We start from the raw sequence: 230,686 nt of genomic DNA on the forward strand, positions 1-230,686 counted from the left end.
CGCCCAGAAATTCACAGGATTGCGAAAAAATACGGTGCGAATGTAAAAATTGTAGAAGTTCCACCCGGACCGCCGGTTTTATCCACCATTGTTGCGGAAGTTTACGGACCGGATTATAATGAGCAGGTGAGAATTGCAGATGAAGTTCAAAAAATCCTCATCAATACGGATGATGTTGTGGATGTGGACTGGATGGTAGAATCGCCACAAACGGAATTCAAAATTGTGGCTGATAAAGAAAAAACAATGTTGAACGGCATTGTTCCACAACAAATTGTAGGAAACCTCACTTATCTGATTGGCGAACATTCCATCGGGAATTTATATGATCCAAAATCCAATGACGCCGTTGATATTGTGATGAAATTAAAAGATGGCGATAAAACCAGTATTTCAGATATTACCGATCTGAAAGTAAAAGGTCAAAGCGGAATGGTTCCTGTTAGTGATTTGGTGAAAGTTCAACGGGAAACTTTAGAAAAATCAATTTACCGAAAAGACCAGAAACGCGTGGTTTATATCCTTGCAGATATGGCTGGAGGATTAGAAAGTCCGGCTTATGCGATTCTCGGAATGGATAAAAAACTGAAAAACATTCAACTTCCGGCAGGATATTCTTTGAATGAACTGTACATGAATGCTCCGAAAGATGAATCCGATTACACCGTGAAATGGGACGGAGAATGGCAAATCACTTTGGAGGTTTTCCGGGATTTGGGAGCGGCGTTTTTAGTGGTCATCCTCATTATTTATATGTTGATTGTGGGTTGGTTTCAAAACTTCAAAACTCCGGTTCTGATGATGATTCCAATTCCACTTTCATTAATCGGAATCGTGCTTGGACACTGGTTATTAGGCGCTTTCTTTACGGCAACTTCGTTTATCGGAATGATTGCTTTGGCCGGAATAATGGTGAGAAACTCAATTCTTCTCATTGATTTTATTGAAATCCGCCTGAAGGAAGGAACACCCATTAAACAAGCAATCATTGAAGCCGGAGCGGTAAGAACAACACCAATTTTATTAACTACTGGAGCAGTTGTAATCGGTGCGGTAGTCATTCTCTTCGATCCAATTTTCCAGGGATTGGCAATTTCGCTGGTATTTGGAGCTATTATTTCCACTTTACTCACGCTGATTGTCATTCCGCTGATTTATTACATGTCTGAAAAAGACAAATGGCTTAAGAATGAGCCTGTAGTTATAAAAGCAGAACCCGATTCCATTGAAGAAAATCTTAAGGATTAATTAACTCATTTCTCTGCTGGAAACTATTTCAGCAGAGAAATTTAAAACATCAAACTATGAAATTATTACTCATCACGGCCATCACGGAATTTGAAAATGACATGAAAAATATACTGGTGAAATCCGGGGCAAAATCTTTCACTTATCACACTGTTCAAGGTTTTAAGAATGAAAAAACCAGCAATGCATTAGAAAATTGGTTCGCATCTTCCTATTCAGAAACAGAATCTTTGTTATTCACGGTTTTTGTATCGGCGGAAAATTCCGTTCAAATTCTGGAAAAAATCAGAGAATTCAATGGAAAACAAGAAACACTTTCCAAGATCCACATTGCGCTTGTCGCTTTAGAACAGCAATTTTAAAAATTAAATAAAAAATTATGAGAAATAGAATAATCCACGCATTTGCCGGAACCATGATTTTGGTGAGCATTCTTTTATCAATTTATGTGAGCCAAAACTGGTTGTGGTTAACAGGATTTGTGGGCATTAATTTACTGCAGTCTTCAGTAACGAACTGGTGTCTGCTGGATAAAATATTAACAAAAATGGGATATTCCAATGAGGATAGGAATGATTTGTGATATTTCACTTTCGCAGGAAAGTTACATTTCAACCTTCTCTAAGTCACGTTCCATAACTGAAACAAAAAAGGCAGCAATAAATTATCGCTGCCTTTCTAAATATAATTTGAAAAATGACATTTCAAATAAGTTTATTTGACTAATACTTTTTAGGATTTTACGCCTTTATCAGTCTATACGTTTACGATATACACTCCTGTTTTTAATTCAAGACTGATATCATTTTTTGTATCTGCAGATTTTACAGTCCGCCATTGGTATTGTAAATATTTACTTTGCTATCGCCTGCAACTTTAGAAACATATACCTTATTGCCTTCAGAAAAAACAACGGTAGGGATCTTGTTTACAGAAGTTTCAGCAGTTACCAAAGTATTTGATCCCATTGTAGTGATTATATTTGCTTCATTAACCTGGATCTGATAAATTTTTACAGCGCTATCAGCATAGAGGTGGTATATTCCTGTCCCCTTCAAATAATAAAATATTATTATTTTTCCACTATTTCGAATCTTGGTCGGATTTCTTTTTTATTGAAAATTTAAATCTCTGGCAGAAATGATGTTAATGATCTCATAGTCTTGCCTTTCCGTATTTAAAAAAATCATTGTCGTAAACACCAATGAAAATAAAAAAAACGAATTTAGTAATAATTAATTTCATCCTTTATTCCGCTTCATTAAAATCTGTCATATATGTAATTCTTACGGCAAATATGTAACACTTTTCAGGTAATTATAACTCATATTTACGTTTGATCTATATTCAAAAACTGGTTAAATCTTTCAATTTTAAAGTAATATGAAAACCGGAAGTTTTTACGCGGGATTTGACCTATTAAAATAAACAGCTGTTCATTATTCTAAACTTATCAAGATGAGCAATCAAATGTATCCTTTAAAATTCGATCCTATTTATCAATATCGGTTATGGGGCGGCAGGAGATTAGAAAATTTACTTTCAAAACCACTTCCTGAAGACGAGCCCGTGGGCGAAGCATGGCTGTTAAGCGACCGGAAAGATTATGCAAACGAGGTGTCCGAAGGAGCACTGAAAGGAACAACTTTGACAAAGTTAATGCAGGATTTCCGGTACGAAATTATGGGTAAATTGGGCGGCCATTTCGATCATTTTCCGCTTTTGTTAAAATTTCTGGACTGCAAAGAAGTACTGTCGGTACAGGTGCATCCTTCGGATCATCAAAAAGACTATATCCCCGACGGCGATTCAGGAAAAACGGAAGCCTGGGTCGTTTTGGAAACCAGTGAAGACAGCCGAATCTATGCGGGTTTAAAAAAAGGAATAACGAAAGAGAAATTGCTGGAATCCATCAAAAACAATTCCGTATCCGATTGTCTCCACAGTTTTGTGCCCAAAAAAGACGACGCCGTATTTATTCATTCCGGAGCGGTTCACACCCTTGGCGGGACGGTCGTTTTTGAAGTTCAGGAAAACAGTGATGTCACTTTCCGCCTCTACGACTGGGATCGAACCGATCAGAAAACGGGAAAACCCCGCGAGCTCCAGGTGTACGAAGCCGTGGCCTGTATTGATTTTAATCAAGTGGATATTGGACCGGTGATCCCTTTAAAAACCCCTGATCTTAAAGATACCGAAAAACTTTTCGATAATGAACACTTTAAAGTCTGGCGAATTAAAACCGAATCAAATTGTATGGTGGGCTTCAAAGATGAACCGGCAATTTTAGTTTGCATAGACGGCAAGGGCTCGATGAATTACAGCGGTAAAGATTACCCCATCGATAAAGGTGAAGTGATGCTTCTGCCGGCACTTATCGGACTGCTCGATCTTCATCCGGCGCAAGAAATCACGCTGCTGCAAATCGCTATATCCGATAAAAACTGAATTAAAAAAAGATGAAAAAACTCATTGTTTTTGATTTAGACGGTACTTTGACAAAGAGCAAATCAGCTATTGACAGGGAAATGGCTGACCTCTTAAATAATTTACTCGAAGTTGCCCAGATCGCTATTATATCCGGTGGTGACTGGCCTCAGTTCGAAACACAGGTATTGCAGTACTTACCAACGAAAGCGATGCTTAAAAAATTAATGATTCTTCCGACTTGTGGAACAAAGTTTTACCGCTACAGGAAAGGTTGGAAAAAATTGTATGAAGAAAATTTCACTGCGGAAGAAAGAGAAAAAATTCTGAACAATCTGCATACCGCAATAGAAGCAGCCCATCTGGACATCAAAAAAACCTGGGGCGCGCAAATTGAAGACCGGGGAAGTCAGATTACCTTTTCTGCATTAGGACAACAGGCACCACTGGATCAGAAAAAAGTGTGGGATCCGGATTTTGAAAAACGTAAAAAAATTGTCGAACCACTGAAAGAAACGTTAAGCGAATTTTCGATCGGTATGGGCGGAACAACCTCCATCGATATTGTAAAGCCGGGGATTGATAAGGCGTATGGAATAAGAAAACTTAATGAAATTTTAGAAATAAAAATTCCTGAAATGCTCTTTATCGGCGATGCATTATTTGAAGGCGGCAACGATTATCCTGCCCGAAATACCGGCGCAGACTGTATTCAGGTAAGAGATCCAGATGAAACCAAAAGAATTATTGAAACAATCATTGCCTGCTTAACCTCCAAAAATTAAAAAACAATGATACCTTTCAAATTACATCGACTTTGCACCATCATGAAACCGGAGGAAGGAAATGAATTGGAAGTCGAAGGCGTACTGAACCCTGCAGTAACCCGCGGTCCGGACGGAAATCTTTATCTTTTCCCGCGTTTGGTCGCCAGGAATAATTACTCACGCATCGGTATTGCAAAAGTACAGTTTAATGAAGCTGGTGATCCCGTCGGCGTAGAACGTTTGGGAGTTGTGCTGGAACCTGAAGCAGACTATGAGAAACGTCCGAATGGCGGTGGCGGTTGCGAGGATCCGCGGATAACCTACGTAAAGCCTGTGGAACATTATATTATGACTTATACGGCTTATGGCCCACACGGGCCGCGCATCGCCATGGCAAGATCGAAAGATCTTTTCACCTGGGAAAGAATGGGTTTGATTGGCTACACTCTTTATCATCCACTTGATTTTAATAATGTAGATGATAAAGATGCCAGTTTTTTTCCCATTGCTCTGCCCAGTCCGCACCACCACACTTCTATTGCCATGTTGCACCGGCCTCTTTTTCCTGAAAGTATTCCGGAAGAAACAGTTAAAAGGGGCGAATACCGAAATATCGATAAAAATAAGGAAAGTATATGGATTTCTTATTTCAACCTGAAAGCAGGAAAAGACACTTCTTTACGAAATGCAAAATTCACGTCCCATCATTGTTTAGCCAATCCTGTTTACTCCTGGGAAAATTTAAAAATTGGCGGCGGTGCCCCTCCAATCCTGACAAAACATGGTTGGTTAATCATTTATCATGGCGTACAAAAACATGAAAACTGCACTAAAGATTATCCTAAATATTCTTATTCTGCAGGCGTGATGATTTTATCTGAAAAAGAGCCCCAAAAAATATTATACCGCTCCACGAAACCTGTTTTATTTCCAGATTTACCGGAAGAAAAAATCGGAACCGTTGGTAATGTCGTATTTCCTACCGGCACAGACCGCCGTGACGACATCGGCCAACCCAACAGAATTGATGTGTATTACGGAATGGCCGATGACAGAATAGGTGTAGCAAAAATGACAGTCCCGGAAAGCCTGCCGGAAAATTAAAAGCCATATAAAACACAATTCCAGCGCAATCGCACAACTATTAAAAGCAATCAAAAATGGAGAATTTTAAATCAATTTCATTACCTGATATTTCAGATGCCATTTTACCCATGGCCTATCCTTCCCGCAAAAATAAATTACCCGATTCTGGGATGGTTTTGGCGGCAGATGTAGGGGGAACCAAAACGAATGTGGCACTTTTTGAAATTCAAAAAGGAAAATTAGTTTCAATTAAAAATGAGCGCTATCCTACTACTGATCACGATTCTTTTGTAAAGGCAATTCTTCATTTTCACGAAGATAAATCCTCCCCGATTGATTGTGCCTGTTTGGGTGTCGCCGGTACCGTGGATGGAGACAAAGTTCGCGGCGTAAATTTTGCGTGGGAAATCGATGCTAAAATATTAGAATCTGATTTAAACATTAAACGGGTATTTCTGATTAATGATCTGGAAGCCAACGCTTACGGATTAACCGCACTTGAAGAAAACGACTTTGAAGTTTTGACACAAGGTGAGAAATCAGAAGGCAATGCAGCAGTAATTTCGCCGGGCACAGGTCTTGGCGAGGCCGGAATGTATTGGGACGGTTCACATTATCATCCGTATGCGACCGAGGGTGGACATTGTAATTTTGCACCCAGCACTCCCCTTGATGTAGAATTATGGAAATTTCTAAAAACAAAATTTGATCACATTAGCTGTGAAAGGGTTATTTCAGGCCAGGGGATTCATAATATCTATCAATTTTTACGAAACTACAGAAATGAAAAAGAACCCGAGTGGCTCACGAAACAATTTCAAAATGAAGATCCGCCTATTGTAATTTCTAGCGCCGCTCTGGAAAAAAAAGATCCGATATGTACTGAAACTCTGCATCTCTTCATAAGATACCTCAGTGTGGAATCGGCACAGCTTGCCTTAAAAACGAAGGCAACCGGTGGCCTGTATATCGGTGGCGGGATTGCTCCTAAAATTCTGGGTCTCATTAATAAAGAAGAATTTTATAAAAACTTTATAAGCTTCGGGCGTATGGAACATCTGCTAAAAACAGTTCCCGTGAAAATAGTGCTGAACGATCAGACGGCTTTGATCGGGGCTGCGTATTATGCGGCGATGGGAATTATTGAAACCGTTTAGAAACACCGTAAATTAAATATATACTGCTGTTAAAAATAATTAATAACATTGATTATTTTGGTCATTATTCATTCTTTAATTAAAGCAACTGCTGAAAAAACCAGCCTTCTCTTTTTAAAATTGACATTTATTTTAAGAGGAAAAAATCTCCCAATCGAAATAATTGGGAGATAAAAAAATGGTATTCATCTAGCGGATGCTATGGAACATCACTTTTCCTTTAGATTAATTTTAAAAATTTATATAAAAACATTTTAGTCCTCTAATTTAAATAAGATAATTCCGGAAAATTCTTCTTAAAGTGATCATTAACTTTTTTGTTGAAATCTATAGTTCTTTTCTCCAAAACTTCATGTTCGTCCTTCAATTTTTCCCCTTCGGTAACCAAATCCTGATGATCTTTTTGCGCATCTTCTTTTACTGTCCCTTCTGTATTTTTAAGGTTAGCAAAAGTAACATCTAATCTTTTGGAGGTTGTGTTTATTTCTGCAGCGTCTGGATCTTCCCAAATCAACAGGTCAATACTGCTTAAGTAACTGTGATTCACGATAATCTCGGCATTGGCGATAAGATTTCTTATTTGACTGATCTGAAAAGCCTTCCCGTTTTCGAGATCATTTGAAACCTTAATTAAGTGAGAGTTAAGAGAATCTAGTTTTTGTTTTTCTATTTTATTAAGGTTTTTCGCTTCTTTATTGAAAGCAGCAATTCCTTCTTTAATTCTTTTTGAAGCTTTTGGAAATTGCTCTTTTCCAATAAATTTTAAAGCTTCAGCAAATTTAATATCAGATTCATAGGGTGTAGTTTGGACTTTATTATTCATTACTTGATCACCCATCTTCCTCTTTTTGCAATTGGTTAAGGTTAGAAAAATCGCGGCAAGTACAATATACTTCGCTGTTATCATTTTTATCAATTTAGAATCAATTTTACTTTAGAATTTTACCGTTGGCATCGGTATGAACCCGTTTGGTTTTTCCGTCTTTATAAAGAAGGAATCTGTAATGCTCAATAGTTTTTCCATTAGCATAATTAATCATATGATAGTTATCTTTACCGATAGTCCAGCCGGGATATGCTGATGCGATAGATTGGGACACGGCTGATGGCGGAGGAATATTTTTTATATTTTCTACAGTGCTCATCAATTTACCGTCTCCATCCAAATTGGCGACAAGTTTTTTATTCTTTGAAGAAATTGTTATCTGATAACTATCTATATCGGAAAGGTCTACATCGTTATTCACATATACATTTCCCGCTACATAATCAATAGGGACCGCGTTATAACCTTCCACAACGTAATTCGGAAAATTTGTTTCAATTGATTTAAGGACAACTTCCGGAACGTCTCCTCTTTTCAGGACAGCACTGTAAAGAACTTCTCTATCTTGTGCGTAGGATTGAAAACCCAATCCTATCATCGCTAAAATTAAAATTGACTTTTTCATTTTTTTAGAATTTAATTATGATGATTTATTAAAACTTATTTTATCAGAAAGACCGAACGCTACTTTATAAGCGCAACACCTAATTTTTTTAAACCAGCTAAAATGAAGTCTAATATTTTCGGTGTAAACCATTAAAAGAGATTTTTTAATGACAGCAAACCTGCTATATGAGAAAAATGTTATAAAAAAAACTTACCGGTATTTTTTCAAAATAGTAAGAATATCCGCGATCTGGAATCATTTTATCTTCTTCTACCTGAACCCTGCGGCATTCTGCTTTCGAAAGAACGTGCCGGACTTCTCATTTCAGGCATACGCTCTATATTTTGTCGTTGGGTAGCTCTATCTACAGGAGGCATTCTCTGTTCTTCTGTATTATAAATTTGACGTCTTCTTTCTGATAATGGTGATGTTCGGACCTCCATATTTTGGTTTCGAGGGGCTTTCTCTAAAGAACGTGTTTTTCTGGCCTCCCTATTTTGATCTTGCCGATTATTCTCAATTAATTGTGAATTTCTATTATTATTGTTTTGTTGCCTGAAGTTTTCTTCTCCTGTTCTCATTGGAGCATTGTCAATATTCATCCTTCTAAAAACCGGGGGTTGCGGATGAACTACGGCTGGACGATAGAGATGTAAATTATTACCTTCTCTTTTTGCCGGTATTATTTTCGCCGCTGATTTAATTGATACAGGAGTGATTCGCCGGCTGGTGTATTCTTCAACATTTTTTAATTCCGGTCCGTGAGAATAATATTGATTATGGATAAATGTTCTGTTAAAATTATTAAGCGTGTGGATTCTATTTACGAAAGTATTATCTCTGCTTCGATCTTCAGCGAATCTGGATACATCTCTGTCATAAATATGATTTCTTCGAACAATATTCCAGTAAAAAGCATTAGGTCTCCAGTTATAATAAGCCAAACCTACATTTACAAGAGGCCCCAAAGGTGCCCAGGCATAATAATCATCGACTTCTCCCCAAGTTACCCAAGCCGGAGACCACTCATAACCGGGAATCCATAACCATCCATATAGAGGATCGTACAACCAGCGGCCATAATGAAAAGGTGCCCAACCCCAATCATAATTGGAAACCCAAGCCCAACCATCGGTGGTGTATTCCCAGCTTCCATTAGTTAAATAAGGTCGGAAATCTCCATCGACATTGGGGCTCCAGACATGCTCATAGCCTGGATACTCAATCCAGTGTCCATAGGGAGAAAGTTCATCATAAAAAGTTTGGTAGGTAATCGTTGCAGAAATTCGTGACTGCGCAGAAACGCAGGTCATGCCAAAATTGGCATAAATCGCTATAAATAATGCGAATGTGAAAACAGTTTTAAATAATTTTTTCAATGTACTCGCACTTGTGTTCTTTGTTTTCATTGTTTTAAATTATTTATATTTCAACCGCTATCAGAATATCATTCATCAACTATTATTATTCTAAATTGTATGATCAAGCATGTGTGATTACAACTTATAGAATTACCTCTTTATTTAGACCGTAATCGCTATTGACATTCAAAGGTGAATAATTCTATACTTAAATCCATTACATAATTGTTAAAATAATTTACGCCATTCACACCCTGATTCGCAGAGTTAAATTTGGTGTTTTGCCCGGTTCAGCAAGTGCCTTTTGGTCCAATTGTTTACGGAGTTCCCCATCCCAAGGGTTAAAACTGAAAATACTCCAGATAACTTCCTGAACAAATATTTCCTGTTCATAAGGCACCCAGATTTCTCTTTGATTTAAAAGAATTGGTTGGTTTATTTTCCGTAAAAAAGTTAAATGGGAGTGATTTTAAAAAGGTCTTTCAACTGTACTTTTTTCATCTGAGTTTGGTCCACAGTTAATGCTTTCCAAGCTGAAGTTTCGGTAGGATTTATTTTTGGAAACGCTTTCGAATTTTTTGAAAATTTAATACGAACTACTACAGAAAATATTTTCAGCTATAGTCGGGACGCGGCTTTTTTATCTAAAAACCACTGCACTTTCTTTTGTTCTTTTATAATTAAACGAGCTGGATATTGCTTTTCTGAACCGGATAGATCTTTCAGAACATGAAATACCGCCTGGGATTTCTCTTCTCCGAAAACCAAAAACGCAATTTTTCTGGCCTGATTTATCAGGGGTGCAGTCATTGTAATCCTGTACATCTCCACTTCTTTTACAAAAACGGATTTAATGGCAGCTTCAGTTTCGTCCAAGACCGATGTATTTGGGAAAAGGGAAGCGGTATGCGAATTATCGCCAAGACCCAGCAGAACAAAGTCGAATTCAACTGTTTTGTTTTGAAAATGTGCTGCAATGGCTTCTTCATATTTGTGGGCAGCTTCTTCCGGAGAACCGGTCGTGTTGACATTGAATATATGAGATTTTTTGATCTTCAGAGGATCAAATAAAACTTCTTTCACCATGAGCGAATTTCTCTGCGGATCATTTTCGGGAACAAACCGTTCATCACCAAAGAAAAAATAGGTTTTATTCCAGGCAATTTTATTGTGGTAGCTTTTTGATGCCAAAAGCTCATATAATTTCCGCGGTGAACTTCCACCGGAAAGCACTAAATTAAACTGTCCGCGCTTTTTAATCGCCAGTTCCGAAGCATGACAAATGGACGTAGCCAAAGCGTTCATCACTTCATCAACAGTATTGTAAATATTTAAGTCCATTTTAAACCTTATTATTTATTATCAGGCAGGTTGAACCAATGATAACCATCTTTTGCAATCAGGGCTTCGGCATTTTCCGGCCCCCAGGAATCTGCCGAATAGTTGGGGAAATTCTGTTCCTTATTTTTTTCCCAGTAATTGAGGATCGGCATAATCAATTCCCAGGCAGCTTCTACCTGGTCAGCCCGCATAAACAGCGTTTGATCACCGGTAATAGCATCCAGCAAAAGGGTTTCGTAGGCTTCCGGCGAATCTGTTTTTTTTCCTGCCGAATAATCAAAAACAACATCTACCGTATTTAAATTCATTTCGAGCCCCGGAACTTTACTTTGCAGTTGAAAACGGATTGCCATATCGGGTTGAATACTGATCACCAATCGGTTTTGCTTTGGAGCACCGGATTCTTCCGACAGAAAAATATTGTGCGGAATTTCCCGAAACTGCAGGGTAATTGTAGAAGCTGATTTGAAAAGCCGCTTGCCTGTTCTCAAATAAAAGGGAACGCCTTGCCAGCGCCAGTTATCCACATAAAGTTTTAGAGCAGCATAGGTTTCTGTATTCGAATCGGGATCTACATTTTTCTCTTCGCGATAGCCTAAAACTTCTTTCCCTTCTATCCATCCGGAACTGTACTGGCCTCGTGCAGACATGGTTTCCACTTTTCCGGTTTCAATTTTACGCATTGCTTTTAAAACATCCACTTTTCTATCCCGAACCTCATCGGCATTAAAGTTTATCGGTGGTTCCATTGAAATAATACAGAGCAACTGCAACAAATGATTTTGAATCATATCCCGCAAAATGCCCGCATGTTCAAAATAATTACCTCGACCTTCGATCCCAATCTGTTCCGTAACCGAAATCTGAACGTGCTCCACATGATTTCGGTTCCAAAGTGGCTCCATAATAGAATTCGCAAAACGGAAAGCCATGATATTCTGCACCACTTCTTTACCCAAATAATGGTCGATTCTGTAAATCTGCGTTTCTGCAAAAATACCAAGCAGTTTTTTGTTGAGTTCCCTGGCAGATTCCAGGTCGATTCCAAACGGTTTTTCTATAATAATCCGTGTTGTCTTCGGATCATTTTCGAGTTTAGCTTTTGAAATATTTTCGGCTATCGTGCAGAAAAAGCGTGGTGCCACGGCGCAGTAATAAATAATAGAAGGCGTTTTCTGCCATTCCTTTTTATATTGATCAATCAGTTTTGCAAAGGGTTTAAACGCTGCAGAATCTGTAACATCAGCATCCTGAAAAGTAATATTTGCGGAAAATCTTTTCCAGTCTTCTTCATTGGTTTTGCCATTTCGGGAAAACTCGTCGACGGCAGATTGTAAGTCATCAATATATTTTTGAACATTCGTTTTGGTTGACGAAGTGCCAATAATTGCAAAATTTTCAGGCAACCATTTATTGAGAAAAAGGTTGTAAAGCGCGGGCATTATTTTCCGCTTGGTCAAATCTCCTGTTCCGCCGAAAATGATAAAAATCGTGGGATCTGATTTTTTTTTTGAAGTCTTTAGCATTGCTTTAATTTTTTTAATCTTTGGATTTTTTGAACAGACCTATTAATGGTTAGAAACTTCCCAATCGGTATGAAAAACACCTTCTTTCCCTTTGAGTTCATAAGTGTGCGAACCAAAAAAATCCCGTTGTGCCTGAATGAGATTTGCGGGCATTTCTTCATTCCTTATATTATCAAAATAACTCAGCGCAGAGGCAAAAGAAGGTATGGCAATCCCCTGGAGTACCGCATCTGAAACAACAGAACGGACAGAGGGAATACTTTTCAAGAGACTTTTCTGAATGGATTCGTCCAGAAAAAGATGTTTCAATTTCGAGTCTTTTTTATAGGCTGCATAAATATCTTCCAGAAATTCTGAGCGAATAATACAGCCGCCACGCCATATTTTTGCTATTAAATCTAAATTCAGATGATAGTTGAATTCTTCATTGGCCCGATCAAGCAGATGCATTCCTTGCGCATAAGCTGAAACCATCGAGAAATAAAAAGCTTCCTCGAGTTTGGCTATATATTCTGTTGTATTAAAATCCGATTTTTCAGGATCAGGATATAGTTTTGACGCTTTAAACCGGAGGTCTTTGTATTTTGAAAGATCACGCATGGAAACGGCAATATCAATCATCGGAATCGGAACAGTCAAATCCATTGCCGCCTGAGAGGTCCATTTGCCGGTTCCTTTTGCTTTCGCTTCGTCTTTAATATCATTAAAGAAAAGATGGTGTGCCCCTTTCTTTTTGTAGGCAAAGATATCTCGGGTAATTTCGATTAAATACGATTTTAAACGGCCTTCATTCCATTTTTCAAAAACCGAATGAATTTCTTTGTCTTCCATTTGAAGTCCTTTTTTCATGACTTCATAGGTTTCAGAAATCAACTGCATCAATGCATATTCGATTCCATTATGCACCATTTTTACGAAATGCCCGGCGGAGCGTTCACCCATAAAAGCCACCGTAGGGTCACCATTGACGTGAGCCGCAATTTTTTCTAAAATAGGTTTCAGGGTTTCATACGCTTTTTTATCGCCACCCGGCATCATGCTCGGTCCTTTTCTGGCACCTTCTTCACCTCCGGAAACTCCCATTCCCACGAAATGAAAACCTTTTTTCTCCAAATCTACAAACCGTCGCTCGGTATCGGTGAAATGAGAATTTCCACCATCGATAATGATGTCTCCTTTATCAAGCACCTGAAGCAGTTCTTCAATAACAGAATCCACGATTTTCCCGGCCGGGACCAGAAGCATTACCACTTTCGGACTTTTCAGGTTTTGTGCAAATTCCTTTAAATCTGAAAAAGCATGAATGTTTTCCCGGCTCAGATGATTAACTGTATCGACTTTTTCAGCATCGTTGTCGTAGCCCGAACAATTGTAACCGTGATCTGCAATATTTTGCAAAAGGTTGGAGCCCATGGTGCCCAGACCGATCATTCCGAAAGAGCTTTGATTTTTATTTTGATGTTTCATCATATTATTTTCGTGTAAAATGTTCGAGAATATTTTTAGTGGTTTCAAAATTCTGATGAACAAAACTGTTCATCCCCAGCTTCCTGGCCGCATTAACCAACATGGGGCGGTCGTCAAAATAAACGCATTCATCAGGTTTTACCTGCGTAATTTCTAAAGCGGTCCTAAAAATCCGCGGATCGGGTTTCCGATAGCCGACATAACAGGAAGAGAAGAATCCATCAAATAATTCATGCAAATTAAACGTACGGATTCGATACTCATTAAGCTCTCTATTTTCATTACTGATGGCAAACACGGGCAAATCGGTGCTTTTTTTCCAGCTTCTAAGCCAGGATAACATCTGTGGCAATTCGAGTGATTGGGCATACATAAATTTTTTGAACTCCTTTTTTGTAAAATCGCGGGGATTTTCAAATATTACAGTGTCCAGATATTCATCCAACGAAATACTGCCAATTTCAAAAACATTGTAGATGAAATTGTGCAGGATATTCATTTCGGTATAATCAAAACCAAAAACGTTTGCCGCTTTCTCACGGGATTCATAATCCCAACCGTTGGTTAAAATTACCCCGCCGATGTCCATAAAAATAACTTTTATTTTAGATGCTTCAAAATCGGTCATTATTTTAGCTTTCTTTATGTTTTTTACTTTCGATGCTTTTCATCAATTTATCATAGGCCTGATTAAATTTTTCTATTCCTTCGTTTTCGAGTTTATGGGTAATTTTATCAATATCGATTCCCGTTTTTGCGAGATCCTCCATTGCTTTATTCGACTCATCTAGCTCTTTGGTCAAAGTTTCGGCCACTTTTCCGTGATCACGAAATGCATCGATGGTTTCCATAGGCAACGTATTCACCGTTTCTTTTCCGATAAGACTTTCCACGTACAGCACATCGCTGAATGACGGATCTTTTGTCCCCGTACTTGCCCAAAGAACGCGCTGTCTCTTAGCTCCCTGTTCTTCTAATTTTTTAAAACGCTCACTGGAAATCATTTCTAAATAAATCTGATATGCTTTTTTCGCCGAAGCGATTGCAATTTTACCTTTTAGATGCTGTGCTCCTTTTTCTTCGAGCATAGGATCGACCATTACATCGATTCGACTTAGAAAGAAACTCGCCACAGAAGATATTTCCTTGATTGAATTCCCTTCTTTGAGGCGGTCTTCGAGTCCGCCCATAAACGCTTCGGTTATTTCGCGGTAGCGCGGAAGTCCGAAAAGCAGCGTGATATTAATATTGATTCCTTCCCGTAAACATTGCCGGATTGCTACTAATCCTTCTTTGGTTCCGGGAATTTTTATCATGACATTTTTTCGGTTCACCCGCTTCCACAGTTCCCTTGCCTGCTCGATGGTTGCGTCTGTATCACGCGCCAGATAGGGCGAAACTTCTAAACTTACAAAGCCATCTGTACCATTGGTTTTATCATAAACCGGTTGAAAAATATTAGCCGCCCGCTGAATATCGGCAATAGCCAAATCGAAAAAAATCGCAGGATTATTGTCTTCCTTTTTCGAGAGAATTAAAATATCTTCGTCATAATCTGCACTGCCGCTGATGGCTTTTTCAAAAATGGAAGGATTTGAAGTCAGGCCACCAAGATCATCATTATCAATGAGATCCTGCAATTTGCCGGAGTCCATGATTTCGCGGTCGAGCAAATCGAGCCAGATACTCTGACCTTGTTTTTGTATTTGATTTAATGGGTTCATTTTGTGTGTTTTTTAAATTGTATATCCTTGAAATGTATAGCGGAAAATGTTTACATTTTCATATCTTGTTTTCGATGTCTCTGATTTTTTTCAACCGCCGGAGGTGTCTTTCAGCACCGATAAATCTGGCATTTAAGAAAGCCAGAACCAACTCCTCTGCACTTGCATAACCTGTAATTCGACCGCCAAGACAGATCAAATTCATGTCATCATCTTCTACCCCCTGATGCGCAGAAAAACATTCTGTAATCAGCGCGGCTCTCACGCCCGAAACCTTATTGGCAGCAATACAGGCGCCTACTCCACTTCCACAAATAGCAATCCCACGGCAAACTGCTCCTGACCCAACTGCTCTTGCCAAAGGAATAACGTAGTCTGGAAAATCATCGGTGTCATCCAGTTCTTTTGCTCCAAAATCGATGGGTTCAAATTGGTTTTTTATTAAAAAAGCTTTTAAACTTTCTTTGAGTTCAAAACCTCCGTGATCGGCGCAAATTCCTATTTTTAATGATTCGTTGGACATCGTTTTTCATTTAATTTGGTGTGTCAATAAAAAGTGCATAATAGGATTAGAAAAATCTCAGAGCCTTTTTTAATTTATTTAAAACCACAACATTCACAAAAGCAATACCTTTTTTTAAGTTTTTCGATAGATCAGGAAAAGGAACTTCTGCAAAAAGTTTTTTTTGCACTGCTGATATTTCTCTTTTTTAATTATTTTTTGCGGCTTAATGGTTTAACTATTACCGGCCTCTCTGTCTTTTTTCAAAAGCAAATTCCGTGCTCTTTTCAATACGTTTTCGACGGTAAAACCGTATTCCGTCATCACTTCATCTCCCGGTGCCGATTCACCAAACTTTTCGATGCCGATAACGTCGCCGTCATCGGTTGTATATTTCATCCATCCAACAGGAGAACCGGCCTCTACCGCTAATCTTTTTCGGATATTTTTTGGAAAAACCTTTTCTTTATAGGCTGCACTTTGCCTGTCAAATAAATTCCAACAAGGCATGCTGACTACTCTCACCTGAATATTTTCTTTTTTTAATTCTTCCTGAGCGGCCAAAATCAGTTGGACTTCTGATCCACTGGCCATTAGAATTAAATCCGGTTCGCCTTCTGAATCAGAGAGAATATAAGCTCCTTTTTCAAGATTTTTAGCTTTGCCATATTTTTTCTGATCGATGACCGGAATTCCCTGACGGGTTAAAACAAGACAAACCGGACCGTCTGTATGTTCGATGGCGACGCGCCAGGCCTGAGCAGTTTCATTGGCATCTGCAGGACGAATTACCGCCATATTGGGAATTGTCCGCAATCCTATTAATTGTTCAACCGGTTGATGCGTTGTACCGTCTTCGCCCAAACCGATACTGTCGTGGGTAAAAACCATAATGGGCCGGATTTTCATAATTGCCGCCAATCGAAGTGGCGGTCGCATATAATCGGAAAATATCAAAAATGTAGCGCCATACGGAATCAGATAATTACTGAGTGCCATACCATTTAACACTGCTCCCATCGCATGTTCGCGGATTCCAAAATGGAAATTACGGCCATCCCGGTGCTTTACTGAAAACGACTGATATGCATCAAGATTGGTATCGGTAGAAGGCGCAAGATCTGCGGAACCTCCAATCATCTGTGGAAAAAATTCTGCGATTGCGTTCAAAGTCTTGCCGGAAGCTTTTCTCGTGGCCAGTTCCTCACCTGCCTGGAATACCGGAAGTTTTTTCTCCCATTCTTCAGGTAATTTTCCTGAAGTAATGTTTTCATATTCTTTGGCAAGTTTTGGATGTCTTTTTTTGTAACTTTTGTACAAGAGGTTCCAATCTTCTTCTTTTTTCGCTGATTTCTTGCCGGCTTTCCGGTAAAAATCTAAAACCTCGTCGGGAACAACAAAACTTTGATCGGGATCAAATCCGAAATTTTCTTTTACCAAACGGACTTCATCTTTTCCTAAAGGAGAACCGTGAGCCGCTGCAGTATTGTGTTTGTTGGGACTTCCATATCCAATAATACTTCTTACTTTTATTAATGAAGGACGGCCGGTTTCTGCTTTTGCATTTTTAACCGCTTTCGAAATTGCCTCTAGATCATTGATATCAGGTATATGTTGGATATGCCATCCGTAGGCTTCAAACCGTTTGGAAACATCTTCATCAAAAGCCAAATCGGTATCCCCTTCTATGGTAATGTGGTTGCTGTCATAGAAATAAATTAAATTCCCAAGGCCGAGATGACCGGCAAGAGAGGCTGCTTCCGCGGAGACCCCTTCCATTAAATCACCATCACTGCAAATCGCATAAATTTTATAATCGAAAATATTAAAATCCGGCTGATTATAGCGGTCTGCCATATACTGTTGCGCAATTGCCATTCCGACGCCATTGGCAAATCCCTGTCCCAAAGGACCGGTTGTGACTTCGATTCCGGGAGTGAGTCCATATTCGGGATGACCAGCAGTAATGCTGTGTAATTGTCTGAAGTTTTTGATATCCTGAATCGTAATTTGATATCCGGTCAGGTACAAATAACTGTACTGCAACATGCAGGCATGGCCACAGGAAAGCACAAACCGGTCGCGGTTTGCCCACTCCGGATTTTTGGGATTATAACGCATGGCTTCCGACCACAAAACATGCCCTAGCGGCGCGAGCGACATGGGTGTTCCGGGATGTCCGGAATCTGCTTTCTGAACGGCGTCAGCTGACAAAACTCTTACGGTATCAATACTTTTCTGAATTAAATTTTTCGTTTTCATTTTTATACTTTTTCTTCTTCCCTTTTTTCTCGGTTTTGTTTTGACTCTTTGGCTTTTGCAGAAATCAAGATGACTCCCAGAGGTCTGGCATAACTGAAATAATTGATGACCCAATCGATAAACGTGATAATCTTATTGCGGTATCCTGCCAGAGACAGGATATGAACAAACATCCATATAAACCATGCAAATACGCCCTGAAATTTGTAATGTGGCAAATCGACCACGGCTTTATTTCTTCCGATGGTCGCCATCACTCCTTTGTTATGATATTGAAATGGTTCCATCGGTTTATTTTCTATTTTCCTTACAATGTTTTTCGCCAAAAACGCTCCCTGCCTTTGTGCTACAGGCGCTAACATGGGTAATCCCTTCGGATACTCGGGTGTAATACATGCGGCAACATCGCCAATAGCAAAAATATTTTCTGTTTCTAAGACCTGATTGAATTCGTTGACGGCGATACGGTTTCCATCAACGATTGTACTTTCCGGAAATCCTTTTATAGGCGAACCCCGAACGCCTGCTGACCAGATTACAGAATCGGTTATGAAATGAGTACCATCATTAAGCTCGATTGTACTGCCGTCATAACTTTTCACCCTTGTATTAAGAAATACATTTACCCCGAGTGCTTTTAGATATTCCAGACTCTTCACAGAAGCTTCTTCGGACATATTTCCGAGTAATTCAGAACCTGATTCGTAAATATTGATACTCATTTTTGAAAGATCCAACCCAGGAAATTCTCTGGGAATGATGTATTTTTTCATTTCTGCCAAAGCTCCTGCCAGTTCGAGACCAGCTGGTCCGCCACCTACAATAGCGATATTCATGTATTTTTCTACAGAATCTTTTTGATCGCTGGCCATCGCCCTTTCTAAATTCCGGAAAATATGATTACGTAACTTCAAAGAGTCTGGGACCGATTTCAAAGGCAATAATTCGTCTTTAACCGATTCAAAATTGAAAAAATTATTTTCACTTCCTGAAGCGATTACGAGAAAATCATAATCAATTGTTCCAATGGAAGTCAATACTTTATTTTTAGCAATATCGACTTCGGTTACTTCAGCCATTCGAAAACTGAAATTTTTGTAATCGATAAAAATACGTCTTACCGGATAAGCAATACTGCTGGGCTCGAGCCCTCCTGTAGCCACCTGATACATTAAAGGCTGAAAATTATGGTAGTTGTTGCGATCAACCAAAAGTACTTCAACAGGTTTTCTGTGCAATGCTTTCACGAATTCTATACCACCAAAGCCTGCACCAACAATTACTATTTTCGCTTTTTTTGACATTGGAAATTTTAAATATTATTTTTAAATTAAATATCAATTCGTTTTCGTATTTTCAAAAAACAGAAGTATTGGTAAAGAGGTGCGCCGACTTATTTACGGTCTTTTATTTAGAACATTATCGGTTTTTTAAAATAAAATTGAGCATAATAAAGGTAGTATTTTATTTACAGATCGATTTACAAAACCCAATACCTGATTTACAACATTCACACGTGAATGCTATTTTAGGTGTTTTTCTACAAAAAATAATGAATATTAATTAGTAATTAATTACAACCTAAGAGCAGTTGTGCTATTTATTTTTAAAGCAGTTTACTTGTTTTTATAGCTTTCTGAATTTATTTTTCTTGCTACTGGCATCGTTAAAGTGAGGAGTTTTTAAGGTGCAGATTCAGGAAAGTAACAGCGCACAAAAAAATAACGGTTGCCCTGTTTACAGAAAAAACACCTAAAAAGGATGACTACAAAAGCCTGAAATGAACCTGTAAAATACGCTAAAAGAGGGGTACGGACTAACACCAACTTTAATCATTAAAACAACTGTTAATGCTTTTAATAATATTGATCTCATTTGCAGACAATGCAATTAATGCAATAATCAATACCGATAATCCACCCACCCAAATTCCGGTGAACGGCAGTTTAAAAGCATGTATTACCCCTCCCAATCCGCATCCATTTAAAGCCCATAAGGCTATTAAACGTTCTACAGTTCTGGTAGCGTTTATTCCATTTGATTTTAAAATCCTTCCTGCTGGCTCTTTTTCCTGAGGTTAATTGAATGGACCCAGACCCCTCTTAAAACCCACAAAAAACTAACAACAAAACAGTTATCTTTTAAAAACAGATAAAAACTTTTAAAAGCAATTTCTGTTGAAAAGAAAATCTGTCTGAAGTTACAATTAACCCGTTCTTAATTTAGATGAGCCCGAAGCATCCAGGCGGTTTTTTCGTGATACTCCATCAAGCCGGTAACGTAGTCGCTGATTCCTTCTGCTTTCAGTTTATCTGCCATCGGTTTTATATTTTCTCTTAAAAAGATGATGATACTTTCGTGATCCCGCAATAATTCAGCAAAAAGCGACTGGCTGTCATTCTGGTCGAGAGGCTGCTCCGAAAGATGGGTGAGCTGAAGATATTTATGAAGTTGTGCCGGCACATAATGTCCCATACCGCGGATTTTTTCGGCCACCGTATCCACGATTCCCTGCTGGTCATTATATAGTTTTTCAAGATACACATGCACGGTATGAAAATCAGGACCTTCGATATTCCAGTGCGCATTCAGTGTTTTGGAATAAAGTAGAAATTCATCTGCCAGTATTTTTGATAACTGATCGGTAATTATCTGCTTGTTTTCTTCGGAAATTCCGATGTTTGCATTTTTCATTTTATTGGTTTTTAAATTAATATTATCTGTGGTGTTTTTATTTTAATTAAAGTAGATACAGGCTTATCATCGGATTAAGAATGATTAAATTCAGACTCATCAAAAACGGGACAGTCTTTTATTGTTTCAGTTATAATATTAACCATAACCTTGGCATTTCCCCACTGAATCTCATTAATGGCGCTGGTTTTAATCAAAAGTTTTGTTCCGCCAAACCACTTGTGAGTATCTACAACGAGGTAAATAATTTGCCATGTTGTATCATCGAGAATAAAATCGCTCACGTGTCCAAAATCGCCATCAGCCGTATGAATCTGATAACCTTTTACTTCCTCGGTACTTCTTAAATGAAGATCACCTTTTTCATCCTGAGCATCGATGACAGGATCATTATCCATTACCGCTTCCAAACCGCCGGCATAAAATCCACTGCCATACCATTCCCAGTCGTAATGCCCATATAGCGGCATCGTTTGCTGCCGGGAAACAAGCTGATCCGTACCGACATCCGGGCTGGTTCTTATTTGTTCCGTCGTAAGATTTGTCCGAAACACTTCTGCCTTTGCATCGCACTGTTTAATGGCTTGCGGAACAATAAGCACCTTCCGGTTAAGCAGCCAGTTTCCTGTTTCTATGATAAGATACCGGATCAGCCAAGAAGTTTCCTCAAAGTAAAACTCTTCTACTCTTCCAATATCGCCATCTGCAGCTTCCATCCGGAAGCCAATTAAACTTTTAATATTGTGCTGCATCGCTATTTTTTTTAAAATTTCTGATTGTGAAACTGCTTGGTTCTCCGGTTATTTCTCCAGGCAAAAGGTTTTTTAAAAAAAATATAAAGTAGTGAACGATGTTTCTTTTAAATGTCCTTTTGCAACTTCGCCAACTCTGTAAAAAAAGTTGGTGCGCGGTTTTTTTTCATTTTAATAAATTTTTGTCGCTATTATTCAGGTTCATTTATTTCATAACATTAAAGTTCTAAAAATCAAACAGATCAACCATTACACAATTTCGTAAAGAAATTATACCATTCCCACCTTTACAATACATTCTTATCTGTTCCGCAAGAATAGGCCTGAAGATGTGCGTTCACCTGCTTTTCTTATCGGGCTTTTTTTAAAGTAAAGAGTTAATCATTTACTCATTTATCGGCTTTCCATTGAGCAACTATATTCACCACGGCGCGCTGCAGCAGCAATTTTCGCACGGTGACTCAATAATTTCTGTGCTTCTCCGACATTTGACTGTTCTCCTTTCCAGGCATCCAATACGGGCTGCTGAATGGCTCTTGCAAAAGAAAAAGCAACGATCCATGGGAGCATGTCTTTAAAATTTGTATTGATGGCATTCAGATGTTCAGCGGCCAGCTGAGGCGATTGTCCGCCGGATAAAAACGCAATGGCAGGAACCGAAGCAGGAACCGAAGAACGCAGGCAATTGACCGTTGCTTCCGCAACTTCATCAATACCGTTCTGAATCGGACAACCTTTGCCGGCAATAACCATATTTGGCTTTAAGATGATTCCTTCTAAATCAATTTTAAACTGATACAACTGATGAAAAAGGGTTTTTAATACGTTCTCTGTTACTTCATAACATCGCTGAATAGTGTGATCTCCATCCATCAAAACTTCAGGTTCGACAATCGGTACTATCTCTGCCTCCTGACATAAAGCTGCATATCTCGCCAAAGCATGAACATTGGCTTTAATACAGGCATCGGTCGGAATATTGTCACCGATTGTAATTACGGCGCGCCATTTCGCAAAACGGGCACCCATAGTTTTGTATTCCTTTAAACGTTCGCGCAAACCGTCTAAACCTTCTGTAACCAATTCATTTGGAAAGCCTGCCAGGGATTTAGCGCCCATATCGACTTTTATTCCCGGAACAATTCCGGCATCCATAAGCACTTTCGCCATTGGTTCGCCAGAATCGGTTGTTTGACGGATGGTTTCATCAAATAAAATAGCACCACCAATGCTTTCATTCAAACCGGTTGTAGTCACAATGAGTTCGCGGTATTTACGGTACATCTCACTGGTTTTCGGAATTCTGGCTGCTTCAAAACGTTTTTCACAGGTTGGTGTACTTTCATCCATCGCAAGAATACCTTTACCATTGGCAAAAATCTGGTCAACCGTTTCTTTTAATATTGATGTATTCATATTTTATATATTTAAGGGTTTGTAGTCGTCCAATTTTACCACTCCTTAGAAAAATATTCCCTGACAAAATCGTGCTCCTGATTCTCCGACATTTTATCGGTTGGTATTACCTCAAATTTTATTTTAGAAAAAAGATGATTCTTACCTAAAATATTCACTAGTTCATTTTTAGCTTCGGTAGGACCAAACAATAATACACTGTCATAATTTCTGATGATTTCACCCAATTCTTTGTAATATTGAGAATTATCGTGCTGCTCTGTGTTATGCAGCGTCTTTTCGCTTATATCGGGAGATTCTACTTTTTCAGCTTCAGTAAAATGTGAAGTCAGCACCTTTGTTACCATAGGTTCGGCATATTCCATCAAGTGGGCATGCGAATGATCCATCCAGATGCCTAATCTATTTTTTGTTTCCATTGTTGTTGAATTTTTTATGATTTTTAAAAATTATTTTGCCTTTTGCCGTTTCTCCGTCGGTTAGCCTTTCGAGTTCCCTCATTAAATAGGTATAGGAGATTCCATGAAAACCGTATCTGCGGATCCCCATTTCATAATAGCGTCGGGGAAGAGTTAATAATTTTGCGATCCTGGGCGCCAACTTTTTTTTGGCGGCTCAGCAACAACAGTGAAACTGAGCTGCGTATTTGCAGTTCCAATATTTTCTATCGCACCAAAAAGCACCTGCTCAAGTGGTTTCTGAATTCTGTATAAAGAAAATTTGATGCAGGACGAACCTCCATTAACAGATAATATCATGGTATATCATTTATACTGATTATTCCTTTATCCGCTCTCTAATGCGTAAAATCATCAAAATCGTTATCTTCCTTCATGGGTTTAGGATAATCATTGTCTAATTCTTTCTCAAATTCTTTTTCATCTTTTTGATTACGGATGATAAGAAATACAATTAATGCAATTGCAAAAATTCCAAATATTATTAAAATTAACCAGTTCATTGATTTTGATTTTAAGTTATTTTATTGCTGACAAATAAACTTTATGCTGAATATTTCTGATTTAAAAATCAATTGTCACCGTAAAAAACGGATGGCTCTCCCTCACAAACGGGGAGTATTCAAAACACGGTTTTTTCACCAAAACGATATTTGAAGCCTGCGCGATAACGCGTATAAAACCTTTCAAATCCTAACATCATAAAGGTAGGATTTCAACTTACTACGGGAATTATACAATCTGATCTATAACTTACATTATTCTCACTTGGAAAGTTTATCATTCACGGTAAAAAGTGGCAGCATTACACTAAATGGCGTTTGCTTTCGTCGGATCTTCGGTTTTTGTTAAGTAAGTTCGCGAAGACTTTACAATAGTACTCATTACGGACATTATGATTATTTTAATGATTTACGGTGAGTCTTCATTTAATGCTTCAAATCCCCTGAAATGGCGCCAGTAACGTTTGGGCGGTCTTCAAAATGGTCTTTGGTGTCGTTGTCATCAAGTTTTTTGTTTGACAGAATACGCTCTTGAATTTCATCGGGAATTATTGGACTGCTTAAGAAGTGCATCTTCCGCCTCCTTCGTTTTTTCGATCGAAACAGTATCCAAAAGACCTTCTTTTAAAGGAAGAAGAATGAACATCTGCCGGAAGCAGTTAGTTGCGGAAACGGTTCCTGCTTGAGACATTGGCGGATCCGTTTACCGTGTTCGATGGTTTTGCGCTTATTTTCATCAAGTCGGGTTCCAAAGCGGGCAAAAGTTTCCAACTCTTCAAACTGCGCATACTCCAGTTTCAAATTTGAAATGGCGGCATACGTTTCCAACTGGGATTTATCACCAACAAGCGACACCCATTTGCCCACGTCCACCGCCCGCATAACCCATAACTCAAAAAGTTTTAGAGAGAGATAAATCTGTCCATCAGTAATGGAAATTAAATTCGTAGGAATATAAGCGGAAATATTCTGGTTTCGATTTCGATAATGGGGAATGCAGTAATGGAGCCTCCTTTTAGTCGGTCACTTAAATGAGTTGCCCATTCCAACAGTCGGGAATGAATGTAAAAAACATCTCCGGGGAATGCTTCACGAGCCGGAGGTCTCCTTAACAACAAAGTCAGCTCACGGTATGCTCGTGCATGATGGATAGGATCATCATAAACGATAAATTTGCCATCAGCAACCAGAGAATCAAACAAGTTACGGACAAAGAAGTTCGTTTTGGCTAAAAAGATTACCACAAAGAAGGTCAGAAAAAGGAAATGACTTTATCGATTACTGAATTTGTGCGCAGATTCAGTAATCATATTTTGCCTCGACGATTTGTGCGGATCAGGCATTACGGAATCCTGAGCAGTTCCTGGAAACGTGGGAAACTCCAAGATTTACAAAAAAGTTTAAAAGTGAAAAGAACTGTTTTTGCACCCGAAACATTGCTCAGAAAATGCCGCTGTTGCAAGGAAGGAAACCTGGTGACCATCACCATTTTCGGGCAGCGGGGACCACCGCAAGACTTTCTTTTCGTCACCCAACCTTTGTCTGCGAAATAATCTCTGTGGGTAAGGGAAATTGTGTTCTGCAGCGAAGTAAAACCGCAGAAAACCACTCCTAACGGCTACAAAACGCCACAAAAAAAAGCAGTCCTTCTGAAAAACTGCTTTGTGTATCTAAATTCTAAAAACGAAATCCCCATAAGAGGACCATTATGCTGCTTAAAAGCTACCAGAGTTGGAGTTTACCCTGAGGCTCTCGAAGGGTTCAACAGGCTTTCATTTCTTGTCTTGCAGACAAAACGAAAGCTTAGTTATTGGCAGAAGTTATAATTCAATTAAGATTATTCTTTAATTCGTTGTTTTAGTTTTTTAAAAGATTCCATAGTTAGATATAATTCCACTCCTACAAGACATAAAAAAAACAATAACAAAAACATTGCAAAAAGTAAATTTCCCTCAAAAGTGGAATCAACTATTTTTTTGACCATTACAAATAAGAATGCTGCCAGTAAAACAGAAAACAGTAGGTATCCGAATATACTAAGCCGTAATTTAGGACTTTGCAAATTGTTTTTTTTAAATACAATAATTAAAGTTGGTAAAATTGCTGTAAAAGGCGTTTTAGTTCTTCCTAATTCTATCTTGTCTTTAGATTCTCTTCCAAAAAATAATTTTTCGTCCGTTATCCACGAAGTAGTATTTGCTAAGTCAAGAATTAAGGAACTTTTCTTGGAGTTTTGTCGAATTGCTTCATTAATTTTTTCGCTACTGTGATTTAGTTTCATTTCAATCATACATTTGGTAATATAATTTCTGCCAACGTCCGGGGATTTCTGTTGGCGGGGATTTTTATAACAGGTTTATGTAAATATAGCGAAAAGAACAATTAGCGAAAATCTTTATGATGTAAACGTCAACCCCGCTAATAGAAATACCTTTGTTGAACTAAACCTCCGGTAGCTTTTCCGATTCGCCGTTTCATTAACTTTGTTTTTATTAACCTTCTAAAAACCCATAAAATGGCTACAAAAAAAATCTCCGGAGGATTTAAGAACGAACAAAATTTTGAATCGCGCTTCAAGCGAAGTTAATGGTTTTTCGGAACTGATACAACGTTTCGAAAGAAATATTTCAATACAGGGAAAAAGTCCCAGAACTTTTGATAATTATTCCCGCCATGTTGCTGCAATAGTAAGAAATATCGAAGGAGTAAAAGATTCCAATTTAATGGATAAACTGTTCTCCAAAAACTGGGTCGTTTATGCCAAAAGACCTTTCACCATCACCATTTTCGGGCAGCGGGGACCGCCGCAGGACTTTCTTTTCGTCACCCAACCTTTGTCTGCGAAATAATCTCTGCGGGTAAGGGAAATTATATTCTGCAGCGAAGAAAAACCGCAGAAAACCACTTCCAAAGGCTACCAAACGCCAAAAAAAAAGCAGTCCTTCTGAAAAACTGCTTTGTGTATCTAAATTCTAAAAACGAAATCCCCATAAGAGGACCATTATGCTGCTGAAAAGCTACCAGAGTTGGAGTTTACCCTGAGGCTCTCGAAGGGTTCAACAGGCTTTCATTTCTTGTCTTGCAGACAAAACGAAAGCTTAGTTATTATCTGCAGTTTTAACTTATCCATAAAGGTCTTTGGTCAACAATTTTCCATGAATTTCCTTCATTCTTGAGTAAATATCCAGTTCCACGACTAAAACCATGATCGTAAAATCCTACTTCAATATAAACAAAATCATCGCTAAAATATAATGGAGTTGAAAATGATAAATGAGTTTCTCTATTATCAATCAATTTTGAACTAATAACCTTTAAATTTTTGTTGATTTTGCTATCGAGCTTAATTGTTTTTAGATAATATTCTGCTTGTTTTAATAACTCAAGCGAATCCTTTTTAGTATAATTTTTCTTGAATTCTAAAAGATGAATAATATTTGTGGTTTTTCCAGGCGGAGGCGGAGGAATTCGTTGTTCAATTTCATCTTTTGTAGGAACATATACTTTTAACTGTTTTAAAGAATCAGTAATATATACTAAAGAAGTGCTAAATCGTCTTTCGTTATCTACGATTGGTGAAATTATTTGATTAAGCTTTACATTTTCCTCAATGTTAGAATTTTTACAATATGAAAGTAAAATTGTAAAAAAGTAAATGATTTTATACGGTTTGCTTTTCATAAAATTGCAGATAACTCGTTTATATGTATGACACAATCATACAAAGCCACTCCGAATTGGGTGTATACGTATGATTATAGTCATACATTATTACCTCGCTAAAATAGCAAAAAATATTGTACAAATCATCAAACGGACTTTTTATCTGCTGCAGACTCTTGGTGCTCACATGCATGTAAATCTCCGTGGTCTTGCTGCTGTTGTGGCCAAGCAGTTCCTGAATATACCGCAAATCGGTCCCACCCTCCAATAAATGCGTGGCGTAACTGTGGCGCAGCCAGTGCAAAGTGACCGGCTTGGTGATTTGTGCTTTCTTCAAAGCCAACTTCAAAACACTTTGTAAACTTTGCTGATTATAAGGTTCCCCTACCGTCTGTCCTTCAAAAAGCCAGGTTTTCGGCCGGAATTCTTTATAATATTCCCGGAGCAAATCTAAAATCTTACCGGAAAGCGGCGTAATACGGTCCTTCTTACCTTTAGATTGTCTGATCAGGACAACGTTTCTTTTAGAATCAATATCCTGTGGTTTTAAGTGAAGCAGCTCACTGCGCCTTAAACCGCAACTGTAAATTAAACACAGCATTATCTTGTGCTTAATGTTATGATGGGCCTCCAGAATATCCTTCACTTCCTCTTTACTCAACACATTGGGCAATATCTTAGGTTTTTTAGGGCGGTCGATCTTGTCCACTTCTATTTTTGCGCCCCGCACCGTTCGGAAATACAATTTTATTGCATTAGTCACCTGGTTTTGGTAAGATGCTGACAGATTTTTTTTCAGAATATAATCATTATTAAAGTCGAGTACATCTTCATTAGTGATTTCACTAATCTCTTTATTACGGTAATACACGAAAAATATTTTTAAAGCTTTAGAATAGGTGTCAATCGTATTCAGGCTGTATCTTTTGGCGGAAAGCCACCGGATAAATTGGCGGAGGTGCTCCTGTCCTTCCGCAGAAGGTTCGGTATCTTGCTTTTGTACAAGATTAAACCTTGCTCTGTTTTCAAAAGTATCCGGAATATGCCAATACTATCTCTGAGGATTCCAGCGGGCATCATCAATGAGTTTTATCCTCCGTATCAGTTCCTGATCCTTCTCAAATTCTACCGCAATACGGTCTGCATCACGGTATTTAATCAAGGTTGCTTTCCATCTCATAGCCTACTGATTTTCAGACATAAAGATAATAAAAACTTCCTGTACAAAACTTTGTTTTCACAAGAACCAAACTTTGTCCACGCTTGCAGCAGTGAAGGGGGAAACTCAGAAAAAGGTAAAAGAACGATACGGAAACTCCAGTTACAAAATATGCCGTTATACCGTTCTTTCAAGATTTTATTTATATTTGTACAGTGATATCACGAGGTATTCATCTGTATCATTTCGGGACGGATCACATTCCACGCACCAAGTGAGCAAGTCCATAGCAACTCCATAACCACACCAGTAATTTTATAGTCAAGCCATTAACCTGCAGTATATTATTTTAAGATTTAGCTACTCTGTAAGGTTAAGGATCCCAAGCCTTATCATTAACTAACCACCAGGATGATGGCAGGAATTTCAAAAAACGGTATTCTGAGCGGAGCTTTAGGAAACCTGGGTTTTCGTGAACAGCAAATCCCAAAATTACGCACGCACCAAACCTTCATCGTGATGGGAACCCTCATTTTTAAAACGGCTGCTCCTCAGCGTACCGCCGCCTTCAAATAAGAAGGGGTTTTGGTGCATTAGAAATTCTTTAATAAAGAACCGGTCTCCAATTAAAATACCAGATATGATATCGGGTTTCGGAAGCTTTTTATTTTGAAATTAAAAGTGATTTTTTTTCTAAAATAGTGAGAACTGACTGAATAGGTGCATTTAACAGGCATATCATTTTCCAGCAAATTTTAATTTAATCCCTATCGGCGGCACATATCCATATTTTAAAAAAAATTTACGATTTGTACAGAATTTTGTATCTTTAAACTGACCAATTGCGAAGAGAAAAATATCAAAAATAATTCTTTTTGAAGTAAGAAATGTATTTTTCGCATTAGATAAGTGAATATTTTAAGGAAACATTAAAAAATAATCTCGCATCTAATTATTTTTAAAGCGGTCAAAAAAAAAACAAAACTACTTAACCACGTTCTAAAATAAACCTCATTGCGTTCGTTTTGGAACACCAAATTTCCGAAACACCATGTTTATCTATATTAAATATATGGTTAGCTTGCGCTGTAAAATAATTGTAAAGCAAGAACTACAGAAATTAGGACTGCACTGCGTCAATGTCGAACTTGGGACCGTTGAGATCCGGGAGTCGATCACCGATTCGCAAAAAGAACAGCTGCGCCAGCAATTACAGATTTACGGCCTGCAGCTTCTAGACAACAAGAGGAATATTATCATTGAAAAAATAAAAGCCATCATTATTGAAATGATTCATTATTCCGACGAAATACCCAAAATAAATTATTCAGACTATATCAGCGAAAAATTGGGATATGACTATACATACTTAGCCAATACATTTTCGGAAGTCAAGGGAATGACCATTCAACAGTACATCATTTTAAACAAAATTGAAAAGGTAAAAGAACTCCTGATGTATGGTGAATTAAACCTTACGGAAATATCTTATAAGCTGCATTACAGCAGTGTCGCACATCTGTCTAATCAGTTTAAAAAAATCACCGGTCTTACTCCAACCTATTTTAAAGGCCTCAAAAAGAAACGGTTGAGGAATCTTGAAGATTTGTAACATAAAAGAAAATTTTCCGGAACAGAACCACCGTGCCTCCTCCTTATTATATGACTGTGAATAGTTTAAAATGAATGTGGGAATACTATAATTCTTCTTCGTTACTCTGTAATACATTATTCCTTAAAATCGACCACCTTTATACTAAGATTTATTAAAATCCATATTAGGTTTAGCTTTTAAAATTTTGGAGATGGAAAATACAGAAATTGAAAAATCGAAATCCTTTGTTATTTTAAAGAGCATTGAATACGTTCCCAATTCTGTGGTTACAAAAACCATTATAAAAAAAACAACGGGTAGTATCACCGTAGTCTCCTTTGATACCGGAGAAACCCTAACTGAAAAACTATCCCGGTTCGATATGTTTATACACATGATTGAAGGGCTTGCGGAGATTGAAATCGATACCGTTTCACATACGCTGACTACCGGCGAAGCGATGATCATACCTGCCAATACCAGAAATACTATAAAAGCTAAAAAACGAGTTAAAATGATTACTACGGTTATAAAAAGTGGCTATGAATTATAATTTATAGGAAAAGATTTACTCACTTCAAAATGCTGTTTCTGCCGCAAAAGAAAAGACCATGGAGTTCTATAAGAACATAGCTGTAATTGTCGCCCATCCTGATGATGAAGTTCTTTGGTGTGGCGGCATGATCTTACTTCATCCCGAATGCAACTGGTTCGTAGCCTGCTTATGCAGGAAAAATGATCCTGACAGGGCTCCCAAATTTCAAAGAACTTTAAAAGAACTTGGCGCCCAGGGCATTATGGGTAATCTGGATGACGGTCCGGAACAAAAACCCCTCGACATCAAAGAAGTACAGGATGCAATCTTAGACCTGCTTCCAAAATCCAACTTCGATCTCATGATCACGCACAGCCCTTACGGCGAATACACCCGCCATCTCCGTCATGAAGAAATTGGCAGCGCAGTTATCGCATTGTGGAACGGTCAAAAAATCGAAACGAAGGAACTTTGGACTTTCGCTTATGAAGATGGAAATAAAAAATACAGTCCGAAAGCAATAAGAGGAGCAAGCATTCAGCAGATGCTTCCCAAAAATATATGGGAAGAAAAATACCGCCTGATTACGGAAGTTTACGGTTTTGAAAAAACAGGATTCGAAGCCAAAACCACCCCGAAAAGCGAAGCCTTCTGGAAGTTCGAAAATCCAGAAGATGCGCGAAACTGGTTGGAGCGGAATTCAATGCTGCACAACGCAACACCGCCATAAAAACAATTATTACCAAAGTGAATAATCTGAACTGCTCTTTTAAAACCAAAAACTTATGAAAGTTTTAGTCTTATATGATTACCCGCCTTCGCCAGGGGGCTTAGCCACTCAGGGAGACATGCTTTTCCGTGGACTGCTTGAACTCGGTGTCGATGCGAAAGCAGCCCATTTCGAATCAGCTCAGGAAAAAGAATGGTATTACCGCTGGTTCGAGCCCGACATTGTGGTGGGAGTCGGTTATTGGGGCCATACACCGGAACTTATCCTTCATCCGCAGCGTTACGGAATTCTGGCCGTACCCTGGTTGGTCGCAGATGGATACATTGCCAATTATCAGGAAGTTTTAAACGAACTGCCGCTTATTTTGGTGACCTCAAACTGGGTGAAAGAAATGTATGTAAGAGACGGCATCAAAGCTGAAAACATCGAGGTGCTTCCGGTAGGATGTGACACTTCATCTTTTGTTCCTTTTGATAAAAATGATCCTAAAATTTTGACCGTTCGCGAATCATTGGGGATTTCGCCGGATCAGATTATGATTCTCACCGTAGGTGGTGACGCCGCTTCAAAAGGCGCTCAGGAAGTAATGCAGGCATTGGCACTCATCGACACCAAAGCACCCGACTGGAAATATGTTTGTAAAGTATGGCCACAACCCCGTACAGAAGTTCAAAATATGCTCGATCTGAAAATGGCAGAATCCCTCGGCCTCGAAAGAAACATCACCTACGCAACCAACAAGATTTCGCGAAACTTTATGCCTTATTTAATTGGAGCCTGCGATATTTATGCGGCTCCATCAAGGCTTGAAGGCTTTGGCATGCCTCAGGTAGAAGCTGGTGCGTGCGGCAAACCGGTAATAGGAATCAATGCCATGGGCTTGTTGGACACCCTGATCCATAATGAGACTGCTTTTTTGGCTCACGTCGCCAAAAAAATCGTCGTAAATGAAGTTATTTTAGGGGAAGAGTCGGGCTATGAAGCCAATCGTAAAGTTCAGTTTGACGTGCCGAGAACAGTTGATTATCGTGCCAATATTCAGGATATCGCCACCTATCTGCTAAAGCTGATGGAAGATGAGGAACTCCGGATAAAAATGGGGAAAGCCGGAAGAGCGCGTGCCGTAGAACATTTTGATTACAAAGTGGTTACCAAAAAATTTCTACAGATTTTAGAAGATAGATTAGGAATTAAATAATTTCTAAAACGAATCAACAGTTTAAATAAAACAACGATGAGAGTTCTGATAAAACAAGACGGTAATGACATCGCCCATTGGACTTCCGATTATTTAATTAAAAAAATAAATGATTTCCGTCCGACGACAGAAAAGCCGTTTGTACTTGGGTTACCAACAGGTTCTTCCCCAATTGCAACTTATAATGAACTGGTAAGAAGGAATAAGTCAGGCGATATCTCCTTTCGTCATGTGATCACTTTCAACATGGATGAATACATTGGTATTCCGGAAAACCATCCCGAGAGTTATCATTTTTTCATGTATGAAAACCTCTTCAGGCATATCGATATTCCTATAGAAAACATCAATATTTTAAACAGCAATACAGATGATCTGGAAAAAGAGTGTATTGAATATGAGAAGAAGATCATGAAATACGGCGGCATTGAACTGTTTCTCGGCGGAATAGGAATGGACGGACATATCGCATTTAACGAACCCGGATCTTCGCTCACTTCCAGAACAAGAATAAAAACACTGTGCTATGATACCATTCAGGCAAATTCGAGATTTTTTGAAAATGATGCATCTCAGGTTCCCACCGAAGTTCTTACTGTTGGTGTCGGGACGATTATGGATGCCAGAGAAGTTCTGATCGTGGTCAGCGGTTATCATAAGGCCAGAGCATTGAGAGAAGTATTGGAAGGTTCTGTAAACCATATGTGGCCTGCTTCCATACTTCAAATGCATCCAAAATGTGTATTAATTTGTGACGAACCGGCCACAATGGAATTACAGGTTAAAACAGTAAAATACTTCAAAGATATCGAACGTATTTCTGCGAATGGAACACATCTGTAAACAAAAAAAATAAAACCATCATGTTACCTGAAGAAAACCAACAGATTGAAGATGCCAAGAAAGCAGCCATAGAAGTACTTTTGCACAATGCTCATGGAACCGTTGCCGATTTACCAAGAACCGCAGGATGGGGATATCCCGAACCTTATACCCGGGATCTTTTGATAGCAGTATTGGGAATCGCAACCAGTGAAAATAAAGAACTGATAGAGAGTTCAAGAAATGTCTTATCGACCTTAGCCAAAAATCAATCGGAAAATGGACAAATCCCGTCACTCGTCAGTGATAAAGCCAATCTTGGTTCCAGTGACACTACTCCATTATTTTTAATGGCAGTCGGGATTTTCAGAAAAATACTCGGTGACCCAAACTTTCTTGAAGACGCGGTAAACAAAGCAATCATTTGGATGGAATACCAGTGTCCAACCAGCTATCACTTAATAGCGCAACAGCCAACCAGTGATTGGCGCGATGAGCAATGGGTGCCCGGCCATGGGCTTTTCGTCAATACGCTGACCTACTCCGGGCTTCAACTTTTGGGAAAACACCAGCAAGCCGAAAACCTCGGAAATGCAATGCGGCAGTTGACCTATTCTTCAGACAAATCCCACAGTTGTCCGCACGAAGGATTTTCTATTAAAGACAAACCCTATTACGCTTTGTGGTCTTATAAAATTTACAGCAGCACCCGGTTTGATTTACTGGGAAACAGTCTCGCCATTCTGTCCGGATTAGCGTCGGCAGAAAAAGCCGGAGAGATGGTAAAATGGATAGAAAACGAATGTCAACAAATGCATAAAACCAAGGATTTGGCAGTTGATCTGACGCCCAATTTTTTCCCTTTTATTCTCCCGGAAGATTCGGATTGGCTACCGAGATATTCAGAATTCAATAATCCCGGAGATTATCATAATGGCGGAATCTGGCCATTTATCAGCGGATTTTATATTGCAGCGCTGGTCGCCGCAAAAGAATTCGAGGTGGCAGAAAAGAAACTTCTCGCATTGACCAACCTCATCAAAAAAGGCAGAAACGAGAACTTAGAATTTAGCTTTAATGAATGGTATAAAGCCCAAACAGGAAATCCAATGGGTCAGGATTGGCAATCCTGGAGTGCTTCCAATTATTTATACGCAGCAGCTTGTGTTCAAAAAAGATATACCCCGTTTTTTGATGGTATCCGGTCGGACTAATTAGTGTTGAAAACTTCCGGCATTCTTTGACCGATAGCCTTTAATGAAAACTGACAGTACATCCTTTATTTTGAACCAAAGGAATCTATGAATTATGTAATTCTAAACTGCTAATATTCAATTGTTTTCAAGCAAAATTCCATACCTTAGCTTGCAATTTAACAGATTATCGTACTGATTAGCAGCTGTTTATTTTTTTTAAAAACTGAGAAAATGAAAATCGCCTTTATAGCTACATATCCACCACGGGAATGCGGAATAGGAACTTTTACGCAGAGTTTAGTTCATGCCATAAAAGACCATAATGAGGTCATTATTATTGCCATGCATGACGGTCAGGAAAATTACCCATTTCCGCCTGAGGTGAAATTCACAATACGTCAGGAACATCAGACCGATTATTTGAAAGCTGCTGATTTTATTAATCAAAGTGATACAGATGTCTGCATCGTGCAGCATGAATTTGGGATTTATGGGGGACAAAGTGGCGTCTATATTTTGCCGCTTTTACACCGTTTGCAAATTCCTTTGATTTCAACGCTGCATACCATTCTTCAAAAACCGTCTTACACCGAGAAAGCCATTTTAAAAAAAATCTGCACCATGTCCGATAAATTAGTGGTCATGAGTCATAAAGCCATTCAATTTCTTGAAGATATTTATCATGTTCCGTCTGCAAAAATTTTACGAATTGAGCATGGCGTCCCCGATATTCATTTTGATAAAGAGAAGTCGAGAGCGGAACTGAAATTTACCGATAAAAAACTGCTTTTAACCTTTGGTTTCGTGGGCCGCAATAAAGGAATTGAAACCGTAATTAAAGCGTTGCCTGAAATCATTAAAAAGCATCCTGATATCGTCTATGTCGTTTTAGGAAAAACGCATCCCCACTTACTCAGATCCGAAGGTGAACAATACCGAAACTACCTTCATCTCCTCATAAAAACGCTCAAAATAAGCGACCACGTCCTGTTAATCAATGAATTTGCTGAAGAAAAAGCGCTTTTTAAATATCTCGCTGCGTGTGATATTTATATCACCCCATATATTAATGAAGCTCAAATTACGAGCGGCACCTTAACTTACGCCATGGGTTCTGGCTGCGTTGTGGTTTCTACTCCCTATTGGCATGCAGTAGAACTGCTAACCGGAAACAAAGGATGTCTTTTCGATTTTAAAGATGAGCACGCTTTAACAAAGGTCCTGAATGAATTGTTTGACAAACCCCAGTTAATGAAAACCATTCAGCAAAAAGCTGAAAAATATGGTCAGGGAATCATCTGGCCAAAAATCGGTGAGAAGTACATTGAACTGGCTGAGCAATTGACTTATGACCCCGTAAAACCAGAACAGAAAAATGACACCGATATCGATCCCTTATTGTTACCCCCATTTTCATTAACTCATATAAAAAGGCTGACTGATGATACCGGAATTATTCAGCATGCAAAATTTGGAATCCCTAACCTGAAAGAAGGCTATTGCTTAGACGACAATGCCCGTGCGATGTTGATGGCTTGTATGGCCTATAAACTAAAAAAGAATCAAATTGCATTAGACTTAATGCCAATTTATCTTAGCTATATCCATTATATGCAGAATAAGGATGGGACTTTCAGAAATTTCCTCAGCTTCAACCGCAATTTTCTGGACGAGGTGGGTTCGGAGGATTCCTTTGGAAGAACGATCTGGAGTCTCGGTTATCTCATGCAAAACGCTCCGAATGATGCTTTTTACCAGACAGCAAGGTTGGTCTTTTTTGATGCAGCTCCTAATTTTGAAAAAATGAAATCAATCAGAGGTATTGCCAACACAATGATTGGCATCAGCTATTACCTTAAAGCAAATCCGGGAGATCTCGAGATAAAGATGTGTCTGGTAAGAATGACGGACGTTCTTGTGGCACATTTTGAACAAAACAGATCAAAAGACTGGGATTGGTTTGAATCGCTTTTGGCGTATGATAATGGGATTCTGCCTTTAGCATTATTACATGCCTCACAAGTCTTAGAAAATAAAAAAGCAAAAGACATTGCCTTTGAATCCATGAATTTCCTGACTACTCACACACTGAAGGATGGTTATTTATCTGTAATTGGCAACAGACAATGGTTCATAAAAGATAAAGAACGTTCTGTTTACGCGCAGCAGCCAATAGATGCGATGGCCATGGTACTGGCATACCATCAAGCATTTGTTTTAACAGAAGACAGGAAGTATCTCGAAAATATTTTCACTTCTTATCTCTGGTTTTTAGGTGAAAATGATCTTCGGCTGAGTCTGTATGATTTTGAGACCAAAGGATGTTGTGATGGTTTCGAGGATTATGGCATTAACCGCAATCAGGGCGCCGAAAGTTCACTGGCCTATCTCATTTCGCATCTTACGGTCTTACAAGCGTATGAAGAATCCGCTCATTTTCGGGAAGTGAGTACTTCAAATAATTCAGTCAACCACACAACACGGCATAGTGAGACGGAGATTTCAAAAATAGATTAGATAATCCTTCATACTCACTTCTGCAAAAAATTCAAAATACATCTTAAATTATAATGAAAATTTTTAACACAATGATGCAATTTATAAATACTCGTTTTTTTCTATTTTTGAGTACGGTTTGACTTCATGAAGTTTTCGATTTCACTTAACAAAGCGTAACAGAATAATTTCATTACTAATGGGTACATCAAATTCAATTTTTTAAATGTTCCAATTCGGAAAGTTAATCTGAATAATTTAACTCAAACGTAATAGTAAAAAACAGTATTCCGGTTCGAGATCAAAATATGGGAGCACGATCAAAATCAATTGGTGTATATTTTACTGCACTCTCCTTCGCAGTAACCTATACTGTATACCGACCATATGCTGACTGTATGCTGACCGGAAAGTTAGGATTAAAGTTTTTAAAAAAAACCGTCACTATCTTCGATATAATTCTGAGTCAAGTTTTGTAAAAGATCTTTCCTCTTGTCAATTCGATTTTATACGGTCTAAATCTTTAAACCTTCAAATAATGCTGCCAACTCCACAACGGCATAAGTGGTAGAATAATCGGAAACTGCATAAGGCAAAATCAGATGGTTATTATGGATAATGGATCCGCATGAATACACGACATTGGGAACATATCCTTCCCGCTCGTTTGCCAACGGAATGAGCAACGGTTCTTCTAACCTTCCAATTTCTTTGGTCGGATCATCCAAATCCAGTAACGACGCGCCAATACAATATCTTCGCATCGGACCTACTCCGTGGGTAATGATCAACCATCCTTTTTCGGTCCAGATCGGTGAGCCGCAATTTCCTATTTTCGAAAATTCCCATGCATACTTGGGTTTCTGAAGAAGAATCGGATTATCCCAAAGCGTATTCCGATCAGAGAACATGATATAGTTATTAATTCCGTCTATCCGGGACAGCATTGCATATTGACCTTTTATTTTCTTGGGGAAAAATGCCAAATTTTTTCCCATCGCACCTTTTCCGCGCAAAGGCATAATTCTGAAGGTGCAGAAATCTTCGGTGGAAAGAAACTTTGGTAAAATAGTATGACTATTATAGGCAGTGTAAGTAGCGTAAAATTTCACGCTTCCATCATCATCTGTAAACTGAACAAAACGGGCATCTTCGATCCCATTGCTTTCCGATTCTGAAACAGGATAAATTACACGTTCGCTAATATCTGAGTCATGCTGAAATTCAATATCATAATAAGACTCCAGTAACCATGCAATTTCTTCCAGAGCAATCTTTCTATCAGTACTTATACTTGCATCTTTCAATGTACTGTCTACAGAATTTTTTAAAGTAGCATAATCAAAATGATTGGGTAGATTTTCAACAATGTCAATATAATACTTATCAGGAATTTTCATCTCCTGCATTTTTTTAACAAACCTTCCCTTATGGTAAGAAGTTTTTTGCAGGACTTCAGCCATGTCCATCGATTTGCCGATACTCATCAAGTGTAAATCGTTGTTTCTATCTAGTATTGCCCGCCGGAATACGATAGATGAGATATGACCTTCACCAGTGGCTCTGAAGGAAATGATAACGCGCATTTCGCCTTTCTCCAGATAAGTCTGATCCACATCGGGAATAATAGAAGGGTTAAAAAATGCAGTCGATTCAAGGGAATATTCCATCGTAAGATATGAACCGATCAGAAGTTTACGCTCCTCTGATATTTCATTGATATTAACCTGCATTTCTTTAATGATGCCAATCACATTATTATAATGCTTCTTAAAAAGATAAGTAATGTGACGATGTCTATAGGCAAACTCCCTTAATGTTTGGTTTAAAGCGGTATGGACTTCGTAATCACTCATCGCAAAAACCAATGCTAAAGTATCTTTCGTCGCAGTATCACCATTCATAAAATAGCGCGCAACTACCCTACTGGAGTCAGGTAGGAAATGCAATTGTTTTCGTGTAACTGGAACTCTCATCGTATTGATTTTGAACATCTAAGGTACAAAGAAGAATAAAAAAACAATAAACTGCAACGATAAAATTATGTTAAAGTTTGAATCCTTAACTTCCAGAAACAACAAAAGTCTTCCTAATAAGAAGACTTTTGAACACCAAATCACAAAATATTAATATGAAAAAAAAATTACTTCCGAAAAAGTAATTTTGTGACCCGGCTGGGATTCGAACCCAGGACCCATACATTAAAAGTGTATTGCTCTACCAGCTGAGCTACCGAGTCGGTCTTTTTAATAAATAATGAATATTAGTAATAAGCAATTTAACATTACTCATCTATTGATTACTCATTGCTGATGTTGTGTGCCTGCGACTGGACTCGAACCAGCACATCCTTAGGAAACCACCCCCTCAAGATGGCGTGTCTACCAATTTCACCACGCAGGCAAAAAAAATCCGTAAAAACATACGGAGGTTTTTCGCTTGTGACCCGGCTGGGATTCGAACCCAGGACCCATACATTAAAAGTGTATTGCTCTACCAGCTGAGCTACCGAGTCGGTCACCTCTAAATCTGAACTGTTGTATTCTCGTTTTAGAGTGGTGCAAAGATACTTCTTTTTTTAAATTCTCAAAATTTTTTTGGAACTTTGTACAAAATAAAAATATGATAATTTCACTCATCGGGTATATGGGCAGCGGCAAATCTCACATTTCCAAAGTTTTGAGCCAAAAACTTCAATTAAAATTAATTGACTTAGACAAGGAAATATTTTTGAAAAACAGAATGACAATTCCCGAAATCTTCGAAAAAAGGGGTGAAATCTACTTTAGAAAACAAGAAAGACTTCTTTTAGAAGAAATTTTTGATACCGAAAAAGACTGCATCCTGAGTTTAGGTGGCGGCACTCCCGCTTATTATAACAATATCGAACTCATTACCCAAAAAAGCGAAAGTGTTTATTTACGAAGTTCAGTAAAAACATTGACGGAACGGCTGTTGAAACAAAAGCAAAAACGCCCGTTGATTGCAAAAATCCCTGATGAAAATCTCCCAGAATTTATTGCGAAACATCTTTTTGAAAGACAGGTTTTCTACGGCCAGGCAAAATACACCGTCGCCACAGATGCTAAAACTCCCGAAGAAATCGGCGATGAAATCATTGCTTTAATTAATCTTCCTTAGAGTCGTCATCCACCTCGCTGAAAAACAGGTCCCAGTCGCTGTTCTCCATGTCAGAATTGCTATCTCCTGCGGTAAAACCGTCGAGTTCCCTTCGGTCTTTTTTGGTTGGTCGGCCTTCTCCTTTGTTCCGGTAATGTTCCTGATTGAGATTTCGTAATTTCAGAATTTCATACTGTTCTTTTTCCGTGCGGTCTTCGATATGGAGCGGAACCAATTTTGGACCTATTCTGCTTTTAGGAATCTGTATAATTTTGATTTGGTAGTCGATCTGGTTTTTTCTAATTTTAATCAAATCTCCGTCTTTCACCTCTCTGGATGATTTTACAGTCTGACCTGCGAGCGAGACTCTGTTCTTTTTAATCTCATCTGTAGCAATACTTCTGGTTTTATAAAAACGAACGCACCATAAAAACTTATCTATTCTCATATTTTATTTATACTTTTGCTGAATTAAATAATTTTAGCAATTTAATGATAATATTAAATATGAAAAAAACATTTTTGTTCCTTGCTCTGGCTTCCATTGCAATTACTTCCTGCAGAAAAGATGGTGAGGAAATAGTGCCTGAAGTAAATATCGAAACTCAAAACACCAATGATGACGTTGCTGCAAAGAAGTTTCTGGAAACCCATTACCTGGATGCAAAAGGAAATCTTAAAGAATACGTTGACACAGACGTCATCAATGTGAAACTATCAAAATTAAATCCCGTAACTCTGCCTTCAGGTGTTATTTACATCATGAGACCCAATGCCCAGCCAAATCCTGGAAAGGAAATAGGAAGTTCAGATATTATTACATTAATGAGCAACTCGATGACTTATGTTGCGACCGATACAGATGGTAACGTAGCATTCACCTCTCCCTACTCTTTTAGAAATACAATTAACGGCTCGGGAATCCCAGAACTGGATCCTGCGTATTTTCATGTTAAAGATGACGTTTTGAAAAACGGTAAAACGGAGATTGAAAAACAAAGAAATTTCTATGAAATAGAAGGATTTATAGAGGCGCTTCAGAAGTTCAAAGCTTATGATCTTCCAAATGAGTCCAATTATAATCTGCAAGGTGTAATTATAGTGCCTTCCCGTGCAGCTTTTGCGCGTGATGCTCATTTTAATTATAATAACATTTCGTTTAAAGACAGAAGTTTTATATTTAACTTCCAGGTTTATAAAACAACGCCACGTTAGAAAAATACATTTATTAAAAAAGATAAAGTTCCTTATTCCAAGGAACTTTTTTTTATATCTAAACTTTCTATTCGAAAATCTGCCGGACGACTGCTAAGGAATTCGGTGTGTAGAAACCGGTGATGTGAATCCGGCAGTAGATCATCAGCGCATCCAGAAACGAGCTTCTTTCGTCACGCTTCAGCCTCATCTCATAAGCATCGGTGCTATTTAAAAATCTTTTCCAAAGCGAAGAAATAGCTTCATCAAAAAAAGGATGAGATATATGATCTTCAAAAATTCCACTTTCCGGATTTAGAAATTTCTGATCGCCATATAACGGTGCAACTCCTGAAATAGAAAGATATTTAAAAATAAAAACCAGATACGCGTCGTAATTTTGAGCACTGATTTCTTTTCTTACAGTTTCAATTTCTTTAAACAGCATTATATTTTTCCCTTCTTCGCGCAAAACCTGATGTAAGAAATCAGCAGTAAAAAACAAAATCGAATTCATGGCAACTTCCTGAAAATCGTAATGATCCGGAGCCAGTTCTATTTTTGAAATTCGGGATATTCTATTTTCTGCCACAGCTTTAAAAACAGTTATGTTTAATAAATTAAGCGGAAAAAGATAGGGTTTCATTTTATTTTTGGCTGAATAAATTCCTTTCGCAAAGAAACTCTGAAAACCGTTTTCGCCGGTAAAACAATGCAAGACTGCATCATTATCGCCATATTTTAAATAAGAAAGAAGAAAACAGTTTTGAGTTTGCATTAATTCACCACCGCAATTTTAGCAGTAGCGGTATCTGTTCCATCTTCATTGGTCATTAAGACAAAATAAATTCCAGATGCTACCCGCACACCACGATGATTAGTAAGATTCCACTCATAAGACCCACCGCGCGCGACGGCTTGATGAACCAAATTACCTGCTGCATCAGTGATTCTGATATTTGTTTTAGCGGCTAAACCCCGGATACGCACATTCCCTTTGTACTGAGCATAAACAACAGGATTTGGATACACCAAAACATCGCCGAAGTTTTCGGTAACTTCCAAAACATCGCCTTGGTAGACAACCACTCCATCCAGAGTTACAAAATATACTTTTCCGGTTTTGCTGTCCACTTTAATGTCGGTAACGCTATTGGTGGGAAGAGGAGAGTTTTCTTTTGTAAAACGATTAATCGTCTTTTCTCCTGTTGAATTTAAATAGAAGACTCCACCCTCGCTAATAGATATCCATTTCTGATTCCCACTATCTACTTCGATCTGTAAAATACTGCTATCTCGAAACAGCTCTTCACCAACACTATTTTCTTCAATTATTATGGGATTTACACTGGGATCATTTTGAATATTTGATACTGCAGAAGAAAGAATCCTCACTCCACTATCAGTCCCAATCCACAAGTCACCTGAACGATCCATCGCTACTGAGATTATACCCTCGGAGCTTGCTGGTAAACCTGCCGTTTTTCGTACAAAATAAATATCATCATCCAAGACACTTGAGGTCCCTTTATAATTCACTGCAGCCAAAGCAGCATCTCTAGGTAGGGGTATCCAAATATAACCATCAGAAATTAAAGGTTTCTGTACCCCTGTGCCCATCTTAAGGGTTTTATAAGAAAATGAATCCGAAGATTTGTCATAAGCCATCATTCCAGAATTTCCTGCAGTATTTTCAATATCCAAATAGGCAACAGTACCAAAAAGATTATTTTTTTTATCGTATGCAAGACCTAAAGGTCTACCATGATAAAAATCTTTTCCTGTTGTGTACACTTTCTTTACCTCAAAATCTTTTCGAGAGGGATCATATTTCATTCGATATACACCCTGACTGCCCGTTGGAATATAATTTGTAAAAAAAACCTCTGTCATATCTGAAGGATTAGCTACTACATCCATCACATTAAATCCTAATGAACTGTTAACAAAAAAGGTCGGATATATCCATTCTGAACCTGTGAAATAATAAAAACCAAGATTTTTAGCATTTGGAGATGCGTCATTATATCTGTTTGTTCTATTGCCCGTTGAAACATAAAGTTTATCGTCCAGTAAGGAAATTTTGTATGATGTATTATCGTAAGGTCCATCAGGTTTCAAAACATCACCGTTCTCATTTAAAATTCCCGAAACTTTAGTACCTGCATAAATTTTTGAAAAGTAGAAAAATCCTGTATTCAGCTGCTCTGCTGTTGAATATGATTTTATCAGATTGCCGGTAATTCCAAAAACTGAAACTGCATTTAAATCTGCAACAATAATATTTTGTGCAGTCACGACAACATCCTGAACATTCGAAAAACGCTGCGGTAATGTTGAGAACGTGCTTCCGTCACCATATTTCACCATGTTAGTATTTGCATAAGCTAAAATATCTCCTTTAGCAATTTGAGTAAAATCACCACCCGCTGCCGTCTCCCAGGTCGTATAAATTGGAAAGGTCACATTCATTTCATGCTTTTTCAAGCCGGTAGAGGTGGCAGCGTAAACGATGTTATCTTTAATTACCGCTTCTCTGGATGCCTGATAAGTACCACTATTTATAAAAAAGGCGGAGTCTCCAAATTCTTTTTTATCTAATCTGAAAACAGAAACCCCATAACCAACTGAGATTACGGCTAAATTCCCTGTAATAGAAATATGATTTATTTTTTTATCACCACTATATCCTGTTGCAATGGGAATATCTACCACATACGTAATCCCTTCGGGCGTAATCACATCCAATGATCCGTTTTTGTAACCTACCAGTCCAAATTTGGTTGCCGGGTTATAATCAAAGGCGGAAATCTTCACCTCATGAAGTCCGTTGGCTTTTGATAATTTGGTTATTTCACCAGTCGCCGGAGTGTAGAAAAAGATTCCATTTTCTGTGGCCGCAATGAGTTTTCCGCTGTCTTCCCGAATAGCCAAAACATTATTGTACGAAAATAAATCTGACCATTTAGCCGAGGAAATTTTTTGCGCAGAAAAATTCAATGAAAAGAAATAAAGTAAAAGGGGCAGTATTTTTTTCATGGGGTTATACTAAAATGCGGTCATCGATAACTTGGTTGTTCCATGAAACATTTTTCACCTTTTTATTTTTATCGAAATAAAAGGTGATTTTACCTAAAAGCAATCCTGCCCAACCTACCTGATTGACCAAAACATTCTTCCCCGATCTGTTCAAAAAAGATTGTGGTTCCGGCAAAAAAGTATGGGTATGGCCTCCTAAAATCAAATCGATCCCATCTGTATTTGCTGCTAAAATTTTATCTGAAACTTTCTTGGGATCGTCTTTATAATCATATCCGATATGGGATAAGCAAATTACCATATCACATTTTTTTTCCTTTCTTAAAAAGTCGGCATAATGCTGTGCGGTTTCGATGGGATCCAGAAATTCGGTTTCGCCATAATCTTTCTTGCCCACTAAACCAGCCAGTTGAATTCCGACTCCGAAAATCCCGACTTTAATTCCGTTTTTATTAAAGATCTTATACTTTTCAGTTTCACCATCGAGAATGGTATTTTTAAAATCATAATTGGAACAAATAAACGGAAACTTAGCGTTCGGCCTTACCTTTTTAAATCCCTGCAAACCGTTGTCGAAATCGTGATTTCCCATCGTAGAAGCATCGTAACCCATCATCGACATTAACTTAAATTCAAGTTCGCCCCCAAAAAAATTAAAATAGGGCGTTCCCTGAAAAGTATCACCGGAATCCAGCAAAAGAACATTGCTTTCCTGACTTCTTATTTTTTGGATCAAAGCTGCCCGCCGTGCAAAACCGCCTTGGTTTGGATTTTTGGTATAACTGGAATCAAAAGGTTCAATTCTGCTGTGTTGATCGTTGGTATGAAGAATGGTAAGTTGATTTTCTGAAGCCACATTTAAAGCTGGGAAATTCTCGGCCAACAAAAGATTTGGCGCCAAAGTCATCGCCAATGTGCCACCACCCAGGGTTTTTAGAAACTGTTTCCTATTCATCGGTTTTGTTTTTTTTGTTTTTAAAATTAAGGCGCAGATCTGTCGGAACTTTAATTTCCGGATTGGCTATGAATTTTTCCAAAAACAAATCCCGTAATTTTATACCTGTAGGAATCAGTTCGCCTTTTTTAAAATAATCCATGTTATCACCACCCAGCGCTAAATAATCAGAAGTTGCAATATAATAGGTTTGGCCCGGCTCTACTTCTTTTCCGTTCACCAATTCTTTAACATTCATTCCGTTTTCAGTTTCAATATACAAATGAGAAACGGGATTGTTTTTCAGTGTTTTCAGGTAATAATCGAAAAGTCCCTGCAAATCGCTTCCTTTCATTTTCACGATGATCACTTCATTTTCAAATGGCATGACTTCATAAATCTGTTTGGTCAGGATATCGCCAGCTCCAATCGTAGTTCGGATACCACCGATATTGATTACCGCAGCGTCCACTCCATTGGTGATTCCATTTTTTTTTGCCCACTCATCAGCTCCTTCAAAAGTATAATCTGCCAGAAGATTTCCTAAAGTACTGTTGTCTCCTTCTTTGGTTAAATCCACCGAAGTATGGGAAATTATTTTATTCATCTTTCCTTCCAGTTCCGCTTTATAAGGCGCTATGGTCTTTGTGAATAAGGCATCTTCCGGTAAATCTGTCGATAGTGCTATATTTTTCCCGGTCTGCACATTGGCTACATTCAGCGGCGTTCTGCACGAAATAACCGATAAAAGCGACACCCCAAAAATGAGATATTTTGTCTTCATGTTCATAAAATCTATTATTGCAAATATAAAGATATGAATATAAACTAATCCTTTTTTTTAATAAATTCTCGTATTAATTTTCGTAATTTTGAAACATTAATTTTATAAAAATGAACAATTTAAAAGGTCTTGGTGTAGCTTTGGTTACGCCTTTTAATGAAGATTTATCTGTAGATTTTGATTCTTTAACCCAATTGGTAGAATACAATATCACCAACGGAACAAACTATTTGGTTGTTTTAGGAACGACCGCCGAAGCAGCTACCCTTTCTGATGAAGAGAAAAAAGCAGTCATTCAACATATTATAAAGGTTAACAATAAACGTCTTCCTTTGGTTTTGGGAATTGGCGGAAATGATACGATGCAGGTGAAAAGACAAATCGAAGAGACCGATTTATCAGATTTCGACGCTATACTTTCGGTATCACCTTATTATAACAGACCGAGCCAGGAAGGACTTTATCAGCATTACAAAGTATTGGCAGGAACGGGCAAACAAATTATCATTTATAATGTACCGTCACGAACCGGACAAAATCTGGAAGCTGCCACCACTTTAAGATTGGCAAAAGATTTCCCGAATTTATTTTTAATTAAAGAAGCAGCACCAAACATTCTGCAATATTTTGATATTCTGCGTCAAAAACCGGAACATTTCAACCTGGTTTCCGGCGATGACGAATATACACTTCCTGTCACTTTAGCTGGTGGACATGGCGTGATTTCGGTGATCGGGCAAGGATATCCGAAAGAATTCTCCACCATGGTTCAACTCGCTTTTGATGGCAAAGTAAAAGAGGCGTATGAAATCCACAACAAATTAGTCGAAATTACAAGATTGATTTTCGCTGAAGGAAATCCGGCCGGAATTAAAACAATTTTAGCAGAAATGGGAATTATTAAAAACCATGTAAGATTGCCTTTAGTAATTGCTACTCCAGGATTACAGGATAAGATAAAAGCAGAAATGGCAAAAATATAACTGCGCGATTTCAGATATAATTAAAGGACTCTTTTCCGGAAGAATCCTTTTTTTTATGGATTAAAGATTGGTTTAATTTAAATATTTCAGCTTTTAAACAGCAACCACTTTCACCAAAGATTTAATATGAATTAACTGTTCCAAAAGTTCATCGCGGGAATCCGATAAAACATTGATGTGCCCCATTTTTCGCCCCGGTTTCGTTTCCGTTTTTCCGTAGAGATGTACGTAGGCATCAGCTAATTTTAATACATTTTCTAAACCTTCGTATTTTACTTTTCCGCTGCAATTTTCTTCACCAACCAAATTGAGCATTCCTGAAAACCCCAAACTGGAAGTATCTGCCAACGGAAGATTTTTCAAGACGCGGTAAAACTGTTCAAACTGTGAATTGGCATTGCCTTCCTGAGACTGATGACCGGAATTATGCAGTCGCGGCGCCGTTTCATTAACCCAAACTTTACCTGATTTATCCAAAAATAATTCGATGGCAAATAAACCATCAGAATCCGCCGCTTTCATAAATTTTGCAGCAATGACATCGATTTGACTTTGAACATCATCAGAAATCTGCGTCGGAGAAATATTAAAATCCAATAAATTTAATTTCGGGTCAGCAACCATTTCAGTTACGGGAAAACTTTTGATTTCGCCCCGTTCATTTTTAGCGATAATTAAAGAAAGTTCTTTGTCAATATCCACCAGATTCTCCAAAATGGAAGGTTGGTCCCACAAATTATTAAAATCACTTTCATCTTTAATGATCTGAACTCCTTTCCCGTCGTAACCGCCGGTATTTAATTTCTGAACGAAAGGATAATCAATAATAATTTCTTCCTCAGCCGATAAAATAATCTGAAAAGCCGGACTTGGAATTTCGTGCTCTTCGTAGAAAAGCTTCTGCAATATTTTCTGCTGAATCGTCTTAATGATAGCGGAATTAGGAATTACTTTTACACCTTGCTTTTCAAGTTCCTGCAACGCTTCCACATTCACATGTTCGATTTCGATAGACACGACGTCTTTGTCTTTTCCAAAATCAATTACTGCCTGCTTTTCATTGAAATCTCCTTTTGTAAAAAAAGAAATATTCGCACAGGAACAGTCTGCATTCGGATCGAGGGTGTAAAATTCATCATCGTATTTCAAAGCTTCCTGAATCAACATTCGCCCTAATTGTCCGCCTCCTAAAATTCCTATTTTCATTTTTTACTTTAATTTACTGATTTTTAAATAGCCGCTATGCTTAAAGTTTTCCTGATTTTCACAATCTGATTTTTCTAAAATGACCGAATATTCTTCTTTCATTTTCTGGGGTAAAATGTCATTAATTTTAAAGATTTCATCGATATCAACACCGTGCTTGTCATCGATATGACTTACCGCATCTTTGAAACCCCTATTTTTATAAAAATCGGTTTTCTTGACTCTTCTGATGATTTCTGATGTTTTCTTTCCGACCATCAAATGCTGTTCATGCAACTCCTCAAATTTCCCAATCTCATAACCGCCCAGATTAATAAAAAAAAGCTGTTCGTCTGAAACCTGAGTATTTTTCCTGACAATTTTCACTTCAAAACCATCAACAAACTTCACTTCCTGATAACAGTCGATATGAATTTTACCTTTTGCGTCGGGCCAGAATTTCTTCATGTGCGGAATCAGATCTTTCAGAGATTCTGCAATTCCAAAAAAAACGTCGTGTTGCTCAATGTTTCTGCCTTTTGGAGTGGCACCGAGAATGGTATAGAATAATTTCATGTTCAACAAAAAACAAAAATACGGTTTAAATAAATTCTATAAAATTTATTAAGGTATTTTTAATCCGAAATATTTTCTAAAAAATTTAAAATACCTAAATTTGTAGCATGTCGGAAATATTAATTCTGTTCTTCGGAGCTGTCGCTGCCGGATTACTGGGATCCTTAACCGGATTGGGCGGCGGCGTTGTCATCATTCCATTGCTTACCCTTGGCTTCGGTGTACCAATGCACTATGCGATTGGCGCTTCATTAATTTCAGTTATCGGGACTTCATCCGGTTCTGCGGTGGCTTTCGTAAAAGAAGGTTTTACCAATGTCCGGATTGGAATGTTCCTGGAAATCGCCACTACAACTGGTGCAATTATCGGAGCATTAATTTCGGGAATTTTGAATCCTAATACGATTGGGATTATTTTTGCCAGTATTTTAATTTTGACCGTAATTTTAAATTTGCGGAAAAAACCCGATCATCAGGAACCTTTAATTAAAGGCAGTTTGGAAGATAAACTACAATTGTACGGAACGTTTCCAGACAAAGGCGTAGTCAAAGAATATGCTGCAAGAAATACCGTTTCCGGATTTTCAATGATGGTATTTGCCGGAATTATGTCGGGACTTTTAGGTATCGGTTCGGGTGCGCTGAAAGTTTTAGCCATGGACAATATGATGAAACTTCCCTTTAAAGTTTCTACAACGACCAGTAATTTTATGATCGGAGTAACCGCTGTTGCGAGTTCCCTGATTTATTTTCAGCGGGGAGAAATCATTCCTGTCATTGTGGCACCGGTTTTAATCGGTGTTGTGGTAGGAAGTTTTATCGGATCAAAAACTTTAATTGTTTCCCAAACCAAAAAACTGAAAGTGGTATTTGCCATTGTGGTGAGTATTCTTTCGATTTATATGATGTACAACGGGATTAACCATAATTTTAAATAAATGAAACGCCACTTTACAGATTTCGACCTGAACCGTTCCGTAGGAAATCTTCTTCGGATAGGTGTCCTTTTATCTGTTATCACTTCGTTTATTGGATTTATAAAACTTTCCTTCGAAGGTTTTGAAATGCCAAGAGATTATGCTTTATTAGAAATTTCGGAAGAAAATATCTGGCAAAGTTTCTGGACTTCTCTGCTGAAACTAGAAGGAATGGCTATTATTCAGCTCGGAATCTTATTGCTGATTCTAACGCCTTTGGTCCGGATACTATTTGCGCTGATTGGCTATCTCAAAGAGAAAGATTACACCTATGTGCTTATTTCGCTAATTGTTCTGGGAATTATGGTGGTGAGTTTTTTAATGGGATTCGCGCATTAATTTTCATAAAATTCTATCGGTAACTTATCCGGATCCTGGGTAAAGAAAAACTTTTTCCCGGTAAATTCATCGGTACGGATTTCTTCACAATCAAGATTTTTCCTCATTAATTCTTTTCTTTTTTCTTCAATGTTTTCTACAGAAAAAGCCAGATGCCGTAAACCGCAACTTTCGGGACGCGAAGGTCTTTTCGGTGGATGAGGAAATGAAAATAATTCGATAACATACTGATCACCAATTCCTAAATCGAGTTTATAAGATTCTCTTTCTTTGCGGTAAACTTCCCGCAAAATCTTCAATCCTAAAACTTCTGTATAGAATTTCTTCGAGATTTCGTAGTTTGAACAAATGATCGCGATGTGATGAATCTGCATTATTTACATTAATTAAAAGAAAGATTTTTCAAAACAGCACCAGCCTTCAATTCGGTTTCCTGCCACTCTTTTTCAGGAGAACTGTCTGCGGTAATTCCACCGCCAACGTAAAGTAAAACTGCATTCTGAAAAAACTCAGCACATCTTAAATTGACAAAATATTGAATCGTTTCATCGGTTTCCACTTTAATATAACCTGCATAAAAACTTCTTGGATGATCTTCGAATTCTGCAATTGCCTTTTGGCAAAATTCTTTTGGAAAACCGCAAACCGCAGGAGTTGGATGCAATTCCGAAATTATTTTTTCTACATCCTGCCGGTTAATTTTCACCTTGAAATCAGTTCTTAAATGTTTGATATTTCCCGACGGATGATCGTAGGTTTCCGATTGCCCAACCTCACCAGAATAGTCTTTTAAAATGTTTTTAATGTAATCCGTAACCGGGTGCTGCTCTTCAATTTCTTTATGAGTCCAGTCTTCATGTACAGGAATGGTGCCGGCTAAACTCATGGTTTCAAATTCCGAAGTTTTTTTATTGAATTTTCCCAAAACTTCTGAAAAAGCTCCCATCCAGCATTTTCCGTCCTTTATAAAGAAATAAACGAAAGCGTTCGGATATGCTTCACAAAGGTGTAAAAAAGTCTGCGTTAAATTGACTTTATCCCTTTCGAGATTCAATAATTTTCTGCGTGAAATAACCAGTTTCGAAAGATTATTTTCTTTAACAAAGTCAATAACCTGTTGAATCTTGGTCAGATAATCGGTTTCTTTTTCTTCTTTAAAGTCAATTAATTCAGACGATAAAGAATCTGAATCTGTTGTATTATCTAAAAACTGATTTAAAGAAATTTCTTTACTATTTCCATTAAAATCAATTATTTCATCAGTATCAAAAGAAACAAAACGAACCGCTTTTTGTGCAGAAGCTTCATCAATGGTTAAAATTTGGTCAGAAAAAGGATATCTGAAGTAAATCATAAAAAATCTTTGTCAGGAATTACTTTAATAAAAGATTCTGCAATAAAAAATCAGCGTGGAATAATATTATTGGTCATCGTGGTATGGTTGATCAACTCTCCTTTTTCGTCTCGGATTTCAATTTCAGAAACATGCATGGTTCTGCCTTTTCTTATAAATCTTGCGGTTCCGGTCACAGTTCCGTGTTTTTTACTCCGCAAATGGTTAGAATTGATATTGGTTCCTACCGGCGCAAATTTTTCGGTATCCACATGAATCACCGACAGACAGGATCCCAAGGTTTCTGCCAGAACGCAACTTGCGCCACCGTGCAAAATCCCGTAAGGCTGATGCACTTTTGGCGTTACAGGCATGGTTGCAGTCAGTGTCTCATCAGTCACATCTGTGAAAACAATATCTAAAGTTTTCCCCAGAGTTTCGCCACCCCAATTATTGAGTTTTTCTAAAATCTGTTCTTTATTTTTCATAAAAGGGTAAGGTTAATAAATTTTCGGATTCCAGTTTTCGGGAACTTTGGGCGTTCGTTTTTTATAGTACTCCTGAAGCTCTGCCATGATATCTTCGTAAGTTCTGGTTTCCAAATCTTCGACAGAGATTTTCTTACCCAAATAAATGATTTTATCTTTGAAATCGCCAGATGCAATTACGAGAGGAACTTTTGCTGCCAATGCCATATGATAGAAACCTTTGCGCCATTTCGGCACCCAACTTCGGGTTCCTTCCGGCGTGATTACCAAAGAAAAATCTTCTTTTTTGAACAAGTCGGCTACAAATTTCACCAGATCATTTTTTTGGGAACGGTCAATTCCTACCCCTCCCATCGCTTTTACCAAGAACCCGTACCACGCTTTGGTGTGCTGGTCTTTTATAATGACTTTCAATGGTTTTCCCAGAGACCAGTACGCGAAGTTGCCCAGCATATATTCGTCGTTTGCGGTATGGGGCGCAACCACCAGAATACAACGATCGAGGTTATTTACATCGCCTTCCAGGACCACTTTCCAACCCAGGATTTTTAGCATTAATTTACCGAATAGTTTTTTCATAAAGTGGAAAATTTAGGAGTAAAAACGAGTTTTTTTTAGGGTTCTAAACAAAAAAGTATAACCAAACTCTATTGGTTATACTTACAAAGATATTGAATTAATATTCTTACAAAAATAAATTACTTACGAAATCTATTATCTTGATTGCGATTTCTAAAACAAACTGTACCATAATTATACGTTTTTGACTGTTAATTAATTGACCGATAAAATTAACTCTACGAAATTAGGAATTATATTTTACAAAATAAATTTTGTGAGTGTTAATTTTTAATAAAATTTACGAATTTGAAAATATGATTATCCGCAGCATCCAATTTTTCTCAATTTATTTCCGTCGGTTATTTGGTCTTAATGGATATTTCCTTTTTACCGTTTTTGATGGAGATATTGACATCTTCGATATCATGCGTATCCATCTTCATTTTTTTGATGATTAATTCCGCTTCTTGCTTTCCTACTTTTTTACCGTTGATAATAATAGAATCGGCGTTATCAGAAGGAACGACAATCGAATTACTGCCGGAACTTACCGATACCGAATCGCTGTCGTCATCACTGTCATGATTATCGTCACCCTGATCATCGAATACAGAGAAACCACGCTCATCATGCAGCGAAATCACCTTCATGTGTTTCGGAATGATTAACTCATAATCCACTCTATAATCCCGGAAACGATCATTGTAAGGATAAGAAAAGTAATTCGGCAACGTAATTTTATTGTCAATAATTTCCAATGGAACGGTTAAGCGCAATGGCAAATTGTAACCGTCTGCTCTTTTTTTGATTTCAAGATAAGGAGCTTTCACGTCTTTTCTGGTCACATCTATTCTCGGGTAATCCTGCTTGTAGATGGTTTTCCCATCAGAGTAAACATCGTCCCAGAATGATTTGAAATTTTGTGGAATGACCACTTTTTTCACATCGATAAGGATAGAATCAGACGTGGTATTGATGGCAATATTTTCGATATCATCATTGGTCCCACTGTATTGCGTTTTGAATTTAATGGCAGTAAACCCTGTTGCAGCAACCAATCCGATCCATATTAAAGCTAAGGCGCCAATAACGTATCCCGTATTATGAAATTTAGTTTTAGGCGAAAACAACTTTATTGCTAAGTAAGAAAAAATCAGTCCAGGAATAAAGGCCGTAAGAAATGACAATGCGATCACGATAAAACCAAGATTGCTGTCCTGTAAATAAAATCCTAAATTGCTGAAAAAGTTAATATTACTGGCTCCGGAAAAACCAAAACCCAGGATAGCGAATGATCCTATCAGAAGTGAAAGCCCCATCATTGCAAGAATCACGCCTAATACATATCTCACTAAATTCCAAAGTCCGTTTCCTGCTTTGTTGATATAGGGTTTATTTTCATTATAAATCTCGCCAACTCTTTGGCTCGATTCATTGGCAAACTGTACAATCTTGGTCGACTCTTCCTTTAGATTATCAAAATTTAAAGGCTTGCCTTTCATTTTTAAAAAATCGGTAGCCGTTTCTGCTTTAGGTAAAACGATCCACAGGATGACGTAAATTAAAATAATTAATGAAGTAGAGATTGCAGCGGTGAAAATTCCCAAAATGGCAATTCCTACCCAAATCGCACGCATTGCACCAACGTCCATCCCTACATAATGTGCCAATCCAGAGCAGACGCCCCCGATTTTCGCCCTTTCAGGATCACGGAATAATTGTTTTTGACCATTAAAACCGGCAGGAGATTTTTGGGTATTTTTTGAGTTTGTCGTTTTCTCAGAGAAATAGGCTTCTTCTTGTTCTTCGATTTTTTCTGGTGACCCAATTTGAGCAATTACTCTTTCAACATCAGTATCATTTATCACTTCGCGTTTTCCGAGTGCGTCTTTAAATATCTCGACCATTCTGATTTCGATATCGTGCATCACTTCATCAGCTTCGGTAATATCCAAAGAACTTCTGAGGGCGGCAAGATAGTCGCTGAGTTTGATGTATGCGTGTTCCTCTATGGTGAAAGAGAAACCGGCAAGTCCTATTGAGAGTGTCTTATTCATCGTTTTAGTTATTTGGTTGGAACGAGTTTTCAGGAGCGTTCGCAGGGTTATTGTTTTTAGTAATTAGGTTTACAGAGTCTGTCAGTTCATTCCAGGTATTGAGCAGTTCGGCGAGGAATAATTTTCCTTTGTCGGTCAACTGGTAATATTTTCGGGGTGGTCCGCCGGTAGATTCTTCCCAGCGGTAGGAAAGAAATTCTCCGTTTTTCAATCGGGTCAGCAATGGGTAAAGGGTTCCTTCAACCACATCCAGTTTTCCTTTTTTCAATTCATCAATGAGATCAGAAACATACATTTCTTTTTCATTAATTAAACTCAAAATACAGAATTCCAGGATGCCTTTTCGCATTTGCGCTTTGGTGTTTTCTGTGTTCATTATTTATGGGTTATTAATTAAGTCAATTATCGACTGCAAGATTTCATTAAATCAAAAAATATCATTAACCAATCTTACAATGCAAAGATATAATTTTATTTTAGTATTATGCAATACAAAGTAGTAAAAATGTATAAATATTTTTCATTTATTTCTGATTCCCCGATAAAAAGCCTGCAAAACTATGTTGAATACTGAAAAAAGAATAAAAAAAACCGCCTCAAATTGAGGCGGTAATTATTTCAATAATAAATAAATATTATTTTTTGATTGTTTTTAAACGTTTTAAATCACTTATCCCGACTTAATTAATGCAAATTTCTCACCTGAAGCTTTTCAATCTTATTTAACAAATGACTGATCACTTCAAGGCCTGCCAGATTTACTTCCAAATCATAATGCCAATTAATGTATTTTTCAAAAGTCGATAAATCATCATAGGGCAAATATTTGATTTCGTTTTCGGTTTCGATTGTCAGGAGGCCGGCTTCTTCCAGTGAATCAAAAAAAGTGATCTCCACATTGTAGATTCTTACCAGTTCTTCACGTGATATTCTTTCGCTCATGTTGCTAGTTTTTTAAGTTGAAGAAATAACTCTTTTTCTTTATCAGACAGGTTGGTCGGCATTTTCACCACATAAGTCACGTATAAATCACCAAACTCACCTTCTCTTTTGTAAACGGGGAAACCTTTTCCTTTTAATTTAACCTTCGTTCCGTTCTGCGTTTCCGGTTTTACTTTTAAATTAACAGTTCCATCTAATGTTTTCACTAAAGTTTCGCCACCGAGAACTGCAGTATACAGATCGATTTCCAGCTCTGCGCTCAAATCGTTGCCGTTTCTTTTAAAATGATGATCTTCTTCAATATTAAAAGTAATAAACAAATCCCCGTTTGGTCCGCCGTTATGACCGGGATTCCCATGTCCTTTCAATTTTATTTTCTGCCCGTTGGCAACGCCGGCAGGAATGGTAATTCTCACCTTTTTACCGTTGATATCAAAAGTTTGTTGATGGGTTTTTGCAGCGTCACGCAAATGCAAGTTCAAAGTCGCCTCCACATCCTGACCCTTAAATTTCCCGGAAGCACTGCCGCGCGAACTCCTGCCAAAACTACCGGAACTTCCGCCAAACATACTTTGGAAAAAATCAGAAAAATCGGCACCTTCGCCAAAGTCAGCATCTGCAAAATCGCCATACCTTCTCCCCTGTTGGGATTGCCGCTGTTGCTGCTGCGCTTTTTCATACTCTTCACTATGCTTCCAGTGTTCGCCGTATTGGTCATACTTTGTGCGGTTGGCGGCGTTGCTCAGAACCTCGTTCGCTTCATTCAGTTCTTTGAATTTCCGCTCCGCTTCTTTATCACCGGGATTAACGTCAGGATGGTATTTCCGCGCTAATTTTCGGTACGCTTTTTTTATTTCGTCGGCCGTCGCTTTTTTATCAATGCCTAAAACTTTGTAATAATCGATATATGCCATAAAATAATCATTTACTCAAATTTAAAAAAACTAAAACGAATGATGTTCTAAAGTTCTGTTAAATCTTTCCATTTATATTTTCTAAGCAGCGGATATTCGTTTTTAATGAAAATTCCGAATTTGACGTAAAAAATTGATCGCTCCATTTTTTTTAGGATGTAAACGATTTTCATTTGATCAAATATCAGGTCTTAAATCGCCAATATATGAGACTTTCACTGTCATTTTTAAATTATGGCTCTTCAACGATTCTTTTCAACGAAACGGAAATCCCTGCCAACATCCCAGATCATATTGAAATGAAGAGGAAATCCATGCGTTCTGTTTTAAATAATCTTACCAAACTTACTATCTATCCATCACTATCATTGATGAAAGATTAGTTTTGAAAGGTCTGGTAATTTTCATTTGAATTTTAAAATGTAATTTTTAAAATTTACTACTATCTTTGAAAAAATTACAAAATATGAAGGACATTCTGAAAAATTATTCCGGCATTATTTTACTGTTAGGTGGAATTTTGGCCGGAAGTCTTATTGGAATATTTTTCCCGAATGTGGTAACGTATCTGAAACCGCTCGGAGATATCTTTCTAAATTTACTGTTTGTAAGTGTTGTTCCTCTCGTATATTTTGCCGTTGCAAATTCGATTGCAAGCGTAGAACAAGGTGGAAAATTCGGGAAAATAATCATCTCCATGATTTTCACTTTCTTACTTTTTATTATTATTGCTGCCCTTTTCACCATTGCAGTGGTGTACTTATTTCCTACAGAAGCTTTGCCTTCAACGTCCCATCAGCTCATTGAAAATTCTGCGAATGATACCTGGGGCGACCGAATCGTAAGCTTTTTTACCGTGGGCGAATTTGCCGAATTATTTTCCAGAAAAAACATGCTGGCGTTATTAATCTTTGCATTTTTAACCGGAACAGCAGCCAGAAAAGCGGGACAAGCAGGAGCAGTTTTCCGAACCTTTTTAGCGTCCGGCTACGAAGTGATGAAGGAACTTTTACTGCTTGTAATGAAAGCGGCACCGGTTGGTTTAGGCGCTTATTTTGCTTTTCAGGTCGCGACCATCGGGCCTCAACTTTTTGGTTTTTATGCAAAACCGCTCGGTTTATATTATACTTCCGGGATTGTTTATTTCTTCGTATTTTTTACGGTATATGCATTTGTAGCCAAAGGTAAAATCGGTGTCCGACAATTCTGGACCAACAATATCTATCCGAGTTTAACGGCCATTTCGACCTGCAGCAGTTTTGCCACGATGCCCGCAAATTTACAGGCAGCCGCGAGAATAGGAATACCCGATGCTATCGCCAACATCGTGATTCCCATTGGAAGTACGCTTCACAAAAACGGTTCCTCGATGTCTTCTATCATTAAAATTTATGTGGCATTTCTCATTATCGGCAAAGATTTCTTCGATCCGATGAATTTACTTTTAGCATTAGGAATTACAATTTTTGTGAGCATTGTCGCAGGAGGAATTCCGAATGGTGGTTATATCGGCGAAATGCTGATGATTTCGGTGTATCAGCTACCGGTGGAAGCGATTCCGGCGGTGATGATTATCGGCACTTTGGTTGATCCTTTAGCAACCGTTCTAAACTCAACCGGAGATACGGTTGCTGCGATGTTTGTCACGAAAATATCAGGGGAGAAATTTGAGGAGCCGAAAGAATTTGCTCCTTAATTGTCATAAAAAAAAGAACTTCCGAAAATGGAAGTTCTTTTAGTTCATTAGTTATTTTTGAAGTTTATTTATACGCTTCAATCGTTTTATTAATCAAATCAATTTGCTGATGAATGGTTGGGCTTGAAGGATTGGCTTTCAAAACCGCCATCTTTTTGGCAAGACCGTCTTTCAGTATCTGTACAATCATCATTTTTGCCTGCGGATTTTGACCGATTTGACTTTTCACCTGCGTTAAAACTTTAGTTACGTTTTCCGTCGCTTTCAGATTATCAGAACTCATAATCCAGTTGAATCCCGCTTCTGCCGCATCGCCCAATTCCGGTTTTTGAAATTTAATGAAAGGATAAAATGCCGCCGTCGATGCAATTGCAGGCATTTGTTTTTCGATTTTATTTTTAACGATAATGGGCAAAAGTTCTGCAATGACTTCATCACTGGCTCCTTCCAAATCGATTTTATCAGCCAGAGAAGCAATTCGCGACGGATCAACCGCAGCAATCCCAGCAAGTGAATTCGCCTTTACCGAATTGGAAACCGCATTCATTCCTTTTTCAAAAAGTGGCAGATATTTTTTATCTTTTGTTTTTCCTAAAGCTGAAATTGCGGCTGCCTGAACCAAAGTTTTAGAATCATTCGAAGCCATTTTTTCCACTTCAGAAATCGCCGATTTTGCCTGGTCCGGTTTAGATAAATCTAATCCGGTTAACGCTTTCATTCTAATTCTAAAATTAGAATCTTTCAGGCCGGCAACCAATACCTTCAAAAAATTGGGATTTTTAGAAACGTTTTCCGCTGCATTTTCAACGGCCTTATATCGGCTCAGGAATTCTTTTGAATTCTGATATTGGGTAAAATACTGATCAGCGGTTTTATTGTCTGTAATCTCGGAAAGCAAAACTCCATCGGCATTAATATTGACCAATTCAGGATTTTTTGAAACCGTAAAAGTGAAATCATTTTTTTCTTTAGCATCTACCCAGACATTTTTTCTGGTAGGTTTTCCGTTTTCGAAAATATCAATCGCCAAAGGAAACTGAAAATTTTTACCAATCTGATCTTGGTTGACGGAAATTGTTACTTGTTTTTTCACCGGTTCAAAAGTGGTGGTATAAGAAATTTTCGGATTTCCACTGTCGAAATACCATTGGTTAAAGAACCAGTTTAAATCTTTCCCCGAAACTTTTTCTAAAGACAATCGGAGTTGATGCGCTTCGCCGGTGCCGTATTCGTTGGTTTTCAAATAATCGTTTAATCCTGCAAAGAAAGCATCGTCGCCTAAATAATTCCGCAACATATGAAGAATTGCGCCTCCTTTATTATAAGAAACTCCATCAAACATATCTTCGCGCGAATGATAATTGAAACGCACCAAATCTTTTGAAATATTCGAAGGATCCATCATATACCCTTTGATCTCTTTCATTAATCCGTAATCGGCGATATCTTTTCCGTATTTATGCTCGTTCCAGAGGTATTGCGAGTAGTTGGCGAAAGATTCGTTAACGGTCAGATTGCTCCAACTTTCGGCGGTGACCAGATCGCCAAACCAATGGTGAAATAATTCGTGAGCGATGGTGTCTTCCCATCGGTTTTCATCAATTAAATCTCCCGGTTTTTGCTGCGCAGATTCTTGGTGAAGTGTCGCTGTGGTATTTTCCATCGCTCCGGAAACGTAGTCTCGGCCTGTAATCTGGGCATATTTTGACCACGGATAATCGTAGTTTAATCTTTTGGAGAAAAACTCAATCATTTCCGGCGTGTTCCCGAAAATCTGTTTTGCGTAAGGTTCATATTCTTTTTCAACGTAGTAATCAACGTCGATATTTCTCCATTTATCTTTAACAATCGCGTATTCGCCGACTCCCATGAAAAACAGATACGGTGTATGTTTTTTATCCATAATCCAATGGTCGGTTCGCAGTCCGTTTGCTTCTTTGGTGGAAGATTTCATTAAACCGTTCGATAAAGTGACGTATTTATCGGGAACGGTCATGTAAATTTCCTGCGTTGTCTTTTGATTGGTTTTATCAATGGTGGGAAACCAGGCAGAACTCGATTCGGTTTCACCTTGCGTCCAGATCTGAGTCGGCTTATCTTTATCTGTTCCCTGCGCATTGATGAAATAGAGACCTTTGGCATCAGAAATGGCGGCGCTTCCTTTTTGAGTTACTTCATTCGGACGCGCTGTATATTTGATATAAACCGTATAATCCTGATTTTTATTATAGGTTTTATCGAGATTAATTTTGAGCATATCGTTTTTATACTCGTATTTTAAAGGACTTTTGCTGCCACTTTTATCTAAAGCAACTTCGTGAATCAACATTCCTTTCGCATTCAGGACCAAAGAATCGGTGGGATAAAAGTAAGGAGAAGCGGTGAGCCATTCTTCGCCAGCCATCTGTTCCTTTTGGTAATCGAAATTGACTTTTAATTTGGTGTGTTTCAGTTCCGTCATTTTGGTATGCGACGCTCTGTAGATCCCAGTTCGACCGGAAGTATCGGTTTGTGCGAATGCGGTTTGGGAACTAAAAATCACACCCAATAAAAGGGCAGAAATTAATATTTTTTTCATAATCTATTTTATTGAATTTTTGAAAAGAGAGGTTATCAAAATTGGTCTGTAATTTTCAGAAAAAGTTACAAAAAAAAGTGAAGATGTACTTCACTGGAGTTTTGATTGAATTATTTTTCTAAAAGATTTGTCAGCTTTCTTAGATCTTGTTTACAATGCCAGAAAAGTTTAATAACAACTATATTTTCCTTAATCTCATAAAATAATTTAACATGTTTTTCGCCAACGAAAGCGTATTGAATTTGAGGAAAATTCTCATCAAGTGATTTATACCGCAACCGGCGCTTTAATTCCCGGCTCAGGATTATAATTTTCTAAAGTAAAATCTTCAAAATCAAAATCGAAAATATCTTTAATTTCCGGATTCAGCTTCATCGTGGGTAACTCTTTCGGTGTGCGCGAAAGCTGTTTATGAACCTGTTCGAAATGATTGTTATAAATATGAACATCGCCAAAAGTGTGTACATAATCGCCGACTTCTAAACCGCAAACCTGTGCAACCATCATCAATAACAAAGCGTAACTTGCGATATTGAAAGGAACACCCAGAAAAACATCTGCGCTTCTTTGGTAGAGTTGCAAAGATAATTTTCCATCGGCAACATAGAATTGAAACAAAGCGTGACAAGGCGCTAAAGCCATATTCGGGATTTCAGCAACATTCCAGGCAGAAACGATTAAACGCCGGGAATCCGGATTTTTTTTGATCTGGTCTATAACTTCCGTAATCTGATCGACTACTTTTCCGTTTGCTCCAGTCCAGCTTCGCCATTGTGCGCCGTAAACAGGCCCGAGATCCCCATTTTCATCGGCCCACTCATTCCAGATGGAAACGCCGTTATCATTCAAATATTTAATGTTCGTGTCCCCTTTTAAAAACCAAAGTAATTCATAAATAATGGATTTTAAATGAACTTTTTTCGTAGTCATTAAAGGGAAACCTTTCGACAAATCGTAACGCAACTGGTAACCAAAAACGCTTCTTGTACCGGTGCCAGTTCGGTCGGTTTTATCGGTTCCGTTGTCTAAAATATGCTGAAGAAGATCGAGGTAGTTTTGCATTGATTTGAATGTGTTGAAGTGATAATGTGACGATGTGTTCATCTGAAAATTAAAATGGACAAATGATAACAGTTTTCAAATTTACCAAATTTTTATAATGTTCTGTTTTATCTTATTTAAATAAAATTCTTCGCCTTCAGACTTTTCTGTCATTGCGCGTGCCAAAGGACTTTCCGGTGATATTAAAAATATTTTTTGATGATGATTTTCAATATTTCCTAAAGAAACTGTGATGTAAAAGAATCCTTTGTCGGTTTCTACCAAACTTCCCAAACCGATTATCTGATGAGGATTGGTATTGATTGATTTTAAAGAATTTTTCGCCCTTACATTTTCATTCAACTGAATCTGCAGATTGTTGATTTCCTGCTGAACCATTTCCCGCGATGTTTCATACTTATCACCCATCGAACTTTTGGTTTCGTTGTTGGAAGCTCGGGTTTCGGCAATTAAATTTTCTAAATTTTTAATTTTTTCGGCGAGTTTTGTTTTGACGATATTTAAAATGTCTTGTTTATTCATTTCTTTGATTTGTGGAGTTACCCTTTCAGCGTTTTTTTCCTTATTTGAAATTCTTTTTCGGGTAGTGAAAACGCTGAAAGGGTTTTGTTATTTTAAAAAATTAAATCTTCATCATTCAAATTTTCATGGCAAAAAATGAAATTTTCTTTTCCGCCAAATAATTCAATTACTTCTTCCCGCATAATTTTGGTTGAATTCTCGGAAATAATTGCATTGAATGAACTCCATTTATAATCTTTCACCTTTTCACAAAAACCATGATTTATCGGATTTGAATGAATATAAACAACCAATCTTTTCAAATATGCTTCGTCTTCAATTCTTTTGCGCTCGAAAGGTTTTTCAAAAAGACTTCCTGTTCTTTCGTATTTTTTATTTACAGCCTGTGAATAAGCATTAAAAAAATGAGACAATTGCCTAGACGCTGAAATTATTTTGGGTTTAATAACCGTTGTATATTTTAGCTCATGTTCTTTTACAGAACTTTTTTCTTTAATTCTTAACAAAAAATGAAAATGATTTTTCATTAAACAATATGCATAAACATCGGCAATTGGTAAAACATAACGATGCATCAATTTTGTAAAATAGGCATAGTTTTGTTCTTCAATGAAAATATTTTCACTGTTATTTCCTCTGTTATAAATGTGATAGAAAAATCCTTCTTCTAAATTGTCAATTTTCATATTTTGAAATTAAGAAAAATTTTGTTTCCAACTCAAAAAACCCTTTCAGCGTTTTATCATTAGAAAACGAATATATCAAAACACGAAACGCTGAAAGGGTGTCTTAGGTTCGAAACACATTTATTTCTCGAAAAATATTTATTAAAAACGGGCCAAAGCCCTTTCCTATTGACACTTTAATAAGGATGTCGTCTATTTTTCCATTACGGCATAACCGCCTACAGGCAAGTAAAAACTTTTATCCTGAGCGAAATCCTTTACCGGACCGGAAAAAACATTTTTAAAAATTCCGCCAGCATTCTCATCATCGATGGTAAAAGAAACTGCTTCTTTCGAAAAATTTAAAACTGTCAAAACTTCATTTTTCCCATTTTTTCTAACGTAGGCTAAAACTTTATCATCGGCAGAAGTTTTTAACAAATGCGTTGATGCAGCTGCGTCGCCACCTCTTAATGCGGGATTATTGGTTTTTAAGTTAAATAACGTTTTGTAGAAATCCGCCATTTGATAATTTCCGTTCCAGTCAATGACATCTTTTTCAAAAAACTCTAACCGCTTCATATTCGGCAATTCCTGACCGGAGTACATTAATGGAATCCCGCCCCAGGTGGCAGAAAAGACCGCCAACGGTTTTGCGATCACGCCATATTTTTCATATTCGGTTCCGTTCCAGGTATTTTCGTCATGGTTGGTCGTAAACCAAGCTCTCATGGATTGGTCGCCAATTGCAGTATACTTTTGAAGTAAATCTTTTAACTCAGCAAGTGGAAGATTTTTTTTGTAATAATCTTCAGTTTTGTGCATCCAGGTCCAGGAATAACTGGCATCGAAAACTTTACCGTATTCCGGATTTTCGAGTTCATCAAATTCGCCGATGAAAAATAAGGGTTTTATCTTTTCAACTTCGGGTCTTGCCTGTTCCCAGAAATCGACTTCTACCCAACTGGCCAAATCGCAGCGGAATCCATCGATTTTGGTTTCACGAACCCAAAATTTCATGGCATCGATCATTGCTTTTCTCATGTCGGGATTTGAATAATCAAGTTCGATGATATCGTCCATTCCGGAAGCGATATGAAATTTCCCGTCTGCATCGTGAAGGTAATATTCGGGATGAGAAACCGTCCAGACATGATCCCAACCGGTGTGATTGGCCACCCAGTCAATGATCACTTTGAAACCCATTTTGTGCGCTTCATTCACCAAATGTTTGAAATCTTCTAAATTACCGAATTCGGGATTGATGGAAACGTAATCGTGCGCCGCGTATTGACTTCCCATCGTTCCCTTTTTCACTTTCTGGGAAATGGGGGTAATCGGCATGAACCACAAAGTTTTCACGCCCATTTCTTTCAGGCGCGGCATTTCTTTTTCGAAAGCGCGGAAGGTTCCTTCCTGAGTATATTGTCTGAGGTTAACTTCGTAGATATTCGTCGTATGTTTCCACTCGCTGGGTAAATCCATTTGTTTCTTATTTTTTTGGGTGGTGCAGGAAATCACTCCTATTCCCAGAATTGCTAAAAGAATCAGTCTTTTCATAGGTTAAGATTTAGGGCAAATATATCGTTTATTATTTAATTTCCCTACGTGTGGCAATGGCTAAATTGCCGGCTGGTGATATAAAAAATTGACAAAATGAGTTTCTGAATCTTTATTTTCTTCATTAAAAAAACCCCGAGGTTTTCGAGGTTTTTATTATTTACAAATCATTTAGTTTAAATCGTCTTCGAAGTCGTCGTCATCGAAGTTGTCGTCATCATCAAAATCATCATCGTCTTCGTCGTCATCAACGTCAAAACTGGTGGCTTTAAATTCATCCTCAAAACTTGGGAATTCGTCATCGGATAAAGTAATTACACCATTTCTTTTTGCTTTTGTTCCGTTTTTTGTAGGCGCTTTTAGCGGCATTTTGCCAAATCTGAAAACGGTAATGGGATAGTTTACGGCAGGTTTCTCGTCGATAATTTCAATGAGTTCACAAAAGAATTCCCACAAATCCATAAACCCATATTGGAAATGAATTTTGTCTCCTGATTTCTGAAAGGCCTCGGTGATGTAAATATCAGACATAATTTCTCCTTCACCGTCATCGCTCATATCTTCCAGTGGTACAGTCTTTACCACCACTCCATCTTCATCCAGGATATTAAAAACAGACAAATCATCACCCATCAATGAAAATGCACTTTTGATTCCCAAATGCAGGTTCCAAAGATTTTGCTTGTCTTTTATTTCAACATCTCTGAAAATATTCTCTTTGGTGTCTAAAATAATTCGGAGTTTGTAAACCATTATTACCTTAAATTTTTACGATTAATTATTAGTTTTATTCTTCGACTGCAAATATAAAACAATTGAAATTTGGCAAAAAAATTATTACAGACTTTTTATTAAAAAGTTTTGCTTAAATTTCTCGCCATCCTAAATCGTTTTGGGCAAAGAAAAACTGAATCGCGTACCTTCTAAGTAAACACTTTCTACGGAGATATTTTCCCCATGTGCTTCTAAAATATGCTTTACAATCGCCAGACCGAGACCCGAGCCGCCATCGTTTCTATTTCTGCTGGATTCAATCCTGTAAAACCTTTCGAAAATCCGATGCAGCATTTCTGGTTTGATGCCCATTCCATTGTCTTTAACTTCGACCAAAACTTTCTGATTTTCGATACTAGTTTTGATGGTTACCGTTGCACTTTCGCGGTTGGAATAATATATGGCATTTGAAATTAAATTGATTAAAACCTGCGAAATTTTTTGTTTATCTGCCATCACCAACATTTGATTTGAAGAGGTCTGCAGAATAATTTTGGTATTCTTTTTCTGGGCTTCCAGATCCAGTATATCAATCAGTTCACGGATGAGGTGATTGAGATCGAAGCGGCTTTCAGATAAAGTAATCTCGCCACTTTCAAACTGATTCATCATGTCTAAATCCTTTACTATGTTAAGTAATCTTTCCACAGATTTATCAATTCTCTCCAGGTATTTATCCCGGATTGCCAGGTTTTCTACGCCACCTTCCAACAAAGTATCCACGTAACCCTGAATGGTAAAAAGCGGCGTTTTCATCTCATGCGAGATATTACCGATGTATTCTTTGCGGTAGGTTTCCATTCCCTTCATGGTATCGATTTCGGCAGTGTTTTTAAGATTGAGATCAGAAACCCTTTGACCCAGTTCTTTGAAGTTCAAATCATTATCTTCATCGGTTATTTCTTCGGGTAAAATGGTTGATATTTTCCTGATCTGTCTTTTTCCGTAAAAATTAAAAAGAAAATCAACCACCAGATAATTGATAATACCCAAAATGAGAGCGCCCAAAATTAAGGTCTGATAAAACTGCTGCCTGTTTTCCGGAAACGAATGCTTGGCAGAATCGAAAATGTACACCAGCAAAAGCATAACGCCGGTAAGGAATAATGATGCGAGAAAAGTAAGGCGGTAAAATTTCATTATTTTGCAAATTAATTGGGTAGAAGATGCTGATTTACTAAACTTAAACCACTAATTTATACCCGATTCCTTTTAAAGTCTGTATCGTATTAATGCCCAGTTTTTCGCGCAATCTTCTGATGTGGACATCGATGGTTCTTTCGCCAACAACCACATCATTTCCCCAAACTTTTTCTAAAATCTCTTCCCGTTTAAAAACTTTTTCAGTGTTTGAGGCTAAAAGATAAAGCAAATCGAATTCTTTTTTAGGCAATAAAAAGTGCTGTCCGCTTTTGGTCACTTTCACATTGTCTTTGTCGATAACCAAGTCGCCAATTTTCAGGACTTTGGCGTCGTTGCTTACTTTTGAAGTCAGTTGCAAAAGCGCATTAATTTTAGAAATAAGAATTTTCGGCTTAATGATTTTTACGACGTAATCGTTTGCGCCAGCCTGAAAACCTGCCAATTGAGAAAACTCTTCGCTTCGGGCAGAGAGAAAAACGATGAGCGTATTCTGCAGTTCTTTAATCTGACGAAGTTCCTGGCAGGTTTCAATACCATCTTTTTCCGGCATCATCACATCGAGAAGAATCAGGTCGGGAATTATTTCTTTGGCTTTCAGAATACCATCGTTCCCATTGGTTGCGGTGGTAACCAGATACCCTTCTTTCTCGAGATTATAGGAGATTATTTCTAAAATATCAACCTCATCGTCAATCAAAAGAATCTTTTTCTTGTGCATTGTAAACTTTTTATTCTTTCAAATTTACTCAAATTAAATGTTCCAAATTTCATTAATTCAAATATTCATATTAAATTAATATTACCCCATTTTTGTTAAGGCAATGGTAAACTATAATTAAAACTGACGCAACACAAAATCAACGCATTATTTCTTCCTTTGCCTCGAAAGAAATCTAATTAAAAAGAAGAAATGAATATCAGAAAAGTGGGTCTTGCAGTTGTTTTATTAAATGTCTCTGCAACTTATCTCTACGCACAAGTTTCGGTGAAGGACACTTTACGCAAGGAAAAAAACATTGAGGAAGTTACGATCAAAGCTTCTGGGAATAAAAAATCTGAATCGGCTCTTTTGCTCGATCAGAAAAAAGCCATTATCCAAAAACAATCGATGGGATCTGAAGAGATTTCCCGAAAAGGAATTTCAAATCTTGAACAGGCATTGGTTAAAATGACGGGAATTACCAGTGTGGAGGGTCGCGGAATCTTTGTAAGAGGCTTAGAAGACCGCTACAATACTTTGCTCATTAATGGTTTGGGTTCGCCGTCAAATAATCCGTTTCAAAAAATAATCGCGTTGAAACAGTTCCCAACCGATGTGGTCGGGAAGCTTAATATTTACAAGACTTTCAATTCTAATTTATACGCAGATTTTGCAGGAGCTACTTTCGATATTGAAACTTTAACTTACGAAAAACCATTTTCTAAGATTGAATTTGGAATCGGAATCAATACTTTGAGTACATTTCGAAATAATTTTAAGATTAATCCCAACGCCAATTCCATAGAAGGGTATGTTGGTTTGAATTCGAAAGACCGCCAATTGCCGAATGAAGTAAAAGACTACCGCCCCTCGGGATATAATTTCACCAGCGGGCAGTCAAGGAATTCTTTTGGTGAAGGTTGGAACGTGGATAATGTAAAATCTTTGCCTAACACGAGTATGGGTTTTACCACGGCTCAGAAATTTAAAATAGGAGAAACTTCAAACTTAGGGTTTCTATTCTCCTTGAACCAAGGAAACCACTACGAATACAAAGATGGCGCAAAAAATCAGTTTCGATTAAATGGAAATTCAATCGATTATAACAACAACCTCAACAGAAAAGAATACACGTACGAAACGGAATCTTCTGTTTTGCTGGGCTTGGGTTTTAAAAATAAAGGAACTGCCATTAATTTAAATGGATTCTTCCTCCAAAATTCCGAAAATCTTATACAGGATTATTTAGGATTTAGAAATGGTGAAACCAATAATCAGCAGTTCATCCGGGTAAATCAACAGGATATTTCCAGGTTTACCGATCTGCAGCTAACCGCTTCCCAAACCTTTAGTGAAAGACATTCCCTAAAAGCCGGAGCAAGCTGGGTGAACAATTTTTATCAGCAACCAGACCGGAAGATCATGTACGGTCAACCGGGCGAAGGAAATATTGTTAACTTATCTGTTGGCGGAAACAATTTACTCAGACAATATTTGGATGTCAGCGGTAAAAATTACTTTTCAGCCTTTGCCGAATATGCTGTGAATCTGGGACAAAAAGGAGACAGAAAAGATTTCCCATGGCAACTGGCCGTTGGATATAACGGTTTTGCAGATATTAGAAATACGTCTTACCGTTTCATTTATTCTGTTCTGGACAATCCTTCGCAATCCCAGATTACTGTGGATAGGGACCAGCCACAAAGTGTTTTTGATCAGGCAATCCGAGATGGTGCTTATCATTACAGAGAAGGTTCTACATCGGAATATAAAAATAATTTGTACCAGTTTGTCAATGCAGGATATTTAAACCTCACTTATAAACCTTCTGCATTATGGGATCTTTTACTTGGGGGAAGAGTTGAAAACAACATGAATATCACCCGCTACAAGCCAATCAGTGTAGGAATAAATGACGACTTTGTAAATCTCACTAAAAACCAGTATTATTTTTTACCTTCTTTATCGGTTAAAAGAACTTTAAATACGAAATCGAATATTCGTTTTGCTGCGAGTAAAACCATTACGCGACCGATTCTTATTGAGTATATGCCAATCACATACATCAATCCGGACAACGAAAACATCTTCGGAAATAAAGATTTATCAAATAGTGAAAACTACAATTTTGATTTAAAATATGAAGTTTTCCCGACGAATAAAGAAATGTTTGCCGTAAATATTTTTGCGAAGAAAATCGACAAAGCTATTGAGCGTTCTTATATCGCCTCCGGAAACTCTAATGGGCAAACCATTACGTTCTTCAATGCCAAAACCGCAACCTTAGCAGGAGTTGAATTAGAAGGAATTTTATCTTTAAGCAGAATTAGTGAAGCATTTTCCCGCTGGACTGTAGGAGCAAATACGACCGTGATGTACTCTAATGTACAAAGAAGTGCAGACCAATCCGCGGAAACCGACGTGGAAGCCAACAGAAAGAGAGCTTTGCAGGGAGCGGCACCCTGGACCGTAAATGCGGATTTAAAATACGAGTACAAAAATGCGCAGAATTTCGCTAAGACATTCTCGCTCATTTACAATGTTTCGGGAAAGAAAATTTACGGTGTAGGTTTCTCTAAACTGGATAATATTTTTGAAATGCCGTTTCATCAATTAGATTTCGTCTATAACAATCAAATCTCAAAAAACTGGAACATAAAGTTTACGGTTCAAAATTTATTGGATTCTAAGTACCAACTGAAATTGGGCGATAAAAGCTTAGTTCAGGTTCAGGAAAATTCCCTTCTGATGGAAAATTACAAAAAGGGAACTTCATTTAACATGACCGTAGGGTACACTTTCTAAATCAAATTTAAATCTCATAAAAAATTAATAAAAGAAATGAAAAAAAACATCTTAACCTTAGTATCACTTGCCTTGGTCCTGTCGGTAACCTCTTGTACGGTTGACATTCGGGAGGATAATAATACGCCTACTACAAACGGTGGAAATCCGCAAACAACAGGAAATGTAATGGACGGCTCGGGAACTCTATCCGGAGAAATCTCTAAGGACCTTCTTGTTAAAAAAGGGAATTACACCCTGAAAGGCATTGTGAAAGTTAGTTCAGGGGCTACAATCACCATCGAACCTGGTGCAGTTTTCACCGCAACAACCAGTGAAGTAAGTGGTTTGGTTATTTTAAAAGGAGCGAAAATAAATGCGGCAGGTACGGCAGATCAACCAATTGTTTTCACCTCAGACAATAAAACTCCCGGTGATTGGGGAGGTGTAACTTTGTATGGCGACGCCCCGATTAAAGCCTTGAATGGAGCAACAACAGCACTTTCTGAAGATGGCAACAACCAATATTACGGCGGCGCAGATGCCAACTCCAATTCCGGAACCATGAAATTTGTACGCGTAGAATACGGAGGAAGAAAAATCGGTGACGGAACTTCAGAGACCAACTCGATGACATTCTATGCAGTTGGTGCCGGCACAACTTTAGAAAACCTGGTTGCCTATAAAGGAACCGATGATGGTTATGAATTTTTTGGAGGTACGGTGAGTGCGAAAAACTTAATTTCTTACGGAAATTATGATGATGCTTTTGACTGGCAAGATTCCTGGAGCGGCCAAAACAACTCCAACTGGTTCGGTTACCAAACCGGAATCGGTAATTTTGGAATGGAAATCGAAGCATCCTCTAACGCCGACAATACGCCGCCGAAAGTAAATACCATTACTTTAATCAGAGCCGCGGGAACACTTCCAGAAGTTTCGGGCTCGCCGGAAGTTTCAGCAATTCAATTTAAAAAACAGGGAACGGGAATTTTCTCCAATGTATATGTCGACGGGTACAAAAACACCGGTGGAAAAAGTGCATTCGCAGTTTTAATCCAAGATCTGGCTACAGAAACAAGTCAGCTTGCTACAGGAAAAATCAAAGTAGAACCATTATTCGCTACCGCAAATAATGATAATCTTTTGAAATTCGGCTATGCTTTCACTTCAACAAATCCTCTAAGCTTTACCAATGCTGCCACCGTAACCAAAGTTGTTCTGACTTCAGGTGCGTGGGCCACTGTAAATGGTGTAGATCTTTTGGCGCCACTCAAATAAGTTTTAATTCTTTATATCAAAAAAAAGGCTTTTCAAAATTTTTTGAAAAGCTCTTTTTTTATTCTGCAACCTCATCCTCATCGCCATATTGTTCAAGATAATACGAAAATGAAAAATCATCAAGTTCATCGTCGGCATCTTCCAAAGTGGTCAGCAAATCTTCGAAATCCTCAAGTTGTTCTACACTCATATTCACAAATTCAATATGCAGCGGAAGCTCCACAAATCCGGTTATGGAATCGTACAGCGCATCCAGATTGTCGCCGAACGTTTCAGGAAGTTTCAGTTTTTCTTTTAATTGATCGAAAAAATCTTCCATATCTCCGATTTCCAAGAAATCTATATATACAGTATTCATAATGTTTTAATTTTAAATTTTAAAAGTAATCCCATCCAGCCCACTTGGCTCTTTTTACTTTTTACCTGGCTCTTATTATTGCTTGTCAAAAGTTTTATAATGATCTTTGGTGAGCCAGACTTCGCCGTTTTCGGTAAAGATAATTCGGTCGGCATTTCGGTTGGCACAATTGTAATTAACGTCAGCTTCGTAATAATTATTTCCGGCAGGAAGTTTTTTTTCTCTGTTGCTGAAATGATCTCCACCAATGGCTTTTCCGGGAAGAACATCGCATAAATTTCCTTTTGAAGCGATCCAGCCTTGTTTTCGAGCTTCGGATTTGGTCAGATAATAATCGGGGAGCCGGTGATTGATTTTCACATAATTAATAACCGTTTTTTCTTCGGTGAGTTCATTGATGTTTCCCGAGACTTTTGCTGATGGTGCACTTTTATTTTCCTGAATAGAAACTTCAGAATTTGCCGTCTCCGTTTTCTTTTCGACTTTATAATAGTTAATCAGATACATGACCAGAAATGCAGTCAATAATCCGATGATAAAGAAGAGGAGAATTTTTATTTTGTCTTTGTTCATTAATTTTTATTTGAAATTATTTTAAATATCCCTTAAAAATGAAGGAAATTTCAACGCCATTCTTCAGGAATATCACACACCGGAATCGGCTGAATTTTATGTTGAGCAGCTTTATTCATCCGGCTGAAAATTTTGAAAACTTCCAGATCTCTTCCCGAATAATCACTTTCTGTTTTCGTTCCCCATTCTTTCTGAATTTTCTCAAGCTCCGGATAAGTCGCCCCGATTTGCTGCTCATCGGTTCTGGCTTCATCCCACAATCCATCTGCAGGAATGGCATTTTGAATTGATTCTACAAGTCCCAATGATTTTGCCAAAGCATAAACTTCTGTTTTATACAAATCGGCAATCGGTGAAACATCTACGCCGCCGTCACCGTATTTGGTAAAAAATCCAATCCCAAAATCTTCTATTTTGTTTCCGGTTCCACAAACCAGAAGATTGTTGATTTGTCCGTAATAATATAAAGTCAGCATTCGCAATCTTGCGCGGGTATTGGCAAAAGCCAGTTTTTCAGCCGGAAAATCTGCATCTTTAACATCGAAAGTTTTGTATAATTCTTCGAACACGGGAGTCAGGTTCACCGACATGATTTCTACGTTGGAGAAACGGTTTTTTAAATCTTCCATGTGTTCCAGGGCACGGTCAACCTCATCGGCATTTTGGCGTATCGGCATTTCGATTAACAAGGTTTTCAATCCTGTCATGGCACACAACGTAGAAACCACTGCAGAATCGACACCGCCGGAAACGCCGATGACGTATCCTTTTACGTTGGCTTTATCGGCGTAATTCCTCAACCATAACACTATTTTTGCTATTACTTTTTCTGTTTGCATATTTTTTTCGGTTAAAAGGGCTGTTAGAGCTTAAAGCTCTAACAGCCCTCATTTCTTATTTTAAAAAATTTTCTTTTTTCAACTCGTACCAATAACAAGTTGCATGATCTAATTCGTCAATAAAAGTCGCCTTTTCTTCAAAGCCCAATTTATCTTTTAATATTTTGTTTGAATCAATGTTTTGAATCACTGCACAAGTATAAATTACATTCAAATTCATATTTCTAAAACCATATTCTAAAACTCCTTTTGCCGATTCTGTAGCATATCCTTTTCCCCAGTATCCGGGTAAAAAGCGATAACCCAATTCGTAAACATTTTTGAAACCATTAACCGGATCAGTCAACAATTTCAAACCACACCAGCCGATTAAAAGATTAGATTTTTTTTCAATCACTGCCCATCTTGCAATTCCATTTTCGGTATATTGTTTTCTGATTTTCTGAATTGTCTCTTCAGATTCTTCCAATTTTGTTACTGGTTTTACACCAATATATTTCATAACCTCCGGATTGCTGTCAAGTAAAAAAATTCTTTCAATATCCTCTGAAATAATTTCTCTTAAAATAAGTCTTTCGGTATCAACAAATATTTTTGCCATTAATTTTCCTTATTTTTGCCTTTCTAATTTTGATGTAAAAATAATGAAGTTTTTTAGATATCTCTTATTTTCTGCGGTATTCCTAACAGGATTGGCTTCGTGTAAAAAAGACACCACAAATATTTGGAAAGTAGAGGTGAAAAATCCAGTTGAAAAAGTACAGTTGATCGATATTTCCAAAGAATTCTACGATCCCGATATTCCACTGGAAACTTTTACCCAAAAATATCCATGGTTTCAGGGAACTGTTCCTAATGAAGATTTTGCCGAAAGAAGAAAAGATCCCGAGGAAATTAAAGTGTACAAAGAAGCGGTTTCAAAAATCGATATTCAAAAACTGAATAATGACTTGGCTTCTTTATTTTCAAACATTAAAAATTATTTCCCCAATTTTAAAGAACCACAGGTTTTCCTGTACTCTTCAGCATTACAGGGCATCATGGAACCCATCTTTTATGAGCCTGAAAAAGAAATGTTATTTATCGACATTACCGCCTTTATGGGAGAGAATAATCCCAATTACACAGGTTTGGAACTGTATTTTCAGAAAAGCATGAATCCAAAAAACATTATTCCTAAAGTTTCTGAAATTCTGGCGGAACACTTTGTGAAACCCAATTTTGAACATCAAAAATTCATAGACCAAATCGTGTATTACGGAAAACTGATGACTTTGCAGGATGCCTTTTTACCCAACGAATCGGATGCTTTAAAAATGAATTATACGCCCGAGCAATATGAATGGGCCAAAGCCAACGAAGCCAATATCTGGAATTATTTCGTGGAGAACAATTTGGTTTTCAGTGACGACCAAAGATTAGGAGAACGGTTCATCAATCCTGCGCCATTTTCTAAATTCTACACCGAAATCGATAATGAATCTTCACCACAAATTGGAATTTTTACCGGTTGGCAGATCTGCAGAAAATTCTATCAGGAAAAACCAGAAACTAAGTTGGTGGATTTTCTAAAAATGAACGCTCAGGAAATTTTTAACCAAAGTAATTACAAACCGAAAAACTAAAGACAATAGAAAAGAGATTGCTTCGCTGACAGATAAGAGACACGAGATATGATTACTATTACTATTACTTTAAAAACTAAAATAGAAATATTTAAATAATTCAAACTCTCAATTTTAAAAAATAAAAATTTACATATGAAAAAAACTCAAATCACAATAGATATTGAATTAGACGAAAACCACGTTCCCGAACGAATGACGTGGAATGCTGAAGACGGTGGAGTCGAAAAACAGGAAACCAAAGCCACCATGATTTCTGTGTGGGACGACGAAACAAAGGAAGCCTTAAGAATCGATCTCTGGACGAAAGACATGCCTGTTGACCAGATGAAAATGTTTCTGCACCAAATCTTAATTTCTATGGGTAACACCTACGAAAGAGCGACTGGCGAAGAAGATGTTGCATTTTGGCTTGAACAAATGGCAGAAGAATTTGCACAACGTGCTGCGATAAAAATGTAAAAAAATAAATATAGCAATCTAAAAGTCTAAGAAAACTGTTAAATTGATATATTGCTAAATTATAAAAATTATGAATTTCAATACCAAAGTAATCCACGGTGGCCAACACCACGAGTCAGCGACAGGATCTGTGAATGTTCCTGTATTTTTAACGTCCACTTTTGCGCAGAAATCTCCGGGGGTACATTCCGGATACGAATATTCAAGAGCGGCAAACCCGACAAGACAAGCTTTGGAAGACAGTTTGGCTTCCATCGAAAACGGAGCAAGAGGATTGGCTTTTGGTTCCGGTTTGGCTGCGATTGACTGTGTTTTAAAATTATTAAATCCGGGCGATGAAGTTGTTGCCGTTGATGATTTATATGGTGGGACATACAGAATGTTCACGCGATTATTCAAAAAATACCAGTTGAAATTTACGTTTGTGAATTTTGACGATGTTTCAAAAATATCAGACGTAATTACGGATAAAACCAAATTGATCTGGCTCGAAACTCCGACGAATCCATTAATGAAACTGGTCGACATCAAAGCGGTGACGGATCTGGTAAAAGGAAAAGATATTTTGGTTGCGGTCGACAATACTTTTGCGACGCCTTATCTTCAGTTGCCATTGGATTTAGGTGCAGATATCGTCATGCATTCTGCTACGAAATATTTGGGCGGACATTCTGATGTGATTGCAGGAGCACTTATTGCGAAAACTCCCGAACTTGGAGAAAAATTACATTTCATTCAGTTTGCAAGTGGTGGAATTCTCGGACCGCATGATTCTTATTTGGTTTTAAGAGGAATAAAAACATTGGCTTTAAGAGTTCAGAGGCATTCTGAAAACGGAATGGTAGTCGCGAAATATTTAGAAAATCATCCAGCCGTAGATCAGGTTTTTTATCCAGGATTAGAATCTCATCCGCAATTTGATTTGGCCAAAAAACAGATGAAAGATTTTGGCGGAATGGTTTCTTTCACCTTTAAATCAGGAAAAAAAGAAGATTCAATTAAGTTTTTAGAAAAGGTAAAAGTATTTACTCTGGCTGAATCTCTAGGCGGTGTAGAATCTTTGGCCAATCATCCGGCTTTGATGACCCACGCTTCTATTCCCGAAGAAAAACGCGCAGAATTAGGAATCACCGATGATTTGGTGAGATTAAGCGTTGGAATTGAAGATAAAGAAGATTTGATCGCAGATTTAGAAAGAGCTTTCGGTTAAAATCCTTTTGATTTTTTTTAAAATTCATAACCATAAAAGTCACAAAAGTTTTATTTAAAGAAATATAAAACTTTTGTGCCTTTTGTGGTTTAAAATAAAATTTCCAATGAACGAATTTCAAAAATACATTCAAAGATATTTAGATTTAATTCCCTCTGAAAATTGGCTGGAAGAGCTGAAAAAATCGGGCGAAAAAACCGTATCCTTATATTCCTATTTAACCGAAGAACAGTCCAATTTCGCTTATGCAGAAGGAAAATGGACGTTGAAGGAATTGCTTTTACATTTATCGGATACCGAAAGAATTTTCCAATACCGAATTTTGGCTTTTGCAAGAGGTGAAAAATCTGGGTTGCCAGGTTTCGATGAAGAAAATTATACCGCGAATTCGTTTGCGAATGAAAGAAGTTTAGATTCTTTATTACAGGAATATCAATTCGTGAGGCAATCTTCTCAAATTTTATTGGAAACATTGAATCCATCTGTTTTAAAAAATACCGGAAAAGCCAATGGCCACAAAATTTCGGTCGAAACGATAGGGAAATTAATTGTTGGGCATAACATTCATCATTTGAATATTATTGAGGAAAGGTATTTAACAGAATTGTAAAAAATGCAGAAGACAAGAAAAGCGACAATTGATGATTGCTCAGATTTATCCGTTTTGTTTGATGAATACAGGATTTTTTATCATAAAGAAAGCGATGTAAAAAGTGCAGAAACTTTCCTCAAGGAAAGATTACAAAATAAGGATTCCGAAATTTATGTGGCTGAATTGGACGGAACACTGGTTGGATTTGTTCAGCTGTATCCCCTTTTTTCTTCCACAAGAATGAAAAAATATTGGCTTTTGAATGATTTATATGTGAATGAAAATTTTCGCGGGAAAGGTTTTTCAAAGCAATTAATTGAAGAAGCAAAAAATTTGTGTCGCGAAACTTCGGCTTGTGGAATGCTTTTGGAAACCGGAAAAAATAATGAAATCGGAAACCAACTCTACCCCAATTGTGGTTTTGAATTATATGATAACGTAAATTTTTACGAATGGTCGAACATGAAATAATGGGTGAATTGTAATAAATATTTGAAAATGAACTGTCCCTGTTGCTCCGGAAAATCGTACGACGAATGTTGCAAACCGTATCACCACGGCGAAAAACATGCACCAACTGCTGAAGCTTTGATGCGTTCACGGTTTTCAGCCTTCGCGATTCCGAATGGAGAATATCTGATGGACACGACTTTTCCTGCCAAACGTAAATTGCACAACAAAGAAGATTTACAGGAATGGGGAGAAATCAATGAATGGACAAAACTGGAGATTATCCGCAAACCGAATTCAAATCAGGTCGAATTTAAAGCGTTTTATACCGATGATAACGGAAAACCACAGATTCATCACGAACTGTCAGATTTTAAACAAAAAAACGATCGCTGGTATTATGTGAAAGGAAAATTCTTAAGCTAATAGAAAACTTAGTCCTGCGATCTTTCCTGTTTCTTCTTTTGCCTTAAAACATACAAATACAGACTTTCGACTTTGGTTCTTGCCCAATCTGTTTTCCGCAAAAACTTCAGAGAAGATTTAATACTCGGATTATCGGTAAAACATTTGATATTGATCTGTTCGCCGAGTTTTTCAAAACCGTCGTAATATTCCACCAATTCTTCTAAAATAGCATCGAGGCGTTTTCCGTGCAGAGGATCTTTTGATTTTTGTTCCATAAGGTGTAAAAATAGGTAAATTAGTTTTCAGGAAATAAAAAAAGATGAAATCTGACCAAATTTAGAACAAAATGAATTCTCCAGTTTAAAATATTGGCAAACAAATTAGAAATAAGTCTGATCTTTTTTCAAAAAAACGGACTAAAGCCCGTTCCCCTTTAAAACTGATTTCTGTAAAAATCATCTCACTATTGGCGCAACTTTCCCGCCAAATAACTCAATAGATTTCACCATGATGTCATTTTCCGGTGCGCCCACATCCATGTGTCCGATAAATCTTGTGATGCCGAAAAGCTCTTTCATATAGGCGATTTTATCCGCAACTTCATTTGTATTTCCGATAAACAATGCGCCCTCTTTTGCTCTTCCACCGTCGTACTGCATTTTGGTGTAAGGCGCCCAACCTCTTGTCGCGCCAATTCTGTCCATTTGCGATTTATAATTTTGGAAATATCCGTCGATCACTTTCTGATCTTCACTCACGAAAGTGTGCGAATGAATCGCGATTTGCATTTCAGACTCTTTGTGTCCGGCGGCAAGATATTCCTGTTTGTAAAAATCAATTAAATTTTTAAACTGAACGGGCATTCCTCCTATAATTGCGACGATTAAAGGCATTCCTGATTTCGCGGCGCTTAAAACCGATTGTGGCGTTCCACCGACCGCTCTCCAGATGGGAAGTTTTCCGTTATTTTTAGCTCTCGGATAAACAGTTTGGTTTTTCATCGGTGCACGGAGTTTTCCTGTCCAGGTAACGTTTTCTTCGGAATTTATCTTTAATAACAAATCTAATTTTTCATCGAAAAGCTGTTCGTAATCATTCAGAGAATAGCCATACAAAGGAAACGACTCGATGAAACTTCCGCGACCGACAAATATTTCAGCTCTTCCGTCTGAAATTAAATCTAAGGTGGCAAAATCTTCATAGACTTTTACAGGTTCTGAGGAACTCAAAACCGTTACTCCACTTGCTAATTTTATATTTTTCGTGATGCTCGCAGCGGCAGCTAAAACCATTTCGGGAGACGAAACCGCGTAATCAGCACGATGGTGCTCACCCATGGCAAAAACGTCGATTCCGACGTCATCCATTAATTTTATCTGTCCTAAAATTTCACGGATTTTAATTCCTGCATCTTTATATTTTCCGGTATTTTGGTCGACGGCTAAGTCACCAAACATTCCAATTCCTACTTCCATATTTTTATGATTTTTGATGGTACAAAATTACCACAATTGAAATTTAAAAGCATTGATGAATGATAAGAACAGATCATGAAAAATAATCTTCTACTTTTTTTAATTACTTTTGCAATTATTAAAATTTTTCTGAAAATCTACCAAAATAATTCATGGAAAAAATCATCGAAACTTTAAAAGCCGGCGGCACAATTCTTTACCCAACCGACACTATTTGGGGAATCGGGTGCGACGCTACAAACCCAGAAGCCATCAACAAAATTTTTGAAATTAAAAAGCGGGAGAAGAACAAATCAATGATTATTCTGGTGGAATCTGCAAAGCGTTTGGAGGATTTGGTAGATGTTTCCGAAATGGCCTGGGAAATTATGGATTTGTCGGAAAAACCGGTAACTTTAATTTACGACAATCCGAAAGGTTTGCCGAAAGAAATCCTGGCGGAAGACGGAAGTATCGGAATTCGTCTGGTGAATGATTTATTTTTAAAAAAGATCATTACAAAATTAAATAAACCCTTGGTTTCTACTTCTGCCAATTTTAGCGGACAAAAATCGCCGATGAAATTCTCCGATATTTCGCAGGAAATTATTGATTCTGTCGATTTTGTAGCCGAAGAAAATCATGATAAAGTTTCAGAATATTCAGGTTCGTCTGTTATCAGAATATGGAATGACGGCAGAATTAAAGTTTTGAGAGAATAATTTTCAGAAAAGATCTGTTTTTATTTTTTATAAAGTTTTTCATAGGTTGAAATCCAATCCTGTGGCGATATTTTCCGAGACAGTTCCGCAATCAGTTCAAAAGGAATATCATCTGTTTTTTTGAAACGGATGCACGACTTGCCCATATCTAATTTTCTTGCAGAATATTTCGGATATTCCTCCGTAAACCATTTCAGCAAATCTTTATTGGCGTAAATCCCCATGTGATACAACGCGATAAAATTTTTCTGAGAAGCCAGATTAATAAATGGAAGCGGCGTATTTGGAGTACAGTGATAACCGGCGGGATACGTTTCCAAAGAAATATTCCATCCGATCATGCCGTAACTCAGTTCTTCCTGAAAACCCTGAGGCAAATTCTGCGACACCGTTTTATACAGTTTCCTGAACGAAGATTTTCTTTCTTCGGGAACGTTATTTAAATAGTCTTCAATAGAATTTGCCTCGATTTTCATTACTTATTTTTTTAAATATTCATCAAAATAATCGGTTACTTTTTGCATCAAATGCACTCTGTCTTTTCCTACGACATTATGTTCATGTCCGGGATAAACGAAATAATCCATTTGTACCCCATGATCGACGGCTGCTTTTAGAAAATTTATGGAATGCTGCCAAACAACCACATTATCCTGCGCTCCGTGAATCATCAGTAAATGTCCTTTTAAATTCTGCACTTTATCCAAAAGATTGGCTTGCCTGTACCCTTCAGGATTACTTTGTGGGGTATCCATATATCTTTCGGTGTACATAATTTCGTACATATTCCAGTCGATGACTGGACCGCCGGCCACTCCTGCTTTGAAAACGTCTGGATGCTTCAGCATGAAACTCGTGGTCATAAATCCGCCATAACTCCAGCCATGAATTCCCAACCGATTGGCATCCACATAAGGCAGCGATTTCAGATAAGCGACTCCCTGCAACTGGTCTTTCATTTCAGTTTCTCCGGCATTTCTGAAAATAGCCTGTTCGAATTTCAATCCGCGGTTAGAAGAACCCCGCCCGTCCATAGTGAAAACGATATATCCTTTCTGCGCCATGAATTCATACCACAAATTCCCGGAGGCTGGGAAACTATCCGTTATCAACTGAGCATGCGGCCCATTGTATAAATAAACAATTACCGGATATTTTTTGTTTGCATCGAAATCGGTCGGTAAAATAATTTTACCATATAAAGGCGTTCCGTCATCAGCTTTTAAAGTTACATTTTTGATTTCGGGTCTTTGATAATTTTTTAAAGTATTTTCTGCGGACAGTATGTTTTTAATTTTTAAAGTATTGGTATTGATTAAATTAGCAATTCGCGGTGTATTTGCATTGCTGTAGGTATCATACAAATGATTCCCATCCTTGCTCAAAATACCGGAATGCATACCGGCTCCCTGATCTAATCTCTGGGTTTTAAAATTCGTCCAGTCGAGTTTATAAAGATGTCTTTCCAACGGAGAAACCTGGGTAGAAACGTAGAAGATTTCTTTCTTTTTTTCATGAAAACCGAGAATATCGGTGACGACCCAATCTCCCTTCGTCAACTGTGCAACCAGACCTTTCTCTACATTATAATGGAATAAATGATTAAATCCGGTACGCTGACTTTGCCAAATAAAATCGGTCGTTGAGTTCGGGAAAAACAACAACTGCTGTTGTGGCTCGACATATTTATCAGACTTTTCCTCAAATATATTTTTAATAAAACTTCCGGTAGAAGCGCTGTACTGATTCATTTTCAAATCATTCTGATCGCGGTTCAGGACTCCTACGAAAACCGATTTCGAATCTGGATTCCAGGTAAACACGGTCAGATACTGTTCTGGATCGCCTGCAGTATTTAAGAAAGTCGTTTTATTGGTTTTCAGGTCATAAATTCCTAAAGTAACGTGATGAGAAGGAGTTCCTGCCATTGGATATTTAATATTTTTATTCACCGCGGGAACTACACTCCAATCGATAACCGGATAATCGGCAACCATCGACTGATCCATTCTGTAAAATGCAATTTTCGAATTGTCGGGAGAAATAAAAATACCTTTGCTGATGCCAAACTCTCTTTGATGAACCGCCTGTCCGTTCAGGATATCTTTATTTTCATCATTGGTAATGACAGTGACTTTTCCGTTTTTATTGAGGTATAAATTATTTTTCACGGTATAAACGTAGCCTTGATTATCTCCCAACATTTGGGTATTCTCAGCTTCTTTATTGAGTTCCGTTCCTGCTTTAATTTTCCATTCTTTGCCGGAACGTTCGATCCAAAAACTTTGTGATCCCTGGTTAAAATATCCTTTATCCTTATTGATAAAAGTTATTCTGGGAAATGATTTTAATTTTTTGTCTGAAGACAAAGTATTATTCAGCTGATACAGGGAAACCAAAGTATCCTGTTTCTGAGTAGAAACATCTGTCACTAAATAAGCGTTTTTGGTTGATTGATAATAGGTTTTGCCGTCATCAGCCCAGGTAAACTGCGAAATATTTTTCACGGCAAGGTTGCTTCTCAAACCGTTTACTGATTCAGCAATCGTAAATTTTTGATTTTGTGCATAGAGAAAACTTCCTGTAACAAGGAATAGTAAAGAGAATTTTGAAAACTTCATTTCTTAATAATTAGATGCCTAAAAATAAGAAATAAATTCGAAACTGTTAAGAAATGTTAAATCAAAAATCAACGTTCATTCCCATCAGCTGGATTCCATAAAAATTGGATGATGAGATCTTGAGTTTATATTTTTTCTGCTGAATTGCAACAGTACCGTTGGTCTTTTTTACCATTGCATTTTTGGCGACGTTTTTGCCAATCAGATAACCCAGAAGAATCGCAATAGGATAATCCGATGCCCAATGCACTTTACTTTGAATCATCTCAAGACTCATTAATCCCATCAAAGCAAAACCCAGTGGTCTGATCCATTTTTTTTCAGGATAATTTTCAGATAAAACAATCCAGGCAGCGATTCCGGTAGTTAAATGACCGGAAGGCATTGCATCGTACTTTGAGGTGTTTTTCTGATACTCTGCAAAGGAGGGAATAGGATTCCAGTTACTGTGATTCATACCTGACTTTGCAGTCTCAAAAGGACTTTCTCTTCCGCTAAGCCGCTTTAATGGTTGAGAAAAAAGTCCAGACAGCAAAACACTTTGCACCAGTTGCATCGACGTACTCTGAGCACGGTAATCATCGGTAATCAAACCGTAAGTGGCCAAACCTGCTCCAATGAGAATAAAGGCGGTTCCGTTTCCCATAAAGTAAACAAAAGAACCGATGTCACCCGGGATTATTTTCAAAGGGCCCAAATTATAATAGGTATGATCTTCACTGAATCCTACACTTTCGCCCAATCTTCTACCCATATTCAAAATTGCGGGATCTACGGCCACCAATGCAATAGTAGAACCCAATGCAAGTAAAGAGTAACCATAGATGTTTGTAGAAACTACATTCTCACCGACTCCTACAAAATTTTTAGGAATCTTTCTGTAGATATCTGATATCCTTGGTTTCTGATAAATCAAAGTCGTACATTCCGAAAGCTGAAACTCCTGTGTCCTTATTTGAACCGCCGAATCATGTTTCTGCGAAAAAAAGAATACAGAAAACAACAGAGCCAATATGGGTACACTTTTTCTCATTTTTAATAAACCGTTCCTGCGAAAGGATCTGTGGTACTTTTTGTTTGATTCCACTTATATTGATGCGTCCAGTAAGCTACTTTCATTGAGAGAATTCCCAAACCAGCGCCGAAAAGAACATCTGAAACATAATGCTTATTGTTTGCGATTCTCATCACGCCCACTGCTGTTGCGGTACCGTAAGCGGCATAAGGAACCCATTTATATCTATCCCCATATTCGATGGAAAGCATGGTAGCTCCAGCAAAAACATTTGCGGTATGACCGGAAGGAAACGCGTAAGCAGTCCCATCTGGTCGCGTGTGTTTTAAAGTTGTTTTCAAAATATAAACCGCGCCCAGATTTAGCAGCTGCCCTTTTATTAAAATTGCAGTTCGGTTTTGCCAGTCGGTTCTGGGTTTCATGCCGGCGAGTTCAAAACCGTAAATCGCAACGAAAGGAGCAAATTGTAAATAATCATCTGCATGATTTTGGAAACCGAACAGATGTTCGTTTCGCTCTTCCACCAATTCATTTTTTAACGATTCCGAACCGCTTCCATCTGAAATGATTCCCGAAAGCATCAAACCTGCGGGGACGTACAACTTTTTATATCGAAAGTCAAACCGCTTATTCTGCGTTTTTAATGTATCCCTAACTTGAGCGAAATTAAAGCAGTGCAAATTCAAAATCATCAGGAATAGAAAGATTTTTTTCATGTTATAATTTTAAGTAAAATTATAAAAATTGATGCTACTCTACATTAAATATCATATAAATATAACGAAATCATTTGCTTAGTGATTTTAGTTGAAGAAAATTTACTATTTATTCATTTCTTAACTTACATCAATGCCAAAGACCGCAATCGGAATTATCTTTGCACTACAAAATATTAATAATAAATAAAAAAAACATTATGGCGACAAAATGGAATTTAGATCCAACTCACAGTGAAATTACTTTTAAAGTAAGACACATGATGATTTCTAACGTTAAAGGTGGCTTCACCAATTTCAATGTAGAAATGGAAGCGGAAGACGATACTTTCAAAAACGTACATGTAAAAGTGACAATTCATACAGATTCTATCAACACGAACAATACCGACCGCGATAACCATTTGAAAAGTGAAGATTTCTTCAATGTTGCCGCAAACCCCGTAATTACTTTTGAATCTGATTCTTTGACCAGTGATGTTACAGGAAATCTGACGATCAACGGTATTACAAAACCAGTAAAATTAGATGTAGATTTCGGTGGAATCAATGTAGATCCTTGGGGACAAACCAAAGCCGGTTTCTCTTTTGAAGGTAAAATCAGCAGAAAAGATTTTGGTTTAAACTGGAACGCAGCTTTGGAAACAGGTGGCGTAATGGTTTCTGACGAGGTGAAAATTGCAGGCGACCTACAATTTGTAAAAGCATAAAATAAAATTTCATAGTTGATTTTTCAAGGTTCACTCTGATTTTTAGTCGGGTGAACTTTGTTTTTTTTAAAGCATATTTAAAATGAATATCCAAGATTTATCGAGCATTTCCGACCGTTTTCAGGAAACCGAAAAAATGCCGGTTCTTTTTCTCGGTCACGGTTCGCCGATGAATGCGATAGAAGAAAACCAGTTTGTACAGGGGTTCCGAAAAATCTCGAAAGAAATTCCGAAACCTAATGCTATTCTCTGTATTTCTGCGCACTGGTTTACCAAGGGAACTTTTGTTACCGCCATGGAAATGCCGAAAACCATTCATGATTTTTATGGTTTTCCGAAAGAACTTTTTGAGGTTCAGTATCCGGCAAAAGGAAGTCCCGAACTGGCAAAAGAAACAGCAGCGTTACTGGCTCCTACTTTTGTAGGCGAAGACCACAACTGGGGACTGGATCACGGTGCGTGGAGTGTCATCAGACATCTTTATCCCAACGCAGACATTCCGGTCATTCAGCTGAGTATTGATTATACCAAACCACCGCAATTTCATTTTGATCTGGCAAGTCAACTTCAAAAGTTACGAAAAAAAGGAATTTTGATAATCGGCAGTGGAAATATCGTTCATAATTTGCGGCTGGTAGATTTCCGAAATATCGATACGGTAGGTTACGGCTACGACTGGGCTTTGGAAGCCCGCGAAAAAACAAACAACTGGATCCTGGACGGTAATTTTAAAAATCTTATTGATTATCAGAAACACGGAACATTTCTACAAACTGCTGTTCCCACGCCCGATCATTTTCTGCCCCTCATTTATTCTTTAGGTTTAAAGGAAAAATCGGAAGAACTCTCATTATTCAATGACGAATTAATTGGCGGAAGCCTGAGTATGACCAGCGTAAGGATTGGTTAAATTAAAAATAAAAAAAAGATTCAGAAATTTTCTGAATCTTTTTTTTATGCTGTTTATAGAATCCAGTTCCTTAAATTTTCAAACCTGAATCACTCCTAAATTAAATTTCTCCGTAATTGGTGCATGGTTAGCGGCTTCAATTCCCATAGAAATCCATTTTCTGGTATCTACAGGATTAATGATGGCATCGGTCCATAATCTAGCTGCGGCATAAGTGGGCTCCGTCTGTTTTTGGTATTTTTTGGAAATGGAATCCAGAATTTCCTGATGTTCTTTTTCTCCGATTTCTATGCCTTGCTTTTTTAAAGTTGAAGTCTGAATTTGCGCCAGAACTTTCGCAGCCTGGCTTCCGCCCATTACCGCTAGTTCCGCCCATGGCCAGGCAACAATTAATCTTGGATCATACGCTTTTCCACACATCGCGTAATTTCCGGCACCGTAGGAATTCCCTGTAATTACTGTAAATTTCGGCACTACGGAATTAGAAACAGCATTTACCATTTTTGCACCGTCTTTGATGATTCCACCTTGTTCAGATTTGGAACCTACCATAAATCCGGTCACGTCCTGTAAGAATAATAATGGGATTTTTCGCTGGTTACAATTGGCAATAAAACGCGTCGCTTTATCAGCAGAGTCCGAATAAATAACGCCGCCAAACTGCATTTCTCCTTTTCCGTTTTTTACTAATTTCCGTTGATTGGCGACAATTCCTACGCTCCAACCGTCGATTCTTGCGGTCGCACAAATAATTGATTTGCCATAGTCCGGTTTGTACTCTTCGTATTCGGAATTATCAACCAGACATTTAATAATATTAAAAGTATCGTATTGATCTGATCGTGAAACCGGCATGTGTCCGAAAATATTTTCGATATTTTCTTTTGGCGGGAAACTTTCGATTCTGTCGAAACCTGCTTTTTCGAAATCGCCGATGGACTTCATGATATTTTTAATTCTATCTAAAGCATCTTTATCGTCTTTCGCCTTATAATCGGTCACACCGGAAATTTCGCAATGGGTAGTAGCTCCTCCTAAAGTTTCATTATCAATGGTTTCACCAATCGCCGCTTTCACCAGATAACTTCCGGCTAAAAATATAGAACCCGTTTTATCTACAATCATCGCTTCATCGCTCATAATCGGAAGATAGGCGCCACCTGCCACACAGCTTCCCATTACCGCAGAAATCTGGATAATTCCCATAGAGCTCATTTTTGCATTGTTCCTGAATATTCTTCCAAAATGTTCTTTGTCGGGAAAAATCTCATCCTGCATTGGCAAGAAAACCCCTGCAGAATCTACCAGATAAATAATGGGCAATTTATTTTCCATGGAAATTTCCTGAGCGCGAAGATTTTTTTTTGCCGTTATCGGAAACCAGGCACCCGCTTTTACGGAGGCGTCATTGGCCACCACCAGGCATTGCCGGCCGGAAACATAACCCATAACTACCACTACTCCGGCACTCGGGCAACCGCCATGTTCCTCATACATTTCATAACCGGCAAAAGCACCGATTTCAATAGAATCTGCGTTTTTATCAAGAAGATAGTCGATTCGTTCGCGCGCCGTTAACTTGCCTTCATCTCTTTGTTTTTGCAACCGTTTTTCTCCACCACCTTTCTTTATTTCAGAAAGCAAAGTGGTAATAGCGCCGAGTTTTAATTTATTTTGATCTTCTCTTTTGTTAAATTCTAAATCCATACGTGAAAAAAATTTTCTTAAAGATAAGTTTTTTTAAGATAATTCCGGAAGAAACATGCATTACAACTAATGATTTGAAACACAGAAAATTATTTTGCATAATTTTGGAGGATCAAACAAAATAAAAGAACCAAAATCCCGTTACAATTGCTTGGAATTATTCCTGATTTATTTTTTTAGTAGTTTATTATTTGAAGAACCCTGAAAGTTGTGAAATTTTCAGGGTTTTTTTTCAGTAAATGAAGAGGTTATTGTTCTTATAATCTAAATTGGATTTGTAGATTTGCAAAAGTTAAAATTTAAAAATAGTGGTTAAAAATTCTGCCCTTTTTCGCCTTCACATGATTGTATTTCTTTGGGGATTTACTGCCATTTTAGGAAAACTCATTTCCGCCAATGCCCAGGTGCTTACTTTTTACCGCATGCTTTTCGCAGCGCTGTTTTTATTTATTTTCATCCGTTTTTTCAAAAAAGAAAGCATCAAAATTTCTAAAAAGCTTTTCATTCAGCTTTCGGTAATTGGAGGATTCATGGCCTTTCACTGGCTCTGTTTTTTCCACGCGATCAAGGTTTCGAATGTTTCCATTGCACTGAGCTGTTTATCGCTTTCCACCTTGTTTGCTTCTATTTTGGAACCTGTTATTTTTAAAAGGAAGATCGACATTTCAGAGGTGATCATGGGAGTGGTGATCGTGATCTGTATGGGCCTCATTTTCAAGACCGAATTTCAGTATAAAGAAGGAATTTTCTATGGAATTCTTACCGCTCTTTTCGGAACCATATTTTCTGTTTTTAATGGAAAGATCTTTGGCAAAACCAGTTCCGGTAACATTATTTTCTATGAAATATTTTCGGGATTCCTTATTCTAACCGCATTTTTTCTATTGACGGGGCAGATTTTTCACCTTAATGAAATAAGCACCCATGATTTGACGTTAGTTATCATATTAGCAAGTATTTTCACCGCTTTCCCGATGTTGGAATCTGTGAATTTAATGAAATACATTTCGCCGTTTACCTTAATTTTAACGGTAAATCTGGAGCCGGTTTACGGGATTATTCTGGCTTTTTTTATCTTTGGTGAATCTGAGGAAATGAGCCCCATATTTTACGGTGCTTCTTTAATTATGATTTTGGCAATTATTGTTAATGGAGTTTTAAAGTCAAGAAAAAATACAGCTGCAAAAAAAGCACAGAATTGATGAGAAAATTATTCTTTGCCGCTTTGGTTACTTCAGGAGTTTTTTCTGAAGCACAAATTGTGCGAAAATATTCAAACGAATTTCTCAATATCGGAGCTGGTGCGAGAGGTCTGGCAATGGGCGGTGCGGTAATTTCTAATCAAAATGATGTTTATTCGCCAATGTGGAATCCGGCAGGATTAATCGGCGTTGACCGTGATTGGCAGGGAGCAGCAATGCATGCTGAATATTTTGAATCGATCGCCAAATACGACTATATCGCTTATGCAAAACCGTTGGATAACAAAGGAGGAGTTTTTGCAATTTCCATCGTCCGACTCGGAGTTGACAACATCCTGAATACTACACAACTTATTGATCCTGAAGGAAATATCGACTACGATAAAATCACCAGTTTTTCACAGTCCGATTATGCGGCGTTACTTTCTTATGCCTTTCATCCTGGCGGAAATCAGAAAATAGATGTCGGTGTTAATGCAAAATTAGTCTACAGAAATGTCGGAAAATTTGCAAGTGGCTATGGTTTTGGTTTTGATTTGGGAGCGGTTTATCATTCCGACAACGGCTGGAATTATGGCGCTGTAATGAAAGATATTACAACTACGGTAAACTTCTGGACCATCAATCAGAAAGAACTTTCGGCCGTGGTGAACGGTGAGGAATTTAATCCCGCTCCAAAAGATAAAATGGAATTAACCATGCCTAAATTAAATGTAGGAATGAGCAGAAATTTCGAAATCAACCGGGATTTGGAACTCATGCCAGAAGCGGGAATCAATGTTGATTTCGCCAAAACGGCAGCGGTTATTTCGACCGATTTTGCAAGTATTACGCCTTATGCGGGCGCCGAACTTAAATTTCAGGATATGATTTTTGTGAGAGTTGGTTTAAACAGATTTCAAACTATAACCGATATCGAAAATCTAAAAAGAAAAGTTTCCTTTCAGCCCAGTGCTGGGATTGGAATTAAATACCACGGTTTAACTTTAGATTATGCAATTACCAATTCGGGAATCGGTGGCTCTAACTTCTATTCTAATTTCTTTTCTCTGAAATTGGATATGGGAGATTTCAGAAATTAATACTGATTTAAAAACTTCCGATTTAACGTCAAGCTTAATTTTTCGCAAATTTTCTTAAACCCCAAAAATCACATAAAGGAACGGGTTACTTTCCACAAAACAATTTCCGGAAGAAATTTTAATGAACTTAATTCCTTCACTTTTCTTAATGGTTAAAATTTTAATTTTAATTTGAGAAGTAACATTTTCAGATTGCACAGATTTCTTTCAAATAAAAAAAAACCACGAAAAACTTCGTGGTTTCGTGGCTTTTTGTGAGCGCTGTTAGAGCTCTAAGCTGTAACAGCGCTTAAGCTTTATGCTCCATAAGGAATCCAGATATTTTTAATTTCTGTCGCGTGTCTTAAAAACTCCTGACCTTCACCATGTTTTGGATTCAGCCAGTTTCTGTGTTTTCCAAAATTCACCCACGAACGTTTCATGGAATCGGTGGAAAGTAATTCGACATTTTTGCTTCCTTCCTGAGTTCCGAAATACCAAATTCCTTCCACATTATAATGTTTCGCGAGTTCATTGGCTAATTCCTCTTTTGGACCGGTTACAATATTCACCGTTCCGGCAGGAACATCAGAGGTTTCTAAAATCTGATAAAAATCGGTGGCTGAAAATGGCTGCTTTTCAGATGGAATGACCACTACCCTGTTTCCCATCGCAATTGCCGGAATTACCGTTGAAATAAATCCTAACAACGGATTTTCTTCCGGACAAACAATTGCCATTACACCGATTGCTTCGGGCATTGCTAAAGTAACCATTCTTTGAACGGTAGAATGCGCTGCGCCATCATATTTATCGGAATAAGCGGCGTAAGTATAAATTCTTTCAATTGATTTTTCCACCTCATCCTGAGCAGATTCTAAAGATTGATTCGTCATCTCCACAATTCTTTCTGCAAATTCTTCTGAACGAATTGCTAAATTTTCGGCGATATAATAAAGAACCTGCGCTCTGGCATGACCGGTCATTCCACCCCAAGATTTTTCGGCGTGCGCTGCTTCAACGGCATTTCTGATATCTTTTCTGTTCCCTTCAGAAACTTCTCCGATATATTCACCGAAAGCATTTTTGATTTCTGTGCTGTAACCACCATCTGGGCGGGCTTGTTTTCCCCCGATATACATTTTCGTCGTACGGTTGATTTCTGCCAAAGTATTTTTTGCTTTTTTACCCTCTTTCGGTTTTTCAGTTTTGGGCAAAATTGGTTTTGCGGTAAATTCGGCTTCAACTCTTGGTTTCATATATTCATACAAACCTTCTTTTCCGCCTTCTCTACCGAAACCGGATTCTCGGTACCCACCAAATCCAGCAGCGGCATCAAACTGATTGGTACAGTTGATCCAAACGCTTCCTGCTTTTATTTTCGGTGCAATATCTAAAGCCAAATTAATATTTTCTGTCCAAACACTTGATGCCAAACCATATCTCGTATTATTTGCCAAAGCCACTGCTTCTGAATGTGAACGGAAAGTCATCGCGACCAAAACCGGTCCGAAGATTTCTTCCTGAGCAATCACAGCGCTTGTTGGAACATCGGTAAATAAAGTCGGCGGATAAAACCAGCCGTTTTCTGGAATTCCATTTTTTGGCTGATAAATCGTACAGCCTTCATCGATGCCGATTTGAACCATGTCTTTAATGGTTTTCAGCTGAATTGGATCTACGATAGAACCCATATCAACCGCTTTGTCCATTGGATCGCCGATACGCAACGTTTCCATTCTTGCACGAAGTTTTTTGTAGAAAACCTCAGAAACTGATTCCTGAATTAACAGTCTGGAACCGGCACAACAAACCTGTCCCTGATTGAACCAGATCGCATCTACAATTCCTTCCACCGCAGAATCCAAATCTGCATCTTCAAAAACGATGAATGGTGATTTCCCACCCAACTCAAGAGATATTTTCTTACCTGTTCCGGCGATATTTGTTCTTAATATTTTACCTACTTTGGTTGAACCTGTGAAAGCCACTTTCTGAATGTCTTTATGATTGACCAAAGCATTTCCGGCAACAGTTCCTTTTCCCGTGACTATATTTACAACCCCTTTTGGAAGTCCAACTTTCTCACAGATTTCCGCAAAAAGCAAAGCGGTTAAAGAGGTATATTCTGCAGGTTTCAAAACGATGGTATTTCCCATGGCCAAAGCCGGGGCTACTTTCCAGGAAAGCATCATTAAAGGGAAATTCCAGGGAATAATCTGTCCCACCACGCCTATTTCCTGATAATCCCGGAATTCGGTATCCATCAATTTTGCCCAGCCTGCGTGATGGTAAAAATGTCTGGCTACAATTGGAATATCGATATCACGGGTTTCACGAATTGGTTTTCCGTTGTCTAATGTTTCAAGAACCGCAAACAATCTTGAGTGCTTCTGGATTTGTCTTGCGATGGCATACAGATATTTTGCACGTTCGAATCCACCGATTGCTACCCAGTCTGCAAGTGCACTGTTGGCTGCCATCACGGCTTTGTCGACATCGGTTTCGTCAGCTTCAGCAATCTTGGCTAAAAATTCTTTATTGGAAGGATTGTTGGAATCCATGTGTTTTTTGGAATGCGGTTTTACCCATTCTCCGCCAATAAATAAGTCGAAATTTCTGTTATGATTTTCTAAAAATTCCACAGCAGAAGCTGCGCTTTCTGGAGCTGGACCGTAAACCATGGTGTCGTATATTTCTTTGATTTCCATTATGTTGATTTGATAATGTGTTGATTTAGTGATGTGACGGTGCAGTAATTTCAACTACAAAGACACAATCGTTCAGTTTCTTTCGGTAGATTAAAAGAGCAATGTTGGATTTCTACTCTGTTGAAAGTCTAAGTATTTTGTTTTTATAATCGTTCTTTATATCAGGTTCCCACTTGCGCCCCGACCTGAGTGGAGCTCTTTTTGTGCAACGAAGTGGAGCAAGAAAGCGGGAACGGAGGGCGGAAAAAGGCGCCCTACTTGGACTTCGCTCTGTAACCATTTTGACTTCGCTCAGTATGACAATTACGCCATCGGGTGCCGGAAACCGGCACTGTAACTTCCCGTTACGTAATGTTCCAACTGCCGCTCGATGTCGCCCAAAAGGGAACTTGCGCCGAATCTGAACAAATGGGGCGTTAACCAGTCGTTGCCCAATTCTTCTTTGATCAAAATTAAATAATCGAGTGCCTGTTTTGCTTTTTGAATTCCGCCAGCAGGTTTGTAACCGACTTTCACGCCGGTTAATTCGTAATAATCGCGGATACATCGGATCATGACCAGACTCACGGCTAAAGTTGCGTTTACGGATTCTTTTCCGGTGGAGGTTTTGATAAAATCTGATCCTGCCATCATGGCGACCCAAGATGCTTTTGCGACTTTGGTGTAGGTAGGAATTTCGCCGGTTGCCAAAATGGTTTTCATGTGTGCGTCGCCACAAGCTTGTCGGCAAAGTTTGATTTCGTCGTAAAGTTCTTTCCACTTTGATTCCAGAACCAAATCTCTGGAAATAACGATATCGATTTCTGTTGCTCCGGCGGCGACCGATTTTTTGATTTCTGTAATTTTATCTTCAAGGGAAATTTTACCTGCAGGAAATCCGGTAGAAACGGCTGCGATTGGAATCGAAGTTCCTTTCAACGCTTCTTTTGCGTAAGGAATTAAGTTGTGATACACACAAACTGCTCCTGTCGTCAGGTTTGCATCCTGCATTCCTAATTTCACCAGCAAATCTTCGCGAACGGGATTTTTGGCTTTTTCGCAGAGCCGCATTACGTTTCCGCGGGTATCGTCTCCGGCAAGCGTAGTTAAATCAATCATGGAGATTGCCTTTAAAAGCCAGGCTGCCTGAAATTCTTTTTTCACACTTCTTCTTCCGCCCAGAGTTGCAACGCGTCTTTCGATGGCGCTCCTGTTAATATTGATGGTATCGAAATATTTGGTGTTGAAAGATAAGCCTTCATTTCGCACTTCACTGCTATTTTGCATAGAAACGGTCTGTTTTTTTTCTAATGTCTTTTGCATAAATGATGATGTTATATTAGAAAATAAAATTGCATTAATTATAGATTGTAAAATTAGCCAATTATCTGCAAATGGGTGTTATGGTTTTTGAAAAAAGAGCCAACAAAAAAGCACACTTCCTATGAAGTGTACTTTTTATAAATGACCTGTTATCAACAACTGTTTACTATACCTTAAGCTGTCTGCCAATACTTTGCTCTAAAGAGATAAAAGTTTCTGTTCTGGTAACCCCTTTTAATTTTTGAATTTTATTAAGAATTTCCATCAAGTGATCATTGTCTCTGCATAAAACTTTAAGAAATATCGTGTAATTCCCTGTGGTATAATGCGCTTCTACGACTTCATTAATTTCATTGAGTGCTTTGATTGCGTCATGATAATGGCTGGGTTGCTCTAAAAAGACTCCAATAAAAGACACCACCTTGAATCCAATTTTTCGGGGATTAAGAAAAGAGATAGAATTCTCTATCACTCCCGCCTGTTCTAGTTTTTTTATCCGTTGGTGGACTGCTGTAGTAGAGATCCCCACGTTTTTTGAAATATGAGCAAGAGATGTTTTCGCATTATCCATCAACATATAGATAATATCTTTATCGATCTTATCTAAATGATATTCGGCATTAATTGCATTTTTCATTTTAAAGAATTTTTCGGTTTAAATTTTATTCAATAGACTTTTACTGGTTTTTCACTAATACGGTCAAGACAGGAAAATGATCGCTATATCCTCCTAAGTATCTTGAACCAGCGAATGTTCTAAAAGGCCGGCCTGCTAATTTTTTATCCCAATTGCTTAATTTGTCATGATTGAAAACTTTTGCATCTTTAAACAGAAGCGGATAATTGGAATTAAAAAAATCAGCGGACAAAATCATTTGGTCAAAAAGTAAGCCATTTTTGTAATGAAATGTAGAAAATTTTTCATTTTTGAACAGTTCGGCTGACGGATTCACTAAAATTTTATTGAAGTCTTTGTCATAAATAAAATTATTTATCATTTCCTCATCGGGATTTTCGTTGAAATCACCGCAGATGATTACCGCTTCCTCAGTGCCTGAAATTAATTTTGAAATCTTTTCGTTCAGATCTTTAAGGATATATTCCCGCTTGGGTTTATTGATATCTTTTTCTCTTTTCGACGGGAGGTGAAGGACAAAGACATTCATCAGAACATTCAAATATTTCACTTTACAAAACAGAACATCTCTGGTCGTATCATAATATTCTGATTCTTTATTTTCGACTGCAAAGAGATAGGAAATAGGTTCGGAATAAATAATTTCGATTTTACTTTTGTCATATAAAAGCGCCACATCTACTCCTCTTTCATCCATTGATTCGTAATGCACGATTCCGTAACTGGAATTAAACGGGTCTAATTTCACCAATTCTTCTAACGGCTTTTTCCCCTGAACTTCGGATATGCCAATCAACATGGGCAAAGAATGTTCACTTTCCGATATTAACTGAAAAACCTGTGCAATTTTAGAAAGTTTGTTCCGGTATTTTCTTTCGTCCCAGTTCTGCAGTCCCGACGCTGTAGGGTCTAACTTATGAATGCGCGGAAGATCCGGACGAAACAAATTTTCGACATTGTAGAAAGCAATAAGTTCCTTTTCATCTTTACTGTCCATCCTAAAAATCAACTGCTTTTTTTATCATTATAAATAGCACAGAATATTGATTGTGTTTAATTTAATCTAAAATATCCGGTCTCCTTTCAATCGTTATTCTCAATGCTTCTTCATGCTGCCAGTCTTCGATTTTTTTTGAGTTTCCGCTCAGTAAAATATCGGGAACCTTCAATCCTTTGTATTCCGAAGGTCTTGTGTAGATCGGCGGGGAGAGTAAGTTGTCCTGAAAACTGTCGGTTAATGCAGACTGTTCATCATTTAAAACGCCGGGTAATAACCGAATAACCGCATCTGCTAAAACGCATGCTGCCAACTCGCCGCCGGTAAGAACATAGTCACCGATAGAAATCTCTTTTGTAATATGCAGATCGCGGACCCGCTGATCAATCCCTTTATAATGACCACACAGAAAAATGAGATTATTTTTGATGGAAAGCATATTGGCAATTTTTTGAGTTAAAGTCTCACCATCAGGGGTAAGATAGATAATTTCATCGTAATTTCTCTGGGTTTTTAATTCCGAAATACATTTATCGATAGGCTCAATCATCATCACCATTCCGGCCCCCCCGCCATAAGGTTCGTCATCGATCTGTCTGTGTTTTCCGGTGCTCCAGTCTCTTAACTGATGAAAATGCACTTCTGCCAAACCTTTCTGCATTGCTCTTTTCAGAATTGAAGCCTGAAAAGGACTTTCCATTAATTCCGGTAAAACACTTATAATATCTATTCTCATTGTTCCGTATTGTTCTTTTTATTAGGAATAATTATCAACCTTAATGATGAATCTCTGTTAATATAACTCCACATCCAGTTGAAGAAAACCGCCAGTTTATTCCGGACACTTAAAATAAGCATCAAGTGTAAAAACATCCAAAAATACCAGGCAAAAAAACCTTGGAATTTGAAATGTGGTAAGTCGACCACAGCCCGGTGTTTCCCTATCGTTGCTAAACTTCCCTGATCTTTATACTCATATTGTTGCCAATCTTTTTCAGAAGTTTTAAGGAAGTTTTTAGCCAAGTTCTTCCCCTGATTAATCGCAACATTGGCTACCTGCGGGTGACCTGCCGGATACAGCGGTGTTTCCATGTAAGCGATATCTCCAATAGCGAAGATATTGCCGTACCCTACAATTCTGTTGTAGCGGTCTGTTTTGAATCTGTTTCTGACTATAATTCCGGGATTCAAACCATCGATAATATTTCCGGTAACTCCGGCGGCCCAAATTACATTATTTGATGGAATTGTTTTTCCACTTTTCATGAAAACTTTGTCACCGTCATAATCTGTGACCATTTCCCCTTTCAGGAAAACGACTCCGAGCTCTTTCAGATATTGGGCAGATTTTTCCTGGGCTTCTTCACTCATCACCCCCAGTGGCATTTCTGTAGAACTTATTAAAATGATTTTCAGATCATCAAAATTCATGTGAGGATAATCGCGGGGAAGAATATCTTTCTTCATTTCTGCAAAAGCACCTGCCAACTCTACTCCTGTGGGCCCGCTTCCTACGATAACGATATTCCAGTTTCCGTCATCGCTGCGTTTTCTTTCGATAATTAATTTCTCAAACGTCAATAAAACGTGATTTCTAATCGCAATTGCTTCCTGGGTGTTTTTCATTCCGAAAGTCAAATGCTCCATTTTATCATTGCCAAAGAAATTGGTTTTGCAACCTGAAGCAATCACCAGTTTATCATAGGTGAATTCTCCCTCCTGGGTCACAATTTTATTTTGTTCAGGAATAATCCGCTGAACTTCGGTGAGCCGGAACTGAATATTGCGGGAGCGTTGAAAAATCTTCCTGAAAGGAAAAGAAATATTACTGGGTTCAATCCGCCCGCAAGCTACCTGGTAGAAAAGCGGCTGAAACATGTGATGATTCACCTTGTCGATGACCATCACTTTTTTTCTTTTATTATTAAGGGATTTCGCCAATTGAAGTCCGGCAAAACCACCACCAATAATTACTATTTTTTCGCGTGCTTCCATTGGTACAAAATTAAGTAATTTTTTATCAAAGCCTATAGATTGGCTTCATATATAAGATCTGCGAAAAAAAAAAATCCTTGAAGAAATTCCAAGGATGATATTTTATTGTTTTACGATTTGCGTGACTTGCTGAGTATTGTCACTTAAGACATATCTCATCAGGTATTTACCCGGTCTGAGCTTATCTAAACGAATCTCTTCAGAATTTTTATTAATCTGATATTCTGCCACCTGCATTCCTAATATAGAATAAAAAGTAACAGATTTTATTTTCAAAAAGGCATCTTTTGATTTTACGAAAATAAAATCCCGGGCAGGATTAGGGTACGCGACAATAACACCATCATCTGATTTCTGACTGGTTACCATCGAAACCCGATCAACAGACTGAGCGGAAATTTTTCCCGAAAAAACTGTTAAACTGCCGACCAATATTACTAAAAACAATAAATTTTTCACCTATAATAATTTTATTTTAACGATATCCTTACAAAACTAAGGAATTCTATTTGAAATACAATAGCTTTTATGCAAAACTATATTTAAATTTGCAGTCTATAAATCAAATACTATTCCAAAATATGATCATCTATTCCAGAAACCGAAGATTAAGAACAAACGCCGCTATCAGAGCGTTAGTTCAGGAAACTACCCTTACGACCAGTGATTTTGTAATGCCGATTTTTGTGATGGAAGGCATCAACAGACAAGAACCGATATCCTCCATGCCAGGAATTTTCAGGCGGACTTTAGATCTTACCGTGAAGGAATGTCAGGAACTATTTTCCCTCGGTGTTAAAGCGGTGAATCTGTACATGAAAGTTTCTGAAGATTTGAAAGACAACACCGGAAAAGAGTCATGGAATCCAAACGGTTTAATGCAAAATACCATTAAAGCAATTAAAGATGCCGTTCCCGGAATGGTCATCATGCCTGATGTTGCTTTGGATCCCTATTCAATGTACGGTCACGACGGAATTGTCACCAACGGTAAAATCGATAACGATGCCACCAACGAATCTCTGGTGAAAATGTCGGTTTCCTGTGCGGAAGCGGGAGCAGATATTATTGCACCGAGCGACATGATGGACGGCAGAGTTGCAGCAATCAGAACAGGTCTCGAAGAAAACGGTTTTACCGATGTGGGAATTTTAAGCTACGCTGCGAAATATGCAAGTTCATTTTACGGCCCATTCAGAAGTGCTTTAGATTCAGCACCCGTAGATAATCAGGATGTTCCGAAAGATAAAAAAACGTATCAGATGGATTTTCATAATTCCAGAGAAGCCATTGATGAAGTTTTAAAAGATGTTGCGGAAGGTGCAGATATTATCATGATCAAACCGGGAATGCCCTATCTGGATATCGTTGCCAAAGTTCGCGAAGCAATCGATTTACCAATTGCAGTATACAATGTGAGCGGAGAATACGCAATGTTAAAAGCGGCCGCACAAAATGGCTGGCTGGATAATGACAAAGCCATTATCGAAAGTTTAACCTGCATCAAACGCGCCGGAGCAGACATGATATTTACGTATGCTGCAAAAGAAGCCGCGATTTTATTGAATCAGTAAAAGAATTTAAATACAAACAGAAAGAACTTCAATACCGGAAGTTCTTTCTGTTTTAAAACCAAGGCTTTTTATTTTGAACATAAGTCCGATCGAACTGTTCATCACTCATGGTAAGATAAATAATCCCTTCGATAAAAGGAATGACTGTTGCTACTCCACAAGTGCAGATATTTAAAATAACCTGAATAATTCCCTCCTTTATATATCCCAGGTAAAATTTATTCGCTGCAAATGGACTAAGCAATAAGCCTAAAAGTCCGGCAGCCAATTTTTTCTCTGAACGATAATTGTTCGGATTTTGCGACGATTGAGGATGATTATAACCGTAAGTTTCCATATAATTAATTTCTTAGTTTAACTATAAGTCACTCAAAAACTCCCAAAGTTACAATCGAATTATATTTTCCCCAGATAAAATAAACCGATACATTTCTGATTTTCATCTAAGCCCAGAAAACCGTTCAGATGATTAATCATTCCCGGCGTACTCCAGTAACAACCAACTTCATGAGCAGTTGCAGTAAGATACATATTCTGAACAGCCATCGCCGTTGCAGCTATTTCTTCCCATTCCGGAACTAAACCACTGAAATTAACACAAATAGTAACGATCGCAGCAGACTTTGCCACTTTGTCAGAAATATCCAGATACTTCTTTTCCAGAAAAGCTTCAGGATTAGCTGTCTGCTTGTAGATTTCTGCCAATTTTTCTCCTAACTGATTTTTTTCCTCACCACGAAAAACTTTTAACCTCCACGGTTTTGTCCGCTTGTGACTTGGCGCAAAATTCGCAGAATTCACAATTTCAGCAAGAACCTCTTCCTCAATTTCCTCTGTGGAATAGGATTTAGGGAAAATGCTTCTTCTTTTTTCTATAATGTTTTTTAATATTTCTGCGTTGTCCATTGATTTGTTAAATTAATTTTAATTAAAAATTACCAGACCTGTTCGATAACCTGGCTGATATTATTGAGCGTAAAAGAATCTCCAACCTGTTTTCCGAACATCATTTTCGCCATCGGGCTTTCTTCAGAAATCGCATAAAACCGGTCTCCTTCAAAGAAAAACTCTCCAAGGGAAACAGAAATATAAAATCGCGCTTTGTTGGTAAAAACAATAGATCCCAGCTGAATTCTCTCCGAAGGATAATCTGAAATTTTAGATAAATTCCTTTGCAAATCCTTTAATGAAGCCATTTGCTTTTGCATCTGATAAATTTCTTCCTGCATTTCTTCCCGAATAGAATCATACTTAGAAGTTTTTTTTACCTCCCGGCTTGCCTCCAGAGTGAATTCCATAAAATTCTCAAGCTTGTGAATTTTTTGCGAAATAATTTCTTTTACATAAGTGCGAACTTCACTTTTCACGATGATATTCTTCTGCATATCACTTCTATTTTTTTTAAAGGTAAAAAATATTCTCAAATAGAATCGTCAAAAATCAATTACCAACTCAAAGCAAGATTACATTTTCATTCGCTGGCGGGTCGCCTCATAAAGAATAGCCCCACAGGCTACAGAGACATTCAAAGACTGGGTTTTACCTTCCATCGGAAGTTTTATTTTTTCATCGGAATGATGCAGAACCTCTTTAGAAATTCCGGTTTCTTCATTTCCCATAACGATGGCACACGGCTGGGTAAAATCCACATCGTAGTATAATTTCTGTGCTTTTTCTGTCGCAGAAAAAACCTGAACGCCGGATTGCTGAAGGAAATCAACGGTATGACTTAAGTTTTTTTCTTTACAGATTTTAATATTATACATCGCGCCGGCAGAAGTTTTAATCGCATCTGAATTCATTGGCGCTCCTCCTTTTTCCGGAATAATCACAGCGTCAACTCCGGCGCATTCTGCGGTTCTGCAGATTGCTCCAAAATTTCTAACATCCGTTAACCGATCCAAAATTAAAAGAAACGGCGTTTTTCCGGATTCAAAAATTTCGGGCAATATATTTTCAATCGAATGAAAAGGAACATCTGAAATAAAAGCAACAACACCTTGATGATTCTTTCTGGTAAAGCGATTCAGTTTTTCGATCGGAACATAATTCGGTCTGATTTTGTGTTTCGCCAAAAGATTTTTCAGTTCATAATAAATATCTCCCTGCAAAGCATTCTGCAAAAATACTTTATCAACGGTTTTTCCGGCTTCAATTGCTTCAATTACTGGGCGTAACCCAAATATAAAATCTTCTTTCATAAGTTCTTTAAAAGTTAAAATTCAAGGTTTTCTTTGCGTTCCTTCCCTTGAAATCGGAACCGTTTTATTTTAAAACTGCTCACCCAGAATCGCTCTCTTTTGAGCCATCGCATATCCCAGATGCAAGCTTTCGTGCATATTGTTGAAAATAATAGCGTCCTGAATATTCTTTAAATCCAACCCAAAACTGGTCGTATAAGAAGTATAATCGGGAAAAAAATCATCATCATAATCTTTCATTAAAACTTTGGAAGTTTCCGTCAGCAGATAAGCCAGATCATCAATTTCTGACTGCTGCACATCCAAATTAGGAAGGGTGCCTTTTTTGTAGGTTTCTATCCAGTATTTATCGATCCGAAAAGGATTCCCGCTCAGATAATAATGCAATAATTGCTGCGTCGCCACCGTGTGTGCGATGTTCCAATAAATATTATTGTTGAAACCATCAGGAATCAGCAACAAATCTTTATTAGAGGTATTTTGCAGGATTTCTAAAAGATTTCGGCGAACTTGACGGTGTGCCTGAAAATGATAATTCATTTTGCGATTATTTTAATGGCCAAAAATAGGTTAATTAACTGAAAATGACAAGAATTTCGCCGAGTTTCATGAATAGACATTCAGGGTTCTTCCTTGGAAAACAAAGAATTAAAAATCCATTTTAAACTGTATCTGTTTGCCATTTCTTCCTTACTATAAAACAGCCTCTCTTTTGCGAGTGAAATTTCACATTCTCATGTTTAACAAACTTTAACGCACCGTTGGCATTAATTGTGTTGACTGGTCTGCGTATTTATTGGAAATTTACACTTTAAATTCTACAAACACTATGTCAGAACTCAACCAAGCTGAAGATATCAGACAGCTAACCGAAAAAGTAAGAGAACAGAATTACTTTTTCACTCTTTTAAAACAGGAAATCAACAAAGCAATTATCGGACAGGAATATATGGTAGACCGTTTATTAATCGGTCTTCTGGGAAATGGTCACGTTCTGTTGGAAGGTGTTCCCGGTTTGGCAAAAACTTTAGCGATAAAGACGTTGGCAGATGCCGTGCACGGCGCTTTTTCCCGCATACAGTTTACTCCTGATCTATTACCTGCAGATGTAGTGGGAACAATGATTTACAGTATTAAAGACAATGATTTTTCTATAAAAAAAGGACCAATTTTCGCCAACTTTGTTTTGGCAGATGAGATCAACCGTGCTCCTTCAAAAGTTCAGTCGGCGCTCTTGGAAGCGATGCAGGAAAAGCAGGTAACCATCGGCGATGAAACAATGCCACTCCCAAAACCCTTTCTCGTTTTGGCCACCCAAAACCCGATTGATCAGGAAGGAACTTATCTTTTGCCGGAGGCGCAAAGCGACCGTTTTATGCTGAAATGCACCATTACTTATCCGAATTTTGAAGACGAGAGAACAATCATGAAAATGATTGCCAGTGGACATTCCCCGGAAATCCGCCCGGTCATTACCTTAGAAAATGTAACCGAAGCCAAGAAATTAATCAATCAGATTTATCTGGATGAGAAAATTGAAAAATATATTCTGGATATGGTTTTTGCGACCCGTTTCCCAGATCAATACGGACTTTCTGACTTAAAAAGCTATATCAGTTTCGGTGCCTCGCCGAGAGCTTCCATCAATTTGTCAATTGCAGCACGAGCGATGGCTTTCTTGAAAAACCGCGCTTTCGTAATTCCGGAAGATGTGAAAGAAATAGCAAAAGACGTTCTTCGTCACCGTATCGGATTGAGTTTTGAAGCCGAAGCCGAAGAAATTACCGCTGATGAAATTATAGAAAAAATCCTGGGTAAAATTCAAGCGCCTTAACTAGGGCAACAACAAATCAGTGTAACTGTTTACTTAATAATTTAGGGTAAGTGTTACATTGATCAATTATTATATTGATTCATTTTTATGGAAATCAAAGACATCATAAAAAAAGTAAAACAAATTGAAATCCGGACCAAAAAAAAGTCCGAAGCAACTTTGATGGGTCAATACCACAGTGCTTTCAAAGGTCAGGGAATGACTTTTTCAGAAGTCCGTCCTTACCAGTTTGGTGATGAAATCCGAAGAATCGACTGGAATAAAACCGCCCGTTTCCGCGAACCGTTTGTAAAAGTGATGGAAGAAGAGCGGGAATTAACCTTAATGCTTTTAGTCGATATTTCTGCCTCCATGAATTACGGCACACAAACTCAGTTGAAACGGGAATTCGTCGCTGAAATCGCCGCAAGTTTAGGATTTTCTGCCGCCGGAAATAATGACAAAGTGGGTTTGATTTTATTTGCCGATAAAGTGTACAAAGTAATTCCGCCGCAAAAAGGACGTAAACATATTTTGGCTATTATAAGCAATATCTTATCCGCAGAATATATTCCGGCAGAAGCCAAAATTGACAAAGCTCTTGAATATATGATGAGTGTTTTCAAAAAAAAATCGCTGATTTTCATGTTCTCTGATTTTGAAGATTCTTATGATTTGAAAATGCTGAGAGTTGCCTCGCGAAAACATCAATTATTAGGCTTAAGAGTTTATGATGAAAAAGACAACGAAATCCCCGATGTCGGATATGCCCTTTTTAAAGATGCAGAAACCGGAAAACAAATTTGGGCAAATACCTCTAATGCCAGATGGCGCTACGATTTTGCAGAACACCAAAAACAAAAAGTAAGAAACGTAACCGAAGATTTTGAAAGTTCTTCCGCAGGATTTATCAATATGAATACCGGCGAAGATTATTCTAAATTTCTGTATCAGTATTTCAGGAAAAAATAGAATGCATAAGGGCGAAATAATAATTTACAAAAGCCAAAACGGCGAAACTGCCATCGATGTGAAACTGGAAGACGAAACGGTGTGGCTAAATCGCAAGCAAATGTCTCTGCTGTTTGACAGAGATGTGAAAACAATTGGAAAACATATTAATAATGCTATTAAAGAGGAACTAAATGAATATTCAGTTGTCGCAAAATTTGCGACAACTGCTTCCGACGGAAAAATTTATCAGACAGAATTTTATAATCTCGATGTCATTATTTCCGTTGGTTATCGCGTGAAATCCCGAAGTGGAATACAATTCAGAATTTGGGCTAATTCTGTTCTTAAAAATTATTTAATTAAAGGCTATTCAATTAACGAAAAAGCAACGAAACAGCAATTGGATAATCTAAGTTCGATGGTGAAAATATTATCTGATTCACTGGAAAACAAAGTAATTTCTAATGATGAAGCCAAAGGTGTTTTAAGGATTATTAAAGATTATACTTATGGCCTGGACACACTGGATAAGTATGACAACCAAATTTTAGAAATTGAAAATATTTCACAGAAAAAAGAATTTAAAGCAAATTAAGAAAAAGCAGCGATGTTTTTATATTTGGTAACAAAAAATCATTCGTTCAGTGACGGAAACAAAAGAATTGCCGCTTTCTTATTTTTATGGTTTCTTTCAAACAACGAACTACTGTACAGAAAAAGCGGAGACAAATTACTGGAAAACAATACTTTAGTCGCATTAACTTTAATGATTGCGCAAAGCAAATCAGAAGAAAAAGACACCATGGTGAAAGTAGTGGTAAATCTCATTAATAAAAACAATTAAGAGTTGAAAAAAACATTTTTAATCTTATTCGCATTTCTCAGTGTTTTCGCATTTTCGCAAACATTGAGTTCCAAACTCGACAAAACCACTTTGGTTCTAGGTGAACCTGGGACTTTGCACATTCATATTTCTAATCTGCAGGCCAAAGATGTTTTGTCTGCTCCCAAAAATGAACTGCTCCCTTTTCATTTTGAAGAAATAAAAGACAGCATTAATAAGCAGGTTGACACCTATGACCGTGTCATTGAATTTGCCGTTTATGATGAAGGGAAATTCACCATTCCTGCGCTCGATTTTAGAATTAACGGTAAACTTCTAAAAACCATTCCTTACGATGTTGAAGTCATTAATACTGCTCAAAAAGGCGATCAGATCAATGATATCATGAAAAACAAAGAGGTCGATCTCGGCGTGCAGGATTACTGGCAAATGTACAAATGGTATATTTTAGGAGTATTTATTATATTGGCGTTAATTTTCATTATTCATCAACTCATTAAATATGGCAGACGGAAAAAATCTGATCCGGTCGTGATGACCAACCAAACACTGAGAGAATTAGATAAGTTGAAAAAGAAAAATTACATCGAAAACGGAAATTACCGGTTGTTCTATGTAGAACTAATAGATATAACTCGGAATTTCATCACCAAACAATATAAAATCCCTGCCGATGTTTTGCTGACCGACGATTTAATAGATGTCATCAAATTAAACAACACCATTTCTCAAGAAAATGAGAAAACAATAGAAGACATTTTCTTGAGAGGAGATCTCGTGAAATTCGCAAAAGTTTTCCCTGATCAACAAAATATGCAGGACGATTTCGATCAGATGAAAGCTTTCGTAAAAAGGTCTTCCAAGGATTTGGAAGCCGAACAACTAAGAACTGGAGTATAAAAATGATGACACTGGATTTTTTAAATTTCGAATTATACAGCCCGTGGTTCTTATTGCTGTTTGTGACTTTCATCCCACTGATTATCCGCGACTTACACAATAAAAAACGCTCCGGAATCACTGTTCCTTCTACTCAAAATATGCAGGAAAACAAATCGATTCACTTCGTTCTGTTCCTGCTGAAGATCTCAAAATACCTTATTCTTTCCTGCCTAATCATTGCGATGGCAAGACCGCGTACATTTACCATTTCGCAGGATCAGGATGACAGCAAAGGAATCGACATCATGCTTTCAGTGGATGTTTCCCTGAGTATGCTGGCGAAAGATTTAGAACCCGACCGTTTGATGGCGCTTCAAAGCATTGCCAAAAAATTCGTCAACAGCCGGCCTGGCGACAGAATCGGCTTGGTAACTTACGCCGGCGAAGCATTTACCAAAGTACCCGTGACTTCTGATCACGCCGTGGTGATCGATGAGCTGGATCATCTCAGCACTTCAGAACTGACACCGGGAACCGCAATCGGTGAAGGACTTTCTGTAGCAGTCGCCCATTTGAAAAACAGCAAAGCAAAATCGAAAATAATCATTCTGATGACGGACGGTGTCAGCAATGTGGAAAATGCAATGCCGCCGCAAGTCGCCGCCGAATTGGCACGCAGCAACGGGATAAAAGTCTATTCCATCGGAATCGGAACCAACGGTTATGCTTTGATGCCGACCCAACAGGATCTTTTTGGCGATTTGATTTTCACCGAAGCCGAAGTTCAAATCGACGAACCCGTTCTTCGGGAAATTGCGCAAACAACCGGTGGAAAGTACTTCCGTGCCTCTTCCAACCAAAGCTTAGAAGAAGTGTACAACGAAATAAACAAACTGGAAAAGTCAGAACTGAAAACCACCAAACTCTATAATTACCAAGAATACTTCCGAAACTTTCTGTGGATTGCCTTAGCCGTTTTGTTGGTTGACGCGCTGTTGCGCTGGGTTTTCTATAAATTTTTAAGTTAGAAAAGAAATGAGTATTTTTAGGAGCAAGAAGATTTTCGCTTATCCCGAGAGTGGTCCCGCTGTCCACTATATCCCAAGCAGCAGCAATGCCACCGCTTTTGGGGATGCCGTTCCCATCGGGGCTAGAACTTCAGGCAGTTTGTTTTTCAAAGGAAACTGCAAAAAGGAATACAAACAAAAGCCTTTAATAATAATATTTGGAGAAAAAATTATTTAAAAATCCTTCAATGAAAGAAAATTACTTGTTGCATTAAGAAAAAATAAATATAAAAATTTTGTCACTGCTGAGCATTTAATAAAAATCAGACCGTTTCAACATTCCAAAAACAAAATATGAACTGGACTTTAGGAAATAACCTCTATTTAATACTGTTGCTGCTTTTGCCGCTGCTGGGAATCATCATGATTGCCTATATCAAATGGAAAAACCAGCGGAAGAAAATCTTTGCCGAAGCAAGATTTCAGGAAGAATTATTTGAAAAAAATTCAGGTTTTACAAAAGTGCTACCGGTTCTTTATTTATTGGCGACATTATTTTTAGTATTAGCAATCGTAGATCTGCTGAGCGGTTCGGAAGAAGTAAAGAGCAAACAAAAAATGAACAACGTTATTTTCCTGCTCGATGTTTCTAATTCGATGAATGCTCAGGATGTTGCGCCCAACCGTTTAGACGAAGCGAAAAACATCATCATCAACACGATGGAAAAAATGAAAAACGACAAAGTGGGAATTGTTGTTTTCGCCGGTGACGCAAGTTCGATAATGCCTTTAACTACAGATTTCACGGCAGTAGAAACCTATCTGGGCGGCGTAGAAACCAATATCGTGAAAACACAGGGAACAGACTTTTTAAAAGCAATGCAAACGGTTGCAGACAAGTTCAGAAACATTCCGAAAGGTGCACGCCAGGCCGTTCTGCTAAGTGATGGCGAAGACAATGAAAGCAATGAAAAACCAGCGGCAAAATTAGCTTCCAAAGAAGGGATCTCTGTGATCACCGTAGGAATCGGTTCCGAAGAAGGCGCACCGATACCGGAGTATGTGTTCGGTCAGTTGATGGGTTACAAAACCGACAGAGCGGGACAAACTGTGATTTCTAAAAGAGAAACGCTGGCCTTAAAAAATATGGCAAACCAAACGAACGGAACCTATGTGGACGGAAATAACCTCGAAAATGCAACTACTCAAATCATTGATGGGTTGCGTAAAAGCGCAGCTTCTTCCGAAACAATGGTGAAATCCAATAATGCAATTCATTATTATCAGTATTTTCTGGCAGCTTCAATTCTTTTATTTCTGATTATTTTTCTGGCAAATCCTAAACGCGACTTCAATATTTGATTCAAAACCAGCACATTCAGCCGAATTTAACCGAAATTTAACAATTTGATCCATAGACTTTAACAAATAAAGGAATAATTTTGCAGTGATGAATCTGAATTTACTTTTTTCAACGTTTCTTGTACTGTTTGGCTGTTCTGTTTTTTCTGCTCAGGAAAATTACAAGACATTAGTCTTCAAAGGCAACAAGCAATTCGACAAAGAAAACTACGAATCTTCTTCTTCGAAATATATGGAAGCTGTACAACTCAACGATAAAGAGTTTATGGCTCACTACAATTTGGGCAATTCTCTCTATAAAAGAAAAATGTACGAGGAGGCCAAAGCGGAATTCGAAAAAGCAGAGAAACTTTCTGCCACTCTGCCGGACAAAAGTGCTGCGCTTTATAATCTGGGCAACACTTATATGCAGACTGAAGATTCCAAAAAAGCAGCCGAACTTTACAAACAGGCTTTAAAGCAAGATCCTTACAATGAAACCATTCGTAAGAATTACGGAATTGCCATGCTGAAAGAAAAGGAAAAAGAGCAGCAGAAAAAACAAAAAGACAATTCCGGTGGTGGCGGTGACGGCGACCAAAACAAAGATAAAAATAAAGGGCAAGACAAAGGAAATCAACCTCAGAAAGAAGCCGGAACCGGACAACAAAACAAAGGAGCGGGCGAAGGAAAAGATCCCAACGAAAACAAAAACAGTAATTCTGACAAAATGCCCAAAGACCTGCAGGATGCGCTACTGAACCGGGTTGGAAATAAAGAACGGGAAACCGCGAAGAAAATTCTTAACAAAAACTCTTATTCGATGCCGGAAAGCAATGAAAAGGATTGGTGATGAAAAAAAAACTTTCCTACATATTTCTACTATTTTCTGCCGTATTCACTTATGGCCAGGTCACTTTGGCGATATCTGAGGTAAAAGATCAAAAGTTAAATCAGCGGTTTACCCTAACTGTTCTTCTGGAAATCAGCGGTGAAAACATGGAGCAGCAAACGCCGCTTCAAATGCCGGATCTTTCGAAGTTTGATATTATCGGAACTGCATCTGAACGGAATACCATCATCCTGGATGCCAAAAAAGGAGATGCAATCAATCAGCTGGTTTATCAGTGCGTTCTTGCACCAAAACAAACCGGTAAAGTAAAAATTGGTTCTGCATTAGTTACCGTCAACGGCAAAATTTACAAAACCGAACCTTTCGACATTTTCGTAAAAGACAGCGAAAAGACAAGTTCTGTCGCCGATAATGCAGACAGGAGCAATATGTACCTGAATTTGGAAGTTCAGGACAAAGTAGTTTATAAAAACGAACCCACGATCGCCGTTTTACGTGCTTACAGCCGTGACTATGACAATTTCAGAAAACTGGGGAAAATTCATTTTCCTGACCAGCCCAATGCGAATATAAAAGCAGTAAGTTTTGCAAAATCCGAGATTGAATCTAATGCCGGAATGGCTTCTCAGGTTATCGGGGTTTTTATAATTTTCCCGTCTGAGTCAGGGACAGTAGAGATTAATCCAATTTCTGCTTCGTTTGCCAATGCGTCAAAAGACAAAAGAATTTCATCAAATAAAGTACAGCTGAATGTAAAGAAATTACCGGCAGGAATGCCCGGACATTTTAAAAATGCAGTCGGTCAGTTTACGGTTGATTTATTTCATCTCCGCAATGACGAGATTCCGGAGATCGATAAACCTTTACATATTATTTTGAAAGTGACCGGTTCAGGAAATCTGGGAAGTCTGCATTTACCCAAAATTCTGAATTCTGCTGACTATGCTTATTTTCCTCCTAAAATCACCTCGGAAACGGCAGCGAAAAAGAATGGACTTTCAGGGTCTGTAAGTGCTGAATATATTGTGGTTCCAAAAAAATCAGGTCCAGTAGCGATCACGTTTGAAGATTTCTCGTACTTTGATCCTGATACCAAAAAATACTTAGATGTAGGTTCTAAAGAATTGGTGATTGATGTAAAAACATCCGCTCAGATTGCTGAAGAAAAAACAACTTTAGAAAAAGTAAATGATTATACGAATACTGTTTTAGAAACTGTAAACACTCCGGTTTTGCAAACCCAAAACTTTAAAGTAAAAGATAAAAGCAAAATCGACTGGAAAATTGTTTTCGGAAATTTAGCATTGCTGATGACTTTCATTTCCTTATTTCTCATTGTTTTGCGAAAAAGAGAAAAGAGGAAATTGCGCCCGCAACTGATCTCCAGTCCGGTTACAACCATTGCTGAAACGGAAGAACTCATTAGAAAAAACCTCAGCAACCACTTCGAAGAAAGTATAGAATATTTAAAAATTTTAAAAGACAATAAAGATTTTATCAATTTCTTTTCGGCCTACAATGAATTAAACAGAGAAACGAAAGAATCTTATTTTGCAAACACCGATTCAGATTTCCGGGCTATTTTAGAACAAACTAAAGGTCAGCAAATTTCGGAACAATACAGAGTCCTTTCCGAGCGTATTCAAATTGAGAAATTCGCCCCTTTTCATTCTGATGAGCAAATGGACGAGCTCTACAACTCGATTTGCACCTTATATTCAGAAATTAGCAAATAATGATTTATTTTTCATATTTTTGCGAAATTAATAATTTTCACCAATGCTAGAATTTTTCTCTTTAAAAGAAACACTTACTGCCTCGATGATTCTCTTTGCGGTCATCGATATTATCGGGTCGGTTCCCATTATCGTCGGCTTAAAAAAGAAGTTTGGCAAAATAGAGGCTGAACGCGCTGCTATCGTGGCAGGAATTCTAATGATTGCGTTTCTTTTTATCGGGAATACTATTTTAAAACTCATCGGTGTTGATGTAAACTCATTTGCGATTGCAGGAGCAATTGTAATTTTTGTAATCGCATTAGAAATGATCCTTGGTATTGAAATTCAGAAGAATACAGAATCGAAATCAGCCTCGATCGTACCTATCGCTTTTCCGTTGATAGCGGGTGCCGGTACCTTGACGACTACTCTTTCTTTGCGGGCAGAATACCATGACATCAATATCATTATCGGTATTATAATCAATACAATTTTCGTATATTTGGTGCTGAAATCAGCGAACTGGCTGGAGCAAAAATTAGGTGACGGAACACTTCAGGTTCTACAGAAAGTGTTCGGAATTATTCTTCTTGCAATTTCAATCAAACTGTTTACGGCAAACTTCGCCCAACTTTTTTCAACGTATGTTAAATTTTAATATTTAAAAAAATGCAACTGTTCTATAAAATATTCTTGGCACTTTTCATCGTATTTATCGGTATCAATCTGTATGTTATCGAATGGGGTCTCGGATTTTGGCATGAAGAAAATGCTAAGTTCATCTTTTCGATGTCAGCCGGAATTTTAGGGGTAATAATTGTTTTTGTATTACATACGATGAGCAGACTTGCTGCTGCGAAGAAATAAATTTTCTCCTTCTTTTTAAAACCGCATCACATCTTTTACAACACCATTATTTTGGGTATGTTGTATCAATTCTCTGATGATGAATTCCTGAATTTTGTCTTCATCTATATTAGCCGGGAAAAGCAAATGAACATTTGCACCGGCATCTAAAGTAAAGAATAAAGGAAGACTGGTTTCTTTTCGGAACTGCCAGATTTTATTAATTACGGCCAACGTTCCGCTCTTCATTAAAATGAACGCAGGTTCGCTCATCATCATCATCGCATGCAAAGTTAAGGCTTCATGCTCCACCATTTTAATGAAAGCGGCCATATCTCCATTTTTCAAGATTGTTTTCAATGTGGCGAAATTCTCATGCGCCTCCTGAAATCTTCTTTCGGCATAAGGATTCGTGTTCATCAAACCGTGACCAACAGTAGAACTGACTGATTTCTCACCTTCGTGAATGAGTAAAACCCAGTCGTTGAAATTTCTGAAAACTTCATGAATTCCCTCATTCGGATAACGAACTGCAAATAAATCTGAACTTCCGGAAACTTCTTTTGTTTCTCCCCAAACGACCAATCCGTCGTACAAACTTCTGCACGCACTTCCGCTTCCTAATCTTGCCAGGAAACTTGCTTTTCTGAGTTTAAAATCCTGATCAACTTTTCCCGAAAACTGCTCATCCAGCTCCATCAAACATTTAGCAATTGCCCCAAAACCAGACGCCGAACTTGCAATTCCGGAGCTGTGCGGGAACGTATTTTCCGTTCTGATGATGTATTTCCCTTTCAAAATCCATGGCAAATATTCTTCAATATTTTTGAAATATTTTTCAATTTTTTCGGCAAATTTTGATTCTTCATTTCCGGCTAGAAAAGTTTGAACAGAAAACGTATCACCGGCAACAAATTCTATCTCCGTATTTGTTTTACATAAATTTAAAGTATAACTGATACTGGGATTTGCAGGAATCTGATTTTCATATTTCCCCCAATATTTAATCAGGGCAATATTTGAAGGGCACGATTCCGAAACCTTTTTATTTGAAACTGTATAATCATTTGAACCAAAAAAATTTTCCATATTGTCTATCGCAGCTTCGCTGCTTTTTTACCATTAAAATATTTACTGCCATCACGTCATGACTTTCACGAACTTCTTTCAAAAGATCGACGGGAAATTCGTCTTTAAGAATGATACATTTTATCTACAAGAACTGCATATTTCTCTAAGACGACGTTCCGTTTCACTTTCAGAGTCGGCGTTATTTCACCACTTCCTATTTCAAATTCAGAAGACATCAACACGAATTTTTTCACCTTTTCAAAACCCGAAAGTCCTTTCTGAATTTCTTCTATTTTTTCCCGATAAAACTCTTTAACGGTCTCGATATTTACGATTTCCTCCCAAGAGGTAAACGGGATATTCATTTTTGAAATCTGTTCCTGCAGCGCTTCAAAATTTGGAATAATCAAGGCTGTTACATAGGGTTTCCCTTCTGCCACAATCATCGCCTGATTGATATAATTGTTATTGGAGAACATATTTTCCATCGGTTGCGGAGTGATATACTTTCCGTTCGATGTTTTCATTAAATCTTTAATTCGGTCGGTGATAAAAAGATTTCCCTTCTCGTCAAATTTCCCGGCATCACCGGTTTTGAACCAACCATCCGCCGTAAAAACTTCAGCAGTTTCTTTTGGCTTTTTATAATAGCCTTTCATAATCCCACTTCCTTTGGCCAGAATCTCATCGTTATCGCCAATTTTAATTTCGGTATCGCCAAATGGAACTCCTGCCGAGCCATGTTCAAAATGATGGAAAGGGAAAGCTGTTAAAGTCGCTGTAGTTTCCGTCAAACCGTAACCCACTGTGATATGAATTCCCAAAGCTTCAAAAAAACGGGTCACTTCAGCCGAAACGGATGCACCACCACAAGGCATAAACCAAAGTTTTCCGCCCATTTTTTTCTTAATTTTATTAAAGACCATCATGCCCGCAATTTTATTCTTCATCTTTAATAAAAAAGGAACGTTTTTATCTAAGCGTCGCAGTTCTGCCACTTCAGTCCCGATTTCGATTGCCCAATTGAAAATTTTCTTTTTAGAATCAGAACTTTCATTTACCATTTCATGAACGCCGGCGTAAATTTTCTGATAAAATCTGGGAACAGCGCACATTATCGTAGGCTTAACCTCGGCTAAAGCGCTTGCTATAAGCTTGGTATTCTCCAGAAAATACACTTTCGCACCACCGCAGAGTGCGAGTAAAGTCCAGCTTCTTTCGAAAATATGTGTCAACGGTAAAAAAGCCAGTGAAGTTTCCTTCCCAAAGTTTTTAAATTTAAAAAAATCAAAATGTGCTTCTACAGATTTATGGAAATTTCCGTGGGTCAACATCACTCCTTTCGGAACACCGGTGGTTCCTGAAGTATAAATAATGGTAGCCAGACCGTCATCTTCTACCGGAACTATATCAAAAGTTTCTTCGGAGTTCTTAATAAAATCTTCGAGATATCGGCTCTTTTCTTTTTTGATCCAGATTGCTTTTTTCGAAACAAGTATTTGGGTCAAAATCTGGTTTCTGTTTAAAATAGAATATGCCGCATCATACTGTTCCTGATTCCCGACCAGGATCATTTTACATTCAGATTCATTGAGGATATATTCTGCCTGCTGCTCGTTATTGGTAGAATAAATGGGAACAGTTACGGCTCCTAATGACAGAATTGCCAAATCGGTAACAATCCATTCTGCTGAGTTATCGGAATAAATGGCAACTTTGTCGTGCTCAGAAATCCCAGCTTCACGAAGTGCATTTGCGGTTTTAAAAACCAGTCTTCTAAAATCCGACCAGGAGATTTCTGTCCACTTTTCTTTTTTCTTAAAGCCAATTGCCGGTTTCGTCGGAAACTTTGCGGTATTTATGTTTAGAAACTCTGCAACATTCATAATTCTTTTTTATCTGATATATAATTTTTTAAGTGAAAATCAAGACTTTCAAAAACCGGAATAAATTGATAGTCAAGTTTTTTTCTGATTTTTTCGTTAGAAACGATGTGGTGTGAAGTTACCGTCTCCAGATTTACTTTGCTCATCATTCTGAGTTTGGGAAACAGCCATCCGAATAATACATTCAAGACGTAACCTGTCTTCAAAATTCCATTTGAAATAACCTTCGCTTTTGATTTTCCTAACTTTTCACGAACAAAATTGGCAACCTCCAGTATTTTTTTTGTTTCTGAAATAACGATATACCGTTCTCCGAAAATATTGTTTTCCATTAATGAAATGGCGATTTTGCTAACATCCCTTACATCGACATACGTAGTACTTCCGCTCATTGCATAAGGATATTTCTCAAAAGTTTCAAACATTTCACCGCTGCTCGAATGCCAGTTTCCACTGCCGATAATTACGCCCGGATTGATGATGACGGTTTGAAGTCCTTCCGCTGATGCCCGCCAGACTTCCATTTCAGAAAAATGCTTGGATTTGGCATAAGGTGAATGATTAATTTTTGGATTATAATTGGAATCTTCCGTGGTTTCTCCATTTTCATTAACTCCATCCAAAACCGCAGTCGAACTTACAAAACAGAATTTCTGAACCGATGAATTTTCACACGCAAAAAGAAGTTGTCTGGTTCCCTCAATATTGGTTTGGTACATCTTAAGCCGGTGATCAGGATGAAAACTCACATGAGCAGCACAATGATAAACTTCCGTTACTTGATTCAGTGCATTTTTCAGAGATTCTAAATCTTGAAAATCGACATCAATCCATTCGATTTTATTAAACAATACGTCGGGTTCGCCGGTATAAAACCGGTAAGACTCGCGGACTTCCCGTATATTACTGGAAGTTCTTTTGGTTGCCCGAACCGATTTACCGCGTTTCAGCAAATCCAAAACGATTACTCTGCCGAGAATTCCCGTCGCGCCTGTGACTAATACCATAATGTAGAGGAGAGATTTATAGACATGAGATTTGAAACTTTGAGTTATTTTAGGTTTTGAATATTTTTAAATAAACCAGAATTAAACTCTGTTTTCCGAAAGGAAATCTTTCACCAGTTCGTTAAAGTCAGTCGGGTTTTCTGCCTGCACCCAATGTCCGGCATTTTTTACCGTAACAATTGATGCATTGGGAAATTGCTGTTTAATCTGGAATTCATCCTGAGGCAAAATATAGTTGGATTTTTCCCCCGAAACAAATAAAGTTTCTCCGGCAAACACGCCGAATTTTATGGCATTTGAAACAAATTCTGTGTATTTTTCGGATAGGGTTTTCAGGTTAAACCGCCAGTTCAGTTTTTTATCATCCGTCCAATAAAGGTTTTTTGCTAAAAACTGAATCACCGATTTCTCAGGAATATATTGGTGAAGAACTTCTTCCACTTCCTGCCGCGAAGTCACTTTATCAAAATCGATACTTTCCAGAGCCTTTATAATCCCCTGATGATGCGGCGGATAGGCTTTTGGCGAGATATCAACCACGATCAGTTTCTGTACTTTCACGGGATATTTTATGGCAAACTGCATCACGGCTTTTCCACCGAGCGAATGCCCTAACAAATTGACTTTCTCTAACTTGTGGAATTCCATATAATGCAGAATATCATGCGCCAAATCATCGTGCGTCATTTCTGGTGAATGAAAACTTTTGCCGTGATTTCTTAAATCGATTAAATGAACCGGGAAAAACTCGCTCATTTCTTTGCCGAAACTTCCCCAGTTATCGAGCATCCCGAATAATCCGTGAAATACCAAAAGCGGTATTCCGGGTTGATCTTCTCCGTATATTTTTGAGTGTAGAATTTCCATTTTTTTTTAATTAAAGTTTATCCAAACTGAGCGTTAAAAATCTGCTTTTCTCTTTCTATTTCGTTTCTCAATTCTTCTTCAGTAGGCAAAAACAGTTTGTATTTTGAGGCAAACAATTGTTCATTCCCTTTTAAAATAGAATATTTTGCAATATCACTGTCCGTTTCGGTACAAAGCACTATTCCGATGGTGGGATTGTCAGATTCTGATTTTTCTAAATCATCAAACATTCTCACATACATATCCATTTGGCCAATATCCTGATGGGAAATTTTCGCAGTTTTCAAATCCAACAATACAAAACATTTAAGTTTGTAATTGTAAAATACCAAATCGATAAAGAATTGATTGTGGTCTGTTCTGATTAATTTCTGCCTTTCTACGAAAGCAAAACCTTTCCCCAGTTCAAGTATAAATTTTTGAAGATTGTCAATTAAAGCTTTCTCCAATTCTTTTTCGGTGTAGGAAAGATTATTCGGAAGATTTAAAAACTCTAAGACCGTGGGATTTTTAATAAATTCAAATGGATCCAACTGAAAGTCTTTTGTTTTCTCGATCATCTCCTCTTCTACTTCCTTCTTATTTTGACTCATCAAAAGTCTTTCAAAATAAAGGGTAGAAATGTTTCTGTCTAAAGTTCTTACCGACCAATTATTCTCTGCAGATTCTTTGAGATAATAGTTTCTGGCTTTTTCATTATCCTGCCTCATAATCAACCTTATGTGAGACCAGCTCAATTTGGCGCACAGTGTGTACCGCATCTCTTCATCTGGAAAAGTAAGGTAAAACTGTCGGAAATTTCTCAAATTCCGCTCCGAAAAACCTTTTCCAAAAGCCTTTGTAAGTTCTGTTGCGAGTGATTTGACGACAAACTTTCCGTACTCTGCCCTTTCTTCCCCATTTTGTTCCTCTTCAACTATTCTTTTGCCGACGAGCCAGTATGCTTCTACCATCGCAGAATTAATGGCGGAATAAGACTTTTGCCTTGCCAGTTCTAAAATATGCTGAATGTCTGAAACAAAATTCATTTTTTAAATAAAATCGTAAAGCTTTTAATATTTAAAACAATACTACCATTTCGCCAATCTCTTCAGATAAGCCTGTACTGTATTTTCTAAACCCATATACAACGCTTCGGAAATCAGTGCATGACCAATTGAAACTTCCAGTAAATTTGGAATATTATCGGCAAAATATTTTAAATTCTCTAAACTTAAATCATGACCGGCATTGATTCCCAATCCATATTTTTCTGCTTCCAAAGCGGTTTCAATATACGGTTTTATCGCTTCTTCCTTATTTTTCGAATAATGGGTTGCATACGCTTCCGTATATAATTCAATTCTGTCGGCACCTGTTTCTTTAGCATATTTCACCATTCCGGGATTTGGATCTAAGAAAATAGATGTTCTGATTCCTGCATTTTTAAATTCCTCAATCACCAGTTTCAGAAATTCTAAATTGTGTTCGCAATCCCAGCCAGCGTTAGATGTAATAGCGTCATCGGTATCCGGAACCAGTGTTACCTGATCCGGTTTTACGTCCAAAACCATATCGATAAACGGACGGTGCGGATTCCCTTCAATATTGAATTCGGTATAAATTAAAGGTTTTAAATCATAAACATCTTTTCTGGTAATATGTCTTTGATCCGGTCTTGGATGAATGGTAATTCCCTGCGCACCGAATTCCTGCAACTTAATGGCAGCTTCGGTCACACTTGGTAATTCGCCTCCTCTTGCATTTCGAAGGGTTGCAATTTTATTAATATTTACACTAAGTTTCGTCATTTTTTTAAATTTTATTGAGCTGCATAATTTCTAAATCAAATTCTTTTGATGCTACCAAAAGATGGTCAAAAATATCTGCCATTATCCCCTCATAATTTACCCATGCGGAATCGTTTGTGAAACAATAAATTTCCAACGGCATTCCATGAGGCGTATTCTCCAGCTGCCTCACAATCAAGGTTCCTTTTTGATCGATATGCTTATTATTTCTAAGATAATTAAAGGTATATTCCCGAAAAACCCCAATATTAGTCAGTTGCCTGCCATTAATAACAAGTTCTGAATTTTCGATATGCGACCGTTCTTCGATTATTTCATCTTTCATTTCCTGAAGATAATCTCGGAGTAAATTAATTTTAGACAACCGGTCCACCTCTTCTAAATTTAAAAATTTGAAAGACTTAATATTAAAAATAATGGAGCGCTTAATTCTTCTGGTATTGCTCTCTGACATGACCTGAAGATTTTTAATTTCTGTGGTCAGAAAGTCATAAGTCGGAATGGTAGAGATCGTCTTATCGAAATTCTGAATTTTCGTTGTTAAAAGATTTAAATCGACAATGGTTCCTTCCAGATTGTATTTCGGGATGCCAATCCAGTCACCTACTTTTAAATTTTTAGAAGTTGCGACATGAATCCCAGTAACAAAACCAAGAATCGTATCGCGGAAAACCAAAACCAGAACGGCGGTAATTGCTCCCAAACTGCCAACGATTGCAGAACCGCTGATTCCGAAAATCACACAAATTGCAACAACGGAGGACACGAAGATTCCGAAAATTTTGACGGTTTGCGAAACTGCATTCAATGCAATAATTTTATAATAATCTTTTTTGATGACGAAGAAATTGCGGAAAGCACTCATCCCCCGGTACAGCATTCCAGCCACCACAAAAACGATGAATAAACCCATCATTCTTTCTAAGAAAGTAAAGCTTTTTGGGTGTCGGTAGAAAATAGAAAACAGGGCATAACTACCGAAAAGCAACGCAATGATATGGGAAAACGAATTTGTAATTCTCGCAGCATAAATGGACTTCAGAACAGGATATTTATCTTTATCAAAAAATAACTTAAAAATAGTATTAATTACCAGTTTGAAAAGAAAATCAACCAAGTAGATTATGCCTACAAAGAAAGCAAATTTCAATAAAATCTGAAGAAGCAGCACCCAACTATCCGGCGAATGATCTCTCACAAAAAAGTGAATCGAGTCGCTTACAGTCTGCAGTAAATCTTTAGTATCTATCAGATCTTTATTCATCCCAGCAAAAATAAGAATTCTGTTTGTCTTTCGCAGATTTATAAGTACATTTAACAAAATTTAGTAACGATGGACACTACTTTAATTGAAATTGTCAGTATTATATTATTAGTTCTTGGGATTTTAGGGACTTTTCTGCCCGTTTTGCCGGGATTATTATTGAGCTTAGCGGGTTTGTTGATTTATAAATTCGGAACAGATGCACCTTTATCCATGGTTTATGTCTGGATTTTCGTTTTCCTCACCATTCTGTCGACCGTTCTCAATTATGTAATTCCGGCCAGAACCAACCGGAAATACGGCGGCACGCGTTGGGGAAGTGTAGGTTCGGTGGTGGGAACATTTGTCGGACTATTTTTCATTCCTGTTCCGTTCGGATTTTTAATCGGGATGTTTCTGGGCGTTTTCATCGGCGAATTACTGCACGATGCCTCCGATAAAAAGAAAGCCTGGAATTCTACCAAAGGTGCTTTAATTGGATTTCTCTACGGAACAGGTTTCAATTTCATCGTGGGATTGGCAATGTTTTTGGTAGTTTTAATTGATCTGTTTTAAAAAACCAATCCTATGATTTACAAAATATTAGTAAGCTCACTGACTTTTTTCACTTTGGCAACCTGTCAGAGTCACACTCCAGCAAATGCAACAAAAACAGGCAAAGTAAAAAACACCACAGTTATAACGGATTCCAGTTCGCAACCTATTCCCAAAAAAGAAGCGTCGGCAATGTCGACAGTTGTGCCACCCGATGACCAACCAGTGAAAACGGCAGAAAAGGAGCAATCAATCTCAAATAAAAAAAATGTGGTTTATTTCAAAGAAGGCGAAAACAAATTCCTGAAGGAATATGAGATGAATGTCACCTTCAAAAGAATGCTTGAAGACAGCCGCTGCCCGAAAGACGTACAATGCGTCTGGGCCGGAAATGCAATGGCAGAAATAGAAGTGATGGGTATTTATACCAGACCTGTAATTTTACAGCTCAGCACGATGAATGATGCAAGCAGAAGCTATTACAATACCCAAAACTTCAATGGATATAAGATTTCGCTGGTCGAAGTAAGTCCGGACATCACTTCTGCCAAGGGATTTAAAGCATTAAAAGGAAGCTACAAAATTGCTCTTCAGTTTGAAAAAGAAACGCCGGGAGATTCCCCAACTCAGAAAGGAGGGATTACCACGAAATAGGATTTATCTTTTTCGATTTCAAATAATCATTAATCTGCGAAAAGGGTTTGCTTCCATAAAAACCCCGATAAACCGAAAACGGTGACGGATGCGCAGATTTTACGATAAAATGTTTGGAGGAATCAATCAGTTCCTCTTTTTTTTGTGCAAATGCGCCCCATAAAACGAAGACTACATTTTCCTTTTTATCTGAAATCTCTTTAATGATAAAATTAGTGAATTTTTCCCAGCCTAGATTTTTGTGAGAATTCGGTTCATGGGCTTTCACTGTCAAGGTGGCATTCAATAGCAAAACGCCCTGTTTCGCCCAGTCATCGAGGTCTGTTCTGGATCTTTCAATTCCCAGATCATCTTTCAGTTCTTTAAAAATATTTTTAAGCGAAGGCGGTGCTTTTACTTTTTCAGAAACAGAAAAACACAGACCGTTCGCCTGATCACCATTATGATAAGGATCCTGTCCGATGATCACTACTTTTACGTTTTCAAAAGGAGTTAAATCCAACGCTCTGTATATTTCCTCTTTTGGCGGAAAACATTTTTGTGTTGCATAAGCTTCTTCTACTTTTCGGCAAATATTTTCGAAATATCCGGTGTTTGTAATCGGAGAAAGAATTTCAGTCCAGGTCATTGTATGATTTGATGATTAATTGATGTGGTGATGTGGTAATGTGGTGATTTTTTAAATGGCGCTTAATTCAAAAATAATATTTTCCGGGTACTTTTCATCCTTTCGTTTTTTGCTTAAAACAAATTTTGTTTTCTCGAGTAATTTTATAGAGTCCAAATTATTTTTATTGGTAAAAGCTTCGATTTTCTTTAAGTTCAAATCATTGAAACCATAATCCAAAATACAGTTTACGGCTTCCGACATGATTCCTTTTCCCTGATAATTCGGCAGTAATTCATATCCTAGTTCAGCCGTAGATTTATCTTTAGAAAAATTCCACAGGCAAATTGTGCCTATTAATTTCGGGTCATTTTGGAGCGCAATTCCCAGAAAAACGATTTCTTCATTCTCCGCTTTTCTTTTTATATTTAAAATAAAATAGAGCGCTTCAAAAGAATCTTTCGGAGGATCGCGGTGAAGAAAATCATTAATTTCAATATTGCTTCTAATGTTTAGAATGTCGTGGGCATCATATTCTGTGACCGTTCGCAAAATTAATCTTTCAGTAGAAAACTTCATCTTTCAAAGATATAATTTAGAAATTAATTTTGCATTGCCGAAACCGTTGTTTCAAAACTTTTGTAACTATGGTGTCAAAATAAGTAAATTTGCGTGTGCATATACAAAAAGAAGATTTAAACGAACTCGAATTTCCGGAACTTTTGGCGGAGATTTCCCCTTTTGCTTTCTCGAAAAAAACGGCAGCTAAAATTGCAGCCATCCGACCATTTGATATTGATGAGGCCGAATTATCCTTAAAAAAAGTGGCCGAATATTTATCGAGTTTTGAAAGTGACAACGCGATTCCTTTCAGCGAATTTGAAGATATCGACGCAGAATTAAAACTGATGCTGATTGAAAATTTCAGATTAGACAATGCGGCTTTCCTGAAAATAAAAAGTTTGACGGAGCAAATTGCCCGGCTTCAAAAATTTTATCCCGCGTATGAAGATTTATTTCTTCATCTCAATAACGATGTTAAAGATCTAGAATACCGGAAGGAAATCGTCGATAAAATCGACAAGGTTTTCAACCGTTTTGGCGAAGTGAAAAGCGACTCGTCTCCAGTTCTGAAAACTTTGCGGGCTGATATTTCCCACGCCAAAAAAACAATTCAGGAAAACTTTAACCGGGCACTCACCGCGCTTTCTTCCACTGATTTTCTGGATGATATCCGCGAGAGCATTGTAGACGACCAAAGGGTTTTAGCCGTAAAATCCGGTTATAAAAAACGGGTTCCTGGAAGAGTTCTGGGACTTTCTAAAACCGGCTCGATTACTTATATCCAACCTGAATCGGTGGTGAAACATCAGTTTAAATTACGGGAAGATATTGAAGAAGAAAAGAAAGAAGTCGATAAAATATTGCGGAAATTAACCTTTGAAATTTCAGAATTTCAACCTCAACTTTATTCTTACCAAAAATATATTTTTGATTTGGATGTCACACGGGCCAAAGCAAAATTCGCTGAAAAAATCGGCGGTATTTTACCCAAAATCAACCGTCACCGAACGATGCGCCTGATCAACGCTTTTCATCCATTATTGCTGATTAGAAATCAAGTTGAAAAGAAAAAAATATTTCCACAGACTTTAACCTTAACCGAACAGAACCGCATTTTGTGTATTTCCGGACCGAATGCCGGTGGGAAATCGATTACTTTGAAAACCGTCGGCTTACTGCAACTGATGATTCAGAGTGGGATTCTTGTTCCGGTTCATCCGAGATCTGAAATGTTTTTCTTTGATAAATTAATGACCGATATCGGCGACAATCAATCGATAGAAAACCATCTTTCGACGTACTCTTCGCGGCTCAAAAAAATGTCGAAAATCATTCGGGAAGCCGATGCCAAAACGCTATTGCTCATCGACGAATTCGGAACGGGTTCTGATCCCGAGTTGGGAGGTGCTTTAGCAGAAGCTTTTCTGGAATTCTTCTACGACAAGAAAAGTTTTTCGATTATTACAACGCATTACACCAACATTAAGCTCGTCATCGAACAGTTGCCCAATGCGCAAAATGCAGCAATGCTTTTTGATGAACATTCTCTGGAACCACTGTACAAATTAGAAGTCGGACAAGCCGGAAGCTCATTCACCTTTGAAGTTGCCGAGAAAAACAAAATCCCGAAATTCATCATTGAATCTGCTAAAAAGAAAGTGGAACACGATATTATTAATCTGGATAAAACGATTGTAAAATTACAGCAGGAAAAATTTGAAGTCGAAAAGCTGAAAACCGACCTGACAGAAAAAAGAGATTCCACTCAAAACAAAAAAGAAAATCTGGAAAAACTGAATGAGCAACTGGAGCAGAAACTTTTTAATTTTCAGAAACTCTACGAAGACGAACACCGCAAGCTGCAGTTCGGAAATAAAATTGAAGCATTCATCGATTCTTATGTCAAAGGGAAATCGCGGAAACTGGTCGTGGCAGATTTTGTAAAAATTCTGGAGCAGGAAAAGTTCCGCAAACTCGGCGCTGATAAAGATGAAAATAAAAAGCTGCAGATCGTAAAACGCAAAATCACACAGCAGTTAAAGAAAGTGGATGTTCGGGAAAAAATCGTGGAGACCAATGAAAAACTGGAAGACAAACGCCAAAAAGAACGCGCCGTCTGGATGAAAGTTGGCCAGCGTGTCCGAATAAAAGGATCCGCAAGCGTAGGAACCATCGATAAAATAGAGAAAAACGGGAAAGTTTCCGTAAACTACGGAAGTTTCAAAACGCAGATTTCTGGTGATGAGTTGGAGCGGATTTAAAATTTAAATAAACTTAAATAAATAATGCGAGATTTTTCAATCCCGCATTTTTTATTTGTATCCAAAATATTACAAATCAGCTTTCCAACTTGCCTTCGTCAATTGCTTTTCTAAGCAAAATATCAAACGCTTCTCCCATTTCTTCGGAAGCCTTTCTCACTGCTTTGCCTACGATATTTTCAACCTGGTGCGGCTGTATTCCAGCTTCCGTCCAGCTGACACCATCACCATAAACATTTAAAATAAAAGGCATTATCCGGTCGACGGCACAGGCGAAAACGGCGTCCGGAGTTTCTTCGGCTTCAAACTCAATCCAAAGACTAAGAAAATCAGAACTTAAAGGTTCATTCAATATGCCGAACGTCTTCTTTGCAGCTGCCAATTCTCTTTCATATTTACCGGTCATTGCACTTTCGTCAAAAATAAAAGTATCACCGGCTTCGATTTCAACCACATCGTGAATAGAAAGCATTTTGATGACCCGCAGAAGATCGATTTGTTTTTTATCTTTTGCATAAGGCCATAAAATCTGCGCAAAAACCACGATTTGCCAACTGTGTTCGGCAGTATTTTCCCGGCGTGAATTATCCAGATTAAAGTTTCTGCGATTCACATTCTTCAACTCATCCAGGGCGAGAATAAAATTTATTTCTTTTTCTAAAACCATGTTGCTAATTTCGGAAAAAAAAGCTCGGAACTTATAAAAAGTTCATTTTTCGGATCAAGTATAAAACTTGGGGAGAAAGATATAAATATTTAATTTTGAAGAATGTTAACTTCTTAAATTCCTGCTGATCTAAACAAGCAATAAAGAGGAGCCAGACCTTCAATTATTCTACAAATACCGATATTCACCTCCTGAAACCATGATAAGAGTCAGCATACAGTCAGCATAAGCCAGGGGTTGGTATGGGGATGAGTGCACTTTGGTTATGTGGAGAAATGGGTATAGTTTGCGAAGCTCCAATATCTTTTTAGCTCCCGCACAGAAATCCGATTGCTGACTAAGGACTGTATCATTTTCACATTATTCAAAATTTTTGCCTAGTCCCCAAGTTTTGATACTGATCCTTGATACTGATCCCATTTTTCGTGCGTAAATCGTGCTAAACCAAAAAAAATCACCTACGAAAATCGTAAGTGATTGTAATTAAAGTGGTCTCTCCAGGAATCGAACCAGGGACACATGGATTTTCAATCCATTGCTCTACCAACTGAGCTAAGAGACCTTTCGTTAATTGAGTGGTGCAAAAGTAACAACTTTATCCTTACCATGCAAATCATTTGCAAACTAATTTTAACAATTTTAACAATATTACTGATTATCAGAGACATTATTTTCTTCCCGTCTGATCTGTTCACTCATTTCTTCTAAAACCGGCTTGATCGTACTCTCCGGTAATTCACTAATCCGAATATACATCAACCCATCAATCGCGTCATTAAAACTGGGATCTACATTGAAAGAAATCACTTTCGCATTTTGCTTGATATATTTTTTAATCAAAACAGGCATACGCATTTCCGGCTCCAAATCGTCGATAATCTTATCGAGCTTATTCAAATCAGATTCTACGTCATCGAAAAAAAGATGCTTGTCACGGTCCTTTAACTTCACCTTAAACTCATTTTTAGGGTGAATGTACTGCGCCACGGCAGAATCGTAGTAGTGAGACCTCATAAACTCAATCATCAGGGATTTGGAGAATTCCGAGAACTTATCGGAAATACTTACGCCGCCCATCAGGAATTTATGTTCGGGATTTCTTAAACAGACATGCACAATACCGCGCCACAAAAGGAAAAGTGGTAACGGCTTCTGCTGATATTCCTCGGAAATATAGGCTCTTCCCATCTCAATCACTTTCCTGAAAAAAGGGCGGAGTTCGGGATCAAATTCAAAAAGAGAACTGGTGTAAAAGCCATCGATACCGTGCTTCTTCATCACTTCACTTCCCAAGGCCATGCGGTAAGCTCCTGCTAATTTCTGCGCCTGGCTGTCCCACAGGAACAAATGGTGATAATGCTCGTCATATTCATCAAGATCAAACGGGAGATTGCTTCCCTCGCCGATTTTCCTGAAGGTAAGTTCGCGCTGCCTTCCGATTTCACGCATGATGGAAGGGATATCGTTATACGAGGCAAAAAAGACTTCATAATTTCCATTCCTGAAAAGCATTTTATCATTTTTGCTGAGCGTTTCTATTTCACCTACAATATCTGGTGTCGGTGTTTCATCAATAATATTCTGAACGACATTGGCTTCTTTTTTCAGAGAAAAATTAAGTTTCAGATTGGGAATATTTAAGCGGTCGGTAATCGATTTCCTTTTTTCGTAATAAGACTTCAAAAGAAGGATTTTCTTTTGTAAAAACTCTCCCATCTCTTCGATGGTATCATGATCTTCCAGCACTTTTACCGAGACCGGTTTTCCCAGTCTGATCCGGATGGGTTTTTCTCTTTTATACATCATTTCAGATGGCAATAAAAGCGTTTGTAAATCAGGATGCACCTTCGCCAACTGATAAAATAACCGGCTGTTTTTTGCATGAAAATACATCGGAACCACGGGAACTTTTGCCATCTTGATTAATTTCAGCGCAGGCTTTTCCCATTTTTTATCTAAAATCTCACCGAATTCATTGTTTCGGTTCGAAACTTCGCCGGCCGGGAAAATTCCGATGCAGCCGCCATTCTCTAAGTGTTTTAAAGATTCACGCATTCCTGCAGAACTGCTTCTGAGCTCTTTCCTGTTTTCGAAGGGATTTACCGAAATGACGAAAGGCTTCATCGGTTCAATCTTTTCTAATAAAAAATTCCCCATGATCTTGAAATCAGGCCGAATCTCGGTAAGAATTTTGGTCATTAAAATCCCATCAATAGCACCGAGCGGATGATTGGAAACCAAAATGAAAGAACCGGTTTTGGGAATTCTGGCCAAGTCTTCTTCGAAAACGATATATTTCAAATCACGTTCGCGCACGAAAGAATCAAAAAAATCTTTTCCGACTTTGTCTTTCAGCACATCGTATAATTTATTAACCTCATCGATTTTTGTCAACCGCATAATCGCTGATGCGGCAGGATTTTTCAGTAATCCTAATTTGCTTAAACCCGACGCTTTAATCAAATCACTTTTAGAAATTAAACTCATTGAAATTAATTAATTACAACCTGTATGGTTTTTTGGGAAATCTGCTCCAGCAATATTTTTTTATCTTGATAAAATTTATTCAACTGCTCTAAATTAGCGTTTCTTATGGTATAAAGCGAAACATTTTTAATAATTTCTGTATTGAACAGTTTTTGAAGTTCTTCATCCAGTTCTTCAACAGTCAGATAGAGATCTTCCAAACACAGATCCAGAGAAATCGCAGAATTCTGCATCAAAGAAATTTTGATTTTATATTTGGCCAAAAGAGAAAATATCTGGCTTAAATGCTCCTCAGCAATGAAAGAAAAATCTCGCGTTGCAATCCTCATCAAATGCTGGTTTTCCTTTAAAATAAAAGATTCTTTCTGGCTTCTTTCTTCACTCGCGCCAACTTTGGTTCCCGGATTTTTGGGCTCCAAAAAGGATTTTACATAAAAAGGAATATTCTTTTGTTTAAGCGGCTGCAGCGTTTTGGGATGAATTACCGATGCGCCGTAATAAGCCATTTCTATGGCATCTTCGTAGGAAATATGGTCGAGCAGGGAAACATCCGCAAACTTTCTGGGATCGCCCGTCATGACTCCGGGAACGTCTTTCCAGATCGTCATGGCTTCTGCATTCAGACAATAGGCGAAAATTGCGGCCGAATAATCGGATCCTTCTCTTCCTAAAGTGACCGTAAAATTATTATCATCAGAACCAATGAAACCTTGTGTCACATAACAGTTCTGCTGATTCAGCGAGTTCATTTTCTGTTCAGTTTCCTGCCAGTTGACATTTCCTTCGCGGTAATTATTGTCGGTCTTAATAAAGTCACGCGCATCACACCAGGTATTTTTAAACTGAATATCGTTCAGGTATTCGCTCAGAATTTTAGAAGATATCAATTCACCACAACTCACCACCTGATCGTAAACGAAATTGTAATTCGGCGATTTATTTCTTCTTAAAAAAGATTCGATATCACCAAAAAAGACAGAAATCTCAGCAAAAACGGGATGGTTCTCTGCAAACAGATCCTGTGAAATCTGCAAATGATTCTGTTTCACTTTTTCGATTTCAGCCTGGTAATCGGTTTTGGAAAAATAGTTCTCAACGACTTTTTCTAAAGCGTTGGTGGTCTTTCCCATGGCCGAAACCACGAGGAGACAACTCTGAAAACCCTGCGTTTCTAAAACCAGGGCTACATTTTTTACACTTTGTGCATCTTTTACCGATGCGCCTCCAAATTTAAAAACCTTCATTTAAACAGTTCAATATCAATAATTTATTTTCACCAGAGGCAATCTCTGTACATAATACCAGGGGTCAAAATTATTAATTATCGATGAATAAAAAAAACTTGGATTCATATTAAAAAGGAGATTAAAAAAATAATAGTTATGAGATAATTTTCCAGAAGCACGCTTTAGAGAAAAGAAACGCCGATTTCTGTCATTTAATAAAAACAAATGCTGCTAAATTGAAAGAATTTTACGAAATTTGTAACAACCCAAAAAGTAAAATAATGTCAGAACAGTCGTTCCAAACTCTTGGTGAATTCATCATCGACAAACAAGAAGATTTTTTGTATTCCACCGGGGAACTTTCCCGTCTGCTGAGCGCCATCCGTTTGGCCTCGAAAGTGGTTAACCGCCAGGTGAACAAAGCCGGAATCGCTAACATCATCGGCAAAGCCGGTAATGAAAACATTCAGGGCGAAGAACAGCAAAAGTTAGACGTACTGGCCAATGAAATTTTCATCGAAGCATTATCCCAAAGAGAAGTGGTGTGCGGAATTGCCTCGGAAGAGAGCGATGACTTTATCGAAATTCAGGCAAGCTGCAATGCGCACTTGAGCAAATATGTGGTTTTAATTGATCCTTTAGACGGATCGTCAAACATCGATGTAAATGTTTCTGTAGGAACTATTTTCTCGATTTACAGAAGAGTTTCCGAACCGGGGACTCCAGTTATTCTGGAGGATTTCTTACAAAAAGGAGTCAATCAGATCGCTGCAGGATATGTGGTTTACGGTTCATCCACGATGATTGTTTACACGACAGGAAATGGCGTCAATGGTTTTACACTGGACCCAAGTCTAGGTACTTATTACCTTTCCCATCCCAATATGATGTTCTCCCGTACCGGAAAAATCTATTCCATTAATGAAGGAAATTACATTAAATTTCCGCAGGGTGTGAAAGATTATATCAAATATTGCCAGCGAGAAGAAGAAGACCGCCCATACACTTCCCGATATATCGGAAGTTTGGTTTCTGATTTCCACCGAAATATGATCAAAGGCGGAATCTATATTTATCCTTCGACTTCGCAGTCACCCAACGGTAAACTGAGACTTTTATACGAATGCAATCCAATGGCTTTCCTGGCTGAACAGGCAGGTGGAAAATGCACCGACGGTTTCCAGAGGATTATGGAAATTCAACCGACCGAACTGCATCAAAGAGTTCCGTTTTTCTGCGGAAGTTATGATATGGTAGAAAAAGCAGAAGCGTTCATGAGAGAAGCCGCTGCGAAATAAACAAAACAAAAACAATCTAATCCGGTCAGAGCGTGCTCTGACTTTTTTTATGAAAAAAGCAACTTTTAAACAATATCTTTTAGAATTCAAACAACCAAGCGGAACATCCCGCGGTATTCTAACCACCAAGGAAACCTATATTCTCGAAATCACCGAGGGTGATAAAAAAGGAACCGGAGAATGTGCAATTTTCCGCGGACTCAGTTTTGAAGACGTTCCCGAGTATGAGGAAATGCTTCAGTGGCTTTGCGACAACATCAATGAGAACAAGAAACTTCTCAGAAAAGAACTGCTTCATTTTCCTTCCATCTGGTTTGGTTATGAACAGGCGATGCTGAATCTGAATAACGGTGCAGACCTCTATTTTCCCAGCGATTTTTCAGAAGGATATTCTTCCATCAAAATCAATGGCTTAATTTGGATGGGCGATGCGGCTTTTATGCAGCAACAAATTAAAGAGAAACTTGACCAGGGCTTTCATTGCCTCAAACTGAAAATCGGTGCGGACTGGAAGTCGGAAAAAGAAATCTTAAAGCAGCTGCGGGCACAATTCCCGAAAGAGGAACTCGAATTAAGGGTTGATGCCAACGGTGGTTTCAGTTTTGAAGAAGCCAAAGTGGTATTACAGGAACTTTCGGATTTGGGAATTCATTCTATCGAACAACCGATTAAAGCTGGAAACACCGATCAAATGGCCGCACTTTGCAAGACGACTCCAACACCGATTGCTTTGGATGAAGAGCTGATTGGCGTCTTAAATTTCGAGGATAAAAAAGAGCTTTTAGAAAAGATCAATCCGCAGTTTATTATTTTGAAACCGTCCTTGGTTGGCGGTTTTTCCGGAACCGACGAATGGATTTCTTTCGCCGAAAACAAAGGCATCGGCTGGTGGATTACGTCTGCCCTGGAAAGCAATATCGGCCTGAATGCGATTGCGCAATATACTTTTACGAAAAATCCAAAAATTCCGCAAGGTTTGGGAACCGGCGGATTGTTTACCAACAATGTAGAAACCAGGTTGGTTCTGCACGGAGATGAATTGATGATGAGATAAATTATTACGGCTCAGTTTTGAATTCCTTACTGAAGTTTTAAAAGCTGAGCCGAAATAGCTGTGATGAAAAATTAAATATTAAAACCGATATCCCACTGACAGACCAGATCTCACACCGGCCCACGGTCCATCAACATTAATACTTGCTCCGTTCGCATCTGTTGTAGCAGTATATTTTACGAAAGGAATATCAAGGCCTTCAATTTCTTTTTTCAATTCCTGCTGCTCAGAAGGCGTTAGGATTCTGGATGAATTTCCACGGAAGTTTCCATTGCCTTTCCCGTAATGGGCGCCAATAATCCACCAGTCTAAAACCCAATTATCTTTTTTACCTAAAAACCATTGGGCGCCGACCAATAATCCGCCACTGTTTCCGCTTGCTTTACCTGAAATTTTCAAAGCAACATCTCCCATTCCGTAATCTGAAGTTAGCACTACATTATCAGCATTAAAAGATGAATACCTGTAATAGGGCGCCAGATAAAAACCATGTCCATATCCTTTGCCCAAATATATTCTCGGTTCTATGGTGAAATTTGTCAAAGAAACTTCGATGTTGGAAAGTTCTGTATCTTTTATATAACTGCTGCTAAAAGGAACACCTCCCTTTCCCATGGACCCGAATCCAACGGCAACGGAGAATTTTTGGTTGATAATACGCTCGTAACTGAGATTCACATTTCGAAACGCGTAAGCCGTGAGGTTTGTTTTAACAATATTCATTTTCTCCGGTGAAGCGGTTTGCGAAAAAAAAGTGCCTGAAATAAGCAGCATGAAAAATAAAGTCCTCATAGGGTTGTTGTTATTCATTGGTATTAGATTTTCATTTAAGATAAGCCTAAGATATTAAAGAAACATGCGTAATTTACACATATAGGGTCAGCAGTTATTTACAAATTATTCTTTTGATTTGCTGTTTTTCAAATTTGAATTTTGTCCTTTTTAAAAGGGATTGTATAGGCATTCACCTAGATTTCAAATTTTAGCCAAAATATCTTTCATAATGATTTCTGCATGAACCCGCGAGTTTTCAATGAACCACAGATGCGTGTCTTTACCTCCACAAACTACGCCGGCCAAATATAAACCAGCCACATTGGTCTCCATGGTATCTTCATTATAAAAAGGTTTGAGATGATCCCCATGAAGTTCGATGCCGGAATTTTTCAGGAATTCAAAATTCGGAAGATAACCGGTCATAGCTAAGACAAAATCATTTTCTATTTCCAGGATAGTGTTGTTTTCATCTTTAAAGATAATGGTTTCCGGAGTTATTTCTAAAACCTCTGCATTGAAGTGAGCGGCAACAGTTCCTTCTTTAATTCGGTTTTCAATATCCGGCTTTACCCAATATTTCACGCTTTTAGAGATCTCAGCATGACGGATAATCATGGTGACTTCTGCCCCTTTTCGGTAGGTTTCCAAAGCCGCATCAACCGCAGAGTTACTGGAACCGATCACGGCAATTTTTTGATCGGCATAAGGATAAGGCTCGGAATAATAATGCTTGACCTTGGGCAGATCTTCTCCTTTGACATTCATCATATTCGGAATATCGTAGAAACCTGTGGCGATGATAACCTTCCTGGCGAGATATTTACTTTTGTCCGTTTCAATTAAGAAATTATCTTTCTCAGTCACTTTTAAAACCTCTTCGTATAAATTGATATTTATTTTCCGATGTCTCGAAATTCCCTGATAATATTCCAGCGCTTCTCTCCTACCCGGTTTTTGCGCGGTAGAAATAAAGGGAATATCTGCAATTTCCAATTTATCGGCGGTGGAGAAAAAAGTCATATATAAAGGATAATGGTAAAGTGAATTTACAATCGTTCCCTTTTCGATAATAAGATAAGAAAGTCCCGCTTTCTCGGCTTCTAAAGCACAGTTTAAGCCAATTGGACCGCCACCGATGATTATAAGATCATATAATTTCATAGTGCAAAGATATTGAACTGAAATTTCTTCAGAGGAAAACAGCGTCTGGAATTTCTGAAATTCAAAAATTGACCATTACAACTTGCCTGCCTGTTTCAGCCCGGATTTAATTTCTGTTTTTCACTAAAACCCAGCCTGTAAACACGCGACCATCGGCCAAAGTTAAAACATACCAGTAAGAATCCGTAGAAACCACGCGGCCCAAAGTTTTACCATCCCACTCTAAACGGGTTGCACTTTCCTGTTCAAAAATCTTTTCTTTGAATCTGTTGAATACTTTTAAATTCGTTTTCTGGCCCTCAAAAACATTGAGATCATCGATAATCCAGGTATCATTAATACCGTCGTCATTCGGACTGAAAGCATTTCGAATATTTAAAACCAATCCTTTTTTAGGAATTCCCAAACAATCTGATCCTTCAAATTTTACATAAAAAGTAGTTACGCCATAAGGCAAATTATAAAACACATTTCCGTCCTGATAGTTAATTCCGTCGAGGGAATAAAGGATTTTTTTGCTTCCGGTTGCAATCACCGTGTAGGAATTTCCGTTGGGCAATAATTTAGTGATAATGGGAACCTCATAAATTTTAACATTTACATCAGTAGTGAAGGTACAGTTGTTAGAGGCGGTTACCGCTAGTGAATAAACGCCCGCTGTTTTTACATTTTTTAATTCTTGGGTGGTGGAGATTAATTCTCCTGCCGGATTCCTCCACTCAAATTTCACAATACCAAGATTAGAAAAATCGGGTTTAATATCCACAAAACCATCCGGGCAGAAATAATAATCCGGCAAACTGAACATGGGGGTTTTCTTAAGATTTAATTTAATTCCCACCTTTTCCGGACAGAATCCCGGTGCGCTTACTTTGGCAAAGATTGTTTCAGGTCCCGTATTTTCATTAAATAAATAATTATTGGGACTGGCGATTATATTGGTTCCGTTATTTATATCTAAAAGAGTCGGGTAATACTCAAAATTCGCAGTGCCGGAATAAATAGTTTTTTCAAACTGCGTGAGATCCACATTTTCTACGTTGTCGTTTCCCGTGTCACAGTTATTAATTAGAAACGGTCCGCTATTGTTAAAGGTAATTTTATTTCCCAGAGATAAATCAATGGAAGCGGTATCAAAACATCCCGGGATATTTTCTACCCGCACCCAAATTCTCGTAAGAGAAGGGCCAAAGCTAAATTTATCCGGATTTGCAATCCTATTGGTATTGGTATCTGCATCTGCTTTGGTGCGGAAAAAACTGAAAGTATTTTCGGGATCTTCTGTATACACCATTCGATGCGTAAAAGCCGTTAAATCAACATCTGTTAATCCATCAAGATTTTCATCGCACAAGTCTGCAATTACAGCGCTCATCGCTTTCGGAGGAAGATAGGTCAAGAGCTCGATCGGTGCTACAGAATAACAGCCGATAGACTTAGATGTAAACCTCACCCATACAGTTGTTTTTGAATTGATGGTGACTACCGGTGAACTAATTTGGGCAGCAGGAACTCCTGCATTGGCCGCACTTTCTGTTTTATAATAAGAAACCGTGAGATCGCCAATGGTGAGTAAATTTTCATTTGGATTAAATAACTGCGGCAAAGCCTCTGTCAGATCAAAAGATTCGTTGAGATTAAAGTCATAATCACATTTTTTAAGAACTGCTTTTTTTAAAACAACAACCGGTAAAAAATTCAGTTGGATATTTATCGTGCTCACAGAAAAACAACCACTTCTAAAAGAGACCTTCACGTAAACAACCTTCGTTTTGGGAATAACAAATCCAGAAGGCGTTGAGATCAAACCTGTCAAAGAATTGTTCGCAGGATTATAACCCGTATAATATTGAAAGCTGACAGCATCAGAACCTGTATAAATTTCGGATTCATAACTGGTGAGATCGAAGGGTTCCAGTCCATCATTATTATTATCACATACATCGTTTTTAACAGCTGTGATCAATTCCTTAACAACGGGTGTTGAAACCAAAGAAAGCTCAATTTCAAAAACTGCTGAACAACTATATGATACTATTCGCACGAAGAGTTTCGCTGTATTCTGAACGTTATAACTGCTGATCACATTCGTATTGTTCTGGGCATCAGTGAGATTAGAAAAATAGGAAACAGAAGCATTCTGAGATCCTATGATCCGTTTGCTCAGGGTAGAAAGCGTCACATTTTCTGTGCCATCATTTTTAAAGTCACAAATATCAAACTTAGACTGTTTTATGACCACATGCACCAAATTAATTTCAATTGTTCTCACCGCATAACAATCTGTAGCGTCAGAGAATTTCACATAAAAAGTTTTGGTCACCAAATCGCCGTTATCCGTAATGATCTGGAAATTTGAAATTGGATTTACATCTTTTTCTGCGTCAGTGGCTGATAAAAAGAATGTTGTTGTGATACCAATGGGAGACTGTAACAACATTTTCGACGCATAATCATTTAAATCAACAGCCATATCCTTAGTTCCATCAAAACAGATATAAACAGTTTCGTCTTTGGCTTCAACTTTCGTGAAAGTAATATCTAAATTGATGGTAGCAATACTGAAACAGCCTCCAGGTGCCTGCACTCTTACATAAACCTGATAATTCCCATCTCTAATAGTAGTCAAAACAGCACCTGTACCGGAATACGCTTCCTGGTAGGTTGCATAGAAACTTAAGATCATGTTTGGATCGGAGGTGACTTGGGAACCCAATATCGCCATAAAATCAAAAGGTTCCGTCAAATCACCCAAATAATCACAGGTGGAGAGAACCAATGGTATCGGAGAATTTACCACCGGTGACGATAAAAAATTCAGTGTAACTGGACCAAAAGTTTGGCTGCATGTCGCGGTTTTATAATTAACGTAAAACTGAAAACCGTTAACAAGATTAGCCGTTTGAACTTCATTAATATTATTTTCGGCATCTGCCTGCGATAAAAAATAATGAATACTTCCGTTAACAGGCGAAGCAAATAATTTCGGGTTAAAAAGTGCAAGTTTAAAATTGTTTTCTACCCCATCATTATTAATATCACAGATACCGATGTTGGAAGTAAGCAAACTTTTAGAAATGAGATTAAGATTTAAAACGGCAGTCCGAAAACAACCCGGCTCAGACTTACTTTGAACGCGCACATAAAAAATCCTGTTTGCGCTCAGCACAAAATTTGCCGGTTGCGGATTCACCGCATTTTGAGCGTCTGCCAAGGAATTATAAAAACTAAAAATCAAATTACCCGGATTTTGTGGCGTAAGATCAGCAACATAATCCTCCAGATTAACATTAAATGAATTGTTTCCGCAGAAAACTTCAGTTGAATTTTTTGCCAAAGGATAATCCAGCGCATAAGTTACCGATGAAGTATCCTGCAAAACATACTCCAGATTACCACAAATCGGATAGGAAACTTTTGCAGTATAAATTTCATCTTTTTCCGGACAAACCTTTACAACATCTCCACTTCCAACCTTTGCATTGCCTGAATTGAACCAGAAAACCTGCGGAATGATCGCATTACCGTTTGGCATAAATTTCCAGGCTTCATTTTGCGCTGCCCAAATTCCCGAATTTCTGCCGGCAGGTGAATATCCTATGGTCGCTCCTGAGTTTATAATTCCCAAAAGCGAATTTTTAAATTTTGCGTCTGCACAAAGCAGCGGTTTATTTTCCACAAAAATCTCCACAATGTTAGAACCTTCTGAAAGCACAATTTGGGAAGTCACCGTTTGATTACATCCCAGCACTCTTCCTTTGTAAAAATTCACGACAAGTTTCCGGCAGGGAGCTGTTCCGATAATACTGTAATACACTTCCGAATCGTCGGCTTTCGAAAAAACCAAATCACTGAATACGCCAAAAATACTGTTCTCCGGAAGGGTAACACTTGGATTCGGCTCCTCCACATTCGGGTAATTTACTTTTCCCAACTGTGTCCTGTCAAAAGTAAGAACACCATTGCTGCCTACAATTACCTCGCTGTAATTTTTTCCGAAATAACAAAAATTAAAAGGAATATTTATTTTACTGAAAAACAAATCATCCGCATCTGCATTTAGCGGCGTTCCGGCATTAAAATCACCATAGGGAGTGAAATTTTCCGAAGAAACAAGGTACGAAGTCGTTTCAAAAAAAGTGGGATAGGTCACTTTTAATTGAAGACAGCTTCCGTCGAGTGGATAACTGCAGTTTATAAAAGGATCTTCGTTGCCGTTAAGATCAGTTATTTTTACTGCATTACAAAATTGCTGACCAAATAAAGGCAGGCAGAACGCTAAAAAATATAATGTTAAAAAAATTAATATTCTATGCATAACATTATTTACAATTATTTATTATTTACCCCTCATAATTTGTGTTTTTCTCGAAAATAATCCCCCTTAATTCCGAGGCCACAATTTACGATTATATTCCGAATTAATAATATTATGTTAAGTTAAATTTAATAAATCAAATTTTGTAATTTAGAAATAAATCTTGAAAAACCCTGACATAATGCTCATTACAAAGTTCGCCTACCATGCAAAAACAATATTTACGGCAATAGTGAAAACATTTCTGTTTTTGTAGCCAGGCAGCCATTTTCGGGGATTGAAAAGAAAATAAATCAGGTCTTTCAGACAAATACCTGACAATTACATTAATTAATATTATCTGACCTCCGACAGCTTATTTATCTTAAAAAAGAGGATTAAGATTAAAATAAATCTCATAATTTAAATATAATGTTTAAATATACCATTAGAAACAAATACTCTCTTTGAGACGATAAAACCGAGTTTAAAAACAAAAACAAAGTCGGTGTTTAAATAAAATGCCATTATTAGTTGAGAATCATCTTAACGCTCAAGGTCAAACGCATTATAATCGCACTGCTTTTTCAATAGAATAACATTTAATTCTTCAATATAAAAGTTCGTAAATAATTTTGAATAAATTAAACTTCAAAGAACTGCATTTCTTTAATAAACAAAGCGCCTTTGTTTAACTTTAAAGCTTTCAGTCCTTTGTGTTTAACTAAAAAGAAATCCATCATTACTCTGCTAATGATAAAATGAATTGAAGATGTAACCCTTTTTCGGAAGGAAGGATTTTAAATTGACCTTTCATCGCAGTCATTCTGCTTTCCATATTGGCAAATCCATTCCCTCCTGAGTGGTTGGAGCTCAGTCCGACTCCGTCATCTTTCACGTCAAGTACAAAATGGTTTTCTTTCTGTTCAAAGTTAAGGAAGACATTTTCGGCTGAGCTGTGTTTGTAAATATTGTTCAGAGCTTCTTTGACACACAGATACAAATTACGGCGAATAACAGTTCCCAGCACTATATTTTGGTGACCTTCATTATGGATATGCGGTTTTATTTTTGTTTTCTTAAAGAAATTCACTGCGTAAACGGTCACATAATTGATGAAACTTTCCAAGCTGTCATAACTTGAATTCAAACTCCACAACATTTCACGCATGGAATGATTCAGATGATCACAACCTGTTAATAAATCTTCAATATTCGCATCAATACTGCCATCGTGTTTTGAAAGTTTCAAAAATTCGATCTGAAGTTTCAAAGCGGAAATACCCGACCCAAAATCATCATGCATATCGCGGGAGATCCGTTGCTTTTCTGCCTGTGCTTCTTTTTGCACTTCAATTTCTTTTTGCAGGATCAGATTTTTAAATTCTGCTTCTTTGAGTTCATTTTTCTTTTTCGACATCGCCTTTTTACGGTTAGTAAGAATGATCAAGAAAATGATAAAAACTGCAAATGTCACCATCATAAAAACAGTGAGAAGATGAGAAGGTCTTATCTCAAAAGGCAAATGTGTAACCACAGGATACAGGTTTATTATATACGGACAACTGCGATGAAAAAGAAAAGAAAGATAATAAAAGTTGCCATTTTAAAAACGATATTAATTATTGCTTACCACCAAACTACTTCCTCCCAACTCTTATCGGTAAATCCAGCAGAGAAAAAATACTCCAAAAAAGCAGAGCATATACCCAAAAATTTCTTTTTAAATAATAAACCCCACCTAATTCTGCAATATAACTTAGATAAAAACGCCGGAAAGAAGAACATTAAAGATACAAAATATAATCCCTTAGACCATTGAATAATTTTGCTTTTAGTTGAAAAATAAATGCGGCAACTTCTTATTTTACGAAAAAGAACACCAAAATATTCTACTTTTTAATTTCCTCACTTTTCGCTAAATTTGCGCAATGAACAATCCCATGGAAGAAGATAAAAAACCCCTCAATTTTATTGAGCAAATAATAGAAGAAGATTTAGCGAATGGATTACCGAAAGAAAAATTACGTTTCCGTTTCCCGCCAGAACCCAATGGATACCTGCATGTAGGCCACACGAAAGCCATTTGCATCAACTTCGGGTTGGGCGAGAAATATGGTGCGCCTGTAAATCTTCGTTTTGATGACACCAATCCTGAAAAAGAAGAACAGGAATTTGTAGATGCCATCAAAGCTGATATTGACTGGTTGGGTTTCAAATACGATCAGGAATTGTATGCTTCCGATTATTTCGACCAATTGTACGACTGGGCCGTTCAGATGATTAAAAACGGTAAGGCTTATATCGATGAGCAACCCTCTGAAAAAATTACTGAACAAAGAAAAAACCCTTTCGAAGATGGCGTTGAATCTCCATTTAGAAACCGTCCGGTTGAAGAGAGTTTAGCTCTTTTCGAAAAAATGAAAAACGGCGAGTTCGAAGAAGGTGCGATGTCGCTTCGTGCAAAAATCGATATGGCTTCTCCCAATATGAATATGCGCGATCCTGTGATGTATAGGATTTTAAAAAGACCGCATCACCGAACCGGCGACAAATGGAAAATTTACCCGATGTACGATTGGGCGCACGGTGAATCCGATTATATCGAACAGATTTCTCACTCTTTATGCTCTTTAGAGTTTGAAAATCACCGGCCGTTATACGATTGGTATTTAGATCAGGTATACGTAAAAGATACCACCAGAAACAAGCAACGTGAATTTGCGCGCATGAATGTTTCTTATATGATCACTTCTAAAAGAAAGTTACAGCGCTTGGTTGCCGAGAACGCCGTTACAGGTTGGGATGATCCAAGAATGCCTACCATTTCGGGGATGCGCAGATTAGGTTTTACCCCGGCTTCCATTAAAAATTTTATTGAAAGAGTTGGTGTGGCGAAAAGAGAAAATCTGATCGACATTCAGTTGCTGGAATTTTTCGTACGTGAGGATTTGAATAAAATCGCAACCCGTGTAATGGCGGTAATCGATCCGGTAAAACTGGTCATTACCAATTACCCGGAAAACGAAGAAGAATGGCTGGAAACCGAGAATAATCCTGAGCAGGAAGATGCAGGAACAAGAACAGTTCCGTTCTCGAAAGAATTATATATCGAAAGAGAAGATTTCAAAGAAGAAGGAAACAAGAAATTCTTCCGTTTGAAATTAGGCGGGGAAGTCCGTTTGAAATCGGCCTATATCATTAAAGCAGAAAGTGTAGACAAAGATGAAAATGGTGAAATTACAACCATTTATGCAACTTACGACGAGAAAAGTAAATCCGGAAGTGGAACTGAAGAAAGTTTGCGAAAAGTAAAAGGAACACTCCATTGGGTTTCAGCAAAACATGCGCTGCCTGTTGAAGTACGAATTTACGACCGATTGTTTACTACGCCACAACCCGATGCAGAGAAGGAAACAGATTTCATGGAATTCATTAATCCTGAAAGTTTAAAGATCGTTCAGGGATTTGCAGAACCCAGTTTAGAAAACGCTGAAACCGGTCATCCTTATCAATTTCAAAGAATTGGCTATTTCACCAAAGACAGAGATTCTTCTGCGGAAAAAATCGTGTTTAACAGAACGGTAACTTTAAAAGACGGTTTCAAGCCAGAGTAATTTTTTAAAGAAAACATTTAAAACTTCGGAATTTCCGGAGTTTTTCATTTTATTTGACTTAAATTTCAGATACATTGCTGAAAATCAAAATCTTTTGTTCCGCATTTTTTAACTCAAATGCTCAGATCACTTTAATTCAGCTCCTATTTTAACTCCCTTTTATAATATTATAATTAACTTCGCACCGAATTTTATTAAAATGAAAAAAACGCTCACTTTCTTTTTCTTACTTATTTTCTTGATATCATTTTCTCAAGAGTCGATTAATTTTGAAAACACCAGTTTCAAAGAAGTTTTAGCAAAAGCAAAACGCGAAAAAAAACTGGTCTTTATGGATGCTTACGCTTCCTGGTGCGGACCCTGTAAATTAATGGAGAAAAACATCTTTACCCTTCCCGCCGTAAAAGCATATTACAATGCCAATTTCATTAATGCAAGATTCGACATGGAAGTGGGAGAAGGCCGGGATATCGCCTTAAAATATCAGATCCGCTCCTATCCCAGTTTTCTCTTTCTAAACGGTGATGGCGATGTGGTGATGAAAAACTACGGTTATATGGGAGAAGAAGATTTTATCGCAATTGCGAAAGAAGCGAATAATCCTTTATTAGTAAACAGTAATCCAAAAGAACTTTTTGAAAAAGGAGAAAGTGATCCCGCATTTTTATTAAACATGATGCGCCAGAATGCACAGACCGATTACGAATTGGCAAAGAAAGTTTCCGAGCGTTATTTTAAAGTAAAAAAAGACCAGGAACTTACAAGAGACGACATCGGATTGCTGCTGTATTTCGTAAAAACGCCGGGCGACCCGAATTACCAGGTTTTTAAGGACAGAAAACCAAATATCGTTAAAGAAATGTCTGAAGATATTTACAACCAGTTTGATGTGAATATTAAAATTTCTAAAATAATGGAAAATTCTCTGGATCAAAATTCAGGAATTATCAATGACGATTATTTTTACCAAAACGCAATTCCTTTAGTGGGAAAAGCAGAGGCAGAAACGGCGTTGAACAGAATGAAAATTATTTATTATCCCAATGTCGGCAATTTTAAGGAATATGAAAAAGCGGCCTTACTCTATTATAAAAATGCAGAGGATTTCGCTCCTGAAGAATTATTGAAAGCAGCCTGGATTTTCAGTGAGCATGTGGACAATAAAACCTCCTTAAAAAAAGCCGAAGAATGGGCAGAAAAATCAGTAATGAAATCTGAAAACGCAGAAAACACTTATATTCTTGCCAAAATCTACCAAAAAACAGGAAAGAATGAAAATGCAAAAATATATGCCGAAATATCTAAAAACCTGGCCCAACAACAAGGGAAAGATTCTTCTGCAGCCATACAGCTTTTAGAAAATTTAAAATAAATTACTGATTTTGAAAAAGACAATTCTGCTATTTGCCCTCTTAATTGGTCTTTTGGGTAATGCTCAAAACCAAAATACTGAAACTGCTAAAAATATCTTCGTCAAAGGAAATGCTCTTTTTCTTCCGCTGGGAATGTTAAATGCCGGTGCAGAATTCCAATTAAAAGAAAGGATAACACTGCAAGCCGATGTTTTTATATCGCCCTGGAAATCATTTATGGGGAAATATGCCCAGGTTTACATGATGGGTTTCGATGGCAGATATTATTTTGACGAAGCTTTTAAACATTGGTATGTAGGCGCTAATATTTCGGCAGCACGCTTTATCATTCAAAAATTCAATTATTGGGGCGACGGTATTTCTCAGTTCACTCCCGAGTCACCAATTTATAACAGCAAAGATCTTTACCAAGACGGTTTTGCTGTTATTCTAGGAGCAACAGTCGGATATCAGTTTCAATTGAGTGACCGGTGGAATATGGATCTGTATTTAGGAGCCGGCAGTTCGCAGGGTTTTTATAAAGGATATCACAAAGAATTGGGAATCCGTTATGATGACGATGGACGCCGCTGGGACAAAAGCGGCGAATGGATCCCGTACCGAGGTGGAATAATGATCGGCTATAAATTATAATCATGAATATAAAAAGTACAAAATTTGCGGTCATTGCCGTACTGACCTTCATCATCTTATTCCTGTTTAATTATATCGGAAATACGCAGCCAGACAAAACAGAACGTGCCCTGATGACTGCTGTTGCAGGAGTCATCGGCTTAACCATCGGAATGTGGTTTGTTTATAAAAACTCTAAAGACGATACCCACCACGACTTTGATTAAAAAAGTAAAATAGACTTCAGCTGAGGTCTGTTTTTTTTTATAACAAACCTCTCCTGTTTTTCCTTTCATAATTAATATCTTTGCACCATGATAAAAATCGGAAATATAGAACTGCCCGAATTCCCATTGTTGCTCGCACCAATGGAGGATGTCTCGGATCCACCCTTTCGAAAGTTATGTAAAATGCACGGTGCAGACTTGATGTATTCTGAATTTATTTCTTCCGAAGGATTAATTCGCGATGCGATGAAAAGCATGAAGAAACTCGATATTTTCGATTACGAAAGACCGGTTGGAATTCAGATTTTCGGCGGCGATGAAGAAGCGATGTCACTTTCAGCAAAAATTGTAGAAGCCGTAAATCCTGATTTAGTTGATATTAATTTTGGCTGTCCGGTAAAAAAAGTAGTTTGTAAAGGAGCCGGCGCCGGCGTTCTGAAAGATATTGATCTGATGATTAAACTTACCAAAGCTGTGGTAAATTCCACCCATCTTCCTGTAACGGTAAAAACGCGGTTAGGCTGGGATACAGAAAGCATCAACATTATGGAAGTTGCCGAAAGACTGCAGGAAGCCGGAGTAAAAGCTTTGACGATTCATGCAAGAACGCGTGCTCAAATGTACAAAGGAGAAGCCGACTGGAATTACATTCATGCGGTAAAAAATAATCCCAATATCGAAATCCCAATTTTCGGAAACGGTGATATCGATTCTGCGCAAAAAGCGTGGGAATATAAAAATAAATTCGACTGTGACGGCATCATGATCGGTCGTGGTGCAATTGGTTACCCCTGGATTTTCAATGAAGTAAAACATTTCTTCAAAACTGGAGAACTCCTTCCTGAACCTACCATTACCGAAAGACTGGAAGCCGTAAGACAACACGCTGAATGGTCCAAAGACTGGAAAGGCGAACGGCTTGGACTGATTGAAATGCGCCAACATTACAGTAATTATTTCCGCGGCATTCCCCATTTTAAAGATTTCCGACGTCAGTTTTTGGAGGTTTTCACTTTAGAAGAAATGGATGCTGTGATCGCAGAAGCAGATGCTTTTTACAGGAATTTTGACTTTGTGAATTAATATTAGTCTTAAAGAGCCAAGGTAAAAGTAAAAAGAGCCAAGTTTGTAATTCAGTGTTTGGGTTATTATTGAGTATTTGAACAAACAAGTGTTTTCTTACTTTTCACTCAAACACCCGATTACGGAATTACACCAAAACTTCTACATAGCCCTGATTGTACGGCATTTTTGAGCTTCTTTTACAGATTTCCAGATGGCATTTAGCGGTTGGGAGAATCCGTAAAAAGCGGGTACTGAAAGCATCCCGTCTTGAGGACGAGACGGCTTCTGAAAATTTGTCTTAATTTCCGTAACTTTTGCCTTATTTAAAGGACTAATCATTTAAAATTATTTCGATGCTCAAAGCAGAAAACGTTACTAAAACCTATAACGCAGGTAAAAAACTGGCGTTAGAGGATTTCTCCATAGATGTTCCGGAAGCCAGTATTTATGGACTTTTAGGTCCGAACGGTGCAGGAAAAACCACTTTCATCAGAATCATCAATCAGATTACACAAGCCGATTCCGGTAATGTTTATATCAATAAACAAAAACTGAATCCCGACCATATCCGCCAAATTGGGTATATGCCCGAGGAGCGCGGTCTGTACAAAAACATGACCGTGGGCGACCAACTTTTATATTTCGGCGAACTCAAAGGAATGACCAAAAATGACGCATTAAAAGAAGCGAAATATTGGTTTGAGCAATTGGAAATCGACCAGTGGTGGAAGAAAAAACTGAGTGAGCTTTCAAAAGGAATGGCACAGAAAATTCAGTTTGTAGTGACGGTTTTGCACCGGCCGAAATTATTGATTCTGGATGAACCTTTTTCGGGTTTCGATCCTGTGAATGCGAATTTAATTAAAGATCAAATCCTTAATTTAAAGAAGAACGGAACGACGATTATCCTCTCTACTCACCGCATGGAAAGTGTGGAGGAAATGTGTGATTATGTCGCACTGATCAACCAATCAAGAAAAGTTTTAGACGGAAAAGTATTTGATGTCAGAGAACAGTTCAAGAAAAATATTTTCAATGTTACTTTAGCTGAAGTGGATCAGGAAAGATTTACTCAATTTAACAGTCAGTTTGAAATCCAGAATTATTCCACAGAAAATCAACTGGTGTCATTCGATTTGAAAAATGATAAAGATCAAAATCTGTTATTGAATGAACTGATGAAAGTTGGAAAAATCCGTTCGTTTGATGAGAAAATTCCGAGCATGAACGAAGTCTTCATCAATGCGGTAAGTGGGACTGAAAAACCGGAATTCTCTTTATAATCCGGACTAAAACTTTAATTAAAAATATTTATGAAAAATATATTCCTGATTACCAAGAGAGAATATCTGACGCAGGTTAAGAAAAAATCTTTTGTTATTTTGACGCTTTTAGCACCGGTTCTGATGATTGGTTTTGCCGCTTTGATTGCTTTTATGTTTAAAGCGAATGAAAGTACGAGCACCTTCAACGTGGTTGACAAAAGCGGACTTTTTGTAGGAAATCTCAAAAGTACCGATAAAATTAAATATGTATTTGTGCCAGCAGTAAACGAAAAATCTCTCGTTGCTACGCTGAAAGATATGGATGGCATTGAAGGTTTACTGATTATTCCGGAACTGAAAAATCAAAACTACGACGGGTTACAAAAAGATTCTAAGTTATTAATTAATAAGAAAATAGGTTTCGACACCAAAACAAAAGTAGCATCGGACCTCGCTAAAATCATACGGAAAGAAAAGATAAAAACGCTGGGCATTTCTGAAAACCAGATGAAAAATCTGGATGCAAATTTTGAACTGAATACTCAGAATGTGGTGGATAATAAAAGTTCTGATAATGATTTATCGTTCGGCGTAAAATCCGGCTTGGCGATGGTTCTGATGTACGCCGTTTTTATGTTCATCATTATTTATGGAGTTCGGGTGATGCGCAGTGTTTTAGAAGAAAAAAACAACCGTGTGGTCGAAATCATCATTTCGTCGGTAAAACCATTTGAATTGATGATGGGAAAAATCCTGGGCGTAACTTTGGTTGCATTAACGCAGTTCAGCATCTGGATTACGATGTCTGTAATCGGAGCCTTATTTCTGAATACAGGATTTGCCGCGATGAACAATCAGATTCCCGGCGGAGAGCAGTCAGCGGAAATGATGCAGAAATTTGACTTTCAGCAAATCGCCGGAGAAGTTTCCCATATTCTTTTAGACATGAATGTCGCGTTGATTATCGGCGTATTTATCGTGTTCTTTCTGCTCGGATATATTTTCTACAGCTCGATGTACGCGGCAATTGGTTCTGCAGTTGATAACGAAACAGAAACCCAGCAGTTCACCATGTTTGCCATCATTCCACTGATGGTGGGAATGTACGGAAGTTTCACGATCATGAATAATCCTGAAGGCCCGCTTGGCTTTTGGTTGTCGATGATTCCGTTTACTTCACCTGTTGCGATGATTGCCAGGATTCCTTTTGGAGTGCCGGTTTGGCAAATTATACTTTCCGCTTCCTTGCTTTTAGTTTCCACTTTATTAATGATTTATATTGCTGCAAAAGTGTACCGTGTCGGCATTTTAATGTACGGAAATAAAGCGACCGCAAAGGAACTTTGGAAATGGATCAGAAGCTAGGTGTTGGATGTAGATGTTAGTAAAAATTACAGGAAAGTTCCTACCAATAAGAAACGTCGCAATTACTGCGGCGTTTTTCATTTCTGATCTTTAAATTTATTTATTAAATCTTTTCAAATCAACTTCTTTCATTAACTCGCGCCCATTTTCGATGTGCTCATACAATTCTTTGGAAAAATAGCAACCATTGAGAATACCTCTCGCTCCTAAACCGTTGAAAATATAATAATTTTGGTGTTCAGGAAGATTTCCGATAATCGGCCGGCGGTCTTTTACTGTCGGACGGAAACCGTAATTCACTTCTTCAACTTCAAAATCATGCGGATAGAAAGCAGAAAGTCCTTCTTTCAATTCTTCAGTTTTAAAATCATCAATTTCATTTTCCCGTTCGTTGGGATCATAAGTTCCACCGTAATAGTAAATATCATTATTTAAAGGAAACAGAAAATGCTTTTTCTTTAAAGTATATTGATGCTTCATTTTTTCTGACAGTTTCACTTTTAAATGATGACCTTTGTTTGCAATTACCTGAATATCGGCAAAAAAAGGATTTTCTCTGACGCCCATTCCTTCACAAAAGACAATATTTTTAAAAGTAAATCCGTCATAAGATGAGCCTTCAATTTTAGAATAATCAAATTTTTCTTTCACTACCATTTCATTGTCCTGCAAATAGGCCGAGATTCCTTTGAAAAAACCATTAACATCCAAACGGGCAGATTGATTTACCTCGCCGGTTCCAAATGGATTTATAATGGTTTCCAGCGTTTCGAAATCTGGATTTAGAAAGGGTTTCAGTTCATCGGTTTCCGCTTTCATTAACCATAACTCCTTTTCTCTTTCATCATGAAAAATACGGTGGATTTTTTCCTGAATTAAATAATTTTCACCGGTATACGTTTCAATTTCCGAAACTGTTTTGGTCAAAAATTCTATTTGCTCCGCAGCCAGCCAAAAAGTGGTAAATTTCTTTAGCACCAAAGGATTCACAATTCCTGCAGAAACCTGAGAAGCTCCTTTTTTATCCGCCGAAAACAAAACAAAAGATTTTTGATGAAGGATTAACTGATGGGCAAAAAAGAAAGCAGCGTAACCGTCGCCAACGATAATATAATCTACATTTTTCATTGATAATTTACTTAATAAAAGGGATTTTTCAACTCAAATATAAGTTCAAAAAAAAACCTGAGTAAAGGTACTCAGGTTTTTGTTTATCTTCAAAGGAATTGATTAATAATTCCACATATCGCTTTCCATCTGCAGGATTTGCGCTTTGATTCTTTCGCTCTCTTCTAACTGCTCGTCGGCATCATTCGGGATGTAATCCTTGATAATCCCATTTCCTAACCCGTTATCTGATTTATAGATAATGCTTGAAAATCTTCTGGCATTTAATAAATCATCAAAAGAAATATCGGAAGAAAGATTTTTATTATTAAAAGCCACGGCGTTCGCCAAAACATTTCTTGCATCTGGATAATACACCCAGAACAGGTCAATCAGTTCATCCTTAGAAGCAAGCGGCTGACCGTCTGGCCCAAACTGTCCCATCAATGAAGGATCCTGGCCCATTGCTGCAATCCCAAGTAATCTGTATTTCATCTGGCTATCTCTACGGTCGATATACCACATTCCTTTAATTTTTAAAACCTTTACATTTTCAGTTTTGGTTTCATACACATTGGTGAACTCCTTCATTTCCTCGGCAGTCAATTTACCGGCTTCATTAATCCGGTCAATTCCTGCGTTGCTCATCACCTCGTTTTTAATACGCGACTGAATTGCATCCGGTCTTAATCTTGTCTGGAACATTTCATCGTCATACACTTCTTTGATTCTGCCGTCGTTGATAGCATCAAACAAAAGTTGATAAAGTGATTTGTTTTCTGAGACCAATCCATCTTCGTTATGATAAAAAGGCTGATTGATCTTATCATTCATATCGATGACTTCCCACACCACCATACTCTTCAAAATGTCTTTATCTTCAATAAATCCATATTCTAAAGGAGTAATTTTGTTGGAAACCATAGAGTCACCCTGCTTGATTAAGTTCAAATCTCTATATTTTCTAAAGGATTCCGGAGATTTCGCATTTAAAATAGACATTGAATTAATCGGTGTATCATCTACCGACTCACCCTGATATTCCGCAGGCATTTGTGCAACCGGCTCCGCCTGTTCCACAGGTGTTGCAGGAACCGTCGTTTTAGGCGCAACTTTCTTTTTTGGTTTTTTCTTGGTTTGTGCTCCAACTGCGCTGAAACTCAGAGCAAGCACTATCAATATGAATTTTTTCATTCTAAATTATTTATACTAATGACAAGATATACTATCAAATCAATAACGTAATTATTGTACGTTTATTACTACCGGAGGAATCTGTTTTAAAGTTTGTCCACCAAGGCCAGTCGCTGTTGCATTAATATTATATACATACGCAATATCCCCGTTACGAAGATTTTTCGTGAGATTCGCTACAGAACTCAGTGAGTTTCCATTAATCAACATTCCCGCTTTTCCTGGTACTCTAAACATAAAACTGTTTACGGTAAAACTTACCGGGAAATCGAAGTCCGGCATCACTACAGAAACTTTTTGGTTCGGGATTGAACTTGCAGGCATCGAAACCACATAATTTCCCTGAATTTGTCCAACTGGCGCCGGCACACTTTTAATTCTGAACGGGAATGCCTGTGAAATAACACCACCTTTCGGATCACGTCCTGAAATCGTTAAGGTCACCGTGCTTCCACCTCCAGGTGTAACGGTCCATTTTCCTCCGCCTCCGCTTACAGATGCTCCCGGTGCAGATAAAGAAATCCCTGACATATCTGCTCCTAAGATTGATCCTGAAATTGGATTCGGCAATCCACGGTACAGCACATTCATTTTATCGGCAGTTACAAGTGCTCCTTTTTGTGCTTTCAATTCCTGTGCACCAGCGATTACTTTATAAGTATGGTTGTATTTTAAAGGAATGACTTTGCCGTTTACGTCGGTAAATGAAATTTCTCCGCTAAAGGTTTTTTCACCTAATGTACCTGTTTCTAAATTCTTAATTCCCTGACCATTTTCAACGGTCAAACCTGGCATCGATAATCCCGGAACATTGCTGGAATAGTTACCAATGGCGACTTTACCCTGTGCCGGTTCTCCCTGAATAACCGTTGCCGGTGCGGAGACAATCGCAGAGTAAGCATCAAACTTGATATCTGCATCCACTTTTTCCTGAAGCATTACCGATAAAGCATCACCCTGAATTCCTCTTGCAGAAGACTGGATTACTTCTAAATTCGATAAGGCAGCAATTAAAGGCTGGTTATAAAATTTATATTGATTGAAATTTTTATTGTTTTTAGGTTTTGCAAACTCCGAAATCATTTGTTGATTCGTTCTGTCAACCAAAGCTTTCATCAACGGGTTTGACCCGAAAGTCTGGTTTACATAATTTCTAAAAGCATCAATCTTTGTTTTTAAATCAAGTGCTATTTTGGATGGTTTTGTTTCATCGCCTCCAACAAAAAACATATTGGTAGAAGGTTCTGTATTATTTAGTGCAGCAAAACTTTCCTGAATTTCATTTTTAGTATCGTATTCTGCGTCCTTACTTAAATTTCTTTTTAACTCTTCGATTGATCCCACTAAATCGTCAGCTTTCGCTTCCAGTCCTTTATAGTTATCCAGAGGTGCAGTAAATGTTTCTGGAGATTTTTCAGCTTTTACTTCGAGAGTCTTTTTAAATATCGCATTATTACTCTCCGTCAACACCCTGGTCTCTTCCAAAGAACCGGTCGTATCTTTATAGGATCTGATGATTTCCTGATCGATCTGCATTGCAAGCATCGCAATGAAAACCAAATACATCAAGTTGATCATCTTCTGACGAGGTGTCTGTTTTCCTTGTGCCATTTTAATAAATTTTGTTAATAGTTTAAATTTTAAATATAAATGGTAAGAAAACTATGATTTCATTGCGCTAAGCATTCCGCCGTAAACTCTGTTAAGACTATTAAGGTTAGAAGTTAATCCTGATAATTCTTCGTTAAATTTCTCTGAATGTAAAGCAGATTTCTGCATGTCTTCTACATACTTTTTGCTATATTCAGTTTGCGTTTTTCCGTGCTCCAACTGGAGTGCGTATAATGCATTCATGCTTTCAAGATGACTTGCTGCCAACATCAGCTGATCGTTATATTTTGCGGTAGAACCACTAACATCCACTGTTTGATTGATTTGATCTACAGAACTTGAGAATTTTTCGATTCCTGTTCTTAACCGGTCAAATAAGTTTACATCCAATTTAGCATCAGCAAGCATTTTATCTAATTTATCCGACAAAGAAACCTCCAGTTCTTTCACTTCTGCCAATTGCATTGCACCGGAAGAATGTTTTGGATTTGGAGTGGCATGGCTATCTAAAAGTTCCGGATACACGTTTTCCCAAGCATAAGATTCTTCAGATTTTGGAGCATCAAATGCGAAGATCGTAAAAATAACCGCCTCAGTAATCAAACCGATCGCCAAAGTTACATTACCTGTAAGCGGACCAATACTCCAGTGGGTCATTTTGAAAAGTGCTCCTAAAATTACGATTGCAGCCCCAATTGAGTAGATGAAATTATAAGTTGCTTCTTTAGTTTTAAACATGTGCTATGATTTTATTAGTGGTTATTAAGTAATTACTGTTTTTTTTTAATTTGTTCTCTTCTTGTATTTAGCAGTTCCCTCAGGAATATCCTGAACTGTTCTAAAACCAATATAACTTCTTGCCGAATCTTTTCTCTCGTAATCTCTAGATCCGGTCATTAACAAATAACCGATATCTTTCCAAGATCCACCGCGTACTGTTTTCCGAGGCTCTCTGTATGCTTGATTGGACAAATAAGGATTCAAGGTAGACGCAAACTGGTAAGTTGAATTATTGTAAGGAGATTCCGTCCATTCTGCAACGTTCCCTGCCATATCATAAAGCCCAAATCCGTTTTTAGGGAATTTCTTTACGGGAGCAGTATAGGTGTACGTTCCTTTCTTTTCATCTTCGATATAATTACCTCTTTTCGGTTTAAAGTTTGCCAAATAACATCCTCTGTCATCTTGCAGATAAGGCCCACCCCAAGGATAGGTTGCGTTCTCTTTACCTCCTCTGGCCGCATATTCCCATTCAGCTTCAGTCGGAAGACGGAATGACATTGCTTTTTGCTTTTTCTTTTTCAAAGATTCGTTATAATCGGATTTTAACTTTGATTTAAAATTACAAAACGCTCTTGCCTGATCCCAGGTTACTCCGACTACAGGATAATTTTTGTAAGCACTGTGCCAAAAATAGCCATCATACAGAGGTTCGTTATATGCATAATTAAAATCCTTTAACCAAACCGTGGTATCGGGATAAACGGCGATACTTTCTTTTTTCAAATATTTAGCACCTCTTGATTTATCTTTAACTGCAGACTCAATATCTTCCCAATTGTAAGCGTACTTCAGTTTTCTGGTATCAATAATTCGCTCATTATTGATTCTTTCTGCCGGCGGAAGGTACACTGATTCTAAAATCTCTGCATACTGAGCATCCGGATAATCCGAAGTTCTCCATTTCAACGGAACGCTCCAATCTAATTTTTTAGACTCGTCATAACCATCTCTTCCCCCCTGGGACTCCATAAACTCCTGGTAAGCATTGGGAGTGGTACCTGCTTTTTTAGAAGCGTAGGCAAAACTACCAATCCCTGCTCCTGAACCGTCGCCAGCTGCTTCAGCTAATAAAGAGCGCACGACACTATCCCGAACATAATTAATAAAAACTCTATACTCGGCATTAGTGATTTCGGTTTCATCCATAAAGAACGAAGAAACAGTAACCGTTTTAAGCGTTGCCTTTTCGGGAGTATTGGTAAAATCCTGATCAGCTAAACCCATCACATAAGACCCGGCAGGAATTGCCACCATACCGTAAGGTCTTTCTGAAACAAAGGATTTTGATTTGTTTCTAGGTATCAACTCTCCTTTGGATCCTCCCTTGCCGGCTGAGCTTCCCCCGCTTTTTGAACACGAGATTACTACAGTAGCTGATAATAATATAAGGAATACTCTTTTCATTCTAATAATTGAAATTAAGCGGTAAATATATAATTTTTTGGAAAAACATTTATGATTTTTTTTCCAAAACGTAAAAATGTCTGTATTATTTTACAATCATTTACTTTTTATTCAACAGTAACTGATTTTGCAAGGTTTCTCGGTTGGTCAACATTGGCTCCTCGGTACACTGCAATATAATAAGCCAGTAATTGTAAAGGTACGGAGGCGATAATTGGGGAGAAACATTCTGAAGTTTCCGGGAATTCAATTACATAATCTGCCACAGAAGCAACTTGCGTGTCACCCTTGTTTACCACTGCAATAACTTTACCTTTTCGCGCTTTAATTTCCTGAACGTTACTTACAATTTTGTCATAATGCCCTTTTTTCGGAGCGATAATAACGATTGGCATATTTTCATCGATCAAAGCGATCGGACCATGCTTCATTTCGGCTGCAGGATATCCTTCTGCATGAATATAAGAGATTTCTTTTAACTTCAAAGCTCCTTCCAGCGCCGCAGGGAAATTATATCCTCTTCCTAAATAAAGGAAATTCTGGGCATCAACAAAGTTCTTTGCAATTTCCTTTGTAATTTCGTGGGTGGTTTCTAAAACTTCCTGAACTTTTTGCGGAATGGTATCCAGTTCGGTGATTAATCTCATGAACTCCTGATTGCTCAAATGTCCGTTGTGCTTCCCTAATTTTAAAGCAATCAAAGAAAGAACGGTCAACTGGGCAGTAAACGCTTTTGTTGAAGCAACACCGATTTCCGGTCCTGCGTGCGTATAAGAGCCTGCATCAGTAACTCTTGAAATGGAGGAATCGACGACGTTACAAATTCCGTACACGAAAGCGCCTCTCTCTTTAGCCATTTTAATAGCGGCCATCGTATCGGCAGTTTCACCTGACTGTGAAATTGCAATCACGATATCTTTTTCAGAAATAATTGGATTTCTATATCTAAATTCCGAAGCATATTCTACTTCTACAGGGATTCTTGCAAACTCCTCGATTAAATATTCTCCGATAAGACCGGCATGCCAAGAAGTACCACAAGCGATAATGGTGATTTTCTGTGCTTGGTTTAATCTTTCCAGGTTATCCCAGATTCCGGCCATTTTGATGATCCCTTCTTCTACCAATAGTCTGCCTCTTAAAGTATCGTGAATTGATTTTGGCTGTTCGAAAATTTCCTTTAACATGAAATGTTCGTAACCTCCTTTTTCAATCTGCTCCAAACTCAGTTTTAACTGTTGAACTTCCGGGGTAATTTTTACATTATCTTTAATATTTCTGATGTCAACACCGTTTTCTAAAGAAATAGTAGCCATGTGACCTTCTTCTAAATAAACGGCCTCTTTTGTAAATTCAACAAAAGGAGAAGCATCCGAAGCAATGAAATATTCATTATTTCCTAAACCGATGGCTAAAGGAGAACCTAATCTGGCAACCACCAATACTCCGGGAAAATCTTCGTGCATCACTGTAATTGCATACGCACCGAAAACTTCATTTAAAGCATAACGAACTGCCGTAGGGAAATCCATTTCCTCATTAATATCCATAATATATTGGATGAGATTCACCAATACTTCTGTGTCTGTTTCTGACTGAAAAGTAAATCCTTTCTCGGTCAACATAATTTTCAGGGTATCATAGTTTTCGATAATCCCATTATGAACCAAAGCGATTTTTTCATTATTTGAAAGATGTGGATGTGAATTTCTATCACTTGGAACCCCGTGTGTTGCCCATCGGGTATGCCCCATTCCTATATGTGCGGTACCTGCTAAATTTCCTGAAATAGCGACCAAATCATCTACTTTACCTTTCGTCTTTGAAACACTAAAAACTGAATTATCATTTTCGAGTACAATTCCCGCACTGTCATATCCTCTATACTCTAATCTGCGAAGCCCATTGATTACAACTTCATAAGCATCCTGAAAACCAGTATATCCTACAATTCCACACATATAATATCTTATTTTTTAGTTATTGTTTTTCTAATTATTGTTTTTGTCCGTAAGTCAGGATCAATCTTGCACTTTTATCATTGCCTGGATTTGTAAGATCGGTTCCTACCAATACCGCTCTGTTAGGGGTGTAACTTCTGGTATTAAAATTCTGAGCACCTAAAGAAGGATATAAAGATCCTACTAAATTACCTCCGGCATCTGTAGTATAAGCACCAACATTTAATATCAGATCGTAATTGCGTTCTTGTTTTTCAATAATATTTTTAAAGGTCTGCGTAATTCCAATATCATAGTATGCTGGATTTTTTTGCAAATCATAGGCTTTCACCAAATTATAAATTCCGGTGCCTGCTAAAGCACTCATGTCAAGCAAATAATTGTCAAGATATTCTTTCTCCCCTGGTTTAGGAGCTAAGTTTCTTTGTCTTACAACAAAATAATTAGGTTTTGCGTAATTATTAGACCAACTGGATACATCAGTATAGATACGGATTTTGGCTGAAATAATACCAATCTTATTATTGTTAAATAAAGTTCTGATATTGGCAACATCTGCAGCTGGAACCCGAAGACCAATTCCCGGGCCTCCCATTCCCTGTGCAAAAAGCTTTGCATCACCGGTTATTTGGTTTGTTGTCGCTAAAGCAGTTGCCGAAGGTGTTCCTGTACGGTTGAAAGCAATCTGATTAAAAAACGCATTAGAACCTCCCATATTCATCATGTACACCGACTGCTCTCTGGTGGTTACTCCATTAGTGACTTTATCATTTTTGTAATAAAGATTAAGCTCTGTGGTAGTAGGATCAAAATTAAGAAGATAGCCGTCGTTTTCATCAACAGAAACTTTAATCCCTTTAAAATATCTTATAAATGAAGCTGCATCGGCAAGCTCCGGAGAAGAGGCTTTATTAATAATCTTATTCGCAAAAAACGCACTGTCTAAAGGGATTCTCAGTGCAGCACTTCTTTCAAACAATACTGTATCATCACTCGTTTTGGTCACTTTAACCAAATGAACATTTCCGTCAAAAGTTTTTGCGCCAATCTGCGCACCTGTATTCACAACTTTGTTAGAATAAACGACATCCGTATTTGAACCTAAAAAGTCGGTAACTTCATAAACCTTAAAGTTCAAAAGCGTTTTCCCTCCAATTTTGGTATTACCATATTTAATCACTGGATAGGTACTGACAACTTTTTTCGACGGTACAGCACCTTCCGGATAAATATATTTATCATTGGTCACTGTAGTCACAGAATCTGCTGCATACTGCGGCTTAATGACCAATACCGCTGAATCCAGTTTTGCATTGGTTCCAAAATCGGGATTTGCTCCAGATAATCTAACCTGAGAAACGTATGCAGATTTCTGCATTCCAAATTGAGACTCCGAAAAAGCGCCCAAAGTTGCACTTTGCAACCGCGCCGCATCTGTTCTTATGGAATCGTGATTATTGGAATTATAAGCGATAATGGGGTAAGATACTTCCTTCCCTTTCGCTCCGTCTTGAAAAAATTGTGAACCCAACTGATCTGCATCCGGTTCACAATTCACTAAAATTAAACTCCCAATTACTAATGTTGCAGTAATTTTGAATAATTCTTGGATATTTCTTATCATTAAATATAAATTGATTTAGTATAATTTGTTGATTGAATCAGCGTCGATATATTCTGATTTGGCCGTTTTAGTATCGGTGAAAGCTTTGTTAAGATCCTCTTCAAGGAATTCATCACCTTTTATTACTAAATCAACCATATCGATACTTTCGATAACGAAACTCTGAAAACTTGGATTTTTAAACGCTTTTAGTCCGGTTATATTGTCGAACTTCATTTTTTCTTCTACAGATTCAGATAATGCCATGTTATCCTCATTATAAACAGAAAGCACTATTTTTGAATCATTAAAATAAGAATCATTTTTGTAAAAAGTCTTTAAATAAACCGGTATAAATGAGGCCATCCATCCATTCAGGTGAATCACATCGGGCACCCAGTTAAGCTTTTTGATGGTTTCGATCACTCCTCTGGCAAAGAAAATCGCACGTTCATCATTATCGGTGAAAGGCTGTCCTTTATCGTCGATGTAGAATTGTTTTCTCTTGAAATACTCTTCATTGTCGATGAAATAAACCTGCAATCTCTCTCCCGGTAAGGATGCTACCTTAATAATCAGGGGTTGATCCAAATCATTAATAATAATATTCATTCCGGATAGACGAATTACCTCATGCAATTGAAATTTTCTTTCGCTGATCTGGCCAAATTTTGGCATAAACACTCTCACATCATTTCCGTCTTGGTGCATTTTGAGTGCCATTTTACTCACCATTGTCGCCATATTGTTATCTTCCTGATAAGGAGACATCTCCGTGGTTACATATAAAATCTTTTGGTTCGGCATAAATTCTAACTTTCTTCTAAATTTTTGGGCAGAATATTCTACAAGGCAAATTTACGAAATTTTAATGTAATAATTTTTAATTAACATTAATTAAGATTATTACCCAAAAAAAATGACAGTATTCTAAAAAAATCATAAAAATTTACCTGCCCGTTTGCGGGAAATTGTTATTTTTACAAGGATAATCTAATTAATTATGGAAATTTTCAGAGACAAAAAAACACTTATAGATTACGTCGAAAGACAGAAAGAAATGGGCAAAAAAATCGGTTTTGCTCCAACAATGGGTGCATTACACGAAGGCCATCTTTCACTATACAAAATAGCCGCCGCAGAAAACGATCTGGTTATTTCCTCCATTTTCGTGAATCCTACTCAATTCAATAATCCTGATGATTTAACCAAATACCCGCGTGATACCGAACGGGATATTGCGCTGCTGAAAAACACCGGAATTGTTGATGCCTTATATCTGCCAGAAGTTGCCGATCTCTATCCAGACGGACTAAAAAGTAAATCCTATGATTTCGATGGTCTGGAAAATGAAATGGAAGGTAAGTTTCGTCCCGGACATTTTGATGGAGTAGGAACAGTAGTAGAAGAACTGTTAAGACAGGTAAAACCCAACAATGCTTATTTCGGGGAAAAAGATTATCAACAATTGGCTATTATCGAAAAGCTGGTCGACCAGCTACACCTTCCTGTGAAAATCCACGGTGCACCAATTTATCGGGAAGCAAATGGGCTCGCCATGAGTTCTCGAAATGAAAGACTAACCCCTGTTCAAAGAGATGCAGCCAAAGTGATTCACGATACTTTGTTAAAAGTAAATGACTGGTTCCGGGTCATTACCGTTCCTGAAATAAATAAACGCGTGAAAGATATTTTTGATGACCAGCGCGGAATGACTTTAGAATATTTTGAAATCGCCGATGAAAAAACTTTAAAACAAACCGATTTCTTTTATAAAGATAAAAAGTACCGCGCGTTTATCGTCGTAAATGTTGGTACAGTGCGGTTAATTGACAATTTGCATTTGGATTAAATTCTTTGAAACCTAAAAAAGAGTGTACTTATATTGATGCTCAACTCCGAATATTTGAAAAATAAATGACAACCTATAAATACTTTTCATAAATTCCCCTGGGTATCCATCTTAAGGGGATTTTTTGTATGTTTAACTTTTTATTAATTAACCTCTTATCAAAAACGAAAACATGAAAGCACTGCTCTATCTTGCACTCCTGCTTCCCGTCAATTTTCTGGCGCAGGAAAAAACAAATTCCGAAAAATTCTGGACACAATTAGCAGCACATTGCGGAAAAGCGTATGAAGGTGAAATAATTTCCGGAGGTGCTGAAGGCGACGGATTTACCGGCAAAAAACTCATAATGCACGTTCGGTCATGTGAAAAAAAAGAGATCAAAATTCCTTTTTTCGTAGGTGACGATAAATCCCGAACGTGGGTCCTGCATATGAATCCCGATAAAATTTTAAGTTTAAAACACGACCACCGAAATCCCGACGGAACCGAAGAAAAAGTAACGCAATATGGTGGCACAAGTTCAAATGTAGGTCTGGAGAACCTTCAAATGTTTCCTGCTGATGCACATACCACCCAGATGTTGCCGAAAGCAGCTACCAATATTTGGTGGTTCACCATTGATGGTGAAAGTTTCACTTATAACCTTCGCAGAGTCGGAAGCGACCGTTTGTTCACCGTACGATTTGATTTGACTAAAACGATTGAAACACCAGGCGCGCCTTGGGGAACAAAAAATTAAAATCAATCGCTAAATCATAAATCCAGTATAAAAAACATCCATTTTGAGTCTACAAAATGGATGTTTTTTATTGCCGAATAGCTGATTATTCAACCCTGAAAGAAACCTTACAAACGCATCCGTAAGTTGAAATTTCACCATCTTTCACATGGCATTTCATATCTTTTACATAAACGCTGTCGATGTTTTTTATGGTTCTCGAAACTTCTTTTACGGCATTTCTCACAGCGTCATCGAAACTAATTTCTGAAGTAGCAATTACTTCAAGTACTTTTACAATCATAACAGGTGTTTTTAGGTTACCCTAAATTTAATTTAAACATTTCAAACCAAAGAAGATTTAACAAACTTTAATACAATACATTAAGGAATAAATTTTAATCTAATCATTAGGTGCTCAGATAAAAATCCCATACAAAAACAGAAAAATTAATGATCAAATCTGAACCAGTCATTCTGAAATCTGCGATTATCAACTCCAAAATTTGAGCTTAAACGATAAAATAACAATACCTATTTTTTAAATAAAGCGAAATCATAAAAAAATACTGTTACTATTTAAATCTACTTATAAATCAATAGTTTAAAAAAAAAACGTAAAATGTAACTGGCATTTTTTGGAGATTCAAAATATTTATATAGATTTGCAGTCTTAAACGTTCTTTAAAACATCGCAACTTATTCAGAAAAGTGGAGGGAATTGACCCTATGAAACTTTGGCAACCTGTTTAGAAATAAATAAGGTGCAAAATTCAACTCGCCAGCGCGGGAAAGATAAGTCAGATATTAAAATTTAGAAAATAGAATTTCTATATATTAAGCTCTTTTGATTTGTCGAAAGAGCTTTTTTTATGCTCTTTCGACAAGTATTTTCAAAGGATAAGTTGCAAAATTTAAAACAAATTAATTAAAATATGAGCAATTTAAAATTTGAAACTTTACAGGTTCACGCCGGTCAAACCGTAGATCCAACCACCAACTCACGAGCTGTTCCGCTCTATCAAACCGCCTGCTATACTTTTAATGATGCAGATCATGCAGCTAATCTTTTTGGGTTAAAAGAATTCGGAAATATCTATACGCGACTGATGAATCCAACCACCGATGTTTTCGAAAAAAGAATGGCTGCTTTGCACGGCGGTATCGCAGCTTTGGCAACAAGTTCGGGACATGCCGCACAGTTTTTAGCATTGACCAACATCCTGCAAAACGGCGACAATTTCGTGAGTTCTCCCTATTTATACGGCGGAAGTTATAACCAGTTCAAAGTCTCCTTTAAAAAATTAGGGATAGAAACGCGCTTCGCAGATAATAATGACCCAGAAAATTTCGACCGGTTGATTGACGAAAATACGAAAGCCATTTATTTGGAAACCATTGGAAATCCAAGTTTAAATATCCCGGATTTTGAGGCAATTGCGGAAGTTGCCAAAAAACACGGTATCCCATTAATTGTCGATAATACTTTTGGTGCTGGCGGTTATCTTTTTCAGCCCCTGAAGCATGGTGCGAATATCGTGGTAGAATCTGCTACCAAATGGATTGGTGGGCACGGAACTTCTATAGGCGGAATCATTATTGATGGTGGAAATTTCGATTGGGGTAACGGAAAATTTCCGCAATTATCCGAACCTTCTGAAAGTTATCACGGCTTGGTATTTTCAGATGTTTTTGGGGTAGATTCTCAGTTTGGAAATATCGCATTCATCATTAAAGCCAGAGTTGAAGGTATGCGTGATTTCGGCCCTGTGATTTCTCCTTTCAATTCTTTTCTTTTGTTGCAGGGTTTAGAAACATTGTCGCTTCGCTTAGAAAGAACGGTGAGCAATGCGCAAACCATCGCTGACTATTTGGAAGATCATCCTAAAGTAGAAAAGGTACTATATCCGGGATTATCGAGTTTTCCGGATCATGAAAATGCCAAAAAATATTTAAAAAAAGGTTTTGGCGGCGTGCTTAGTTTTGATATTAAAGGAGGAAAAGAATCCGCTGTGAAATTCATTAATCATTTATCCCTGATCAGTCACGTTGCGAATGTTGGAGATTCGAAAACTTTGATTATCAATCCGTCATCAACGACTCACGAACAACTTTCTGAAGCCGAACAAGAAAAAGCAGGCATTCGCCCAGGTCAAATAAGATTGAGTGTGGGAATCGAACATATTGACGATATTATCGCTGATTTGGAATCAGGTTTTTCGATCATTTAATTATTAAAGTTAAAAGAAAAGAGTGAATAATTTCACTCTTTTTTTATTTAATAAATATTTAGTTTATAATCTAACAGAGGAAATTTAGCCATTTTATTTTTCTCAAGTTTCCTTGTAAAACTACTTCAATCATCGAAGTACAAATGCATCCGCAGAATCTTTCAACGCAAAAAATTAAAAAATTCAGAAGCAACTTCAGAGGAGTCAGAGATCGGGCGTTTTTTCTATTCAGACTACAAAATATTTTGGTAGTGTCTTAAAGAGTGTGTAAAAAAAATGTTGTCGTTGTTGTTGATTTGGTTTAGAAATGTGGGTAACTTTAAGCGAAGCGTAAAAAAGTTATCCATATTTCTAAATCAAACCGCTACTTCTATGTTTGCTTTTTTTTAAGTTCCTCTATTTCTCGAAACGTTGTTACTGGATAACTGTAAGATTTATATTCTTTTTCCATCGCAACAGAACCCATTAAAAAAAGTATTGATTCTGGACTAGACATCGCTCCACGCATTTTCAAAACCCTTTTGTAATCCCTGTTCAAGCGCTCGATCCAGTTCGTTGTATAAATCCTTCGCTGGATCGAGGGTGGATAATTTAAGTAGGTAAAATAAGCGATGTTTCGCTCGTTTGAGAACGATTTCAAACTTGAATAACTTTTTTGGTACTTCTCTACAAAACTACACAAATTTTTAAATGCTTCTACAGCAGTGATACTTTTTGTTTCAATAGCAAATGTTTCCAGTAGTTCTTTACCAATTTCCAGTCTTTTTGTACGTGGAAAAACTGCTAATATATTCCGTTTGATATGCACCACACAAAGCTGATGTGAAGCATTGGGAAAGGATTCTGCAATCGCATTCTCAATTGAAGTCAAACCATCTGAGGCAATTAATCCAACACTTTGTACACCTCTTTCTTTTAGGGATTCCAGTTCCATTTGCCACAATGTAGCACCTTCTGTTGGATGATTGACAATACTCAGAACTTCTCTTGATCCGTCTTCTTTGATCCCCAAAATCGTGTAATAACCTTCTTTACTAACTGATTTGTCTCTTCGTGTATGTACAAAAGTAGCATCAATATAAAGTACCAAATAATGTGATTCTAATTTTCGTTTTAGCCAAATATCAACTTCCTCACGACTATCTTTCATCAGATAACTAATCTGCTGTTTGCTGTATTCTTTGCCATAAATCTCTTCGTATACATCGCTAACCTGCTCCGTGGTTAAGCCACGACGATATAAACTGAAAATTAATTTGCGGCGTTCTTCATCTTCGTTGCGAAGTACATTTAATAAAACTGGATAAAATGTACCATTTCTTGTTCTTGGTACTTTTAAAATCATCTCTTTGCCAAATCCCCTGGCTTTTCTCTCCCGGTATCCATTGCCATAGTCTCCTTCATTCTCCTGCTGATGAAGATGTCTTTCACTTTTCATAAAAGCATTTAAGGTTAATTGCATCAATAAGTTGCTCCCATTTTCAGAATTTGCGACATTTAATAATAAATCCGAAATTTGTTCTGTGTAAAGTTCATAAGTCTGTACATTTATTTGTTGTAATTTAAAAATACAACTTTTTACTTTACACACTTTTTTAGTACAGTATCAACTTTTTGCTTAGTCCCCAAGTTTTGAAACTGATCCTTTTCTTTTTTATTTCAGTATTTTCTCTGATTTCAGGTCACAAAAAAAAGCCCATCAAAATAAATTGATGAGCTTTAAAAAAACTGGCGGCGACCTACTCTCCCGCGTTAGCAGTACCATCGGCGCTAGAGGGCTTAACTTCTGTGTTCGGAATGGGAACAGGTGAGCCCCTCTGCTAAAACCACCCTAAAGGTTGTTTTGTACAAAAGGTTGTACAGTATATGTATATTAGTAGGTTATAGATGCTAGGTGGTAGACCGTGGTCTATCATCTATCCGTCTATCATCTTTTAGTCTAACTAAAAAATCGATAAAAACGTTCACAAAGAGCAAACCTTGTTGCACTTCCAAGTACCTTAATTAGGCAATAAATCTACGGGTAATTAGTACTACTCGGCTATGACATTACTGCCTTTACACCTATAGCCTATCAACGTTGTCATCTCCAACGACCCTTAAAAGATGTCTCATCTTGAGGCAGGTTTCGCACTTATATGCTTTCAGTGCTTATCCTTTCCAAACGTAGCTACTCAGCGGTGCTCCTGGCGGAACAACTGATACACCAGAGGTTTGTTCAAATCGGTCCTCTCGTACTAGATTCAAGCCCTCTCAAACATCTAACGCCCGCAATAGATAGAGACCGAACTGTCTCACGACGTTCTGAACCCAGCTCGCGTGCCACTTTAATGGGCGAACAGCCCAACCCTTGGGACCTTCTCCAGCCCCAGGATGTGACGAGCCGACATCGAGGTGCCGAACCTCCCCGTCGATATGAGCTCTTGGGGGAGACTAGCCTGTTATCCCCGGAGTACCTTTTATCCTATGAGCGATGGCCCTTCCATACGGAACCACCGGATCACTATGTCCTGCTTTCGCACCTGATCGACTTGTAGGTCTCACAGTCAAGCACCCTTATGCCATTACACTCTACGCACGGTTACCAAGCGTGCTGAGGGTACCTTTGAAAGCCTCCGTTACTCTTTTGGAGGCGACCACCCCAGTCAAACTACCCACCACGCAATGTCCTTCCGTTAAGAAGTTAGGCTCCAAATAAACAAAGGGTGGTATTTCAACGTTGACTCCACCGACACTAGCGTGCCAGCTTCAAAGTCTCCCACCTATCCTACACATTGTTTATTCAAAGTCAATACGAAGTTATAGTAAAGGTTCACAGGGTCTTTTCGTCCCATTGCGGGTACTCGGCATCTTCACCGAGACTACAATTTCACAGAGCTCATGGTTGAGACAGTGCCCAGATCGTTACACCATTCGTGCAGGTCGGAACTTACCCGACAAGGAATTTCGCTACCTTAGGACCGTTATAGTTACGGCCGCCGTTTACTGGGGCTTCAGTTAATTGCTTCGGTTACCCTAACAACCTTCCTTAACCTTCCAGCACCGGGCAGGTGTCAGACCCTATACAGCATCTTTCGATTTAGCAGAGTCCTGTGTTTTTGATAAACAGTCGCCTGGGCCTCTTTACTGAGGCCAGCATTGCTGCTGGCGTCCCTTCTTCCGAAGTTACGAGACTATTTTGCCTAGTTCCTTAACCATGATTCACTCTAGCACCTTAGGATTCTCTCCTCGACTACCTGTGTCGGTTTTGGTACGAGTTGCTTCACTTCGGCTTTTCTTGGAAGCACTTTCCCTACAACAACTTCGCCCGAAGGCTAGGTCTTGACTATTCCGTCAGTCTCCAGTAAGTACGGCACTCCGTCCCCTTTTTAGTGTGAGCAAGTATGGGAATATTAACCCATTATCCATCCACTTCCCCTTTCGGGTTCGCGTTAGGTCCCGACTAACCCTCAGCTGATTAGCATGGCTGAGGAAACCTTAGTCTTTCGGTGAGGGGGTTTCTCGCCCCCTTTATCGTTACTTATGCCTACATTTTCTTTTCTGTCCGCTCCACAACATCTCACGACACTGCTTCGGCGCAAACAGAATGCTCCCCTACCAGATATAATTCAAAAATTATAAATCCATAGCTTCGGTACTATACTTATGCCCGATTATTATCCATGCCGAACCGCTCGACTAGTGAGCTGTTACGCACTCTTTAAATGAATGGCTGCTTCCAAGCCAACATCCTAGCTGTCAATGCAGTTCAACCGCGTTATTTCAACTTAGTATAGATTTGGGGACCTTAGCTGTTGGTCCGGGTTCTTTCCCTCTCGGACATGGACCTTAGCACCCATGCCCTCACTGCTGCGAAACATTTATTAGCATTCGGAGTTTGTCAGGAATTGGTAGGATTTGACTCCCCCGCATCCAATCAGTAGCTCTACCTCTAATAAACTTGTCGCAACGCTGCACCTAAATGCATTTCGGGGAGTACGAGCTATCTCCCAGTTTGATTGGCCTTTCACCCCTACCCACAAGTCATCCGAAGACTTTTCAACGTCAACCGGTTCGGTCCTCCACTTTGTGTTACCAAAGCTTCAACCTGCCCATGGGTAGATCACAAGGTTTCGCGTCTAATACTACTAACTAAGCGCCCTATTCAGACTCGCTTTCGCTCCGCCTCCGTACCTGAAGTACTTAAGCTCGCTAGTAAAATTAACTCGTAGGCTCATTATGCAAAAGGCACGCCGTCACCCAACTTGTGGGCTCCGACCGCTTGTAGGCGTACGGTTTCAGGTTCTCTTTCACCCTTCTATTCGAAGTGCTTTTCACCTTTCCTTCACAGTACTTGTTCACTATCGGTCTTTCAGGAGTATTTAGCCTTGGAGGATGGTCCCCCCATATTCAGACAGGATTTCACGTGTCCCGCCCTACTCATTTATCATCTATGTATGCCTTTTAAATACCGGGCTATCACCGTCTATGGCTGTTCTTTCCAGAACATTCTTCTAAACATATAAAGACTTTTGGGCTAATCCGCGTTCGCTCGCCACTACTTACGGAATCTCTTCGATTTCTTTTCCTCCGGGTACTTAGATGTTTCAGTTCTCCGGGTTTGCTCTCTAATAAATTAGAGTGACTGGTCTTCAACCAGCCGGGTTGCCCCATTCGGACATCTGCGGATCAATTCGTGTGTGCCGATCCCCGCAGCTTTTCGCAGCTTACCACGTCCTTCGTCGCCTCTGAAAGCCTAGGCATCCGCCATACGCCCTTAACGATTTCTTTCCTAATAATATATTAGTTCAGTTTTTTGTCTAACATTGCTGTTAGACTAGTTTTATTTAAACTCGGCACTCGAAAGTGCTCGGTTTTCTCTTTGTGATGTTCTTATCGTTAATGTCAATGATCTTGTATCTTATTAATCGTCTAATGAACAGAAATTGTTTTTGGCTCTTTCCGTAACTTTTAAACTAAACGCTTAATACGTGAATAATTAAGGTATCGCTCCTTATAATAAACATTCTATTATGTCTATTCTGCCTCCTCTGGCATCATTCTTAATTCTATATTGTAAATATCTTCTGTGCTTGCTTCTTTTTGAAGCGTTTCGTTACATCTCTGTAACTATTCTCACTATATTGCTATAGTATCGTGGAGAATAAGGGAGTCGAACCCTTGACCTCCTGCGTGCAAGGCAGGCGCTCTAGCCAACTGAGCTAATTCCCCGCTAGTCTGAGTAGGTGAGTGATCAGTAATTGAGTCTTTGAGTACTGCTACTCTACAACTCATCTATTTTACAACTCCTGTACTCGCAATTAGTAGTCTCGGGCAGGCTCGAACTGCCGACCTCTACATTATCAGTGTAGCGCTCTAACCAGCTGAGCTACGAGACTCTCAATGAGTAATGGGTGATGGGTAATTAGTAATGTTTTTACTTAATTCCTCCCTCATACTCTATCTCTTTCCCTGATTACTAATCCTAGTGGGTATATTTTTAAATAATCAACCGTCCAAATAAGAAAAAACTGAAGCTAACTTTGAGCAAGTGCTCTGATACTTGCGTATCGTGTTGTTTGTTTATACTCTCCTAACGGAGAGTCTCAAAAATGAGATGTTCCAGCCGCACCTTCCGGTACGGCTACCTTGTTACGACTTAGCCCTAGTTACCTGTTTTACCCTAGGCAGCTCCTTTTACGGTCACCGACTTCAGGTACCCCAGACTTCCATGGCTTGACGGGCGGTGTGTACAAGGCCCGGGAACGTATTCACCGCGCCATGGCTGATGCGCGATTACTAGCGATTCCAGCTTCATAGAGTCGAGTTGCAGACTCCAATCCGAACTGAGACCGGCTTTCGAGATTTGCATCACATCGCTGTGTAGCTGCCCTCTGTACCGGCCATTGTATTACGTGTGTGGCCCAAGACGTAAGGGCCGTGATGATTTGACGTCATCCCCACCTTCCTCTCTACTTGCGTAGGCAGTCTCACTAGAGTCCTCAACTAAATGTTAGCAACTAGTGACAGGGGTTGCGCTCGTTGCAGGACTTAACCTAACACCTCACGGCACGAGCTGACGACAACCATGCAGCACCTTGAAAAATGTCTTGCGAAAGGTCTATTTCTAAACCGGTCATTTCCCATTTAAGTCTTGGTAAGGTTCCTCGCGTATCATCGAATTAAACCACATAATCCACCGCTTGTGCGGGCCCCCGTCAATTCCTTTGAGTTTCATTCTTGCGAACGTACTCCCCAGGTGGCTAACTTATCACTTTCGCTTGGTCTCTGAGACTTGCGCCCCAAAAACGAGTTAGCATCGTTTACGGCGTGGACTACCAGGGTATCTAATCCTGTTCGCTCCCCACGCTTTCGTCCCTCAGCGTCAGTTAAATTATGGTAACCTGCCTTCGCAATTGGTGTTCTAAGTAATATCTATGCATTTCACCGCTACACTACTTATTCCAGCTACCTCTAATTTACTCAAGACCGACAGTATCAACGGCAGTTTCATAGTTAAGCTATGAGATTTCACCACTGACTTATCGGCCCGCCTGCGGACCCTTTAAACCCAATAAATCCGGATAACGCTTGCACCCTCCGTATTACCGCGGCTGCTGGCACGGAGTTAGCCGGTGCTTATTCGTACAGTACCTTCAGCTATCTACACGTAGATAGGTTTATCCCTGTACAAAAGAAGTTTACAATCCGTAGGACCGTCATCCTTCACGCGGGATGGCTGGATCAGGCTCTCACCCATTGTCCAATATTCCTCACTGCTGCCTCCCGTAGGAGTCTGGTCCGTGTCTCAGTACCAGTGTGGGGGATCTCCCTCTCAGGACCCCTAAAGATCATCGACTTGGTGAGCCGTTACCTCACCAACTATCTAATCTTGCGCGTGCCCATCTCTATCCACCGGAGTTTTCAATATTAAATGATGCCATCTAATATATTATGGAGTATTAATCTTCCTTTCGAAAGGCTATTCCCCTGATAAAGGTAGGTTGCACACGTGTTACGCACCCGTACGCCGCTCTCTCTATTCCGAAGAATAAATACCGCTCGGCTTGCATGTGTTAGGCCTCCCGCTAGCGTTCATCCTGAGCCAGGATCAAACTCTCCATTGTATGTTTGTCTGACTCACTCAAAGTTATTACCGCTTTAGTTTTTCCTTACTTTTTTGGTTGTTATTTGTATGTCAATGATCTATTGTTCTTTTCGCGTATATCCGGAAACTCTTTCTGTCGTTGGTTCCGAATTGCGAGTGCAAAAGTATAACGTTTTTTATTAATGACCAAATGTTTTTGAAAGAAATTTAAAAGTTTTTTAAGTAACCAATAATCTCTCCTCATACCCATCCAATCCGCTTCTCCTTCGCTCCCATACTCTTTCGATTTGGGATTGCAAAGATAAGAAGTTTTTGTTAATCCACAAGCTTTTTTAAAATTAAATAAAAGAAATCTAACCCTCCTACCCTTTCTACATTACCTGCTCTGTCTACTTCGCTACTCTGTTTATTAGAGTGGTGCAAATGTAGTTCTACTATCTGTATCCCGCAACTTATTTTGGGACTAATTAGGAAATGTGAATAACTAATATTGCAACTTATTAATTAATAGTAAAATACAAAATATTTGGAGTTATCCACTTTATGTCAAAATACCGCAAGGGACTGGATCTATAGAAAAACAGCACTCAAACTACGGACAGGAGCGGGGGTTTGGACAGGAAAAACTGCAGATATTGGAAAATAGTTCATCTATATAAGAGGGTTTCCGAAAAATCTCAAAAAAGCGTACCTTATTTTTCTGCATCCATTTTAATCATAAAGTAAATTTCCGTGTAAGATTTCTTCTTATGAGGGGAATTCTTCAGGGATAATATTACTCTGGACGCTGATTGGAAGGTTCTGATTTAGTTGTGGACATTATCCGACTAGCTATCGCTGACCTTATTTCAAAATTAGAGTGTACTTCTTTTAAAAACACGTAATACTATATGAGAAAGCCAATATTAAGGATCTGTATCAAAATATCTCTATGATATACCGTTTTACTCATCCTGCAAAAATTTCAGATAAAATTTAAAAAATTGGTTTAAATGAAATTTATGCATAGTCATATACTTTTATTATTTTTGTTCAATGACAAATCGCTTTGCACACTATTAATTATGTTTACTAGAGTTTATTGCGGAAGTCTTTCAATTTACCAGCACAGAATATTCTGATCCGTTCTTTTCTATTTTTAAGAAAAAACAAGTCATATCATTTCTGGTCAGATTGCAATCTTTTCATTATAAAGCCACCTTCATACCTTACGAGTCAGCATACAGTCAGCATACACTACAAGTTGGTATAGGGTTGGGTGCAATAGAATCCGGTTAACAGGCGTTTGAAGGGCGCGGTTTTATTCCGCACCGAACCCATTTAATTTTTCTCATGAAGTTTTGTGCCTAGTTTAAGGAGAGGCGGCTCAGTTTTTCCCAATAAAAAAGCCGACTCCTATGAGACGGCTTTGGTTGTTTTTAACGTAAAAGTTAATGTTAATCGACTTCGATAATTTCGTATTCAACGGGCATTGTTCCTTTTCTAGGATCGCCGATTGATTGGTACGCTGCCTTAGAAAGATCGAGTGCTCTTGAAGAATGAAAAGGACCGCGGTCATTTATTTCTACAATTACACTTTTTCCTGATCTCAGGTTGGTAACTTTTACCATTGTCCCGAAAGGAAGCGTTCTGTTGGCGGCAGTTAATTTTTCATTACTGAAAACTTCCCCGCTTGCTGTTTTTTTACCATTAAACTTATCGTGGTAAAACGATGCAAAACTTGTTTTTTTAGCATCTTCGGCAGTTGTTTTAAAAGAAAACAGGCCGAGTGTTGAAATCATCATTATGATTAGGAGTATTCCTCTTTTCATCATTTTGAATTTATTTTTATGGGTTTTGACTCTGCAAATTTATCCCGAAATTGACTTATACAACACTCCGACAGTTAAACAGTCTTAACGAATTGTTAAATTTTTGTTAACAACTCCCGCATTCCCTTTAATACCAGTGATCTACAAACTATGTTAAATTGTGTTAAAAAATAGGTTTAAATGTTAACAATATTAACTAATCATTACATAGCGACCAGACTTAGTTAGTTACAATCAACTGAACGACAGATCATTAAATAAAAAATACTTCCGGAAAATCCAGAAGTATTTTTTCACTAATTACCTTTACACAATTGTCAAAAAAATGACCAAATATTGCAATATCTTAAACTAATTCTCCGTACAAATCAAACTCTTCTGCGGAAGTAATTTTGATATCGGCAAATTCACCGATGGACAAATAGGTATTTTCTGCCGGAACCAAAACGGTATTGTCAACATCCGGAGAATCGAACTCTGTTCTTCCCACGAAATAATTTCCTTCTTTACGGTCAAAAATACACCGGTACACTTTCCCGATTCTTTCCTGATTTTTCTCCCAGGAAATCTGTGACTGCAATTCCATAATTTCTTCAACTCTTGCTTCCTTTACTTCCTGTGGAACGTCGTCCTCCAGAACGTAAGCGGTCGTATTTTCTTCATGGGAATAGGTAAAGCAACCTAATCGGTCGAATCTCTGTTCCCTAACCCACTCTTTCATCTCCTGAAATCTCTCTTCTGTTTCGCCAGGGAAACCGACAATCAGAGTTGTTCTGATCGCCATATTGGGAACTTTTTCTCTGAATTTATCCAACAATGCATTGGTTTTTTCGTGAGAAGTTCCACGTTTCATGGCTTTCAACAAATCAGAATTGATGTGTTGTAACGGGATATCGATGTAGTTACAAACTTTCGGTTCGTTTTTAATGATCTCTAAAACATCTTCGGGGAAACCAGTTGGGAACGCGTAATGCAAACGGATCCATTCAATTCCTTCTACTGTTACCAAACGCAAAAGCAAATCGCCCAAGGCTCTTTTCTTATATAAATCTAAACCATAATAAGTTAAATCCTGCGCAATTAAAATGAGTTCTTTAACTCCCTTTTTCGCTAATTTTTCTGCTTCAACCACTAAGTTTTCAATTGGTGTTGAAATATTTTTTCCTCTCATTAAAGGAATCGCGCAGAAAGAACAGGGGCGGTCACATCCTTCAGAAATCTTCAAATAAGCGTAATGTCTTGGCGTGGTCACCATTCTCTCGCCCACCAGTTCGTGTTTGTAATCGGCGCCCAAATGTTTTAATAATAAAGGTAAATCACGGGTACCGAAATATTGATCAACATCCGGGATTTCTCTTATTAAATCCGGTTTGTATCTCTCTGATAAACAGCCCGTCACAAAAACCTGCTCTACTTCGCCTCTGTTTTTCGCCTCAACAAATTCCAGAATGGTATTGATGCTTTCCTCTTTGGCATTATCGATAAAACCGCAGGTATTGATAACCACGATATCGCCTTTTTCTTCGTGTACCACCTCTTTTCCGTTGGCTTGCAGTTGTCCCATCAACACTTCAGAATCATATACATTTTTGGAACAGCCTAATGTTACGATATTGATTTTCTTTTTTCCGACGGATTTTGTACGCATATTTTTAATATAATAAGTTGATTAGCAATTGCTAATTTTTTGTGGGTGCAAATTTAGTGATTTATTTGTTAGAGAAAACCAAAATAACTTTGAAGATTTAAAAGAAAAAATCCTTTCAGCGACAGTTCGCTCAAAGGATTTTAAATATTCTTAGCGGTTCAAAATTTTGTTTTAAAAACCACAAAGGCACAATAGCTATGTTATTTTTTAAGTTTTTTAAAAGAACAAATAAGGAAACTGCCCTAAAAAGGTGTCTTTTTACTCTTTCAGAAGTTTTTATTTCCAGATTATTGTGATTTAAATATTTTTTTCATTTCAAAACAGGCCTATTGAAATTTCGAAATAAAAGTTTTACACCAGCTTCTTCAGATAATCACCATAACCGCTTTTTCCGTATTTTTCGGCAGATTTCAGCAACTCTTCTTTATTAATGAAACCTTTCACGTAAGCGATTTCTTCGATACAGGAAATTTTGAATCCCTGCCTTTTCTCCAAAACCTTGACAAACTCTGAAGCTTCATGCAAAGAATCGAAAGTTCCGGTGTCTAACCAAGCCGTTCCACGAGACATTACACCGACTTCCAACTGTCCTTTTTCAAGGTAAATTCTGTTGACATCTGTAATTTCCAGTTCTCCTCTTGGTGAAGGTTTCAGGTTTTTTGCAATTTCCACTACCGAATTATCATAGAAATATAATCCCGGAACGGCAAAGTTAGATTTCGGATCTTCCGGTTTTTCTTCGATAGAAACTGCTTTTAAATTTTCGTCAAATTCAACGACGCCGTATCTTTCAGGATCTGAAACCTGATAAGCGAAAACGCAACCTCCTTCTACACTGGTTTTACTTTCCAAAAGCTCCGGCAAACCCGCACCGTAGAAAATATTATCTCCCAAAACCAAGGCAACAGAATCGTCACCAATAAACTCTTCGCCCAAAATAAACGCCTGGGCTAAACCGTCTGGACTCGGTTGCACTTTATACTGAATCGTACAGCCTATCGCCGAACCATCTCCCAAAAGCTTAATGAATCCTTCCTGATCGTGAGGTGTTGTAATAATTAAAATATCCTTAATCCCGGCCAACAACAATGTCGAAAGCGGATAATAAATCATCGGCTTGTCGTAAACCGGCATTAACTGCTTGCTAACCGCGATGGTTAATGGATAAAGTCTTGTTCCGGAGCCGCCGGCGAGTATTATTCCCTTCATTTTAAAACAAATTACACGAATTATTACGAATTACTCGAATTTTCGTTTTGGTTATAAATTAATTATTCTTTTGTATTTTAAAGATTTTTCACCAAAATTGATGAGTAATCCTAATTTTTTATTGGTCGCTTTCAGATAATTCAGCGTCTGCTTCGTAAAATTTTCGTGCAAAAATGACACGGATTTTACTTCCAAAATAATGTTATCAAAACAGACAAAATCTGCTTTGTATTTTTTATCTAGTTTCTCACCGTTGAAAAATAAATCTAATTTTACTTCTCTTTGATATGGAATTTCATTTTTAATGAATTCCTTTTCTAAAACTTCGCAGTAAACCGCTTCCAAAAAACCATTTCCCATTGTGGAATGAATATTCATACAAATTCCGATAATTCTGTAACTTTCTTCTTTATATAAAATTTTCTCTTCCATCATTCGAGAAATTCGAGTTAATTAGCGGAATCCGTATATTGCTCTGCATAATAATTCTGATAATCTCCCGAAGTTACATTTTCCAGCCATTCTTTATTCTCCAGGAACCAGTCGATTGTTTTGCTTAATCCCTGTTCAAAAGTTACGGAGGGTTTCCAGCCCAATTCTTTGTTGAGTTTTGTAGCATCGATGGCGTAACGAAGATCATGACCTGGACGATCTTTCACATAAGTGATGAGTTTTTCTGAGTGACCCGTTGGATTCCCTAATTTTTCATCCATTTGTTTGATGAGTTCTTTGACCAAATCAATGTTTTTCCATTCGTTGAAACCACCGATATTGTATGTTTCTCCGGTTTTTGCTTCAAAAAATATCTGATGGATTGCTTTGGCGTGATCGATAACGTACAGCCAATCTCTGGTATATTTACCGTCACCGTAGATTGGAAGCGGTTTTCCATTCAAAATATTAGAAATACACAATGGAATTAATTTTTCCGGGAAATGATTGGGACCATAATTATTGGAACAGTTTGAAATAATAAACGGCATTCCATACGTGTTTCCGTAAGCGCGGACCAAATGATCAGATGCTGCTTTACTGGCGGAATAAGGAGATTTTGGATCGTAAGCCGTGGTTTCTAGAAAGAAACCCGTCTCGCCTAAACTCCCGTAAACTTCATCGGTAGAAACGTGATAGAATAAATTTTTTCTTGTTTCATCAGGGAAATTCCCGTGTTGATGATCTGGGTTCAGAGTCCAGAATTCTTTGGCTAAATTCAAAAGATTTGCTGTTCCGTTGACATTGGTATTAATAAATGCATTTGGATCGGTGATGCTTCTGTCCACATGACTTTCTGCTGCCAAATGGATAATTGCGTCGGGATTGTATTTTTCGAAAACTCTTCGCAATTCATCCACATTGGTAATGTCTGCTTTTTCGAAAACATAATTCGGTTCGTTTTCAATGTCTTTTAAATTTTCAAGATTCCCGGCGTAGGTCAAAGCATCGAGATTGATGATTTTGGATTCAGGATGGTTCTTTACAAATTCACGAACGACGTGAGATCCGATAAACCCGGCTCCACCGGTGATGATTATGTTTTTCATAGAAATTGAATGCTTAGTATTTGAGTGTTTGGGTGTTTGGGTGTTTGAGTATTTGAGTATTTGAGTATTTGAGTTAAAACCGTTTAAATTAATTCAAAAATACAGAAATCTTAAAAATTCATTTCTGCAAAGGTCGGCAAATTTTGGTCTTTTTCAGAAAGAATGATTGCGTCCTTGGGAAGTTTCCAGTCGATATTCAAATCTTTATCATTCCAGATGACACTTCCTTCGGATTCTTTATCATAGAAATTATCGCACTTGTAGGAGAATATGGCAGTTTCACTTAAAACTGAAAAGCCGTGTCCAAAACCTCTTGGCACATAGAGCTGCAATTTGTTTTCAGGAGTCAATTCTACGCCGAACCATTTCCCGAAAGTGGGAGAATCTTTCCGTAAATCTACGGCCACATCGAAAACCTTTCCTTCTAAACAAGAAACGAGTTTTGCCTGAGCATGTTCGCCTTTTTGCAAATGAAGTCCTCTCAAAACCCCGTAGAAAGATTTAGAAATATTATCCTGAACGAAATGACCGTTTAAGCCGGTTAATTCTTCAAATTTCTGTTCGTTGAATTTTTCATAAAAATAACCCCGCTCATCTTCAAAAACGGTGGGTTCTATGATGTAGCAGTCTTTTAAGGGAGTTTCTTTAATTTTCATCTGGCTTTAATTTGAGGAATAAATATTTTCTATCATTTTCAGTACTTTCACACTGTCGTCTGTGGTGGTCTGAATTTCTTTCCCGTGGCGTAAAAAATCGATTATGTTCCTGTAGAGATGCTGGTGATTCTGGGCAGAACCTTTAAAGCTTCCGTAATCATTGGCTCCGTTCGTTGCGGGTAATTCGGGTGCGGTATAATCTTTAATTATACATTTTTCCACATGGTTCATGTATTGTCCGCCCACTTTCACAGAACCGTTTTCGGCAATAATGGTGAGGGAACTTTCCAGATTTTCATTCCACACGGAAGTCGAAAAGGTAAAACTTCCCATACCTCCGGAGGCGAAATCAAAAGTGATGATGCCGCTGTCTTCAAACTCTGTTAAATGAGAATGGTTGAAGTCGGCAAATTTGGATTTGATATTGGTAATATCGCCAAAAAGCCAGAACATAATATCCAGATAATGGGAAAACTGCGTATAAAGCGTCCCGCCATCCATATTTTTGGTTCCGCGCCATGAGCCTTTTGCATAATAATGTTCATTTCTGTTCCAAAAACAAGCAATCTGCACCATAAATAAATTCCCTAAAATTTCGGATTCAATTAAATCTTTCAACCACAAGGCCGGTGGCGAAAACCGATTTTGCATGACCGGGAAAATATGAACTTTTTTTTGGTGCGCTAATTTTTCCAATTCCTCCGCTTCTTCCGAACTGAGCGCGACGGGTTTTTCGATAATCACATCAATTCCATCTTCAATCAGGGTTTTTGCCTGTTCAAAATGCAGACCATTTGGCGTACATACTGCAACGACATCAGCCGTTAAAGGACTGTTTAAAAAATCCTGCAAAGAATGGAAACAGGGAACCGGATTTTGACGCTCCATTTCCGCTGTTGTAAATTTTGGATCGATTAAGGCTAGCAGTTCACAGTCTTGATTTTGAAAGACCATGTCTGCATGCTTTTTACCGATATGCCCATAACCTAAGATGGCTATTTTTACTTTTTTTTCCATTGAAAACCAGGATATTTTTTACAAATAGTTATTTTTTTTGAATTTAGCAGACGGTCAGTATGTTTTTCAGAATCTACGATTAGTGCCTGATAATCGTGTAAAATGTATCAAAAATGATTTTAATATCTTTAAATACATTATTATCATTAATGTATTTCATATTCAAATCTAATTTTTCAGGCATTATCTGTTCAATATATAATTTCTCCGGTGTGTTGCTCGCCGAGAGCAAATCATTCTCATTTCTAAACTTTATAGAAGCATAATCGGTGATTCCCGGAAGAACAGACAATACTTTTTTCTGTTCGTCATTGTATAAATCGGTGTATTTTTTAACTTCCGGTCTGGGACCTACAAAAGACATCTCACCAAAAAGCACGTTGAAAAGTTGTGGTAATTCATCTAATTTATATTTACGAAGATAATAACCAATACCGGTTATTCTAGGATCCCGACTTCCGACTGTGAGTGCTCCTTTTGAAAAAGAATTAGGTCTCATGGTTCTAAATTTAAAAACTTTGAAAATTTGACCATTCAATCCAACTCTTTCCTGTTTATATAAAATTCCGCCTTTACTGTCTGACCATATTAAAAGTGAAACTATTATATAAAACGGTGAGAGTATTATAATCCCTATAACAGAGAAAATTACATCAAAAATCCTTTTCATTAAATGATCTTTTTATATGCTTTTTCAACGGATTTACAGATAAAATCAATTTGTTCAGCAGTCAATTGCGGATAAATTGGCAGTGAAATCTCTCTCGAATAATTATGATAAGCGTTTGGATAATCATCGATCCTATAACCCAAATCTTTAAATAAAGTCAATAAAGGCATTGGGATGAAGTGTACGTTTACCGCAACTTCATCTTCTGCTATAGAAATCATCATCGTATCCCTTTGTTCCTCCGTGATATTATTTATTCTTAATGCATATAAGTGAAAAGATGAAGTCCTGGTGTCATCTTTAGTTATCGGTAATTGGGCCCATTCTCTCTTGCTGAAAAACTCATGATATTGCTCGGCAACTCTTTTTCTTTCGGGTAAAATTGCTGTATTATATTTTCTTATTTGAGCTAATCCCAATGCAGCGCATATATCCGGCATATTTATTTTTAAACCTTGAAAAATAATATCATATTTCCAACTGCTTCCACCCCCTTGTGATTTTGTGAAAGCATCTTTCGTTTGACCGTTAAGGGTCCAGAGTCTCATTGTTTTATACTCCTCTTCATTGTTAAAAGGTTTCGGTAGATTGATGCAGATTGCACCCCCTTCGGCAGTTGTAATATTTTTCACTGCATGAAATGAAAAAATTGTGATATCGGTAAGTGATCCTGCCGGCTTATTGTTATAAAATGCACCCACTGAATGAGCTGCATCGGAAAGAATTAGAATTCTACCCAGCTTTTTTTGATTCTCAGAATGAGCATGAAAAAGACTTTTAATTTCGGGAAGATTAACCATTTGATTAATGGAATCATAATCGCATGGGAGTCCGGCAATATCGACCGGCATAATTACTTTTGTTTTTTCTGTAATTGCCTGTCTAATTTTTTCAGGATCTACGGTGAAATCGTCTTTCACATCTACCATTACAGGAGTTCCGCCGCAATGCAATACTGCAAGAGCAGTAGCACTATAGGTGTAGGCGGGAATGATCACCTCGTCACCCTCTTTGATACCAAACCATTTTAAAATCAAAATTGCTCCTGAAGTCCACGAATTAACACAAAGCACATGAGGTACTCCAGTAAGTTTTGCCACTTCTTCTTCAAGTGCTTTTACTTTTGGACCTGTTGTAATCCAACCCGATTTTAAAGTATTTACTACTTCAGCGATAATATCTTCATCGATAAAAGGGGGTGCGAAAGATATTTTCATTATTTCTTTACGATATTTTTTATAAAACGATACATTTTTCTATTTTGATAACTCTCGAAAATCTGATAAACTTCATAGCCACTTTCTTTATAAAATCCGATTGCCTTTTCATTTTCGTCGAAATCTGTGGTTAAAGATAATGGTAAATTTTCTATATTTTCCTTTGCAATTTCCTTTTCGAATTCTGCAAGTAGTATTTTACCATACCCTTTCTTATTTGCAAGCGTTGCAATACTTAGAAGCTCTGCATAAATGAGGTTATTTTTCTCTGATTTACTAACATTAAAGGCCATCCTTTTCAAAGCTAAAGGTTTGCTAAATAATATTTTTATGCCAGCCCATGTAAATTGAAAAAAACTATTTTTAATTAGTATCCTGAAAAACCCACGGTTATCTCTGCTTCCAGCGGCAAACCCCTTAATTTCATTACTATCTTCCAATACCAAAAGTACACCGGGATTTTTCAGGAATCCTGTGTAAAAAACGGCAAGAAAATCTTTTCCAAGAGTAGATAGAAAGAAAGCTGGAAATCTCTCCTCATGAATTTTCACAATTACGTGAACATCTTGCAAGCTTGCTCTTCTAACTTTCATAAATAGTTTTTAATAAATTTCTCAAGACGATCAATACCGGCTTTTCTGGAAAATTTTTCAGAATACAATTTTGCACTTCTTTGTTTAATTTCACGAATATCATCAATCTTTAAGTCAGAAATTTTCAATGCCGCGTTTTGAAAATCTATTATGTTCTGAGGTTCAAAGACTTGACCCAGCCTATTTTCTGTAATTAAGTTTCGTGCCTCACCTTCTACTCCGCCAAGAATTGGTTTTCCAACTTCAATATAGGCCTGTAATTTTGACGGGATTATAGATTCATAAATCGGATCTTTAATTAAATGTAAAAATAAAACATCAGCAGCTTCCAAATATTTTCCAATTTCGGTGGTAGAAACGCGCCCATGAAGAATTATGTTTTCATTTTGTTTCACCAAACTTTTCAATATTTCAAAATCTGTACCGTCTCCAAATAAATGAAAGTGAATTTTTGGATTATTCTCTATTACATTAAACATCCCTTGAAAAAGTGTCGATATACCTTGATGCACCCCGATATTACCCGCATAAACAATATTAATTCCCGAATTTGGAAACGAAAAATCTATTACCGAGGGCGCCGCTGAACTTTTTTCTACCATGGACCAATTATAAAGGGTCAATATACGTCTTAATCCAATGTTTTTTTTAGCGATTATATTGCGGAAACTTTCTGATACGGTCACAAATAAATCAAAAGATTTGTAATAAAAATTATTTAAGAAAAAATCTAATAAACTAATAATCCAAGTGGATTTAACATATCCTGAGATTCGAATATTTTCCGGAAAAACATCCTGAATATCAAGTAAAGTTTTTGATTTTTTCTTACAAACATTTACAGTCCATGCGCAAAGAACAACAAAAGGTGAAGATTGCAGGATATAATAAAAACTTTCTTTTTTTCCGAACTTAAAAATTGCTATCGACGCAAATAATGCAAAAACAAAATAATTTAGCGCTCTTTTAAAAGCATTCAAACTGTGGTCTGCATACGTATAGACCCGAATTACCCGAACTCCATCCATCATTTCCTCGGCAAAAAATTTATTTGAGTACCCCTTATAAATTATGCCCTTCGGATAATTTGGAAATCCTGTTATTACAACGGGCTCCCAGCCTTTTCCTTTTATATCTTTAATAAACTGAATATCTTTAAGGTAAGGTTCTGGTGTAAAATACTGGGCGATATAAAAAAAATTATTTGTCATTATCCTTTACTCCAAACTACTCTATTTACATAGTCAGTGTAACTCAAAATAATTCGAACGACCTTTTCTGAAACATTCGGCATTGAATAATCTGCAACCCGACGGTAATTTCTTTCGTTGCCTATTTTCTGTTGTTGCAATTGGATTAAAGCCTGCAGGATTCTTTCAGGATTCATTCCGACCATCATCACGCTTGCTTCTTCCATGGCTTCGGGTCTTTCGTGCGCGTCTCTGATATTGAGAGCACAGAAATTTAAGATAGAAGATTCTTCAGAAATAGTTCCTGAATCTGATAAAACCGCGTAACTTCTCATTTGCAAAGCATTGTAATCGTGGAAACCTAGTGGTTTTAAGAACTGAATTTCCTGGCGTGTTTTTATCTGCATTTTATCAATCATATTTTTCGTTCGCGGATGCGTTGAAACAATGATTGGGTATTGATATTTTTCCGCGATAGCATTTAAAGAAGTCATCAGTCCACGGAAATTTTTCTCGGAATTGATGTTTTCTTCGCGGTGTGAACTTACTACGAAATATTTTCCTTCTTCTAAATTCAATCTCGATAAAACATCAGATTTTTGAATATCCGGTAAATAATGATTTAAAACTTCAAACATCGGCGAACCGGTTTTAATGATCCGGTCTGCAGGAAGTCCTTCTCTTAAAAGATATTCGCGGGCAATATCGCTGTAGGTTAAGTTAATATCGGAAGTATGGTCTACAATTTTCCGGTTGGTTTCTTCGGGAACTCTCTGGTCAAAACACCGGTTTCCGGCTTCCATGTGAAAAATCGGGATTTGTCTTTTTTTAGCAGGAATTGCACACAAACAAGAGTTCGTATCTCCTAGTACCAAAAAAGCTTCGGGTTGCAGTTCTTCTAAAAGGGGATCTATTTTGATTAGAATATTTCCTACGGTTTCAGTGGCCGTCTTCCCGGCTGCTTCTAAAAAATAATCAGGTTTTCGCAAACCCAAATCCTCGAAAAATATCTGATTGAGTTCATAATCGTAGTTTTGACCGGTATGAACAATAATGTGCTCTACCGCTTCGGAATTATCGAGAGCAGTAAGAACCCTTGCCAATCTGATTATTTCGGGACGGGTTCCCACCACTGTCATTACTTTGAGTTTCTTCATATTTTTTAATAATTACAAAAATAACATAAATTGATTAAGATAAATAAAAAAAATTGGCTTAAAGCTCTTTAAGCCACGTACTTTTTACACCTCTACAAAATACGTGTCGGCATCATCTGCATTAAAAGGCTCATTGATCCAAAATACGGTTAAAAGTTCTTCATCACCAATGTTTTTAATATTATGCGTGTACCAAACCGGCATGTCTACATAAGCTGGTTCATTTCCATCGAGATAAAAGTTTAAAATTTTATCAGAATCAATTTTTCGCAGCTGAATTAGCGCTTTTCCTTTAATGACGGCAAAGCGTTCAATCTTGCGGGTATGGAAATGATTCCCTCGGGTAATACCGGGCACAGTGGTTGAATATGAACACTGACCACCGATTCCCAGCCTTATAATTTCTACAAATGCACCGCGCGGATCGATATTCTGTTTGAATTTTACAGGATAATGCGCAGCAATATCAAAATAACTACGGAATGTATTGAATAACTGATAATCAAACTGCGTTGTAAGCACTGGGATTTCACCGCCTTCAAAATAAAGTTCTTTATAATGAACCAGTTTTGCCAGTACTTCTGAGACTTTAATATAAGTGGTAAAAGGCACGATATATTCTTCCGCCGTTTTTCCCGATTTGATCTGATTGATGATTTCCTGCACCAGTTCGCCCACATAAATCAGTTTTACTTCACCGTCAACATCGATAACTGGGCTTTCACCGTGGGTGAGTTGATGACAGAAGGTAGCGATGAACGAGTTGTAATTCGCGAGCCCGAAAGGCCCAAAAACATTAGGAATAATTAATCCTGAGAAAACTCCGTCATTTTTATTTGCCCATTCTGCCAATAATCTTCTGCCTTCCTTTTTAGAGGCTCCGTATCGGTTGTCTCTTTCTTCCTGCGATGAGGAGGAAAAGATAAGATGTGCTTTTGAACCGGTTCTCTCCAATGAATTGACAAGCTTTTTTACCAGATCTACATTATTATGGTAAATCAATTCCGGATCAGGGTTACGGTTCATCGCTGCCAAATGTACGATGACATCACATTGCTGTACAAAATGATCAAGTGTTTCAGCGTTGTCAAAATATTCTTTATGAAAATCTATCCTTTCAAATTCTTCAGGATTTAATCCTAACGTGTTATAGAGATGTGAGCCAACAAACCCTTTCTGTCCTGTAATTCCAATTTTTATCATTAGCAAAAATATTGTTTAAAATTTAAAATAATCCTTCGGAAACCTGTATTCGTCCTGTATTTCACCAAGCTGGTAATCTGCAAACACCATTAGTCGGGAGTTATCTTCGGAAGCCTGAATCGAAGTGACAAATCCTGGCGGTACATGAAGGACATCCAAATTTTCAGAATATAAAGTGAATTCAAGAATAGGCAGCTCAGGGGAAGGCTTATCCCAATGGTCTATTTTAATCAGCTTTATCTTAAAAACGCCTTTTACAGGTGAGAACCAGCGCTGCTCGACTTGATGCCCCTGCCATGCCCGGATAAACCCGACATCTGCATTTTCAATAAGGTAAACTCTTTTAATCCCAAGAACATCAAAACCGTTATTGAAACGGATAATTCCTCTTTCATCCTGATGATGGTTTCCTTTGATAACGGTTGGATTCATAAAATTTTCTTTTTTATGGATACTGCATCACATTCTCCCCGAAAATTTCTTTTCGGATTAAAGGCAAAGTAGACAGTAATGATTTTAATCCTTCTATTCCCTTTTGTTCAGCGTTGTGAGAATGGTAATCTTCTATTATGGAAACATCTTGTTCACCTTCAGAAAAATATTTCGCATAATTCAAATCACGGTTATCCGCCGGCACTCTGTAGAAATCTCCCATATCTTCAGCCTTCACCATTTCTTCTCTGGTGCAGAGTGTCTCGTATAATTTCTCACCATGTCGTGTTCCAATAATTTTCATTGCTACTTCTTTACCGGAAAGTTCCATTAACGCTTGAGCCAAATCACCAATTTTGCCCGCAGGCGCTTTATTCACAAAAAGATCTCCTGCATTTCCATTTTCAAACGCAAATAAAACCAAATCTACAGCATCTTCCAAAGACATGAAAAACCTTGACATATTAGGATCGGTAATGGTTATTTCTTCTCCTTTCTGAATTTGATTTAAAAACAAAGGAATCACTGAACCTCTTGATGCCATTACGTTGCCGTAACGGGTTAAACATACTACGGTATCGGTTAGACTTCTTGATTCGGCCACCGCTACCTTTTCCATCATCGCTTTGGAAATTCCCATAGCATTGATCGGATAAGCGGCTTTATCGGTACTTAAACAGATGACCTTCTGCACTTTATTGAAAGCAGCCGCACGGATCACGTTCTGTGTGCCTTCCACGTTGGTCTTCACCGCCTGCATCGGAAAAAACTCACAGGAAGGAACCTGTTTCAGTGCGGCGGCATGGAAGACATAATCTACACCCCTAGTGGCCGGTTCTACACTGGTATAATCGCGAACGTCGCCGATATAATATTTTATTTTATCGTTTCTGTAGAGGTTACGCATATCGTCCTGCTTTTTTTCGTCGCGGGAAAAAATACGGATTTCTTTAAAATGATCAGTTTTCAGAAAACGGTTGAGGACAGCGGTTCCGAATGAGCCGGTTCCACCGGTGATGAGGAGGGTTTTATTTTGGATTTTCATTTGCGGGCGTTAATTCGATATAGTCTATAAGCAGTTGGTCTATACATTGGCAATTGCCGTCTACATAGAACCAAAGCTGGTCTTGCTCGTTAATTTTTATTGGAGGTAAAGATAAGGTTACATATTTGTTATTTACAAATTTTTCAATAGGCAAATTTTTAACGGTTTTATTCTTTTGGGAATCTGCGCTATAAACACCTACATTCAAAAGGATATTGTCTTTTTTTTCCTTTATTTTTATTCGCACCTTAGCAGTGATGATCCACTCTTTTTCCTGAAGCACAGGGAGGTATTTGGAAAACCAGACCGTTATTCCCCAAAGCAGATTATTACCATTAAGATAGGCCACCTTTTTTCCCTGATCTGTCTTGATTCCGGCGATGGAAGGATCACCGTAAATCTGAAATTCATCCTCCTGAATGATGATTGATTTTTGAACATTCAATGAAGAATCCTGGAAACTTAGATTTGTGATAAGCTGCAATATTTTTCTTTCAGATTCCAGAGTGAGATTAAGATTTTTCAAGTTTGCAGTGAGCTTTAGTTTTTTAGCAGTAAAATCACCGGCGCTGTCCGTTTTCATGTCGCGGAATTTTTTCTGAACATTCAACGTTTTAAAGAGATAGAGTTCCGCGAAATTAAAAAGAAACTGCTCCCTTTCTATTTTTCTTCTCACCACCGGATCGGCTGCTGTTTTCTGTAAAGCATCAGCCAGTAATTTTTTGCCTGCATCCAGTACACGATCTGTAAGATAATTAAAATGTGCATCGTATGTAGGCAGGTTGATATTGTTCACTGCATTTTCTATCAGGTTATAAAGCTGATCCATCTCCCTGTAAGCTGCCCCATAATTGTTCTTAATGAAAAAGCTAATGAGCATCTCCTGATGCTGATCAGGATTCCACAGGAGTCTGGACAGGACCCAGGTTTTCATATCCGTCATAAAACCAAATTCATCATTATAAAGGTAACTTTGTACGAAATACCCCTCCATTCCAGCTTTTTTTAAATACTGCAGATCTTTCCCGATTCGGCGAAAACCCGGTTGTGGCATTAAAAATCCGGCAGGATGCGAATTAAGGGCATAATCCCAGTAGATAAAATCCCGTGATAGGGCCGCCCACGAATCAATAAGTCTTTTCTTATTCACATTCCTTAAATCATCAATTGGATGTCCGATTTCACTGTTAATGAGCGCCAGCCGTACGATCACATTTTTGCGGGGTCTTACCGTTGGCGGCTCGATCGCATCTGCGTAAAAAAGGGTTTCCAGAAAAACATCGGGATATTCTATTTCAATTTCTTGTGCTATCCTGTTGATAAATTCAAGAAGCTGAGTGGACTTGTTTTTTTTTGAAGTACAGGCGGTGCATTCACAAAAAACTCCCCCGTCATTTTGGGATACTGAAAATACGGTCTCGCCCGAGTTCTTCTGAATAACAGCAAGCAGGTTTTTTACAAACTGTCTGTACGCTTCGGGATCGCTAAGACAGAGCTGTACTTCCTGATCATTGAAGCCGGGTTTCATCTTTTTGATCTGACCGGAAGATAAAAACCATTCAGGGTGTTGTTTAAAATATTTGCTGGCAGGAAGAATCTGCGCAAAAGTATGCACAAAACCCACTAAGGTGTACGGTTTACCAAACACCGCATCGGGAGCAAAATCCCCATCCTCCCGAAGAACGGCATTGAATTCTTTGGAATAATTGGAACCGTAGGAGTAATCTCTCCGGTAGATGAATGGACTGGAATAGTGCAAGTCGGTTTCAGAAACGTTGGCGGGAATCAGTTTCTCCACCGTGGGAGTAAATCGGTAAATGCCCAGAAAATCCTCTAGAAAAGTGTATCCCGCATACAGTAAATCTTTATTTTCTTTCCCATGAATAAATACACTCGATTCCGAAAATTCAATATTAATAGGATCTCTTGGCACTGCCTTGCCTGCAGGCAAACGGCCGATTACTATAGATTTTGGTGGTGGGTTATCCTGCGGATAGATTTTCATCGTTTTCTGATAATGGATCTGGATCTTATCTTTAATAAGCCTCGCCATATATTTTTCCTGTTCCGTAGGTCTTGCCGGTACGCTAATCTGGGAGTAACTGGCGATATGGAAAGCTTTATGCTGCGCAGGAGCACACAGCGGCAGAATGATGACTAGTAAAATCAAGATGGTTCTCATGTTATTTCCTCAATAATTTGCTGAATGGTATTGGTTACTTTCGAGTAACTTGGCGGCAACTCATGGTGCAATGCATAGGCTAAACTTTCAGCAATCGCATTCTTTTCATCCGGATTAAAGGTCAGGCTTGGGATACAGACCTCATGAAGATATTCCAGATCCGCACCGATAACCTTACATCCTGCCTCAATGCCTTCAACCAAACCCAGGCCAAAACTTTCTGCCAGACTAGGATAAATGACAAATTCAGCTTCCGCATAGACCTTTTTCAACGCACCCCTCTGAATAAAGCCTAAGTTTACAATTGGATAGTTTTGACTGACCTTGCGGTTGATCAATGCGACCACCTCCGGATAGACATCGCTTACTGTCAGTATTAACTGCCCAATCTGATGCTGTTCGTAAAATGCACAAAACTGCTCAATTAATAAAACATGGTTTTTGTGGGGATTTGCTGTACTCACGTACAAAAAAGTATTCTTAGTTTTTTCAGAAGAGCCTTCAAAACCAAACGTTTTGTAAAAAGGTCTTATCAGTACCTGATGGGCCGGAATACGGTACTTGTGAGCGAGTGCCTTTTTCATACTTTCATTCTGCACCATCCAGAAATCGGCATTCTTTCTGATGGAATACAGTATTTCAGTTTTAATCCAATACTTCAATTGGGCAAGTCGCCCCATATCGGTGGGGAGCGTGAGAAAAAGTTTCTGATGAAAATAAGTATAGGTTTTTGCGCTGAGTCTGATGTTGGGAGGCAGGTTACCAAAACAGAGCACGGAACTGAATTGATGGCGATTTTTACGATAAAACTGCGCGCGTTTCAAAAAGCCTGCTTCCAGAAATAAAACAGTATTCCGTTGGGAAATCAAAGGGGCTTGATTTTCAATTGTTTTGTCCAGAAGATAAAAAATTTCTCTGTCTGTTTTTTCGAGCTCTTCGGTCAGATAATCCAGCAGGATTTTTCCGCCACCGCCATTTACAAAAAGTGCATCAACCAGTATCAATAGTAAACCGTTTAATTTTAATAATAATTTTACCGGCCAGTTTCTGCGAGAATGCATTAAAAAAGACCCGTTTACAAAAATACTTAATAATTCTCAGATGTTGATAAATAACGCTGTAACTGTTTAAATTAGAGAGCATACTCTTTTGCAGATAGGACGCCAAAGAAATTAAAATACAACTGTAAAACTAAGCTTTCAAATACTGTTTTGAGCGATGATCTTCTCAAAATTACTTTGCCAGATTTCATTTTTCTCCGCGATGAGAGACTCCAAATCTCGGTTCAGGAGAAATTCTTTTAAACTTATATAATCATCAAACAGAAGGCCCACATCACCGTACTTTTTGAAATAATTTCTAAAATAGCTGTTGGTTACTGCCAGAACGGGAATTTTGTATTTTACGGCATCCAAGAAAGCGGCGCTTGCGGTATAGGCGTATTCTTTTTCGTCCAGAAAAAAAGCGGCTGCATCGGTGCGTGAAAGCGCAAGGTTATAGTCAGAGGAAGAGACAAAACGTTCTTTGAAATATTTGATTTGATCATGCAAGAGTGGTTCCAGCTTAGGATCAGCAAGTGCACCAATAATCTCAAATCTGAGTTTTGGATTCCTGTTTTCCCGGGCCAGTTCAATAAAATGATGGGTGCCTTTATTGAAGGATGCAGAACCGAGGACCGCCAGTCGGATATGTTGCGGATCTTTTACTTTTTCCAAAACATCTTTAAAATCATAAGGATGCTCAACACATACCATTTCCTCAGGCTGAAGCCAGTTTTTTGACACTACCGTTTCCTTGATATTCTCACCAAGCACCACATATTTTAGATGCTGCACTTTGTGAAGCAGTGCCTGCTTTAAAAATTTCCCCAAAACCTTTAACAGAGCATTGGAGTAAACTTCTATCTGTTTCAGTTCACCATGCAGTACGATATATTTTTCAGCGGATGATAGAAAAAAGAACCGTTTGACTAAAAAGTGCGTCACCGGGAATAAACTCGTAAAAACAATTTCGTCTTCGGACCGGGACGCGATGAGCTGTTTCAAAATAATAAAGAAATGATATATCACATAAAACGGAAGCTGCCATTTTTTAGCAAAATGCTGAACCTTGATGTAATTCCTGTTTTTAATGGCAATTCTTCTGTTCAGCGCTGATATCTGTGACCTTTCACCTACATACACAAAATCCTGGCCGGATGCGAAATGTTTAATCATTGCAAGATTGATCATCAGGTGACCCTCACCCTGCATTTGGGTTTCTATTAATCTAACCATGTTTCTAATAAGGTATTCTGGGAATATATTTATCGAAAATCCAGTAATAAGGATCATACAGATCCAGGTAGGTATTCAGCGACACAAAAATCCTGAAGCCCATATAAATGGCAAAAAAGACAAACAACAGGAACTGCTTTCTCTTATCTTTTTGAATACGGAGTACCATGGCAATAATTAAAATCTCGATCACTGTAAAATAAGAAGTAAACCTTACAAACACAATGGATACTTGTGACAAAGTGAAAAAAATTACATTGCTGAATGTAAAAAGATTAATGTAACCGTCATATACTGCACTTTGTACATCCTTTCTAAAATAAAGAATAATTGGCAAAATAATGACCCTTCTCAATGCACTGATGAGAAAAGCAACATTGCTGTCGATCTTTGATGCTGAAACTTCAGTAGTATAGGCATCCAATTTGCCGGCAATTCTCTCTGAATCCGCGCCACCAAAACCTTCGATTAAAAACTGAAATTTACTTAGCAGTAGATTCATCACCCCCGAAACACCCAGAAACAGGGACAACACAATGATAACAACGGTCGTTTTGTTATTAATCTTTACATAAAACAGGGGATATGCCAGAAAAAGCACCACCGCAGAATTATGTACAAGCGTTGCAACAATCACCGAAATCAGGAAAAAAAGTTTTTTCTGCTTAATAATATAATAAAAGCTGAACAATGAAATTGAGATCGCCAAACTTTGCCGTACGGCAAATAAGTCACCAATGAACAGGGAATAGTAAGCAAAAAGCGACACCATAAAAAATGGCTCTAACTTTTTAATCATTATCGCTTTTATTCCAATTATAATCGTTGCCGAAATCATAAGAAAGACCGAATATGAATCGGTAAAACTTTTTATAAGATAAGTATAGGTGGCATAAAGAATCTCAAATTGACCGTTATTAAACTCGCCGAAACGGTCATACATGGTAAAGTAATAGTAATATAGATCCCAGTCTGTTCCAGTTTTCCAGCGGAAGCCGCTGAGTAAAATCAGCAGACACACGCCAAAATAGTAGACCGTAGTTTTCACCTCGGTTTTCACTTTTTCGATATCGAAAAAACTTAAGAAAAAGAAAAACAAAAATAAACTGTAATATAAAACCATTTTAGGAAGCTAGGGAAAAAATGAAGCGTAAATATATAATTTTAATCATAGAAGCCGCGAATAAAGCAAATGCCGCCACTGGAAGACCATATAGAGGCAAGAAAAATACATTGATTGAAACTACTGCAACTGCAGAAATAATATTGGCAAAAAGTATGATTTTGGTTTTGTTCTCTGCATAAAAAATCATCTCTAAAAAATAACCTGCGGTGATGATTCCGTAGGAAATACAACTCCAAAAAATCAGAAAAAAACCATCCTCATAAGCCTTGGATAAAAACAGCATCCCAATAGGTTTCTCAAAAAAGTATATAAAAACTCCTGCGCTTAGAATAAGGACAATATAAATTTTAAGATACCGGTCAATCTGTGTCTTTCGATCTTTCAATGATATACTCGGATTAAATACCACTGGAGTCAGCAACGTAAGGAATAGCGGACCGATCATGAGAAAAACTTTTGAGCCAAGCCCAACATTAGCGTTATAAATACCAACTGTTTTCAGATCTAACAATTTTTCAATGATAAAACGATCTGCATAACTGTTGATCCAGTTCCAGAAAGACAGAATCATCAGTGGTCCCATGTAGATAAAAATCTCCGTTAATAACTTACGACCTCCAATGGCCGGTATATCAGCAATCCCTAATCTGTACCATTTCAGTACATAGTATAATGCGGCAAAAAAACCCACAATTTGGGCCCACCAAAGCAACACATAACCGTCCGAAGGCATAAAGCCAATGACAAACACAAATACCATCAGAAATATAATAGGCAGAGCGTTTTTAAACAGATTAAGCCCAGAAATCTTCCTGAATTCGCCCCTAAGGGAAAAATAGTCATTCATGAGCATAAAGATGGAATTGAGAATCAGCGTAGTAACAACAAAAAGAATGATCCAAAAATGTTCGTTAAAATAAAGCCGGAAAATCATCACAATCAGAATGCTACTTACTGTCACAAACAGGATATAAAACCTAAGGAGGTGGCTGAAAGCACCTAAATTTTTCAGATGTTGAAAGTTAGATTTAATATACTGAAGAAAGGGTTGCAGAAGCAAGCTAAACACAAAAAAATATGCTGCATTCTGAATATTAAATGTTCCAAATGCTTCGGGAGTTACATGCAATGCTACAAGTTTGCCAAAAATAATTGAAAGAAAGGCATTAAAAAACTGAAAAAAAATTAAGTAATTTCTTTCTCTGTTTTTTAAAAAGGTCAGTTTTTCTTTAATCAATCTCACAATATGGCCACAAATTATTATCATAACCTTATCAAGAAATTGACTGCAACTCTTATACAAGGTAATTCTAAACTTCTGATAATATTTCTATTTCAGTTCTAACGAAAGAATATTTTTTTTAAAAAAAAGGGTTGCCCTATTATCCAGGTCAGGATATATTTTTTTATTTCCTGTTGTAATCATCTTCTATGCGCACAATATCATCTTCCCCAAAATAGGTACCATATTGCACTTCAATAAATACAACAGGTTCGGAAGTTCTGTTCTCCATCCGGTGGTGCGCTCCCTGCGGGATCTGTGCTACCTCCCCTACGGTATAGTCTCTTATGCTGTCATTAATGGTGATGGTCCCTACCCCTGAAACTACCGTCCAAACCTCGGCTCTTTTAAAATGATACTGCAAAGAAAGTCTTCCACCCGGATTCACCTTTATCCTTTTTACTTTATGTGTTTCCGCAACTTCAATCACCCAATATTCTCCCCAAGGTCTTTTATCGTGTTCCATAATCTACGTGATCAAAACTTGTCTTTTATCTTCTGCCAAAGGCTTTGTTCCTGAGCACTATATCCATACCCATATTTATTTCCGTAGCCGAAATAATCTTTGTCCACATCATTCAGCACAAAAGCAGCGTTTTTAATCTTCTTTGAGTCAATCTGCTTGTTGGCAAACTCAATCAATGGTTTTTCGGTAATACCGGAGCGCGTAACATATAAGGTGGCATCCGCTAAATAAGAAGTGATCAGGGTATCTGTTACCAACATCAGTGGTGCCGTATCGATGATGATATAATCATATAATATTTTAAGTTCGTTGATGAGCATCTCATACCTACCGTTCGAAAGCAGTTCTGTAGGATTTGGAGGGATACTTCCCGAATAGATAATATCACAGTACTTATTAAATAAGGAAACATGAATGATATCTTCAATTTTTTCATTCTCATTATAGAGGAACTCTGTAAGACCGTCTGATCCTTTTTTTGCAGGATCATACCTCTGCAACTGTGGATTCCGGATATCGGAGCCAATGATAATTACTTTGTTTTTCGGCGACGCTATGGTTAAGGCGAGATTCACAGAAACAAAAGTTTTCCCTTCCCCTTTTATGGTTGAGGTAACAAAAACGACTTTTCCCTTTTCCTTTCTAGGTAACATGAAAGTCATATTGGTAATTAAAATCCTGAAAGCTTCTGCCATCGGCGACAGATCATTCATTTCGACCAGCTCATTCTGACCTTTTCCAACGCTTGGCAATTCACCCAGGATAGGAGCATGGGAAAGTTTTTCAAGATCATGTTTAGAACGGATTTTATTGTTAAAGAGTTCTCTTAAATAGATATAACTGAGTGGCATCAGTATTCCAAGCAAAAGGCTCGCGCCCAAAACGATCATTTTTTTTGGAGACACCGGTTTTTCTGATGCGTACGCAGTATCGATAATTCTGGCTTTAGGTGCCGTGATGGCTAAAGAAATGGCGGCTTCTTCTCTTTTCTGCAGGAGCAGGAGGTAAAGGTTTTCCTTTATCTGCTGCTGTCTTTCTATGCTTCGGAAGAGTTTTTCCTGTGCAGGGATCTTGGCGATTTTGGTATTGATTACATTCTGTTCGCCTCCAATCTGGTTTCTGGCAGTTTCCAGTGCCACTCTGTTTTTCACCAGACCATCAAGCACAGATGAGCGCAACACGGTAATCTGTTTACTCAGATCAGCTACCACAGGATTCTGGGGCGTTGCATTTTCGAGCAGACTGTTTCTTTCAAGGATCAACTGATTGTAGGCATTGATGTTGGCCGAAGCGGTTGGATTGCTCAGCCCTACGCTGGAGGGCAAAGTTTGGTTGCTTCCTAATTTCGACATGTAGGAAATCAGATCATTGGTCAGCTGCAATTGCGTTTCTGTCTCAAGAATTCTTGCGCGAGCGGTTGCTGAACTTCCAAGTGTTAATGAGGCTTCAGTAGGAATATCTGTGATCTTATTTGCTACTTTAAACTGTTCTTTCTGACTCTCCACTTCGCCAAGTTCACTAGCAATAATACCAATCCGTTCATCGATAAAATCCTTTGTTTTTCTGGATTCAGAATTTTTGTCGTTAATAGCATCACTGTTATAGGCTTCCACCAGTTTATTGATGACCTGTTTCCCTTTTGCAACATTGGCATAATCAATAGACAGCTCCAACACTGTTGCATCTTTGTTGACCAAATCAACTTTCGTCATCTTCTGAAATGAATTTATGGTAGCATCAGTAGGTAAATAACGTATCTGCAGCTCTCCCAACTCCACCATTTCAGACGGTTCATAAGCAGGATTTTTAAGAATCATGATATTCGCGTAAGGAAGACTGATGGTTTTTTTGTAAGTTGCAACAATTGTTTTCGGAAATTCTTCGGAAGAAACTTCGAGTTTGTCCCCGGAAATTTTCAGAATGATCGGTTTTATAGTGCGTTCATCATAGGGTTTTTCACTGATCAACTGAATCAATACGGGTGAAGTTTTACCATAGAGCTCATTAGTACGCAGACCATTTTTGTTGATAACCGAAGTCTGCAGACCTAAATCTGCTACCACGTCATGCATCAATTTTTTAGATTTCAGAACTTCAATTTCGTTTTCGATGCTATTGGTACCCACACTTCCGAAGCCCCCAAGTTGAGACAACATTCCCATGTCGGCGGATGGGGTTTTTTTTGTATCCTTAATCAGCGCAGTAGACTTAATACTGTAAACCGGTGTTGCAATTTTAATATAAAAAATGGCCAATGCCAGAAAAGCACATACAGAGAAGATAAACCACCACCATTTGTTGATATAGGGTTTTATAATTTCATTAAGATTAATATCGGTAGAAGCTTCCACTTCCGCACTTGGGATCTGACTCATTTATTCTGTTATGAAGTTATTTTTTAAAAATGGTGATGAAGATCCCAGCCAGCCCGATAATAGTACCGGCAACAGCGATATAAATACCTGTATTGGGATCCTGTCTTGCAATTTTTTCCTTGGTCTGATTGGCCGACACATAGATGACATCGCCCTGCTTCAACTGAAAAAAAGGAGAATTGATAAAATTGGCATCCATAAGATTGATGCGTTCCTTGGTAATGGTACCGTTTTCATTTCTGACCATCAGGATATCATCTCTCTTTCCGTAGATAGTCAAATCACCCGCTAACCCGATGGCATTAAGCAAAGTAGTCTGTCCTTCAGGAATGGTATATTGGCCGGGCCGTGCAACTTCGCCTAAAACAGTGACTTTAAAATTGATCAGCCGAACGGTCACAGTAGGATTTTTAACATAAGCTGTTACCCTTTGCGTCAACTCAGCCTTTACGTCCTCCACGGTTTTATCCGCGGTCGCAATGCGGCCCAGAAGTGGGAAATCGATGGTTCCTTCAGAATCGACCAGATAGATTTTCTCAGTATTAGGTGCGGTTGTAGCGGCAGGATTTTGGGTTGTATAATATCCCTGATTGAAAGGTCTTACGACCTCCATATTCTTAGCTGAAACAAAAATCACAAGCTGATCACCCTTCTGAATGGTAGATGTTGAACTTCTCAACGCCACATCGGAGGCCATTTGTTCTACATTTTGCATGTAATTCAGTTCACTGGCTTTCTCCTTTGTTTTACAGGAAGTTAGTATAAGAAATACACTGAGAAAAAGGAGCGCTCTATTTTTATTCATTGATAGTCATTTAAATATGCAGAATTACAAATATACAATTCTCTATCACTTATCCAAAACTTCGTAGACCGAATTATTGCTTTTAAATTCGGGGACGATGTCTTTTAAAATCTGTACTACCTCCATTTTTTCTCTTCTCAACGCAGCCTTTACAATTTTATTGCAATGGCTGTCAATATTTTGGTACCCCATGGTAGGGTCTTTGGAAATCAGTATCTTTTCGTGGTGGGTTGGCATGGTGGCGGCATCGTCACTTAGCAGTTCTTCGTAGAGCTTCTCCCCTGGTCTTAAGCCGGTATAGATGATTTTGATATCAACATGAGGTTCCAGGCCGGAAAGTTTAATCATGCGTTCTGCCAAATCGACTATTTTCACGGGCTTTCCCATATCAAAGACGAAGATCTCACCACCTTTTCCCATCGTTCCTGCCTGTAAAACCAAATCACAAGCTTCCGGAATGGTCATAAAATAGCGGGTGATATCCGCATGCGTAATGGTGACAGGACCGCCATTCTCAATTTGTTTCTTGAAGTGCGGGATTACCGAACCGTTAGAGCCTAAAACATTGCCAAAGCGCGTCGTAATAAATTTGGTTGAATTGTTTCCGGTTTTCTGCAATGCCTGCACGAAGAGTTCGGCTGTTCTTTTGGAGGCGCCCATAACATTAGTTGGTTTCACGGCTTTATCGGTGGATACCATGACAAAACGGTTTACTTTATGACGGGAGGCCAAAGTCGCCAAATTTTTGGTTCCCAGTATATTGACCAAAATGGCTTCGTGCGGATTTTCTTCAATCAAGGGAACGTGTTTATAAGCCGCGGCATGGTAGACCATGGAAAACTGATACTTCCGAAACAGGGGTTCAATACGGTGTCTATTTGAAATATCTGCCAGGACAAATTTAAATGAAAGCATTGGAAAAGTTTTTCGCATTTCCATTTCGATCTCATAAAGAGGGGTCTCCGCCTGATCCAACACAACGATTAATTCCGGGTTAAAAAGAGCAACCTGTCTTACGATTTCACTGCCAATCGACCCTGCACCGCCGGTAATTAATATGGTTTTTCCGAAGTGCCTCATTCTGACCTCTTCATTTTCAATCTTAATAGGTTTGCGGTTCAGCAAATCTTCAATCTGTAATTTTTTAATTGTCGGTTCGTAATCGTTTTCCTTTAATTTCTGCAAAGATGGTGCTTTGAATACTTGTAGGTCTTTTTCCAGAAACAGGGTTACCCAGTAATTCATTTCTTCCTTGCTCATCAACTCCTGAAGGAGGAGAACTCCATCTAAAATTAAATCTTGCTTGGAATTCTGCTCTATTTTTTCTTTAGTATAAATAGGCTTACCCAATAAGCTCGCCCTATTGGAATCGTGCCGCTGCGTAAGGAAACCCACCACGTGATAAGGTAAATTTGGATTATCGATTACTGCACGTGCCATGGCAACAGACTGCTCCGTAATCCCCAACACCAAGATTCTCTTGCGCAGGGTACTTCTGCGAATCTGTCTGATGAAATGAAAAAATTCCTTTACAAACAACCGCAACAGGAACATCAACATAAACGATGCGGTGCAGAAGATGACCAGAAATGGCACCGACATATAAATTAAGCGCTCTCCCTTTACTAAATAGTATGAAAAACTTATGACAGCAACCAAAGCGGTTGTACTGAAAGTAGCGAGAAACAATTTGAAAAGGTCAATAAAAGTAGAATGTCGGATAATTCCCGCATAAGTCCGGAACAGGAACATAAACATCACACTGATTACAATAATCATTACCACCATCATATTACCATGCGGAAAAACTGGATTTGAACCGTAGCTCAGTTTTTCAATCAGATAACAGGAAAAATAAATGGAGAAGGTGATAAAGAGAATATCGATACTTAAAATAATCCAACGCGGCAGATACCGCAAATCGGAAAGTCCCATTAAATTATCGCCGCCATAGATTCTCTTGTTGAATTTTCTGTTAATACTCATTTTTTACCCATATTATTAAATGAATAAATGAACGTACGATTGCATTGCTTAATTTCATTTTCGGATCATTGTTGTTTTTGCAAATTTACAAAATATATGCCAACAATCAGGATTGTGGCAAAGAGCAATGCCTAAATATCAATATTATATTTATTTTCAACACCTAAAAAACAGATTGCATGAGTTGAGAAAAGCTTTAACTTTTTAAAAATAAGGCGTCTATTTTTTTGAGACAAATATTTTAAACCCTTATGACAAATCAATTTAAAATAGATCTAAACAAACTTTAAGAGCCGGTATAAATTTCACTCTAACTGATTTTAATATTTTTTCAACGTTTAAGTACGTGGTTTCCGATCTTCAAATTTATATTTTTTCTTCAACCGGTCTTTCTTTTACCCTTCTCCGGCTTTTGCTTTAATTTTAAATCTAAACCAACGCTACATCAAAACCTTTTTAAAAACGCCGGCTATCCTCGCCCGGTCAGAATCGGACAAATTAGATCCTGATGGCAAACACAGCCCGTTATTAAATAATTTTTCTGATAAATCAGAACCAAAAAAAGCCGCATTTCTGAATACCGGCTGCAGATGCATCGGCTTCCAGATAGGGCGGGTTTCTATCTCTTCTTCTGTAAATTTCTCCATCAGTTCTGCCCTGGTAATTCCGAGTTCCGGAGAAAGACAAGCCACACTGAGCCAATGGTTGGAGAAATAATCTGCGGTGGGCTCTGTATGCAAAGTTACTGACAGGTGATCCTGAAACAGCTCCTGATAAAACCGGTGATTGGCGCGCCGCTGTTGAATCCGCTCCTCCAGCATCTCCATCTGCCCTCTGCCAATTCCCGCACATACATTACTCATGCGGTAATTGTACCCTATACTCGTATGCTCATAATGGGGAGCATTGTCTTTGGCTTGGGTTGCCAGGAAAACCGCTTTATCTTTAAACTCTTTATTTTTTACCGTTAGGCACCCTCCAACGGAAGTCGTAATAATTTTATTGCCATTAAAACTAATCACTGAAAGATCTCCGAAAGTGCCGCATTTCTGATTTTTATAACTGCTTCCCAGAGCCTCTGCGCTATCCTCAATAACCGGGATATCATACCGCTTGCTCAGCGCACTGATCTCCTCTGCTTTGTAGGGCATTCCGTATAAATTGACGGTGATAATGGCTTTGGGTTTTTTCCCTTTAGAAATCCCGAATTTAATGGCATCCTCTACGGCATTGGGACAAAGGTTCCAGGTGTCTTTTTCGCTGTCCACAAAAACAGGATGAGCACCCATGTAAATAATAGGATTGGCAGACGCTGAAAAGGTTAAGCTTTGGCAAATCACAAAATCACCTGTTTCTACGCCTAATAAAATAAGGGACAGGTGCAGGGCGGCAGTACCGGAGCTCAAGGCCGCGACATGCACCCCTTCGCCCAAATAGGTTTCCAGATCATTTTCCAGACCGTTGACATTTGGTCCCAGAGGAGCGATCCAGTTTTCATCGAATGCCTGCTGAATATATTTCATCTCGCCTCCACCCATGTGCGGTGAAGAAAGCCATATTTTTTTATCCATTATTTTCTGCTCCAACAAATCTAACAATTCTTCCGGGATTTCCTACCACTACTGCATAATCGGGAACATCCTGCAGCACGACAGCACCAGCACCGATAACGGCATTTTTTCCAATGGTAATGCCTTGAATAATATTAGCTCCCAGACCGACATGCGCTCCTTTTTTAATGAGAATATTTCCCGCCAGAGCGGCTTTAGGCGAAATATGTACAAAGTCTTCAATCACACATTCATGTTCGATAACACTCGCGGTATTGATGATACAGTGTTTGCCAATCTTCACTTCGGCATTGATGCAGACATTGGGCATAATCACCGTACCTTCTCCCACTTCCGTAAAGCGGGAAACATAAGCGCTGTAATGCTGCATAATTTCAAACCGGCACCACTCTTTTATCTGATGATAAATTACCTCTCTCACTTTGTTATCCCCTATTGCAATGATGACCTCTTTATTTTGAAGCAGCGCCTGGGTGGGTTTAAAAATTTCGAGATGATGCGGAAAATGATCAGGCGGATGATCATCCACCAGATACTCTAACAGTTGATTATTCGAAAGAATAAGGTCATAAATAACTTTTGCCTGTCCTCTGGCACCGTATAAAATCATGCTGCATTTCCTTTAAAAGCGTCCATAGTCATATAATTATTCACATTGACGCCATGTCTTCTCACTACTTTTGACAGGGTAATCCAAACGATCTGGGCATCTAGCCCCGGAGATATTTTATCGACGTATTCTACATCAAACCTGAATTTTTCTTCCCATGACAATGCATTTCGCCCATTAACCTGTGCCCAGCCGGTTATCCCGGGTTTAACATCGTGCCTCCTTTTCTGTTCTTCATTGTACAGATGCAGATATTCAGGTAAGAGCGGTCTGGGTCCTATCAGACTCATTTCGCCTTTCAGAACATTGATTAATTGCGGGAGCTCATCCAACGATGTTTTCCGTATCGCTTTTCCGATGAAGGTTAAACGCTCGTAATCGGAGAGCAAAATACCGTTTTCACACACCTTATCATTCATGGTTTTGAATTTGATGATGTGAAAAATAGCGCCGTCTTTACCAGGTCTTTTCTGCACAAAAAATGCACTTCCTTTATTATTAAAGAATAACACAACGGTTATTACGATAAATAAAGGGCTCACTACCAGTAATGCGCAACTGGCAATAGAGCGGTCCAAAATTGGTTTTAGAACATTTCGATACATGTAAAGGATGCTAAAGCGTCAACTTTCGTTAACACTTTTATGGGTTATTGGTTAAGTAGTTTTTTTTCTTGCGTAGGGTATAAACAATGATGCCTACGGCGGTAACGGCGAGTGCGGGAAGGCAATCGTCAATGGGGGTAGGATCACCAACATTACCACCACCAGAATCACCAGGGGTATCTGTGGTAGCAGTATTTCCTGCTGGTTCAATAGCAGTCTTTGATCCGAAAGCACTGTGTTCTTTCTCAGATTCTTCGAATGGATTGGCAGTACCCTGTGCAAAATACAAGGTACCGAGCAGTAAAATAAATATATAAAACGTTTTTTTCATTATAGTGTTTGGCAAATATATTAATTCAATCTTAAAGATACCTATTTTATAAGCTAATTTTTTATTATTTTGTTGATAATAAGGCAATCTTATTGATTAATACCTAAAATAGATCTTTAGATTAAAATCATTACGAAACCTCGCTCAATCTCTACATTCAGCGTTTCGCGAAAAAGCCTTTTTTGTTCTTAAAATCATATTTTTTATCTATACTTTACAAAAGTAAACAATGATACCCTAAATTTCACAAAAAGCTATTAACTAACCCTATCATTTTTTCCCTTTTTCACTTCCTATTCAAGATAAATCAGACCTCACTACTATTATCAGAAATTAAGAATTGAAAAAGCAACGTCTGTGGACATTGCTTTTTTATAATCATTGGTTGTGAGTCTCTTAGCGCAGTATTTTCTTAATTACAACTGCACCATTACAAACAATTTTCAGCACATATATTCCGTTGACCAGCGAAGCGGCAGGTAGGCGGACTTCTTTCTGATTAGGTATTGAGCTGTTTATCAATCTTCCCGCTGCATCATAAACCTCTAAAGCGGTAATTATCTTGCTTTGTGATTTTATGACAAAATCATCACCGTTTTTGTAAACAGCAAGGTTCTCTTTTATATTTGAGTCAGTTGCCAAAACCGTTTCCGGTTGGTAAATAATTTCGAATCTACCTGTACTTTCTCCTGCGTTAGTTTCAAAAGTGTAATTACCTGCACTTAAGTTGGTGATGATTCCCGCTTGCTTATCTTTTAAGTAGATATTTTGTCCATTAGCGAAGATGCCTTCGGTAGTGTCAAGTTCAATTTTATACTGGCCGGCCTCGAAATGCCTGCTGCCCAGCGGAACAGAATCACTGTTGCTAAAGGAACTGCGTCCGTTGATGGTAACGTTACGATCCTCCACGACCGAGTACAGTTCATCAGAGCCTCCTAGAGAGGTTGAGTCGTCCCTGGTAAAACCGTTATTTCCACCTTCAAAATATACGACAGCGATATTGGAAGCAACATTTTTTGGCGTAATCATATTCAGCCAGTAGCGGTCTACCGGCGGACGGTTTCCTCTTTTACCAAAGAAAGCAGTGCCGGTTTCTTTGGTCCGAATGGTATTATTAAAGATCAGTTGCTGGTTGGCCACACTGGTCTTGACCATAAAGCCCTGTCCGACTTTTACGCTTTCCGTTGGCACTGCAGTACCAGCCAGTCCATGATCACCAACGGCTGCCCGGGTGCCCGTTCCAACTTCAGGCGGAGTTACCGCATTGAAAACCGCATAAGCCTGACTTCCGTACTGATCGCCCATTTGCACCGTCTGGCTGTTTGCACGGTTGTCCCACAGATTAAAAGTAGGGCTTAATGTCCCCCCTGTTTTATTGAGGTTATAAAAAGTAATAAGATCAATGTTTGACGGATAGGGATTTCCGACTAAGTTATATCCACGGTTTATATTGGCAGTTCCCGAGTTCACGATACTGTAAGTAAAAGCGCCGTTCGTAGGATATCCGGTAAAAGTAGCCGTTACGGTAGCCGGTGTCCCCGGAACCCCTGTTTTATTGGGTTCTTTTACGGCAAGAGCACGCCCTTTGATGTATGCACCGCTGGAGTTGTAGAAAAAGTTATTCGCCTCATTATGGTACAGCACATAATCAATCCCCGGATAGATATTCTTTAAAGACTGACCTTCCACCGGAGAAATAAGATAGTTATACTGCTGTCTTCCGCCTGACAGGTTAATAATTCGCCTGGCCGTAATGGAACCGGTGTTGATGGCATTACCTTCGTTGACCTGGAGAAGATTACCATCGGATTCTATAATGACATCTGTGGGAGCCCCAAAATTGGCGAAACTGTCCTGCACTTTAAGTGATGAATCTTTACTGATGGTCAGTTTTCCTCCTCTTTCTACGTAAACTTCTTTTGCAAATCCAGTAATACCGGCAGCAATTGTAACCGGAGTTTTAATGTACACACAGTCATTAATCGTGGGCACCAAACCTATCGGTTTCCAGGTGCTTTCAACCCAGTTTTGCCCGGGAACATTCCATATTTTGTTTTTATTTTCTATGGTTACGATACCAGTGGCGGTACCCCCATTAGTAAGAGATGCATAGGCATTGATAACCCAGCCGGCAGTATCTTCTTTCTGTTGCAATGAAGGTTTCATATATACCGTTGTTACTTTACTGCCTTCTACATAAGGTACTGTAGCAGACGCATCGGTGTACACGTCTATGGGCTCACTTGGAGTCCAGGAAAAGGAAGTACTTAAAGGCTTTACCCCGAACAGTTCAATATCATCAATAGCCACCCCGTCTCTGTAGTTTGCATAATAACGTATTCTGAATCTAAACTTGGAAGTTTTAAACTGCGACACATTGATGCTCTTTTGGACGAACTGAGTTCCATACCCTACGTCTTTCGTAATTTTTTCGACTTCTGTCCAGACGTCCCCTCCGTCTGTGTTCACTTCAATAGCGACATAATCATTCTCGTCCAACACCTCATCATTTAAATACTTGGAATAATACATCCTGAAAGACAACGTAAGACTCAAATAATCCAGTGTATTTCTTTCAGGAGAGACCAGTACGTTATTGATAATGCTACTACCTACATCTGAGGTGGCCATTGCAAATTTATTTCCCGAAGGGCCAGAAGCCACAGCAGGAAACCAGACTTTTTCTTTAGGGGTATAGGTACTGGTTCGAATTTGCCACTCTGTTTTTGGATCAATTGTGGTTCCGTTTTTAACCAAATTTGTAGAGGTAAAACCACCCCACCCATTCTCAAAACCTTCGTCAATCAGGTAATTGGTTTCATTCTGTCCGCTGGCAGAAATTTTAATGATGGAATTACTTCCACAAGTGGTGGGAGTGTCTGGAGTAAAACTGATTACAGGAACCGGTCTCACGGTCGCCCTTATCGGTACACGCACCAAAGATTCGCAGGTGCCATTCCAGGCTGCGACATAATACACGGTAGTAGAACTTACCGCAGGTGCCCAAGTAGAGGCTCCTTCCACTACAGGAGTGGTCGCTTTCAGCGTGCCTCCGGTAAGAGCATCATACCACCGCAGCTCTGTGGAAGATGAAGACGTGGTTGCTTCCAAGGGAACTGTCCCAGCTCCAAAACGTATTCCTCCAACAACTGACTTCACCATGGCTTCACAGTTTGCGATCACGGTGAATGAATAATCTTCGGTTTCGCCGGCATAGTTGATATTTCCACAAGGACCAAAACTATTAGAACCATCCTTACTGTTCATCCTTATGCGAATTGTATATTCGCCAGGAGAGGCAGTGGTTGGGATAACAAAGCCAAATGTTGTGGAAACAATAGGGGTACCGTTTGAAGTGTACACTTGTTCTGTGGGATCATCAAATTTGCCATCCCGGTTCCAATCTACCCACGCCTTAACCATTCCATGCGCAAAATTCTCTACATACAGATTTACTCCGTTGCCCTGTGCCTGAACGCTTTTTACGGGATTACCTGTGAAATCCTGATAGCCAGCTGGAGTTGATGAAAAGGTGGAAGACTGAGAAGTATCCTGTAAAGTTCCGATAAACTTCACCATCTTGATATAATTGGTACTTTCATTTCCTGAAGTTACACCTGCCGCACAATACTGAGTAGTATAGCTTACAACGGATGAATAGGAAGTAAACCCCGAAACAGTACAGGAAACCTGTCGGCGGTAATAGGCAATTCCCGGGGTTGCTTTTGCCGTTATATTTGCCGTGGCACCGGTTGCACCCGGAATATTGATCCATGGTCCACCCGAACTGTCTGCGGTCTGCCATTGGTGAGAAAGCCCTGAGGTTGTGTCATCACCCGCTACCATTGCAGTGAACGCCGAAGATGGCAGCCCGACCGAAGGACTTAGTACGGCAGTTCCACCAGCAGGTGTACCTGAACATGATGGAAGGGCAATTGGTCTTAATGCTAATAATATACCAGCACTTTGTTGCCTATTAGCCAACTTCGCTGTCCCAGTTCCTGTCTTTCCTGCCGTTGCTTTAACCGCCCAGGCAGCTCCAATAGAAACCGTACTTTGTAAATTATATAATTCAGTTAAATTTCCAGGTGATGTTGCTGTTTTCCAATCAGACCACTGTGAACTAACTGAACCTCCAAGCATAATTATAGCTGCATGGTCTGTAACGGTTGTTATTTCAGTTGCAGTGACTGTAGAACTATTAGTAGTAACATTTAGTGTTCCTGGTTTTACATCAAAGGGGCTACTCTTATCAACCCCTAAAAAAGCAATTATTGCACCTGCTGATCTGTCAACATTTGCACTTAAATTAAAAGTAAAATTTTCTGGTTCTGCTCCTTCAGCTATTTTGTACAAAACAGCCACTCTTACGTTAGATCCTCCTCCAAGATTAACCCCATTAATTAATGGTGTCCAATCTGTACAGGTAGGGTCTGAAAGAGTAGCAGTTGTTCCCCTTTGTGTGATGTTTACGATCATTAGGTCTCCCTCGACAACACCAACCGGCTTGGCTATAGTAAGTGTTTTGGCTGTAGTAGCAGTGGCTTCAGTAGCAATTCCCCGCTGTGCAATCTGTGCGTGTATGTTCGAAAACCCTAAAAGCGTAAAAAGCAACATTAGAACAATGGCGGCTTTATTTTTTAGAATGGACCGCGTTCCGAAGAGCATACAAAAACAGCGAAAACTTTTTTGCAGTACATCAAATTCTTTTAACGGGTTTAGGCACAGAAACGTGAAGCCGTTCCGCATTGTAGTAATCAAATGAATTTCCATATAAAAAATGTGAGTATTTATTTTTTATATTTCATCATCGTGTGTAATAATTGATAAATATATAAATATATATTTATCAATCATAATAAATATCTTTTTTATGAAAATCAGCACAAAAAAAAACCGTAAGCAACTTTATAGAATTCGTTGATTCTATTCGGATTCAGTGCAAAAAAAACCATTCTTAGAGTTGCTTGTTTTGAAATACACCAATATATCAACAAAAAAAGCCGAAATATTAATTCGGCTTTTTTTTAAAGAAAACAATGTTTATCTGATTACTTTTTTTACGGTCACCTCGTTTCCCTGACTGATCTTTAAAATATAAACACCACGCATAAGGTACTGCGAAGAAATCACCGCTTTCGTATTGTCGGGCTTCGTCTTATAAACCATCCTACCAGCTGCGTCATAAACTTCAACGTCGGAGATTTTTCTGGTTTGCGCTTTGATGATAAAATCCTCTGCTTCTCTGTACACCACCAATTCCTCTTTGAGCGTTGAATAAGTAACCAAAACAGTTTCAGGCTTATAAATAATTTCAAACCGACCGGTACTTTCACCTGCGTTGGCGGAAAAAGTATACGTTCCCTGACTGAGGTTGGTGATGGTTCCGGTCTGTCTGTCTTTCAGATAAATGGTTTGTCCATTGCCAAAAATACCTTCCGCTTCATCAATACCAATAGTATAACTGCCACTGACAAAATGCTGCGTTCCCAATGGAACAACCGCAGTGTTTTCAAAACGGCTTCTGCCGTCGATGGCAATGCGCTCGCCTTCTACAAGGGTATAAAGAGCATCTGACCCGCCCATGGTTCTGGAATCTTCCGGGCCGAAAAGATTGTTGCCGGCGGCATAATGTACCACTGCAGCCGTAGAAGTAACCCCCGAAGGAGAAGTCATCTGAAGCCAATAGCGGTCATCTTGTGTGGCAGAACCTCCTTTTCCCAGAAAGTCAACTGATGCTGCTTCACTTGTTCTGATGCTGTTATTGAATTTAAAATTATAGTTAGAGATCAAAGATCTGGTCATAAAACCCTGCCCTACTTTTACAATATTTGTTGGTTTCTTAATGCCTTTGATATTTCCAGCAAGTGATCCTGCTGCGTAAGTTCCAGTTCCATTATTTCCGGTTAATGCATTGTAAATTGCGTAAGCCTCCCCTTTATAGTTATTACCCTCCTGCACAAAGATATCATTAGCATTATTATCCCAGAAGTAGAAAGTGGGGCTGATATTTGGAGAGGTAGTTTGTGGAGCACTCGTTTTACCACCATTAATATCGTACAATTTTTGTAAATCGATATTAGAAGGATAAGGATTTCCGATCAGATTATAACCCAATGCAGTCTCTGCTGTATTACTGTTCGTAATGGGTAAAGTGATTGTTCCGTTTTGCGGAACGCCTTTATAGTTTGCAGTAATTGTTTTAGCACCATCACTTCCTGGTGGTTCTTTCAATGCCAAACCTCTTCCCGGAATATTAACTCCCGTAGAATTATAAAACTTATTATTGGTTTCGTTATGATAAAGTACAGAAGTAGCAGCTCCCGGATAAATATCTTTAAAAGTACCTCCGCCAGCAAAAGCAACTGGTGCCCCCAAGTAATTGTACTGGTTTCTTGCTGCTCCTACTTTGATGTTGCGTTGTACAGTGATGTTGCCAGCATTGATTGCACCATCAATGATTTGGATTAAGTTTCCGTCGGATTCGATGATCACATTGTCTGTATTTCCTAAATTGCGTATAAAATCTACTACTTTTACAGAATTACCCTCAGTGATGGTAAGTTTTTTACCTGCATTGACCGTACAACTACAGGCATCAAAAGATCCTTGCTGTGAAGTGTTATAATCTGCATTAATGATCGCATGGCGGTGGTTTCCTTCGGAAGGGACACCATCAGACCAAGTGACTCCATTATAAGATGTAGAACGATCTACTGATATTACAAATTCTCGGCTGGATGTAACTGCTAATAATGTTGAGTTAACAGTTAATTTAAATTTATAATCCCCTGGAAAAGTTAACGTTCCGATGTTCACATTTTGAGCTGTTGTAGATGAAAATGTATAGCCAGACATCGGTGGAGGGCTTACCAAATCCCATCGATATGTTAAAGTTCCCACACTACCCAAAATATATTTTATGATCGAACCGTAAAATTGTATCTCTTTATTGTCCTTAAGACAAACGGCAGATGGATTCGTCAAAGGAAGAGCTGCAAAGTTGGTTCCGCCTGCATTATTTACCTGTTCAAAACTACCCATTGTATTATTCCCACCATTACAAGAACTATAGGGTTTAGTTCCACCAATATATAAATTTTGCGAACCCGTACAATTAGCTATTGGTTGTAAACCTTTTGGGAAAGAGCATGCAGCAGATGTCAAATTTATTAAAGTTATCAAACAATTTTGTGGTAAATACAAGTTGGTAGGATTATCTGACCAAAAAATGGAACCACCATCTATTAAAACTTCCTGCAAAGTATTTCCAAAATGAACATCATTTTGTTTCAACAAAACCATACGTCCATTGACCACAAGCTTCCCGATATTATTATACGTGAAACTATTATTCTTGCCAACATCTACAGTAATCTCATGACAACCTACTATGGTAACCGTTGAGGTTGTAGTTCCAGCTGGTAAAGTGGCAACACCCGGATAGCCAGAAGTTACACTTGTCCAAATCACCGATGGGGTTACTTGGGTACAAACCTCCCAAGTTCCTGGTGTATTCCAGTTTCCTGTATTTTTTGATCTAAAATCTCCCACGTTTTGGGCTTTAAGTATCTGAAAAGAAAGCAGGATGAAAAGCAGGAGGCATGCTCCCAAAAAGGTAATTTTTTTCATCGTTCATGTTTTTTGTGTCATTGTAAAAATAGACTTAAAAACAAAGAAAACAAAGGTGAAAACACCCATATCATGAAAGTATTTAATAATAATATACACTATTATCCATTTACTATTTCAGGCTAAAAAAAACATAAAAACAATAGGTTAGTCCGGTCAAAACGCATTAAAAAATTACACCCTTGTAAAAGTTTAGTATAACAAAGCATGTAAAAATTTGTCTTTCTTCAATGAACTTAAGAACCTGTTTAAATTTCATCAAAATTAATTTCCCCCACCCTTACTTCGGCTTCGCTCAGCATAAAAAAGGGAGTAATTCCGATGAAATTTCCAGAGAATCTTCCCACCTTTTAGGGTTGGGGAAAAGAAAAATTCTTTGAAAATTTGATTTTTGAATAATTTTTAAACAGCCTCTAAGCGTCGTGGTTTTATTTAAGGGTTTGAAAAAATTTAAGAAATCTTAGTCTGCTCTTGCGGTACAACTTCATTAAACGCAAGGCTAAACAAAAGAAAGTAAAAACGGTATTCGATTAAGAAAAACAAAGGCACTCCGATAATTAAAGAAATACAACGGATTGAATTTTAATGCATTAAAAAATAATTCCGTACTTTTACACTGATGATTTGTTAAATGACCAATAGCTTTGAACATCTCCAATTTTGGAAGCCTTCAACGACAGGATGAATCATTAAAAAAACAAGTCAACGAATTAGAAATTGACAGTTCATTCAATACACAGCCACCATCTCAATCTGCAGGTCAGCATACAGTCAGCATACGGTACGGGTTGCTATCAGGTTGGGTACAGTAGAATACGTACCTGTTGATGGGAGGTACCCGGATTGCCTTCTGCCGGAAAGGTGAAAATCTGCCGAAAATAACCAACAACCCGATTTATAGTAAGTCCCTTTCTGATGCTTTATCGTGGGCGATGGGTGATTTGTATGGAGCGCAATATTTCCGAATTTTTACAGGACCTCGATAACAAAAAAACCGGACAATACGTCCGGCTTTGTATCCCTGTAAAAATAACTTATTTCAAGATTTTCTTCACGGTCACTGTTTCATTTTGGTTGATCTTCAGAATATACAGTCCGTTGCTCATTCTTTCTGCAGGAATTACCACCTTCGTGCTATTAGGCTGCATTTTGCTGATTAATTTACCGCTGGTATCATACATCTCGACACCGGTCATCTTCTCATTTTTAGAGGTGATGACAAAATCACTGCCGTCCCGGTACACCACCACTCTTTCTTTCACCATATTATCGGTTACCAATACAGCATCGGGCTGATAGATGATTTCAAAACGTCCGGTGGTTTCGCCTGCGGTGGCTTCAAAGCTGTAGCTGCCTTCGCTCAGGTTGGTGACGGTCCCGGTTTGTTTGTCTTTCAGATAAATCTTCTGCCCTTTGTCAAAAACACCTTCCCTTTTACCCGCAGCAATCATATAAATTCCAGTTTGAAAATGCTTCGTTCCTAAGGCTATCTTATCTGCAATGGTAAAAGCTCGTTTACCGTTGATGCCAATTTTTTTGTTATCAACAAGACTGAAAATATCGTCTGATCCTAATTTGGATTCAGAATCTTCGGCTCCAAAAGCATCGCTCCCGCCATCAAAATAAACAACAGCAAGGGTACTGGTGACCTTCGCAGGAGAAATTAACCGTAGCCAGAAACGGTCATCTTCTAAATCCTGGTTTTGCGTTCTTCCTAAAAAACTTGCAGTCACCTCAGCATCAGTGCGAATACTGTTGTTAAAAACAAGGGTATATCCCTTAGCAAGTGCTTTGGTCATAAACCCCTGACCCACGCTGATAATTTGAGAGGGTATTTTTTCACCAATTACCTTAGTATTCAGATAACCTGCAGCCGATGTTCCGGTCCCTTTATTTCCTGCGAACACATTGAAAATTGCATAAGCTTGTCCATTGTAGGCAGACCCTTGCTGTACAAAAACATCATTCACTTCATTGTCCCACAAATAAAAAGTAGCACTGATATTTTCTGATGCTTTTCCTGTTTGACGGTTTCCGCCATTCAGTTCATACAGTTTTATTAAATCAATATTTGAAGGATAAGGATTTCCTAAAAGATTATACCCCAATGAGGTGTTGGTTCCGGTATTGCTGTTTGCCAGGGGAAAATTAATCTTACCATTTTGCGGAACACCTATATATTTCGCAGTCACCTCCATATTTCCAACCGGCACCGCAGCTGTAGTTGGTTCTTTTATGGCCAGGCCTCTGCCTGGAATATTCGCACCGGAGGATGTACCAAAAAGGTTATTGGCCTCATTATGATAAAGTGCAAAAGTAATTCCGGGGTAAATCGTTTTTAAATTTTGACCTGCAATAAAATCCACTGGAGAACCTACATAGTTATATTGGTTTCGGGTCACTCCAATTTTAATATCCCGCAACACGGTGATGGCACCTGAGTTTGGAGGGGTAGGATTATCATTGGTCTGGATCAGGTTACCATCTGTTTCTACGGTAAGACTGCTTCCTTGAGTAACAGTCACGCCATTCTGTACTTTGAAAAACCCTCCTTTCCGAATGGTGACCGGTGCATTATTCGTGATTAATAATGAACAAACATCCAGATTTCCCGCACTTGAATTGTACGCAGACTGTATTTCTGCCGAAAGATTCGGTGCAAGCGCAGGAGTCCATTTACCAGTATTGTAAACTGCTGTTTGCGTTGCGATTGTTATTGCATTCGATGTTGCCTGTAAATTTGCTAAACATGAACTTGCATTAGAAGTCATTATCACCGTTACCTTATTACCAACTACCAAACTTGTCGATGTAAAAGTCGGACTGTCTGTTCCTACATTTATTCCATTGACCTGCCACTGATAGGAAGGCGCTGATCCACCATTGGTTGGTGTCGCCGTAAAAGTAAAGGATGTTGGAGTTCCGACACAGATGATACTGGAAGGAGTGGTAACACTAACACTTGCAGGTAAATTAGGATTAACCGCCATCACAAGAACATTCGATGTAGCTGGAGAACCAGTCAAACAAGGAGATGCATTAGAAGTCATTTTTACTGAAATTAAATCACCATTTGTTAAGGTTGTTGAGGTATAAGTAGAAGAAGTTGCTCCAGGAATCAAAGTAACTCCATTATACCATTGATAAGTCGGGCTTGTTCCTCCATTTGTTGGTATTGTAGTAAAGGTTACCGAAGTTCCTGCGCAAATGGTAGTTCCCGGATTTGCCGCAATACTAACGCTTACTGGTAAAGTCGGATTAACCGCCATCACAAGAACATTCGATATAGCTGGAGAACCAGTCAAACAAGGAGATGCATTAGAAGTCATTTTTACTGAAATTAAATCACCATTTGCTAAGGTTGTTGAGGTATAAGTAGAAGAAGTTGCTCCAGGAATCAAAGTAACTCCATTATACCATTGATAAGTCGGGCTTGCTCCTCCATTTGTTGGTATTGTAGTAAAGGTTACCGAGGTTCCTGCGCAAATGGTAGTTCCCGGATTTGCCACGATACTAACATTTGCCGGTAGATTGGCATTGACCGTTATCGTTCCCATTGCTTTCGCACTTCCACAACCTCCTGTCAATGAAATACTATAATTAAATGTTCCCGAAACTGTAGGAGTACCGCTGATGGTAATCATATTCGATGCCCAAGTCGCAGAAACTCCTGCCGGCAAACCATTCTTTCCTCGCACTCCGCTATCGCTGATTCCGCTAGCTCCGGTTGTAGCATAAGTGATATTGTTAATTGCAGTACCCGCGCAAACTACTTGGTCATTGGTTCCAGCAGTTGAGCTTAATGCAACAGTATCATTCGGCTTTACTTCCACACTTACCTGATCAAATACGGTTGCACCATTTCTTGTCACTGCGATTTTGAAAACATAAGCACCTGCCACGGTCAATGTAATTGGCAAAACCTGAACATCTATTTTAGTTCCGGAAGGTATTGAGTATCCACCAGGTCCGGAAACCAATGACCATTTATAAGTAGCGTCTGAATAGTTTTGGGTAGATAAACTAACCGTATTGCCTATGCATAAAGAAGAAGGTGTTGCTGTTGCCCGAACAGTCCCTCCGGCGTTATTAACCTCACAAAAATTTCCACCAAATGGTGCACCGCCATTACCTGTACAGGTGGAATACAGAACAGTTCCAATCCATAATTCTACATTATTAGTACAGGTTCCGCCAATAATACCCATCCCATTAACTCCATCTGAGGAACCACATGTTCCATTTCCAATATTTACTACTATTTGCGTTCCTGCAGGAAATTTCACTGTCAGTTGGTTGGCATTGAGATTGAGTGTACCGTTCTTAATGATTACATTTTGTGTAGTTTTAAATTCAACAATGGTTTTGTTGTCAGGAGAAATGTGTAGTTTCCCCCCATTAATTATTAAATCACCGAAAGACAGATTAACAGGACTAACCATGGTATCAGGAATGGTCACTTGATGAGTAATTGTAACCGACGACGTAGAATATCCTAGTGGAACCGTAGCAGTACCGGGGTAACCTGACGTTAGAGGGGACCACTTCACAGGAGATATACTGGTACATACCTCCCATGTGGCTATTGCATTCCAGTTCCCGTCCCCTTTAGACCTATAATCACCAACTGCCTGTGCCATAGCAAAATGCGAGAAAAATAAAAAGAACAGAAGAAACCCTGTTTTTCTTAAAAAGTTATTTGTTTTCATTTGTATTTGTGTTGATATGTATGTTTATCTGAAATTAAAACAAGAGATACACAAGGCCGTAAAGAAACCCGGTGAGATAAATTTCGCGCACAGCAAAAGACACCCGCCATGTTGAACACAGGGGATTGCGGTGATTCCATACTTCAGGAAGTTATTGAAAATTCGCGGCGGAAAAAAGATTTTAAAAATGAGGGAAACGGCCAGCATCCAGACCATTCATAGCACCCAAGAAAACGCCTACCCGTTGAGGGAAAGTAATTTAGTTTCATCATTTGTGTGTTTAAAAGTGTAATATATTTTCTTACACTCCATTTATTTTAACGAATCACGATTTCCGTGACCTATTATCTTAAACTGAAAAAGAAGAGGAAATCAAAAAAGTATTTTTTGAAAACAATAAAAAACTTCCTTTACCCTTAACTTTCAGAAAACAAAGCTAATATTTTTTTTGATATAATAAATACATTATCTTTATTTATTTAATCCAAATAAAAATCATTCAACGCAACACGAAATCATTTAACATAATATCTTAATAAGATACAATGCATTGATGCGGATTCCATAATACCTTACCCTAGAGTAAAGTATTGTCTGTATTTTTTTTCATTTGTTGCGGAATATTTAATTAATTAATATTAATCCAATAGATCACAAAGATATATTTTCCTAACAAACCACCAAGCAAACTCCACATACATAACTTAACTTAAAAAAACCTTGCAAAATTACCTTAAAAAAAGAAAATATTTTACAGACCGTCAAACACATTAAAATTCATCATCACCATCAATAAGGCAACATTTTTACAAAATCGACAAAAAAAAACTAGTGAATCTATGTATGATCATCAATCAGATTTTCATAAATAATCCCATGTCACCCTTTCAGAAAAAAATCAAAAAAAATCTCAAACCCTGAAGAGGTTTGAGATCAAATTACCATATTATCCAAAAGATATTATCTGATGATTTTCCTGATAGTCAACTGTTCTTTTTGATGGATCTTTAAAACATAAATGCCTTGAACAAAATAGTGCCCCGGGATTACAACTCTGGTATTTTCCGCTTGTATTTTACAGACAAGTCTGCCAATGGCGTCATAAACCTCAACCTGTGTTATTTTCGTGGTTTGTGCTTTGATGACAAAATCCCCAGCGTCCTGGTACACCAGTATTCCCTCTTTTATTTTATGGTCGGTTACCAGAATGATTTCCGGCTGATAAACAATTTCAAATCTGCCCGTTGTCTCACCGGCATCTGCTGCAAAAGTATAACTGTCCTGACTCAGGCTGGTAACGGTACCGGTTTTCCTGTCTTTCAGGTAGATATTCTGGCCGTCTTCAAAGACCCCTTCTGCTTTATCCAGCGCGATGGTATAATTTCCCGCCGCGAAATGCGCAGTTCCCAATGCTACAACATCCGTATTCCTAAAACTGCTTCTGCCGTTGACAGACAGTTTCTCTCCTTCTACCCAACTGAACAGCGCATCAGAACCGCCCATAGAATGGCTGTCTTCGTTGGTAAACCCATCGACGCCTTTTTCAAAATAAACAACCGCGATATTGGAAGCGATATTTTGCGGGCTGATCATATTGAGCCAGAAGCGATCCACTGCTTTCTCAGAATTTTCGCCCGTACCTTTACCAAAATAGGCCTGAGAAGAACCGGACGATCTGGTGCTGTTGCTGAAAATAATATTCTGACTCGATACAGCAGTCAACTTTGCCATAAAACCTTGCGCAACACTTACGTATCGTGAAGGAATTTTCAATACAGATGTTCCTTTATCCCCACTTGCTTTCACAGGAGTTCCTACCCCTGCGGGCGTTGCGGCATTGAACTGTGCATAAGCCTGTCCACCGTATGAATCCCCAAACTGCGTGGTTTGAAGATTGGCATTATGATCCCAGAAATAAAAAGTGGAGCTTAGTTTTCCGGAGGCCGCATTATTCTGATAAAACTGAACAAGATCCATATTGGAAGAATAGGGATTCCCGATCAGATTATACCCCCGCTGCATATTGGCAGGATTTGAATTAACCAAAGTATAAATGAAAGTGCCGTTGGCTGGCTTGCCTTCAAAAACGGCAGTGATATGGGCCGGCGCAAAACCAATTGCCGGTTCTTTTACCGCCAGCGCCCGTCCCTTGATATAAGCTCCGGAAGAATTCAGAAAAGTATTGGTTCCCTCGTTGTGATAAAGGACAAATGGCGCGGTGACCGGCAGTTGATGCTCATCCCGTGCATTTTTATAAAGGTCTTTCATGTTAAAACCTTCGGCCGGGGAATGAAGGTAATTGTACTGCTGCCGCCCGGCAGAAAGGGTGATAAGCTGTTCGGCTTTAAAATTTCCCGCGCCGGAATTGGTATCACTTTCATTCACCTGAATCAGATTCCCTTTGGCCTGAACAATCACACTGCCGTCATTCACCATGAAATCAGAAATCTTCACTTCGGTACCTGCCGCAACGGTAAGGGTCGCTTTGTTACCGATCTCACACTGGCAGACTTTAAAACCGCCAAAGTCTGCTGTATTGTAATCTGCCTGAATAATCGCCTTATCGGAAGTTTGTGGCGCAGAGGGAAACCATGCTCCATTCCATATTTTAGGAACCAAACCGGTACTCGTAATGCGTACATCATCTAAAATCCAGGATTCATTCAGCGCATTATCCTGCGCAGAAATTCTTAGTTTGAGCTTCGCAACCGCAGGAAGACCCGTAATCGATATTGCGCTGTAGCGATTTTTAGCGGTAGAACTGAAATAGGTTAAATGATCATCTGCAGCATACGCACGGGTTCCCGTAGCTGTTCCGGCACTTCCAAAACTCCACGCCAGATTCATTTCTCCGGACACCACTTTGGCCTGCGGATACCACGTCGCGCCTCCGTCCGGACTGACCTCCACCAATACATAATCCAGTTTATCTCCATGAATGGTGGTACTGGTGTTGGAAGCATCTAAATCATCCATCCCATTACCGGTGCTTCCCAGGGAAAAGCCGGCAACCTTAAACGAAAGATTAATATGGTCATAAATGGAAGTATCTACCTCATCAAAAGTGAAAACGACACCAGAAGGAGTTTCGGATAAAGGATCTCCGCCCTGAATCCGGTAACCTCTTGCCCCTTCCGAATAGAGATTATTGGCTTTAGGAAAACTGTTGCTGCCACTGTTTCCACTGGAGAATCCCGTATTCGGTCCCGGTGCAATGGTGCCAAAGTGGGTGAGCGTGTAATTCATCACAGGACTTGCAGGCACCATTTCAAAATTCTGCCGTGCGATGATGATTTCTCCCACAGAGGAACAGTAGGTCGCTGCCCCTCTCACCGCAAAAACGTAAGGATGGTCTTTCGGATCATTGTTGGCAATAGACAGGGTCGCGTTTTTCGTTCCAACCGCAGTAGGTGCAAATTTAATTTCAAAGGTTGCCGTTCCATTTTGATTCAGGACCGTTCCTGCTGCAGGACCATTCAAAACAGAAAAAGAAGAAGCATCTGGGCCGGAAAGAGTGATGGCTCCGATGGTAAGGGGATAACCACCCAGATTTTTAATTTCGAAAGCCTTGGTTTGGGAGTCACCTAAATTCTGACTTGCAAACAGGGTATTGTTTAAACCGCTCGGACTCATACTTCCATTCGCAATAGAACTTCCGTTTCCGGTAACCTTCATGTCGGAAATCCCCGCAGCTACCTGGCCGCTGAGCGCTACTACTTTAGTCGCAGCATTGGAGGAAGTTAATCTAACGGTTCCAGCGTAAGAGCCGATTTCCAAACCATCTTTGAGACGCACATGAATTGTTTTATTCGTGACCGCACCCGCTGAAGATTTAAAAAGAACAAGGGTTGAAAAAGGAGGCGCATTGCTGCCATCATAGGTCTGATTGGTTGAAATTTCCCAATTTGAGGAAGCCTCTGCTGTAATATCTTCTCCTAGATTCACACCGTTCACGACAAAATTCTGAGTGGCAGAAGGCCCCTGACCAAACGGATACGAAAATCCGGAAAGGGTGGTTTTATCGGTGGTAATGGCAGGTTGAGAAACAGTCGCTTTTACATCAAATGAATACACCGGGGTATCAGCATCGTTGCTGCCAATCATGACCGTTTCGGTATAAGTTCCCGGAACAGCATTATTAAATCTGATTTTTAAAATCTGGTTGGAAAAGCCGGAGAGCGGGTTGACAGCGGGTTGTGCAGAAACTGTAAATCCTTTTGAACCATGCAGCAACACCACTGCAGGATCATCTAACACCAAATTTGCGGAGCCGACATTCAGCAGCGTAAAAGTTTTCTCGACCTCCGTACCGGAAAGAATTGCGGCGCCGAAATCCGTTCCGTCAACAGCCGAAGGACTTGTATCTCCATCGGTAATGGTCACGCCATTCCCCTGAATACTGATCCTGGGTTTCGGTGTTCCGGTGAAGCAGGTCCAGGAAAGGTCGTCAATAACAACTTGCTCATTTTTACTGTTTCTAATTTCTATAGTAACACTTCCGGCAATATTGAGATTATTAATTGTAAAAGTTTGGACATCGGCATTATCCCAGGCAACAGAACTTCCTACGGATACTCCATTGATAAAAAGTTCAACCTGTCTGTTTCCAGCCCCCGTAAATCCTTTTTTTAAACTGCATCTAAAACTTGAAATGCCATTATTAATGGAGGATGAAATCATTTTACTGCTTGTAGTACGCAACATGATTCCTTTCCCATTTATTCCGAAATCTCCTTCGTCTCTTGCTTCAGTATAAGTCCAGACAATCGAGTTATTCCCTACGAATGAGCCAGCGGTATAAGACGCTTTAGCATTTGATTTGGAAAAATCCTCTGAAAAATTGCATGGCTGAGCAAGCGTAGCACAACTCGTTTTCGGCTCACCGACTAATTTGTAATCAATCGCAGTTCCCGAATTGCTATAGGACCAGATTTTAAAATAATAAGGAGTATTAGATAACAGTCCAGTGGCAGTAAAACTCTGCGTTCCCTGCAAAACATTCTGTGTATTTGCTCCGTTGGCAACTGCGGTTCCATCTTGCGGATCTGCAATATCAGCATAAGAAGTACTGCTCCACCGGATCAGATACCCGTCCGGAGGAGTGGTTCCTGCCGCATCGGTCCAGGAAATTGGAATCGTAGAGTGGGTAGTAACGCCACATGAGAAGTTGATGGGAAAATTAGTAGGCTCGGGTTGCGCCACACTGTTGACCGTCCATTCAATTTTAACATCATCTATAGCCAAACCATGATCACTCCCTGTGTGATCCGGATCATCCCATTTAAGAAGAATATAAGAACCCGCAGGAAGATTTAAAGCCGGAATTGAAATGTTACTTTTGGTTGTTTTGTTTTCCGGAGCATTTCCACTTAATGGCCCAGCCTCACCACCTGTTACTGGACTTATAAAATCCAAATTAGTAACAGCAGTCCAACCTGTAATTACTTTCGGTTGTAAATCCGTAATTGGAGAAGAGGATATTTTGTAATAAAAAGAAACCGTTTGAGCAAGTGCGCCTGAATTCCTCCATTGTTTACCAGTATAGGATACTTTAATATCCGTAACAGTAAATGACGAATTATTTTTCAGCAAAACTCCCCACGCAAAATCGCCTGCCGCAACACCCCCAGAACCCAACGAACCCAGAGCCCTGTCGGTAGAACCGGAAGAACCATAACTATAAAGGTTTCCGGCAGTTGCACTCCCTACATCTGCTGAAATTATTGTGCCAGTACCACTTCTTTTTGCATACCAATTTGTTAAAGTGGAGTTATCCACCCAATCTCCTGATCCTGTTGATAATAAAGTATTAAAATCCTGTTGATAAGATCCTGTGGTTGACATTGAAATCTGCCCACAGATTGCAGCTGAAAACAGCACAGCAAAGAGCACTATTATTCTATAAAAATAAAGTAAATATTTTTTCATGGCTTTGTGTTTTGAAGGATAAAATTACTTCTTTTTTGAATGCAAACCGCTAATTTCAAAAATCTATTCACAATTAAACAACTACTGCTCAACAAGTTAATAAACAAAAACCTCTTCCCCACTGCCTCAAAGGAGCTCCACTGGTGAAAATTTTCGAATTATACCATCCCCTACACCAAACAACACAAATCTTTGTGAAGCACAAATTCAACCATCCATCATTGACAATTTATCATTTCCTTTGACACCATTCACGATACACCATTCGCAATTGACTCCATTGACTCATTCACCATTCACCAGTTTGACACCAGTGTGCCATTCACCACTCCACAACCTGCCAATCCCTGAATAGTGTTGACTTGTTTTTATATAATTATTTTCATGGTCGTTGTTGAATGTGGCTGTTAAAATGTGGGTAAATTTTAAGTGCAATCATTTCTAAATTTATCCATATTTTAATAGCTTTCCACATTGGGTAACCTCTTTTTTTTTACGGCTCATTATTATCATAGATGGTGATAATGGGTTGGGATGAAAATCCCTTTTCCTGCCATCTTCTTTCAAATTCTACAGGCGATAACCGGCCAAGGTTATTGTGTGGTCGGCGGTTATTATATTGATTAACCGCTCGCTTTGTAAATTTCTTCAACTGTTCAAAGTTCATGGGTTTCCATCGATCCAGATATTCTTCTTTTATGGTCTTGTTTATCCGCTCTGCATATGCATTATCCTGTGCGGACAAGGCCATGCTTATCTGGGTAGCCCCTTCTTTCAGCAACTTGACATATTCTTTATAAATGTATTGCCCTCCTCTGTCCGAGTGATGGATTTTAGGAAAACAATGGTCTCTTACCGCCATTTTCAAGGCTTCTACATTCGCGGTTGCCCTCATATTATTGGATATTTTGTATCCTGTAATCTTTTTCGTGTATACATCAATGATGAAAACTGCGTAATAAAACCTATCGTTAACGTAAATATACGTAATATCCGACTGCCAGATGGTGTTAGGTGCATTTACCTCCATACCTTTGATAAGATTGGGATATTCACAGGCGACGGAATGGGTCGTTTTGCGGTAATTCTTCTTGTGCTCCAGCCTGAAGCCCAATTCCATAAAAAGTTCTATGAAGCGGTCTCTGCCCATGAATTCAGGCTTTAAGGCATAATACATTTTCTCTACTCCGCATCCTGGGTGCTCATTCCGTAGTTCGTGGGCTTCCAACATGAGAACACGTACTTTTTCATCAAAAATATTCTGTCGATACTCAAATTGTTGCACCGCCTGCCTGCTGATCCCTACTGCCCGATATAAAGCATTCAGGGGGAATTCTTTTTCTTCGGAATGTTGCCTGAACCAACAGAGCGTTGGTTGCCGTAATTTTTTTTTATGTCAATGTCCAGATCTTCCTTGGCTATATCAATCATTTTTTCCAGATAATCGATCATAATCTGCTTTTGACCGACGGCTTGCTCAAGCTCTTTAATCTTCTGCTCCAGTTCTTTTAGCTTATGTACACTGCTTTCTTTCATTTCTACAACTCTAATTCCTTTCTCGTTAAAGGTAGAAAATTTATAGATCCAGTTATAAATTGCCGAATCCGAAACTCCATAAAGTTTTTCAAGCTGTAATACACTGAATTTTCCTCTCTCAAATAGAGAGACGATCTCCCTCTTAAATTCCTCACTGAAAACCCGATGCTTCTGCAGTTTCTTAATGTTTGCTTTCATATTTGTTGACTTATTTATGTCAACCTATATCAGGGACGGACACCAGTTCTTTTAGCTTATGTACACTGCTTTCTTTCATTTCTACAACTCTAATTCCTTTCTCGTTAAAGGTAGAAAATTTATAGATCCAGTTATAAATTGCCGAATCCGAAACTCCATAAAGTTTTTCAAGCTGTAATACACTGAATTTTCCTCTCTCAAATAGAGAGACGATCTCCCTCTTAAATTCCTCACTGAAAACCCGATGCTTCTGCAGTTTCTTAATGTTTGCTTTCATATTTGTTGACTTATTTATGTCAACCTATATCAGGGACGGACAATATACCAAGCATCCAACACCAAACATCCAGCACCCAACACCAATACCCATCTCATAAAATTCCCTTAATTTTGCACCAAAGAAAAAAACATGCTTCTCATCGATTCCCCTTCTCAAAATGCCTATTTCAATATTGCCTCGGAAGAATACCTGCTTCACCGCTTTCCGACGGAAGATATTTTCTTATTGTACGTCAATGCGCCCTCGATTATCGTAGGGAAATTCCAAAATACCCTGGCCGAAATTAATCTCGACTATGTGAAGGAAAAAGAAATCAAAGTCGTGCGCCGGATGTCGGGTGGTGGCACAGTGTATCACGATCTGGGAAACCTCAACTTTTCCTTTCATACCCTTTTGGGCCAGAATGATTTTGGTGACTTTTCTTTTTTCACCCAACCCGTGCTCAATATGTTGAATAAGTTAAATGTACCGGCAGAATTAAAAGGACGTAATGATTTATTGGTAGACGGCAAAAAATTCAGCGGCAACGCCAAACTCGCGCGCCATGGAAAAATGATTCAGCACGGAACCATCCTTCTGAATTCCGAAATGGAAGTATTGGGTGAAGCTTTAAAAGTCAATCCTTTGAAATTCATCGACAAAGCCATTAAATCTACCCGGTCGCGCGTGACCAACCTCATCAGCTATCTACCGGAAGACACGACTACAGATCACCTTAAAAACCTGCTCACTGAAGAGATCATCAAAAATAATCCGGGTGCAGAACGGTATGAACTCACCGCAGAAGACCTGCAAAACATCCAGCAGCTGATGGCAGAAAAATACGAAACCTGGGACTGGAACTTTGGATTTTCACCCAACTATAATTTTAAGAAAGCTATCAAAGTTCCGGCTGGATTTATTGAAGTCCATCTAGAGGTCGTACAGGGCTTCATAGAAAAAGCCAAAATATTCGGCGACTTTTTCGCCTCGAAACCGATTGAAGAACTGGAAGAACAGCTGATAGGAAAAAAACACGAAATCTCTGCTTTAAATGAACTCCTGACCTCTGTTGACCTGACGGGGTATTTTGGAAAAGTAACGCTGGAGGAAGTACTGGAAGGATTTAACTGATCCAAAAAAAAAGAGCCTGGCGAAAAAGAAAATAAATCAGGAAAATGAAAGCATATCAATTACATTTTGGATCCTATACTTCATTTCTAAAGCAGACTTTGCAACCTTATTTTCCGCAATAATCTTTAAAAGCTGCTTATCAGAAATGCTGCAGCTCAATTTAAACTAAAAAAATCCGTCTCGTAATGAGACGGATTTACCTTTTAAAAATAGTTCAAAATATTAAATATTATTTCTTTTCCATGGCTTTAATTAAAATCTGAAGATTCACCTCATCCTTAATAAGACCGTTGGCAAGTGGCAGCTGAAACTTCACGCCGAAATCCTCTCTTTTAATATCTTTAGGTTCAGTGGCAATGGTCGCTTCAGCACCTTTTACAGAAACATTTGCATTGAACTGTACCGGTTTTGTAATTCCTTTGATGGTCAAGTTCCCATCCAGAAGGGTGTTATAGTCACCCGATTGAGTGGGTGTGACTTTGGTAATTTCGTAAGATGCGGTCGGGAACTTGTCTGCTTCGAAGAAATCTCCGCTTTTCAGATGACCGTTTAATTTTGCCAACTGTTCCGGATCGTTTTTTAAATCTACAGAAGTCAAAGAATTCATGTCGGCCACGAATTTACCACTTTCCAAAACGCCGTCTTTCACGGTTAGATCACCACTTTCGAATTTAATAATTCCGAAATGGCTCGATTGTTCAGATTTCACTACTTTGTACCCTTTCCATTCGATTCTGCTGTTTAAAGTATCGAGTTCATATATTGCACCCCGGTTGGTGGTAGAAACTTCGGTAACCTCGCTGGTCAGGGGTTTGTCTTTCGCACATGATACGACTGCAAATGAAAAAAGTACGAAGAAAACCGAATTGGTAATTGATTTCATCATTAAATAGCTTAAATTAAATTGTTTTGGCTAAAATAACAAAAATATCTTTATTAGAGACAAATATGTTATTTTTGCAATATGCTATTAGAAATCAAGAATTTATTTTTTTCCCATCGCCCAGAGCAAAGGCTTTTCCAGAATTTTAATCTTAAAGTTGAGGAAGGGAAAATCATCGCTTTAGCAGGTGAAAGCGGCTGTGGAAAATCTACTATTTTAAATTTAATTTACGGCCTTCTCGAATGGGAAAAAGGCCAAATCATTTTTAATGGCGCACCGATTTTGGGACCTACAAAAAATTTGGTTCCCGGCGAAGATCATATGAAACTGGTCGCTCAGAATTACGATCTGATGCCCTATTCTACGGTGGCAGATAATGTGGGGAAATTTATTTCCAATATCAATTTAAAAGAGAAAAAAGAAAGAGTTCAGGAACTTTTAACGGTGGTTGGACTTGAAGAATACGAAAACACATTACCCAAATATCTGAGTGGTGGACAAATGCAGAGAGTCGCCATTGCAAGAGCGCTTTCGGTAATGCCCAAGCTTTTATTACTAGATGAACCTTTCAGCAATATCGACTTTTCCAGAAAAATAGAACTGCGCGAACGGCTTTTTAATTACGTTCGGGAAAAGAATATTTCGCTCCTTATTTCGACACATGAAATCCAGGAAGTTATGCCTTGGCTGGATCAGATTATTGTTCTGCAAGGCGGACGGCTCATCCAAAATGATGATGCAGAAGAAACCTACAATAATCCTTACAATCAATATGTTGCGTCACTTTTCGGTGAGGTAAATGTTTTTTCGGAGGAAGAAAAATTAGAATTAAATATTTCTAAAAAGTTCTGGTATCCACACGAAATAACCATTTCAGATCATGGAAAAGAAGCCGAAGTTTTAGAAAGCCGTTTTGCCGGAAGCTGTTACTGGACGAAAATTTCCCTGAATGGCAAACAACTGATTATTTACACCGCGGAAAAAGCGGAAGGTTTGATTAAAATAAATCTTTAAAAATAAAAAAAGCCAGGCCAATTCAGCGTTTGCAAATGGAGGCCTGACTTTTCTCAGTTCATTTTTATCTTTTGAAAATAATTCTTAGCTTTGTTATTCAAAACGTAAGGAAATTTTTGGTTAATTCTCTTTCTGCCCCTGAGACGAAATTAGTACGATTCCTTTGTACAACTAGTCTTTGAAACGGAACCCTGTCCAAATTTTTCCTTTTTTTTTACGCCTTTTTCACAAATTCAGACTTCAAAGCCATTGATCCGAAGCCGTCGATTTTACAATCAATATTGTGGTCGCTGTCCGGGCGCAGTCTGATGTTTTTCACCTTGGTGCCTGCTTTTACCGGTTTTGGTGCACCTTTTACCGGTAAATCTTTGATTACCACTACCGAGTCGCCATTTTGTAATTCGTGTCCGTGGGCATCTAAAATTTTATCTTCATCAGCTGTTTCTCCCGGCGTCCATTCGTAGAAACACTGTGAACAAACCATTTTGCCATCCTGTTCATAAGTGAATTCCGACTGGCACTTCGGACATCCTATTGTATCGCTCATAATTATAATTTTTACAAAGATATTATTTAAATAAAGACATTACAAGTTGGCAGTGATTTCAACAATCCTGTTTCGTCATTCTTAAATTCTGAATGCAGATTTTATTCATAAAACCGCTGACCGGCTGCTGATTTTGAGCGCCAATCTTCAGCCTAAATTATTATCTTTGCTCCATGGATTTACAATACACCGTTCGCGAACCCGAAAACATCAACTCAAAAACGCCTTTACTTATTTTACTTCACGGTTACGGAAGCAATGAACAGGATTTATTCAGCTTTGTGCCCACGCTGCCGGAAGACTGGTTAATTGTCAGTTTCAGAGCACCTTTCAATACCAATTACGAGGGTTATTCCTGGTATGATATTGATTTAATGAATGAAGAAAACAGAATTGATGTTGCCCAAGCCAAACAATCAGAGCAGGCAATTTTGGAAAACATATTGAAAATCACCAATAAATATGGTTTAACAGAAAACCAAACCCATTTGTGCGGATTTTCCCAAGGCGGAATCCTGAGTTATGCACTGGCGCTGAATCATCCCGACTTATTCACAAAAGTTGCCTGTATGAGCTGTTATGCCGAAGAAAAACTATTAACAAACATTGTAAAAGATAAAAAGAAAATTGAAAAATTAAGATTCTTTATTTCTCACGGCACTGATGATGCGATAATCCCGCTGGACTGGGGCCGCAAAGCCGCAGACTTTTTATATGAACTGGGCGCCTACTTTTCGTTCCGGGAATATATGAGCGGCCATGGCGTGAATCAGAAAAACTATATGGATCTGATGGATTTTTTCGGAAAATAATTTTTCAATATGAGAATTTTAAAACACATTAAATTCTATTTGGTATTCTTTGCGGGTTTGGTTACTCATTTGCAAAGTCAGGTTCTCATCACAATCACTTCCGTTCCCAAGGAAACTCCGGCAGATGCCAGGATCTTCATGCCAAATTCTCTGAATAACTGGATTCCCGACGATCCTGATTTTGAATTAAAAAAAGACAGCGCCGGAAATTATATTTTACAAATCCCTGAAAATAAAGGAACTTTAGAATACAAATTTACACAGGGAAATTGGGAAACAGCGGAAGGCGATCACAATGGAAACAACTCTGACAACAGAAAACTCACCTTCAGCAAAAACGCTCAAAACGTTGAAAACAAAATACTTTCATGGGAACGTACCGCTGCAAAAAAGAACACTGCGACCGATAATGTAAAAGTTTTAAGCGAAAACTTCAGCATTCCACAGTTGAAGACCAGCCGCCGCATCTGGATTTATCTTCCACCAGATTATGCGACTTCCACCAAAAAATATCCTGTCATTTATATGCAGGATGCACAGAATTTATTTAATGATGCCACTTCTTTTTCCGGTGAATGGAAGGTAGATAAAACTTTAAATCAGTTTTTTACGGAAGGAAACCGCGCTGCTATTGTGGTGGGAATTGAAAATGGTGGCGCAGAAAGACTGAATGAATATTCGGCCTGGAACAACGCAAAATATGCTGGCGGAAAAGGCGACGCCTACACCGAATTTCTGGCAAAAACACTGAAACCTTATATCGATAAAAACTACCGAACTTTGCCACAGGCAAAAAACACAGCACTTATCGGAAGCTCGATGGGCGGTTTAATTTCGTTTTATGCAGGCTTGAAATATCCTGAAAAATTCGGAAAACTCGGGATTTTCAGTCCCAGTTTCTGGTTTGCTTTTAAAGATTTAAATCTCTTTGTCAGCAAAAGTGCTAAAAATTTAAAAAACACTCAATTTTATTTTCTCGCGGGCGTCAAAGAATCGGAAGAAATGGTTTCAGATATTGAAAAGGTCATTCCGGTTTTAATTAAAAAAGGAGTTCCGCCAGAGCATATCAAAACTAAATTTGATGAAGACGGAACCCATTCCGAATCCTATTGGTCGCGCGAATTCGGAGCTGCTTATCTGTGGCTGTTTAAAAATTAAAGGTAGATTTTCTTTCTTTAAATTGCATTTAAACTTAAGGTTCAATCACCGTAGAATTTTTCACTTCCTTGATCATAAAAGAACTTTGGGTACTGGCAATGTGCTGCAGATTCGTGAGCTTTCCCACCATAAATTCACGATATTCCTGAATATCCCGAACACAGATTTTGAGGATATAATCGTGATCTCCAGAGACATGAAAACATTCTAACACTTCCGGAAACTGCGTAATTTCCCGTTCAAACTGCGAGATATATTCCTTCTTATGCTGAACCAGTTTTACATGACATAAAACGATGAAGTTTTTCTGAATTTTTTCGGTATTCAATAAAGCCACATATTTCCTGATAACCTGGTGTTTCTCAAGTTTTTTAATCCGTTCAAATACAGCGGTAACCGATAAATCCAATTCATTGGCCAATTGTTTGGTAGTTTTTTTGGCATCATTCTGCAGTAAAATCAGTAATTTTTTATCTTTTGTATCCAACATGAAATGAAATATTTTCGGTTATTACTTTTATTATTCCTCAAATATAAAATTAAAATCTATAAATGATTCAAACAACCGATTTATTTTCTTATTTTATTTTAAATCATTGCATTTAAGTTTAAAAACGTTCACTTTTATCAAAACAAAAATTACTATTATGGAAAACTTTGATGCAGCCAATAATATTCAGGATCTGCAATATTTTGGAGAGTTCGGTGGCGTAAACCCTTCTATATCTGATAGTTCTACTTATACTTTTCTTTCTGCAAAAACCATGTTCGACACTTTCGAAGGAAAAACAGAAGGTTGTTATTTATACTCACGCCATTCCACACCAAGCAATCTTTATTTGAGTCAGGCACTGGCCCAGATGGAAGGCACGGAAAGCGCCAATGTTACCGCATCTGGTATGGGGGCAATCACCTCTACCCTTTTTCAGCTTTGCAAAGCTGGCGATCATATTATTTCGAGCCGCACCATTTATGGCGGCACTTATGCATTTATGAAAAATTTTCTGCATGATTACAATATCAAAACTTCCTTTGTCGATATCACCGATTTGTCTGCCGTGGAAAATGCCATTACTGAAAACACGAAAGTTCTTTTCTGTGAAACGGTAAGCAATCCACTTTTAGAAATAGCAGATCTTTTTGAACTGGCTAAACTGGCTAAAAAGCATAATCTTCAATTGGTTGTTGACAATACCTTTTCACCGCTTTCAATCAGTCCACAAATTCTGGGAGCAGACATTACGATTCACAGTTTAACAAAATTCATTAACGGGAGCAGTGATGCCGTTGCCGGAGTTGTTTGCGCATCAGCTCAGTTCATTAATGATTTAAAAGATGTGAATTCGGGAGCCTGCATGTTACTGGGTCCAACTTTAGACAGTTTCCGCGCAGCGAGCATTCTTAAAAACCTGAGAACGCTTCATATCAGAATGAAGAAACACAGTGAGAATGCGCAGTATCTGGCCGAACAATTTGAGAACGACGGACTGGCGGTAAAATATCCCGGCTTAAAAAGCCACAAACAACACGAACTTTTCAAAAGCATGATGAATCCGGAATATGGTTTCGGCGGTTTATTGACACTGGATGTGCAAACCATGAAAAGAGCCAACGAGTTGATGGAGTTGATGCAAAAAGAAAATCTTGGTTATCTGGCGGTAAGTCTCGGCTTTTATAAAACTTTGTTCTCGTGCTCGGGAAGTTCAACTTCATCTGAAATCCCGGAAGCAGAACAGAAAGAAATGGGACTTTCTGAAGGATTAATCAGAATGTCAATCGGTTTAGACCATGATATCAAAAGAACGTACGGGAAAATGAAATGGTGTATGCAACAGGTTGGCATCCTGAGTTAAAATTTTTATAATGATGAAATGTTAATTTAATTTCTTGATGAAAACAACCACAACTTCAGTGGTTGTTTTTTTCCATCTAAATGGCTGAGCTACTGAGCAGCGCAATTACCCATTTAAAATTTATTCGAAATATCAATCAAAACGGTTCGGATGTTTCTTCTGAATTTCCGAAACGGTTCCCAACACTTTATCTTTCAAAGTATCCTGATAGCTTTCTAATTTTTTTGAAACTTGTTCATCGGCGCTTCCAATAATTTTAGCAGCCAAAATTCCGGCATTCATCGCCCCATTCAACGCAACCGTCGCAACCGGAATTCCCGACGGCATTTGCAAAATCGAAAGCACAGAATCCCAACCATCAATGGAATTGGAGGATAAAATCGGCACGCCAATTACAGGTAAAGTGGTACAACTGGCCACCATTCCGGGAAGATGAGCCGCGCCGCCTGCTCCGGCAATAATCACTTTTAACCCGCGGGATTTTGCCGTTTTTGCATATTCAAACATTCTTTCCGGAGTTCGGTGTGCGGAAACCACCGTTAATTCGTAAGGAATTTCCAGAGATTTCAGAAAATCCGCTGCCTGTTCCATAATTGTCAAATCGCTTTGACTTCCCATGATGATTCCGACCATTTTTAGTATAAATTTTAAGGTTTAAAGATAAGAAAATTTGAGGTTTTAGCCGGGAAACTTTGAAGACTTTGAATTTTCAGAATTCGCAATTGAATTCCCCACCCAAAATCCCGTACTGAAACACGCCTGCAAAAGATAACCACCAGTAGGCGCTTCCCAGTCGATCATTTCTCCGGCACAAAAAACATCTGGAAACTTTTTCAATTCGAGATTTGAATCCAGTTCAGAAAACGCAACGCCGCCAGCGGTAGAAATCACTTCGTCGATCGGGCGGAAACTGAAAACTTCTATCGGAAATTTTTTAATCATTTTTGATAAAATTTCGACATCGGTGTAGGTTTCTTTGTCTAATGTTTTTAAAAGATTAATGGCAGTGGTGGATAATTTTAAATTTCTTTTTAAAACCGGACTTATTTTGTCGGACCTTTTTAATTCTGACAGAATTTCACTTCCTGTTAAATTGGGTTTCAGATCAATATGAATGGTCACAGGAAAATCATGTTTTCTGGTAAAACGGTTCAAATAATAAATCGGGCTTCCCTCGATACCATATTTGGTGAATACGATTTCGCCGGTTTTACTTTGATCATCAAAAGAAACTTTGATGTTTTTCAGATATTGTCCTTGCAGCAAATGATATTTTTCGGAAGTATTATATCCGGAATTTGCAGATTGCAATGGAATTATTGCTATGTTTTTTGACTTTAGAATTTCTACCCATTTTGCATCAGAGCCTGTTTTTTTCCAGGAACCACCACCCATGGCCAAAATTAATTTTGAATATTTGACCGTTACATTTTTATCATTATTTTTAAGATAAACTGAAGAATCATCAAAATCCAGAAAAATATGCTCGTAATGGATGGTAACACCCAATTTTTCCAACTGATCTAACCAGGCCTTTAAAACCTGAATCGGTTTGAAATTTTTGGTCGGAAAAATCTTGCCTGAACTTCCGACATAAGTTGTGATCCCAAGATCTGAAAGCCACTGAATTACTTTTTGATTATCAAATTGGCGCACAATTTCCTGAATTTCCGGGGCTTCATATTTCTCTAAAAAAGAGTCGGTTTCTTCACTGTGTGTCAAATTAAATCCGCCGTTTCCGGCGACCAAAAATTTTCTGGCGGCCGCTTTATTCTGCTCATAAACCTGAACTTTATAGCCTTTTTCGGCTAAAATCTGTGCCGCCATTAATCCGGCTGGACCGGCTCCAATAATGATTATTTGATCTTCGCTCATGTTGCAACAATGCGGATTTTTTTTGATGACAACGGAAATTTCATCGTATAGTTACCCTTCATGATTTCCAATCTTTATAAGGATGAGTCACCAAATTTGAATTATAATATTTTTCGTCTCCCGTTACTTCGCTATCGATCCAGTCAGGAAGAGTGAAGATTTCATCTTCGCTTGTCAATTCGATTTCTGCCACGAGAAGTCCGGTGTTATTTCCCAAAAACTCATCAACTTCCCAAACGTGTTGGCCAACGGATATTTTGAATCTGATTTTGGAAAGTTCCGCCACGCAAAACTGATCCAGCAGTTCTTTGGCTTCACCGACAGGAACTTCATATTCGTATTCCGCTCTTGTTGCACCAACCGAAATTCCTTTAATGGTAAGAAATCCTTTATCAGAAGTTTGTCGCACGCGAATTGTTTTATTGGGGTCGGTCAGCAAATAACCCTGTCTGTAAAATTCACCGGCTGGTTTTTCGACCTGCTGCCATTTGGTTTTGTTGACTAAAAATTTTCTTTCTATTTCTATTCCCATCTTGAGATTGTTCTAAAGTTATATTTATTTTCTTACAGACTTTATGCTTGTTTTTCTCAAGTCTTTTTATTCCTTTTCTTACTATTTAATTCTGAAAATTTCACTTAATCATAATGAAATCTACACTTAGCAATCAAGATATCATCTTCTTGAAATTTATAAATCAAGCGGTGTTCATCATCGATTCTTCTCGACCAAAATCCAGCGTATTTGTGTTTCAGCGGTTCTGGCTTTCCGATGCCTTCAAAAGGAGTTCGTGAAATATCCTTTAACAAATCATTTATCCGTTTCAGTTTTTTCTTATCGATTTTTTGCCAGTACAAATAATCCTCCCAGGATTCATCCACGAAAATATATTTCATCTTATTCTTCGATTAATTCCTTAGAATAAGATTTTCCACTTTTCAATTTCTCGATGGCAGCATCTAATCGCATCTCATTCTTACGCGAAGACAGCTCGTAATTGGTTGCCATCAAAGAATTGTATTCTTCCAAGGACATTACAACGATTCCAGAATCTTTGCCACGATTAATGATCAAGGTTTCAAAGTTTTTTGAAACGCGGTCTAAATAGGATTTGATATCTTTTCTAAAATCAGAAACACTAGTGATAAACATAATTATGCGTTTTTATTTGTACAAATTTACGTACAAAAAACAGATTGTGCAATTTTAAAAAGTTGAAATACAATTGCTTTATATTTTCTCCGAAGACCAAAATTAACAAGGATAATTTTCAACAATGTGCCCTCATCTTTGTTCAATTCTCCCATAAAATCTACCTTTGCACGACTGCAAAAAACATTTTTTTAGCGATATTATTAATTTCACCAAATACAATTCTACACTTTTCATGTTCAAAGATCCCAAATTAGTACTCGCAATCATTACCGTGGCTTTGGTTTGGGGAACGACATTTTTAGGAATCCGGATTGCGGTAGAAACGATTCCGCCTTGGTTTGTCGCCGGAATCCGTCAGTTTTTAGCCGGGATTATTTTATTGGTATACCTCCTCTTTTCAAAAAACTTAAAATGGATTGGCTGGAA

213 protein-coding genes, 6 tRNA genes, 3 rRNA genes, 2 pseudogenes and 1 riboswitch (2 of these 225 running past the window's edge) are annotated in these 230,686 nt (G+C 38.3%); of the genes and pseudogenes, 73 read left to right on the forward strand and 151 right to left on the reverse strand.

The features are described 5' to 3' along the window. The 3 genes and pseudogenes from NBC122_RS00850 to NBC122_RS00860 form a co-directional block, all read left to right on the forward strand. Window positions 1-1,248 (forward strand): annotated as a pseudogene (locus NBC122_RS00850) (efflux RND transporter permease subunit) (it extends 1,982 nt beyond the left edge of the window). Between the two features lie 56 nt (window positions 1,249-1,304). Continuing rightward, complete coding sequence (locus NBC122_RS00855) at window positions 1,305-1,610, forward strand: hypothetical protein (protein WP_133438567.1); 306 nt, start codon at window positions 1,305-1,307, stop codon at window positions 1,608-1,610. Between the two features lie 17 nt (window positions 1,611-1,627). Then, on the forward strand, window positions 1,628-1,831 hold the full coding sequence (locus NBC122_RS00860; RefSeq protein WP_133438568.1) for a YgaP family membrane protein: 204 nt from the start codon (window positions 1,628-1,630) through the stop codon (window positions 1,829-1,831). Between the two features lie 241 nt (window positions 1,832-2,072). Here the strand turns inward: NBC122_RS00860 and NBC122_RS14290 are convergent, their stop codons facing one another. Then, complete coding sequence (locus tag NBC122_RS14290) at window positions 2,073-2,216, reverse strand: hypothetical protein (protein ID WP_165983171.1); 144 nt, start codon at window positions 2,214-2,216, stop codon at window positions 2,073-2,075. A gap of 490 nt (window positions 2,217-2,706) precedes the next feature. On the opposite strand from NBC122_RS14290, the gene NBC122_RS00865 reads away from it, so the two are divergent. The 4 genes from NBC122_RS00865 to glk are packed head-to-tail and all read left to right on the forward strand — an operon-like array spanning window position 2,707 to window position 6,685. Then, entirely contained in the window at window positions 2,707-3,696 is a 990-nt protein-coding gene (locus NBC122_RS00865; protein WP_133438569.1) for a type I phosphomannose isomerase catalytic subunit, read from the forward strand. An 11-nt stretch (window positions 3,697-3,707) separates the two neighbouring features. Next, window positions 3,708-4,460, forward strand: a complete 753-nt coding sequence (locus NBC122_RS00870) for an HAD-IIB family hydrolase (protein ID WP_133438570.1) — start codon at window positions 3,708-3,710, stop codon at window positions 4,458-4,460. Window positions 4,461-4,466: 6 nt separating this feature from the next. Further along, complete coding sequence (locus tag NBC122_RS00875; protein WP_133438571.1) at window positions 4,467-5,546, forward strand: glycoside hydrolase family 130 protein; 1,080 nt, start codon at window positions 4,467-4,469, stop codon at window positions 5,544-5,546. Between the two features lie 56 nt (window positions 5,547-5,602). Beyond that, window positions 5,603-6,685, forward strand: a complete 1,083-nt coding sequence (gene glk / locus NBC122_RS00880) for a glucokinase (protein WP_133438572.1) — start codon at window positions 5,603-5,605, stop codon at window positions 6,683-6,685. Between the two features lie 262 nt (window positions 6,686-6,947). Here the strand turns inward: glk and NBC122_RS00885 are convergent, their stop codons facing one another. The 12 genes from NBC122_RS00885 to NBC122_RS00940 all read right to left on the reverse strand — a co-directional run bounded on the left by NBC122_RS00885 (window position 6,948) and on the right by NBC122_RS00940 (window position 19,605). After that, the gene (locus NBC122_RS00885) at window positions 6,948-7,523 is read right to left on the reverse strand and encodes a hypothetical protein (RefSeq protein WP_133438573.1); all 576 of its coding nucleotides are present in this window, start codon (window positions 7,521-7,523) and stop codon (window positions 6,948-6,950) included. Window positions 7,524-7,614: 91 nt separating this feature from the next. Beyond that, window positions 7,615-8,136: a hypothetical protein gene (locus tag NBC122_RS00890; RefSeq protein ID WP_133438574.1), complete on the reverse strand. Its 522-nt coding sequence runs from the start codon at window positions 8,134-8,136 to the stop codon at window positions 7,615-7,617. 242 nt (window positions 8,137-8,378) lie between these two features. After that, window positions 8,379-9,527 carry a DUF6600 domain-containing protein gene (locus NBC122_RS00895; protein ID WP_133438575.1) on the reverse strand — a complete coding sequence of 383 codons (1,149 nt, stop codon included), beginning with the start codon at window positions 9,525-9,527 and terminating at the stop codon, window positions 8,379-8,381. Window positions 9,528-9,726: 199 nt separating this feature from the next. Beyond that, entirely contained in the window at window positions 9,727-9,879 is a 153-nt protein-coding gene (locus tag NBC122_RS14700; protein WP_394345888.1) for a hypothetical protein, read from the reverse strand. A 218-nt stretch (window positions 9,880-10,097) separates the two neighbouring features. Continuing rightward, the gene (pgl, locus tag NBC122_RS00905; RefSeq protein WP_133438576.1) at window positions 10,098-10,820 is read right to left on the reverse strand and encodes a 6-phosphogluconolactonase; all 723 of its coding nucleotides are present in this window, start codon (window positions 10,818-10,820) and stop codon (window positions 10,098-10,100) included. Window positions 10,821-10,831: 11 nt separating this feature from the next. Next, entirely contained in the window at window positions 10,832-12,346 is a 1,515-nt protein-coding gene (gene zwf, locus NBC122_RS00910) for a glucose-6-phosphate dehydrogenase (RefSeq protein WP_133438577.1), read from the reverse strand. 42 nt (window positions 12,347-12,388) lie between these two features. Further along, complete coding sequence (gndA, locus tag NBC122_RS00915) at window positions 12,389-13,816, reverse strand: NADP-dependent phosphogluconate dehydrogenase (protein WP_133438578.1); 1,428 nt, start codon at window positions 13,814-13,816, stop codon at window positions 12,389-12,391. Window position 13,817: 1 nt separating this feature from the next. After that, entirely contained in the window at window positions 13,818-14,441 is a 624-nt protein-coding gene (locus NBC122_RS00920) for an HAD family hydrolase (protein ID WP_133438579.1), read from the reverse strand. Window positions 14,442-14,445: 4 nt separating this feature from the next. Then, on the reverse strand, window positions 14,446-15,537 hold the full coding sequence (tal, locus tag NBC122_RS00925; protein WP_133438580.1) for a transaldolase: 1,092 nt from the start codon (window positions 15,535-15,537) through the stop codon (window positions 14,446-14,448). Between the two features lie 58 nt (window positions 15,538-15,595). After that, window positions 15,596-16,060, reverse strand: coding sequence for an RpiB/LacA/LacB family sugar-phosphate isomerase (locus NBC122_RS00930; protein ID WP_133438581.1), 465 nt, complete (start codon window positions 16,058-16,060; stop codon window positions 15,596-15,598). 213 nt (window positions 16,061-16,273) lie between these two features. After that, window positions 16,274-18,301, reverse strand: coding sequence for a transketolase (gene tkt, locus NBC122_RS00935; protein WP_165983172.1), 2,028 nt, complete (start codon window positions 18,299-18,301; stop codon window positions 16,274-16,276). Window positions 18,302-18,303: 2 nt separating this feature from the next. Next, window positions 18,304-19,605, reverse strand: coding sequence for an NAD(P)/FAD-dependent oxidoreductase (locus NBC122_RS00940; protein ID WP_133438582.1), 1,302 nt, complete (start codon window positions 19,603-19,605; stop codon window positions 18,304-18,306). 546 nt (window positions 19,606-20,151) lie between these two features. Here NBC122_RS00940 and NBC122_RS00945 point away from each other — a divergent pair. Continuing rightward, the gene (locus NBC122_RS00945) at window positions 20,152-20,376 is read left to right on the forward strand and encodes a hypothetical protein (RefSeq protein ID WP_133438583.1); all 225 of its coding nucleotides are present in this window, start codon (window positions 20,152-20,154) and stop codon (window positions 20,374-20,376) included. 142 nt (window positions 20,377-20,518) lie between these two features. On the opposite strand, the gene NBC122_RS00950 is transcribed toward NBC122_RS00945, so the two are convergent. The 9 genes from NBC122_RS00950 to NBC122_RS14470 form a co-directional block, all read right to left on the reverse strand. After that, the gene (locus tag NBC122_RS00950) at window positions 20,519-20,995 is read right to left on the reverse strand and encodes a Dps family protein (RefSeq protein ID WP_133438584.1); all 477 of its coding nucleotides are present in this window, start codon (window positions 20,993-20,995) and stop codon (window positions 20,519-20,521) included. A gap of 74 nt (window positions 20,996-21,069) precedes the next feature. Further along, complete coding sequence (locus tag NBC122_RS00955) at window positions 21,070-21,747, reverse strand: PRC-barrel domain-containing protein (RefSeq protein ID WP_133438585.1); 678 nt, start codon at window positions 21,745-21,747, stop codon at window positions 21,070-21,072. A 393-nt stretch (window positions 21,748-22,140) separates the two neighbouring features. After that, window positions 22,141-23,163, reverse strand: a complete 1,023-nt coding sequence (locus NBC122_RS00960) for a class I fructose-bisphosphate aldolase (RefSeq protein ID WP_133438586.1) — start codon at window positions 23,161-23,163, stop codon at window positions 22,141-22,143. A gap of 35 nt (window positions 23,164-23,198) precedes the next feature. Further along, window positions 23,199-23,582 (reverse strand): hypothetical protein, encoded by a 384-nt coding sequence (locus tag NBC122_RS00965; RefSeq protein WP_133438587.1) that lies wholly within the window; start codon window positions 23,580-23,582, stop codon window positions 23,199-23,201. Then, window positions 23,566-23,712 (reverse strand): hypothetical protein, encoded by a 147-nt coding sequence (locus tag NBC122_RS14705; RefSeq protein WP_133438588.1) that lies wholly within the window; start codon window positions 23,710-23,712, stop codon window positions 23,566-23,568. The genes NBC122_RS00965 and NBC122_RS14705 overlap by 17 nt, the downstream gene beginning before the upstream one ends. A 23-nt stretch (window positions 23,713-23,735) precedes the next feature. Then, window positions 23,736-23,921 carry an acetate kinase gene (locus NBC122_RS00975; RefSeq protein ID WP_133438589.1) on the reverse strand — a complete coding sequence of 62 codons (186 nt, stop codon included), beginning with the start codon at window positions 23,919-23,921 and terminating at the stop codon, window positions 23,736-23,738. Window positions 23,922-23,959: 38 nt separating this feature from the next. After that, window positions 23,960-24,124 carry a hypothetical protein gene (locus NBC122_RS14295; protein WP_165983173.1) on the reverse strand — a complete coding sequence of 55 codons (165 nt, stop codon included), beginning with the start codon at window positions 24,122-24,124 and terminating at the stop codon, window positions 23,960-23,962. A 624-nt stretch (window positions 24,125-24,748) separates the two neighbouring features. Next, the gene (locus NBC122_RS14465) at window positions 24,749-25,006 is read right to left on the reverse strand and encodes a hypothetical protein (RefSeq protein ID WP_221343581.1); all 258 of its coding nucleotides are present in this window, start codon (window positions 25,004-25,006) and stop codon (window positions 24,749-24,751) included. 56 nt (window positions 25,007-25,062) lie between these two features. Then, a complete protein-coding gene (locus NBC122_RS14470) occupies window positions 25,063-25,326 on the reverse strand; it encodes a F0F1 ATP synthase subunit alpha (protein ID WP_221343582.1) in 264 nt (87 codons plus the stop codon). Here NBC122_RS14470 and NBC122_RS00985 point away from each other — a divergent pair. Further along, window positions 25,294-25,677, forward strand: a pseudogene (locus NBC122_RS00985) (transposase); the annotation flags it as partial. The gene NBC122_RS14470 and the pseudogene NBC122_RS00985 sit on opposite strands and share 33 nt — an antisense overlap. Window positions 25,678-25,961: 284 nt before the next feature. Here the strand turns inward: NBC122_RS00985 and NBC122_RS00990 are convergent. Then, window positions 25,962-26,405 (reverse strand): hypothetical protein, encoded by a 444-nt coding sequence (locus tag NBC122_RS00990; RefSeq protein WP_133438591.1) that lies wholly within the window; start codon window positions 26,403-26,405, stop codon window positions 25,962-25,964. 280 nt (window positions 26,406-26,685) lie between these two features. On the opposite strand from NBC122_RS00990, the gene NBC122_RS14440 reads away from it, so the two are divergent. Further along, on the forward strand, window positions 26,686-26,973 hold the full coding sequence (locus tag NBC122_RS14440) for a hypothetical protein (RefSeq protein WP_185145771.1): 288 nt from the start codon (window positions 26,686-26,688) through the stop codon (window positions 26,971-26,973). A 268-nt stretch (window positions 26,974-27,241) separates the two neighbouring features. Here NBC122_RS14440 and NBC122_RS01000 read toward each other — a convergent pair whose 3' ends face one another. The 3 genes from NBC122_RS01000 to NBC122_RS14640 form a co-directional block, all read right to left on the reverse strand. Next, window positions 27,242-27,805 (reverse strand): hypothetical protein, encoded by a 564-nt coding sequence (locus NBC122_RS01000; protein ID WP_133438592.1) that lies wholly within the window; start codon window positions 27,803-27,805, stop codon window positions 27,242-27,244. Between the two features lie 19 nt (window positions 27,806-27,824). Continuing rightward, a complete protein-coding gene (locus NBC122_RS01005) occupies window positions 27,825-28,733 on the reverse strand; it encodes a tyrosine-type recombinase/integrase (protein ID WP_221343592.1) in 909 nt (302 codons plus the stop codon). Window positions 28,734-28,838: 105 nt separating this feature from the next. Next, window positions 28,839-28,967 (reverse strand): hypothetical protein, encoded by a 129-nt coding sequence (locus NBC122_RS14640; protein WP_262709570.1) that lies wholly within the window; start codon window positions 28,965-28,967, stop codon window positions 28,839-28,841. A gap of 390 nt (window positions 28,968-29,357) precedes the next feature. On the opposite strand from NBC122_RS14640, the gene NBC122_RS14300 reads away from it, so the two are divergent. From NBC122_RS14300 to NBC122_RS01040, 8 genes are all read left to right on the forward strand, one after another. After that, window positions 29,358-29,522, forward strand: a complete 165-nt coding sequence (locus NBC122_RS14300; RefSeq protein WP_165983174.1) for a hypothetical protein — start codon at window positions 29,358-29,360, stop codon at window positions 29,520-29,522. 475 nt (window positions 29,523-29,997) lie between these two features. Beyond that, window positions 29,998-30,558, forward strand: a complete 561-nt coding sequence (locus tag NBC122_RS01010) for a helix-turn-helix domain-containing protein (RefSeq protein ID WP_221343583.1) — start codon at window positions 29,998-30,000, stop codon at window positions 30,556-30,558. Between the two features lie 193 nt (window positions 30,559-30,751). Further along, complete coding sequence (locus NBC122_RS01015; protein ID WP_133438593.1) at window positions 30,752-31,093, forward strand: cupin domain-containing protein; 342 nt, start codon at window positions 30,752-30,754, stop codon at window positions 31,091-31,093. Between the two features lie 58 nt (window positions 31,094-31,151). Further along, window positions 31,152-31,805 (forward strand): PIG-L deacetylase family protein, encoded by a 654-nt coding sequence (locus tag NBC122_RS01020; RefSeq protein WP_133438594.1) that lies wholly within the window; start codon window positions 31,152-31,154, stop codon window positions 31,803-31,805. A 55-nt stretch (window positions 31,806-31,860) separates the two neighbouring features. Then, window positions 31,861-33,003: a glycosyltransferase family 4 protein gene (locus NBC122_RS01025; RefSeq protein ID WP_133438595.1), complete on the forward strand. Its 1,143-nt coding sequence runs from the start codon at window positions 31,861-31,863 to the stop codon at window positions 33,001-33,003. Window positions 33,004-33,039: 36 nt separating this feature from the next. After that, the gene (gene nagB / locus NBC122_RS01030; protein WP_133438596.1) at window positions 33,040-33,846 is read left to right on the forward strand and encodes a glucosamine-6-phosphate deaminase; all 807 of its coding nucleotides are present in this window, start codon (window positions 33,040-33,042) and stop codon (window positions 33,844-33,846) included. 20 nt (window positions 33,847-33,866) lie between these two features. Beyond that, a complete protein-coding gene (locus NBC122_RS01035) occupies window positions 33,867-35,039 on the forward strand; it encodes a glycoside hydrolase 100 family protein (protein ID WP_133438597.1) in 1,173 nt (390 codons plus the stop codon). A 213-nt stretch (window positions 35,040-35,252) separates the two neighbouring features. Then, complete coding sequence (locus NBC122_RS01040; RefSeq protein WP_133438598.1) at window positions 35,253-37,538, forward strand: glycosyltransferase family 4 protein; 2,286 nt, start codon at window positions 35,253-35,255, stop codon at window positions 37,536-37,538. A 494-nt stretch (window positions 37,539-38,032) separates the two neighbouring features. On the opposite strand, the gene NBC122_RS01045 is transcribed toward NBC122_RS01040, so the two are convergent. The 4 genes from NBC122_RS01045 to NBC122_RS01060 form a co-directional block, all read right to left on the reverse strand. After that, complete coding sequence (locus tag NBC122_RS01045; RefSeq protein WP_133438599.1) at window positions 38,033-39,493, reverse strand: glycoside hydrolase family 130 protein; 1,461 nt, start codon at window positions 39,491-39,493, stop codon at window positions 38,033-38,035. A 190-nt stretch (window positions 39,494-39,683) separates the two neighbouring features. Beyond that, window positions 39,684-39,756, reverse strand: a tRNA-Lys gene (locus NBC122_RS01050). A gap of 81 nt (window positions 39,757-39,837) precedes the next feature. Further along, a tRNA-Leu gene (locus tag NBC122_RS01055) sits at window positions 39,838-39,920 on the reverse strand. A 39-nt stretch (window positions 39,921-39,959) separates the two neighbouring features. Then, a tRNA-Lys gene (locus NBC122_RS01060) sits at window positions 39,960-40,032 on the reverse strand. Window positions 40,033-40,139: 107 nt separating this feature from the next. On the opposite strand from NBC122_RS01060, the gene NBC122_RS01065 reads away from it, so the two are divergent. Next, window positions 40,140-40,658: a shikimate kinase gene (locus NBC122_RS01065; RefSeq protein WP_133438600.1), complete on the forward strand. Its 519-nt coding sequence runs from the start codon at window positions 40,140-40,142 to the stop codon at window positions 40,656-40,658. On the opposite strand, the gene NBC122_RS01070 is transcribed toward NBC122_RS01065, so the two are convergent. Further along, entirely contained in the window at window positions 40,645-41,085 is a 441-nt protein-coding gene (locus NBC122_RS01070) for an RNA-binding S4 domain-containing protein (protein WP_133438601.1), read from the reverse strand. The genes NBC122_RS01065 and NBC122_RS01070 overlap by 14 nt on opposite strands. A gap of 59 nt (window positions 41,086-41,144) precedes the next feature. On the opposite strand from NBC122_RS01070, the gene NBC122_RS01075 reads away from it, so the two are divergent. Beyond that, on the forward strand, window positions 41,145-41,852 hold the full coding sequence (locus tag NBC122_RS01075) for a hypothetical protein (RefSeq protein WP_133438602.1): 708 nt from the start codon (window positions 41,145-41,147) through the stop codon (window positions 41,850-41,852). Window positions 41,853-41,919: 67 nt separating this feature from the next. On the opposite strand, the gene recO is transcribed toward NBC122_RS01075, so the two are convergent. From recO to NBC122_RS01095, 4 genes are read right to left on the reverse strand one after another with little or no spacing between them, the layout of a single operon-like run. Continuing rightward, window positions 41,920-42,609 carry a DNA repair protein RecO gene (gene recO, locus NBC122_RS01080; protein ID WP_133438603.1) on the reverse strand — a complete coding sequence of 230 codons (690 nt, stop codon included), beginning with the start codon at window positions 42,607-42,609 and terminating at the stop codon, window positions 41,920-41,922. After that, on the reverse strand, window positions 42,609-44,870 hold the full coding sequence (porZ, locus tag NBC122_RS01085) for a type IX secretion system anionic LPS delivery protein PorZ (RefSeq protein ID WP_133438604.1): 2,262 nt from the start codon (window positions 44,868-44,870) through the stop codon (window positions 42,609-42,611). Before porZ ends, recO begins: the two co-directional genes overlap by 1 nt. A gap of 4 nt (window positions 44,871-44,874) precedes the next feature. Further along, window positions 44,875-45,825: a bifunctional metallophosphatase/5'-nucleotidase gene (locus NBC122_RS01090; protein ID WP_133438605.1), complete on the reverse strand. Its 951-nt coding sequence runs from the start codon at window positions 45,823-45,825 to the stop codon at window positions 44,875-44,877. Continuing rightward, the gene (locus NBC122_RS01095) at window positions 45,818-46,588 is read right to left on the reverse strand and encodes a 5'-nucleotidase C-terminal domain-containing protein (protein WP_133438606.1); all 771 of its coding nucleotides are present in this window, start codon (window positions 46,586-46,588) and stop codon (window positions 45,818-45,820) included. Before NBC122_RS01095 ends, NBC122_RS01090 begins: the two co-directional genes overlap by 8 nt. 110 nt (window positions 46,589-46,698) lie before the next feature. On the opposite strand from NBC122_RS01095, the gene dapA reads away from it, so the two are divergent. Next, complete coding sequence (gene dapA, locus NBC122_RS01100) at window positions 46,699-47,571, forward strand: 4-hydroxy-tetrahydrodipicolinate synthase (RefSeq protein WP_133438607.1); 873 nt, start codon at window positions 46,699-46,701, stop codon at window positions 47,569-47,571. A 93-nt stretch (window positions 47,572-47,664) separates the two neighbouring features. Here the strand turns inward: dapA and NBC122_RS01105 are convergent, their stop codons facing one another. Both NBC122_RS01105 and NBC122_RS01110 read right to left on the reverse strand, forming a co-directional pair. Then, window positions 47,665-48,777 (reverse strand): 5-(carboxyamino)imidazole ribonucleotide synthase, encoded by a 1,113-nt coding sequence (locus NBC122_RS01105; protein ID WP_133438608.1) that lies wholly within the window; start codon window positions 48,775-48,777, stop codon window positions 47,665-47,667. A gap of 3 nt (window positions 48,778-48,780) precedes the next feature. Beyond that, on the reverse strand, window positions 48,781-49,332 hold the full coding sequence (locus tag NBC122_RS01110; protein ID WP_133438609.1) for a DUF1543 domain-containing protein: 552 nt from the start codon (window positions 49,330-49,332) through the stop codon (window positions 48,781-48,783). Between the two features lie 107 nt (window positions 49,333-49,439). Between NBC122_RS01110 and NBC122_RS01115 the strand changes: the two genes are divergently transcribed. Further along, window positions 49,440-50,270: a sulfite exporter TauE/SafE family protein gene (locus NBC122_RS01115; RefSeq protein WP_133438610.1), complete on the forward strand. Its 831-nt coding sequence runs from the start codon at window positions 49,440-49,442 to the stop codon at window positions 50,268-50,270. Next, entirely contained in the window at window positions 50,271-50,648 is a 378-nt protein-coding gene (locus NBC122_RS01120) for a DUF1634 domain-containing protein (RefSeq protein ID WP_133438611.1), read from the forward strand. Here NBC122_RS01120 and gloA2 read toward each other — a convergent pair. The 8 genes from gloA2 to NBC122_RS01160 form a co-directional block, all read right to left on the reverse strand. After that, the gene (gloA2, locus tag NBC122_RS01125) at window positions 50,645-51,022 is read right to left on the reverse strand and encodes an SMU1112c/YaeR family gloxylase I-like metalloprotein (protein ID WP_133438612.1); all 378 of its coding nucleotides are present in this window, start codon (window positions 51,020-51,022) and stop codon (window positions 50,645-50,647) included. The genes NBC122_RS01120 and gloA2 overlap by 4 nt on opposite strands. An 8-nt stretch (window positions 51,023-51,030) precedes the next feature. Next, window positions 51,031-52,002: a chorismate-binding protein gene (locus tag NBC122_RS01130; protein ID WP_133438613.1), complete on the reverse strand. Its 972-nt coding sequence runs from the start codon at window positions 52,000-52,002 to the stop codon at window positions 51,031-51,033. Between the two features lie 50 nt (window positions 52,003-52,052). Next, complete coding sequence (locus NBC122_RS01135; RefSeq protein WP_133438614.1) at window positions 52,053-52,469, reverse strand: PaaI family thioesterase; 417 nt, start codon at window positions 52,467-52,469, stop codon at window positions 52,053-52,055. A 12-nt stretch (window positions 52,470-52,481) separates the two neighbouring features. Beyond that, window positions 52,482-53,048: a 1-acyl-sn-glycerol-3-phosphate acyltransferase gene (locus NBC122_RS01140; RefSeq protein WP_133438615.1), complete on the reverse strand. Its 567-nt coding sequence runs from the start codon at window positions 53,046-53,048 to the stop codon at window positions 52,482-52,484. A 341-nt stretch (window positions 53,049-53,389) separates the two neighbouring features. Next, entirely contained in the window at window positions 53,390-55,087 is a 1,698-nt protein-coding gene (locus NBC122_RS01145; RefSeq protein WP_133438616.1) for a PspC domain-containing protein, read from the reverse strand. Window positions 55,088-55,091: 4 nt separating this feature from the next. After that, on the reverse strand, window positions 55,092-55,463 hold the full coding sequence (locus NBC122_RS01150; protein WP_133438617.1) for a PadR family transcriptional regulator: 372 nt from the start codon (window positions 55,461-55,463) through the stop codon (window positions 55,092-55,094). Window positions 55,464-55,771: 308 nt separating this feature from the next. Next, window positions 55,772-56,029, reverse strand: coding sequence for a chaperone modulator CbpM (locus NBC122_RS01155; protein WP_133438618.1), 258 nt, complete (start codon window positions 56,027-56,029; stop codon window positions 55,772-55,774). After that, a complete protein-coding gene (locus NBC122_RS01160; protein ID WP_133438619.1) occupies window positions 56,026-56,943 on the reverse strand; it encodes a DnaJ C-terminal domain-containing protein in 918 nt (305 codons plus the stop codon). The genes NBC122_RS01155 and NBC122_RS01160 overlap by 4 nt, the downstream gene beginning before the upstream one ends. Before the next feature lie 206 nt (window positions 56,944-57,149). On the opposite strand from NBC122_RS01160, the gene NBC122_RS14305 reads away from it, so the two are divergent. Both NBC122_RS14305 and NBC122_RS01165 read left to right on the forward strand, forming a co-directional pair. Further along, window positions 57,150-57,326 carry a hypothetical protein gene (locus NBC122_RS14305; RefSeq protein ID WP_165983175.1) on the forward strand — a complete coding sequence of 59 codons (177 nt, stop codon included), beginning with the start codon at window positions 57,150-57,152 and terminating at the stop codon, window positions 57,324-57,326. Window positions 57,327-57,409: 83 nt separating this feature from the next. After that, window positions 57,410-58,639 carry a dicarboxylate/amino acid:cation symporter gene (locus NBC122_RS01165; protein ID WP_133438620.1) on the forward strand — a complete coding sequence of 410 codons (1,230 nt, stop codon included), beginning with the start codon at window positions 57,410-57,412 and terminating at the stop codon, window positions 58,637-58,639. A gap of 64 nt (window positions 58,640-58,703) precedes the next feature. Here NBC122_RS01165 and NBC122_RS01170 read toward each other — a convergent pair whose 3' ends face one another. The 8 genes from NBC122_RS01170 to NBC122_RS01205 form a co-directional block, all read right to left on the reverse strand. Continuing rightward, a complete protein-coding gene (locus NBC122_RS01170; protein ID WP_133438621.1) occupies window positions 58,704-61,217 on the reverse strand; it encodes a M1 family metallopeptidase in 2,514 nt (837 codons plus the stop codon). 267 nt (window positions 61,218-61,484) lie between these two features. After that, a complete protein-coding gene (locus tag NBC122_RS01175) occupies window positions 61,485-62,279 on the reverse strand; it encodes a thymidylate synthase (RefSeq protein ID WP_133438622.1) in 795 nt (264 codons plus the stop codon). 81 nt (window positions 62,280-62,360) lie between these two features. Next, window positions 62,361-62,801: a hypothetical protein gene (locus NBC122_RS01180; RefSeq protein WP_133438623.1), complete on the reverse strand. Its 441-nt coding sequence runs from the start codon at window positions 62,799-62,801 to the stop codon at window positions 62,361-62,363. A 92-nt stretch (window positions 62,802-62,893) separates the two neighbouring features. Further along, window positions 62,894-63,487: a hypothetical protein gene (locus tag NBC122_RS01185; RefSeq protein ID WP_133438624.1), complete on the reverse strand. Its 594-nt coding sequence runs from the start codon at window positions 63,485-63,487 to the stop codon at window positions 62,894-62,896. Window positions 63,488-63,679: 192 nt separating this feature from the next. Further along, complete coding sequence (locus NBC122_RS01190; RefSeq protein WP_133438625.1) at window positions 63,680-65,026, reverse strand: alpha-amylase family glycosyl hydrolase; 1,347 nt, start codon at window positions 65,024-65,026, stop codon at window positions 63,680-63,682. 171 nt (window positions 65,027-65,197) lie between these two features. Continuing rightward, window positions 65,198-65,779: an IS1096 element passenger TnpR family protein gene (locus tag NBC122_RS01195; RefSeq protein ID WP_133438626.1), complete on the reverse strand. Its 582-nt coding sequence runs from the start codon at window positions 65,777-65,779 to the stop codon at window positions 65,198-65,200. Window positions 65,780-65,908: 129 nt separating this feature from the next. After that, window positions 65,909-66,940: a sensor histidine kinase gene (locus tag NBC122_RS01200; RefSeq protein ID WP_133438627.1), complete on the reverse strand. Its 1,032-nt coding sequence runs from the start codon at window positions 66,938-66,940 to the stop codon at window positions 65,909-65,911. A gap of 43 nt (window positions 66,941-66,983) precedes the next feature. Next, window positions 66,984-67,661, reverse strand: a complete 678-nt coding sequence (locus tag NBC122_RS01205) for a response regulator transcription factor (protein ID WP_133438628.1) — start codon at window positions 67,659-67,661, stop codon at window positions 66,984-66,986. Between the two features lie 192 nt (window positions 67,662-67,853). On the opposite strand from NBC122_RS01205, the gene NBC122_RS01210 reads away from it, so the two are divergent. Both NBC122_RS01210 and NBC122_RS01215 read left to right on the forward strand, forming a co-directional pair. Continuing rightward, on the forward strand, window positions 67,854-70,448 hold the full coding sequence (locus tag NBC122_RS01210) for a TonB-dependent receptor plug domain-containing protein (protein ID WP_133438629.1): 2,595 nt from the start codon (window positions 67,854-67,856) through the stop codon (window positions 70,446-70,448). 36 nt (window positions 70,449-70,484) lie between these two features. After that, complete coding sequence (locus tag NBC122_RS01215) at window positions 70,485-71,708, forward strand: hypothetical protein (protein WP_133438630.1); 1,224 nt, start codon at window positions 70,485-70,487, stop codon at window positions 71,706-71,708. 58 nt (window positions 71,709-71,766) lie between these two features. Here the strand turns inward: NBC122_RS01215 and NBC122_RS01220 are convergent, their stop codons facing one another. From NBC122_RS01220 to NBC122_RS01235, 4 genes are all read right to left on the reverse strand, one after another. After that, a complete protein-coding gene (locus NBC122_RS01220) occupies window positions 71,767-72,066 on the reverse strand; it encodes a barstar family protein (RefSeq protein ID WP_133438631.1) in 300 nt (99 codons plus the stop codon). A 75-nt stretch (window positions 72,067-72,141) separates the two neighbouring features. Further along, a complete protein-coding gene (locus NBC122_RS01225; RefSeq protein ID WP_133438632.1) occupies window positions 72,142-72,639 on the reverse strand; it encodes a ribonuclease domain-containing protein in 498 nt (165 codons plus the stop codon). A 50-nt stretch (window positions 72,640-72,689) separates the two neighbouring features. Beyond that, window positions 72,690-73,478, reverse strand: a complete 789-nt coding sequence (nadE, locus tag NBC122_RS01230) for an NAD(+) synthase (RefSeq protein ID WP_133438633.1) — start codon at window positions 73,476-73,478, stop codon at window positions 72,690-72,692. A 55-nt stretch (window positions 73,479-73,533) separates the two neighbouring features. Then, on the reverse strand, window positions 73,534-74,079 hold the full coding sequence (locus NBC122_RS01235; protein ID WP_133438634.1) for a GNAT family N-acetyltransferase: 546 nt from the start codon (window positions 74,077-74,079) through the stop codon (window positions 73,534-73,536). 43 nt (window positions 74,080-74,122) lie between these two features. On the opposite strand from NBC122_RS01235, the gene gldB reads away from it, so the two are divergent. The 6 genes from gldB (at window position 74,123) to NBC122_RS01265 (ending at window position 78,243) form a co-directional block, all read left to right on the forward strand. Next, on the forward strand, window positions 74,123-75,103 hold the full coding sequence (gene gldB, locus NBC122_RS01240; RefSeq protein ID WP_133438635.1) for a gliding motility lipoprotein GldB: 981 nt from the start codon (window positions 74,123-74,125) through the stop codon (window positions 75,101-75,103). A gap of 135 nt (window positions 75,104-75,238) precedes the next feature. Further along, window positions 75,239-75,565, forward strand: a complete 327-nt coding sequence (gene gldC, locus NBC122_RS01245) for a gliding motility protein GldC (RefSeq protein ID WP_133438636.1) — start codon at window positions 75,239-75,241, stop codon at window positions 75,563-75,565. Between the two features lie 70 nt (window positions 75,566-75,635). Further along, window positions 75,636-76,775, forward strand: a complete 1,140-nt coding sequence (locus NBC122_RS01250; protein ID WP_133438637.1) for a cystathionine gamma-synthase — start codon at window positions 75,636-75,638, stop codon at window positions 76,773-76,775. 106 nt (window positions 76,776-76,881) lie between these two features. Beyond that, a complete protein-coding gene (locus NBC122_RS01255; RefSeq protein WP_133438638.1) occupies window positions 76,882-77,385 on the forward strand; it encodes a DinB family protein in 504 nt (167 codons plus the stop codon). 3 nt (window positions 77,386-77,388) lie between these two features. Beyond that, window positions 77,389-77,838: a GNAT family N-acetyltransferase gene (locus NBC122_RS01260; RefSeq protein ID WP_133438639.1), complete on the forward strand. Its 450-nt coding sequence runs from the start codon at window positions 77,389-77,391 to the stop codon at window positions 77,836-77,838. Between the two features lie 27 nt (window positions 77,839-77,865). Then, complete coding sequence (locus tag NBC122_RS01265; protein WP_133438640.1) at window positions 77,866-78,243, forward strand: YchJ family protein; 378 nt, start codon at window positions 77,866-77,868, stop codon at window positions 78,241-78,243. A gap of 8 nt (window positions 78,244-78,251) precedes the next feature. On the opposite strand, the gene NBC122_RS01270 is transcribed toward NBC122_RS01265, so the two are convergent. Next, window positions 78,252-78,500 (reverse strand): VF530 family protein, encoded by a 249-nt coding sequence (locus NBC122_RS01270; protein ID WP_133438641.1) that lies wholly within the window; start codon window positions 78,498-78,500, stop codon window positions 78,252-78,254. 180 nt (window positions 78,501-78,680) lie between these two features. Continuing rightward, on the reverse strand, window positions 78,681-79,700 hold the full coding sequence (locus NBC122_RS01275) for an LLM class flavin-dependent oxidoreductase (RefSeq protein WP_133438642.1): 1,020 nt from the start codon (window positions 79,698-79,700) through the stop codon (window positions 78,681-78,683). Between the two features lie 152 nt (window positions 79,701-79,852). On the opposite strand from NBC122_RS01275, the gene NBC122_RS01280 reads away from it, so the two are divergent. Next, the gene (locus NBC122_RS01280) at window positions 79,853-80,401 is read left to right on the forward strand and encodes an L-threonylcarbamoyladenylate synthase (protein WP_133438643.1); all 549 of its coding nucleotides are present in this window, start codon (window positions 79,853-79,855) and stop codon (window positions 80,399-80,401) included. Window positions 80,402-80,421: 20 nt separating this feature from the next. On the opposite strand, the gene NBC122_RS01285 is transcribed toward NBC122_RS01280, so the two are convergent. The 4 genes from NBC122_RS01285 to NBC122_RS01300 all read right to left on the reverse strand — a co-directional run bounded on the left by NBC122_RS01285 (window position 80,422) and on the right by NBC122_RS01300 (window position 84,753). Then, window positions 80,422-80,877, reverse strand: coding sequence for a DUF1801 domain-containing protein (locus tag NBC122_RS01285; protein WP_133438644.1), 456 nt, complete (start codon window positions 80,875-80,877; stop codon window positions 80,422-80,424). Window positions 80,878-80,880: 3 nt separating this feature from the next. After that, window positions 80,881-83,022, reverse strand: a complete 2,142-nt coding sequence (locus NBC122_RS01290) for a S9 family peptidase (protein WP_133438645.1) — start codon at window positions 83,020-83,022, stop codon at window positions 80,881-80,883. Window positions 83,023-83,083: 61 nt separating this feature from the next. Next, a complete protein-coding gene (locus NBC122_RS01295) occupies window positions 83,084-84,055 on the reverse strand; it encodes a phosphatase PAP2 family protein (protein ID WP_133438646.1) in 972 nt (323 codons plus the stop codon). 2 nt (window positions 84,056-84,057) lie between these two features. After that, window positions 84,058-84,753, reverse strand: coding sequence for a phosphatase PAP2 family protein (locus NBC122_RS01300; protein WP_133438647.1), 696 nt, complete (start codon window positions 84,751-84,753; stop codon window positions 84,058-84,060). 200 nt (window positions 84,754-84,953) lie between these two features. On the opposite strand from NBC122_RS01300, the gene NBC122_RS01305 reads away from it, so the two are divergent. Both NBC122_RS01305 and ygiD read left to right on the forward strand, forming a co-directional pair. Beyond that, the gene (locus NBC122_RS01305; RefSeq protein WP_133438648.1) at window positions 84,954-85,463 is read left to right on the forward strand and encodes a YceI family protein; all 510 of its coding nucleotides are present in this window, start codon (window positions 84,954-84,956) and stop codon (window positions 85,461-85,463) included. Window positions 85,464-85,545: 82 nt separating this feature from the next. Continuing rightward, complete coding sequence (ygiD, locus tag NBC122_RS01310) at window positions 85,546-86,373, forward strand: 4,5-DOPA-extradiol-dioxygenase (protein WP_133438649.1); 828 nt, start codon at window positions 85,546-85,548, stop codon at window positions 86,371-86,373. A gap of 78 nt (window positions 86,374-86,451) precedes the next feature. Here the strand turns inward: ygiD and NBC122_RS01315 are convergent, their stop codons facing one another. After that, window positions 86,452-88,080: an acyl-CoA carboxylase subunit beta gene (locus tag NBC122_RS01315; protein ID WP_133438650.1), complete on the reverse strand. Its 1,629-nt coding sequence runs from the start codon at window positions 88,078-88,080 to the stop codon at window positions 86,452-86,454. Window positions 88,081-88,421: 341 nt separating this feature from the next. On the opposite strand from NBC122_RS01315, the gene NBC122_RS01320 reads away from it, so the two are divergent. After that, window positions 88,422-89,282 (forward strand): DMT family transporter, encoded by an 861-nt coding sequence (locus tag NBC122_RS01320; RefSeq protein ID WP_133441025.1) that lies wholly within the window; start codon window positions 88,422-88,424, stop codon window positions 89,280-89,282. Then, the gene (locus NBC122_RS01325) at window positions 89,282-90,364 is read left to right on the forward strand and encodes a putative type IX sorting system protein PorV2 (RefSeq protein ID WP_185145772.1); all 1,083 of its coding nucleotides are present in this window, start codon (window positions 89,282-89,284) and stop codon (window positions 90,362-90,364) included. Before NBC122_RS01320 ends, NBC122_RS01325 begins: the two co-directional genes overlap by 1 nt. A 296-nt stretch (window positions 90,365-90,660) precedes the next feature. Here NBC122_RS01325 and NBC122_RS01330 read toward each other — a convergent pair whose 3' ends face one another. The 7 genes from NBC122_RS01330 to NBC122_RS01360 all read right to left on the reverse strand — a co-directional run bounded on the left by NBC122_RS01330 (window position 90,661) and on the right by NBC122_RS01360 (window position 98,444). Beyond that, a complete protein-coding gene (locus NBC122_RS01330; protein ID WP_133438652.1) occupies window positions 90,661-93,054 on the reverse strand; it encodes an aldehyde dehydrogenase family protein in 2,394 nt (797 codons plus the stop codon). 303 nt (window positions 93,055-93,357) lie between these two features. Continuing rightward, a complete protein-coding gene (deoC, locus tag NBC122_RS01335; protein ID WP_133438653.1) occupies window positions 93,358-94,356 on the reverse strand; it encodes a deoxyribose-phosphate aldolase in 999 nt (332 codons plus the stop codon). A gap of 166 nt (window positions 94,357-94,522) precedes the next feature. Beyond that, window positions 94,523-94,993: an Lrp/AsnC ligand binding domain-containing protein gene (locus tag NBC122_RS01340; RefSeq protein ID WP_133438654.1), complete on the reverse strand. Its 471-nt coding sequence runs from the start codon at window positions 94,991-94,993 to the stop codon at window positions 94,523-94,525. 40 nt (window positions 94,994-95,033) lie between these two features. After that, window positions 95,034-95,990 (reverse strand): endonuclease/exonuclease/phosphatase family protein, encoded by a 957-nt coding sequence (locus tag NBC122_RS01345; RefSeq protein ID WP_133438655.1) that lies wholly within the window; start codon window positions 95,988-95,990, stop codon window positions 95,034-95,036. A gap of 61 nt (window positions 95,991-96,051) precedes the next feature. Then, window positions 96,052-96,726: a tRNA (guanosine(37)-N1)-methyltransferase TrmD gene (gene trmD / locus NBC122_RS01350; protein ID WP_133438656.1), complete on the reverse strand. Its 675-nt coding sequence runs from the start codon at window positions 96,724-96,726 to the stop codon at window positions 96,052-96,054. Continuing rightward, window positions 96,723-97,985 carry an NAD(P)/FAD-dependent oxidoreductase gene (locus NBC122_RS01355; RefSeq protein WP_133438657.1) on the reverse strand — a complete coding sequence of 421 codons (1,263 nt, stop codon included), beginning with the start codon at window positions 97,983-97,985 and terminating at the stop codon, window positions 96,723-96,725. The genes trmD and NBC122_RS01355 overlap by 4 nt, the downstream gene beginning before the upstream one ends. A 102-nt stretch (window positions 97,986-98,087) precedes the next feature. After that, window positions 98,088-98,444 (reverse strand): T9SS type A sorting domain-containing protein, encoded by a 357-nt coding sequence (locus tag NBC122_RS01360; RefSeq protein WP_246012413.1) that lies wholly within the window; start codon window positions 98,442-98,444, stop codon window positions 98,088-98,090. A 122-nt stretch (window positions 98,445-98,566) separates the two neighbouring features. Between NBC122_RS01360 and hemB the strand changes: the two genes are divergently transcribed. Further along, window positions 98,567-99,559, forward strand: a complete 993-nt coding sequence (gene hemB, locus NBC122_RS01365; RefSeq protein WP_133438658.1) for a porphobilinogen synthase — start codon at window positions 98,567-98,569, stop codon at window positions 99,557-99,559. Between the two features lie 52 nt (window positions 99,560-99,611). Here the strand turns inward: hemB and NBC122_RS01370 are convergent, their stop codons facing one another. The 5 genes from NBC122_RS01370 to NBC122_RS01390 form a co-directional block, all read right to left on the reverse strand. Then, the gene (locus NBC122_RS01370; RefSeq protein WP_133438659.1) at window positions 99,612-99,896 is read right to left on the reverse strand and encodes a TM2 domain-containing protein; all 285 of its coding nucleotides are present in this window, start codon (window positions 99,894-99,896) and stop codon (window positions 99,612-99,614) included. A gap of 59 nt (window positions 99,897-99,955) precedes the next feature. After that, window positions 99,956-100,465, reverse strand: coding sequence for a nitroreductase family protein (locus NBC122_RS01375; RefSeq protein WP_133438660.1), 510 nt, complete (start codon window positions 100,463-100,465; stop codon window positions 99,956-99,958). Between the two features lie 29 nt (window positions 100,466-100,494). Next, entirely contained in the window at window positions 100,495-100,944 is a 450-nt protein-coding gene (locus NBC122_RS01380; protein ID WP_133438661.1) for a hypothetical protein, read from the reverse strand. Between the two features lie 78 nt (window positions 100,945-101,022). Then, a complete protein-coding gene (gene rlmB / locus NBC122_RS01385; protein ID WP_133438662.1) occupies window positions 101,023-101,760 on the reverse strand; it encodes a 23S rRNA (guanosine(2251)-2'-O)-methyltransferase RlmB in 738 nt (245 codons plus the stop codon). Window positions 101,761-101,829: 69 nt separating this feature from the next. Continuing rightward, window positions 101,830-102,300, reverse strand: coding sequence for a DinB family protein (locus NBC122_RS01390; RefSeq protein ID WP_133438663.1), 471 nt, complete (start codon window positions 102,298-102,300; stop codon window positions 101,830-101,832). A gap of 289 nt (window positions 102,301-102,589) precedes the next feature. On the opposite strand from NBC122_RS01390, the gene NBC122_RS01395 reads away from it, so the two are divergent. From NBC122_RS01395 to NBC122_RS01445, 12 genes are all read left to right on the forward strand, one after another. Continuing rightward, complete coding sequence (locus NBC122_RS01395) at window positions 102,590-103,594, forward strand: AAA family ATPase (RefSeq protein ID WP_133438664.1); 1,005 nt, start codon at window positions 102,590-102,592, stop codon at window positions 103,592-103,594. Between the two features lie 87 nt (window positions 103,595-103,681). Next, on the forward strand, window positions 103,682-104,545 hold the full coding sequence (locus NBC122_RS01400; RefSeq protein WP_133438665.1) for a DUF58 domain-containing protein: 864 nt from the start codon (window positions 103,682-103,684) through the stop codon (window positions 104,543-104,545). Window position 104,546: 1 nt separating this feature from the next. Then, entirely contained in the window at window positions 104,547-105,122 is a 576-nt protein-coding gene (locus NBC122_RS01405; RefSeq protein WP_221343584.1) for a virulence RhuM family protein, read from the forward strand. 12 nt (window positions 105,123-105,134) lie between these two features. After that, window positions 105,135-105,371 (forward strand): Fic family protein, encoded by a 237-nt coding sequence (locus NBC122_RS14475; protein WP_221343585.1) that lies wholly within the window; start codon window positions 105,135-105,137, stop codon window positions 105,369-105,371. A 3-nt stretch (window positions 105,372-105,374) separates the two neighbouring features. After that, window positions 105,375-106,271, forward strand: coding sequence for a BatD family protein (locus NBC122_RS01410; RefSeq protein WP_133438666.1), 897 nt, complete (start codon window positions 105,375-105,377; stop codon window positions 106,269-106,271). 2 nt (window positions 106,272-106,273) lie between these two features. Next, window positions 106,274-107,281, forward strand: coding sequence for a vWA domain-containing protein (locus tag NBC122_RS01415; RefSeq protein WP_394345889.1), 1,008 nt, complete (start codon window positions 106,274-106,276; stop codon window positions 107,279-107,281). A 7-nt stretch (window positions 107,282-107,288) separates the two neighbouring features. After that, window positions 107,289-107,498 carry a hypothetical protein gene (locus NBC122_RS01420; RefSeq protein ID WP_133438667.1) on the forward strand — a complete coding sequence of 70 codons (210 nt, stop codon included), beginning with the start codon at window positions 107,289-107,291 and terminating at the stop codon, window positions 107,496-107,498. A gap of 116 nt (window positions 107,499-107,614) precedes the next feature. Beyond that, the gene (locus NBC122_RS01425) at window positions 107,615-108,622 is read left to right on the forward strand and encodes a vWA domain-containing protein (RefSeq protein ID WP_133438668.1); all 1,008 of its coding nucleotides are present in this window, start codon (window positions 107,615-107,617) and stop codon (window positions 108,620-108,622) included. An 88-nt stretch (window positions 108,623-108,710) separates the two neighbouring features. Beyond that, the gene (locus NBC122_RS01430) at window positions 108,711-109,454 is read left to right on the forward strand and encodes a tetratricopeptide repeat protein (RefSeq protein WP_133438669.1); all 744 of its coding nucleotides are present in this window, start codon (window positions 108,711-108,713) and stop codon (window positions 109,452-109,454) included. Further along, entirely contained in the window at window positions 109,454-111,190 is a 1,737-nt protein-coding gene (locus tag NBC122_RS01435) for a BatD family protein (protein WP_133438670.1), read from the forward strand. The genes NBC122_RS01430 and NBC122_RS01435 overlap by 1 nt, the downstream gene beginning before the upstream one ends. A gap of 43 nt (window positions 111,191-111,233) precedes the next feature. Next, window positions 111,234-111,830, forward strand: coding sequence for a MarC family protein (locus tag NBC122_RS01440; protein ID WP_133438671.1), 597 nt, complete (start codon window positions 111,234-111,236; stop codon window positions 111,828-111,830). Between the two features lie 11 nt (window positions 111,831-111,841). Then, a complete protein-coding gene (locus tag NBC122_RS01445) occupies window positions 111,842-112,039 on the forward strand; it encodes a hypothetical protein (RefSeq protein WP_133438672.1) in 198 nt (65 codons plus the stop codon). Window positions 112,040-112,054: 15 nt separating this feature from the next. Here the strand turns inward: NBC122_RS01445 and NBC122_RS01450 are convergent, their stop codons facing one another. From NBC122_RS01450 to NBC122_RS01480, 7 genes are all read right to left on the reverse strand, one after another. Further along, window positions 112,055-113,107, reverse strand: coding sequence for a diphosphomevalonate/mevalonate 3,5-bisphosphate decarboxylase family protein (locus NBC122_RS01450; RefSeq protein WP_133438673.1), 1,053 nt, complete (start codon window positions 113,105-113,107; stop codon window positions 112,055-112,057). 104 nt (window positions 113,108-113,211) lie between these two features. Beyond that, window positions 113,212-114,975, reverse strand: coding sequence for an AMP-dependent synthetase/ligase (locus NBC122_RS01455; protein WP_133438674.1), 1,764 nt, complete (start codon window positions 114,973-114,975; stop codon window positions 113,212-113,214). Then, the gene (locus NBC122_RS01460; protein ID WP_133438675.1) at window positions 114,972-115,982 is read right to left on the reverse strand and encodes an NAD-dependent epimerase/dehydratase family protein; all 1,011 of its coding nucleotides are present in this window, start codon (window positions 115,980-115,982) and stop codon (window positions 114,972-114,974) included. The genes NBC122_RS01455 and NBC122_RS01460 overlap by 4 nt, the downstream gene beginning before the upstream one ends. Before the next feature lie 81 nt (window positions 115,983-116,063). Beyond that, window positions 116,064-116,849: an alpha/beta fold hydrolase gene (locus NBC122_RS01465; RefSeq protein WP_133438676.1), complete on the reverse strand. Its 786-nt coding sequence runs from the start codon at window positions 116,847-116,849 to the stop codon at window positions 116,064-116,066. Window positions 116,850-116,866: 17 nt separating this feature from the next. Then, entirely contained in the window at window positions 116,867-117,877 is a 1,011-nt protein-coding gene (locus tag NBC122_RS01470) for a PDDEXK nuclease domain-containing protein (RefSeq protein WP_133438677.1), read from the reverse strand. Window positions 117,878-117,919: 42 nt separating this feature from the next. Then, window positions 117,920-118,639: a pyridoxine 5'-phosphate synthase gene (locus tag NBC122_RS01475; protein WP_133438678.1), complete on the reverse strand. Its 720-nt coding sequence runs from the start codon at window positions 118,637-118,639 to the stop codon at window positions 117,920-117,922. Between the two features lie 4 nt (window positions 118,640-118,643). Continuing rightward, window positions 118,644-119,903: a mechanosensitive ion channel family protein gene (locus NBC122_RS01480; protein ID WP_133438679.1), complete on the reverse strand. Its 1,260-nt coding sequence runs from the start codon at window positions 119,901-119,903 to the stop codon at window positions 118,644-118,646. 69 nt (window positions 119,904-119,972) lie between these two features. Here NBC122_RS01480 and NBC122_RS01485 point away from each other — a divergent pair, with 69 nt between their 5' ends. Together NBC122_RS01485 and NBC122_RS01490 are read left to right on the forward strand one after the other, a co-directional pair. Further along, the gene (locus NBC122_RS01485; protein ID WP_133438680.1) at window positions 119,973-120,458 is read left to right on the forward strand and encodes a DUF456 domain-containing protein; all 486 of its coding nucleotides are present in this window, start codon (window positions 119,973-119,975) and stop codon (window positions 120,456-120,458) included. A 12-nt stretch (window positions 120,459-120,470) separates the two neighbouring features. Continuing rightward, a complete protein-coding gene (locus tag NBC122_RS01490; RefSeq protein ID WP_133438681.1) occupies window positions 120,471-121,091 on the forward strand; it encodes a hypothetical protein in 621 nt (206 codons plus the stop codon). Here NBC122_RS01490 and NBC122_RS01495 read toward each other — a convergent pair. Together NBC122_RS01495 and NBC122_RS01500 are read right to left on the reverse strand one after the other, a co-directional pair. After that, window positions 121,078-121,719 (reverse strand): uracil-DNA glycosylase, encoded by a 642-nt coding sequence (locus NBC122_RS01495; RefSeq protein WP_133438682.1) that lies wholly within the window; start codon window positions 121,717-121,719, stop codon window positions 121,078-121,080. The genes NBC122_RS01490 and NBC122_RS01495 overlap by 14 nt on opposite strands. Window positions 121,720-121,770: 51 nt before the next feature. Continuing rightward, window positions 121,771-122,277 carry a GNAT family N-acetyltransferase gene (locus NBC122_RS01500; protein WP_133438683.1) on the reverse strand — a complete coding sequence of 169 codons (507 nt, stop codon included), beginning with the start codon at window positions 122,275-122,277 and terminating at the stop codon, window positions 121,771-121,773. A gap of 95 nt (window positions 122,278-122,372) precedes the next feature. Here NBC122_RS01500 and NBC122_RS01505 point away from each other — a divergent pair, with 95 nt between their 5' ends. Then, a complete protein-coding gene (locus NBC122_RS01505) occupies window positions 122,373-124,523 on the forward strand; it encodes an endonuclease MutS2 (RefSeq protein WP_133441028.1) in 2,151 nt (716 codons plus the stop codon). A 76-nt stretch (window positions 124,524-124,599) separates the two neighbouring features. Here NBC122_RS01505 and NBC122_RS01510 read toward each other — a convergent pair whose 3' ends face one another. The 4 genes from NBC122_RS01510 to NBC122_RS01525 all read right to left on the reverse strand — a co-directional run bounded on the left by NBC122_RS01510 (window position 124,600) and on the right by NBC122_RS01525 (window position 128,921). Further along, complete coding sequence (locus NBC122_RS01510; protein ID WP_133438684.1) at window positions 124,600-125,190, reverse strand: HD domain-containing protein; 591 nt, start codon at window positions 125,188-125,190, stop codon at window positions 124,600-124,602. A gap of 489 nt (window positions 125,191-125,679) precedes the next feature. Further along, window positions 125,680-125,752, reverse strand: a tRNA-Phe gene (locus NBC122_RS01515). An 86-nt stretch (window positions 125,753-125,838) separates the two neighbouring features. Next, a complete protein-coding gene (locus tag NBC122_RS01520; protein WP_133438685.1) occupies window positions 125,839-127,677 on the reverse strand; it encodes a lysophospholipid acyltransferase family protein in 1,839 nt (612 codons plus the stop codon). A gap of 5 nt (window positions 127,678-127,682) precedes the next feature. After that, a complete protein-coding gene (locus NBC122_RS01525; RefSeq protein ID WP_133438686.1) occupies window positions 127,683-128,921 on the reverse strand; it encodes an aspartate kinase in 1,239 nt (412 codons plus the stop codon). Window positions 128,922-129,184: 263 nt separating this feature from the next. Here NBC122_RS01525 and fbp point away from each other — a divergent pair, with 263 nt between their 5' ends. Together fbp and menC are read left to right on the forward strand one after the other, a co-directional pair. Further along, a complete protein-coding gene (gene fbp, locus NBC122_RS01530) occupies window positions 129,185-130,201 on the forward strand; it encodes a class 1 fructose-bisphosphatase (RefSeq protein WP_133438687.1) in 1,017 nt (338 codons plus the stop codon). A 49-nt stretch (window positions 130,202-130,250) separates the two neighbouring features. Then, entirely contained in the window at window positions 130,251-131,255 is a 1,005-nt protein-coding gene (gene menC, locus NBC122_RS01535) for an o-succinylbenzoate synthase (RefSeq protein WP_133438688.1), read from the forward strand. A 78-nt stretch (window positions 131,256-131,333) separates the two neighbouring features. Here the strand turns inward: menC and NBC122_RS01540 are convergent, their stop codons facing one another. The 4 genes from NBC122_RS01540 to NBC122_RS01555 form a co-directional block, all read right to left on the reverse strand. Beyond that, entirely contained in the window at window positions 131,334-132,047 is a 714-nt protein-coding gene (locus NBC122_RS01540; protein WP_246012415.1) for a DUF3575 domain-containing protein, read from the reverse strand. A 183-nt stretch (window positions 132,048-132,230) separates the two neighbouring features. Next, complete coding sequence (locus NBC122_RS01545) at window positions 132,231-133,193, reverse strand: YpdA family putative bacillithiol disulfide reductase (RefSeq protein ID WP_133438690.1); 963 nt, start codon at window positions 133,191-133,193, stop codon at window positions 132,231-132,233. Between the two features lie 106 nt (window positions 133,194-133,299). Continuing rightward, the gene (locus NBC122_RS01550) at window positions 133,300-137,511 is read right to left on the reverse strand and encodes a T9SS type B sorting domain-containing protein (RefSeq protein WP_133438691.1); all 4,212 of its coding nucleotides are present in this window, start codon (window positions 137,509-137,511) and stop codon (window positions 133,300-133,302) included. A gap of 721 nt (window positions 137,512-138,232) precedes the next feature. Next, window positions 138,233-138,910, reverse strand: coding sequence for a sensor histidine kinase (locus NBC122_RS01555; RefSeq protein WP_165983176.1), 678 nt, complete (start codon window positions 138,908-138,910; stop codon window positions 138,233-138,235). Window positions 138,911-139,060: 150 nt separating this feature from the next. Between NBC122_RS01555 and NBC122_RS01560 the strand changes: the two genes are divergently transcribed. From NBC122_RS01560 to NBC122_RS01595, 8 genes are all read left to right on the forward strand, one after another. Next, window positions 139,061-139,312: a hypothetical protein gene (locus NBC122_RS01560; RefSeq protein ID WP_133438693.1), complete on the forward strand. Its 252-nt coding sequence runs from the start codon at window positions 139,061-139,063 to the stop codon at window positions 139,310-139,312. Window positions 139,313-139,433: 121 nt separating this feature from the next. Continuing rightward, window positions 139,434-141,107: a glutamine--tRNA ligase/YqeY domain fusion protein gene (locus NBC122_RS01565; RefSeq protein WP_133441029.1), complete on the forward strand. Its 1,674-nt coding sequence runs from the start codon at window positions 139,434-139,436 to the stop codon at window positions 141,105-141,107. Between the two features lie 199 nt (window positions 141,108-141,306). After that, complete coding sequence (locus NBC122_RS01570) at window positions 141,307-142,479, forward strand: thioredoxin family protein (protein WP_133438694.1); 1,173 nt, start codon at window positions 141,307-141,309, stop codon at window positions 142,477-142,479. Between the two features lie 10 nt (window positions 142,480-142,489). Then, the gene (locus NBC122_RS01575; protein WP_133438695.1) at window positions 142,490-143,113 is read left to right on the forward strand and encodes a DUF3575 domain-containing protein; all 624 of its coding nucleotides are present in this window, start codon (window positions 142,490-142,492) and stop codon (window positions 143,111-143,113) included. Window positions 143,114-143,115: 2 nt separating this feature from the next. After that, window positions 143,116-143,319 (forward strand): hypothetical protein, encoded by a 204-nt coding sequence (locus tag NBC122_RS01580; RefSeq protein WP_133438696.1) that lies wholly within the window; start codon window positions 143,116-143,118, stop codon window positions 143,317-143,319. A gap of 87 nt (window positions 143,320-143,406) precedes the next feature. Further along, entirely contained in the window at window positions 143,407-144,402 is a 996-nt protein-coding gene (gene dusB, locus NBC122_RS01585) for a tRNA dihydrouridine synthase DusB (RefSeq protein ID WP_133438697.1), read from the forward strand. Window positions 144,403-144,737: 335 nt separating this feature from the next. Next, window positions 144,738-145,667, forward strand: coding sequence for an ABC transporter ATP-binding protein (locus tag NBC122_RS01590; RefSeq protein WP_133438698.1), 930 nt, complete (start codon window positions 144,738-144,740; stop codon window positions 145,665-145,667). A 30-nt stretch (window positions 145,668-145,697) separates the two neighbouring features. Then, complete coding sequence (locus NBC122_RS01595; protein WP_133438699.1) at window positions 145,698-147,014, forward strand: ABC transporter permease; 1,317 nt, start codon at window positions 145,698-145,700, stop codon at window positions 147,012-147,014. A 96-nt stretch (window positions 147,015-147,110) separates the two neighbouring features. Here NBC122_RS01595 and NBC122_RS01600 read toward each other — a convergent pair whose 3' ends face one another. From NBC122_RS01600 to NBC122_RS01635, 8 genes are all read right to left on the reverse strand, one after another. After that, the gene (locus NBC122_RS01600) at window positions 147,111-148,142 is read right to left on the reverse strand and encodes an NAD(P)/FAD-dependent oxidoreductase (RefSeq protein ID WP_133438700.1); all 1,032 of its coding nucleotides are present in this window, start codon (window positions 148,140-148,142) and stop codon (window positions 147,111-147,113) included. Window positions 148,143-148,244: 102 nt separating this feature from the next. Continuing rightward, window positions 148,245-149,174: a type IX secretion system ring subunit PorN/GldN gene (porN, locus tag NBC122_RS01605; RefSeq protein ID WP_246012507.1), complete on the reverse strand. Its 930-nt coding sequence runs from the start codon at window positions 149,172-149,174 to the stop codon at window positions 148,245-148,247. 192 nt (window positions 149,175-149,366) lie between these two features. After that, the gene (gene porM / locus NBC122_RS01610; protein WP_133438702.1) at window positions 149,367-150,926 is read right to left on the reverse strand and encodes a type IX secretion system motor protein PorM/GldM; all 1,560 of its coding nucleotides are present in this window, start codon (window positions 150,924-150,926) and stop codon (window positions 149,367-149,369) included. Window positions 150,927-150,977: 51 nt separating this feature from the next. Beyond that, complete coding sequence (gene porL / locus NBC122_RS01615; protein WP_133438703.1) at window positions 150,978-151,664, reverse strand: type IX secretion system motor protein PorL/GldL; 687 nt, start codon at window positions 151,662-151,664, stop codon at window positions 150,978-150,980. A gap of 45 nt (window positions 151,665-151,709) precedes the next feature. After that, window positions 151,710-153,113, reverse strand: coding sequence for a T9SS ring complex lipoprotein PorK/GldK (porK, locus tag NBC122_RS01620; protein ID WP_133438704.1), 1,404 nt, complete (start codon window positions 153,111-153,113; stop codon window positions 151,710-151,712). 107 nt (window positions 153,114-153,220) lie between these two features. Further along, complete coding sequence (glmS, locus tag NBC122_RS01625) at window positions 153,221-155,074, reverse strand: glutamine--fructose-6-phosphate transaminase (isomerizing) (RefSeq protein ID WP_133438705.1); 1,854 nt, start codon at window positions 155,072-155,074, stop codon at window positions 153,221-153,223. A gap of 34 nt (window positions 155,075-155,108) precedes the next feature. Further along, on the reverse strand, window positions 155,109-156,698 hold the full coding sequence (locus NBC122_RS01630) for a DUF4270 family protein (RefSeq protein ID WP_133438706.1): 1,590 nt from the start codon (window positions 156,696-156,698) through the stop codon (window positions 155,109-155,111). A gap of 15 nt (window positions 156,699-156,713) precedes the next feature. Continuing rightward, window positions 156,714-157,484, reverse strand: a complete 771-nt coding sequence (locus tag NBC122_RS01635) for a glycogen/starch synthase (protein ID WP_133438707.1) — start codon at window positions 157,482-157,484, stop codon at window positions 156,714-156,716. 196 nt (window positions 157,485-157,680) lie between these two features. Between NBC122_RS01635 and panC the strand changes: the two genes are divergently transcribed. Beyond that, window positions 157,681-158,529, forward strand: coding sequence for a pantoate--beta-alanine ligase (panC, locus tag NBC122_RS01640; protein ID WP_133438708.1), 849 nt, complete (start codon window positions 157,681-157,683; stop codon window positions 158,527-158,529). Between the two features lie 172 nt (window positions 158,530-158,701). Further along, on the forward strand, window positions 158,702-159,268 hold the full coding sequence (locus NBC122_RS01645) for a hypothetical protein (RefSeq protein WP_133438709.1): 567 nt from the start codon (window positions 158,702-158,704) through the stop codon (window positions 159,266-159,268). Window positions 159,269-159,353: 85 nt separating this feature from the next. Here NBC122_RS01645 and NBC122_RS01650 read toward each other — a convergent pair whose 3' ends face one another. Further along, entirely contained in the window at window positions 159,354-159,551 is a 198-nt protein-coding gene (locus tag NBC122_RS01650) for a dodecin family protein (protein ID WP_133438710.1), read from the reverse strand. Between the two features lie 392 nt (window positions 159,552-159,943). Beyond that, window positions 159,944-160,049: riboswitch (SAM riboswitch) on the forward strand. 133 nt (window positions 160,050-160,182) lie between these two features. Here NBC122_RS01650 and NBC122_RS01655 point away from each other — a divergent pair. Continuing rightward, window positions 160,183-161,478 (forward strand): O-acetylhomoserine aminocarboxypropyltransferase/cysteine synthase family protein, encoded by a 1,296-nt coding sequence (locus NBC122_RS01655; protein ID WP_133438711.1) that lies wholly within the window; start codon window positions 160,183-160,185, stop codon window positions 161,476-161,478. A gap of 370 nt (window positions 161,479-161,848) precedes the next feature. Here the strand turns inward: NBC122_RS01655 and NBC122_RS01665 are convergent, their stop codons facing one another. The 41 genes from NBC122_RS01665 to NBC122_RS01865 form a co-directional block, all read right to left on the reverse strand. After that, complete coding sequence (locus NBC122_RS01665) at window positions 161,849-163,069, reverse strand: IS256 family transposase (RefSeq protein WP_221343586.1); 1,221 nt, start codon at window positions 163,067-163,069, stop codon at window positions 161,849-161,851. Between the two features lie 135 nt (window positions 163,070-163,204). Beyond that, a 5S ribosomal RNA gene (rrf, locus tag NBC122_RS01670) occupies window positions 163,205-163,312 on the reverse strand. Between the two features lie 173 nt (window positions 163,313-163,485). Beyond that, window positions 163,486-166,248: ribosomal RNA gene (locus NBC122_RS01675) — 23S ribosomal RNA — on the reverse strand. 367 nt (window positions 166,249-166,615) lie between these two features. Continuing rightward, a tRNA-Ala gene (locus tag NBC122_RS01680) sits at window positions 166,616-166,689 on the reverse strand. A 93-nt stretch (window positions 166,690-166,782) separates the two neighbouring features. Continuing rightward, window positions 166,783-166,856 (reverse strand) — tRNA-Ile (locus NBC122_RS01685). Between the two features lie 211 nt (window positions 166,857-167,067). Then, window positions 167,068-168,584 (reverse strand): 16S ribosomal RNA (locus tag NBC122_RS01690). Together the 16S, 23S and 5S rRNA genes with 2 tRNA genes alongside form the textbook arrangement of a ribosomal RNA operon. Window positions 168,585-170,001: 1,417 nt before the next feature. After that, window positions 170,002-170,379: a septal ring lytic transglycosylase RlpA family protein gene (locus NBC122_RS01695; RefSeq protein WP_133438712.1), complete on the reverse strand. Its 378-nt coding sequence runs from the start codon at window positions 170,377-170,379 to the stop codon at window positions 170,002-170,004. A gap of 343 nt (window positions 170,380-170,722) precedes the next feature. Next, window positions 170,723-172,024, reverse strand: a complete 1,302-nt coding sequence (gene rimO / locus NBC122_RS01700) for a 30S ribosomal protein S12 methylthiotransferase RimO (protein WP_133438713.1) — start codon at window positions 172,022-172,024, stop codon at window positions 170,723-170,725. A 351-nt stretch (window positions 172,025-172,375) separates the two neighbouring features. Next, window positions 172,376-173,233: a glucose-1-phosphate thymidylyltransferase RfbA gene (gene rfbA, locus NBC122_RS01705; protein ID WP_133438714.1), complete on the reverse strand. Its 858-nt coding sequence runs from the start codon at window positions 173,231-173,233 to the stop codon at window positions 172,376-172,378. Window positions 173,234-173,284: 51 nt separating this feature from the next. After that, window positions 173,285-173,668, reverse strand: coding sequence for a GxxExxY protein (locus tag NBC122_RS01710; protein WP_246012417.1), 384 nt, complete (start codon window positions 173,666-173,668; stop codon window positions 173,285-173,287). Window positions 173,669-173,682: 14 nt separating this feature from the next. Then, window positions 173,683-174,774: a dTDP-glucose 4,6-dehydratase gene (rfbB, locus tag NBC122_RS01715; RefSeq protein ID WP_133438715.1), complete on the reverse strand. Its 1,092-nt coding sequence runs from the start codon at window positions 174,772-174,774 to the stop codon at window positions 173,683-173,685. A gap of 110 nt (window positions 174,775-174,884) precedes the next feature. Beyond that, a complete protein-coding gene (gene rfbC / locus NBC122_RS01720) occupies window positions 174,885-175,430 on the reverse strand; it encodes a dTDP-4-dehydrorhamnose 3,5-epimerase (protein ID WP_133438716.1) in 546 nt (181 codons plus the stop codon). Window positions 175,431-175,436: 6 nt separating this feature from the next. Continuing rightward, window positions 175,437-176,447, reverse strand: a complete 1,011-nt coding sequence (locus NBC122_RS01725; RefSeq protein ID WP_133438717.1) for a Gfo/Idh/MocA family protein — start codon at window positions 176,445-176,447, stop codon at window positions 175,437-175,439. A 79-nt stretch (window positions 176,448-176,526) separates the two neighbouring features. Then, a complete protein-coding gene (locus tag NBC122_RS01730; RefSeq protein ID WP_133438718.1) occupies window positions 176,527-177,117 on the reverse strand; it encodes a sugar transferase in 591 nt (196 codons plus the stop codon). Then, the gene (locus NBC122_RS01735; protein ID WP_133438719.1) at window positions 177,117-178,334 is read right to left on the reverse strand and encodes a DegT/DnrJ/EryC1/StrS family aminotransferase; all 1,218 of its coding nucleotides are present in this window, start codon (window positions 178,332-178,334) and stop codon (window positions 177,117-177,119) included. The genes NBC122_RS01730 and NBC122_RS01735 overlap by 1 nt, the downstream gene beginning before the upstream one ends. Then, window positions 178,334-178,927, reverse strand: coding sequence for a GNAT family N-acetyltransferase (locus NBC122_RS01740; RefSeq protein WP_133438720.1), 594 nt, complete (start codon window positions 178,925-178,927; stop codon window positions 178,334-178,336). Before NBC122_RS01740 ends, NBC122_RS01735 begins: the two co-directional genes overlap by 1 nt. After that, complete coding sequence (locus NBC122_RS01745) at window positions 178,924-179,907, reverse strand: glycosyltransferase family 4 protein (RefSeq protein WP_165983177.1); 984 nt, start codon at window positions 179,905-179,907, stop codon at window positions 178,924-178,926. The genes NBC122_RS01740 and NBC122_RS01745 overlap by 4 nt, the downstream gene beginning before the upstream one ends. Window positions 179,908-180,137: 230 nt before the next feature. Then, on the reverse strand, window positions 180,138-181,274 hold the full coding sequence (gene wecB, locus NBC122_RS01750; protein WP_133438722.1) for a non-hydrolyzing UDP-N-acetylglucosamine 2-epimerase: 1,137 nt from the start codon (window positions 181,272-181,274) through the stop codon (window positions 180,138-180,140). 84 nt (window positions 181,275-181,358) lie between these two features. After that, a complete protein-coding gene (locus tag NBC122_RS01755; RefSeq protein ID WP_133438723.1) occupies window positions 181,359-182,477 on the reverse strand; it encodes a polysaccharide biosynthesis C-terminal domain-containing protein in 1,119 nt (372 codons plus the stop codon). A 15-nt stretch (window positions 182,478-182,492) separates the two neighbouring features. Then, a complete protein-coding gene (locus NBC122_RS01760) occupies window positions 182,493-182,909 on the reverse strand; it encodes a cupin domain-containing protein (protein WP_133438724.1) in 417 nt (138 codons plus the stop codon). Between the two features lie 13 nt (window positions 182,910-182,922). Further along, a complete protein-coding gene (locus tag NBC122_RS01765; RefSeq protein WP_133438725.1) occupies window positions 182,923-183,954 on the reverse strand; it encodes a polysaccharide biosynthesis protein in 1,032 nt (343 codons plus the stop codon). Next, window positions 183,938-186,136 carry a DUF4838 domain-containing protein gene (locus NBC122_RS01770; protein ID WP_133438726.1) on the reverse strand — a complete coding sequence of 733 codons (2,199 nt, stop codon included), beginning with the start codon at window positions 186,134-186,136 and terminating at the stop codon, window positions 183,938-183,940. The genes NBC122_RS01765 and NBC122_RS01770 overlap by 17 nt, the downstream gene beginning before the upstream one ends. Beyond that, window positions 186,133-187,197 (reverse strand): glycosyltransferase, encoded by a 1,065-nt coding sequence (locus NBC122_RS01775; RefSeq protein WP_133438727.1) that lies wholly within the window; start codon window positions 187,195-187,197, stop codon window positions 186,133-186,135. The genes NBC122_RS01770 and NBC122_RS01775 overlap by 4 nt, the downstream gene beginning before the upstream one ends. Window positions 187,198-187,335: 138 nt before the next feature. After that, window positions 187,336-188,412: a hypothetical protein gene (locus NBC122_RS01780; RefSeq protein WP_133438728.1), complete on the reverse strand. Its 1,077-nt coding sequence runs from the start codon at window positions 188,410-188,412 to the stop codon at window positions 187,336-187,338. Window positions 188,413-188,416: 4 nt separating this feature from the next. Continuing rightward, window positions 188,417-189,535 (reverse strand): EpsG family protein, encoded by a 1,119-nt coding sequence (locus tag NBC122_RS01785; protein ID WP_133438729.1) that lies wholly within the window; start codon window positions 189,533-189,535, stop codon window positions 188,417-188,419. A 1-nt stretch (window position 189,536) separates the two neighbouring features. Further along, window positions 189,537-190,499, reverse strand: coding sequence for an oligosaccharide flippase family protein (locus tag NBC122_RS01790; protein ID WP_133438730.1), 963 nt, complete (start codon window positions 190,497-190,499; stop codon window positions 189,537-189,539). A gap of 445 nt (window positions 190,500-190,944) precedes the next feature. Continuing rightward, on the reverse strand, window positions 190,945-191,286 hold the full coding sequence (locus NBC122_RS01795) for a phosphomannose isomerase type II C-terminal cupin domain (RefSeq protein ID WP_133438731.1): 342 nt from the start codon (window positions 191,284-191,286) through the stop codon (window positions 190,945-190,947). An 11-nt stretch (window positions 191,287-191,297) separates the two neighbouring features. Next, a complete protein-coding gene (locus NBC122_RS01800) occupies window positions 191,298-193,661 on the reverse strand; it encodes a GumC family protein (RefSeq protein ID WP_133438732.1) in 2,364 nt (787 codons plus the stop codon). A 16-nt stretch (window positions 193,662-193,677) separates the two neighbouring features. Beyond that, complete coding sequence (locus NBC122_RS01805; RefSeq protein WP_133438733.1) at window positions 193,678-194,466, reverse strand: polysaccharide biosynthesis/export family protein; 789 nt, start codon at window positions 194,464-194,466, stop codon at window positions 193,678-193,680. Window positions 194,467-194,511: 45 nt separating this feature from the next. Further along, entirely contained in the window at window positions 194,512-196,452 is a 1,941-nt protein-coding gene (locus tag NBC122_RS01810; RefSeq protein WP_133438734.1) for a polysaccharide biosynthesis protein, read from the reverse strand. A 440-nt stretch (window positions 196,453-196,892) separates the two neighbouring features. Continuing rightward, window positions 196,893-198,023: a DegT/DnrJ/EryC1/StrS family aminotransferase gene (locus NBC122_RS01815; protein ID WP_133438735.1), complete on the reverse strand. Its 1,131-nt coding sequence runs from the start codon at window positions 198,021-198,023 to the stop codon at window positions 196,893-196,895. After that, entirely contained in the window at window positions 198,016-198,633 is a 618-nt protein-coding gene (locus NBC122_RS01820; RefSeq protein WP_133438736.1) for an acetyltransferase, read from the reverse strand. The genes NBC122_RS01815 and NBC122_RS01820 overlap by 8 nt, the downstream gene beginning before the upstream one ends. Beyond that, window positions 198,630-199,238 (reverse strand): sugar transferase, encoded by a 609-nt coding sequence (locus NBC122_RS01825; RefSeq protein ID WP_133438737.1) that lies wholly within the window; start codon window positions 199,236-199,238, stop codon window positions 198,630-198,632. Before NBC122_RS01825 ends, NBC122_RS01820 begins: the two co-directional genes overlap by 4 nt. 37 nt (window positions 199,239-199,275) lie before the next feature. Beyond that, window positions 199,276-199,656, reverse strand: a complete 381-nt coding sequence (locus NBC122_RS01830) for a hypothetical protein (RefSeq protein ID WP_133438738.1) — start codon at window positions 199,654-199,656, stop codon at window positions 199,276-199,278. Between the two features lie 309 nt (window positions 199,657-199,965). Continuing rightward, the gene (locus tag NBC122_RS01835; RefSeq protein ID WP_165983178.1) at window positions 199,966-204,237 is read right to left on the reverse strand and encodes a GEVED domain-containing protein; all 4,272 of its coding nucleotides are present in this window, start codon (window positions 204,235-204,237) and stop codon (window positions 199,966-199,968) included. A gap of 375 nt (window positions 204,238-204,612) precedes the next feature. Then, window positions 204,613-207,201: a T9SS type A sorting domain-containing protein gene (locus tag NBC122_RS01840; protein WP_133438740.1), complete on the reverse strand. Its 2,589-nt coding sequence runs from the start codon at window positions 207,199-207,201 to the stop codon at window positions 204,613-204,615. 1,034 nt (window positions 207,202-208,235) lie between these two features. Further along, window positions 208,236-211,910, reverse strand: a complete 3,675-nt coding sequence (locus NBC122_RS01845; RefSeq protein ID WP_133438741.1) for a T9SS type A sorting domain-containing protein — start codon at window positions 211,908-211,910, stop codon at window positions 208,236-208,238. Window positions 211,911-212,870: 960 nt separating this feature from the next. Beyond that, on the reverse strand, window positions 212,871-217,838 hold the full coding sequence (locus NBC122_RS01850; protein ID WP_133438742.1) for a choice-of-anchor D domain-containing protein: 4,968 nt from the start codon (window positions 217,836-217,838) through the stop codon (window positions 212,871-212,873). Window positions 217,839-218,331: 493 nt separating this feature from the next. Next, on the reverse strand, window positions 218,332-219,165 hold the full coding sequence (locus tag NBC122_RS01855; protein WP_133438537.1) for an IS3 family transposase: 834 nt from the start codon (window positions 219,163-219,165) through the stop codon (window positions 218,332-218,334). Beyond that, window positions 219,162-219,572 carry a transposase gene (locus NBC122_RS01860; RefSeq protein WP_133438536.1) on the reverse strand — a complete coding sequence of 137 codons (411 nt, stop codon included), beginning with the start codon at window positions 219,570-219,572 and terminating at the stop codon, window positions 219,162-219,164. Before NBC122_RS01860 ends, NBC122_RS01855 begins: the two co-directional genes overlap by 4 nt. 19 nt (window positions 219,573-219,591) lie before the next feature. Further along, complete coding sequence (locus NBC122_RS01865; protein ID WP_221343587.1) at window positions 219,592-219,849, reverse strand: transposase; 258 nt, start codon at window positions 219,847-219,849, stop codon at window positions 219,592-219,594. Between the two features lie 132 nt (window positions 219,850-219,981). Between NBC122_RS01865 and NBC122_RS01870 the strand changes: the two genes are divergently transcribed. Next, on the forward strand, window positions 219,982-220,965 hold the full coding sequence (locus tag NBC122_RS01870) for a lipoate--protein ligase (protein WP_133438743.1): 984 nt from the start codon (window positions 219,982-219,984) through the stop codon (window positions 220,963-220,965). A gap of 229 nt (window positions 220,966-221,194) precedes the next feature. On the opposite strand, the gene NBC122_RS01875 is transcribed toward NBC122_RS01870, so the two are convergent. Beyond that, window positions 221,195-221,848: a YceI family protein gene (locus NBC122_RS01875; protein WP_133441031.1), complete on the reverse strand. Its 654-nt coding sequence runs from the start codon at window positions 221,846-221,848 to the stop codon at window positions 221,195-221,197. An 81-nt stretch (window positions 221,849-221,929) separates the two neighbouring features. Between NBC122_RS01875 and NBC122_RS01880 the strand changes: the two genes are divergently transcribed. Next, on the forward strand, window positions 221,930-222,862 hold the full coding sequence (locus tag NBC122_RS01880; protein ID WP_133438744.1) for a sulfate/molybdate ABC transporter ATP-binding protein: 933 nt from the start codon (window positions 221,930-221,932) through the stop codon (window positions 222,860-222,862). A gap of 214 nt (window positions 222,863-223,076) precedes the next feature. On the opposite strand, the gene NBC122_RS01885 is transcribed toward NBC122_RS01880, so the two are convergent. Beyond that, window positions 223,077-223,409, reverse strand: coding sequence for a zinc ribbon domain-containing protein YjdM (locus tag NBC122_RS01885; RefSeq protein WP_133438745.1), 333 nt, complete (start codon window positions 223,407-223,409; stop codon window positions 223,077-223,079). A 173-nt stretch (window positions 223,410-223,582) separates the two neighbouring features. Between NBC122_RS01885 and NBC122_RS01890 the strand changes: the two genes are divergently transcribed. Continuing rightward, window positions 223,583-224,221, forward strand: a complete 639-nt coding sequence (locus tag NBC122_RS01890) for an alpha/beta hydrolase (RefSeq protein WP_133438746.1) — start codon at window positions 223,583-223,585, stop codon at window positions 224,219-224,221. Between the two features lie 9 nt (window positions 224,222-224,230). After that, window positions 224,231-225,379, forward strand: a complete 1,149-nt coding sequence (locus tag NBC122_RS01895) for an alpha/beta hydrolase (RefSeq protein ID WP_133438747.1) — start codon at window positions 224,231-224,233, stop codon at window positions 225,377-225,379. Between the two features lie 34 nt (window positions 225,380-225,413). Here the strand turns inward: NBC122_RS01895 and NBC122_RS01900 are convergent, their stop codons facing one another. Next, window positions 225,414-225,869: an Lrp/AsnC family transcriptional regulator gene (locus NBC122_RS01900; protein WP_133438748.1), complete on the reverse strand. Its 456-nt coding sequence runs from the start codon at window positions 225,867-225,869 to the stop codon at window positions 225,414-225,416. A 157-nt stretch (window positions 225,870-226,026) separates the two neighbouring features. Between NBC122_RS01900 and NBC122_RS01905 the strand changes: the two genes are divergently transcribed. Continuing rightward, the gene (locus tag NBC122_RS01905) at window positions 226,027-227,232 is read left to right on the forward strand and encodes an aminotransferase class I/II-fold pyridoxal phosphate-dependent enzyme (RefSeq protein WP_133438749.1); all 1,206 of its coding nucleotides are present in this window, start codon (window positions 226,027-226,029) and stop codon (window positions 227,230-227,232) included. 132 nt (window positions 227,233-227,364) lie between these two features. Here NBC122_RS01905 and purE read toward each other — a convergent pair whose 3' ends face one another. The 5 genes from purE to NBC122_RS01930 all read right to left on the reverse strand — a co-directional run bounded on the left by purE (window position 227,365) and on the right by NBC122_RS01930 (window position 230,257). Then, window positions 227,365-227,865, reverse strand: a complete 501-nt coding sequence (gene purE, locus NBC122_RS01910; RefSeq protein ID WP_133438750.1) for a 5-(carboxyamino)imidazole ribonucleotide mutase — start codon at window positions 227,863-227,865, stop codon at window positions 227,365-227,367. Between the two features lie 45 nt (window positions 227,866-227,910). Further along, the gene (locus NBC122_RS01915; protein WP_133438751.1) at window positions 227,911-229,107 is read right to left on the reverse strand and encodes a BaiN/RdsA family NAD(P)/FAD-dependent oxidoreductase; all 1,197 of its coding nucleotides are present in this window, start codon (window positions 229,105-229,107) and stop codon (window positions 227,911-227,913) included. Between the two features lie 58 nt (window positions 229,108-229,165). Further along, window positions 229,166-229,639: a CYTH domain-containing protein gene (locus NBC122_RS01920; RefSeq protein WP_133438752.1), complete on the reverse strand. Its 474-nt coding sequence runs from the start codon at window positions 229,637-229,639 to the stop codon at window positions 229,166-229,168. Between the two features lie 104 nt (window positions 229,640-229,743). Continuing rightward, a complete protein-coding gene (locus NBC122_RS01925; protein ID WP_133438753.1) occupies window positions 229,744-230,001 on the reverse strand; it encodes a Txe/YoeB family addiction module toxin in 258 nt (85 codons plus the stop codon). Window position 230,002: 1 nt separating this feature from the next. Then, window positions 230,003-230,257, reverse strand: a complete 255-nt coding sequence (locus NBC122_RS01930; RefSeq protein WP_133438754.1) for a type II toxin-antitoxin system Phd/YefM family antitoxin — start codon at window positions 230,255-230,257, stop codon at window positions 230,003-230,005. Window positions 230,258-230,492: 235 nt separating this feature from the next. Between NBC122_RS01930 and NBC122_RS01935 the strand changes: the two genes are divergently transcribed. Beyond that, window positions 230,493-230,686, forward strand: the beginning of a protein-coding gene (locus NBC122_RS01935) for a DMT family transporter (RefSeq protein WP_133438755.1). 706 nt of this gene lie beyond the right edge of the window; the window shows 194 of its 900 coding nt (coding positions 1-194); its start codon is at window positions 230,493-230,495; its stop codon lies off the right edge, out of view.

The sequence above is a fragment of the Chryseobacterium salivictor genome (assembly GCF_004359195.1).
GTDB lineage: Bacteria > Bacteroidota > Bacteroidia > Flavobacteriales > Weeksellaceae > Kaistella > Kaistella salivictor.

Excerpts from the sequence above, each read along its gene's own strand:
- NBC122_RS01295 (WP_133438646.1), bottom strand. The coding sequence starts at position 84,055 with ATGAGAAAAAGTGTACCCATATTGGCTCTGTTGTTTTCTGTATTCTTT.
- NBC122_RS01440 (WP_133438671.1), top strand. The coding sequence starts at position 111,234 with ATGCTAGAATTTTTCTCTTTAAAAGAAACACTTACTGCCTCGATGATT.
- NBC122_RS01905 (WP_133438749.1), top strand. The coding sequence starts at position 226,027 with ATGGAAAACTTTGATGCAGCCAATAATATTCAGGATCTGCAATATTTT.
- NBC122_RS01175 (WP_133438622.1), bottom strand. The coding sequence starts at position 62,279 with ATGCAAAACTACCTCGATCTTCTTCAGCATATTTTAGACAACGGAACC.
- gloA2 (WP_133438612.1), bottom strand. The coding sequence starts at position 51,022 with ATGCAGATTCATCACATCGCGATCATTTGTTCAAACTACGAAATCTCG.
- NBC122_RS01425 (WP_133438668.1), top strand. The coding sequence starts at position 107,615 with ATGAACTGGACTTTAGGAAATAACCTCTATTTAATACTGTTGCTGCTT.
- menC (WP_133438688.1), top strand. The coding sequence starts at position 130,251 with ATGAAAAAAGCAACTTTTAAACAATATCTTTTAGAATTCAAACAACCA.
- NBC122_RS01160 (WP_133438619.1), bottom strand. The coding sequence starts at position 56,943 with ATGGCATATATCGATTATTACAAAGTTTTAGGCATTGATAAAAAAGCG.
- nadE (WP_133438633.1), bottom strand. The coding sequence starts at position 73,478 with ATGCAAACAGAAAAAGTAATAGCAAAAATAGTGTTATGGTTGAGGAAT.
- NBC122_RS01455 (WP_133438674.1), bottom strand. The coding sequence starts at position 114,975 with ATGAATGTTGCAGAGTTTCTAAACATAAATACCGCAAAGTTTCCGACG.
- NBC122_RS01460 (WP_133438675.1), bottom strand. The coding sequence starts at position 115,982 with ATGGTATTAGTCACAGGCGCGACGGGAATTCTCGGCAGAGTAATCGTT.
- NBC122_RS00945 (WP_133438583.1), top strand. The coding sequence starts at position 20,152 with ATGCTTTTAATAATATTGATCTCATTTGCAGACAATGCAATTAATGCA.
- NBC122_RS00890 (WP_133438574.1), bottom strand. The coding sequence starts at position 8,136 with ATGAAAAAGTCAATTTTAATTTTAGCGATGATAGGATTGGGTTTTCAA.
- NBC122_RS01330 (WP_133438652.1), bottom strand. The coding sequence starts at position 93,054 with ATGGAAATCAAAGAAATATACGACACCATGGTTTACGGTCCAGCTCCA.
- NBC122_RS01220 (WP_133438631.1), bottom strand. The coding sequence starts at position 72,066 with ATGAATACTGTATATATAGATTTCTTGGAAATCGGAGATATGGAAGAT.
- NBC122_RS01490 (WP_133438681.1), top strand. The coding sequence starts at position 120,471 with ATGATTTACAAAATATTAGTAAGCTCACTGACTTTTTTCACTTTGGCA.
- NBC122_RS01760 (WP_133438724.1), bottom strand. The coding sequence starts at position 182,909 with ATGAATCCAACCGTTATCAAAGGAAACCATCATCAGGATGAAAGAGGA.
- NBC122_RS01305 (WP_133438648.1), top strand. The coding sequence starts at position 84,954 with ATGGCGACAAAATGGAATTTAGATCCAACTCACAGTGAAATTACTTTT.
- NBC122_RS01525 (WP_133438686.1), bottom strand. The coding sequence starts at position 128,921 with ATGAAGGTTTTTAAATTTGGAGGCGCATCGGTAAAAGATGCACAAAGT.
- panC (WP_133438708.1), top strand. The coding sequence starts at position 157,681 with ATGGAAATTTTCAGAGACAAAAAAACACTTATAGATTACGTCGAAAGA.
- NBC122_RS01540 (WP_246012415.1), bottom strand. The coding sequence starts at position 132,047 with ATGAGGACTTTATTTTTCATGCTGCTTATTTCAGGCACTTTTTTTTCG.
- NBC122_RS01565 (WP_133441029.1), top strand. The coding sequence starts at position 139,434 with ATGGAAGAAGATAAAAAACCCCTCAATTTTATTGAGCAAATAATAGAA.
- NBC122_RS01110 (WP_133438609.1), bottom strand. The coding sequence starts at position 49,332 with ATGAAATTATTCTATACCATTCTCGGTGCCACTCCAAAAGGCAGAAAC.
- NBC122_RS01015 (WP_133438593.1), top strand. The coding sequence starts at position 30,752 with ATGGAAAATACAGAAATTGAAAAATCGAAATCCTTTGTTATTTTAAAG.
- NBC122_RS01825 (WP_133438737.1), bottom strand. The coding sequence starts at position 199,238 with ATGTATCGAAATGTTCTAAAACCAATTTTGGACCGCTCTATTGCCAGT.
- NBC122_RS00885 (WP_133438573.1), bottom strand. The coding sequence starts at position 7,523 with ATGGGTGATCAAGTAATGAATAATAAAGTCCAAACTACACCCTATGAA.
- NBC122_RS01895 (WP_133438747.1), top strand. The coding sequence starts at position 224,231 with ATGAGAATTTTAAAACACATTAAATTCTATTTGGTATTCTTTGCGGGT.
- NBC122_RS01920 (WP_133438752.1), bottom strand. The coding sequence starts at position 229,639 with ATGGGAATAGAAATAGAAAGAAAATTTTTAGTCAACAAAACCAAATGG.
- NBC122_RS01775 (WP_133438727.1), bottom strand. The coding sequence starts at position 187,197 with ATGCATTCTCGCAGAAACTGGCCGGTAAAATTATTATTAAAATTAAAC.
- NBC122_RS01300 (WP_133438647.1), bottom strand. The coding sequence starts at position 84,753 with ATGAAAAAAATCTTTCTATTCCTGATGATTTTGAATTTGCACTGCTTT.
- NBC122_RS01835 (WP_165983178.1), bottom strand. The coding sequence starts at position 204,237 with ATGCTCTTCGGAACGCGGTCCATTCTAAAAAATAAAGCCGCCATTGTT.
- NBC122_RS01270 (WP_133438641.1), bottom strand. The coding sequence starts at position 78,500 with ATGGAACAAAAATCAAAAGATCCTCTGCACGGAAAACGCCTCGATGCT.
- deoC (WP_133438653.1), bottom strand. The coding sequence starts at position 94,356 with ATGCAAAAGACATTAGAAAAAAAACAGACCGTTTCTATGCAAAATAGC.
- NBC122_RS00960 (WP_133438586.1), bottom strand. The coding sequence starts at position 23,163 with ATGAATACATCAATATTAAAAGAAACGGTTGACCAGATTTTTGCCAAT.
- purE (WP_133438750.1), bottom strand. The coding sequence starts at position 227,865 with ATGGTCGGAATCATCATGGGAAGTCAAAGCGATTTGACAATTATGGAA.
- NBC122_RS00865 (WP_133438569.1), top strand. The coding sequence starts at position 2,707 with ATGAGCAATCAAATGTATCCTTTAAAATTCGATCCTATTTATCAATAT.
- NBC122_RS00940 (WP_133438582.1), bottom strand. The coding sequence starts at position 19,605 with ATGTCAAAAAAAGCGAAAATAGTAATTGTTGGTGCAGGCTTTGGTGGT.
- NBC122_RS01415 (WP_394345889.1), top strand. The coding sequence starts at position 106,274 with ATGATGACACTGGATTTTTTAAATTTCGAATTATACAGCCCGTGGTTC.
- NBC122_RS01570 (WP_133438694.1), top strand. The coding sequence starts at position 141,307 with ATGAAAAAAACGCTCACTTTCTTTTTCTTACTTATTTTCTTGATATCA.
- NBC122_RS01315 (WP_133438650.1), bottom strand. The coding sequence starts at position 88,080 with ATGGATTTAGAATTTAACAAAAGAGAAGATCAAAATAAATTAAAACTC.
- NBC122_RS01870 (WP_133438743.1), top strand. The coding sequence starts at position 219,982 with ATGCTTCTCATCGATTCCCCTTCTCAAAATGCCTATTTCAATATTGCC.
- NBC122_RS01925 (WP_133438753.1), bottom strand. The coding sequence starts at position 230,001 with ATGAAATATATTTTCGTGGATGAATCCTGGGAGGATTATTTGTACTGG.
- NBC122_RS01740 (WP_133438720.1), bottom strand. The coding sequence starts at position 178,927 with ATGAAAGTTAGAAGAGCAAGCTTGCAAGATGTTCACGTAATTGTGAAA.
- NBC122_RS01065 (WP_133438600.1), top strand. The coding sequence starts at position 40,140 with ATGATAATTTCACTCATCGGGTATATGGGCAGCGGCAAATCTCACATT.
- rfbA (WP_133438714.1), bottom strand. The coding sequence starts at position 173,233 with ATGAAGGGAATAATACTCGCCGGCGGCTCCGGAACAAGACTTTATCCA.
- NBC122_RS01170 (WP_133438621.1), bottom strand. The coding sequence starts at position 61,217 with ATGAAAAAAATATTAATTTCTGCCCTTTTATTGGGTGTGATTTTTAGT.
- NBC122_RS01215 (WP_133438630.1), top strand. The coding sequence starts at position 70,485 with ATGAAAAAAAACATCTTAACCTTAGTATCACTTGCCTTGGTCCTGTCG.
- NBC122_RS14290 (WP_165983171.1), bottom strand. The coding sequence starts at position 2,216 with ATGGGATCAAATACTTTGGTAACTGCTGAAACTTCTGTAAACAAGATC.
- NBC122_RS01075 (WP_133438602.1), top strand. The coding sequence starts at position 41,145 with ATGAAAAAAACATTTTTGTTCCTTGCTCTGGCTTCCATTGCAATTACT.
- NBC122_RS01805 (WP_133438733.1), bottom strand. The coding sequence starts at position 194,466 with ATGAATAAAAATAGAGCGCTCCTTTTTCTCAGTGTATTTCTTATACTA.
- NBC122_RS01260 (WP_133438639.1), top strand. The coding sequence starts at position 77,389 with ATGCAGAAGACAAGAAAAGCGACAATTGATGATTGCTCAGATTTATCC.
- NBC122_RS01590 (WP_133438698.1), top strand. The coding sequence starts at position 144,738 with ATGCTCAAAGCAGAAAACGTTACTAAAACCTATAACGCAGGTAAAAAA.
- NBC122_RS01355 (WP_133438657.1), bottom strand. The coding sequence starts at position 97,985 with ATGGAAGCACGCGAAAAAATAGTAATTATTGGTGGTGGTTTTGCCGGA.
- NBC122_RS01635 (WP_133438707.1), bottom strand. The coding sequence starts at position 157,484 with ATGCCGAACCAAAAGATTTTATATGTAACCACGGAGATGTCTCCTTAT.
- NBC122_RS14705 (WP_133438588.1), bottom strand. The coding sequence starts at position 23,712 with ATGGGGATCCGCAGATACGGTTTTCATGGAATCTCCTATACCTATTTA.
- NBC122_RS01545 (WP_133438690.1), bottom strand. The coding sequence starts at position 133,193 with ATGAAATTATATGATCTTATAATCATCGGTGGCGGTCCAATTGGCTTA.
- NBC122_RS01880 (WP_133438744.1), top strand. The coding sequence starts at position 221,930 with ATGCTATTAGAAATCAAGAATTTATTTTTTTCCCATCGCCCAGAGCAA.
- NBC122_RS01345 (WP_133438655.1), bottom strand. The coding sequence starts at position 95,990 with ATGGACAGTAAAGATGAAAAGGAACTTATTGCTTTCTACAATGTCGAA.
- gndA (WP_133438578.1), bottom strand. The coding sequence starts at position 13,816 with ATGATGAAACATCAAAATAAAAATCAAAGCTCTTTCGGAATGATCGGT.
- NBC122_RS01650 (WP_133438710.1), bottom strand. The coding sequence starts at position 159,551 with ATGATTGTAAAAGTACTTGAAGTAATTGCTACTTCAGAAATTAGTTTC.
- NBC122_RS01850 (WP_133438742.1), bottom strand. The coding sequence starts at position 217,838 with ATGAAAAAATATTTACTTTATTTTTATAGAATAATAGTGCTCTTTGCT.
- NBC122_RS01755 (WP_133438723.1), bottom strand. The coding sequence starts at position 182,477 with ATGATAAAAATTGGAATTACAGGACAGAAAGGGTTTGTTGGCTCACAT.
- NBC122_RS01095 (WP_133438606.1), bottom strand. The coding sequence starts at position 46,588 with ATGAAGACAAAATATCTCATTTTTGGGGTGTCGCTTTTATCGGTTATT.
- NBC122_RS01480 (WP_133438679.1), bottom strand. The coding sequence starts at position 119,903 with ATGAATAAAGATCTGATAGATACTAAAGATTTACTGCAGACTGTAAGC.
- NBC122_RS01380 (WP_133438661.1), bottom strand. The coding sequence starts at position 100,944 with ATGCAGAAGAATATCATCGTGAAAAGTGAAGTTCGCACTTATGTAAAA.
- NBC122_RS00855 (WP_133438567.1), top strand. The coding sequence starts at position 1,305 with ATGAAATTATTACTCATCACGGCCATCACGGAATTTGAAAATGACATG.
- NBC122_RS01560 (WP_133438693.1), top strand. The coding sequence starts at position 139,061 with ATGAAAAAGAAAAGAAAGATAATAAAAGTTGCCATTTTAAAAACGATA.
- NBC122_RS01090 (WP_133438605.1), bottom strand. The coding sequence starts at position 45,825 with ATGAATAGGAAACAGTTTCTAAAAACCCTGGGTGGTGGCACATTGGCG.
- NBC122_RS01255 (WP_133438638.1), top strand. The coding sequence starts at position 76,882 with ATGAACGAATTTCAAAAATACATTCAAAGATATTTAGATTTAATTCCC.
- NBC122_RS01465 (WP_133438676.1), bottom strand. The coding sequence starts at position 116,849 with ATGGAAATTCTACACTCAAAAATATACGGAGAAGATCAACCCGGAATA.
- NBC122_RS01815 (WP_133438735.1), bottom strand. The coding sequence starts at position 198,023 with ATGGATAAAAAAATATGGCTTTCTTCACCGCACATGGGTGGAGGCGAG.
- rimO (WP_133438713.1), bottom strand. The coding sequence starts at position 172,024 with ATGCGTACAAAATCCGTCGGAAAAAAGAAAATCAATATCGTAACATTA.
- NBC122_RS01795 (WP_133438731.1), bottom strand. The coding sequence starts at position 191,286 with ATGGAACACGATAAAAGACCTTGGGGAGAATATTGGGTGATTGAAGTT.
- NBC122_RS14640 (WP_262709570.1), bottom strand. The coding sequence starts at position 28,967 with ATGAGATGGAAAGCAACCTTGATTAAATACCGTGATGCAGACCGTATT.
- NBC122_RS01025 (WP_133438595.1), top strand. The coding sequence starts at position 31,861 with ATGAAAGTTTTAGTCTTATATGATTACCCGCCTTCGCCAGGGGGCTTA.
- NBC122_RS01205 (WP_133438628.1), bottom strand. The coding sequence starts at position 67,661 with ATGCACAAGAAAAAGATTCTTTTGATTGACGATGAGGTTGATATTTTA.
- NBC122_RS01130 (WP_133438613.1), bottom strand. The coding sequence starts at position 52,002 with ATGATTTACTTCAGATATCCTTTTTCTGACCAAATTTTAACCATTGAT.
- NBC122_RS01250 (WP_133438637.1), top strand. The coding sequence starts at position 75,636 with ATGAATTTCAATACCAAAGTAATCCACGGTGGCCAACACCACGAGTCA.
- NBC122_RS01370 (WP_133438659.1), bottom strand. The coding sequence starts at position 99,896 with ATGGAAACTTACGGTTATAATCATCCTCAATCGTCGCAAAATCCGAAC.
- NBC122_RS01595 (WP_133438699.1), top strand. The coding sequence starts at position 145,698 with ATGAAAAATATATTCCTGATTACCAAGAGAGAATATCTGACGCAGGTT.
- NBC122_RS01195 (WP_133438626.1), bottom strand. The coding sequence starts at position 65,779 with ATGGTTTACAAACTCCGAATTATTTTAGACACCAAAGAGAATATTTTC.
- NBC122_RS01390 (WP_133438663.1), bottom strand. The coding sequence starts at position 102,300 with ATGAATTATCATTTTCAGGCACACCGTCAAGTTCGCCGAAATCTTTTA.
- NBC122_RS01470 (WP_133438677.1), bottom strand. The coding sequence starts at position 117,877 with ATGAATTTTGTTTCAGACATTCAGCATATTTTAGAACTGGCAAGGCAA.
- NBC122_RS01035 (WP_133438597.1), top strand. The coding sequence starts at position 33,867 with ATGTTACCTGAAGAAAACCAACAGATTGAAGATGCCAAGAAAGCAGCC.
- NBC122_RS01710 (WP_246012417.1), bottom strand. The coding sequence starts at position 173,668 with ATGATGGAAGAGAAAATTTTATATAAAGAAGAAAGTTACAGAATTATC.
- NBC122_RS01265 (WP_133438640.1), top strand. The coding sequence starts at position 77,866 with ATGAACTGTCCCTGTTGCTCCGGAAAATCGTACGACGAATGTTGCAAA.
- tal (WP_133438580.1), bottom strand. The coding sequence starts at position 15,537 with ATGAACCCATTAAATCAAATACAAAAACAAGGTCAGAGTATCTGGCTC.
- NBC122_RS01500 (WP_133438683.1), bottom strand. The coding sequence starts at position 122,277 with ATGAAGTTTTCTACTGAAAGATTAATTTTGCGAACGGTCACAGAATAT.
- NBC122_RS01845 (WP_133438741.1), bottom strand. The coding sequence starts at position 211,910 with ATGAAAACAAATAACTTTTTAAGAAAAACAGGGTTTCTTCTGTTCTTT.
- NBC122_RS01900 (WP_133438748.1), bottom strand. The coding sequence starts at position 225,869 with ATGTTGGATACAAAAGATAAAAAATTACTGATTTTACTGCAGAATGAT.
- NBC122_RS01325 (WP_185145772.1), top strand. The coding sequence starts at position 89,282 with ATGAGAAAATTATTCTTTGCCGCTTTGGTTACTTCAGGAGTTTTTTCT.
- wecB (WP_133438722.1), bottom strand. The coding sequence starts at position 181,274 with ATGAAGAAACTCAAAGTAATGACAGTGGTGGGAACCCGTCCCGAAATA.
- NBC122_RS01405 (WP_221343584.1), top strand. The coding sequence starts at position 104,547 with ATGCATAAGGGCGAAATAATAATTTACAAAAGCCAAAACGGCGAAACT.
- NBC122_RS01820 (WP_133438736.1), bottom strand. The coding sequence starts at position 198,633 with ATGATTTTATACGGTGCCAGAGGACAGGCAAAAGTTATTTATGACCTT.
- NBC122_RS01645 (WP_133438709.1), top strand. The coding sequence starts at position 158,702 with ATGAAAGCACTGCTCTATCTTGCACTCCTGCTTCCCGTCAATTTTCTG.
- NBC122_RS01445 (WP_133438672.1), top strand. The coding sequence starts at position 111,842 with ATGCAACTGTTCTATAAAATATTCTTGGCACTTTTCATCGTATTTATC.
- NBC122_RS01020 (WP_133438594.1), top strand. The coding sequence starts at position 31,152 with ATGGAGTTCTATAAGAACATAGCTGTAATTGTCGCCCATCCTGATGAT.
- NBC122_RS01630 (WP_133438706.1), bottom strand. The coding sequence starts at position 156,698 with ATGATAAGAAATATCCAAGAATTATTCAAAATTACTGCAACATTAGTA.
- NBC122_RS01235 (WP_133438634.1), bottom strand. The coding sequence starts at position 74,079 with ATGGCAAAAATATTTGTTGATACCGAAAGACTTATTTTAAGAGAAATT.
- NBC122_RS01875 (WP_133441031.1), bottom strand. The coding sequence starts at position 221,848 with ATGAAATCAATTACCAATTCGGTTTTCTTCGTACTTTTTTCATTTGCA.
- hemB (WP_133438658.1), top strand. The coding sequence starts at position 98,567 with ATGATCATCTATTCCAGAAACCGAAGATTAAGAACAAACGCCGCTATC.
- rlmB (WP_133438662.1), bottom strand. The coding sequence starts at position 101,760 with ATGAAAGAAGATTTTATATTTGGGTTACGCCCAGTAATTGAAGCAATT.
- NBC122_RS00975 (WP_133438589.1), bottom strand. The coding sequence starts at position 23,921 with ATGATATTATCTGTTAATGGAGGTTCGTCCTGCATCAAATTTTCTTTA.
- NBC122_RS01165 (WP_133438620.1), top strand. The coding sequence starts at position 57,410 with ATGAAGGACATTCTGAAAAATTATTCCGGCATTATTTTACTGTTAGGT.
- NBC122_RS01140 (WP_133438615.1), bottom strand. The coding sequence starts at position 53,048 with ATGAAAAAACTATTCGGTAAATTAATGCTAAAAATCCTGGGTTGGAAA.
- NBC122_RS01210 (WP_133438629.1), top strand. The coding sequence starts at position 67,854 with ATGAATATCAGAAAAGTGGGTCTTGCAGTTGTTTTATTAAATGTCTCT.
- NBC122_RS01150 (WP_133438617.1), bottom strand. The coding sequence starts at position 55,463 with ATGAACACAGAAAACACCAAAGCGCAAATGCGAAAAGGCATCCTGGAA.
- NBC122_RS01890 (WP_133438746.1), top strand. The coding sequence starts at position 223,583 with ATGGATTTACAATACACCGTTCGCGAACCCGAAAACATCAACTCAAAA.
- NBC122_RS01915 (WP_133438751.1), bottom strand. The coding sequence starts at position 229,107 with ATGAGCGAAGATCAAATAATCATTATTGGAGCCGGTCCAGCCGGATTA.
- NBC122_RS01475 (WP_133438678.1), bottom strand. The coding sequence starts at position 118,639 with ATGACGAAACTTAGTGTAAATATTAATAAAATTGCAACCCTTCGAAAT.
- NBC122_RS01735 (WP_133438719.1), bottom strand. The coding sequence starts at position 178,334 with ATGAAAATATCTTTCGCACCCCCTTTTATCGATGAAGATATTATCGCT.
- NBC122_RS01275 (WP_133438642.1), bottom strand. The coding sequence starts at position 79,700 with ATGGAAGTAGGAATTGGAATGTTTGGTGACTTAGCCGTCGACCAAAAT.
- NBC122_RS01135 (WP_133438614.1), bottom strand. The coding sequence starts at position 52,469 with ATGAAAAATAAAGAACAGATTTTAGAAAAACTCAATAATTGGGGTGGC.
- NBC122_RS01550 (WP_133438691.1), bottom strand. The coding sequence starts at position 137,511 with ATGCATAGAATATTAATTTTTTTAACATTATATTTTTTAGCGTTCTGC.
- NBC122_RS01420 (WP_133438667.1), top strand. The coding sequence starts at position 107,289 with ATGAGTATTTTTAGGAGCAAGAAGATTTTCGCTTATCCCGAGAGTGGT.
- NBC122_RS00860 (WP_133438568.1), top strand. The coding sequence starts at position 1,628 with ATGAGAAATAGAATAATCCACGCATTTGCCGGAACCATGATTTTGGTG.
- NBC122_RS01105 (WP_133438608.1), bottom strand. The coding sequence starts at position 48,777 with ATGAAAATAGGAATTTTAGGAGGCGGACAATTAGGGCGAATGTTGATT.
- NBC122_RS01725 (WP_133438717.1), bottom strand. The coding sequence starts at position 176,447 with ATGGAAAAAAAAGTAAAAATAGCCATCTTAGGTTATGGGCATATCGGT.
- NBC122_RS01800 (WP_133438732.1), bottom strand. The coding sequence starts at position 193,661 with ATGAGTCAGATCCCAAGTGCGGAAGTGGAAGCTTCTACCGATATTAAT.
- glmS (WP_133438705.1), bottom strand. The coding sequence starts at position 155,074 with ATGTGTGGAATTGTAGGATATACTGGTTTTCAGGATGCTTATGAAGTT.
- NBC122_RS01010 (WP_221343583.1), top strand. The coding sequence starts at position 29,998 with ATGTTTATCTATATTAAATATATGGTTAGCTTGCGCTGTAAAATAATT.
- rfbC (WP_133438716.1), bottom strand. The coding sequence starts at position 175,430 with ATGAAAATTAAAGAAACTCCCTTAAAAGACTGCTACATCATAGAACCC.
- porZ (WP_133438604.1), bottom strand. The coding sequence starts at position 44,870 with ATGAAAAAAATACTGCCCCTTTTACTTTATTTCTTTTCATTGAATTTT.
- dapA (WP_133438607.1), top strand. The coding sequence starts at position 46,699 with ATGAACAATTTAAAAGGTCTTGGTGTAGCTTTGGTTACGCCTTTTAAT.
- NBC122_RS01280 (WP_133438643.1), top strand. The coding sequence starts at position 79,853 with ATGGAAAAAATCATCGAAACTTTAAAAGCCGGCGGCACAATTCTTTAC.
- NBC122_RS01070 (WP_133438601.1), bottom strand. The coding sequence starts at position 41,085 with ATGAGAATAGATAAGTTTTTATGGTGCGTTCGTTTTTATAAAACCAGA.
- NBC122_RS00895 (WP_133438575.1), bottom strand. The coding sequence starts at position 9,527 with ATGAAAACAAAGAACACAAGTGCGAGTACATTGAAAAAATTATTTAAA.
- NBC122_RS01695 (WP_133438712.1), bottom strand. The coding sequence starts at position 170,379 with ATGATGAAAAGAGGAATACTCCTAATCATAATGATGATTTCAACACTC.
- ygiD (WP_133438649.1), top strand. The coding sequence starts at position 85,546 with ATGAATATCCAAGATTTATCGAGCATTTCCGACCGTTTTCAGGAAACC.
- NBC122_RS01520 (WP_133438685.1), bottom strand. The coding sequence starts at position 127,677 with ATGAGTTTAATTTCTAAAAGTGATTTGATTAAAGCGTCGGGTTTAAGC.
- NBC122_RS01885 (WP_133438745.1), bottom strand. The coding sequence starts at position 223,409 with ATGAGCGATACAATAGGATGTCCGAAGTGCCAGTCGGAATTCACTTAT.
- porL (WP_133438703.1), bottom strand. The coding sequence starts at position 151,664 with ATGTTTAAAACTAAAGAAGCAACTTATAATTTCATCTACTCAATTGGG.
- NBC122_RS01185 (WP_133438624.1), bottom strand. The coding sequence starts at position 63,487 with ATGAAAATTGACAATTTAGAAGAAGGATTTTTCTATCACATTTATAAC.
- NBC122_RS01555 (WP_165983176.1), bottom strand. The coding sequence starts at position 138,910 with ATGTCGAAAAAGAAAAATGAACTCAAAGAAGCAGAATTTAAAAATCTG.
- NBC122_RS01780 (WP_133438728.1), bottom strand. The coding sequence starts at position 188,412 with ATGGTTAGATTAATAGAAACCCAAATGCAGGGTGAGGGTCACCTGATG.
- NBC122_RS01400 (WP_133438665.1), top strand. The coding sequence starts at position 103,682 with ATGGAAATCAAAGACATCATAAAAAAAGTAAAACAAATTGAAATCCGG.
- NBC122_RS01225 (WP_133438632.1), bottom strand. The coding sequence starts at position 72,639 with ATGAACAAAGACAAAATAAAAATTCTCCTCTTCTTTATCATCGGATTA.
- NBC122_RS01040 (WP_133438598.1), top strand. The coding sequence starts at position 35,253 with ATGAAAATCGCCTTTATAGCTACATATCCACCACGGGAATGCGGAATA.
- NBC122_RS01930 (WP_133438754.1), bottom strand. The coding sequence starts at position 230,257 with ATGTTTATCACTAGTGTTTCTGATTTTAGAAAAGATATCAAATCCTAT.
- NBC122_RS01190 (WP_133438625.1), bottom strand. The coding sequence starts at position 65,026 with ATGAAAAGACTGATTCTTTTAGCAATTCTGGGAATAGGAGTGATTTCC.
- trmD (WP_133438656.1), bottom strand. The coding sequence starts at position 96,726 with ATGAGAATAGATATTATAAGTGTTTTACCGGAATTAATGGAAAGTCCT.
- NBC122_RS01000 (WP_133438592.1), bottom strand. The coding sequence starts at position 27,805 with ATGAAAAGCAAACCGTATAAAATCATTTACTTTTTTACAATTTTACTT.
- zwf (WP_133438577.1), bottom strand. The coding sequence starts at position 12,346 with ATGCTAAAGACTTCAAAAAAAAAATCAGATCCCACGATTTTTATCATT.
- NBC122_RS01045 (WP_133438599.1), bottom strand. The coding sequence starts at position 39,493 with ATGAGAGTTCCAGTTACACGAAAACAATTGCATTTCCTACCTGACTCC.
- NBC122_RS00870 (WP_133438570.1), top strand. The coding sequence starts at position 3,708 with ATGAAAAAACTCATTGTTTTTGATTTAGACGGTACTTTGACAAAGAGC.
- NBC122_RS01655 (WP_133438711.1), top strand. The coding sequence starts at position 160,183 with ATGAGCAATTTAAAATTTGAAACTTTACAGGTTCACGCCGGTCAAACC.
- NBC122_RS01450 (WP_133438673.1), bottom strand. The coding sequence starts at position 113,107 with ATGGAAAATTTTTTTGGTTCAAATGATTATACAGTTTCAAATAAAAAG.
- NBC122_RS01430 (WP_133438669.1), top strand. The coding sequence starts at position 108,711 with ATGAATCTGAATTTACTTTTTTCAACGTTTCTTGTACTGTTTGGCTGT.
- NBC122_RS01770 (WP_133438726.1), bottom strand. The coding sequence starts at position 186,136 with ATGAGAACCATCTTGATTTTACTAGTCATCATTCTGCCGCTGTGTGCT.
- NBC122_RS01865 (WP_221343587.1), bottom strand. The coding sequence starts at position 219,849 with ATGAAAGCAAACATTAAGAAACTGCAGAAGCATCGGGTTTTCAGTGAG.
- NBC122_RS01290 (WP_133438645.1), bottom strand. The coding sequence starts at position 83,022 with ATGAAGTTTTCAAAATTCTCTTTACTATTCCTTGTTACAGGAAGTTTT.
- nagB (WP_133438596.1), top strand. The coding sequence starts at position 33,040 with ATGAGAGTTCTGATAAAACAAGACGGTAATGACATCGCCCATTGGACT.
- NBC122_RS01155 (WP_133438618.1), bottom strand. The coding sequence starts at position 56,029 with ATGAGCGAAAGAATATCACGTGAAGAACTGGTAAGAATCTACAATGTG.
- glk (WP_133438572.1), top strand. The coding sequence starts at position 5,603 with ATGGAGAATTTTAAATCAATTTCATTACCTGATATTTCAGATGCCATT.
- gldB (WP_133438635.1), top strand. The coding sequence starts at position 74,123 with ATGAAGTTTTTTAGATATCTCTTATTTTCTGCGGTATTCCTAACAGGA.
- gldC (WP_133438636.1), top strand. The coding sequence starts at position 75,239 with ATGAAAAAAACTCAAATCACAATAGATATTGAATTAGACGAAAACCAC.
- NBC122_RS01120 (WP_133438611.1), top strand. The coding sequence starts at position 50,271 with ATGAAACGCCACTTTACAGATTTCGACCTGAACCGTTCCGTAGGAAAT.
- NBC122_RS14475 (WP_221343585.1), top strand. The coding sequence starts at position 105,135 with ATGTTTTTATATTTGGTAACAAAAAATCATTCGTTCAGTGACGGAAAC.
- NBC122_RS01340 (WP_133438654.1), bottom strand. The coding sequence starts at position 94,993 with ATGAAAAATGCAATTAATGCCGAATATCATTTAGATAAGATCGATAAA.
- NBC122_RS00930 (WP_133438581.1), bottom strand. The coding sequence starts at position 16,060 with ATGTCCAACGAATCATTAAAAATAGGAATTTGCGCCGATCACGGAGGT.
- NBC122_RS01435 (WP_133438670.1), top strand. The coding sequence starts at position 109,454 with ATGAAAAAAAAACTTTCCTACATATTTCTACTATTTTCTGCCGTATTC.
- NBC122_RS01395 (WP_133438664.1), top strand. The coding sequence starts at position 102,590 with ATGTCAGAACTCAACCAAGCTGAAGATATCAGACAGCTAACCGAAAAA.
- NBC122_RS01145 (WP_133438616.1), bottom strand. The coding sequence starts at position 55,087 with ATGAATAAGACACTCTCAATAGGACTTGCCGGTTTCTCTTTCACCATA.
- NBC122_RS00875 (WP_133438571.1), top strand. The coding sequence starts at position 4,467 with ATGATACCTTTCAAATTACATCGACTTTGCACCATCATGAAACCGGAG.
- NBC122_RS01510 (WP_133438684.1), bottom strand. The coding sequence starts at position 125,190 with ATGGTTTTAGAAAAAGAAATAAATTTTATTCTCGCCCTGGATGAGTTG.
- NBC122_RS01320 (WP_133441025.1), top strand. The coding sequence starts at position 88,422 with ATGATTGTATTTCTTTGGGGATTTACTGCCATTTTAGGAAAACTCATT.
- NBC122_RS01580 (WP_133438696.1), top strand. The coding sequence starts at position 143,116 with ATGAATATAAAAAGTACAAAATTTGCGGTCATTGCCGTACTGACCTTC.
- rfbB (WP_133438715.1), bottom strand. The coding sequence starts at position 174,774 with ATGAAAAACATAATCATCACCGGTGGAGCCGGGTTTATCGGATCTCAC.
- NBC122_RS14295 (WP_165983173.1), bottom strand. The coding sequence starts at position 24,124 with ATGAACTGGTTAATTTTAATAATATTTGGAATTTTTGCAATTGCATTA.
- fbp (WP_133438687.1), top strand. The coding sequence starts at position 129,185 with ATGTCAGAACAGTCGTTCCAAACTCTTGGTGAATTCATCATCGACAAA.
- NBC122_RS01765 (WP_133438725.1), bottom strand. The coding sequence starts at position 183,954 with ATGAAAATCCAAAATAAAACCCTCCTCATCACCGGTGGAACCGGCTCA.
- NBC122_RS14465 (WP_221343581.1), bottom strand. The coding sequence starts at position 25,006 with ATGCGGGCGGTGGACGTGGGCAAATGGGTGTCGCTTGTTGGTGATAAA.
- NBC122_RS00950 (WP_133438584.1), bottom strand. The coding sequence starts at position 20,995 with ATGAAAAATGCAAACATCGGAATTTCCGAAGAAAACAAGCAGATAATT.
- NBC122_RS01375 (WP_133438660.1), bottom strand. The coding sequence starts at position 100,465 with ATGGACAACGCAGAAATATTAAAAAACATTATAGAAAAAAGAAGAAGC.
- NBC122_RS01810 (WP_133438734.1), bottom strand. The coding sequence starts at position 196,452 with ATGAGTATTAACAGAAAATTCAACAAGAGAATCTATGGCGGCGATAAT.
- NBC122_RS01840 (WP_133438740.1), bottom strand. The coding sequence starts at position 207,201 with ATGAAAAAAATTACCTTTTTGGGAGCATGCCTCCTGCTTTTCATCCTG.
- dusB (WP_133438697.1), top strand. The coding sequence starts at position 143,407 with ATGATAAAAATCGGAAATATAGAACTGCCCGAATTCCCATTGTTGCTC.
- NBC122_RS14300 (WP_165983174.1), top strand. The coding sequence starts at position 29,358 with ATGATGGCAGGAATTTCAAAAAACGGTATTCTGAGCGGAGCTTTAGGA.
- NBC122_RS00965 (WP_133438587.1), bottom strand. The coding sequence starts at position 23,582 with ATGGAAACAAAAAATAGATTAGGCATCTGGATGGATCATTCGCATGCC.
- NBC122_RS01485 (WP_133438680.1), top strand. The coding sequence starts at position 119,973 with ATGGACACTACTTTAATTGAAATTGTCAGTATTATATTATTAGTTCTT.
- porK (WP_133438704.1), bottom strand. The coding sequence starts at position 153,113 with ATGAAAAGAGTATTCCTTATATTATTATCAGCTACTGTAGTAATCTCG.
- NBC122_RS14305 (WP_165983175.1), top strand. The coding sequence starts at position 57,150 with ATGAGACTTTCACTGTCATTTTTAAATTATGGCTCTTCAACGATTCTT.
- NBC122_RS01495 (WP_133438682.1), bottom strand. The coding sequence starts at position 121,719 with ATGACCTGGACTGAAATTCTTTCTCCGATTACAAACACCGGATATTTC.
- NBC122_RS01180 (WP_133438623.1), bottom strand. The coding sequence starts at position 62,801 with ATGAATAAACAAGACATTTTAAATATCGTCAAAACAAAACTCGCCGAA.
- NBC122_RS00920 (WP_133438579.1), bottom strand. The coding sequence starts at position 14,441 with ATGACCGATTTTGAAGCATCTAAAATAAAAGTTATTTTTATGGACATC.
- NBC122_RS01285 (WP_133438644.1), bottom strand. The coding sequence starts at position 80,877 with ATGAAAATCGAGGCAAATTCTATTGAAGACTATTTAAATAACGTTCCC.
- recO (WP_133438603.1), bottom strand. The coding sequence starts at position 42,609 with ATGCAAACTCAAAACTGTTTTCTTCTTTCTTATTTAAAATATGGCGAT.
- NBC122_RS01730 (WP_133438718.1), bottom strand. The coding sequence starts at position 177,117 with ATGAAAAGGATTTTTGATGTAATTTTCTCTGTTATAGGGATTATAATA.
- NBC122_RS00955 (WP_133438585.1), bottom strand. The coding sequence starts at position 21,747 with ATGCAGCACAATATTAAAAGTTTAATTGGCTTCCGGATGGAAGCTGCA.
- porM (WP_133438702.1), bottom strand. The coding sequence starts at position 150,926 with ATGGCACAAGGAAAACAGACACCTCGTCAGAAGATGATCAACTTGATG.
- tkt (WP_165983172.1), bottom strand. The coding sequence starts at position 18,301 with ATGAAAACGAAAAATTTAATTCAGAAAAGTATTGATACCGTAAGAGTT.
- NBC122_RS01115 (WP_133438610.1), top strand. The coding sequence starts at position 49,440 with ATGTCGGAAATATTAATTCTGTTCTTCGGAGCTGTCGCTGCCGGATTA.
- NBC122_RS01785 (WP_133438729.1), bottom strand. The coding sequence starts at position 189,535 with ATGGTTTTATATTACAGTTTATTTTTGTTTTTCTTTTTCTTAAGTTTT.
- NBC122_RS01200 (WP_133438627.1), bottom strand. The coding sequence starts at position 66,940 with ATGAAATTTTACCGCCTTACTTTTCTCGCATCATTATTCCTTACCGGC.
- porN (WP_246012507.1), bottom strand. The coding sequence starts at position 149,174 with ATGCCTGCGGAATATCAGGGTGAGTCGGTAGATGATACACCGATTAAT.
- pgl (WP_133438576.1), bottom strand. The coding sequence starts at position 10,820 with ATGGACTTAAATATTTACAATACTGTTGATGAAGTGATGAACGCTTTG.
- NBC122_RS00990 (WP_133438591.1), bottom strand. The coding sequence starts at position 26,405 with ATGAAACTAAATCACAGTAGCGAAAAAATTAATGAAGCAATTCGACAA.
- NBC122_RS01860 (WP_133438536.1), bottom strand. The coding sequence starts at position 219,572 with ATGAAAGCAAACATTAAGAAACTGCAGAAGCATCGGGTTTTCAGTGAG.
- NBC122_RS01600 (WP_133438700.1), bottom strand. The coding sequence starts at position 148,142 with ATGAAAAATGTAGATTATATTATCGTTGGCGACGGTTACGCTGCTTTC.